At 42.6% G+C, this 230686-nt stretch carries 197 protein-coding genes, 2 tRNA genes, 1 pseudogene and 1 riboswitch (1 of these 201 cut by a window edge); of the genes and pseudogenes, 65 read left to right on the top strand and 135 right to left on the bottom strand.

Annotated features, from left to right (window positions below):
• The 16 genes from metH to NTX44_00925 form a co-directional block, all read right to left on the bottom strand.
• On the bottom strand, positions 1-80 hold the start of the coding sequence (metH, locus tag NTX44_01000) for a methionine synthase (GenBank protein ID MCX6120183.1). Its footprint begins 3451 nt before the window's first position; 80 of the gene's 3531 nt are visible here — the first part of the coding sequence; its start codon is at positions 78-80; its stop codon lies off the left edge, out of view.
• Positions 81-144: 64 nt separating this feature from the next.
• Positions 145-220: riboswitch (SAM riboswitch) on the bottom strand.
• Positions 221-355: 135 nt separating this feature from the next.
• Positions 356-1375 (bottom strand): redoxin domain-containing protein, encoded by a 1020-nt coding sequence (locus tag NTX44_00995; protein ID MCX6120182.1) that lies wholly within the window; start codon positions 1373-1375, stop codon positions 356-358.
• 12 nt (positions 1376-1387) lie between these two features.
• A complete protein-coding gene (locus NTX44_00990; GenBank protein MCX6120181.1) occupies positions 1388-1843 on the bottom strand; it encodes a hypothetical protein in 456 nt (151 codons plus the stop codon).
• Positions 1844-1868: 25 nt separating this feature from the next.
• Entirely contained in the window at positions 1869-3053 is a 1185-nt protein-coding gene (locus NTX44_00985) for an aspartate aminotransferase family protein (protein MCX6120180.1), read from the bottom strand.
• A complete protein-coding gene (gene coaE, locus NTX44_00980; GenBank protein ID MCX6120179.1) occupies positions 3046-3684 on the bottom strand; it encodes a dephospho-CoA kinase in 639 nt (212 codons plus the stop codon). The genes NTX44_00985 and coaE overlap by 8 nt, the downstream gene beginning before the upstream one ends.
• A gap of 133 nt (positions 3685-3817) precedes the next feature.
• The gene (gene rny, locus NTX44_00975; GenBank protein MCX6120178.1) at positions 3818-5380 is read right to left on the bottom strand and encodes a ribonuclease Y; all 1563 of its coding nucleotides are present in this window, start codon (positions 5378-5380) and stop codon (positions 3818-3820) included.
• A 329-nt stretch (positions 5381-5709) separates the two neighbouring features.
• Positions 5710-6057, bottom strand: coding sequence for a cell division protein ZapA (locus NTX44_00970; GenBank protein MCX6120177.1), 348 nt, complete (start codon positions 6055-6057; stop codon positions 5710-5712).
• A gap of 25 nt (positions 6058-6082) precedes the next feature.
• Positions 6083-6424 carry a hypothetical protein gene (locus tag NTX44_00965; protein ID MCX6120176.1) on the bottom strand — a complete coding sequence of 114 codons (342 nt, stop codon included), beginning with the start codon at positions 6422-6424 and terminating at the stop codon, positions 6083-6085.
• A 47-nt stretch (positions 6425-6471) separates the two neighbouring features.
• A complete protein-coding gene (gene pheT / locus NTX44_00960) occupies positions 6472-8892 on the bottom strand; it encodes a phenylalanine--tRNA ligase subunit beta (protein ID MCX6120175.1) in 2421 nt (806 codons plus the stop codon).
• 19 nt (positions 8893-8911) lie between these two features.
• Positions 8912-9922: a phenylalanine--tRNA ligase subunit alpha gene (gene pheS, locus NTX44_00955; GenBank protein MCX6120174.1), complete on the bottom strand. Its 1011-nt coding sequence runs from the start codon at positions 9920-9922 to the stop codon at positions 8912-8914.
• Positions 9923-9984: 62 nt separating this feature from the next.
• A complete protein-coding gene (locus tag NTX44_00950; protein ID MCX6120173.1) occupies positions 9985-10377 on the bottom strand; it encodes a tautomerase family protein in 393 nt (130 codons plus the stop codon).
• Between the two features lie 144 nt (positions 10378-10521).
• Positions 10522-10869 (bottom strand): 50S ribosomal protein L20, encoded by a 348-nt coding sequence (rplT, locus tag NTX44_00945; protein MCX6120172.1) that lies wholly within the window; start codon positions 10867-10869, stop codon positions 10522-10524.
• A 36-nt stretch (positions 10870-10905) separates the two neighbouring features.
• On the bottom strand, positions 10906-11100 hold the full coding sequence (gene rpmI, locus NTX44_00940; GenBank protein MCX6120171.1) for a 50S ribosomal protein L35: 195 nt from the start codon (positions 11098-11100) through the stop codon (positions 10906-10908).
• Positions 11101-11105: 5 nt separating this feature from the next.
• Complete coding sequence (gene infC, locus NTX44_00935) at positions 11106-11663, bottom strand: translation initiation factor IF-3 (GenBank protein ID MCX6120170.1); 558 nt, start codon at positions 11661-11663, stop codon at positions 11106-11108.
• Between the two features lie 11 nt (positions 11664-11674).
• Positions 11675-13615 carry a threonine--tRNA ligase gene (gene thrS, locus NTX44_00930; protein ID MCX6120169.1) on the bottom strand — a complete coding sequence of 647 codons (1941 nt, stop codon included), beginning with the start codon at positions 13613-13615 and terminating at the stop codon, positions 11675-11677.
• Positions 13616-13786: 171 nt separating this feature from the next.
• Positions 13787-13861 (bottom strand) — tRNA-Val (locus NTX44_00925).
• Positions 13862-14043: 182 nt separating this feature from the next.
• Here NTX44_00925 and NTX44_00920 point away from each other — a divergent pair.
• Positions 14044-14664 carry a TonB family protein gene (locus tag NTX44_00920; GenBank protein MCX6120168.1) on the top strand — a complete coding sequence of 207 codons (621 nt, stop codon included), beginning with the start codon at positions 14044-14046 and terminating at the stop codon, positions 14662-14664.
• 28 nt (positions 14665-14692) lie between these two features.
• On the opposite strand, the gene NTX44_00915 is transcribed toward NTX44_00920, so the two are convergent.
• Positions 14693-14980 (bottom strand): hypothetical protein, encoded by a 288-nt coding sequence (locus tag NTX44_00915; protein ID MCX6120167.1) that lies wholly within the window; start codon positions 14978-14980, stop codon positions 14693-14695.
• 268 nt (positions 14981-15248) lie between these two features.
• Between NTX44_00915 and NTX44_00910 the strand changes: the two genes are divergently transcribed.
• On the top strand, positions 15249-15872 hold the full coding sequence (locus NTX44_00910; protein MCX6120166.1) for a LysE family transporter: 624 nt from the start codon (positions 15249-15251) through the stop codon (positions 15870-15872).
• Positions 15873-16173: 301 nt separating this feature from the next.
• Here NTX44_00910 and NTX44_00905 read toward each other — a convergent pair whose 3' ends face one another.
• Entirely contained in the window at positions 16174-17592 is a 1419-nt protein-coding gene (locus NTX44_00905) for a hypothetical protein (GenBank protein ID MCX6120165.1), read from the bottom strand.
• Positions 17593-18176: 584 nt separating this feature from the next.
• Between NTX44_00905 and NTX44_00900 the strand changes: the two genes are divergently transcribed.
• A tRNA-Met gene (locus NTX44_00900) sits at positions 18177-18250 on the top strand.
• A gap of 200 nt (positions 18251-18450) precedes the next feature.
• On the opposite strand, the gene NTX44_00895 is transcribed toward NTX44_00900, so the two are convergent.
• The 9 genes from NTX44_00895 to NTX44_00855 form a co-directional block, all read right to left on the bottom strand.
• Positions 18451-19362, bottom strand: a complete 912-nt coding sequence (locus NTX44_00895; protein ID MCX6120164.1) for a helix-turn-helix transcriptional regulator — start codon at positions 19360-19362, stop codon at positions 18451-18453.
• A 383-nt stretch (positions 19363-19745) separates the two neighbouring features.
• Positions 19746-21368, bottom strand: a complete 1623-nt coding sequence (locus tag NTX44_00890) for a carboxylesterase family protein (protein MCX6120163.1) — start codon at positions 21366-21368, stop codon at positions 19746-19748.
• Between the two features lie 21 nt (positions 21369-21389).
• Positions 21390-21866 carry a nuclear transport factor 2 family protein gene (locus NTX44_00885; protein MCX6120162.1) on the bottom strand — a complete coding sequence of 159 codons (477 nt, stop codon included), beginning with the start codon at positions 21864-21866 and terminating at the stop codon, positions 21390-21392.
• A 65-nt stretch (positions 21867-21931) separates the two neighbouring features.
• Positions 21932-22573, bottom strand: a complete 642-nt coding sequence (locus tag NTX44_00880; GenBank protein MCX6120161.1) for an aldo/keto reductase — start codon at positions 22571-22573, stop codon at positions 21932-21934.
• A gap of 12 nt (positions 22574-22585) precedes the next feature.
• A complete protein-coding gene (locus tag NTX44_00875) occupies positions 22586-22783 on the bottom strand; it encodes a hypothetical protein (protein ID MCX6120160.1) in 198 nt (65 codons plus the stop codon).
• 21 nt (positions 22784-22804) lie between these two features.
• Positions 22805-23569, bottom strand: coding sequence for a carboxymuconolactone decarboxylase family protein (locus NTX44_00870; protein MCX6120159.1), 765 nt, complete (start codon positions 23567-23569; stop codon positions 22805-22807).
• 6 nt (positions 23570-23575) lie between these two features.
• Positions 23576-23989, bottom strand: coding sequence for a cupin domain-containing protein (locus tag NTX44_00865; GenBank protein MCX6120158.1), 414 nt, complete (start codon positions 23987-23989; stop codon positions 23576-23578).
• A 3-nt stretch (positions 23990-23992) separates the two neighbouring features.
• Positions 23993-24976 (bottom strand): aldo/keto reductase, encoded by a 984-nt coding sequence (locus NTX44_00860; GenBank protein ID MCX6120157.1) that lies wholly within the window; start codon positions 24974-24976, stop codon positions 23993-23995.
• A gap of 341 nt (positions 24977-25317) precedes the next feature.
• The gene (locus NTX44_00855; GenBank protein MCX6120156.1) at positions 25318-27828 is read right to left on the bottom strand and encodes an ATP-binding protein; all 2511 of its coding nucleotides are present in this window, start codon (positions 27826-27828) and stop codon (positions 25318-25320) included.
• A 1351-nt stretch (positions 27829-29179) separates the two neighbouring features.
• Between NTX44_00855 and NTX44_00850 the strand changes: the two genes are divergently transcribed.
• Positions 29180-29521, top strand: coding sequence for a hypothetical protein (locus NTX44_00850; GenBank protein ID MCX6120155.1), 342 nt, complete (start codon positions 29180-29182; stop codon positions 29519-29521).
• Between the two features lie 138 nt (positions 29522-29659).
• Here NTX44_00850 and NTX44_00845 read toward each other — a convergent pair whose 3' ends face one another.
• From NTX44_00845 to NTX44_00835, 3 genes are all read right to left on the bottom strand, one after another.
• A complete protein-coding gene (locus tag NTX44_00845) occupies positions 29660-32173 on the bottom strand; it encodes a triple tyrosine motif-containing protein (protein ID MCX6120154.1) in 2514 nt (837 codons plus the stop codon).
• A 157-nt stretch (positions 32174-32330) separates the two neighbouring features.
• Entirely contained in the window at positions 32331-32570 is a 240-nt protein-coding gene (locus tag NTX44_00840) for a hypothetical protein (GenBank protein MCX6120153.1), read from the bottom strand.
• A gap of 88 nt (positions 32571-32658) precedes the next feature.
• The gene (locus tag NTX44_00835; protein ID MCX6120152.1) at positions 32659-32838 is read right to left on the bottom strand and encodes a hypothetical protein; all 180 of its coding nucleotides are present in this window, start codon (positions 32836-32838) and stop codon (positions 32659-32661) included.
• A gap of 184 nt (positions 32839-33022) precedes the next feature.
• On the opposite strand from NTX44_00835, the gene NTX44_00830 reads away from it, so the two are divergent.
• Positions 33023-33439 carry a MarR family transcriptional regulator gene (locus tag NTX44_00830; GenBank protein ID MCX6120151.1) on the top strand — a complete coding sequence of 139 codons (417 nt, stop codon included), beginning with the start codon at positions 33023-33025 and terminating at the stop codon, positions 33437-33439.
• Positions 33440-33474: 35 nt separating this feature from the next.
• Positions 33475-34725, top strand: a complete 1251-nt coding sequence (locus tag NTX44_00825) for an MFS transporter (GenBank protein ID MCX6120150.1) — start codon at positions 33475-33477, stop codon at positions 34723-34725.
• Between the two features lie 268 nt (positions 34726-34993).
• Here the strand turns inward: NTX44_00825 and NTX44_00820 are convergent, their stop codons facing one another.
• From NTX44_00820 to ric, 10 genes and pseudogenes are all read right to left on the bottom strand, one after another.
• A complete protein-coding gene (locus tag NTX44_00820) occupies positions 34994-36217 on the bottom strand; it encodes a Xaa-Pro peptidase family protein (GenBank protein ID MCX6120149.1) in 1224 nt (407 codons plus the stop codon).
• 24 nt (positions 36218-36241) lie between these two features.
• A pseudogene (locus NTX44_00815) lies at positions 36242-36400 on the bottom strand (autonomous glycyl radical cofactor GrcA).
• 192 nt (positions 36401-36592) lie between these two features.
• Positions 36593-39916 (bottom strand): PAS domain S-box protein, encoded by a 3324-nt coding sequence (locus tag NTX44_00810; protein ID MCX6120148.1) that lies wholly within the window; start codon positions 39914-39916, stop codon positions 36593-36595.
• Positions 39917-40342: 426 nt separating this feature from the next.
• Positions 40343-41863 carry an ATP-binding cassette domain-containing protein gene (locus NTX44_00805; protein MCX6120147.1) on the bottom strand — a complete coding sequence of 507 codons (1521 nt, stop codon included), beginning with the start codon at positions 41861-41863 and terminating at the stop codon, positions 40343-40345.
• Between the two features lie 6 nt (positions 41864-41869).
• Complete coding sequence (locus NTX44_00800) at positions 41870-42769, bottom strand: ABC transporter permease subunit (protein ID MCX6120146.1); 900 nt, start codon at positions 42767-42769, stop codon at positions 41870-41872.
• The gene (locus NTX44_00795; protein MCX6120145.1) at positions 42756-43886 is read right to left on the bottom strand and encodes a hypothetical protein; all 1131 of its coding nucleotides are present in this window, start codon (positions 43884-43886) and stop codon (positions 42756-42758) included. The genes NTX44_00800 and NTX44_00795 overlap by 14 nt, the downstream gene beginning before the upstream one ends.
• A gap of 46 nt (positions 43887-43932) precedes the next feature.
• Complete coding sequence (locus tag NTX44_00790; GenBank protein ID MCX6120144.1) at positions 43933-44841, bottom strand: hypothetical protein; 909 nt, start codon at positions 44839-44841, stop codon at positions 43933-43935.
• Positions 44838-46568, bottom strand: coding sequence for a hypothetical protein (locus NTX44_00785; protein MCX6120143.1), 1731 nt, complete (start codon positions 46566-46568; stop codon positions 44838-44840). The genes NTX44_00790 and NTX44_00785 overlap by 4 nt, the downstream gene beginning before the upstream one ends.
• Positions 46569-46601: 33 nt before the next feature.
• Positions 46602-49250, bottom strand: a complete 2649-nt coding sequence (locus NTX44_00780) for a hypothetical protein (GenBank protein ID MCX6120142.1) — start codon at positions 49248-49250, stop codon at positions 46602-46604.
• Positions 49251-49822: 572 nt separating this feature from the next.
• On the bottom strand, positions 49823-50554 hold the full coding sequence (ric, locus tag NTX44_00775) for an iron-sulfur cluster repair di-iron protein (protein MCX6120141.1): 732 nt from the start codon (positions 50552-50554) through the stop codon (positions 49823-49825).
• 357 nt (positions 50555-50911) lie between these two features.
• Here ric and NTX44_00770 point away from each other — a divergent pair, with 357 nt between their 5' ends.
• The 3 genes from NTX44_00770 to NTX44_00760 are packed head-to-tail and all read left to right on the top strand — an operon-like array spanning position 50912 to position 56574.
• Positions 50912-52210: a TolC family protein gene (locus NTX44_00770; protein MCX6120140.1), complete on the top strand. Its 1299-nt coding sequence runs from the start codon at positions 50912-50914 to the stop codon at positions 52208-52210.
• 20 nt (positions 52211-52230) lie between these two features.
• Positions 52231-53373, top strand: a complete 1143-nt coding sequence (locus NTX44_00765) for an efflux RND transporter periplasmic adaptor subunit (protein ID MCX6120139.1) — start codon at positions 52231-52233, stop codon at positions 53371-53373.
• An 18-nt stretch (positions 53374-53391) separates the two neighbouring features.
• Entirely contained in the window at positions 53392-56574 is a 3183-nt protein-coding gene (locus tag NTX44_00760) for a multidrug efflux RND transporter permease subunit (protein MCX6120138.1), read from the top strand.
• Positions 56575-56741: 167 nt separating this feature from the next.
• Here the strand turns inward: NTX44_00760 and NTX44_00755 are convergent, their stop codons facing one another.
• The 4 genes from NTX44_00755 to NTX44_00740 all read right to left on the bottom strand — a co-directional run bounded on the left by NTX44_00755 (position 56742) and on the right by NTX44_00740 (position 61767).
• Positions 56742-57065, bottom strand: a complete 324-nt coding sequence (locus NTX44_00755; protein ID MCX6120137.1) for a hypothetical protein — start codon at positions 57063-57065, stop codon at positions 56742-56744.
• Positions 57066-57580: 515 nt separating this feature from the next.
• On the bottom strand, positions 57581-59872 hold the full coding sequence (locus tag NTX44_00750; protein ID MCX6120136.1) for a GH92 family glycosyl hydrolase: 2292 nt from the start codon (positions 59870-59872) through the stop codon (positions 57581-57583).
• 104 nt (positions 59873-59976) lie between these two features.
• The gene (locus NTX44_00745; protein MCX6120135.1) at positions 59977-61002 is read right to left on the bottom strand and encodes a peptidoglycan DD-metalloendopeptidase family protein; all 1026 of its coding nucleotides are present in this window, start codon (positions 61000-61002) and stop codon (positions 59977-59979) included.
• Positions 61003-61035: 33 nt separating this feature from the next.
• On the bottom strand, positions 61036-61767 hold the full coding sequence (locus NTX44_00740; protein ID MCX6120134.1) for an SDR family NAD(P)-dependent oxidoreductase: 732 nt from the start codon (positions 61765-61767) through the stop codon (positions 61036-61038).
• Positions 61768-62201: 434 nt separating this feature from the next.
• On the opposite strand from NTX44_00740, the gene NTX44_00735 reads away from it, so the two are divergent.
• The 3 genes from NTX44_00735 to NTX44_00725 all read left to right on the top strand — a co-directional run bounded on the left by NTX44_00735 (position 62202) and on the right by NTX44_00725 (position 66616).
• Positions 62202-64697 (top strand): hypothetical protein, encoded by a 2496-nt coding sequence (locus NTX44_00735; protein ID MCX6120133.1) that lies wholly within the window; start codon positions 62202-62204, stop codon positions 64695-64697.
• 282 nt (positions 64698-64979) lie between these two features.
• On the top strand, positions 64980-65450 hold the full coding sequence (locus NTX44_00730) for an RpiB/LacA/LacB family sugar-phosphate isomerase (protein MCX6120132.1): 471 nt from the start codon (positions 64980-64982) through the stop codon (positions 65448-65450).
• A complete protein-coding gene (locus tag NTX44_00725; protein MCX6120131.1) occupies positions 65447-66616 on the top strand; it encodes an FAD-dependent oxidoreductase in 1170 nt (389 codons plus the stop codon). Before NTX44_00730 ends, NTX44_00725 begins: the two co-directional genes overlap by 4 nt.
• A 65-nt stretch (positions 66617-66681) precedes the next feature.
• On the opposite strand, the gene moeB is transcribed toward NTX44_00725, so the two are convergent.
• The 10 genes from moeB to NTX44_00675 form a co-directional block, all read right to left on the bottom strand.
• Entirely contained in the window at positions 66682-68130 is a 1449-nt protein-coding gene (moeB, locus tag NTX44_00720) for a molybdopterin-synthase adenylyltransferase MoeB (GenBank protein ID MCX6120130.1), read from the bottom strand.
• A 33-nt stretch (positions 68131-68163) separates the two neighbouring features.
• Positions 68164-68637: a M67 family metallopeptidase gene (locus NTX44_00715; protein MCX6120129.1), complete on the bottom strand. Its 474-nt coding sequence runs from the start codon at positions 68635-68637 to the stop codon at positions 68164-68166.
• 13 nt (positions 68638-68650) lie between these two features.
• Positions 68651-69625, bottom strand: a complete 975-nt coding sequence (locus NTX44_00710) for a cysteine synthase family protein (protein ID MCX6120128.1) — start codon at positions 69623-69625, stop codon at positions 68651-68653.
• A 22-nt stretch (positions 69626-69647) separates the two neighbouring features.
• On the bottom strand, positions 69648-69887 hold the full coding sequence (locus NTX44_00705) for a hypothetical protein (protein ID MCX6120127.1): 240 nt from the start codon (positions 69885-69887) through the stop codon (positions 69648-69650).
• Entirely contained in the window at positions 69884-70735 is an 852-nt protein-coding gene (locus tag NTX44_00700) for a sulfurtransferase (GenBank protein MCX6120126.1), read from the bottom strand. The genes NTX44_00705 and NTX44_00700 overlap by 4 nt, the downstream gene beginning before the upstream one ends.
• Positions 70736-71069: 334 nt before the next feature.
• Complete coding sequence (locus tag NTX44_00695; protein ID MCX6120125.1) at positions 71070-71642, bottom strand: dihydrofolate reductase family protein; 573 nt, start codon at positions 71640-71642, stop codon at positions 71070-71072.
• Positions 71643-71663: 21 nt separating this feature from the next.
• Positions 71664-71957 (bottom strand): 4a-hydroxytetrahydrobiopterin dehydratase, encoded by a 294-nt coding sequence (locus NTX44_00690; protein ID MCX6120124.1) that lies wholly within the window; start codon positions 71955-71957, stop codon positions 71664-71666.
• Positions 71958-72556: 599 nt separating this feature from the next.
• Complete coding sequence (locus tag NTX44_00685) at positions 72557-73504, bottom strand: DUF1259 domain-containing protein (GenBank protein ID MCX6120123.1); 948 nt, start codon at positions 73502-73504, stop codon at positions 72557-72559.
• A 41-nt stretch (positions 73505-73545) separates the two neighbouring features.
• Positions 73546-74091 (bottom strand): superoxide dismutase family protein, encoded by a 546-nt coding sequence (locus NTX44_00680; GenBank protein ID MCX6120122.1) that lies wholly within the window; start codon positions 74089-74091, stop codon positions 73546-73548.
• Between the two features lie 95 nt (positions 74092-74186).
• Entirely contained in the window at positions 74187-74846 is a 660-nt protein-coding gene (locus tag NTX44_00675) for a T9SS type A sorting domain-containing protein (GenBank protein ID MCX6120121.1), read from the bottom strand.
• 371 nt (positions 74847-75217) lie between these two features.
• Here NTX44_00675 and NTX44_00670 point away from each other — a divergent pair, with 371 nt between their 5' ends.
• The 3 genes from NTX44_00670 to NTX44_00660 all read left to right on the top strand — a co-directional run bounded on the left by NTX44_00670 (position 75218) and on the right by NTX44_00660 (position 78318).
• Positions 75218-75973, top strand: coding sequence for a hypothetical protein (locus NTX44_00670; GenBank protein ID MCX6120120.1), 756 nt, complete (start codon positions 75218-75220; stop codon positions 75971-75973).
• 15 nt (positions 75974-75988) lie between these two features.
• Complete coding sequence (locus tag NTX44_00665; protein MCX6120119.1) at positions 75989-76435, top strand: DoxX family protein; 447 nt, start codon at positions 75989-75991, stop codon at positions 76433-76435.
• 716 nt (positions 76436-77151) lie between these two features.
• A complete protein-coding gene (locus tag NTX44_00660) occupies positions 77152-78318 on the top strand; it encodes a response regulator (protein ID MCX6120118.1) in 1167 nt (388 codons plus the stop codon).
• A 204-nt stretch (positions 78319-78522) separates the two neighbouring features.
• On the opposite strand, the gene NTX44_00655 is transcribed toward NTX44_00660, so the two are convergent.
• Both NTX44_00655 and NTX44_00650 read right to left on the bottom strand, forming a co-directional pair.
• Positions 78523-79935, bottom strand: coding sequence for an AAA family ATPase (locus tag NTX44_00655; GenBank protein MCX6120117.1), 1413 nt, complete (start codon positions 79933-79935; stop codon positions 78523-78525).
• A 279-nt stretch (positions 79936-80214) separates the two neighbouring features.
• A complete protein-coding gene (locus tag NTX44_00650) occupies positions 80215-81438 on the bottom strand; it encodes an NHL repeat-containing protein (GenBank protein MCX6120116.1) in 1224 nt (407 codons plus the stop codon).
• Positions 81439-81823: 385 nt separating this feature from the next.
• Here NTX44_00650 and NTX44_00645 point away from each other — a divergent pair, with 385 nt between their 5' ends.
• Together NTX44_00645 and NTX44_00640 are read left to right on the top strand one after the other, a co-directional pair.
• Positions 81824-82633 (top strand): DUF4097 family beta strand repeat-containing protein, encoded by an 810-nt coding sequence (locus NTX44_00645; GenBank protein MCX6120115.1) that lies wholly within the window; start codon positions 81824-81826, stop codon positions 82631-82633.
• A gap of 441 nt (positions 82634-83074) precedes the next feature.
• Complete coding sequence (locus NTX44_00640) at positions 83075-84709, top strand: hypothetical protein (protein MCX6120114.1); 1635 nt, start codon at positions 83075-83077, stop codon at positions 84707-84709.
• 331 nt (positions 84710-85040) lie between these two features.
• Here NTX44_00640 and NTX44_00635 read toward each other — a convergent pair whose 3' ends face one another.
• A complete protein-coding gene (locus NTX44_00635) occupies positions 85041-85409 on the bottom strand; it encodes a transposase (protein MCX6120113.1) in 369 nt (122 codons plus the stop codon).
• A gap of 1255 nt (positions 85410-86664) precedes the next feature.
• Here NTX44_00635 and NTX44_00630 point away from each other — a divergent pair.
• The 16 genes from NTX44_00630 to NTX44_00555 all read left to right on the top strand — a co-directional run bounded on the left by NTX44_00630 (position 86665) and on the right by NTX44_00555 (position 102518).
• On the top strand, positions 86665-87372 hold the full coding sequence (locus tag NTX44_00630) for a hypothetical protein (protein MCX6120112.1): 708 nt from the start codon (positions 86665-86667) through the stop codon (positions 87370-87372).
• Between the two features lie 138 nt (positions 87373-87510).
• Positions 87511-87945 carry a D-Ala-D-Ala carboxypeptidase family metallohydrolase gene (locus tag NTX44_00625; protein MCX6120111.1) on the top strand — a complete coding sequence of 145 codons (435 nt, stop codon included), beginning with the start codon at positions 87511-87513 and terminating at the stop codon, positions 87943-87945.
• A gap of 751 nt (positions 87946-88696) precedes the next feature.
• Positions 88697-89929, top strand: coding sequence for a hypothetical protein (locus tag NTX44_00620; GenBank protein ID MCX6120110.1), 1233 nt, complete (start codon positions 88697-88699; stop codon positions 89927-89929).
• Between the two features lie 111 nt (positions 89930-90040).
• Positions 90041-90436, top strand: a complete 396-nt coding sequence (locus NTX44_00615) for a hypothetical protein (GenBank protein ID MCX6120109.1) — start codon at positions 90041-90043, stop codon at positions 90434-90436.
• Positions 90433-92244: a hypothetical protein gene (locus NTX44_00610; GenBank protein MCX6120108.1), complete on the top strand. Its 1812-nt coding sequence runs from the start codon at positions 90433-90435 to the stop codon at positions 92242-92244. Before NTX44_00615 ends, NTX44_00610 begins: the two co-directional genes overlap by 4 nt.
• A 6-nt stretch (positions 92245-92250) precedes the next feature.
• Positions 92251-92427, top strand: coding sequence for a hypothetical protein (locus NTX44_00605; protein ID MCX6120107.1), 177 nt, complete (start codon positions 92251-92253; stop codon positions 92425-92427).
• A 570-nt stretch (positions 92428-92997) separates the two neighbouring features.
• Positions 92998-94455: a tetratricopeptide repeat protein gene (locus NTX44_00600; GenBank protein MCX6120106.1), complete on the top strand. Its 1458-nt coding sequence runs from the start codon at positions 92998-93000 to the stop codon at positions 94453-94455.
• Between the two features lie 738 nt (positions 94456-95193).
• Positions 95194-96243: an N-6 DNA methylase gene (locus NTX44_00595; protein ID MCX6120105.1), complete on the top strand. Its 1050-nt coding sequence runs from the start codon at positions 95194-95196 to the stop codon at positions 96241-96243.
• The gene (locus NTX44_00590; protein MCX6120104.1) at positions 96244-96891 is read left to right on the top strand and encodes a hypothetical protein; all 648 of its coding nucleotides are present in this window, start codon (positions 96244-96246) and stop codon (positions 96889-96891) included.
• Positions 96892-96895: 4 nt separating this feature from the next.
• Entirely contained in the window at positions 96896-97633 is a 738-nt protein-coding gene (locus NTX44_00585) for a hypothetical protein (GenBank protein ID MCX6120103.1), read from the top strand.
• 681 nt (positions 97634-98314) lie between these two features.
• Entirely contained in the window at positions 98315-99052 is a 738-nt protein-coding gene (locus tag NTX44_00580; GenBank protein ID MCX6120102.1) for a Swt1 family HEPN domain-containing protein, read from the top strand.
• Between the two features lie 259 nt (positions 99053-99311).
• Entirely contained in the window at positions 99312-99923 is a 612-nt protein-coding gene (locus tag NTX44_00575; GenBank protein MCX6120101.1) for a hypothetical protein, read from the top strand.
• A gap of 63 nt (positions 99924-99986) precedes the next feature.
• Positions 99987-100742: a DNA/RNA non-specific endonuclease gene (locus NTX44_00570; protein MCX6120100.1), complete on the top strand. Its 756-nt coding sequence runs from the start codon at positions 99987-99989 to the stop codon at positions 100740-100742.
• 25 nt (positions 100743-100767) lie between these two features.
• A complete protein-coding gene (locus NTX44_00565) occupies positions 100768-100896 on the top strand; it encodes a hypothetical protein (GenBank protein MCX6120099.1) in 129 nt (42 codons plus the stop codon).
• A gap of 122 nt (positions 100897-101018) precedes the next feature.
• The gene (locus NTX44_00560; GenBank protein ID MCX6120098.1) at positions 101019-101576 is read left to right on the top strand and encodes an isoprenylcysteine carboxylmethyltransferase family protein; all 558 of its coding nucleotides are present in this window, start codon (positions 101019-101021) and stop codon (positions 101574-101576) included.
• A gap of 120 nt (positions 101577-101696) precedes the next feature.
• Positions 101697-102518, top strand: coding sequence for a class I SAM-dependent methyltransferase (locus NTX44_00555; protein ID MCX6120097.1), 822 nt, complete (start codon positions 101697-101699; stop codon positions 102516-102518).
• A gap of 188 nt (positions 102519-102706) precedes the next feature.
• On the opposite strand, the gene NTX44_00550 is transcribed toward NTX44_00555, so the two are convergent.
• The 4 genes from NTX44_00550 to NTX44_00535 all read right to left on the bottom strand — a co-directional run bounded on the left by NTX44_00550 (position 102707) and on the right by NTX44_00535 (position 107726).
• Positions 102707-104179 carry a PAS domain S-box protein gene (locus tag NTX44_00550; GenBank protein ID MCX6120096.1) on the bottom strand — a complete coding sequence of 491 codons (1473 nt, stop codon included), beginning with the start codon at positions 104177-104179 and terminating at the stop codon, positions 102707-102709.
• Positions 104180-104212: 33 nt separating this feature from the next.
• Positions 104213-105214 carry a sensor domain-containing diguanylate cyclase gene (locus NTX44_00545; GenBank protein MCX6120095.1) on the bottom strand — a complete coding sequence of 334 codons (1002 nt, stop codon included), beginning with the start codon at positions 105212-105214 and terminating at the stop codon, positions 104213-104215.
• A 123-nt stretch (positions 105215-105337) separates the two neighbouring features.
• Entirely contained in the window at positions 105338-106774 is a 1437-nt protein-coding gene (locus NTX44_00540) for an aminopeptidase P N-terminal domain-containing protein (protein MCX6120094.1), read from the bottom strand.
• Positions 106775-106871: 97 nt separating this feature from the next.
• Positions 106872-107726, bottom strand: coding sequence for a hypothetical protein (locus NTX44_00535; protein MCX6120093.1), 855 nt, complete (start codon positions 107724-107726; stop codon positions 106872-106874).
• A gap of 211 nt (positions 107727-107937) precedes the next feature.
• Between NTX44_00535 and NTX44_00530 the strand changes: the two genes are divergently transcribed.
• Positions 107938-109653: an AMP-binding protein gene (locus NTX44_00530; GenBank protein ID MCX6120092.1), complete on the top strand. Its 1716-nt coding sequence runs from the start codon at positions 107938-107940 to the stop codon at positions 109651-109653.
• Positions 109654-109988: 335 nt separating this feature from the next.
• Here NTX44_00530 and cysK read toward each other — a convergent pair whose 3' ends face one another.
• The 9 genes from cysK to NTX44_00485 all read right to left on the bottom strand — a co-directional run bounded on the left by cysK (position 109989) and on the right by NTX44_00485 (position 121200).
• On the bottom strand, positions 109989-110897 hold the full coding sequence (gene cysK / locus NTX44_00525; GenBank protein ID MCX6120091.1) for a cysteine synthase A: 909 nt from the start codon (positions 110895-110897) through the stop codon (positions 109989-109991).
• Positions 110898-111278: 381 nt separating this feature from the next.
• Positions 111279-112130 carry a serine acetyltransferase gene (locus tag NTX44_00520; GenBank protein ID MCX6120090.1) on the bottom strand — a complete coding sequence of 284 codons (852 nt, stop codon included), beginning with the start codon at positions 112128-112130 and terminating at the stop codon, positions 111279-111281.
• A 314-nt stretch (positions 112131-112444) separates the two neighbouring features.
• On the bottom strand, positions 112445-114049 hold the full coding sequence (locus NTX44_00515) for an ATP-binding protein (GenBank protein ID MCX6120089.1): 1605 nt from the start codon (positions 114047-114049) through the stop codon (positions 112445-112447).
• Positions 114050-114088: 39 nt separating this feature from the next.
• Positions 114089-115213, bottom strand: coding sequence for a hybrid sensor histidine kinase/response regulator (locus NTX44_00510; GenBank protein ID MCX6120088.1), 1125 nt, complete (start codon positions 115211-115213; stop codon positions 114089-114091).
• 17 nt (positions 115214-115230) lie between these two features.
• Positions 115231-118098: a response regulator gene (locus NTX44_00505; GenBank protein MCX6120087.1), complete on the bottom strand. Its 2868-nt coding sequence runs from the start codon at positions 118096-118098 to the stop codon at positions 115231-115233.
• A gap of 518 nt (positions 118099-118616) precedes the next feature.
• A complete protein-coding gene (gene uxaC, locus NTX44_00500; GenBank protein MCX6120086.1) occupies positions 118617-120026 on the bottom strand; it encodes a glucuronate isomerase in 1410 nt (469 codons plus the stop codon).
• Positions 120027-120061: 35 nt separating this feature from the next.
• Positions 120062-120421, bottom strand: a complete 360-nt coding sequence (gene kduI, locus NTX44_00495) for a 5-dehydro-4-deoxy-D-glucuronate isomerase (protein ID MCX6120085.1) — start codon at positions 120419-120421, stop codon at positions 120062-120064.
• Positions 120422-120823: 402 nt separating this feature from the next.
• Positions 120824-120967 (bottom strand): hypothetical protein, encoded by a 144-nt coding sequence (locus NTX44_00490; protein ID MCX6120084.1) that lies wholly within the window; start codon positions 120965-120967, stop codon positions 120824-120826.
• A 44-nt stretch (positions 120968-121011) separates the two neighbouring features.
• On the bottom strand, positions 121012-121200 hold the full coding sequence (locus NTX44_00485) for a hypothetical protein (protein MCX6120083.1): 189 nt from the start codon (positions 121198-121200) through the stop codon (positions 121012-121014).
• Between the two features lie 664 nt (positions 121201-121864).
• Between NTX44_00485 and NTX44_00480 the strand changes: the two genes are divergently transcribed.
• Entirely contained in the window at positions 121865-122068 is a 204-nt protein-coding gene (locus tag NTX44_00480) for a cold-shock protein (GenBank protein MCX6120082.1), read from the top strand.
• 155 nt (positions 122069-122223) lie between these two features.
• Here the strand turns inward: NTX44_00480 and NTX44_00475 are convergent, their stop codons facing one another.
• Both NTX44_00475 and NTX44_00470 read right to left on the bottom strand, forming a co-directional pair.
• On the bottom strand, positions 122224-123213 hold the full coding sequence (locus NTX44_00475) for an aldo/keto reductase (GenBank protein ID MCX6120081.1): 990 nt from the start codon (positions 123211-123213) through the stop codon (positions 122224-122226).
• Between the two features lie 90 nt (positions 123214-123303).
• Positions 123304-124791 carry a glycosyltransferase family 39 protein gene (locus NTX44_00470; protein MCX6120080.1) on the bottom strand — a complete coding sequence of 496 codons (1488 nt, stop codon included), beginning with the start codon at positions 124789-124791 and terminating at the stop codon, positions 123304-123306.
• A 201-nt stretch (positions 124792-124992) separates the two neighbouring features.
• On the opposite strand from NTX44_00470, the gene pgmB reads away from it, so the two are divergent.
• Positions 124993-125640, top strand: a complete 648-nt coding sequence (gene pgmB / locus NTX44_00465) for a beta-phosphoglucomutase (GenBank protein ID MCX6120079.1) — start codon at positions 124993-124995, stop codon at positions 125638-125640.
• Between the two features lie 362 nt (positions 125641-126002).
• On the opposite strand, the gene NTX44_00460 is transcribed toward pgmB, so the two are convergent.
• A complete protein-coding gene (locus NTX44_00460) occupies positions 126003-127700 on the bottom strand; it encodes a glutamine--tRNA ligase/YqeY domain fusion protein (protein MCX6120078.1) in 1698 nt (565 codons plus the stop codon).
• Positions 127701-128148: 448 nt separating this feature from the next.
• Between NTX44_00460 and NTX44_00455 the strand changes: the two genes are divergently transcribed.
• The 3 genes from NTX44_00455 (at position 128149) to NTX44_00445 (ending at position 131856) form a co-directional block, all read left to right on the top strand.
• The gene (locus NTX44_00455; GenBank protein ID MCX6120077.1) at positions 128149-129231 is read left to right on the top strand and encodes a histidine kinase; all 1083 of its coding nucleotides are present in this window, start codon (positions 128149-128151) and stop codon (positions 129229-129231) included.
• Positions 129228-129989: a LytTR family DNA-binding domain-containing protein gene (locus NTX44_00450; GenBank protein MCX6120076.1), complete on the top strand. Its 762-nt coding sequence runs from the start codon at positions 129228-129230 to the stop codon at positions 129987-129989. The genes NTX44_00455 and NTX44_00450 overlap by 4 nt, the downstream gene beginning before the upstream one ends.
• Positions 129990-130113: 124 nt before the next feature.
• Positions 130114-131856, top strand: a complete 1743-nt coding sequence (locus tag NTX44_00445; protein ID MCX6120075.1) for an FG-GAP-like repeat-containing protein — start codon at positions 130114-130116, stop codon at positions 131854-131856.
• A gap of 144 nt (positions 131857-132000) precedes the next feature.
• Here the strand turns inward: NTX44_00445 and NTX44_00440 are convergent, their stop codons facing one another.
• The 9 genes from NTX44_00440 to NTX44_00400 form a co-directional block, all read right to left on the bottom strand.
• Positions 132001-134751 (bottom strand): TonB-dependent receptor, encoded by a 2751-nt coding sequence (locus NTX44_00440; GenBank protein ID MCX6120074.1) that lies wholly within the window; start codon positions 134749-134751, stop codon positions 132001-132003.
• Between the two features lie 110 nt (positions 134752-134861).
• A complete protein-coding gene (locus NTX44_00435) occupies positions 134862-137585 on the bottom strand; it encodes a TonB-dependent receptor (protein ID MCX6120073.1) in 2724 nt (907 codons plus the stop codon).
• The gene (locus NTX44_00430; GenBank protein ID MCX6120072.1) at positions 137575-138624 is read right to left on the bottom strand and encodes a FecR domain-containing protein; all 1050 of its coding nucleotides are present in this window, start codon (positions 138622-138624) and stop codon (positions 137575-137577) included. Before NTX44_00430 ends, NTX44_00435 begins: the two co-directional genes overlap by 11 nt.
• 200 nt (positions 138625-138824) lie before the next feature.
• Complete coding sequence (locus NTX44_00425; GenBank protein MCX6120071.1) at positions 138825-139313, bottom strand: LytTR family DNA-binding domain-containing protein; 489 nt, start codon at positions 139311-139313, stop codon at positions 138825-138827.
• Positions 139314-139539: 226 nt separating this feature from the next.
• Complete coding sequence (locus NTX44_00420) at positions 139540-140958, bottom strand: DUF362 domain-containing protein (GenBank protein ID MCX6120070.1); 1419 nt, start codon at positions 140956-140958, stop codon at positions 139540-139542.
• A 438-nt stretch (positions 140959-141396) separates the two neighbouring features.
• Entirely contained in the window at positions 141397-141969 is a 573-nt protein-coding gene (locus NTX44_00415; GenBank protein ID MCX6120069.1) for a DUF4230 domain-containing protein, read from the bottom strand.
• Positions 141970-141983: 14 nt separating this feature from the next.
• On the bottom strand, positions 141984-142631 hold the full coding sequence (locus NTX44_00410; GenBank protein MCX6120068.1) for a hypothetical protein: 648 nt from the start codon (positions 142629-142631) through the stop codon (positions 141984-141986).
• A 6-nt stretch (positions 142632-142637) separates the two neighbouring features.
• The gene (locus NTX44_00405; protein MCX6120067.1) at positions 142638-144680 is read right to left on the bottom strand and encodes a M13 family metallopeptidase; all 2043 of its coding nucleotides are present in this window, start codon (positions 144678-144680) and stop codon (positions 142638-142640) included.
• A gap of 523 nt (positions 144681-145203) precedes the next feature.
• Entirely contained in the window at positions 145204-145539 is a 336-nt protein-coding gene (locus NTX44_00400) for a hypothetical protein (protein ID MCX6120066.1), read from the bottom strand.
• A gap of 286 nt (positions 145540-145825) precedes the next feature.
• Between NTX44_00400 and NTX44_00395 the strand changes: the two genes are divergently transcribed.
• The 3 genes from NTX44_00395 to NTX44_00385 all read left to right on the top strand — a co-directional run bounded on the left by NTX44_00395 (position 145826) and on the right by NTX44_00385 (position 147932).
• Positions 145826-146230, top strand: a complete 405-nt coding sequence (locus NTX44_00395; GenBank protein MCX6120065.1) for a hypothetical protein — start codon at positions 145826-145828, stop codon at positions 146228-146230.
• Positions 146231-146524: 294 nt separating this feature from the next.
• Positions 146525-147364 carry an IS1 family transposase gene (locus NTX44_00390; protein MCX6120064.1) on the top strand — a complete coding sequence of 280 codons (840 nt, stop codon included), beginning with the start codon at positions 146525-146527 and terminating at the stop codon, positions 147362-147364.
• A 10-nt stretch (positions 147365-147374) separates the two neighbouring features.
• On the top strand, positions 147375-147932 hold the full coding sequence (locus tag NTX44_00385) for an ATP-dependent Clp protease proteolytic subunit (GenBank protein ID MCX6120063.1): 558 nt from the start codon (positions 147375-147377) through the stop codon (positions 147930-147932).
• 248 nt (positions 147933-148180) lie between these two features.
• Here NTX44_00385 and NTX44_00380 read toward each other — a convergent pair whose 3' ends face one another.
• From NTX44_00380 to NTX44_00365, 4 genes are all read right to left on the bottom strand, one after another.
• A complete protein-coding gene (locus NTX44_00380) occupies positions 148181-148453 on the bottom strand; it encodes a hypothetical protein (protein MCX6120062.1) in 273 nt (90 codons plus the stop codon).
• A gap of 375 nt (positions 148454-148828) precedes the next feature.
• A complete protein-coding gene (locus NTX44_00375; GenBank protein ID MCX6120061.1) occupies positions 148829-149008 on the bottom strand; it encodes a hypothetical protein in 180 nt (59 codons plus the stop codon).
• Positions 149009-149022: 14 nt separating this feature from the next.
• Positions 149023-149862: an IS1 family transposase gene (locus tag NTX44_00370; protein MCX6120060.1), complete on the bottom strand. Its 840-nt coding sequence runs from the start codon at positions 149860-149862 to the stop codon at positions 149023-149025.
• Between the two features lie 285 nt (positions 149863-150147).
• Positions 150148-150630, bottom strand: coding sequence for a hypothetical protein (locus NTX44_00365; GenBank protein ID MCX6120059.1), 483 nt, complete (start codon positions 150628-150630; stop codon positions 150148-150150).
• 905 nt (positions 150631-151535) lie between these two features.
• Here NTX44_00365 and NTX44_00360 point away from each other — a divergent pair.
• The 8 genes from NTX44_00360 (at position 151536) to NTX44_00325 (ending at position 160676) form a co-directional block, all read left to right on the top strand.
• Positions 151536-152204 carry a hypothetical protein gene (locus NTX44_00360; protein ID MCX6120058.1) on the top strand — a complete coding sequence of 223 codons (669 nt, stop codon included), beginning with the start codon at positions 151536-151538 and terminating at the stop codon, positions 152202-152204.
• Positions 152205-152322: 118 nt separating this feature from the next.
• Positions 152323-153105, top strand: coding sequence for a 4Fe-4S dicluster domain-containing protein (locus NTX44_00355; GenBank protein MCX6120057.1), 783 nt, complete (start codon positions 152323-152325; stop codon positions 153103-153105).
• A 15-nt stretch (positions 153106-153120) separates the two neighbouring features.
• Complete coding sequence (gene hybB / locus NTX44_00350) at positions 153121-154302, top strand: Ni/Fe-hydrogenase cytochrome b subunit (protein ID MCX6120056.1); 1182 nt, start codon at positions 153121-153123, stop codon at positions 154300-154302.
• 40 nt (positions 154303-154342) lie between these two features.
• The gene (locus NTX44_00345) at positions 154343-155155 is read left to right on the top strand and encodes a hypothetical protein (protein ID MCX6120055.1); all 813 of its coding nucleotides are present in this window, start codon (positions 154343-154345) and stop codon (positions 155153-155155) included.
• Between the two features lie 415 nt (positions 155156-155570).
• Entirely contained in the window at positions 155571-157190 is a 1620-nt protein-coding gene (locus NTX44_00340) for an ATP-binding protein (GenBank protein ID MCX6120054.1), read from the top strand.
• Positions 157191-157212: 22 nt separating this feature from the next.
• Positions 157213-158568, top strand: coding sequence for a sigma-54 dependent transcriptional regulator (locus NTX44_00335; GenBank protein ID MCX6120053.1), 1356 nt, complete (start codon positions 157213-157215; stop codon positions 158566-158568).
• A 3-nt stretch (positions 158569-158571) separates the two neighbouring features.
• On the top strand, positions 158572-159126 hold the full coding sequence (locus NTX44_00330; GenBank protein ID MCX6120052.1) for an archaemetzincin family Zn-dependent metalloprotease: 555 nt from the start codon (positions 158572-158574) through the stop codon (positions 159124-159126).
• Between the two features lie 224 nt (positions 159127-159350).
• A complete protein-coding gene (locus tag NTX44_00325; GenBank protein MCX6120051.1) occupies positions 159351-160676 on the top strand; it encodes a T9SS type A sorting domain-containing protein in 1326 nt (441 codons plus the stop codon).
• A gap of 158 nt (positions 160677-160834) precedes the next feature.
• Here the strand turns inward: NTX44_00325 and NTX44_00320 are convergent, their stop codons facing one another.
• The 4 genes from NTX44_00320 to dnaG all read right to left on the bottom strand — a co-directional run bounded on the left by NTX44_00320 (position 160835) and on the right by dnaG (position 165481).
• Entirely contained in the window at positions 160835-161740 is a 906-nt protein-coding gene (locus NTX44_00320) for a restriction endonuclease (GenBank protein ID MCX6120050.1), read from the bottom strand.
• A 188-nt stretch (positions 161741-161928) separates the two neighbouring features.
• Positions 161929-163101, bottom strand: a complete 1173-nt coding sequence (locus NTX44_00315) for an NAD(P)/FAD-dependent oxidoreductase (GenBank protein MCX6120049.1) — start codon at positions 163099-163101, stop codon at positions 161929-161931.
• Between the two features lie 163 nt (positions 163102-163264).
• Positions 163265-163516: a 4Fe-4S binding protein gene (locus tag NTX44_00310; protein ID MCX6120048.1), complete on the bottom strand. Its 252-nt coding sequence runs from the start codon at positions 163514-163516 to the stop codon at positions 163265-163267.
• 102 nt (positions 163517-163618) lie between these two features.
• Positions 163619-165481, bottom strand: coding sequence for a DNA primase (gene dnaG / locus NTX44_00305; protein ID MCX6120047.1), 1863 nt, complete (start codon positions 165479-165481; stop codon positions 163619-163621).
• A 51-nt stretch (positions 165482-165532) separates the two neighbouring features.
• Here dnaG and NTX44_00300 point away from each other — a divergent pair, with 51 nt between their 5' ends.
• Positions 165533-165793 carry a hypothetical protein gene (locus tag NTX44_00300; GenBank protein ID MCX6120046.1) on the top strand — a complete coding sequence of 87 codons (261 nt, stop codon included), beginning with the start codon at positions 165533-165535 and terminating at the stop codon, positions 165791-165793.
• Positions 165794-166008: 215 nt separating this feature from the next.
• Here NTX44_00300 and NTX44_00295 read toward each other — a convergent pair whose 3' ends face one another.
• From NTX44_00295 to NTX44_00280, 4 genes are all read right to left on the bottom strand, one after another.
• A complete protein-coding gene (locus tag NTX44_00295; protein MCX6120045.1) occupies positions 166009-167550 on the bottom strand; it encodes an ammonium transporter in 1542 nt (513 codons plus the stop codon).
• A 39-nt stretch (positions 167551-167589) separates the two neighbouring features.
• Positions 167590-167928 carry a P-II family nitrogen regulator gene (locus NTX44_00290; GenBank protein MCX6120044.1) on the bottom strand — a complete coding sequence of 113 codons (339 nt, stop codon included), beginning with the start codon at positions 167926-167928 and terminating at the stop codon, positions 167590-167592.
• A 32-nt stretch (positions 167929-167960) separates the two neighbouring features.
• A complete protein-coding gene (locus NTX44_00285) occupies positions 167961-168692 on the bottom strand; it encodes a hypothetical protein (GenBank protein MCX6120043.1) in 732 nt (243 codons plus the stop codon).
• 271 nt (positions 168693-168963) lie between these two features.
• A complete protein-coding gene (locus tag NTX44_00280) occupies positions 168964-169248 on the bottom strand; it encodes a P-II family nitrogen regulator (protein MCX6120042.1) in 285 nt (94 codons plus the stop codon).
• Between the two features lie 757 nt (positions 169249-170005).
• Here NTX44_00280 and NTX44_00275 point away from each other — a divergent pair.
• Complete coding sequence (locus NTX44_00275; GenBank protein ID MCX6120041.1) at positions 170006-170206, top strand: cold-shock protein; 201 nt, start codon at positions 170006-170008, stop codon at positions 170204-170206.
• A 416-nt stretch (positions 170207-170622) separates the two neighbouring features.
• On the opposite strand, the gene NTX44_00270 is transcribed toward NTX44_00275, so the two are convergent.
• From NTX44_00270 to NTX44_00185, 18 genes are all read right to left on the bottom strand, one after another.
• On the bottom strand, positions 170623-171564 hold the full coding sequence (locus NTX44_00270) for a TerC family protein (GenBank protein ID MCX6120040.1): 942 nt from the start codon (positions 171562-171564) through the stop codon (positions 170623-170625).
• Positions 171561-173000, bottom strand: coding sequence for an amino acid permease (locus tag NTX44_00265; GenBank protein ID MCX6120039.1), 1440 nt, complete (start codon positions 172998-173000; stop codon positions 171561-171563). The genes NTX44_00270 and NTX44_00265 overlap by 4 nt, the downstream gene beginning before the upstream one ends.
• A gap of 53 nt (positions 173001-173053) precedes the next feature.
• Positions 173054-174814 (bottom strand): universal stress protein, encoded by a 1761-nt coding sequence (locus NTX44_00260; GenBank protein MCX6120038.1) that lies wholly within the window; start codon positions 174812-174814, stop codon positions 173054-173056.
• 80 nt (positions 174815-174894) lie between these two features.
• Positions 174895-175911 (bottom strand): hypothetical protein, encoded by a 1017-nt coding sequence (locus NTX44_00255; GenBank protein MCX6120037.1) that lies wholly within the window; start codon positions 175909-175911, stop codon positions 174895-174897.
• A gap of 82 nt (positions 175912-175993) precedes the next feature.
• Positions 175994-177700: a tetratricopeptide repeat protein gene (locus NTX44_00250; protein ID MCX6120036.1), complete on the bottom strand. Its 1707-nt coding sequence runs from the start codon at positions 177698-177700 to the stop codon at positions 175994-175996.
• Between the two features lie 7 nt (positions 177701-177707).
• Positions 177708-178610: a substrate-binding domain-containing protein gene (locus tag NTX44_00245; protein MCX6120035.1), complete on the bottom strand. Its 903-nt coding sequence runs from the start codon at positions 178608-178610 to the stop codon at positions 177708-177710.
• Positions 178607-178825 (bottom strand): hypothetical protein, encoded by a 219-nt coding sequence (locus tag NTX44_00240; GenBank protein MCX6120034.1) that lies wholly within the window; start codon positions 178823-178825, stop codon positions 178607-178609. The genes NTX44_00245 and NTX44_00240 overlap by 4 nt, the downstream gene beginning before the upstream one ends.
• Before the next feature lie 116 nt (positions 178826-178941).
• Entirely contained in the window at positions 178942-179673 is a 732-nt protein-coding gene (locus NTX44_00235) for an energy transducer TonB (GenBank protein MCX6120033.1), read from the bottom strand.
• A gap of 8 nt (positions 179674-179681) precedes the next feature.
• Positions 179682-180179 carry a biopolymer transporter ExbD gene (locus NTX44_00230; protein MCX6120032.1) on the bottom strand — a complete coding sequence of 166 codons (498 nt, stop codon included), beginning with the start codon at positions 180177-180179 and terminating at the stop codon, positions 179682-179684.
• A gap of 3 nt (positions 180180-180182) precedes the next feature.
• A complete protein-coding gene (locus NTX44_00225; protein MCX6120031.1) occupies positions 180183-180650 on the bottom strand; it encodes a biopolymer transporter ExbD in 468 nt (155 codons plus the stop codon).
• Positions 180651-180667: 17 nt separating this feature from the next.
• Complete coding sequence (locus NTX44_00220; GenBank protein ID MCX6120030.1) at positions 180668-181402, bottom strand: MotA/TolQ/ExbB proton channel family protein; 735 nt, start codon at positions 181400-181402, stop codon at positions 180668-180670.
• 60 nt (positions 181403-181462) lie between these two features.
• Positions 181463-181807 carry an STAS domain-containing protein gene (locus NTX44_00215; GenBank protein MCX6120029.1) on the bottom strand — a complete coding sequence of 115 codons (345 nt, stop codon included), beginning with the start codon at positions 181805-181807 and terminating at the stop codon, positions 181463-181465.
• A gap of 236 nt (positions 181808-182043) precedes the next feature.
• Positions 182044-183366, bottom strand: coding sequence for a sigma-54 dependent transcriptional regulator (locus NTX44_00210; protein ID MCX6120028.1), 1323 nt, complete (start codon positions 183364-183366; stop codon positions 182044-182046).
• A gap of 5 nt (positions 183367-183371) precedes the next feature.
• Positions 183372-185222 carry an ATP-binding protein gene (locus NTX44_00205; GenBank protein ID MCX6120027.1) on the bottom strand — a complete coding sequence of 617 codons (1851 nt, stop codon included), beginning with the start codon at positions 185220-185222 and terminating at the stop codon, positions 183372-183374.
• A 9-nt stretch (positions 185223-185231) separates the two neighbouring features.
• Positions 185232-186221, bottom strand: coding sequence for a GTPase ObgE (gene obgE, locus NTX44_00200; protein ID MCX6120026.1), 990 nt, complete (start codon positions 186219-186221; stop codon positions 185232-185234).
• Positions 186222-186250: 29 nt separating this feature from the next.
• Positions 186251-187510 carry a hypothetical protein gene (locus NTX44_00195; GenBank protein MCX6120025.1) on the bottom strand — a complete coding sequence of 420 codons (1260 nt, stop codon included), beginning with the start codon at positions 187508-187510 and terminating at the stop codon, positions 186251-186253.
• A gap of 65 nt (positions 187511-187575) precedes the next feature.
• Positions 187576-187917 (bottom strand): four helix bundle protein, encoded by a 342-nt coding sequence (locus NTX44_00190; GenBank protein ID MCX6120024.1) that lies wholly within the window; start codon positions 187915-187917, stop codon positions 187576-187578.
• An 87-nt stretch (positions 187918-188004) separates the two neighbouring features.
• Positions 188005-191658, bottom strand: coding sequence for a tetratricopeptide repeat protein (locus NTX44_00185; GenBank protein MCX6120023.1), 3654 nt, complete (start codon positions 191656-191658; stop codon positions 188005-188007).
• Between the two features lie 180 nt (positions 191659-191838).
• On the opposite strand from NTX44_00185, the gene NTX44_00180 reads away from it, so the two are divergent.
• Positions 191839-192516: a response regulator transcription factor gene (locus NTX44_00180; protein ID MCX6120022.1), complete on the top strand. Its 678-nt coding sequence runs from the start codon at positions 191839-191841 to the stop codon at positions 192514-192516.
• 419 nt (positions 192517-192935) lie between these two features.
• Here the strand turns inward: NTX44_00180 and NTX44_00175 are convergent, their stop codons facing one another.
• Positions 192936-194057: a glycosyltransferase family 4 protein gene (locus NTX44_00175; protein ID MCX6120021.1), complete on the bottom strand. Its 1122-nt coding sequence runs from the start codon at positions 194055-194057 to the stop codon at positions 192936-192938.
• Positions 194058-194306: 249 nt separating this feature from the next.
• On the opposite strand from NTX44_00175, the gene NTX44_00170 reads away from it, so the two are divergent.
• The 3 genes from NTX44_00170 to NTX44_00160 all read left to right on the top strand — a co-directional run bounded on the left by NTX44_00170 (position 194307) and on the right by NTX44_00160 (position 198502).
• The gene (locus NTX44_00170) at positions 194307-196133 is read left to right on the top strand and encodes a hypothetical protein (GenBank protein MCX6120020.1); all 1827 of its coding nucleotides are present in this window, start codon (positions 194307-194309) and stop codon (positions 196131-196133) included.
• A 358-nt stretch (positions 196134-196491) separates the two neighbouring features.
• Complete coding sequence (locus NTX44_00165) at positions 196492-197346, top strand: helix-turn-helix transcriptional regulator (GenBank protein MCX6120019.1); 855 nt, start codon at positions 196492-196494, stop codon at positions 197344-197346.
• 31 nt (positions 197347-197377) lie between these two features.
• A complete protein-coding gene (locus NTX44_00160; GenBank protein ID MCX6120018.1) occupies positions 197378-198502 on the top strand; it encodes a linear amide C-N hydrolase in 1125 nt (374 codons plus the stop codon).
• Between the two features lie 67 nt (positions 198503-198569).
• On the opposite strand, the gene NTX44_00155 is transcribed toward NTX44_00160, so the two are convergent.
• On the bottom strand, positions 198570-200012 hold the full coding sequence (locus NTX44_00155) for an ATP-binding protein (GenBank protein MCX6120017.1): 1443 nt from the start codon (positions 200010-200012) through the stop codon (positions 198570-198572).
• Positions 200013-200702: a response regulator transcription factor gene (locus NTX44_00150; protein MCX6120016.1), complete on the bottom strand. Its 690-nt coding sequence runs from the start codon at positions 200700-200702 to the stop codon at positions 200013-200015.
• Between the two features lie 246 nt (positions 200703-200948).
• Between NTX44_00150 and NTX44_00145 the strand changes: the two genes are divergently transcribed.
• From NTX44_00145 to NTX44_00120, 6 genes are all read left to right on the top strand, one after another.
• On the top strand, positions 200949-202211 hold the full coding sequence (locus tag NTX44_00145) for a hypothetical protein (GenBank protein ID MCX6120015.1): 1263 nt from the start codon (positions 200949-200951) through the stop codon (positions 202209-202211).
• Between the two features lie 22 nt (positions 202212-202233).
• A complete protein-coding gene (locus tag NTX44_00140) occupies positions 202234-202929 on the top strand; it encodes a carboxypeptidase regulatory-like domain-containing protein (protein MCX6120014.1) in 696 nt (231 codons plus the stop codon).
• A gap of 3 nt (positions 202930-202932) precedes the next feature.
• Positions 202933-204642 (top strand): HAMP domain-containing protein, encoded by a 1710-nt coding sequence (locus tag NTX44_00135; GenBank protein MCX6120013.1) that lies wholly within the window; start codon positions 202933-202935, stop codon positions 204640-204642.
• Between the two features lie 74 nt (positions 204643-204716).
• The gene (locus NTX44_00130; protein ID MCX6120012.1) at positions 204717-207221 is read left to right on the top strand and encodes a PIG-L family deacetylase; all 2505 of its coding nucleotides are present in this window, start codon (positions 204717-204719) and stop codon (positions 207219-207221) included.
• 37 nt (positions 207222-207258) lie between these two features.
• Positions 207259-207402 (top strand): hypothetical protein, encoded by a 144-nt coding sequence (locus tag NTX44_00125; protein ID MCX6120011.1) that lies wholly within the window; start codon positions 207259-207261, stop codon positions 207400-207402.
• Positions 207399-209108, top strand: coding sequence for a sodium:solute symporter (locus NTX44_00120; GenBank protein ID MCX6120010.1), 1710 nt, complete (start codon positions 207399-207401; stop codon positions 209106-209108). The genes NTX44_00125 and NTX44_00120 overlap by 4 nt, the downstream gene beginning before the upstream one ends.
• Positions 209109-209426: 318 nt before the next feature.
• On the opposite strand, the gene NTX44_00115 is transcribed toward NTX44_00120, so the two are convergent.
• The 7 genes from NTX44_00115 to NTX44_00085 all read right to left on the bottom strand — a co-directional run bounded on the left by NTX44_00115 (position 209427) and on the right by NTX44_00085 (position 214397).
• Positions 209427-210257, bottom strand: coding sequence for a DUF2911 domain-containing protein (locus NTX44_00115; GenBank protein MCX6120009.1), 831 nt, complete (start codon positions 210255-210257; stop codon positions 209427-209429).
• A 127-nt stretch (positions 210258-210384) separates the two neighbouring features.
• Positions 210385-211011, bottom strand: a complete 627-nt coding sequence (locus NTX44_00110; protein MCX6120008.1) for a methyltransferase domain-containing protein — start codon at positions 211009-211011, stop codon at positions 210385-210387.
• 26 nt (positions 211012-211037) lie between these two features.
• Positions 211038-211847 carry an SDR family oxidoreductase gene (locus NTX44_00105; GenBank protein ID MCX6120007.1) on the bottom strand — a complete coding sequence of 270 codons (810 nt, stop codon included), beginning with the start codon at positions 211845-211847 and terminating at the stop codon, positions 211038-211040.
• A gap of 107 nt (positions 211848-211954) precedes the next feature.
• Positions 211955-212689, bottom strand: coding sequence for a hypothetical protein (locus NTX44_00100; protein ID MCX6120006.1), 735 nt, complete (start codon positions 212687-212689; stop codon positions 211955-211957).
• A 441-nt stretch (positions 212690-213130) separates the two neighbouring features.
• Positions 213131-213568 (bottom strand): hypothetical protein, encoded by a 438-nt coding sequence (locus tag NTX44_00095; protein ID MCX6120005.1) that lies wholly within the window; start codon positions 213566-213568, stop codon positions 213131-213133.
• Between the two features lie 47 nt (positions 213569-213615).
• A complete protein-coding gene (locus NTX44_00090) occupies positions 213616-213978 on the bottom strand; it encodes a hypothetical protein (GenBank protein ID MCX6120004.1) in 363 nt (120 codons plus the stop codon).
• The gene (locus NTX44_00085; GenBank protein MCX6120003.1) at positions 213978-214397 is read right to left on the bottom strand and encodes a DUF1801 domain-containing protein; all 420 of its coding nucleotides are present in this window, start codon (positions 214395-214397) and stop codon (positions 213978-213980) included. Before NTX44_00085 ends, NTX44_00090 begins: the two co-directional genes overlap by 1 nt.
• A gap of 81 nt (positions 214398-214478) precedes the next feature.
• Here NTX44_00085 and NTX44_00080 point away from each other — a divergent pair, with 81 nt between their 5' ends.
• The gene (locus tag NTX44_00080; protein ID MCX6120002.1) at positions 214479-214661 is read left to right on the top strand and encodes a hypothetical protein; all 183 of its coding nucleotides are present in this window, start codon (positions 214479-214481) and stop codon (positions 214659-214661) included.
• A 221-nt stretch (positions 214662-214882) separates the two neighbouring features.
• Here NTX44_00080 and NTX44_00075 read toward each other — a convergent pair whose 3' ends face one another.
• The 4 genes from NTX44_00075 to NTX44_00060 all read right to left on the bottom strand — a co-directional run bounded on the left by NTX44_00075 (position 214883) and on the right by NTX44_00060 (position 219147).
• On the bottom strand, positions 214883-215953 hold the full coding sequence (locus NTX44_00075; protein MCX6120001.1) for an alpha/beta hydrolase: 1071 nt from the start codon (positions 215951-215953) through the stop codon (positions 214883-214885).
• A 289-nt stretch (positions 215954-216242) separates the two neighbouring features.
• Entirely contained in the window at positions 216243-216716 is a 474-nt protein-coding gene (locus NTX44_00070; protein ID MCX6120000.1) for a hypothetical protein, read from the bottom strand.
• Positions 216717-217125: 409 nt separating this feature from the next.
• Complete coding sequence (locus NTX44_00065; GenBank protein MCX6119999.1) at positions 217126-217707, bottom strand: DUF3795 domain-containing protein; 582 nt, start codon at positions 217705-217707, stop codon at positions 217126-217128.
• A 177-nt stretch (positions 217708-217884) separates the two neighbouring features.
• Complete coding sequence (locus tag NTX44_00060; protein MCX6119998.1) at positions 217885-219147, bottom strand: hypothetical protein; 1263 nt, start codon at positions 219145-219147, stop codon at positions 217885-217887.
• Positions 219148-219361: 214 nt separating this feature from the next.
• On the opposite strand from NTX44_00060, the gene NTX44_00055 reads away from it, so the two are divergent.
• On the top strand, positions 219362-219694 hold the full coding sequence (locus tag NTX44_00055) for a type II toxin-antitoxin system RelE/ParE family toxin (GenBank protein ID MCX6119997.1): 333 nt from the start codon (positions 219362-219364) through the stop codon (positions 219692-219694).
• Positions 219695-219704: 10 nt separating this feature from the next.
• A complete protein-coding gene (locus tag NTX44_00050; GenBank protein ID MCX6119996.1) occupies positions 219705-220016 on the top strand; it encodes a helix-turn-helix transcriptional regulator in 312 nt (103 codons plus the stop codon).
• Between the two features lie 220 nt (positions 220017-220236).
• Here the strand turns inward: NTX44_00050 and NTX44_00045 are convergent, their stop codons facing one another.
• The 9 genes from NTX44_00045 to NTX44_00005 form a co-directional block, all read right to left on the bottom strand.
• A complete protein-coding gene (locus NTX44_00045; GenBank protein MCX6119995.1) occupies positions 220237-221139 on the bottom strand; it encodes a hypothetical protein in 903 nt (300 codons plus the stop codon).
• A 356-nt stretch (positions 221140-221495) separates the two neighbouring features.
• Positions 221496-222038 carry a tetratricopeptide repeat protein gene (locus NTX44_00040; GenBank protein ID MCX6119994.1) on the bottom strand — a complete coding sequence of 181 codons (543 nt, stop codon included), beginning with the start codon at positions 222036-222038 and terminating at the stop codon, positions 221496-221498.
• A gap of 202 nt (positions 222039-222240) precedes the next feature.
• Positions 222241-222987, bottom strand: coding sequence for a trypsin-like peptidase domain-containing protein (locus NTX44_00035; protein MCX6119993.1), 747 nt, complete (start codon positions 222985-222987; stop codon positions 222241-222243).
• A gap of 190 nt (positions 222988-223177) precedes the next feature.
• A complete protein-coding gene (locus NTX44_00030; protein ID MCX6119992.1) occupies positions 223178-224128 on the bottom strand; it encodes a hypothetical protein in 951 nt (316 codons plus the stop codon).
• Positions 224129-224388: 260 nt separating this feature from the next.
• Positions 224389-225048 carry a hypothetical protein gene (locus NTX44_00025; GenBank protein ID MCX6119991.1) on the bottom strand — a complete coding sequence of 220 codons (660 nt, stop codon included), beginning with the start codon at positions 225046-225048 and terminating at the stop codon, positions 224389-224391.
• Between the two features lie 181 nt (positions 225049-225229).
• Entirely contained in the window at positions 225230-226129 is a 900-nt protein-coding gene (locus NTX44_00020; GenBank protein ID MCX6119990.1) for a restriction endonuclease, read from the bottom strand.
• A gap of 194 nt (positions 226130-226323) precedes the next feature.
• Positions 226324-226833 (bottom strand): hypothetical protein, encoded by a 510-nt coding sequence (locus NTX44_00015; GenBank protein ID MCX6119989.1) that lies wholly within the window; start codon positions 226831-226833, stop codon positions 226324-226326.
• A gap of 1152 nt (positions 226834-227985) precedes the next feature.
• Positions 227986-228684: a hypothetical protein gene (locus NTX44_00010; GenBank protein ID MCX6119988.1), complete on the bottom strand. Its 699-nt coding sequence runs from the start codon at positions 228682-228684 to the stop codon at positions 227986-227988.
• An 814-nt stretch (positions 228685-229498) separates the two neighbouring features.
• Positions 229499-230443 (bottom strand): T9SS type A sorting domain-containing protein, encoded by a 945-nt coding sequence (locus tag NTX44_00005; GenBank protein ID MCX6119987.1) that lies wholly within the window; start codon positions 230441-230443, stop codon positions 229499-229501.
• Positions 230444-230686 lie beyond the last annotated feature (243 nt).

Raw genomic sequence — 230686 nt, 5'->3', positions numbered from 1 at the left:
TGACCTTGCAAATGTGTTCCCGTTGCACCATCAAAGACGATGATTTTATCGCGTAATATTTCGAGAAAGGTTTTACTCATCGACTCGTAACTCGTTACTTCTTCTTCATAAAAAAATTCCCAACGTTGTTCGCGTCGGGATCGAAGTTCATTTCGGTTGACGCTTTAGCGATTCTTTATCGTGGCCGCAAGCTATCGTTCAAATCACCACTATAAAAATATACAAAAGAAAGGAATGAAGAGCAATTGGATTTTATGAATGATAGCTAGAAATGAGTAATAGAACATCTTCCTGACAACTCATGTAGGAAAAGAATTCAAGCCAATTTTCCTTTCAAGCACAAAACGAACGCTGATCAATTTGTCGATATCAATTCGGGAATAACACTGGTAGTAAAGCTAAACGAATAGACTTCAAGTTTCGGATTTGCAGTAATCAACTTAAGCAGATGGCTGCCGAATTCTTTATTTCGGACGATCGTGTACATTCTCGGTACATCAACAAAAAGAGATGATTGCTGTTTGGACCATAGGATGATATCTTCACCAGCAATTTCCTTGCGCAGCGGCTGGCTGTTCTGCTGAACGCCAACTTCACACACCGATCCATCACGCGATCCCATAACCGCATTTACCTCACGTGCTTGATATGGAAAAAGAATCCCACCATTTTCTCCTTCGTTTCCATCAAACCGCAAACACTGGCGTTCGTTCATCCACTTGCCGGTTGCATAAAACCGTTCAGGGAGATAAATGCCGGGATCAGTGTACTCAAGCGTTGATTCAGGATTGTAACCTTCCGGGTTGCCAAGCGCGCCGCGAAGGTATCCGAGGTATAATTCACTTGTCGGGCGAAAACAAACAGCGCCGGTACGATCTTCCTCGCGAAAAGGAACAGTGAGAGCAGGCAATTCACCGTGGCTGCCAGCTTCGCTGAGTAATTGCTGGATTGCACGTTCAAATTCAACATAACCGCCTTCACCGTGTTGAACGAATCGGATATACCCATCACGGTCAACAAGACAACGAGTAGGCCAATAGCGCACAGAATATGCATTCCAAATAATTGCTTTATTGTCGAGCATAACCGGATAAGTGATCTTGAAATTTTCGAGAGCTTTCTGCACGCGCTCTTGCGAAGCGCCAAATTCAAACTCCGGCGTGTGCACTCCAACAACCGTTAGGCCGAATGTTTTGTACTTCTTCTGCCACTCTTGAATGTAAGGCAATGTCCGAATGCAATTAACACACGTGTAGTCCCAAAAGTCAATTAAGACGACTTCACCGCTGTAATCACGGAGAGAAATCGGTTCGGAATTCAGCCAGAAGTTTCCGTAGAGTTCCGGAGCGTGAATATGTTTAGGCTCGAGTTCCATTTATTTTTGTGACTATTCCTCTTTTGCACCGGAACGCGCGACATACAAGAAACTATCCCGTACAAAATCAGCTGTATTTGTTCCAAACGGTTCTGGAATGCCTTTTTTCAATTGATCAAACGTCATAACAGTTCCGCCGGCTGAAATTGTCATATTCGGATTGACAAGAATAGCTCTTGTTGATCCACTGCATTTTAATATAACACTCGCCTTCACATTTGGAAAAACCGCTTCAATCATCGGATCAATGTGCACAGGCACTCCAAGAATTTTCATTTCATCCGGTGAATCGCATTGGATGTCAAGGTTCTGCGCTTTCAAGAAGGCAAGATCTTCCTGGACAACCTTTCTCGTAAAAACAGCAAGCTCATTCGCAGCGAGAGTCAGTCGTTCTCGCTCTACTGCAAATTTCATCCATTCTTTTAAGGTGTTTGTAAGAATCACCTTGCTTGTTTCACTGATCGCCATTGTTATCACCTTTAATAAATTACAGTCACTTCGATGATTTCAAAACCGAATGCAACTCAAACATCAACTGATCACACTGTTCCTGCGTGATGATATACGGCGGCAGGAACCGCAGAACGGTAGTGTTTGTACAATTAATCAGTATCCCTCGATTGAGTAATTCATCTACAACCGGCTGGCCGCCTCGAGATAAATCTATTCCAAGCATGCAACCATACCCGCGCACTTCCGTGATGATGGCAGGAAATTGTTTCTGCAGTTCTCTTGCTTTCGATTTGAGATACTCACCGATGATGCCAGCCTGTTTCATCAACCCTTTATCAATAATTTCTTCCATGACCGCACAGCCGGCAGCACAGGCAACAGGGTTTCCGCCAAAGGTTGTTCCGTGTGTGCCGTACGTAAGCACATCGGCAACTTTATCATTCCCTAAAATTGCGCCAAGCGGAAGTCCACCGCCAATCGCTTTTGCAATGACAACAATGTCAGGATGTATATCGTAATGCTCGAAACCAAAAAATTTACCCGTGCGTCCAACGCCAGCTTGAATTTCATCAGCAATGACAAGAAAACCATATTTTTCATGCAGTGTTTTCAACTCCTGAACAAATTCCTTGCTAATGATATTTATGCCGCCTTCACCCTGAATAAATTCAAGAATGACCCCAAGCGTCTGACCATTCACTTTCGCCTGCAAATCTCCAACATTGTTGAATTCGATGGAATCGGTATTCGGGAGAAACGGTTCGTATCCTTCTCGGTACGCCGGCCGTTCCGTCAGAGAAAGCGCGCCCATTGTCCGGCCATGAAATGAATTGCTCAAGTTTAACAGCCGTGTCTTCTCAGTCCCCCTTCCCCATTTGCGTGCAATTTTGATGGCGCCTTCGACTGCTTCCGTACCGCTGTTGGAGAAAAAAATGCGCTTGTAACCGCTCGCTGCAATAATTCTCTCAGCTAATTCCACCGTTTTATCTTGCACGTAATAATTGGAGAGATGAATGTAACGATGGATTTGTTTCTCGATCGCATCAGTGATACGCGGATGATTATAGCCAAGCGCATTGACGGCAAGCCCGCCGAAGAAATCCATATAGCGCTTGCCATCTTTTGTATAGAGATAAATACCTTCGCCTCGATCAATTTCAAGAGGAAGCCGGTGAAATGTATGGAAAAAATATTTTGATTCTTTTTCAAAAATCGATTCAGACATGAGAACCCTCGTCGGCTAATTGTTTAAATACACTATACAAAAATCGCACCTTGGACTCAAGCTCTTCTGAAGTACCGTTATTATAAATGATGTAATCTGCTTTTTCCAGCCTCTTTTTCACATCAAGCTGGGCTGCCATACGGTTGCGAACGGCATCTTCCGAAACGACATCCCGCTTGCGTACGCGGCTGATACGCACCGATTCATCAGCATCAACAACGATAACGGCATCGAGTTTTTTATACAATCCGGCTTCATAGATAAGTGCCGCTTCAACAATGACTAGGTGTTCTCCGCGCTGCGCCAACTCTTTCATTCGCCGTTCAATTTCAATTTCGACACGCGGGTGAATTATGGATTCCACCTTTTGCTTCATGGTTTTGCTGGAAAATATTTCAGAGGCAATGAACGAGCGATTCAGAGAGCCATCGGTCTGGAAAGCCGATTCACCTAACAGTGTCGTGAGTTTTTTACGAACGGTTGAATCCGTGCTGCTTAATTCTTTAGCGAGATCGTCAGCGTAGAGTACAGGTATACCGAGATGTGCGAAGATGGAACAGACAGTAGACTTGCCGCTACCTATGCCGCCTGTGATACCAATTTTGAGAATATGTTTACTTGAAGACGTCAAAGAAAAAGTTCAAAAGAACAAAATACAAATTCCAAACAAATCACAAATAGCAAATCCAAATCTTCAAACTATCGATTGGCCACTGGAGCTTATCTGGAATTTGATTATTGAGATTTGAAATTTATCTTACCAATTATTTCGCTACAGCGACCGAACGAAATTCCCTTACCACCACAACTTTAATCTGTCCGGGATATTCCATCTCCTGTTCAATCTTATTTGCAATGTCATGCGACAGCTGGTCAGCAGCGGCATCATCAAGTTTCTCGTGACTGACGATGACACGCACTTCGCGTCCTGCTTGAATAGCATATGTATTGATAACGCCGTTGAATGACTTGGCGATATTTTCCAACTTTTCTAACCGTTTGATGTACTCTTCTACCGATTCACGCCGCGCGCCAGGCCGCGCGCCGCTGATGGAATCTGCCGCTTGCACAAGCGCCGAGATAGGATGTTCCATCGGGATGTCCTCATGGTGCGATCCAACCGCGTTGCATACGACAGTGTGTTCGTTGAACTTCTTGCAAAGTTCAAACCCTAACAATGCGTGCGGACCTTCAACGCTTTTATCAATTGTTTTACCGATGTCGTGCAACAAACCGGCGCGTTTCGCAAGTACCGGGTCCAGTCCAAGTTCCGAGGCCATAATACCGGTCAGATAAGCAACCTCGATGCTGTGCTCGAGCAAATTCTGACCATAGCTGGAGCGATACTTCATCCGGCCGATATGTTTGATAATTTCGGGATGCGCACCGTGCAAACCGATTTCAAGCAGTGTGTTTTCCCCCGTATGGATAACTTCTTCTTCCAATTCTTTCTTTACTTTCTCAACCACTTCTTCAATGCGAGCCGGATGAATACGTCCATCGGCGATCAACCGTTCCAGCGAAACCCGTGCGACCTCGCGGCGGAAAGGATCAAATCCGGAGAGAATCACTGCCTCCGGTGTATCATCAACAATGACATCGATGCCGGTAGCAGCTTCAAATGCGCGGATGTTCCGTCCTTCGCGGCCGATGATGCGCCCTTTCATTTCGTCTGTGCCAACGTTCAAGACACTCACTGTCGTCTCTAAGGTGAAATCGACAGCCGAACGCTGGATTGCCTGCACGATCGTTTTCTGGGCTTCTTTCTTTGCTGTAATCTTTGTGGTATCGCGTATATCCTTGAGTGTTTGTGTTGCTTCAGACTTCACAGTCTCAATCAGATTTTGATACAAATATTTCTTTGCTTCCTCGCGATTGATTCCGGCCATTTTTTCCAACCGAAGATTTTCTTCTTCCACTAATCGATCAAGTTCTTTCTCTTGCTCGATGAGTCGTTTTTGCCGGTCCGCAATTTCTTTGCCCGTGGTCTGAAGGGTTGATTCCTTCTTCGTCAGCAGATCAAGCTTTTTTTCCAGATTCTCTTCGCGATTACTCAATTGCTTTTCGTACGCCTGCAATTTTGTCCGCTTGGACTGGGCATCAGATTCGAATTCTTTTTTCTTTTGATACCATTCATCTTTGACTTCGAGAAGTTTTTCGCGTTTAGCGGTTGTTGCTTCCTTCTCTGCTTCTTCAATAATTTTCTTCGCGCGTTCTTGAGCGTCCATGATTTTATTCTGGCCGCTTCGCGCATTCAACGACCAGCCCATGAAAAACGATCCGCCGCCGATCAACGCTCCAATAAGAATAAGAATATAAGGTTCCATGATATTCCTCAGTTAAAACAACTTCTTGATAAAACAAAACCGCACGCATCTGCCACAATCAAGTGTATTGAAAGAACCTCTCTCTTTACACGGTGGGGACTTGCCTAAGCATTTCACACTTCCACAACCCGCTCGTTCTTCGCCAAAGGCAAAGACGTCATCGCAGGGCTATTCACAGTTAAGGAATAGATGGCTTGCGCTCCACGCTTATGAGTCAAGCTCCCATATTAACAGAATTGTTTGGTTCTTTAATATGGTATTGATTACGGCTGATGGTGCGGTTTTCAATAAATTCCGCATCCGTATGTTAGAAAGAACAGGTGACGGTTCTATAAAAGCCGTTCGTCCGACGGTTCCGACAAAAGACAATTGTCAAGATAGTTGGAAAGTTTTTCTACTTCTGCTTCAAGGTGCGCTACTTCCTGTGTGTTTTTTTCCCGTTCTTGCAGAAGATCTTCTGTAATATTCAATGCTGAAAGAACCGCGACCGTCAATGGCGGCTGTTCCGGAATCTTATCATGGATCTTCATCAACATACCGTCCACATAAGAAGCCACGCGTTTTGTCAGGTCTTCGTTCTCTCCGCGAAGCGGATACTCATTTCCAAATATTTTTACTCGAATACTTTTGCCGTTCATTGTTCGGACTAACTGAATAGTTTTTATCGAATTCTCCACAACGTACCGTCATCGTCTGTTTGATTCATAAACGCGAATTGATTTTCACAATCAATTCCTTCAGCCGTGATTTGAGTGCTTCTGACTCCTCCTTTGAAAAGAGACTGTTTCCATTTGATTGTTCGTGTGTGAGCTGCGCACGAACTTCTTCCATCTCTTGTTCGCGTTGACGGAGTTCCTCCGCCCAACGCCGCTCTTTTAATTCTAAACTCGAAATTCTGCTCTGAAGTTCCTTATTCTCCGCCTTCAATCGCAGAAGTAAGTCGGACACAAGCCGAGCTTTCTCCCACAATGATTGGAGAGATTCCTCGAGTTGCCTCAAGTCCTTCTTTTCAGCCGTCTCAGCATCTAGTAGCTGTTCTGGCAAGCTTTAGCTCCTGATGAGTTTAGATGTTTGCGCACACTCTGTGTGCATTAGCTGCGTAATACACCGTTACATTGCCGCTGTACAGCTTCGATTATTTTCTTCAGCGCGTCGTCAATTTCTCTATCGGTCAACGTACGATCGGGCGATTGGAATTCAAGGGCATACGCCAAGCTCTTCTTCTCACTTCCCGTTTGCTGACCGCTATACATATCAAAAAGAACGACGTTTGTGCATAACGGCTGTCCAACTTTTCTGATGACATCTTCCACAGATTTTTGCGGAAGCGCTGCCTCAATGGTAAAAGCCAGGTCCCGCGTTACACCTGGAAATTTCGGCAGCGAAGAGAATTTTCGGTCTCTTGCCCAGCCATCATGAATTGCCCGGATCTTCAATTCGCACACAAACACTGCTTCCTCAATACCAAGTTCGTCTGCAATTTGTACCCGGACTCGCCCAACGAACCCCGCATCAGCGCCATCTATCTTCATGCCTATGCAAGGTTCACATAAAGACTCTTGGTTATCATAATAAATAAAACGGTAGTTGTCAAGGCAGAACTTGGAAAGAAGCGCCGCCACCTCTCCCTTCAAATCCAGCATATCCACATCGCGGGAAGTACTTCCATAGCTTACCGGCGCAGTATGGCCGCCCAGCAGCAACAATAGCCGTTCGTCCTCATGATACGCATCAAGTGTATCCGGCCCTTTATCGGTATTAAGCAAGTAGATATTGCCAATTTCGAACAGGCGCAAATCTTTTACACCGTGGTTTCGATTGTGCTTTACAATGCGAAGTGCGCTTGGCACTAAACTTGTTCGTAATGCTGCCATTTCCGCACTGACCGGATTGATCGCTTTCACTAAAGGTTTTCCGGCAAGCGCCATCGTCGCTTCATCCTGTAAGCCGATGGCAAGCACTTCGTTGAATCCTGAACCAATGAGGTAATCGCGGATTTCATCCTGTAATAAATCGGTTCGCACGTTGGAAGAGAAATCGATAGCTGCGCGGGTTTTTGTCTCTATATTATTGTAACCGTACACGCGTGCAACTTCTTCGATAATATCGATTTCTTCAAGGATATCGTTGCGGAAGCTGGGGACGCTCACAAGAATTTCGTCTTTCGAAGATGACGTTGCCGCAAGATCGATCTGCTTTAAGAGAGAAATGATTTGTGCTTTCTTCAGCGAAGTACCAATGATGGAATTGATTCTCGAAACACGCGCTTTGACGATGAGCGGCTTTTGTTTTTTGGGATAGGCGTCGAGTGCACCTTTGAGTAATTCACCGCTGGTTAATTCTTGAATCATCTGCGCTGCGCGATTGGCGGCAAGAACAGTGATATTGATATCGGTACCGCGTTCAAATCGATATGATGCTTCAGTCGAAAGTCCGAGGTACTTTGATGTCCGGCGGATGTTTCGCGGATCAAAGTAAGCACTTTCGATGAGAATATTCGTCGTCGCATCAGTAATTTCTGTGTTTGCACCACCCATGACACCGGCAACCGCAATTGGTTTTTCCGCATCACAGATCATCAATGTTTCAGCAGTGAGCGTGCGTTCTTTTCCATCGAGCGTTATAAACTTCTCGCCATTCTGCGCTGTCTTCACAACAATCTTGTGTCCGGTAAGCGTATCGTAATCGAATGCATGCAGCGGGTGACCTGTTTCCATCAGCACATAGTTTGTCACATCGACAACATTATTGATGGGACGGACTCCAACCGAGGTTAACAAATCCTGAAGCCATTTTGGCGATGGACCAATTTTTATATTACGAAGTACGCGTGCCGAATACCGCGGGCATTTTTCTTTATCGAGAATTTCAATCTCTGCAAATTTCCATGCCGACGCTGTGCTTTCTTTCAACACGATCTTTGGCATTTTCAATTTCTTGTTTACCAACAAACCAATTTCCCGCGCTACACCGATGTGGCTCAAGCAATCTGCACGATTCGGCGTAATTCCGATTTCATACACAACATCTGTTTGGCCAAAATAGTTGGCAAGTGAAGTTCCAGCTTTTGCTTTTTCATCAAGAACAAGAATGCCGCTCGCATCTTTTCCAAGTCCAAGTTCTAATTCTGAACAAATCATTCCGTTGGATTCGACTCCGCGAATTTTGACTCGTTCAATGATAAACGGCTTTCCTTCCGGGTCATGCTGGTTGTGCGGGATGATGGCGCCAATAAGCGCTACAACAACTTTTTGCCCAGCTGCGACATTTGGTGCACCGCAAACGACTTCTTGAATTGCGTCACCGATATTCACTTTACATATCGTAAGCCGATCTGCATGAGGATGCTTGGCTCGCTCTATAACTTCGCCAATAATAAAGTTCTCGTACTTCTTCGCGAGATCTTCATAACTTTCCACTTCCAAACCAAGCATGGTAAGTTTTTCCGTGAACTGCTCTGGAGTGAATTTGAAATCAACAAACTGCTTCAACCAAATTTGGGAAACTTTCATATCAAGGCCTGCATATCATTCAAAACTGTTTCAGGAATCGTACATCGTTTTCATACAGAATACGAATGTCATCAATATTATACCGCAACATTGCGGTTCGTTCGATTCCCATGCCGAATGCGTAACCGCTATATTTCTCGGGATCGTATCCGACTGCTTTAAAAACATGCGGATGCACCATGCCGGAGCCGAGCACTTCTAACCAGCCGGAATATTTACATACGCGGCATCCTTTTCCACCGCAGATGAAGCACGTTATATCCATCTCTGCGCTTGGCTCTGTGAATGGGAAGAAACTCGGACGGAAACGATACTTGATCGAGCTGCCGTAGAATTGTTTTGCAAACGCAACAAGCGTTCCTTTCAACTCGCTGAATGTAACGCCGCGATCCACATACAACCCTTCAATCTGGTGGAAGGCGACAAGACTGCGAGCACTTGTGGCTTCGTTGCGATATGCCCAGCCGGGCATGATGGCACGAACAGGCGGCTGTTGTTTTTCCATAACTCTGATTTGCACCGGAGATGTATGCGTGCGAAGAAGAATTTTATCTGCAATAAAAATTGTATCCTGCATATCACGCGCCGGATGATCGGGTGCGAAATTCAACGCCCCAAAATTATAATAATCGCTTTCGATGTCCGGTCCGGTTTCCACAGAAAATCCCATACTGATAAAGATGCGTTTCATCTCTTCCATCACCTGCACCACGGGATGTTTTGTCCCGATAGGTTTCGGACGTCCGGGAAGTGTCAGATCAAATGGAACTTCTTTTGGCTTTGCTGTTTGTTCCAGCGACGATTTCTTTTCATCGAACTGCGCCTGGGCGTATTGGCGGAGCTCGTTTAATGCTTTACCCAAGGCCGGCTTTTCAGAAACAGCGGCCGTTTTCATTCTTTCAAATAATGCAGCAATTTCTCCGCTTCGCGCAAGAAATTTGATGCGGACTTGTTCAAGATCTTGGAGCGTTGCTACTTTTTGAAGTTCTTCCGTAAAAACTCTATTTGTATGTTCAATCTTATCAAACATAATAGTGATGGATCGCTTTAGATTGATGGTTTGTTAGATGCAGAACGAGAAAAATGAATCAGTTAGATGTCGACACTAAATCCTATATCAGTTTCGTCTGCACATTTGCCGCCATGAATACCCCAATTAACTAATTCTGGTTCGTTGATTGTTATGAGAATATCTTCCGGTTCTATTCCCGGCAAGACTTTTAAATTCTCAGCTATTTTTCGATAGAGCATTCTCTTGGCTTCTCGAGACCGGCCTTTGAACGCAGTAATTTCTATAATGGTGAACGCTCTCGATTTATTTGCGTTTCTCTCGAATCTATCATCATCAAATTCATATATCAGCTGATTACGATCTGAATCCGGTATCTTGAATGAATCTACCAGCGCTTGATGCACACCGTCAAGGATTTTTTTTCTATATCCGGCATCAAAACCTTTATATATTTCTATTTTGACGATAGGCAATAAATCATCCCTTCTCACTTGAATTCACTGCAGATCATTATCGCTGTTCTATCAAAACAAAAAATCTTCTTACCGACTTTTCATGAATCCTCAATGAAACGCTGTAAGCGTCCATTCAGATAAACGCAGGTAAGAAGATCAGAATTACGCAGTTGCAAATTTCACAACTTCGGCAAACGCTTCCTTATGATTTGCAGCAAGGTCCGCCAGCACCTTCCGGTTAATTCCTACTTGTTTCTTTTCAAGAGAGAATATCAACTTGGAATAGGTTGTGCCATGGATACGCGCCGCAGCATTGATGCGTGCAATCCAGAGAGCGCGGAATTCGCGCTTTTTCGTCCGGCGATGCCGATAGGCATGTTGTCCGGCTTTATCAACGTGATGCTTGGCAACGGTCAGAACCTTACTGCGACCGCCCCAATATCCTTTCGCTGAAGCCAATAATTTTTTGCGCCGTCGGTGCGACGCGACTTTATTTTGTGAACGCGGCATTTCTTTTCACCCTTTCTTTCAACGTAACTACTCAGTTTATGCTAATAAAAATCTTCGCACTTTGTACGCTTCCGTCTCAGCAACGAATCCGGATTTGCGTAAATGGCGTTTGCGTTTTGTGGACTTGCTGGTTAAGATATGACTGCGAAACGCTTTTCGTCGTTTAATCTTACCGCTTGCAGTGACCTTAAACGATTTAGCGGCACTGCGCCGGGTTTTCATCTTCGGCATGGGATTTATTCCTCTGGTTGTTGTTTGGTTACTTCTACACTTTTTTTCTTTGCTTTTTCCGGCACGAAGTACGATACCATCTGGCGCCCTTCCATCTTCGGTTCCTGCTCCATACGGGCAATATCCGCTATCGCTTCTGTGAAACGGACAAGCAATTCTTTGCCTTGATCCTGATACGTAATCTCGCGGCCTTTGAATACAACAGTCGCTTTCACTTTGTTGCCTTCAAGAATAAAATTGCGAGCATGTCGAGTTTTAAAATCAAAGTCATGTGTGTCGGTGTTCGGATGAAACCGAACTTCCTTTACAAGCGTCACGTGCTGATGCTTTTTCTGAATCTTATCCCGCTTTGCCTGCTCGTACCGATACTTTCCAAAATCCATGATCTTTGCAACTGGAGGAGTTGCATTCGGCACAATTTCGATGAGATCTGATGTCATCTCTTGTGCCCGCCGCAGTGCCTCGGCAGTTGTCATAATACCAAGCTGTGCTCCATCATCTGTAATGACGCGCACCTGCGGCGCTTTGATTTCGGAATTAACCCGTGCTCGTTCTTGTTTAATAAGTTCTTCTCCTAAACTGTGAGTGCTCTTGTTTTAATTGTATTGAGAATTTGATTTTGGAATTCTTCAAATTTCATTGTCCCCTGATCGCCTTTTTTGTGCCGGCGAACTGAAACTAAGCCGCCAACTTTTTCTTTCTCACCAACCACAAGCATATACGGCACTTTCTTCGTTTCACAATCGCGAATCTTATATCCGATTTTTTCGTTGCGATCGTCTAACTCAACACGTACACCGGAAGCTTTCAATCCATCAAATATTTCTTTTGCATACTCCATAAATACATCGCTGATGGGCAAAACCGCAACCTGCGTCGGTGCCAACCACAACGGAAATTCTCCGGCAAAATGTTCGATGAGAATTCCTACGAAACGTTCCAATGATCCAAATGGTGCTCGATGAATGATCACCGGACGGTGCCGTTGTCCATCTTGACCGATATATTCTAATTGAAACCGCTCAGGCATAACATAATCTACTTGAACGGTGCCGAGCTGCCACGTGCGATTCAATGCATCCTTCACCATGAAATCGATCTTTGGTCCGTAGAAGGATGCTTCACCATAAGCTGTAAAGTAATCAAGTTTCATCTCATCCGCCACTTCGCGGATCTCGCGCTGCGCTTGTTCCCAGAAGGCAGCTTCACCGCCGTATTTCTCAACATTCTTATCGTCCCGATAAGACAGGCGAATCTTCACTTCCATACCAAAGGTTTTAAACACCAATTGTGTCAAATCGATGACAGATTTAACCTCTGCTTTCAACTGGTCGTGTGCACAATAGATGTGAGCGTCGTCTTGGGTAAATCCGCGTACACGTGTGAGACCGTTCATCTCGCCGGATTGTTCATATCGATAGACAGTGCCAAACTCAGCCAGGCGAATCGGCAAGTCGCGATACGAACGCGGCTTAAATGAATAAATTTGATGATGATGCGGACAATTCATCGGCTTCAATAGAAACGCTTCACCATTTTCCATTTGAATAGGTGGGAACTGTGAATCCTTATAATATGGATAATGGCCCGATGTTTTGTACAATTCCAGATTTGCAATATGCGGTGTAATGACCGCTTGATACCCGCGCTTTCTTTGTTCGTCGCGTAAAAATTCTACAAGCGATTCGCGGATGATGGTTCCCTTCGGAAGCCACAACGGCAAACCGCTTCCAACTTTCGGTGTGAGAAGAAAAAGTTCTAACTCGGACCCCAGCTTACGATGATCGCGGCGTTTTGCTTCCTCAAGCAGGAACAAATATTGATCCAGTTCTTTCTTTGATGGGAACGTAACGCCATAGATGCGTTGCATCATCTTGTTTTTTTCATTCCCGCGCCAGTACGCACCGGCAACGCTCAAGAGCTTGATGGCTTTGATCTTTCCAGTTGAAGGGAGATGCGGCCCACGGCAAAGATCGGTGAAATTTCCATGGTGATATAATGAAATTGCCTGACCTTTAAACTCATCCAGTAACTCAAGCTTGTACTGGTCACCTTTCTTTTTGAAATACTCGACCGCCTCTTCCCACTTTTTTTCCTCACGGACATATGGAACGTCACGATTGGCAAGCTCGTTCATTTTATCTTCAATCTTTTGAAGATCATCCTTTGAGAGATTGTGCTCGCCAAGATCAAGGTCGTAATAAAAACCGGTTTCTATAGCGGGACCGATACCGAATTTTGCTCCCGGGTACAATGTCTCCACTGCTTCTGCCATCAAATGAGCAGAGCTATGCCAGTAGGCATGCTTTCCGCCATCATCAGCCCACTTGAGAATTTTGAAGGAAGCATCCTGGCTTATCGGGCGGCTTAAATCCCATACTTCTCCGTTTACTTCAACAGCAAGCGCTTCTTTTGCCAGACCTTTGCTAATACCTTCAGCAATCTGCTTACCGGTAATATCGCGATCGAATTCTTTCTGGTTCCCGTCAGGGAATGTGATTTTTATTTTACTCATTAGTATAAAAAAATCGGATCAACGTCCGATCTTTAGTAAAAGTCTCTATATGAAGGACAGGATATTGAACAACTTATCCAACCTCTACTTTTTCCATGTAATCGTGGGCCCTATAGGACTCTGAGCCGAAGGCTCATGCGCCTTTGGCGCAGAACCTATAACATTACATTGTGGGCCCTATAGGACTCGAACCTATGACCTCTACCATGTCAAGGTAGCGCTCTAACCAAACTGAGCTAAGAGCCCCTATAACATTATTGTTTAAATAATACCAAAAAAATGTTTGAAAAACAATTCCGATCTCTACTGATATGTTGCTGTATCGAAAAAAGCCGATTGATTTTTATTATTAAATTTTAACTATATTTGAGCAGTCCTCACATGAGTTATGTTGAATTTTGGTTTGATATACTTTTGCAGGAGGAACTATGAAGATCATCCTTTGGTGTTTATGTACAGCCTGTTTCATCGGCTGTTTTCCAATTCAGCAAAATACCGAATCAGATACACCACAATTACTTTTCCAGTCCCCGCTGCCGGCTCTTCCGACATCAATTCAAAAGTTACCATCAGAAATAAGCCTTGCGGTGTTTGTTCTAGAGAACGGTACTGTTGAGCAAGTGCGGTTTTCAAAAAGCAGCGGCAGCAACGAATGGGATTCACTTGCTGTCAGTGCTATTAAGCAATGGCATTTTTCTCCCGCGCGAATGAATGGCAAACCATTCAGCACTTGGTGTCATTTACGAGCACCCTTGCATTACGCTAGCCCGTTGCTTTTTTCCTTAGCTGAAATATTATGTGCTACAAAAGAAACAGCAGATTCGATTTATGAAGCATTAGAGCAGGGGCAGGAATTTAGCAAGTTGGCCCAACAGTATTCCATTGACACGTCGCGTGAGAACCATGGCATCATTGGCGAAGTGGACGTTTATTGCTATCCAGAAAATATTCGGAGCACGCTGAAAGGACTCGATATAGAAGATTACACGAAACCACTTCTCTACGGAAACCATTACGCTATCTTTAAACGGATAAAAAAGACAGAATAATCTCCAAGCTTTTCAAAGCAGATTTTTTTTATCGAATAAAACAGTACCAGAGCGCTACAGATCGCATTTCAGTCGACGCACCTTCTATCGATTTCTGTGCATCTAAAAGTGAGGCAACCCGCCTGTTGGCGGCATCATAAATATTCGCGCCGCGGACCGTCATCATTTTTCTGTTATCTGCATCAAAAAGAAAATTACCGCGAATGGTAGCGATTCGCCGACTGTTGCCATCATAAATATCTTCACCTCTGGTAATGGCAATTCTTCGATTATGAGAATCAAAGAGTTCGAGACCGCGCATTTTGTAGATGTTCATAACAGACATCTTTTTTTGTTATTATTTTTTGAACCGTATTGAGCGTATTTAGTATAGACCCTTTCCACTCCAACAGCAAGACATTTATTTATTTATATTTCTGCTATCCATCCATTCCAAATCCTGAGTGGTTCGCATTCCCTTGAAGAATGATATAAATTATTACTACAGCAAAAACTGCCTGCATTTTTCACTATGGATTTTCACAAACTTCCCTTATTATAAGAAAAATGGTTTTATTGGAAATTTCCATTGTTGGGCATTCTGTATGAACGTGATCTATCTTTTAAAAGGTCTTGCAATAGGATTTTCACTTGCGGCGCCGGTTGGTCCCGTCGGAATTCTCTGTATCCGGCGAACACTTGCGCATGGAAGCAAGCGCGGAATTATTATCGGGCTCAGTGCTGCATCGGCAGATATGGTCTACGGCATCGTTGCAGCATTCGGTGTCACGCTCATTTCCGACTTCATTTCTCAACAGCAGCATTGGTTTCGTCTCGTAGGCGGCATTCTCTTGCTCATACTCGGGTATCACACATTTTTTTCCCATCCGTCAACTGATATAATAACAAATGGAAAAAATGGACATACACGTACATTCGTTTCTACTTTTTTTCTCACTTTAACGAATCCTATGACCTTGTTCGCTTTTGCCGCTGTATTTGCTGGTATCGGTTTGGATAAAACTATTGGCATTCATGGTTATGCAATTTTCTTTGTCGCCGGTATTTTTCTCGGTTCGTTAAGCTGGTTCTCATTCCTCACAAGTCTCGTTCATTTCTTCCGCGAAAGAATCACAACAGATGGGCTTGTTATTATCAATAAGGTTGCCGGCTCCCTTTTAACTCTCTTTGGCGTCATTGCACTCTGGAGTGGATTAAGAGGATTCTAGCCCTGCCTCAAATACAGAGGGCTGCTTTTTCCAAATAACCCATCGGCAATGATCTGCTAAAAAGTTTTTGCCCTGTAATAGTTAGTGACCACTCATCTCCGAGATCGAATCAATGAACCAGATCCCCCCCCTTGCACCATCACAATTTCTTGTTACGAATGCATGTTACCAAACCATAAAAAAAAGGAATTGTCATTCCCACGGATTTTAAGTGGGAATTTTACATAAGATGCCCGACTAAAGCAATCGGGCATGACAATATTACTTTATTAAGTGTCATATCTGTTGTGCGTAATATCAGTTACGAAATACTATCTTTTCGATTCGGTAAGAATACTAAACGAAAAGCGTACGCCGGTCCCCAGTATCCTCGCTTTCGCAACCAATGCAGGAATGATCGCGGATCAAATGCTCGAGCAAGCGAGAAGAAAACCATTGCAATAGTTGATGCACGCACAGCAATCCAAAAAACATTTTCTAACGAAGAACCGGATACAAGAATCAATGCCATGAGAATGACGATGGGTATCCAAAAGAACGGCCGAGTGAGATCACGCAAACTTTGCTTGATCGTGGATTTCCAAGAGCGTTTTGTATCTTCCGCAACAAAATGTGCCGCACCTGTCACAAGTAGACGCTGAAGTCTTTCTGGTGTTCGATGGCGACTCGTATAGGCATATAATGTTACCGCAGAGGAAAACATTCCGGCTATTGATGACCAGAGGAACAAGAGGCCAATTAACCCAAAAGGTGGGAGATGCAATTTTTGACCAATCCACTGAAGGACAGCATCATACATTCGTACAAGATCGCTGCCAACAAAGAGAAGCTGTAAGAGCACGCCCTGAGCCGCTGCCCATGCTCCAATGAGAAAACCGCCCAGCATAATTCCAAAAATATTCCATCCGAAGAGTATGGTAGCACCAGTAAAAAGTACTCCCTGTACGCTGATCGCAAGCATAGGGTTCAATCGACTTCCCGACGGAGACAATGCTTTCATGCCGGCTGCAATAAATGGCACCCAAACAATTTTACTGCGAGTACCAAGGCCATCTCCGGCATAGGTCATAACCATAGACTGCACACTCGATAATGCAATTCCTCGAAAAGGGATTTGCGCCGTGTGCAGTATCGCTCCCACACTTGCTTCAAAACTTCCCGCCGCAGCGCCATATGCTCCAATACGTTTCCAGTCGTCATGTTCCACACAGATGGTTCGGAGTTTATTCCACGCATCTGTTTCCTGAACATCAATACAAACATCAAATTGTATGTGAAGCACTTGTTCGATATTCGAGACTAACCCGCTTCGCATTGCAATGACCACAAGAGGAGCATTCGAGGATTGTATTGAGTTCCAAAGTTTTGCGTGTCCTTTTCCCGAAGTTTCCAATGAACTAAACTCATCAAGAACGACAAGTGCCGGGGCACCCTTCAATTTAATTTGTTCTGCCCATTCTTGAAGCAACCGTTCAGTTTCAATTTCGAATACATACGGCGGTATTTTCGATTCATCGCGCGTCGCATAGAGGAGTTCACGTCCAGAGGCTATCATTTGCAGTCGGTAACAACCTGCACCTCGATTGGGTGAAGGGCGATCTTCCCCTATCGCAAGAAATCCTTCGACGCCTTTATGTTGCTGTTGGAACCACGTTGTCAATTGGAGCAACAACGAAGTTTTCCCAGATCCGACAGGTCCCGTCACGCCAACAAGTAACATGGTCAATGAAAACCAAAATGTGGATATATCAGTTTATTCTTCATTTTCAAATTATAATAAACGAAAGATAGAAGCAATGTATAGTTTAGACTTTGCATTGTGAAAATATAACCATGCATGAATGACAGATTGAAATTCTTTCTCCTACTTCGGAAATTCTCATTGCAGATGCGCGTGATTTTTTTTATATTTGATTCAGAAGATTTTAGAGATGACGGATCTACCCGCCTTTTTTTTCGTCGGGAAGAAAATATTAAGATTAATCGATAGTTCCTTTAAATCAACAATTGCCAATCCAAAATTCGCAATTGAATTGGCGGGGTAGCTTCCGTCAAAAGATGAAGCATGGCGGACAGGTAGCTGGTTACCCGCCCGGACGACTGTGTCGTTAAGTCGGGCGGGGAGAGTCCCGATTGAAAGCATCGGGACAAGTCGGAATCATAATCTCCCGCCAAAAAACAGCGGGACGCAAAAAACGCGCAGCCGGAGGCCTGTTATAAAATATCGACGAAGTCGATATTCAAATTTGTTTTGATTGTGTTCTTTTAAATCTAAAATCTAAATTCATCAATCTTCATTTTTATGGCGGGGTAGCTCAGCTGGTTAGAGCGTCGGAATCATAATCCGCAGGTCGAGGGTTCGAATCCCCCCCCCGCTACTGATAAATGAAACGCCCGGCTTGTCTGGGCGTTTTCATTTATTCCATAGTGGCTGGATGAAGAGCCACGTTCGCCTGTCCCGCATTAACGAAGTTAATGCGGGGAATCCCTCCCGCTACAAAAAAAAGCGAATTCATAATGAATTTGCCTTTTTATTTTCTTCCCCCCGCTTCAAATCCACGACTCATTGTCGTGTTAATTAATTCTGGATGTGGTTCTTAAATTCCTTTGGACTTATACCAACTTCTTTTTTGAACAGCCGGGAAAAGTACGGTGGATTTTCAAAACCAAGCTGGTATGCAATTTCAGATATGCTCTGATCACCGACAACGAGCTTGTTTTTGGCTTCGGAGATTACAAAGAGATGAATCAACTCCAAAGCAGTTTTGCCGGTCTCCTGTTTCAGCAAATCGCTTAAGTATTTTGGCGACAGATGAATCTGTGAAGCCATGTAGTTCACAGTAGGCAATCCCTTTTCTCCTGCCTCTCCTTTTTCAAAATACACATTCAGGCACTCATTAAATTTTGTCACCGTATTACCTGATAAAGGCTTCCGGTCAATGAATTGTCTTTTATAGAACCGTTGGGCATACTTCAGAATGGAATCAAGATGCGAAAGGATAATGGACTTGCTGAACTCATCCGGATTATTGCGGTACTCAGTTTCTATTTTATTGAACAATGACCAAATGATTTTTCCCTCTCTCGGAGTAACATGAAGAGCTTCACTTGTTTCGTAATCGAAGAAATCATATTTCTTTATTTCTGTGAACAAAGGATGGCCCATCAAATAGTCTTCATGAATTTCAATTGAGAAACCTTTCCCTTTCAACTGGACGTCATGGAGAGAAATTATTTGTCTCGGTTTCATGAAATACATAAATCCGCTATCGTGATCATATTTTGTCTTACCATACCAAATATTACCAGATTTTAGTTTTTTAAAACAGATGAAATAAAAATCGAATGAGACTTCTGTTGCATTCAATGGAGTAGAAGATTTCTTTAATTGTTTCAGACCAAACAAAGGATTTTCCGGAATAGGATATCCTTGAGCTTCATGTAATTCGCTTATTGTTTTGAACTGCTTCATAATTATTACAGCCTTCAAATAATTATTTTCCTATAGCCTGTAAGCATAAAAATTATTTTAAACCATGCTTTAAATAATTCGATTTATAATTAATAAGTTAGGTATTAGAAATTCTAATACCAAATTTTTTACACCATTTCCGGTTTCTAATGATCAAAAAATTCTCATTTAATGAGGTTCGAGAAAATAATCTTCATCGCTTTAAAAATCCTTGAATTTTCAGCCATTCTTTAAATTGCTCGATCCAGTTATCAATTGGTAAACCTTGTTTGCACATATCAAAGCCGTGACCATCTTTCGAATAAACATGACACTCAACATTTTTACCTGCTCGGTCCAGATTCCTGCTTTTGCATGATTTCTCCCGCGATTCACGGTACTTCTGTTAAGTTCCAACAGAACTAGCGTGGCATCATAATCTTTACGGCTTTTTCAATAATATCCAGTCTCGCTTTCTTGGGATCGGGTTCACCAACCGCCGAACCATCCGGCTTAAATTGGAGGAGATCGTTCGTTTTGGGATTGTAAACTGGCCATTTCGGCAGTCCCTGACCATTAGGATCACCAGTCTTGGCGAAATTTACCCAATAACTGTTCATCATCTTGGCGACTTCCTTGTCCTTGGGTGCCACGGTGGCTCCATTCCGATCTCTAAGGTTGTCAAACACGTAAGCAATTTCGGATCCATGGCCTGCACCATAACGCATCATCTGTTGCATTGAGGTGGCGACGTAGGAGAAAAGATATATGTAGGCCGGAGTGCCCTTAGCGACAAAGGCTCTCGCAGTGAACCGGGCAGGCTCTGCCCATACTTTGTCAGTGTTGACCATCGTGAGCATCTTGGCGAATTCAGTAGTACCATCAGGATCATAGACCGTAATAGCTTCGTCCCTCAGGCTCCCGAACAGGGACAGCAGTTCGTCCTTCGAACTGGCATTGACAAATCCAGCCTGCACTTCCGCACTATTCGACCCGATTATAAGTGGTACTCGTGCCTGTCTGCCGGCCCCATATGCGCTCTCAGCAGTTTCTATAACCAGTTTACCGTCAAGAATCGGACCTGAGTAGATAGGCAGACCTCCGGGGCCATCGATTTCTTGTCCACCATCCACAATCTCTTCCACACTCAGGGAGCGCAGTCTGGCAAGTGCGGCCGCATCCGTGCCCTCGATCCTATGTTTGTGAGCAAAGTTTTTTCCGATCGTTTCCGCTGAAACGGGGTAGAACGGATCGGCATTTTCTTTACTTATCGGTCTACCGGTCAGAACACCATCTCGGCCACCGCCAGACTCGCTGATCGCCTTTTGGAACAGGTCTTTCGCAGCTGGAATTGTCAGTAGTGAATGTACTGAAACACCACCGGCAGACTCACCGAAAATGGTAACATTATTCGGATCGCCTCCGAATGCGGCAATGTTCTGTTGCACCCATTTGAGTGCGGCGATCTGGTCCATATAGGCGTAATTGCCCTTAGGCTCATCCGGATGCTCTTCACTCAATACGTGGAACGCGAAGAAACCGAGGCGTCCGAGACGGTAGTTGAAAGTGACCAGGATGACGCCTCGTTTGGCAAACTGATTTCCGGAATTGTCCAGAAAGGAGCCGCTGCCGAAGACGAAGGCTCCACCATGGATCCAAACCATAACTGGCAGCGTTGCCTTCTGTGCTGCCCCGGCAGGTCGCCATATATTGAGAAACAGGCAATCTTCCGACGAACCGTCCGCAATTTTTCCAGAACCGCGGGGCCATCCTGCCTGCGCACAATTTGCGCCAAACTTGCTTGCATCACGTACTCCCTGCCACGCAGGGAAAGGTTGCGGTGGACGCCAGCGATAGGCACCGACCGGTGCAGCAGCATAGGGAATTCCGTTGAAGTTGTCGACATCCCCATCTGTTATGCCGCGCACGATTCCAGAGGCGGTGCTAACCGTTGGCCCCTCGGCCACTGTATCATTGACAATTGTTTGCTGAGCATGCAACAAGCAACTAATAAGAATGACTAAACCAGCTAATACTTTTTTCATCTTGAATCCTTTTAATCATTTTTAATGACCGCCAGGTGTTAGCAGTCTGGTGAACGAGAGCGAGCCTAACTTCCAGGTGCCATTTTCTTTCACATAGACTTCTGTAACCTCAAAGGGATTGGTGACTTCGTTCCCACCAACGATTGCTAATAGCGTAATTCTGTTTAATAGAATAGCGGTATTGCCAATAATATACACCGATACTTCATGGATATCCGCTTTCTTGTACCAAATCCCTCCGCTTTTTATCACATTAAGTTCTTGTTCTTTCCCCCAGCTTCCTCCCATATGGACAAACACAGCTTTTTCGTGAAAGAGATTGTCCAGCGTATCTACATTTTTGTCTGCCATCCACTGCCACTTCTCCTTTGAAAGATTAATTATCGCTTGCTCAGTACTTGTGCTGCTTTTGGTAGACGGATTTGTCTTTGTTTCTTGTGCAATGGACGATTGCGCGCTCAGAATTATGAATAATAGACCAAGAATTGATGCCTTCATGATTGTACTCCATATAATTATTTATAGGTTTTACAATTGAGAATAATTTTAATTGATGAACTGAATTATAATTCAATTTTTCTTTCTCCCATCCATTTCACGATTTCCGGATCGCGATGATCAAAGAAGCTGCTCTTCTTCATATCCAGTGCAACAATGGCATGCATATCTTCAGAACTTAATTCAAAGTCGAATATATCAAAATTCTCCTCAATTCTTTCCTTGCGGACTGATTTCGGAATCGCAACAACTTTTCTTTGTACCAACCAACGCAGAATTACCTGAGCGACGGATTTCTTGTATTTTCCCGCAATAGAAAGAAGTAATTCATTTTTGAAAATGTTGTTTTTCCCTTCGGCAAACGGCCCCCAGGATTCGATCTGAACATTGTTTTCTTGTAAGAATTTTTGAGGTTCAGTTTGCTGACAGAAAGGATGTGTTTCGATCTGATTCACTGCAGGAACTACTTTGTTGAACAGGATCAAGTCCATTATTCGATCGGGATGGAAATTGCTAACACCGATTGCCCGGACTCTACCCTCCCGGTATAATTCTTCCATCGCCCGCCAGGAACCGTAAATATCTCCATAGGGTTGATGAATCAGATAAAGATCCAAATAATCTAATTGTAATCTCTTCAATGATTTTTCAAAAGCCTTCTTCGTGTTTTCGTATCCCGTATCCTGAATCCAAAGTTTTGTGGTGATAAACAGCTCTTCTCATGCCACACTGCTTTTCTTAATTCCTTTTCCAACTTCCACTTCGTTTCCATACGAGGCCGCGGTATCAATGAGACGATAACCGGCATGCAGGGCATCGAGAACACTTCTTTCACATTCTTTGGCATCTTGCATTTGAAATACACCAAATCCCAGAATGGGCATCTCCACACCATTATTCAATAAAACCGTTTGCATAATTTTCCTTTTTATCGTTTTTTACTCCGGTATTACTTCATTTAAACATTTTATTGCGTTCAAAGCTCTTGGGTATCCTATGTATGGTAACAATTGTGTAACTACACTCATCAGTGTTTCTTTGTCATTCCCAACATTTACATTGCCTTGAATATGTCCTTTTACTTGAAGCTCAACTCCACCTAATGATATAAGCATAGCAAACGTAAGAAGTTCTCTTGTTTTTATATCAAGTCCTTTTCTCGTTAAATAATCGCCAAAACAATTTGCAGATAAATATTTTTGGATATGAAGTTGATTTTTGGGTGACTCGTTATTCATTTTGTCTATCATTTCCCCAAAGATCGCCTTTTGCATTTCCAATCCTTTGTCATATCGATCTTCGGGTGTGGTTGTCGATTGACCTTCTAAAGGTAATTGTATTCCTCTGCTTTGCAATACTTCATTTGTGGCATGGATAAAATCAAAAACCTTTGCGAGGCCAACATAAGGTACGGACTGATAGAGGATTTCTTTAATTTCAACAGGCGTTACACGAACATTAAGAGCGGCGCCAAGCATCACTTTATATTCGCTTAGCGCCTGGCTGGCAATGGTCGATGCGAGAATCATCATTACCCTTGTTCTCGTATCTAAGTTTCCATAACGAAGCACTTCATCAAAAGCAAAGTTGTCGAACACCTCTATCAGTTCCGGATCTGTTACACTTAATGTTGATTTGTGAATCGGAAACAATTCTTCATGGTTTCTGATTGCAGCTTCGGTCAGATTCATTTTCTTAGTCATAGACCCTCATTTCTGAACACTCTTATATTCTTCATCGCTCACCGGCTTCAACCATTCCACAGCGCCTTGATTCGTGTTGTTGGTAATAACGATATGAGTAAGACTGCTGTCGTGCGCAGCGCCATGCCAATGTTCGACGTGAGATGGAATAATAACGACATCGCCCTTCGCGAGTAGCCTTGCGGGTTTTTCTCTTTCCTGATAATATCCTTTGCCATCGGTAACGAGCAGGATCTGCCCTGCCGGATGAGTATGCCAATTGTTTCTGCAACCCGGTTCGAAGACAACATTCCCGATTGCATAACTTCCCGTCTCGTCTTGCGGCACCAGCATCTTCAGCCATGCAGTTCCAGTAAAGTAATCGGGGGACGTTTTCTCACCTTTCGGGAAAATGGCATTTTGATTTTCTAAAGTATTCATCTTTTATAGTCCTGTTCTTTTTTCTAGCTCTTCAGGATAGCGGTCGCCCACTACTTTGATGTTGTCAAGTGCCGACTTAATCTCGCTCAATTCCTTTGAAGTCAAAGTCACTGTTGCAGCTCCGATGTTTTCTTCGAGACGATTCAGCTTAGTTGTTCCGGGAATCGGGACGATCCACGGTTTTTGTGCCAGCAGCCATGCGAGTGCAATTTGACCCGGTGTCGCTTCCTTTTGTTCTGCCACTTTCTTCAGTAAGTCCACAAGGACTTGATTCGCTTCAAGCGCCTCGGGAGTAAACCGGGGAACGATATTACGAAAATCAGACTTTCCGAAATTAGAATCTTTATTGAAACTTCCTGTAAGAAATCCCTTGCCCAAAGGACTGAACGTTACAAAGCCGATTCCGAGTTCCTCCAGCGTTGGTATTAATTCTTCTTCAGGGCGCCTCCACCAAAGAGAATATTCGCTTTGAATAGCAGTCAGGGGCTGCACAGCGTGAGCACGACGAATAGTCTTTACTCCCGCTTCGGAAAGTCCCCAATGTTTGATCTTACCTGCCCTGATCATATCTTTTATAGCGCCCGCTACATTTTCTATCGGCACAGTTGTATCTACACGATGCTGATAATACAGGTCAATGAAATCTGTATTCAGGCGCCTGAGTGAACCCTCCACGGATTTTCTGATCTGCTCAGGACGGCTATCCTGCACTTGTTTTCCATCCTGCATTTTAATACCAAATTTGGTGGCAATAACTACTTTGTTGCGGTAGGGAGCTAACGCTTCGCCCAAGAGTTCTTCATTGGTAAACGGTCCATACATCTCGGCGGTATCAAAAAGTGTAACACCGCGGTCAACAGCTTTATGGATCAAAGAAATCATTTCTTTTTTGTCAGGTATCTCGCCATAAGCGTAACTCATACCCATGCAGCCAAGCCCGAGAGCAGAGACTTCCAATCCGTTCTTTCCTAATTTGCGTTTTTGCATTTCTTCTCCTTTTATAAAATATCCGCTAAACTTGTGATACTAATATAAAGAAACAACGCTGAGAGGATGTATACAAAAGGCGGGATTACGGATACGCTTTACGCATACTAGTTGATAGCCAATCTTGTGCAATTGCGTTTTTTTTATTAAAAATTGATGAAAGGAGCTTCTTTAATTAGGCTGAGTTCGGATGAGTTCCCCCCCGCTACAAAAAAAGGCGAATCTATTTTGAATTCGCCTTTATATTTTTTCCACCCCGCTTCTAACCCACGAACCAAGGCGCTTATGCAATTATTTTTCGTCAACCTGATTTCCCAATATCATTCCATGAATTCGACAATTCACTTTTCATCCAACACATCCCTTACTATTTTCACAACTTTTGTTGGATCATACGGTTTGAAGAGAAAATGCTGTATCCCCGTTTTCAAAAATTTTGCTTTCACTTCCGGATCAAGATACCCTGTTGCCAGAATTATGCGTTCTTTCGGATTGATTTTTTTAATCAGTTGACACACCTCCAGACCGCTAATATTTGGCAATCCGAGATCGGTCATCACAAGAGCGATATCGTTCTTTTTCTCCTGATAGATTTTCAATGCCTTCAATCCGTCCTTGGCAGAAAGAACTGAGTATCCCTTTTCAACAAGCACTATCTGAAGAGACATCATAAGCGCTTCTTCATCCTCTACAACCAACAACGTCTCGGTTCCACCTGGAATTTCTTCCAATGTTGCTTCTTCATTTTCGCCGATCGGTTCTGCCACTTGCGATACAGGTAGATATAAACGGAAGGTAGTTCCCTTACCAAGCTCGCTCTCTACATCAATAAATCCTTTATGGGTCTGTATAATGCCGAATACAATAGCTAACCCCAATCCGGTTCCCTTTCCTATTCCTTTCGTGGTAAAAAACGGTTCAAAGATTCGCTTTTGTATCTCTTCAGTCATTCCTTCACCACTATCACTCACTTCAATACAGACATAACTACCCCCGACAGCATCCGGATGTTGATTGCGCAAACTTGCAGTAGATACCATACGCGTACTGATGGAAAGAACACCGCTCCTTGGCATCGCATCCCGCGCATTGACACAAAGGTTCAGCAACGCTTGATGCAGCTGTGAACGATCAGCATTTATGTAAGGAATTGTTTTATCGAAATCCTGCGAATAGGTTAGAACTTTGGGGAATGTTTCAAAGATCATGGTCATAATTTCCATGACAACATCATTCACATCCACCGCTCCAAACGCAGTTTCTGTTTTTCTCGCAAAGGTCAATATCTGCTGGACAAGTGTTTTTCCCCGTTCGACAGCTTTCACGATGGTGTTCACAGCGAGGTCTAACTTCTTAGTATCATCTTTAAACTGCTTGGTACTTGTAATGTATGCCAGTATGATTCCTAGAATATTATTGAAATCATGTGCAATCCCGCCTGCAAGCGTTCCTAATCCTTCCAACTTTTGCATTTGGCGCAGCCCCTCTTCCATTTTCTTGCGCTCGGTGATATCATGGACTGAGCCAACGAGATGCATACATTTTCCCTTGTTATCAACAACAGGTGCGATGCTGACTTCGCCAGTTACCCATCCCGACGGATATTTTGTTGTCTCTTCCCATCGTACGATTTTCTTCTGATAGATTGCTTCCGAATATTTCTCCAATGCCAGTGTAAGAGATGGTTCTGGGATAACTTCATGTACTCGTTTTCCAATTATTTGATCGGCTTGCAGGCCGGTGGTCGAGAGAAAACACCGGTTGACCGAAGTAAAGACATAGCTCCCTTCTTTTTCCACTTTCAGATTGAAGATGATATCCCCAACCGTATCATAGATGAGAGAAATCTGCCGCTCACTTTCCTGAAGGGCTGTTAATACGACTTCCCGCTTTCTTTGTTCCCCGCTGATTACTTGGAATCTGACAATGAGATACATACAAATCACACAAATCATCAACAAAGCAATGGTTATCAAGAAGAGGTTTGATCTAAATCCCGAGAGAGAAGCTAGAGCCTCTTCATCTGGTGTAGCAACGACGATAGACCAGAAAGTATTGCCGAATGGAATAGACATGTAGACTGCATGCTTAAGAACTCTTTCATCAGATGTATCCCGGACTCTATGATCAAGGTATGCTGTGACTCCTTCATTACCTTTGAGCATTTCATCAACCATAGAAATGATTTCAGGAAAACCTTTGTAGGTATCATAAACATTTCTTCCGATATGATCGGGGAAGGGAGAGGAAATCTCGATCCCTTTCTCACTAATAACCCAAGCATATCCGCTTGCTCCGATGCGGATGTTTTCAATATACTTCTGTGCAATCTTGTCAAAAGACAGAAGGAATGCTATGGTTCCATCGTATGTGCCATTCTTGAACACAGGAACATGGACGGCTACCGTCCTAAATCCCTGAACCGCCATAAAAACATCACTAACAACAATCTTGTGAGTCTTTATGCTCAGACGAATATGTTCCTGGTACGAGATGTCTTTCACAATTGACGCTTTAAAAGGAACCGAGTAGATGATTGTCCCTCGTGCATCGACGCGCGTAATGCCTTTTATTTCGTCGGAATTTAGGTTTTGGTAGTTCAACAAGATTTGTTTACCAAGATCGTTCGATTCGATAATTTCCGGAAAACGGGAGAGAAAATTTAGTGTGCCGATTACATTAGTTATGTAGTCTTTAATCCCTGTCGCAGCTTGCTGGGCGTGGATCTTTTGTGCGAAATTTAGATCCTGAATTGTTTGCTGTTTGACATCGGAGTAGATAGCGTATAGCGATACAGCGAAGAGGATCAATACACTGAGGGTAATAAGTATGAAATATTTTCCAAATTTCATGATGATAATCTAAATTGCAAACCGCTTTGTATATTTCAGGATGGAAATCCTGACCGAACAGGAAAATTGTGTGTTGTAGAAAAAAATAATTTTGAAAAGGAAATACGAAACACCAGATTTTGGTTTTTTAAACACATATGGTGGGAAAACTGATAAGACCCCTTGAGAGCTTATTCCTGCGTGCATACTCTTTTCTCCAATCCACGCTTGGTGAACAGAATTACGACACTATAAGTATAAAAGTATCAAATCTCATAGTGAATAGCAACGTGCGGATTTTTGCCACTTTAGGCTAATAATACAGGAAGTTAAGATGACACTCCCTCACCTGTTAGTAAATCAAGTTTTCGTATAAGCTGATTATTCCACCATCAAAGTCAAGACACAATAGCGGGATCCAAAAAGCGGATTTTGTTCTATTACTCGTTCCGCAATTTCACGAATAAACTCTTCAATATAATCCCATTGTCGGCTTAAATTGACCTATTAAACTGTTCCACTAAAAAATATTTAAGGGAATGAATGATTTCATTCCTTTGAGGTGAAAAATTTTGTTGCATTAATATGATAAGAAGCTTATTTTTCAGAAGTGTATTAAGACTATTACAATAGATAGGAAAACGGAGATGGTCCGCTTCTATTTTCAACCAGTTCCTGCAGAAATCCCTCAAATCGGCGAAATGATGAAAAAAAACTCAGTCCTAAGTGAACTGAGTTCGGGATGTAGCGGGGGGCGGAACTCATACGAACTCAGCCTGAGAGTTGAATAATTACCTTATAGATGCACATGCAAAAGATATCAGCAACGATACTTACACATTAATAATTATTGCTCTCGACTGGTTAAATATCAAAGTTGATTCATTTCTTACTAAAGAAAGATTTGTCATTTTATAGCAAGCGGAGATTTTATCGGTGCTGCCTATCCAGTGGCTCCCAAAAGTGGTCACTTCTTGACAAGTTGACCGAATGAGTGAGGGAAGGATAAGCATGAATGGTAGATGTCTGATACAAATATGAAAATTATCAATGTGAACTTAGTTTGTTTAGTATAGGCAGGTATTGGTTACGACATATTTGTAGTCCTATAGGTATCCAAATTATACGAATCAGCTTGCATAACAGAAATTAGTTGATAATATTATAGCTATAGTCTATATTGCAAACGAGTTGTGTCTTTAAAAGATAAAAACAAAGATTTACTCATCATAAAAACGAATAATTACAATCTGATTGTTAGTGTAATATCCTAATATAATAGGGAACGAGGGAAGCAATGAAATACTTTTATTGCGTACTTTTTCTAATGATAGTGTTTGTTTCAATCGGTTGGGCCCAAGTGGCAGTGATCGTGAATAAATCAATCCCAGTATCGAAAATAACCGCAGGTTCCTTGAAACAAATTTATAATTTGAATAATACGAAGTGGTCTGATGGTACAAAAATTATTGTCTATGATAGCAAAGATCAGTTCCTCCGGCAGGCATTGTGTGACTTCATTGGAGAAGATATTCTTATCCTTAGAAAACTATGGATGAAATTACAGCTATCCGGTGAAGCGAAAGCACCCGAAGCTGTACAAAATGACGATGAAATGATTAAAAAGGTTACGTCAACCTTAGGAGCAATTGGATATATCCATACATCGGCGATAAAGGGTAATGATTTGAAAGTCATAGCAACAATCGAATAATGTTCATCGAATTCGATTGGTTAAAATTGAAGCATGCAAGTTCTCATAGTTCTTGCTTGCACGCGCCTTATAAACCTAGAAAATAATTTCTGCTGCAACTGCCACTCATAGAATCCGGAACTATGAGGCAATCTAATATTATGGCTTGATGACTATTGGCAAAGCAACGCCTTTCTCATTCCATACAGCATCGTTATTGGAACCTTTGACTCGAAAAATATACTTCCCTGGATTTAAATTTGTGTAGGTCGTAGTGTGTTTTGCACCAACATAATACCAGTCTTTGTCAAATCCTTCCATTTTAAATGCATACTGGTTTTTAAAAGATGCAATATAATTGAGAGCTGCAAAATCTAATGAAATAACGGACTGTGTATGAGACAGAATCAAATCCTCATCAACTCCAGTTTCTTTTCCCAATCCCCTTTCGCCGATGTTAACGGGTTTATGAAATATTTGAAAATTAGTGATGACGATCGGTGGAATATATAAGTTTTCCGGTACATTGTCCGGATCAAATACGTTGAATCCGTTTGAACCTCCAAAATACATCAATCCGTCGGTACCCTTACAACATGACCGATTGCGAAATCCGTTACCCTGCAAACCGTCTGCATATGTATAATTATTGAACTTCGGTTTTATAGGAAGATTTACTGCATTATTGAATTTTGATATACCTTTATTCGTGCCCATCCAAAGATTTCCATGATCATCTTGAGTAATGCTGTTAATAGAATTATCAGGCAGTCCATCTTCTCTTTGATAATATGTAAATCCATTAGTAGATTTATTAAACAGATTAAGACCCGCATCTGTCCCTATCCAAAGATTCCCTTTACTGTCTTCGTAAATTGATATTACCTTATTGCCGCTCAAGCTTGTCGTATCATTTGCAGAATGGACAAAACGCTCGAAATTTTTTGTTACTCTGTCGAAACGTTCGATCGAGGTTTCATCTACCACCCATAAAGCTCCATTTTTTGCTTCAATAATTGAAGTAACATAATTTGTACATATTCCTGAATTCGAAATATTGTACCTCGTGAATGTGTTCTTTTTTCTATCAAACATATTCAGCCCGTCACCCCAGGTTCCGATCCATAAATTTCCTCTGCTATCTTCAATAATAGAAAATATATTGTTGCTGCCTATACTACTTGTGTCTTTAGGATCATTATAATAATGCTCAAATGTTTCTGTTCTATAGTCAAACCTGTTGAGACCGCCAGCCCATGTTCCCACCCATAAGTTTCCAAGTTTGTCTTTATAAATAGCACACACAGCATTGGAACCTATACTTTTTTTATCTAAAGGGTCATTAACAAAATGAGTAAATGTATCGTCTCTTTTATTATATCTGTTTAAGCCCCCTTCAGTACCTATCCAGAGAAAGTCGTCTTCTTCCAGGAAAGTATTCACCTGGCTATTGTTCAATGATCTTTTTCTACCGAGTTCACTCTTGAGATGAATAAACTTATCTTCTTGTAGATTAATTCTATTTATTCCATCACCATAGGTGCCAATCCAAATGTTGCCTTGTTCGTCTTGGCATAGAGAATAAATAGAATTATTACTCAAGCTGGTTCCGTTACTAGGATCGTTTTTAAAATGGATAAAGGTATTGACCCTGTTATGGAAGTTAGTGAGATTGATCATATCCAATCCGCCGTTTTCAGTACCTATCCATAGATTATGTTTATCATCCTCTAAGAGAGACCGAATTGTCCCTTTTGAAATACTGCTTTCATCTCGACTGTCGTTTTGATAATGTTCGAATATGCCTTTCTGTGGATGGTCCTGTGCGTTCGTGAATAAATCTAAACCAGCTTGATTGCCTATCCATAATCTGCCAGCTTTATCCTCCAATATTGAATAGATACGGTTATCTCCTAAACTACCGGGATCGTTATCATCGTAATTATAATTAATAAAAGAATCTTTTTCTTTATCATACAAGAATAAACCATTAGTGCTACCTATCCATACATTATTTCTACTGTCAACAACTACTGAAGAAAGTTCTATGTAATTTTTTTTCTGTGAGAAATCATTTCGGCCATACTTATGGACACTATTATTTTCTAAATTAAGACAGAATAAATCAGTATTTGTGGATACCCAGAGATTTTTATCTTTATCTTCTGCGATTGAGCATACAAGTTGTTGTGGGACTTCAGAATATTTAATGAACCGGTCGTTTTTTCTGTCATAACGATTGAGGCCTAGTCTCGTGCCAATCCATAATTCTCCCCTGCTATCTTTAAAGATAGTCCAAGCACTAGCGCTGCTGATTGAATTTGTATCTCGAAAGTTATTTTTATATTCACGGAAAGAATATCCATCAAAACGATCTAAACCGTCATCGGAGCCAAACCAAATAAAACCATATTTATCTTGAAGAATGGAATGCACCCAATTATTTGAAAGCCCGTCATTAACGGTGAGATGCTTGAATCGTATGTTTTTTATTTGCGCATCTACTATTTGAGGATAGATGAGAAGCCCTATCAGCATAAAAAAACCGAGTGCTACGAAGAAGAGTTTATTAAATAATGTGTTTTTCATAGCCCATATTCTCCATGATAAATATTTAGCAATGTATAATAACAAGTTAAATATAATTAAAGGATATTCAAAATAGAATAACAAAATAGAATAACAAAATGAAAACTAAGCGATTGGAATAAAACTATGAAACCTTGGGAGTATTTAGGTTAGAAGATTGTTGGGGAAGTTCAACGATAAATTTGCTTCCAGCACCAAGCTTGCTTTCAACTGTAATCCGGCCTTTATGTAAAAGAATAACTTACTCTGCAATGAACTCGATCCTTTGGTGAGCAAGTTCTGCATCAAGAGGATCGCTGTCGTAAGCTCGATCTCCAACTAAATGTTCGGGTCGAGCTCTAAGAAACCGTTCTTTGATAGTATGGTGAACAAGGGTGACTTCATGCGGCGCAGCAGATGTAGCGTACATGGCGAAAGGAAGACCAGTGCTGTCTGCCATTGCCATGAGCTTCGTACCTTTGCCGCGCGTGGTATTTCCCACTCCGAAGCCCCCTTTTTCGCGATCACAAAGGTCGCGTCGATAAAACATTGGCTCAAGTCGAAATGACCTCGGTCGCAAAGGTCTCTGGCTAAAGCTTCCAGTAATATTCGCAGAACACCAGTGCGAACCCATTGTTGAAATCGTCGATGACAGGATTGATAAGGTGGAAAGCGTCCTGGAAGATCGCACCATCGAGCACCTGAACGAAGAATCCAAAATATTCTATTGAATATTTCTCGATCGTCTCGCCAAGGTCGACCACGTCCATCGTCGCGTGTTGTGTGTTTCGGTATGCAGGGTTTTATGATTGCCCATTGTTCATCTGATATTTCTTCTCGTCTTGCCATAGTGTTTTAAATTTACATGACACTTTGGCAAAGTACAAGTCATTTTTTCGTTTATGAGATAGGTTCTAGTTAGATTATTCTAATTAATATTATGATAGAACAATTATGAACAATCTCAAAGAAGCAATCAATTACCTCTCTGCCCTCATCGATAATGTGGTTGAGGAAACCATGAACCAGTTCGATTTTAACGATCTCACACATCAGCAATTACGCTATCTTCGAGTTATTGTCAGAATGAAAAACCCATCAATTTCTGAACTTGCGACGGAATTGAAATTGACAAAACCAACTGTAACGGTGCTCGTCGATAAATTGACTGCCAAAGGGTATGTAAAAAGAGTACAATCTGATAAGGATAAGCGTTCTCAGCATTTGCATTTAGCGAAAAAAGGAATGAAGATAAACACCATCATGGAGATCGCCCATGAGCGTATGGCAAAAATATTAAGATCAGGATTGAGTGAGACAGAAACAGCAATCCTGATAAAGTTGTTAAGAAAAACAGTGAGATGTAACTAACGTTAGAATTTTGAATTCCCCCGGAAGGGATTGTAATGATAAACTGTGAAGATAAGATTGAAATCAAAAAAGAAAAACAATATTTAGGGTTCAACAGGAATATTCTGTTTACGGGATTGACCAGTTTTCTTACAGACACTTCTGTTAAGATGGTTTATGCTGTCATGCCGATGTTTTTGCTCTCGATGGGTGCTTCAAAAACTAGTTTGTCAATAATTGAGGGTATCGCCGAGAGTACTGCCTCGCTCCTTAAATCCCTGTCTGGTTTTTGGAGTGATAAAATCGGCAAGAACAAACCTTTTATGTTGATAGGATATGGCATTTCTACCATTATCATCCCGCTTTATTCGTTTGTCATTTCGCCCCTCCAGGTTTTATATCTGCGTTTTATCGAGAGAGTTGGAAAGGGAATTCGAACTGCGCCGCGCGACAGTCTTATTGCGGGATCGGTGACCAATAATGAGACAGGAAAAAGTTTCGGTTTACAAAAAGCGATGGACAATAGCGGTGCAATAGTTGGTCCGCTCATGGCCTTTGCATTGCTCTTCACCTTTCCTGATAACTTTAGACTTATTTTTTTGTTGGCTGGAATACCATCCATACTAGGTGTATTTGTATTATTTTTTGGCATACGAGAGGCCAAAAGGAGTAAAGAAAATCTCTTTAATAAATTCCATTTCAAAGATTTTCCAAAAATATATTATTTCTTTCTTGGGATTGTTTTCATCTTCACACTCGGAAACTCCACCGACGCTCTCTTGATGGTGAAAGCCAATGAAGTAGGAGTGAAAGTTGCTTTTATTCCGCTTGTGTATTTGATCACAAGCATTGTTTCAGTATTACTTTCCATTCCAATCGGTTCACTTTCCGATAGAATTGGGAAAGAAAGAATTCTCTTTATAGGCTATTTGATTTATGCGATCGTCTATTATGGATTTGGTGCCACGAACAGCATTACAGTTATTGTCGGTCTTTTTGCACTCTATGGATTATATTCTGCTGCAACTGACGGGATACAAAAAGCTTTTATTTCAGATATGATCGATAAAAACAAGCAGGGTACAGGTTTGGGTATCTACAATGCATTACTTGGCATCACACTGTTGCCTGCAAGTGTTATTGCAGGATTATTGTACGATAAAATCGATTCAAGCATACCATTCTATTTTGGTGCCGCAACCGCTGTAACTTCAGCAATTCTGTTACTCATCTTTATCCGTTATAACAATAACTTGAAATCGATTTCGGAAGATAGGGGTGGAATTATGAGCGATTGTAAATTATGATTTGATTACGATTACCATTGTGATTCATAATAGTGTTTCGTAAATATCAAAGAGTTGATCAGTAATCAAAGTGCGCGCCCCCCCAGTAACAGGAAAGACCAGTTTGAAAAATTACGGCTTCTCATTTTCATAACCTCACGAGGACCCGCAATCTCTAGTCTTTACAATCGACAAATGTGAGCGGGAATATTGCATTTTCATTCTTGCCATATCCATTTGTATTTTTATCAAGTTCTTATTGGATCGTTATCGATGAAAAGATATTTTATTAACGCTGCTTAGGAAATTTTTTAGACGTTTTATGAATTCCTGAGTTGATACAAATAAGTTTTTTCTGCGGAGTTGAAAGATACTCTGTCCCGTTTTCGGTCACCACTACCATATTTTCGACTGTCGCCACACCATAGCCCTCAACCGTGAGACGTGGTTCCAGTGTGAAAACCATTCCCTCTTCCAACGGTTGAAAAGGTTTCTGTGCATATTTTTCCCATGCAGGGCCAAGCAGCGCTGTTCCATCATGCGCGAATCTCCCTACTTGATGCCCAAGGCCGTGAGGAAATTCTTCGTAACCATTTTTCTTTAGAACTTGCCTCGAGAGAGAATCAATTTCGACTCCGTGAACTCCTGGTTTCATCGCCGCGCGCGCGCACTCTATCGACTCGACAATGGTGTTGAAACCTTTCTGCACATCGGGCGGCGCTTTTGTTTCACCCGGCCTCAGGATATAGAATGTTCGCTGAAGATCGGAACAATAATGATCGACCTTGACTCCAAAATCCATGTTCAGAATATGACCCGGTTTTACTTTTCGCTTCGTAGGGTTATAGTGTGCACCGGCTGTTGCTGGACCGGAAAAGACCGCCGGGCAGACATGAGCATCCCACGCTAATTCCAATCCGGCTTTCTTCACTTCATTGCGCATAAACTGAGCGATCTGTTCCTCTGTCATTCCCGGTTTGATAACCTTCGCAACCTTGGAAAATATTTTTTCGGTTTGTCGAATTGCTTCTTTGATATGTTGAAGTTCGCATTTCGTTTTCCGCTGCCGCAGTGCAGATATTATTCTCTCGGCAGAAATAATTCGATCCTGGAAATTGATTTCAGAGAGAAATTCAAGAAGTGTCAGATACATCCCGTGTGTCAACCCATCGGCGATTTCACTGTCCTTGGAATAGTTCACAGCAATCGATGCCGGATTCAGGCCGCTGAGATATTCCGTTAATGGTTTCTTTATCCCTTCCACATATCCAACAACGGTCTTGTAAGCTCCGGTATCTTCCACCATCTTCTTATCGAATTGACCGACAATTGCTCTCGTATTTCCCTCTTTCGTGATAATGAGTGCACTATGCCAGGTCAGATCCGCAGGTACGAGAAATGGAAGTGTCGGATCGCCGTTGATGGCACTTTCGCGGGTGAACGTAACCCAGCAATCGATGTTGAACTCTTTCAGAATGCCTATTGCCTGTGCAATCTTTTCTTTGATCAGCATAGATAATCCTTTCTGTACAGGAAATCAAAATCCCTGATGCTCGGTGCGTGCAATGATCTCATCTTGCAGGGTTTTTCCCAGGTCATGGAAATAGGCGCTGTATCCAGCAACACGCACAATCAAGTCTCGATACTGCTCTGGATGCGCCTGTGCATCCCGAAGCATTTCCGCACTCACAACATTGATGCAACTTCAAAGAAAACCTGGAGAATAATGATAATCAGTCTTAGAAATTTATTCTTGAGTTGGGAGGGAGTTATACTCCCGACCATGAATGCACATAGCAGTTTCTTCCAGTTCGGGAGAGCACTTGTCAGCCGTGCTTTATCTTTTGGCTGATCTCCCTCACAACTTTCTGACAGAAGGTTCCACAACTCATTTTTCATCCAGCACTTCTCTTACCATTTTCAGAACTTTCTTGAGATCATACGGCTTATAGAGAAAATGTTGTATCCCCGCTTTTAAAAATTCCGATTTCATTTCCGGATCAAGAAATCCTGTAACGACAATTAATCGAGCGTTCGGATTGATTTTTTTTATCTGTGCACACTCCTCCATTCCGGTCATCCTCGGTAATCCGAGATCCGTAAGCACAAGAGAAATTTCCTTCATCTGGTTTTTATAAGTATTCACTGCCTCCAATCCATCCTTGGCAGATAGAACTGTGTACCCCTTTTCAACAAGCACCATTTGAAGAGACGCCATAAGCATTTCTTCATCCTCTACAACCAACAACGTCTCTGCTCCGCCCGGAATTTCTATCAATGTTTCTTCCTCTTTTTCCATGATTGGCTCTGCCACTTGCAATGCGGGCAAATAAAGGCGGAAGGTTGTTCCTTTACCAATTTTGCTTTCCACATCGATAAATCCTTTATGGGTTTGAACCACGCCAAACACCACTGACAATCCCAATCCCGTTCCTTTTCCTATTCCTTTCGTTGTGAAAAACGGCTCAAAGATACGCCTTTGAATCTCTTCGGTCATTCCTTCACCTGTATCACTCACTTCGATGCAAACATAACTGCTTGCAGCGGCATCTGGATATTGCGTACGCAAACTTGCGACGGATACTATGCGAGTATTGATGGTGAGAACACCACCGCGTGGCATTGCATCGCGTGCATTCACACACAGATTCAGCAGTATCTGATTTAACTGCGAACGATCGGCATTAATAAAAGGAACACTTTTATCAAAGTTTTTTGCAAGCGTAATATTCTTGGGGAACATTTCAAATATCATGCTCGATATTTCTGTCACAATACCATTCACATCCACCGGCCCAAATTCTGTTTCTGTTTTTCTCGCAAAAGTTAATATCTGCTGGACGAGTGTTTTGCCTCGATCCACTGCTTTCATGATAATATCAATAGCAAGATCCAATTTCTTCGTATCGTCTTTAAACCTCTTGATGCTTGTGATGTACCCCAATATGATTCCTAGAATATTGTTAAAATCATGTGCGATCCCTCCGGCAAGAGTTCCTAATCCTTCCAGCTTTTGCAGTTGCCGTACGGCTTCTTCCGCCTGCTTGCGCTCGGTGATGTCTGTGAGCACGCCGCGCATTCCAATCGGTTTATTCTCTTTCATAATTGCTCTGCTCGAACTTCGCACCCATCGTAATTCGCCCGATTTTATTTTTACCCGATATTCAGCCGGCTCGAGATTTCCCGCCATGACTTTTTGGAATTGTTCTTTGATCTTTGGAATAAACAGCGGATCAAGGAATTCACCCATGGAATGACCTACCATCTCTTCAGGTTTGTATCCGCCTAATATTTCTACTGTCGGACTGATATACGTAAAGATTCCATTCGTATCTGTCGTATAAATTACGTCGTTGATTTGTTCCACCATATCACGATATTTTTCTTCGCTCGCAGTCAATGCTTCTTCGATTTGCTTGCGTTCGGTGATATCTCTAACAATGCCCAGTATATGTTGGATTCCACCTAATTCAATAATGGTAGCAGATATCATCCCATACTTTATCTCACCGGTTTTTGAGCGAAACCGAGCAACAAGGTTTTCTACAGGCCCATCCTTCTTTAAACCTTCCACCAGTTTATTTCTATCGCTCAGATCGACCCAAATATTTGTTTCAATGGAAGTTTTACCAAGAATATCTTCCTCGGTATATCCCATAAGACGAGTGAAACCCTGATTGATAGAAACATACATGCCATCTTTCAATCGATTGATAGTGACAGCATCCGGACTAGTCATAAATGCTTTTCTAAATTTTTCTTCACTGTTACGGAGTGCTTCCTCTGCTCGCTTACGCTCGGTGATATTCATTACGCTCGTTATGAAATACAACGGTTGGTTTTTCTTATCCCGACGCATCGATGTGCTTACCTCAACCCAAACAACATCTCCATTCTTGTGAATGTATCTTTTACTGAATTGTAACAAATCCTTTTCACCATTAAGGAGTGGATTAATCGCTCTTTGAGTTAATTCAATATCATCGTGGTGAGTGATGTCCTGCCATTTTTGATTTTGGAGTTCCTCCGGTGAATAACCCAGCATTTCACAGAAAGCCCTATTCACATGGATCTCGCCAGAAGGAAATGTGATCGATTTTCCGATGAGGGAATGATCGAATACGTATTTGAACTTATCCTCGCTTTCCCGCAACGCTCCCTCGACCCGTTTGCGCTCGGTTATGTCATGAACTGAACCTACGAGATGCGTACAGCGTCCTTTATCGTCAACAATGGGGGCAATACTTACATCACCGACTAATCGTCCTGTTGGGTAATCAGAAGTCTCTTCCCATCGGATAATTGAATTCTCTTCAATTGCCTGCCTATATTTTCCAAGTACCATCGAAAGGGAAGGTTCGGGGATCACTTCGTTCACTAATTTTCCAACTACCATTTCCTCGCTCAATCCTGTGAGATTGCAGAATGCTTGGTTAATCGAAATAAAACGATATTTATCTTGAGCCTCGACTGTTAAATGGTAAATGACATCCCCGACAGTATCGTAGATGGAGGATAGCCGTTGTTCGCTTTCGTGCAATGCTTCTTCTGCTTCCTTTCGCTTCTTTTCAGTTTCGATTGATTCCAGTGCAAACGAAATATCGTTCGTCACCTCATCCAATAAAACAATTTCTTCCTGATTGAAGAATTGAGGAGTGGATGCATAAAGTGAAAAAGTACCTATCACTCTGCCGAAGCGTTTTAGCGGGAGTGCAATCGAAGAATGATAACCGCGTTTGAGTGCTTCGTCTTTCCATGGAGTCATTCTCGGATCGTCAGCGATATCGTTGCATACAAAATGCTTTCCTTCTCTTATCGCTGTTCCTGTCGGTCCGCGTCCTTCCGGTACATCGCTTATGGAAATCTTTTTGATCGTAGAGAGATAGCCATCTTCTACACCCGAAAAAGTAACCGGCTGCACAAGTTTTGTTTCTTCGTCAACTATCCCAATCCAAGCCATCTTAAATTTACCATTCTCAACAGCGATGTGACAGACTTCTTCAAAGAGTTTATCTTTATCACGTGTTCTTACAATTGCTTGGTAAATTTGACTTATCACTGCATAGACACGATTCGCTCTCTGGATTTTTTCCTCTGCCCGCTTGCGTTCGGTAATGTTTTGTTCAGTGTGCTTACGTTTCTGCAGCCGAGGTTTCGGCTTCTTCACATTCTCACGAATGAATTTCCGTCCTTTGTTTCGTTCATTCTTCATTTATTTTATGTCCTCCTACTTGGAGTCATATCGACAATATTCGCGATTGCTTGACGAAGGTCATAAGAATTCTTGGGAAGAAATATACAGGGAATGAAATCGGACATCTGTCCAATAAAACTTGCTTTTGTGTTCATACTCTTTTATCCAATCCCTTTTGGTATAGAGCAATAACACTATAGGTATAATAGTAACTAACCACTGAGTGAATAGCAAGGTGCGGAATTGCTTGATTTGTGTTAAGCTACAGATTATCTCTTGGTTTGCATTCATACTTTGCGTGAATATTACAGAAAATCGATGAAAGGAGCTTCAACAATTATACTGAGTTCGGATGTATTCCGCCTCCCCATTACAAATCTCACTGAAGAATTCAGATGGGCAAACATTTACATCATAAAACGATTTACACAAGGATGGATTTCGTTATTGTTGTGAGGCGAGTTGAAAAGCTTGCAGATAGTAGACGTACTCTTCCGGAACGATTGCATCAAAGATCTCTTCATTATGCGAGATCAATAATATTCCCTTTCCCGATTTTTGTTTTTGCTTCAGCATCGATAACACTCTCATGATATTTTCAAAATCTACTCCATTCAATGGCTCGTCGAGTATAAGAATATCTGTATCAAGGACAAGGCTTCGAAGGAGATTCAATTTCTGTTTTTGTCCTCCACTCAGATATTGAACTTTCGTATTGAGAAATCTGTCATTGATATCGCCCTCAAACAATTCCCTCATCATGTGATCCACATCTTCTGCTGTTGATTTATTTGCGGGAAGCCCGGACAACGTCCCTCTCACCGTTGATTGCTGATTCAATGCTTCATCTGCATGCTGAAAGGTAATCGCCATCTGCTTTCCCCAAACCCGGGTTTGCCAGAATCGTTTTGGCGTTTCTTCCGTAAACGATACGCCGTTGAGAGCGATGTTGAGATGCTGCGCTCTGATGAGTCCCATAATCGATTTTGCAAAGCTCGTCTTGCCGACACCGCTCGGCGCTTTGAGATATACCATGGTGAAAGGATTGATTTCAAGAGGACAACTGCTGCCGCCGGTTCGGTCTCTCATTACAACAAGCCTGCGTCCGAAAACTTCGATGCCGCTTTCCACTCGCAGCAATGGCTGCGTAACCCGGATTGGCACGCTTGATAATTTACTCTCTTCCTGACGTTTCAGCCAATTGGTATAATATTCCGGTTTGAAATCGTTCAGTGTGAGTTCTTTATGCTTAAGCATTAATTCCTTATATGAAATATCGTTGAGAATCTTCAAGCCCGCGTTTCTGACAACGCTGATCACAGAATAATCATGCGTTATGAGCAAAACGGTGAATTTTCTTTTTTGATATTTCTCAAAAAGGAGCGATAGAAATACATCACGAAAATGATTATCCAAGCTTCCACTCGGTTCATCAAAAACGAAAAGAGTTTTTATGTGCTCCGGCATTGTTTCTAGCAGCATTTCTATCTTGAGAAAAGCCATAGCCAGTAAAAACCGCTGCTTCTCTCCCCCGCTCGGCCGGTACGGTTTCGGATAGATTCCAAGCATCTTCGTCATGATGTTCCGGTCTGTCGTTTCCCACAACCGTTGCAGAATGTTGCTCTGTTGAAGTCTGTTTCTCAGACTTCCCTCATTTAATTGCGAACCAATCGTCGACAATGGATTCAAATGCGAAGAAGGTTCTTGAAACACAAAGAAACTGCTTTGTTGAATCTCTTTTGTACTGCTTTTTTTACAATATTGATCGTACGATTCGCCGTTTATTGTGATATCAAATTCTTCCGGGCTGAGTAGGCCGTAGATTGCCTTTGCAATGAGGGATTTCCCAATACCTGATTCGCCAAACAAAAACATAATATGGTTTTCTTCCATCCGGAAGTCTTTCACGTTCACCAGATTCCGGCCATGTTTTGCGATAGTAATATTGAAGGGAGGCATGCTCATAAGATATCACAGATCATATTGCCTGACAAGTCCGTCTGCAATCTGGAAAACGCACAACAGAGTAAATACGATAATGAACGCAACACTGACTCCTTGCAGATGCTGGAAGAGAATCCTCGAAGCATACACCGGATCTACGAGCATCGATCCCATTGCAAGAATATCCTGCTTGCTGTCAAGTTTCGCCAGCAGACTGCCTAATGTTACGGGGAAGTTGCTGAGACTTACGTCGGTTGATAACCCGACGGAGATAATGAAATCGATGCTGCATTGCAGGAGAACGACGACGCCAAACAGCGATACAAGCTTATGAAGCAGATGCGAAAGACTGTTCTTCCAAAGAATTTCAACATTGATAATTCTGCTCTCTTTTATTCCGCAGCACAGCATGGCATGGAAATAATCCGATTTCCGATAATGCATAATTCTCTCAGTGACCAGATCGATAACTTCTAACGAGCAAAAAATGCTTATCACAAATGCCATCCAGAGGATTTGGTTTAACTGAGATTGAAGAACTCCATAGGTGATGAAGAGCGTGAGGAGAATATAGCCAATGAGCAGCCCGACGATTTGAGGTACGGAACGAATGAGATTGAGAATAAACATCAATGAAAGATGGAGACTTTTCACCCGGCCATTCTCCAAGAAATACAGGGCAATCCCAACCGACCATCCTATGAATAATGAAAGCGCGACAGCCGTCGAAGCGCCGACAAATGTATTGACAAGAGCCGATTGGATTAATTCGTATGCAAGCGGATTGAGAAATACCGCATCCCACCACCACAATCCCAGCAGTCCTCCAAGCCAAAGAAGAATCCACCGAATATCCTTCCTTTGCCGGAGTATCGCAAACAGCTGCTTCAAGGTTCCGTGTTCTACCCAAGTATTAATTATTTTCATATTTCTGCGATTCATAATAGAACCAAGAATCAACCAGCATTTCTGTGGCCTTCACTACGAGAAAAACACCGAAGATGATGACGATGGCAATATCATAATGCCGGTAGAGAATATCTTGAAGAAGTTCATAGCACAAATGTCCTTGAATATTCAACGCCATTTCGATAATAATGAGCCCGGTGATGAGAAATGAAGCATGTTGTTTCATCGTTGGAATGTATTGATACCGGGCATTCGCATAAATATACTGGAACACATGGGATGGGAAAGACTTCTTCATTTTCAAAATCGATAAGAACGATATTCCGTCCGGAGTATTCCACTCGTAAGAGTTGTTCAACCCTTTGACGATTGCATTTTGCACATACCCCTTGCGGCTCTCATTCAGGAGAAATGTATAGAATTTATACGAATAATTGACAAGCAGGCCATTTGAGATAACTCCAAGGACAATCATAAAAATATATCCGCCCGTTTCAAACGTCGATTTCATGGAATAGGCAATAATATATGCAGGTGAAAAAAGAATCAGACACACGAGTCCCTTGAGCATTGCTTGAAGAATACGAACAATACGTTTGCCGAAAATCTTCAAACGGATATATTGATTCTTTGTATCACCAGCAAGAGGATGCAGGGCGAGAGCAAACATACCGGGATATGATGAAACCCGCTGTTTTCGTTTAACAAAACTGTAGATTCCAACCGTATGCGCTGCGTAATAGCTGATTGCCATGACAACCAGATAGACGAGGATGAAATTGACAAACATACCGCTCATGTCGAGAAGCGATTGCAGCGATAGTTCCTTGGGAGTAATTCCTGTTTTGTAAACTTGATTGGTGAATTGTTCCATCCTGTATGAATCGATCGCCTGCAAAAGCGAATCGTTCCTCGCGCGGTGATCCGGATGAAACAGATTCAAGGTCTCTTTAAAGAGTGACTTCTGAAGAGGATTACCAAAGTCAACAGTATGTTGCTTGACGAGCGATTCGATAAGTACGTCATTGCTGCGCTGAGTGGCTGTTTCGCCCTTCACGCCAAAGAGCAGAAGTACTGCAAACACCAACGTTACAAAGAGAATACTGAGAGTATGATCAATAAACTTATTTTTCACGCGCAGGACTTAATAATGGTGAGAGACAGATGAAATTATCCGCATATTATTTCTGTCGAATTTCAATTTTACCCGGCGTATATGACATCGAATAGACAGTACCTACCAGTATATTATCCAGATCTCTTATAAGATACCGATCACTTTCCGAAAAGTACGAACCATACAATGCAGGCTCGAGCACGTATGCGACACTCCTTTCAGATTCAATGGAATGCCATTGTGGAATGGATTTCTTCGGATTTGATTGTTTATTGAAGTACATAAATATATTTGCGAGTAATGTGTTCACTTCTCTGAATTTCATTTCTATCCGCTCAAGAGTTTTATCTGGAACACCGGTATTCTTATTATTATCCCGTTCCTTTCCTTGAGGTGGTAACGCTCGGACAGTTCCGTCGAGACGAGCCCAGCCAAATCGCAGCGATGCGACAAGGGGCCGAATATATGTCTGATCTCCTTTTTGAAAATATCTGATAAGTTTTTCTCCATTCCGTAAATCAACCCGTTGTGTGTTATCCGGAGAGATGAGAACAGCGCTTCTTTTCGTTATCAGCTGAACGGTATCATGCAAAAGGGTTACGTTCCCGTATATCTGATTCAAACCGAGTTTCCCTGCGCCTATCAACGTGGTTCTGTCATTTTTAATGAGATAGAATATGCTTCCGTTTAATTCAACTTTCATGCATGGCGTATAATTGTCGTTCAGAACACCTCGGGAGTCAAGTATCCTCAGGGGAACGAACGGAACAAACGCTTCTTTTTCCTGCCGAGTAATTCGTTGTTGATATTTGTTATAGATAAGAAGTTGATCGCTATGTTCTACAATCAGATATTCGGCAGCAGCCTTTGAATGCTGAGGAGCGGCCGGCAGAGTAAACAAAACGCTCGCTGTAAGAAGAGATGCGAGCGTTCCGGCAATGCGCGGAAAAATTGTATTCTGTGTATGAATCACTTACGGGCTGATTCTTTCCATTTTTTAATTGTCGACAATTGCGATGCAACACCATAGAGTTGTACGCTTGAGCTGTCCAACTGCGTGCTAAAATAGGCTAACGACGGCAGCGAGAACAACCAGACGCCCAAACACATTTTGTTTTCGAGTTGATCGATACGCTCGGAATACGCCTGCTTGTCCCCGATTTCGCGGGTTGCCATAAATCCGTACATATCATGAAGAAGTGTGTTCACATCGTCGCTGTCCGCATGAGGAGCACTCGCATTGAGACTGAAAAAATTATTCTTCGTCTGCCACGTGCTGGGACTGATCGTTTGCTTACCCTCTTCATCTGGAACAGTGACCAGGTTGATCTTGTACGTCTCAAGATCCGGCTCACGCATGAAAATACTATACAGATCAAAAAGGAAATTGCTTCTATATCCGCTGATTGCTATCAGGAGGGCGTCGTAATCCCTGGCTTTGATCTCTGCGTTTGTAGCGGCAGTCACCTTGATCTTTTGTTTTGCAAAAGAAGGTTCATTCAAGATGTCGATCAATTCTTCATACTCTTCTCTGAAACCATAATTGACACAGACCTTGATATTGACGACCGGAGGAAGCACAGAGAGGTTGGCGGCAGTATCGTCATGCACAGGCGTTACAATCTTTTCCTCGACGTAATAGGACGACGACGGGAAGACACTGTTATTTAAATAATCTGCGTAGTTGTTTTTATTTCCCTTATAGTCCACGATTTGACGCTGCTGCGGTGAATTCACTTTAAAAAGTCGCTCCAGCATAGCTTTATTATTGATCAGCCGGCGGACTTCTTTACGTTGTTCAAGCGTAAGCCGTTCCGTATTGAAGAGAACCGCAAAAAAGGTTGTACTGATGTTGGACTTATAAAAATATTTCTCCGTGTCAGTCAGGATGGGAGAAAGACTGCCGAAGGGAGTCTCCAGCAATGTATTGATAGAACCGTTCTTCAATTCAGTGGTAAATGTACTGTTATCGATGAACGGTGCCAATCGAACGTTCGTAATAAACGCTCCTCCATTTGGTGTTTTATGGAAGTTTGGAACGCCGCTTTTCTGCGGAACAGCCATATAGGGGGTTGTGCCGATAAGATAATTCGCTGCATTCAATTCCGAATTGCCGGGAAGGATTTTGAACGAGAGAACTTCTTTGATATCCGAATCCTTCCATATTCTATCTTCCTTAAAATTGAAATGAATCTCTCCCTTCTCATTCGGCCCATCAAATTCAAAACTCTTGAGTGCCTGCGAAACGAGAATGTAATCGGGAGACAAACTTCCAAGACTTTGGATACGCTTCAGCGTGAAGCTCAAATCGCTTGCCGAGAAGAAATGATCCTGAGCTTTATTGATACTCACTTTGTTGTCTTCCACTGTTACCGAATAGCTGTCATGCCACAGTTTATTATTCTTTAAGCGAATGGTTACGACGTCATTTTGATCGATGCCGACAAGTTCGCCCAATCCATCTTCGTACACGACACCGCTTGGGGTCGCAACCACATCGAATAAACCGTCAAACTCAACTTCATCGAGCTTATCCGATAATTGATTGGAACTCGGCAAATGGGGATCAATTGCTGGTTTCTGATGCGCAATATAGGGAATGACGATCTGATCTTTGAGGCTCGGCCGCCATAAAATATACACCAGCACGCCTGCGACAACGAGCACAATTGCACCGATGATAAAATATTTCTTCTTCATACATATATTCCTTGTTGGTATGAAATGATAAAATTAATATTTCCGGATGATGGGCTTTTGAGCCATCACACTGACTTCAAATGCCCTGAACCCGTTATATTTCAATTTGATCTCGAGGATGTTCGTGCTTCCCTTGCTGAGTTGCACAGGCGTAACTTGTGATTCATAATTGTTCGCTGATGTCGGTGCAGTAATGTGGAATCTTCCCTCGTTTTTGATTTGTTTTTTATTGATTGTAATTTCATCAAACCATGCTTTTTGTTCGGCATTCTGAGCAAGCTCCGGCGGAATCGCGATGTTGACATCAAAGACTGGAAATTCCGCTTCTGAAGAAATCTGCATATCCAGTCTCAGCAAATAATTGTTGTTACCTTTTTTATTGTTTGTTGAAGGTAAAACAAAGAACTTTCGATATTCACTCGGCTTCGTGATAATCTTGGGCACGGTACAATCGCATTCACCGACAAGGCTTTTCACCTGTTTGTCCGAGCCTTTATAGAACTTCCCATGATCCACAATAGCGCGTGCCTTTTCTACTCCCTGTTCCCGAATATTCTTTGTCAATTCCTTGTAGAGCGCTTTTATAGCTGTCTCCGGGAAATGAATTATTTTCATCTCGGTTAAATAGTCTTCAATCTGTTTTTTCTTCTGTTGAAGTTCTTTCGGACCCGTAGAACTGAATGTAAGCTTATAAACAGGAACAAATGCAGAATCTTTATAAAGAGATGGGATGTTCTTCAGTGATGTTTCATGATTCTTTATGAATAATTCCGACGAGGATCTTGAAGCAATATTGACCCCTTGAAATAATTCAGATTCATACTTCTTGACGTATTGAATTCTTTTTTCGGCGACGACATCCGGACTCAAATAGTCCCTGTCACGGAACAATTCGTCAATCTTTGTTTCAGCAGCTCTCCATGCCTTCATGGATAAGCAGCTGGAAATCGTCCTGCTTTGGTGGCCCAATGAAAGAGTGTCGATACCAGGGTATTGCGAAAGAAGGAAGCCAAGAGTTCGATTCGCATTGAGCAGCCTGATAATACCGCGGTAATTTTCCTGTTTTCTGAGTGTATTGATTTGCGGAACGATCTCTTCTGCTTTCTGATATTTTTGGAGTAATTCTTTTATTTGAGTTGCTTCCGTTGTTAAACGTTTTTTCGCCCACAGTGCAATTTTGCTGCTGCTGTAAGGATCGATTTGCGCCGGAAGCGACTTAGGAAGACTGCTCTCGATTTCTTCCATATCCTTTCGAACGGACGTATAAAACATGTCGGATGGCCATACCGCCGACTGCTTAAACAGTGCATCAATGTCCTCCAATTTATCATCCAGGACCTGTAAGGCTTTGAGCTGTCCGGTAAGACTTTCCACAAACATCGCAGCACTGTTATTTTTGTGGTCCAGCATCACGGCGCATTTATACTTGCCGTACTTCGCCACATGGCTTGCCTCCGATTCAGGCAGCATGGTCTGTGTCTTGTCAAGCACGGCGAGCGCTGCACGGTAAAATGATTCATCCGGCCGGCCCGTCATAGTAGCTACCATGGTATTGAGATCTGCCAACGTGTTGTCGACTTCAAGTAATGCATCCCGTTCTGCATTGTACTTGTGGAAAAATGTTATAAGATTGGCCAGATCATCCGGGAAATCTACATTACATGCTTTGAAAATTTTTGGAGCATAGTCCAGCTCCTGATGCGAACCTATATCATAGATATCGGAGCTGTTCTTCACGATTTTTTCATAATACGGCAGGATTTCATACAGACGCGGAGCGAATATTCTCTGCGTTTTTTCGTTGATGCGCGCCGGATACCGTCTTGCATTCGAAAGAAAACCCATGAATTCGGGCGCTGCTTTCAGGAACGACACGATATCATCGCGGGTCTCTTTTTCTTTTTTAAGATTTGTCAGGATATCCAAATAATTATTTTGAAAGAGAAGTTCATCATTCACATTCGCCCGGAAAGCGGTATAGGTCGAATATGCCGTATCGCCGAATTCTTTAATGTCCGGAGGAAACACCTGCTCCAGCTTACGCATGTTCTCATACATCGATTGCAGATTCTTATTCTTCGGAGTTGCAGTTGCAATCAAGCGGTCGAAATCAATAACATCCGTATTAAAATTTGCATCGATAATATTGTATGTCGTTCGGTCGACAATGTTGTCTGCCAGTATTTCTCGATATTTATCGTAATCATTTTCAAATTTATACCGCCATTGATAGACATATCGGTAACGCAGGGCCAATTCTGTCTCTTGTCTCACAGTATCAATCAACCATGAATAATGTTCCGACAGTGAATCGATAGGATACACACAGATACTGTCGCTTGCGGGATTCTCATCAAATGTATTTTGGATCGATCCTTCTCTAAAGCCGAATGACTGCGTCAAGGTGGTTTCAATCTCGGCATTAAAATAATTTCTGATGTAGCAATAAAGAAGCGGTTTGGTTTTTCCCATCAAGACAAGATAGAAATCGTTTTTTTCCGGCCTGGGAAATTGAATGACATATTTTTCATTTTTTTTGAGTATAAAATTCTCAGCGCCGTTCTTCAGGTTTGTAAATTGCCCTTCCTTAGGTACAATTTCCGGGTTTGGAATTAATTCCACGTATGAAGCACAACCGGTTAAGAAAAGAGCAAAAAAACATAAAATATTTCGATACATCATTTCAAGTTCCTCCAGTCAGGGTGGCAGTTTCACCTCTAATATCAGTAAGTTCATTTGATATTTCAAGCTGCAAAAGATATTTTATTAAAAAATGTAATCCAAGACACAAACGGCGTAGAATCATATCCTTAGTGATCATTCAATTCAATGGACGATCACACTATTAAATCAGGCTATCATTAAAATAATAAAAATAAGGATAAATTAAATGATGCTGGAACAATAGGTAGTGGGCTATTTTGGATTCCTGTCCGACTTTGCCCGACTGCCATATGGCAGTCGCGATCGCGACTAAAGTCGGATCGAGATCTCGTGGCGCAAAATGCGCCACGGACTTATCCCGATTGATAAAATCAACCGGGACGGGACTATTGGGAATCTATCTTTTAAATAATCACCATTATGAAAATAACCCAATACGGATTAAAAGATATCTATCAATTGCAATTAAAACTGCTTCAGTAAAAAATTGCTTCTATGATTTCCATTCAGCGCTCCCCCACATAGAAAAAAGAGCCGAATCTAAAAAGACTCGGCTCTTTTTTGGATCAATCTATTCTTCAAATGAACAGTCAAGTAGTCTGCCGGAGAGCAAACAAACGCCGTTCCATGTCAATAGCCTTTGGAAAGAGAATATTGTTTTCGAGATGAACATGTTTATGCAGATCGGTTTCGAACTGTTTTAATTCCTCATACGTTACCTGGAATGTCGCACACGCATCCGCTGGAAGTGTAAATCCTTTGCTTTCTCTACGAATTGATTCCAAGGTATTACCTGCTGCTTCGTGCTCGGCTTCCATCATCCGAATAGGATTTGCGATGGTTCCAAAATGAGGCTTATCAAGCATCTTGCCTTCGTGCCCATGTTTCACCATCGTTTTTATATAGGGAAAAAGCACTATTTCTTCTTTGGCCATATGCCTGATCAACTCTTCTGCAACTTCTTGAAACCAAGTTTGAATACGCATCACTTCAGGATGATGTTCGCCATGTTTCTTGACAACCTTTTCCAGATGAGCCGTCGTTACAGGAATCGCTTCCTTCACAAAACGATGGTGCGTACGGACAATGTAATCGGCCAGACTGTCCAGTTCCCATGTATTATAATCTTCTCCTTCAGTTTTTTCTGTGGATGAGAGAAGTGCGATCTCCTGTTGAATTTCTTTCGTAGAAATTCCGCTCTTCGCGCAGGCTTCTTCGAGTGTGACATTCCCATGACAGCAGAAATCAATTGAATGTTTTTCAAAAACTGACGCAGACCGGAAATCTTCTGATACGAGTTCTCTTACCGTTGTTTGTTTCATGAACCTATCTCCTTATTTCAGACTATATTATCTGATTATAGAACATTGCCGTACTGCAATTAGTTTCATTTGTATAACATCGTTCAGCCGCGCAATGGATGTTGATGTCTACCTCCGACTCGCAACGCGGACTCCCCTAATATCATTCGAGCCATCGTCGCGACAGTCATTAAATAAATTACGCCTCTATAGAAACCTTTGATACCCATTCATTGTTATCTAAGTATGGAAAATGAACTTTATGATGATCTGTAAGGATTTTCAGTGAAATATACATTGCAAGAACTCCAATCATTCTTTTGCTAAAAATATCCACTGATGAAAACAAGAAATATAGTTATACGAGGAATGGTGTTTATGATTCTCGTGTTGACTTGTTCAACACTGTCGGCTCAATCGCAGCAAGCGTCTGACTCATTGCTAGAACGAGGTACGCTTCAGAACTGTATCCGCTACGCACTGGTGCACCAACCATTGGTGCAAGAATCGCTCGTGGACGAAGAAATTGCCGAACACACGATACAGGCTAAGCTGGCCGACTGGTTTCCCCAGTTGAACCTGAATTTCAATGTGCAGCACAATCCTCAACTTCCCGTGGCGATTGTTGGAGGCGTACCTATTAATCAAGGACTTGCAAACAGCTCCAACATTCAATTCACGGCGACACAGGCGCTGTTTAATAAAGACGTTTTACTCGCAAGTACCAGTGCGAACGATATACGTACATTTGCTAAACAGAGAACTCTAAGTACCAAGGTCGACGTTGTGGTAAATATAAGCAAGGCCTATTACGCGACGTTGGTGACGGACCAGCAGATCGAATTGCTTGAAGAGGCCATTCTGCGGCTTGAGCAGAGTTCCAGGGATGCGTACACAAAATACCAGGGCGGCATCGTCGACAAGACAGATTATATGCGCGCTCAGATCGCATTGAATAATGCCAAGGCTGACAGGCAGCAGGCAGGGGAATTCCTGAAAGCACGTATTGCCAGCCTGAAAGAACAGATGGGATATCCCGGTGCGGCAAAGCTGGAGCTCGATTATGACAGCACACAAATGGAGCGTGAAGTTTTTTTTGACACGAGCCTTTCGGTCAATTATGACAACAGGATTGAATACCAACTCCTGCAGACTCAAATGCACTTGCAGAAAGACAATCTGAATTATTATAAATGGGGTTTCATCCCTTCTCTCAGCCTGTATGGCGGATACACGATCAACTATCAAAACAGTTTCATCGACCCGCTCTTCAATCAGCGCTATCCTTACTCATTCGTTGGCCTCCAGCTTTCGTTTCCCCTGTTTGAGGGAGGAAAAAGAATTCAACAAATCAAACAGGCGAGACTTCAGCTTGATCGCTTCGATTATGACGTTCTTTCACTTGAGAACAGTATCAATACACAATATGCACTGGCGTTGGCAAATTACAAGAGCAATCTAAACAACTATAAAGTGTTGACCGATAATCTTCAACTTGCTCAGGATGTCTACCGAACTATCCAGCTACAATACAAAGCCGGGACAAAATCGTATCTCGAATTCATCACGGCAGAAACCGATCTCCGTTCTGCACAGGTCAATCAGACCAACGCTCTGTATCAACTGCTTGTCAGTAAACTGGATATGCAAAAAGCACTTGGCACAATATCTTATTAACAATCTTAGGATCATTCACTATGAAATACATTATCATTGTCGCAGCAACCCTCATCATCTCGGTATTGCTCATTTCCTGCAGTGTGAACAAAGCAGCTGAACAAAAGGGGCCGCCGCTTATTCAGATCTCGACCACCGAAGTAAAGACAGGCAGCGCGACGTACTATGACGAATATCCGGCTACGGTTGTCGCTTTGAATCAGGTCGATCTCAGACCGGAAGTATCAGGATATATCACCGACATTTTTGTTCAGGATGGACAGCATGTCACGAAAGGAATTCGACTTTACGCAATCGATCAACAGCAATACCAGGCGACGTATGATCAGGTGCGGGCAAACCTGAATGTTGCCAAAGCGAATCTCGCCAAAGCGCAGCAGGATGCAGATCGATACAGGGATCTTGCGAAGTATGATGCCGTCGCGCGGCAAACGCTTGAACATGCAGTTGACGATCTCGAATCATCCAAAATGCAGGTTGCCGCAGCAGAAGCATCAGTGAAGAGTGCGGAAACAAACTTGCAGTATTCTGTTATTCACGCTCCGTTCGATGGGACGATCGGGATATCGCAAGTGAAGCGGGGATCTGCTGTGACAACAGGCCAGACGATATTGAACACAATATCTTCTGACGATCCGATTGCCGTCGATTGCGCGGTGGATGAAAAACAGATTAACCGTTTCAATACATTGCTCCAGAGCAGCGGCAACGGGAAAGATTCGACCTTCACCATCGTTCTCCCGGATCAGTCACTCTACACATTTCCCGGCCGATTGAGTTTTCTCGATCGATCAGTCGATTTCCAAACAGGAACAATTCGGGTCAGGGTTGTTTTTCCCAACTCAAAGAAAATCCTCAAGCCTGGACTGACGTGCAACCTCCGTATACAATCAGCCACTGGTTCCGCTGCAATGCTCATCCCGTATAAAGCGGTCGTCGAGCAAATGGGTGAATATTTTGTTTTTGCCGTCAAAGAAAACAGGGCAATACAACACAGGGTAACTCTCGGTATGAATATTAACGATATGGTGGTTGTGAAAGACGGATTGCAGCCCGGCGATCAGATTGTGACCGAAGGGATGCAGCGCCTGAGAGAGAACACGCTCGTCGCAGTAGCACCTGCAGGAACATCGCAGGTTTCCAAAACCGGATATAGCAAATAACGCTCTGATAAGAATCCAATGATCGCTAATACATTTATTCGAAGACCTATCACTGCAATTGTTATATCGATTGTCATTGTTCTTGTCGGGCTTCTTTCGATCTTCAAACTTCCCGTCAGCCAGTATCCGGATATTACACCGCCGACCGTTCAGATCTCCGGCTCGTTTAACGGCGCAGATGCACAAACCGTAGAACAAACTGTCACTACACCGATCGAATCGCAGGTCAACGGCACTCCCGGCATGGCATATATGCAGGGAAATAGTACAAGCGACGGCAGGACGACGATCAATGTCACATTGAATGTCGGTACCAATCCGGATATTGCGGCGCTCGATATTCAGAACCGTGTTGGAATTGCCACGCCGCAGCTCCCCGATGACGTCAAGCGACTCGGCCTGACGACAAGGAAACGCAGCCCAAGTATCCTCATGCTTGTCGCCATTTATTCGCCCAACAGTACGCACGGTGTCACGTTTGTCGATAACTATACCAATATCTTTATCCGCGATGCGTTGCTGCGGGTTCCCGGTGTCGGCGATATTTTTACGCGTGCCGATGATTTCAGCATGCGCGTCTGGCTCTCTCCCGACCGCCTGGCACAGCGTGGATTGACAACGAACGATGTTATTAGTGCTCTCGCAGAACAAAACCTGCAAATTGCTGCCGGTTCTGTCGGAGCTCCTCCGCAGAAGGATGCTCAGGCATTTGAGTACACGGTGTTCACAAATAGCAGGTTAAATTCTGAAGAGCAGTTCGGCAATATCATCATCCGGTCGAATCCCCGTGAGGGTTCTGCCGTTCATCTACACGATGTTGCGCGTGTACAGCTCGGCAAATTCAGTTATGCCAACAATTCCTTTGTCGATGGTAAGCGCGCATCATACCTCCTGGTTTTTCAGGCGCCGGGGAGCAATGCTCTCGATGTTGCGGACGGAATCTACAGGGCGATGGAAATGTTGAAGAAATCCTTTCCCAAAGATGTCGACTATGTCGTACCGTTTGAAGCAGTCTCTGTGGTGAAAGTATCTATCGAAGAAGTTGTTCTGACATTGATCGAGGCGCTTGGACTGGTTGTTCTTGTTGTCTTCCTCTTTCTTCAGAGCTGGCGTGCGACTCTCATTCCGGTGCTGGCGATTCCCGTTTCGCTCATCGGGACGTTTGCTTTTTTTGTTCCACTAGGTTTTACGATCAACACGTTGACCATGTTCGGTTTCGTCCTCGCGATCGGCATTGTTGTAGACGATGCAATTATTGTCGTCGAGGCGACACAGCATTACATTGACCGGGAAAAACTCTCTCCGAAGGAAGCAACCATCAAGGCGATGCAGGATATTTCAGGGCCCGTTGTTGCCATAGCATTGATCCTCGCTGCGGTTTTCATTCCGGTGGGATTCATTCCCGGTATCGTTGGACGCCTCTATCAACAGTTCGCAATCACGATAGCAATTTCTGTTCTCATTTCTGCATTCGTTGCCTTATCGTTAACGCCGGCTCTTTGCACACTTCTTTTGAAGCCATCGCGTGGTAATGTGAAGGCGAAAGGTTTGAATAAATTTTTCCTCCGCTTCAATGAATGGTTCGAGAGAACAACGAATTCTTATACCAACAGCGTTAAAACATGGATCCGGCTGGGTAAGTATGCCCTCATCCTGCTTGCCATTCTCTATGCAGGGACAGCGATACTGTTCAAAACCAAGGCAACCGGTTTTATACCGACGGAAGATGAAGGGCGGTTGTACGTCACATTTGAATTGCCTGAAGCTTCATCGACAACTCGAAGTCTTGAGGTTCTCAATACAATGATGGGCATCCTTCAAGAGACGCCGGGCATCGGACACTTCGCCGCGCTGGGTGGATTGAATGTGGTAACGTTTGCGACAAAATCGAACAGCGGCACCATTTTCGTTCAATTGAAACACTGGGACGACCGGAAGGAGCGATCGCTGCAATTGAGCTCGCTCATCGCAACATTGCAGCAGAAATTTTCCGCCATCAAAAGCGCGAATGTCATCGTCATCTCACCTCCTGCAATTCCCGGGCTCGGACAAACGGGCGGCTTCACATTCGAACTCGAGCAGCACGAAAGCACAGACGACATCAAGCAATTCGAAAAAACCGTGCAGACATTTGTAGCGGCGGCGAACAAACGCCCCGAGCTCAGCCGCGTGTTTTCTTTTTTCAGCGCACACACGCCGGGATACCAGGTGGATGTCGATAGAGAGAAATGCAAGAAGCTGGGACTCTCTATTGCAGATGTCTATTCAACGCTTCAGACGTACCTCGGCAGCCGTTATGTGAACGATTTTACAATCTATGGACGGAATTTCCATGTGGTAGCACAGGCGGACACTTCCTTCCGGACGAATATTCAAAACCTGTCCAAGTATTACGTGAAGAACGCATCGGGAATGATGATTCCGCTCGGCACGCTGATCAGTTATAAAGTTGTTGAAAACGCCCCTCTCATTACACACTACAATTTATTCCGCACTGCAGAGATCAACGGCAGCGCGGGAGAAGGATACAGCAGCGGACAGGCGATTGAAGCATTGCGGGAAGTAGCGGCGGACGTTCTTCCTGCCGGATACGGGTATGAATTTTCCGGACTCAGCCGCGAGGAAATTAATGCGGGCAGCAGTACGACAACGATATTTATTTTGTCTATCGTTTTTGTGTTCCTGTTTCTGACGGCGTTGTATGAAAGCTGGTCCGTTCCTTTTGCGGTTCTCCTCGCTGTTCCTATCGGTGCATTTGGCGCTATTCTGACGCTCACGTTTCTTCCGCATCTGAGCAACAACATCTACGCTCAGATCGGATTGATCACATTGATCGGACTGGCGGCAAAGAACGCCATTCTTATTGTGGAATTCGGCAAGGCGCGGGTGGAGAAAGGGATGAATCTTATCGACGCAACACTTGAAGCAGTGAAGTTGAGACTGCGCCCCATTCTGATGACATCCATGGCATTTATTCTCGGCGTTTCACCGCTCGCCTTTGCAACAGGTGCCGGTGCTCAGGCGAGATCAACAATCGGCTGGACTGTACTTGGAGGAATGCTGGCTGCGACGATGCTGGCAATTTTCATAGTTCCTGTCTTGTTTATTACAATTACACGGATTGCTTACGGCAAGGAAGAATTGGCGAAACTGGAACACCAAACGAAGGAGCACCCGGAGCAACTCTCGCACCGGGAGTAATGTTGAATACGTGACCGTCACTTACTATGCACAAACTTGGAGAGTGACGGTTACGAGCGAATTTTTCACATCGGGAATATTTTGGAGAGAAGGATTTTTTATTCTCGCTCGTAAGTTCGGATTGAGCGTGATTTTAACCGGGTTTAACAACCCTTACTATAGAAAGTTTAAAGCGATAATGCCTTTGATCTCTTTGCCCATGGTTTAAGTTTCATCGCTAGTAGAATTCGTTCCACTGCAATGTCTTTACTTTTCTCTTCCAGGATCAGACTTTCCACGGCAAATAAAGTTCTTTTCACCGCCAAAGCTTTACTTGTCTTCCCCTGGGTTAGACTTTCCGAAACCAGAGCCCTTCCTTTCAACACAAGAGATCGCCGTTTCTGCTCCATGATAAAATTTTCTGCGGCTAGTACCTTACTTTTCACCACCAGATCCATTTTTTCCTGGGGCTGTTCAAGAGGTTGTATTATTGGTGTAGAAATAGGGCGCATGGGCGATGCTTTCTGTCAGAAGATATATCGAAAAGGATTTTGACTGATGGAAAGATGAAAAATCGGTACGAAAAACGCAATCACGCAAATGCGTGTTTTTTAAAAAACATATAAAGATTATAGGGAAAAGTTGAGGAAATAGAATACAGAAGAAGTAGTAGGGATTTGATTAATCAAATCCCTACCTAAATGCAACATTGCATATAACGCTTTACACTTTAGATGGATGGGAGTTGTACTACCGACCCAATTAAACAGATTTCAGCCTTGCGTGCGAGTTTCTTTCGTACCACGAATCTGCATTCATCATACCAAATCTGTGTTGGAAAGATTTTTTTTGTTAACGGAGGACTTCCAATCATGCAGTGTCAGTGCCTCCTGCGTTTGCATGATGGTGATATGGGTACTAAGTTTTACGTTTATCCGCAAGTGCAAATACCGTAGTGGCAAAGTAACCTTGCCTTTGCAAGGTTTCATTAGACTCGTTCAATTGGCGAAGTGATTCTCTTTCTATTTTACTTCATTGGTAGATCACCAAGGGTAACATTCCACTCTCCACCTTGAACAATATCATTATGATCTAAAGAATAGCAGGAAAAGTCTTTCCCATTCAATTTCATCTGTCGAATATAGATATTTGATTTTGAATTGTTTCTCGTCTCAATAACAAATTGTTTTCCTGTGTAATAATCCGGATTAAGTTGGATAGTCACTTTGTCAAATATTGGACTTCCGATTCGATAGTCCGTTGAAGCGGGACATGCAGGATAAAATCCTAATGCCGAAAATATGAACCACGCTGAAGTTGTTCCACAATCATCATTACCGGGCAGGCCGCCGCTGTTATTTGCAAAATAATAATCGATGCATTTTCTCGCCATGGCTTGCGTCAAATACTCACTTCCTTTGACGTATGAAAAGAGATAAGGATATGCCATATCAGGTTCGTTGAAAAGAACAAACCGGTCAGGTTTATCAAAACACGCCTGAAGTTTTTTAATAAATGGTTCTCTGCCCATGAGTTCAATCAATCCGTTGATATCATGCGGAACGAAGAAATTGTACTGCCATGCATTCCCCTCCGTATATCCGATTCCCCCGCAAGGAAAGTTTGCCCCCGGGATACTGCCTTTTATTGTATCCGGATCGAATGGCTCGCACCAGGTTCCATCCTCATTCTTGGCACGCAGAAAAGTTGTTTTGGGATCAAAGAAATTTTTATAACCCAACGCGCGTTTCCCATACACCTCAAATTCTTTTATTTTGCCAAGCGATTTGGCGAGCTGCGCAATCGCGAAATCTGCAACATAGTATTCAAGTGATGTTGCGACTGTCCCCCAGATCCCTTCACCCATCTTATCTTGAGGTATATAACCGAGTTTTAGATATTGATCTAATCCAGGACGAACTTTATTATTTTTCAACTGCAATGAAGACTTCAGCATCGCGCGGTATGCACCTTGGACATCGAAATCTTTGAGTCCTTTTATATATGTATCTGCGATAACCATACACGCAGGATCACCGACCATTACATACGTTTCATCAGCAGAAAGCTCCCACTTCGGAAGGAATCCGCTTTCATGAGCCTGATCGACCATCGTGCGCACCATGTCGATTTGTACTTCAGGATAAACCAATGTTAACAATTGATGGAGGTTTCGATAAGTATCCCACAATGAGTAAACATTATATTGATGTTGTTGCTTCCCTGAAATCTTTTTCACTCTCCTGCTGCCCATCGCAATATATTCGCCATTGACATCACTGCAGATACTGGGATGAATGAGAGCATGATAGAGTGCTGTATAGAACATGACTTTTGCATCTTCATTACTGTCTTCCACGGTAATACGAGACAAAACATTTTCCCACAATTTTCGAGCATTATGTTTCACTTGATTAAAATCCCAATTAGGCTGCTCGGTGATTAAATTCAATTTTGCATTTTCGATGCTGACAAATGATATTCCGATCTTCAAGCACAACGATTCATCTTGTTTCATCGAGAATCGCAAAATTCCTCCGATTCGAGCTCCCGACTGTTCCGATGCGTGGTCGATAATTGTTCCGTCTTTGATCGTATTGCAAACCACAGCCGGCTTATCAAAGCGCGCAACAAAATAGACTTTCCTTTGAGCTTTATTACCGCAAAATCCGCCGTTTTGGTTCCATCCCACAATTTCCGAATCGGATTCTATCTTTATATATCCGTCGTTTGCTGCACGGATCGCGTGAAACAAATCGAAGACGACATTGAATTCCTCGGTAGGCTTTAAACAGGTATATTTACTCATTGTGGAGTGTGTTGTTGCCGTCACTTCTGTAAGTATATTAAAATCTTTGAGAAGAACTTTGTAATATCCGGGACTCGCCTCTTCTTTCTCGTACTTTGATCTATTCACATTGATATCGGCAGACATCGGACCGACTGTCGGCATCACGAGAATGTTTCCCCATTCGTTGCAGCCAACACCGCTCAAATGGATCTGGCTGAAACCATAGATAAATTCTTTACCCGAGATATATCCACTGGGACTCCCTGCAAAATCTCCTTCGTTGGGTGATTCAATCGTATTGCGTGGACTGATGGCTGTCATTCCCCAAGGAGTTACTGCTCCGGGATATGTATTACCGCCGCCAAAATTATAAGCGAGATTCTTTAACTTTACGTTTGCATCGGCCGTTCCGATAAACGTATTTACATACTCAACGGCGTTTTTCTTTTCATGGGATTTTTGCTTGTCAGCGTATGTTCCGCTAACTACTAAACCGAGCGATAGAATAACTGAAAGAAAGTAACGCATTCTTTTTCCTCTTCTTCAATGCATAATAACAATTATGGTTAACTCCTTTTACAATAGATTGAGACTAAAAAACACAACAGACATCATTGTAGAGTGCTTTTTTCTTAAGGAACATTACGACTGATTTTCTGTCCTTGAACAGGTTCGCCTCGTGCAATGATTTGTCCGTTAGCACGATAATTCTGAAATTGCGCGGGCAGACCCAACCCCTGGTTCAGAGTACGTGAATCCTGAAGCTGGTAATGAATATGCGGCTCGCTTGAATTACCACTATTACCGCTTTTACCAAGTATCTGACCTGATACAACTGAGTCTCCGGGATTCACAATGACAGTGCCTTTTTTGAAATGAGCGAACACGGAAAATTCATTTCCGCCATGATCGATAATAATATAATTGCCAAAGGGCTGACTTGAATTCATCGTTCCAGGCACATTATCATTAATATTGTTTTCCACCGCTATGATACGGCCTGCGGCAGGTGCCAGAACTGATTTGTCAAAACAGAAATATTGTTCGTTCAATTGTCCGTTCCCGGAAAAGGAAATTCTGTTTTGAATCATTAAAAAATCGTACGCAAAGTATTGATTGGCAGAAATCGTGTGGTAGTTTTGGTAAGCAGTACGACCGCCCCAAAACACAGTCCACTCACCTTCAAATGGTAAAGAAAGAGTTGCCTTGGTAGCATAGTTTGCATTTGGACCCGGGTATCGCAATAGCCCTATATGGAGACCACCAATGACAAACGAATCGTCCAACGCCCATTGAATATAGATCGAATCTGAAATTTTATTGAACGTCGCGATCCGATTATACATTGTCCATTTTGAAATAACTGAATCTATCGTTTCATAAGACAGGCTCTTCTCCGATCCCATTTGATCGCTCACCTGGGCATATAACGTTTCTAATGCAGCCAAACTTATCTGATTTTTCATCGTTTCAGAGAAATGACTTCTCAAGACATCTAAATTATTATTGTAAAAAAGATTTGTATACTCTCTACCTTTATCAATAAAGGTTGCTTTGGACTCCGGTATTACCGGCCCAGCTGGGCTTTCTTTATTGCACGAAGAAAACAGCAGTATAAAAAGGCCAAAGAAAATAGGAGCGATTTTATAATATTTCATAGAACGTATACCTTTTCTCGATACGAGCTTTTTCTAGTGAATAGCTTTTTTGCATTCAATAATAACTTCCCGGATGCACGTTGAAGGGACGAGACGTAAGAGCCATCGGATAGTCTCTAGTATATCGGAAGGTTGAATCATTTCAGAATCGGAAAATGGAGTTTTCGCTTCTTGAGCCATATCGGTGTTCGTCCATGACGGGCATAATGTTGTGAGCTTGATATTATCATCTGCCAATTCCCTGTATAACGATTCGGAAAGACCGACAAGACCAAATTTTCCAGCACCGTACGCTCCATCGCCGGCAAAGCCGATTTTACCGCCGCGAGATGCAATGTTTACGATGTATCCTGTTTTCTGAGATTTCATAATGGGTAGTACTGCCTGCATAAATGCGAACGGTCCAAGGAGGTTGACACGAAGTCCTTGCTCAAATTCTTGAACTGTAACATTCATTGTTCCGGCTATGTACATTCCCGCACAATTGACGAGCAACTCTATCCGGCCGTAGTGTTTTTGTATCTTGTCAACTGTCTTATGCACTTCCTGAAAATCGGAGACATCTAATGCGTAGGTCGTATGTTTTGTACTAGAGGATGTAGATTGGATTTGGACTTGTTTTAATGCATCATCCAGGGTTTCCTGAGAACGTGCAATTATGGCAATTGAAAAACCGTCACGTGCAAGGCCTTTTGCTATCTCTAATCCGATTCCCCGGCTCCCCCCTGTAACGACGGCAACTTTGTTTGTATTTTCGTTTATCATAGTATATTTATTATGAGAAAATATTTCAACTTTTCCAATTATGGTTTAATAAAACCTATAATTTTTTATTGCTTTGTATCAGAAATACTTATTGGCCTGCTGCAAGCCAGCACAAAATAAACCCGCAGGTAATACAACTAACAAGGATTCACATTGTGCTTTATATAGTTCACTGTGATTATTCTTGTGAACAGTAATATCAAGATTTAATGTGTTTTGGCTGAAATAATTATGGCATGGCTATTGTCATATATCCGATAATGATTGAAAAGGATAAAAAAAAGGAATTAATTTAAATTGTAAATTTTGGCACCCTTTTGCTTTCCAATACGTTTCATGTGTAAAGTGAGAGTGTCTCGAAGATTGATTACAATGATGTAGTAAAATTTTTCGCGGCGGTTATCTATTATAGAAAATACCAAAGGAGAAAGAATATGAAACACTTACTGATTGTGTTTATGATGTGCTGTCCAATCTCGTTGTATGCTGACGATTGGCCTCGTGAAGTCCTGAGTTCGGAGGGCACGATCACTATGTATCAACCGCAGATTGAATGGTACTCCGGAGATTCCTTGAAAGCCCGTGCGGCGGTTTCCATTATCCCTACCGGTAAGGATGAACCTGTGTTTGGAGCAATCTGGGTGACGTGTAGAGTCCTGACCGATCGTCCGACACGAACCGTGAAGCTCGAAGAAATGGAAGTGCGAAGGATTAGATTCCCGGCGGGAACTGAGGGAGATACGGCAGCAATTGCTGAAGCATTGGAAGAAGTGATACCGCGTTCTGATCTCACATTCTCGCTCGATCTGCTTCTCGAAAGCATTGAGACAGCACAGAAGGAAAGGGAAAACGCCCGCGAACTCGAGGTGACTCCACCCAAAATCATTGTAATGAATCATCCCGCCGTACTCGTTCGAATTGACGGTAATCCTATTCTCACAGGCGTTGAAGGAACTTCGTTGAAGCGCGTTGTCAATACTCCTTATTTTTTAGTTCAAGATCCTTCTACGGGCAACTTTTTTCTTCGCGGAGGCGACATATGGTTCAGCGCTAAGCAAATAAAAGGTCCATGGCGTCAAATTGCAACTCCCCCAAATTTCGTTGCGTATCTTTCCGACCAAATGAAATCCGACGATGAATCGTATGAAGATTCGACGGCAAATGACATTGTATCGAAGACTGGAAAAGTACCTGAGATTGTCGTAAGCACAGAGCCGACAGAATTGATAGCTACGGACGGACCCATGCAGCTTGTACCTATCGAGGGAACCGAACTTCTTTACGCAAGTAATACTCCAAGCCGGTTGTTTCTTGAAATCAAAACGCAGAAGCGTTTCATCCTCATCTCGGGAAGGTGGTACACTGCAAAGTCCATAACGGGCCCGTGGGTGTTCATTGCATCAGACAAACTGCCGGAGGATTTTAAAAAAATTCCTCCCGGCTCAGAGTGCGACGATGTGCTCGCAAGCGTTGCAGGAACAATACCGGCAAAAGAAGCTATCTTTGATGCACAGATCCCGCAAATGGCAGAGGTGGATCGCTCGGAAGCGACAACTCAGGTCGAATATGACGGCGATCCGCAATTCGATCCGATCGAGAACACCGGGATGGAGTATGCAGTGAATACATCGACTGCGGTGATTCGCGTGAACGGTAGATACTACAACTGCGATAGAGGAATATGGTTTGATGGAGCGTCTCCATTTGGTCCATGGGAAGTTTGCATCGATGTTCCTGAAGTTATCTATACAATTCCATCCCGCTACCCGGTGTATAATGTCCGTTATGTTCGTGTGTACAATTATACTCCTGATGTTGTTTATGTTGGATACACCGCAGGTTACACAGGTTGTTATGTCTATGGCAGAACGGTAGTGTACGGGACAGGATACAATTACCATCCATGGTACAAGCAAAGATATTATGCACGGCCATGGACGTGGGGATTCAACGTTCACTATGATCCTTGGACAGGCTGGTCATTCGGAGGCGGCTGGGGACAGTCACGCGGATGGTTTGCACGTCGCGCAAACGATGTGCAAACAGGATGGTGGGGGCCAACGGAATATCGCCCTATCTATCATCCTGTTGCCAAACCGGTTTATCGAGAAGGATATCATCCCGTGCACCAACAGGCAGCATCAAGTGTACAAGCTGTGAGAGCACCAAACGATGTAAGACGCACTTCCGGTGTGACTCGCTCTGCAACTCTGTACGATAACAGATCAGCCGGCGTAAAACGACCGGTTGCGATTGAACCACCAAGATCTCCGAGAGAAGCTACGAGGACAACACCGACATCGCTACGTCAACCGGAATCTCGCCCAACATCCAAGCCGGTTACACCTTCAGTTCCACGAGCCGAGCCGCAGCCGGTTCCAAGGTCTGAAACGCCGCGTCAACCTGAAACTCGTCCGACAGCCAGGCCGGTTACTCCTCCTGTTTCACAACCTGAACCGCAGCCGGTTCCAAGGTCTGAGATACCGCGTCAACCTGAAACTCGTCCGACAGCCAGGCCGGTTACTCCTCCTGTTTCACAACCTGAACCGCAGCCGGTTCCAAGGTCTGATATACCGCGTCGACCTGCAACACGTCCGACAGCCATACCAGTGACTCCTCCAGTTTTACAACCTGAGCCGCGGCCGGTCGCAGTACCGGAACCGCCGAGAATCGTGACTCGTCCATCAACAAGAGAGAATAATGTCTACGCAGCTCCAAACGGCAACATTATGCGCAGCACTCCGCAAGGTTGGCAGCAACGTGATCAAAATTCATGGAAGAAAGCCGATGAGACACCGGCGAAACAAGAAATAGTCCGCGATAGCGAGGTGCGTCAGCGTGCAGCCGAACGTTCATCAAGTCCTAGGACAGAGCCTGCTCCATCACCTGCACCGAAGCGCAACTCGGACGATAAAGAGAGAAAACGTTGATGCAAGAAAACTGATGTTTGTAGGGAAGTTCAATGTTTGCCCGCCGTTATTTTGGCGGGCATCATGCCCAAATACGGGGCGGACGAATGAGTTTACTTGCCCACATCAGGGCATATTCTCCAGTTCAAACAAGAAACAATTCTTAGCGAACTCGAAGCCGCCAATATTTGTTATATATAGGCGAGTTTCTGTATATTGCATCGCGGAGTAGATTACGAATATGACGAAGTACCAACGGGTTCTCGATTTGTTGAACCCACTATAGGAGGTTACGTCATGCGCATGGGAATTGCTTCGGACCACGCTGGATTTGCGTTGAAGAAACAGATGAAGAAATCGCTGGCAAAACTAAGGCACACGATTGTGAATTTTGGTCCGTCTACTCTCTCTCCGAAAGATGACTATCCGGATTTCGTTGTGCCGCTTGCACGAGCTGTTGCTGGCGGCAGGGTTCAGCGCGGTATTGCGATTTGTGGAAACGGAGTCGGTGCGTGTATCGCAGCAAACAAAGTGAAAGGCGTACGGGCGGCATTAATCTCCGATTACTTTTCTGCGCACCAGGGCGTTGAAGACGACGACATGAATGTGATCTGTTTCGGAGCACAAGTCATTAATTATTCGCTCGCATGGGATTTGACACGGGCATTCCTGGGTGCCAGGTTCATCAAAAATAAAAACCATCAACGCCGGCTGACCAAGGTCGCAGCGCTGGAACAGATTCCAAAAATGACCCGCACGAGGCACTCATCATGAAATACAAATACTTGATTATTGGCGGCGGTATGACTGCAGCTGCTGCAGTGGATGGAATACGCGAGGCAGACCCGTCCGGCAGCATCGGTTTGATTAGTGCTGAAACCGATCCTCCATACAAACGCCCTCCTCTCTCGAAGGCGCTCTGGAAAGGCGACTCACTTGATACTATCTGGAGAGATACCGGAAAGAAAACTGTAGAATTTCATCTCGGCCAGGTTGTCAACGAAATCGATCCCGGGCAGAAGCGGGTTATCTGCGCAAATGGAGAAGTATTTTCATATGAGAAACTCTTGCTTGCAACAGGCGTCCGGCCGAGACGGCTTGAATTCGATGATGAATCGATACTGTACTTTCGTACATTAACGGACTATCGAAATCTTCGAGCACTCGCTGAAACTGGAAAACGATTCGCTGTGATCGGAGGCGGATTCATCGGTTCAGAAATCGCGGCGGCTCTCTCGATGAATGGGAAACACGTAACAATGATTTTTCCCGGAGAAGGTATCGGAGAGCGTATATTCCCCCATGATCTCTCCCAATTTCTCAATCAATTTTATAAACAGAAAGGCATTGAGGTGTTCTCCGGTGAGAAAATACTCGGTCTGCAAAAGAATAATAATGAATTAACAGTGAAAACTAATCATCAAGATATCAAGGTAGAAGGTATTGTTGCAGGAATCGGTTCTCTCCCAAACATCGAACTTGCCCAAGTTGCTAAAATTGAGACGAGAGATGGAATCCTCGTGGATGAATTTCTACAAACCAATCAAAAGGACATCTCTGCAGCCGGTGATGTTACCTTTTTTTATAATCCTTCACTCAAGAAACATATCAGAGTTGAACACGAAGATAACGCAAATACTATGGGACGTTTAGCGGGCAGAAATATGGCAGGAATGGCAGAGCCTTACCACCACCTGCCGTTCTTTTACTCCGATATGTTTGAGCTAGGGTACGAGGCAGTCGGTGACTTAGATTCAAGCTTAGAAACATACTCCGACTGGAAGAAACCGTATACAGAAGGCGTGGTTTACTATCTCAAGAATGGTCAAGTACGAGGTGTCTTACTCTGGAATGTATGGAACCAGGTAGAAGCCGCACGTGCTTTGATTGCAGAACTCGGTCCGTTTAAGACCGCGGATATTAAAGGTCGGTTGAAGTAAAATGAGTTGGTCATGATTCAGCAGTTTTTAAATCAACAAGATTCTTAAGCCACTCTATAACTATCTTAATAACGATGTATCCGGGGATCGATTCGTTGAGCCCATGCATCAATTCCGCCGGCAAGGTTCTTGACTTTCTTAAATCCTGCATTTTGAAGAAACCTCACGGCTCTTGCACTCCGTCCACCGGATTTGCAATGGACAACGATCTCTTTATACGGATCGAGTTCGGATACACGGTCAGGTAGTTCCGAGAGTGGAATCAGATGTCCGCCAAGGTTGGCAATTTCGTACTCATTCGGTTCTCGCACATCCAGAATATAGAGATCATCACCGCGGTCGATCCGGCCTTTTAATTCTTCTACAGAAATTTCCGGCATACCAAAATTAAATTTCGGCTTAACGGACGATTCTATTCCGCAAAATTGTTCATAGTCTATCAAATGATGGATCGTCGGAACAGTACCGCACACTGGGCATTCCGAATTCTTTTTAAGAGAAAATTCACGAAACTTGAATTTGAGAGCGTCGAACAATACGAGGCGTCCGATTAATGGTTCGCCTTCTCCAAGTATCAACTTGATTGTCTCCAATGCCTGAAGTGTGCCGATAATTCCAGGTAAAACTCCCAGCACTCCTCCTTCTGCACAGCTCGGAACGAGTCCGGGCGGTGGCGGTGTCGGATACAAGCATCGATAACATGGACCTCGCTTCGAATCAAAGACAGTCACCTGTCCATCGAACCGGAAAATAGATCCATACACATTCGGTTTGCCGAGCAGCACGCATGCGTCATTGACCAGATACCGCGTTGGAAAATTGTCTGTGCCGTCCACAATAACATCATAGTTCTTCAATAGTTCGAGGGCATTGTCAGATGATAGACGCACTGGATATATTTCGACGATAACGTTGGGATTTATCTCTGTTATCGATTCCTTTGCAGATTCAAGCTTGGGTCTTCCGACATCGCTCGTAGTATGCATGATCTGACGCTGTAAATTCGTTTCATCGACAACATCATAATCCACTATACCGATTTTCCCAACGCCTGCTGCAGCAAGATAGAGTGCAAGCGGCGAACCGAGTCCGCCTGCACCGATGAGAAGGACACTGGCAGCTTTTAATTTCTTCTGCCCTTGCATCCCTACCTCAGGTATGATGAGATGCCGGCTGTAGCGCAGGATTTCTTCTTTCGACAGTTGAACTTCTTCTTCTGTTTCTACTTCACAGACTTCGACTCCTCCTGCAATAGATGGAATGATACTTATGGAATCTGTTTCATTCACATTCGTTTTCTCTTTTGATAAGTACCGGATATCGTTGTCGTTGACATAGATATTCACATAACTGCGCAGCGTGCCCTGTTCTGAATAGAGATGCTGCTGTAGCGATCTGTATTTTAATGTGAGATTTTTCAGAGCTTCCTCTACCGTGCTCCCTTCCACTTCAACCGTGTCCTGTTTCTCGGTATAAGGTCGGAGAGGAGTCGGAATAAATATTTTGATTGACATAATGTTTCCTTTATGCAATAAATATGTTTTGTATCATAGTTCATGCGAAGCGTGTGCAAACTGCCGCGCAGCAGATGATATCGGTGATGAATCTACAATGATCATCCGTTCATTGAACTGAGTGCGTTTTTCATTTAACAGCCAGGCGGTCATCGCCGCAGCTTTACCCTGTCCCACTGAGATAATGATGTACGTAAACCATGGCAGAGCATGATCTGTATCGAATACCGAGGGAGCGGCAGGATGATCTGGATGAGAATGATAAAATCCCAGCAGTTCCATTTTCAACGCCCTGGCAAGTTGTTCTGTTTGCCGGTATTGCTCCGGCGTGATAAAAAATCGGCGGCGGCGGTTTTCATCTTGACTGTTATCAATCTTGATGACCTCTTCTATAAAATGAATACTGTTCTTGCTGAATCCCAGCATCATTCCGCAGCATTCTTCCGGGTACGTTTGTTCTGCATGGTATTCAATCTCAGCGATAATCTTTTTTGATATTCGTATCATATGATTTTCCTTTTCATTCGGTTGCATTCCAAAAATGTTCGCTGCTATATCGCGTGCCGCCGTCCGGAAAAATTGTGACGATCACACCGCTTTCTATCTGTGCGGCAAGCTTGAGTGAAACAGCAAGCGCCGCACCGCTGGAAATTCCAACAAACAAACCTTCCTGCCGTGCTAGTTGTCTGACCATGGAATATGCGTCATCGGTCGAGACGGTAAGATGTTCGTTCGCAAGAGTCGGATCATAGATACCAGGAACCAACGCTGTAGGTAAATGCTTCAGGCCTTCCAGTCCATGGAGCGGAGAATCTGGTCCGAATGATGAACAAACAATAGATGGTTCTAATTCTTTCAGTCTTCGGCTTGTCCCGATAAATGTTCCTGTCGTCCCGAGTCCGGCAACAAAATGTGTAATACGATTCCTGGATTGATTCCAGATTTCCCATGCCGTTGTGTTGTAATGCGAGAGCCAGTTGGCCGGATTATTATATTGATCGGGATAAAAATACTGATCGGGATAGGCAGCAACAATTTCTTTGACGTACCGCTGCGCTCCGTCCGTTCCTGTGAGCGGATCTGTTTCCAGGATTTCAGCGCCATAGGCGCGGAGTGTTTGTTTTCGCTCCGGACTCGCATTCGCCGGAAGCGCGAGAATCACTTTATAACCTAGCGCACTTCCAATCATTGCGTACGCGATACCGGTATTACCGCTTGTTGCATCAATGATGATTTTTCCTTTTGTAAGCCTTCCTGACTTTTCGGCTTCCAGAAGCATGTTCAAGGCTGGACGGTCTTTGATCGAACCGCCGGGATTAAACCATTCCGCTTTAGCATAAATCTGAACATAGTCATTCGGAATGGCTATTTTTCGAATTCGTAAAAGAGGTGTATTGCCGATATTGCCCAGCATCGATGAATGATCGCGGATGCGTTGCTCCAAATATGTTTCACGAATTTCAGGAAACGAGTCCGTTTTTGATTTCCATGTCATGATTTATTTTCCGTTTGTGAATTCAAATTTTCTTTTCATACCGAAGACGGGAATATTCTAATCGTTCCTTCACTCGCATGATCGCTTTCAGTTCGGCTTCATCGCGTACCAGTCCCTTCGTTCGAACAATGACCGCACCGGGATCGACGTTATCCACAGCACAGTAATATGTATCATCAATTCTATAGCTGGTTATGTGAATCTGGAACGGTGGAACCGACTCCCATCGTTCCTGATACTCTGATGGATGATTTACGGTCATGGCTGGACTCCTTGAGTAACCGGAGCATTGACAAGATTTCCCCATTCTGTCCAGGAACCATCGTAATTTTTGACGTTTGTGTACCCAAGCAAATACTTCAAAACAAACCAGGTGAGACTGGAACGTTCCCCTATGCGGCAGTACGCAACAACATTTTTATTCGATGTGATACCCAAGGGTTCATAAAGCGACCGTAAGTTGTCAAATGATTTGAAAGTGCCGTCTTCGTTGACATTCTTTCCCCATGGAATGTTGAATGCGCCGGGCACATGCCCTCCTCGTTGGCATGTCTCCGGAAGCCCCGGCGGCGAAAGGATCTTACCGGAATACTCATCTGCTGAACGAACATCAACCAATGACCATGAATCATTGGAAAGAGATGATACTTCCTGCACATAGGCACGCAGCGAATAATCAGGATCTGTCGCCTTGTATGTTTTCCCTGAAACAACAGGAACATCTCTTGTCACTTCCCTTCCCTCTTTGATCCATTTCTTTCTGCCTCCATTGATAATGCGCACATCACGATGGCCGTATATTTTCAGCTGCCAGAATGCCCATGCCGCGAACCAATTGTTATTGTCTCCATAAAGAATGATAGTGGTACCATTGGTAATTCCCGAATTTCCCAACAACTTTTCCAGATCCGATTTGGAAACAAGATCACGCCGGACCTGGTCGGAGAGTTGAGTCTGCCAGTTCCAACCAACTGCGCCGGGAATATGGGCTTCGTTGTATGAGTGTGTATCGACATCGACTTCGACAAGCCGGATATGAGGGTCTGTCAGATGCTGACTCACCCACTCCGTATCGACAAGCACTTCAGGATGCGCATAATTATTTGACATGAGATTACTCCTTTGAATGTATAATTGACGATATATTCATGTGTCTAGCATTCTATAAAAAAACCCTTCACCAAGAAATTGAATGAAGGGCTGCGAATCAAATAATCGTATATATAACGTTTAAGGACTCGCGCCTTCGCGACAGCACACTTTTTGACATGGACAAGCGCAGGTGAGCACCACACTATTTTTTTTCATTCCTGGTTTCATGTTCATTTTTTCTTTCTTCTATTAAGCTTAACAACTGGAATATAGAATGAGTTCCTTCTTCCGTCGTCTGTCCCGCCACACTGATTGTACCCTTATAGTAACTTGCCGGCCACGTTTTTATGATCTATCTCCATGGCATCGGTACATAGCGCAGAAAAACATTCCCATTGGCAAACGCTCGTGAGTTTACCAGTTTTAAGTCGAGGTTCTCTTTGATGCCATCAAACAACGTTCTTCCTTGACCGAGAATAACAGGAATCACTACGATCTGGTATTCATCGATCAATCGCGCCTGAGTCAGTTGCGAAACAATACTGCCACTGCCTATAATCACCATGTCAGTCCCTGGCTCATTCTTCATCTTTTGTATTTCTATCACCATGCCGTCTTTTACGAGCTTTGTATTATTCCACAACGCTTTGTCCAGCGTTCTTGAAAACACGATCTTCGGAAGGTTGTTCATCTGTTTGGCCACCACAGGATAATTCTGGATTGCCAACGGTGTTGGCCAATATCTTATCATGAGTTCATAGGTAACCCTGCCGAAGACGAGCACACCTCCACCACTTGCATTCGATACGACAAATGCATCCCACGCTTCATCCTTAATTGTGTTGTGAGCCCATTGCATGTCGCCGTTGATATCCACAAAGAAACCATCCAGTGATACCGAATTGAAAACGATGAGTTTGCTCATGAATCTTCTCCTGTGCTTTCCTCAAAGCTGCTTACCCTGTAGAAGTGAATCGATCTTCTTCGCTAAGGAAATGTCCTTCCCCGTGATTCCGCCTTCACTGTGTGTAGAAAGTGAAAACGTGATTTTGTTCCAGCGGATATCTATATCCGGATGGTGATTTGCTCGTTCGGCAACTATCGCCACAGAAATGACAAATCCTATAGCACATGCAAAATCGGCGAATTCAAATTTTCTCCGTATCTCTTTTCCCTGCAACGCCCATCCTCCTAATTCTGATAAAGCGAGACGGATTTCTTTTTTTGTTAAAAGTGCCATGAGGTTGTTTCCTTTTATATTTTAATTAAATAAACTTTCTCAGCTCTTCCGGTGAAGCTGCCAAACATGATTGTCGTTTACCAAAAATGTGATATCGGTACCTGGATATAAAGTTGTACACACAGTCTCGAATTGACCTTGGCACAATAACAAAGAGATAGAATAAACTCCAACCTCCGCCGAGAGTTCTTAGAATCTTAAGGACGGCATCAGACTTACTATCAACCCTATCAATATTTAATAAAAGAGTTGTCGTGAGATCACAACCTTCCGATGGAATTCCTTTCAGTAGCTCTCGCCCTTTTTCAGACTGGAGTATTCCGAAACGAAATATATCATTCTTATCATGTCCAATGATAAATCGAACAAACCAATTGCAAAGATTACACATGCCGTCAAATAAAATAATAGGATGTGATGAAGTTCTTTGCTGCATGCTGTTCTTGGTCATATTTAATAATTCCACTTGAATCTCAGCCTGCCCCGACCATCACGACATAAGAGTGTCTCAACACTATTTTCTTTTCTTCATCCATGTCCGGACATCTTTCTCCTCCTTTCCGCTGCTATGGATCAGAGCAGAGGTCTTGACTTAGAGATTAATGATGCATTGTCATGCCGCCAGTTCCTTTGCCGAGTTTATCAAGAGCAGCCCGAAAGCCGATTGCCAACTTATCGGCAGGCCCAACTCCCCAATAATGGAGAAAGATAATCATGGGATTGGTTCCAGTCATATGGTGATGAATCGCAACAACATCTAAACCGTTTTTGCGTAGAGTTTTTAATACAGAAGTCACTTCGTCTTCAAGCATGGCAATGTCTCCTGCGATTGCAGCTTTTTCATCTGTACCGATAAACGCAGCCCAGGTGTTCAAACCCATCCGTGCATTGATAACAGCGCCCATTTCTTTTACTTGAATATCATCGCGTCCAATGACAATCTTGTACGTCACTCCTGTTCGAACTCCTTTATGGCCGATGATATGATTCAATTTGTCTGTGTTCAATTTTCCTTCAATGATTTCACCAACGTTTTTCTTTATCGTCGATGTACCTGTTTGACCTGCTATATGTCCGATGAGAGCCAATGCAGGTTTGACTTTCTTTGCAATATCTATTGCCCTTCCGTGACCGTGAACGTGCATGAAGAATATTCGCGGCTCCTCCCAGAAGAAATGATTGTGGAGTGCTGTGACTTCGAGATCGTTATCCAGAAGCGCAGACATCACAGGGTTTACTTCGTCCTGTAAAAGAACCAGATCACCCATCATCACATCATTCCCGCTGTCTCCTTTGGTCATCGCTAACCACCCGCCAAAACCAAATGGTGTGGGAGCCGCGACAGCGCTTACTGTTACGGTCAGATCATTTCGTGGGATGTTTACTTTAAACACACCATCCTGATAATCTCCTTGTCTACCGAGAAACACGAGGATGTTTTGGTACTCATCCGGCATTTGCTGGGAACGACCAACGGAGAATAAAAGTGCAACACAAGATGCGAATATGCATAATCGAAAATATCTCTGCATGAGAGTAATCTTCATATATATCTCCATATCTTACAGGATATCAGCGGCTCGTACACTCATTTCGCTATTCCAACGACACCATATGCGATTCTCGCTCCTGCGTTTCCGGTTGGCTGCGTTTTGAAATCATCCTCTTTTTCATGGATGATAACGGCATGTCCGATGATTGAATTCGGGCCGTTAAGTTTTATAACCGGATCAATATAATCGAGATGTACGTTCCCTTGTTCATCTGCTTTAATATTTCCCATATCACCTGCATGACGGTTTGCACTCATCGGCATGCTGTGAGGCATTCCTGTCGGATTGAAATGCCCGCCTGCTGAACTCCCATCTTCGGAACTGATATCACCGAATTCATGAATGTGAAATCCATGCGTTCCAGGTTTTAAACCGATAAGATTTGCAACAACGCGGACTCCTTTTTCTCCTGCCTCAAATGTCACGACGCCGTGTACAGAATTTCCTTTTGTAGCTGTCACCACAGCAATTGCCCGCTTGACCATCGATTTCTCATGCATCATATGATCTTTTTGAGCAATCAGGAATTGTGTGCTAATAAAGAATAATGCAAGGGTGATTGGGATAATTTTGTTTTTCATACTTCCTCCTTTATGAAATGGTAAATTTTTAACTGCCATCGAAATCAGAAAATTCTTTGCTCTCAGTTCTATATTTTCGATTAGTTGTATTGATACTATTTAAGCAAAACAAGTTTCTTGGTCTCTGTAAATGTACCCGCCTGTAACCTATACAAGTACACTCCGCTCGGTATCGATGCAGCATTCCAAATTTTTGAGTAACTGCCGGCATCCATATTTTCATTCAGGATCGTTGCCACTTCTTGTCCTATCAGGTTGTACACCTTTATAGAAACCGAGGTTTGAAAAGGAAGATCAAACGATATCATTGTTGTCGGGTTAAATGGGTTCGGAAAATTCTGGTTGAGTCTGAAAACATCAGGTCGTAAAGAATTCTGATTATTATCAACACCGGTGATTGTGGCCGCATTGAATAATCCGGTCATTCCCAAACTTGCATGGAAATCGCATTGATAGAGATACGTGCCCGCAATTGCAACAGGATAGGAAAATACAGTTCCAGATGCCTGATGGAAACTCAGAGCGCCAGCGGGAACGCTCGTTGAACTTAACGGATGGAAACTAAAACTACCTTCCCATTCTATCGTGTCACCTACGGAAACATTCATTGAACTTGGTGAATAGGTTTCACCAAACGAACCCCCGAATTGGATGACGTGTGTGGTGGCATGCGCAGTAGTTGCTGCTGCGAGAAAAACGATGGCACATACAATCGAAGCCGTTTTTCGGAATATTGTCATTAATTGTGTTTGCATTATATACTCTCCTTATGTGATTTGATTATAAGTTACAGCTTAATTATTCCCTCATTATGATTGTGGTAAAGAAAGACGTTCAGGTACGATAATTTTGTTATTGGAGACAAATTCTTTTTAGCGTCTACACGATATCTATCTGCTTAAAAGAGTGCCGCCCGGTTCTTGCCACAATCTGATTACCTCTTAAATTTTATAACATTTTAAAAATATACAACGTTCCCATCATAAGTATAGATGAAAATATGATTCATGTTCACATCACAATTATAGTGCTGCCATCCCGGATGGCAATCTTTTCCTTAATGAATAGTTGATTTTACTGGTTTCATCGAGGAACGTTATAGGTGCGATTATTTGTTCAGAGATATATGAAAAAGATGTTTCCCAGATTTTATTTGTATAACGCTCTACGCATCGTCATTCTTTTTTCGCTTACATCTAATTCAATGTTCGCAGGTCCGCCTTTTAAAACCGACGATCCGCAACCTGTCGACTATCTTCATTGGGAGTTTTATATAGCATCGGCACAACAATTTATGAGGCATGAAAGCGACGCTACATGTCCGCACATCGAAATTAACTATGGCGCCATCCCCGATGTTCAACTGCATATCGTTGCCCCGCTGGGATATGTCCATACACCTGAAGGAACTCATTACGGGTACTCCGATACGGAGGTTGGCATAAAATACAGATTTGTCGAAGAGACGGAAATGATGCCCCAGATAGGTGTTTTCCCTTTGGTTGAAATTCCGACAGGGAATGAAAGCAAACAATTAGGAAACGGCAAAGTCCAGGCGTACATCCCGCTATGGATGCAAAAGAGCTGGGGAAAACTAACGACCTATGGCGGAGGCGGAGTTTGGTACAATCCCGGACCTGATCGAAAGAACTGGGGATTTGCCGGGTGGGAAATTCAATATGATATCTCTGAGGTTCTTACGCTGGGAGGAGAGATCAATTATCAAACCGCTGAAACTCAGGACACAGAATCGAGCACGGGTTTCAATCTCGGCGGATACGTCAATGTAAATGAACACCACCATATTTTATTTTCTTTAGGCCGTACCCTCACAGGCGAAACTGCATTTACCGGATATATCGGTTACCAACTTACAATCTAATGGAGAATGAGCGTTATGGATAAATTAAGGATAGTTCAAAAATTTTTTAAATCAATCATACTCATCAGATTCATGGTTGCGTGTGTATTCCTTTCCGAAGGAATCCAAAAGTTTTTATTTTCAGACTCGCTTGGAGTAGGACGCTTCATCAAAATCGGAATACCATTCCCGGGAATTATGGCACCCTTTGTAGGTGTTGTGGAGATTGTATGCGGCGCACTCATACTTCTGGGTTTGTTCACACGGCTTGCTGCTCTTCCCCTCATCATCGATATGCTCGTTGCAATTTCGATAACGAAAATTCCCATCTTGCTCGAAAAAGGATTCTGGGCAATGGCGCATGAGGCCCGCACTGATTGGTCAATGATACTTGGCTTGCTCTTTCTGCTGATTGTTGGTTCAGGCCGATGGTCGCTGGATAATGTTCGTACTCGAACCGATAAAAATCAGAATTCACAATAGTGAAAGAGATTACATCCCCTTCAACTATACATCATCTCAGAACTTCCACATCAGATGTTGAAACTTTGATACAGACACTCGAGAATATAAACCGGGAAAATAAATCGGCTGTAATGACAATCACTGAGGATGGTTAATTTTATTCCATGAGAAAACTTCATTTCTTCATAAACTCTACGACTAGGCCTATAATAACAGAAAAAACTTAAATTAATTCGGTAAAGAGTCGCTGCGTCACAATATGTGACCCTAGATTATGAAGAATAATGATTCTTCTTGACAAAGAGGTCTCTTTACGCTCTAAAGAAAGTGATGAATAAATTTCAACTCTGTTTGATGATCCTGTTTGTTCGGATATAATATTTCGGGTACCGACGACAGGAGTTCTGAAATTCTCACATGTGAAAGCGCGTGTCCATTTTTATGAGCGTAGAATTTCACAACAGTAATTATTTTCTTGTTGAGTCGGATGCGATAAACCGCGTCTTAACATTTCTACAATTATCAATTAAACGATTTTCGTTCCGAAATTTAATAATGAGTGGTCTAGTTTTTTTGCCGTTATGCCCATTTTATCACTCTCCCGGCATGACAGGAAAGTTTATTATTCGGAACGGATATTGTGGTATTAATAGAGAGAAATGGTGATAGTAGCTCGAAGAATCAAATGAATAATTACAGCCGCTTGCAAATGAATGGTCTGAAGGATTGAGATAATGGCCGGCCAAAAAATACCCACGAAAAAATCACAGACGCCGCATGAACCAACACCACGCGATGATGCCAAGAAAATTGTAAGTGAAATCCTAAAACGAGCTGATCTCTTGATTCACAAGGGTGAGCTCGACCACGCACAATTAGAGATTACGAAAGCAAAAGCAGTAGATCCGCGCAACATGTATGTACTGGCATTGGAAGAACGCATCTCTATCCTCAAGGCAGAAATAGTTCAACCCGAAGAACCACCGCATAACGAAAAATCAATTCCGCCTCCTGTGATCGAAATGATTGCCAAAACAGAACCTCAAATTCCGCAAATGCCGGTTCCGCAGTCAGCGGCTCCCCCAATGACACCGTCACAACTATCCGCTGTCCCCGCAAATGCACCGCAGGAAAAACAGGAAGATTGCATGTTTGATCGATCTGCTAATTTGGAATCCTATCGGCAGGCTTTGAACCATGCATGGTTCGACGGGGCATTAACAGGATACGAAGAACAACAATTGAACGAATTACGGACGGTCTATGGCATTACGAAAGCTGAACATGAGCGCATGGAAAAGAGCGTGAAACTTGAATGCTATAAAAATGCATTGCTCCTTCGTCAGCTGGGTGACGACTCGATGACGTCGTCGAATACAGAGTTTAGTACCGAGCTGCAATGTACTTTCCAAATCTCCGACGCGGAACATCTTTATATTCAGACACAATTGATGAATACCATACAGCAGAAACAACGGGACAAGATTCTCGTTATCGACGACGATACGCGGGTATTAGAGTTGTTTGCAGCATCGTTGGAAGACAGCGGATTTGAGGTTATCGCCCTCCCTACATCTGATGAAGCGTATGCGCTTCTCCGTATATACATCCCAGATTTAATCTTGTGTGATATCAATTTAGAAACTTCTACGATGGGCGGATTTACGTTCTACGAAAAAGTACAGGGATTAAAAAACGTTCAAAGCATTCCGTTCATTTTCTTAACAGGACTTACAGATGAAGCTCTTGTTCGAACCGGTAAAGAACTCGGCGTGGATGATTATCTCATGAAACCGATTTCCGAACCAACGCTGGTTTCGGCGCTGCGTGGCAAATTGAAACGGTTTAGACAACTCAATAAAATAATGTCTGCTCCTCTGTCTGCGACAGCGGCAGCATGATTGGTTTAATGTAATTGCATGGATATTTCGCAGCGCAGGCAGGGGAATGCTCATTCTTCGAAACCGATTGGTTTCTTTAGGCTCCGAAGAAAGTGACGAGTTGAACTGGATAAAGCCGGATTTTAAAATGCCCCTTCGTCCGCCGAAGGGCCGATCTTTGGTGTGTTCGGAATTTCACGAATGAAATAACAAACGCGTTCGCTGTTAGTCGAATTCCACTACCGAGTGAAAACTTCGCACTCTCTCATCAAGAATGATATCCGAATATTTAAATGGCATCTTGAGATGAAGTCCTGCAAACGACCTGCATCGGCTGAGGGCGACGTATGCCTGCCCATGTGCAAATGCCCCTCGTCCTAAATCGATTATAACGTTGTCGAAGGTCTTTCCCTGACTCTTGTGGATTGTCATTGCCCAGGCAAGTTTTATGGGATATTGCCGGAAAGCACCATTCACGACAGGTTCAATGCTTCCGTTCTCCCGATCGTACTCATAGTCCAATTTTTCCCAAGTAGACGGCTCGATAGTGTGTAAAGCTCCGCCAAAAGAAACTTCAATGGTCTCATCCGTAAGTTGATGAATGACACCTAGTGTTCCGTTCACCCAACGTTTGTTCGGATCATTCTTCACCATCATCACCTGGGCGCCTTTCTTCAATTTAAGCGTCTTGTCGGTCGGATAGGACTTCTCATCAAAATCACCGTCGATGATAGAATCAAAAACATATTCACGTGTCGGGAGCGCAGAGAGTTTGTGAAGGTTGATTCCCGAAGCAAGAGCATTCGTGCTGGTGAGAGTAATAGCGAGATCGTGCCGGCCAACTTCCAGCGAAGGATTGTATCGTTCATTGATCTTCTTGAGATCAGATTGTTGAACGGTGTTATTGCGTACTTTATTGAGCAGCCCGATAAAATCAGGATCGCTCTGACGGAACACTTTCTGCAGTTCAATTTTTTGGAGACGGACTTCGTTGAACACGTGTGCACTAAAGAAGAAAGGCGTTTCATAAAAATCGCTATAATATTCGGCAAGGTCTTCATCCACGATCGGTGGCAGCTGGAATAAATCGCCAATGAGGACCACTTGAACACCTCCGAACGGTTCATGCGGCCGATTGCGATTGAGCCGGAGCGACTGATCGACGGCATCCATCATATCTGCCCGAACCATCGAGACCTCATCGATGACGAGGGTTTCAAGAGCAGCAAACAGTTTTCCTTTGTCTCGGATCTTTTTAATATCCGCCTTAGTAATGAGATGGAGCGGGAAACGAAAGAAGGAATGAAGCGTCGAGCCGCCGATATTGATAGCAGCGATGCCCGTCGGTGCAAGCACAACGGTTTTCTTTTTTGTATTCTCCTTGAAATAATGGAGAAGTGTCGACTTACCGGTTCCGGCATTGCCCGTGATATAGAAGTGATGACCGGTGTGTTCAATGCGATCGAATGTGTCGGAGAATTCCTGCGTTAATTGAAAATCAGGAGGTATACCCGCCACTGAAACTGATAAGATTTTTTTCTTGCTCTTTCGCGCCGATATGTCGTGAGATTTTGTGGACTTGGTTGGTTTGGGGACAGGACCGACCGGTTCTGCTACAGGTTTTTTGCGGTTCTTCATAGAGCAAGATACCGAAGAAAGACAGTAATTACTATTTTTGCAGTGCGTCAATTACATCATTGGTTGGTGATGTCAGGAATTTCTTCCTGACATTCAATCGTATCGGTCAGGACGTAAGTCCTGACCACACTAAACTGATACATTACCCTATTCTCTCCTCACGTTCTTGGGGTGAGGTGACTCCATACTCTTCGTTTTCTGCAGATAGTTTGCCTATCATTTTATCTTCACTAAACCATTCCCTATACAGCTTTGTGGAATGCAGAATAGCGACGTCTGTTATGGTACCAAACTGCTCCTTGCCTGAAATCTCAGCACCCTGGAATTGGAATAACATGTCAGGAACAGTTTTCCGGTGGAGCTTTGCACCGCAACGCCGTACGGCTGCCCGATATTATCTATGGCTGCGCCGGTAACGCTGGAGCTGGTAAAATCTTTTTTTCCGATCACCGCGTCTGCGGAGGCACCGTTCTGTTTGGCAGGTGCGTTGTAGAAAATCAGCAGACGATTTAATGCACCGTCGGCGACATACAGATTCTTTGCATCATCCACAGCAAGAGCATATGGAAAATAGATTGCAGCGGCGGTTACCGAGCTCGGCGTTGAACCGCTGTTAAAATTCGCTTTGCCGAGCACGATATCTGCTGGAGCGCCGTTCGCTTTTGACGCTGCATTCAGGAAGATCAGCACGCGACTGTTACCGCGCTCTCCCACGTACAGGTTGCCGGCGTTATCCACGGCAAGTGAGGTGGGGTTGGACATTTTAGTTGCAGTGGAGTCTTTACTGTTTGTGAAGAAACCGGGCTGACCTAGCACACCGTCCGCATTTGCGCCGTTTGCTTTAGCGGCGGCGTTGTTGAAGCGAAGCACGCGGTGGTTTGACCCGTCCGCAACGTACAGGTTTCCCGATGCGTCCACGGCGACACCGTTTGGCGAAAAGAATCCGCTTTGTGTGGTATGAAACCCATTGGAGACGAAGTCCGGCTGCCCCAGCACGCCGTCGGCGGATGCGCCGTTCGGTTTGGCAGCGGCGTTGTTGAAGCGGAGTACCCGCTGGTTCGCCTGGTCGAGCACGAACAGATTTCCAGAAGGATCGAGCGCAACAGACGTAGGAGTTTGAAAACCGCTAGCGGAGGGAGTGTTTCCGCCCGCAGAGTCATTCCACACGCGGCTCGTAAAATTATGCTGGCCCAAAACGCCGTCGGCAGGTGCCCCGCTGGCTTTAGTTGCTGCGTTGTCGAATCGCAAGACACGATGCGCCCGCTGATCGACGACGAATAACGCACCGCTTCCACTGACCGCCAATCCCCACGGACCGGGGATAGTTGTTTGACTGACCACATCGTTGCCACCTGCGGAAAACGTCGTCTGTCCGAACACTGCATCTGCGGTCTGCCCGATATCCCACGGTGGTACTGCCGCTTGCAGTTGTGTCGGTGCATCGTCTTTTTTACAGCCGGCAAATAAAAGGCCTATTGCGATAATAACCAGTACATTTTTCATTCACGCCTCCTCATATTATTTGTTATGTGGTTTGAAGTACCGTTCACCAGGACTTCATTTCTTGTCAATTGTATCGAGTAAGATCAATACACCTCAAACGTTATTCGAGGACTGCAAGTTCCGGAGTACATCAAGAAGATTAATTCATTCCCGTCTCGATTGATTTTATCAATCGGGATAAGTCCGTGGCGCATTTTGCGCCACGAGATCGCGACCGCGACTGCCATATGGCAGTCGGGCAAAGTCGGACGGAAATCCAAAATAGCCCACTACCCTATTCTCTCCCGAACTCCTGAGTTCTGGTTTGTGTTCCATTCATTCCCCGCAACCTCAGCGAGAATTTCCCGTATGCAATAACAACATTCCAATCAAAACGGAGGAAATCATGCGACTGCCTTTACTCATAACAATTCTCTTGTCGGTATTAATTTCAACTGCGATATCCCAATCTTCCCGGGAGATCAATAAAACCATGCCGCTCAAATCGGACGGACAACTCGTCATCGATACGTACAAAGGAACCATTACGGTCACCACTCATGACAAACCGCAGGTTGAGGTGAACGTGAAGATAGAATCGGATGATGCGGACTCACGTGATGCTGCCCAGGATGTAGAGGACACAGAAATTGAATTTCGCGGCACCAGCAGCGAAGTGACGATCCATACCGACTATCGAAATGTGGAGCGAAACAATAGTCACGATTTCTGGGATTGGCTCACCGACCCGCACGAGATATCGAATTCCCTTCCGTTAGTACATTACACAATCAAGATGCCTCGCACGGCGAAGCTGAGGATCAAAGATTACAAATCGGAATCACACATCGAAGGATTGACCTCCTACCTGACACTGAACACGTATAAAGGTACCGTGGAAGTATTAAATCTCAGCGGGGGAATCGATTTAGAAACATACAAAGGCGATGTGCATATTTCTTTTGCAGCGTTGAAGAACGACAGTCATTTCGAGACGTACAAAGGAAAGATTGCCGTAAACATCCCAAAGCAAACCGGATTTGAATTGCAGACAGATTTCGAAAAGCGTGTACATTTTAGCACCGACTTCGATGTGGAAACTCGCGAGCGCGATAGAAAACACCAGCAGTATGACTACTTCGGAAAAATCAACGGCGGAGGTCCGGCGCTTGAGTTTAACAGCGATAAGGGGGATATTCGTTTACACTCTAAGTAATGTGCAACCAATTGATCCTAATAGGGACGCACATCTGTGCGTCCCTACCCCTCTCTTAGCCTATTCTAATCTTATTCGAGATTATACTCGTCCACCGTTCCTAATGGCAAAACTCCCTTACAACTTGAGACCACCTCTCCGACCGCTCTCAGCGATCGGAGAGGTAATGATTGTGTCCAATAATTTCATCCTGATTTGAAGCAGAGCTTCCTCCACTTATGTTTCCAAACGCCTGCCCACCGATCTTAATGGTGGGGAGTTTGGGAATGAAGAAAAATTTTTAGGACTGCGGGAAAATCTGCATGCTTTTTTGTATCTTGTTCGTTAATCAAATACGGAAATTCTGACGTACTCAAGAAATCAAAAAGCTGGAACAACAAATAGAAATATTCGATTTGATATTCTAATTAACTAATCATCAACACTCTAAAGAATTATCGTATGAAAAGCATGATGAAATACTTGTTTATTTTTTCCCTCATCATCGTCGGTTTTTCACTGGCGAAAGAAAAAGAAGCTACCAGGGTTGAATTAAAAAACGGATACTATTACATAGACGGCAAAAAGACATTTGTTAATGCAATTGGATATGAGATCGGTGCCAGACCGGGAGAATTTCCAAAAGAGAATAGAAAATCCCAGCTTGCCAGGATGAAAAGCGATTTTGAAGTCATTAAAAAAGGAGGATTTAATGCAGTCAGGACCTGGGACCCGCTTTTTAAAGACGAACTTGAATTGGCCCAGCAAAGCGGCATGAAAGTCATCATGGGCATAGGGATGAAACCCGAATGGAACTTCGCAGACCAGAAGATTATTGCAAGAACCGATTCTCTCGTTGAGAGTATCCTCTCTTACTCGAAGAATTTCGATTGCATCATTACATACCTTGTCATCAACGAGCCTATGCCTCAACATATACACGACGTAGGCGCACAGGCCACTGTCGATCTTTGGAAAAGGATTATCAATAAAATCCATGAAAAACATCCCGGCGTTCCTGTTACCATGTCAGGCAATACGGCTATTACAGAGTATCTTGATATGAACATCTTCGATGTCTATGGTTACAATGCGTATGACTATGGCGATGGCGCGATTTATACTCATGGCTTTGCGAATGCAAATATTTTCCTTCAGAAAATGAATGGCCGGAATAAGCCTTTGTTACTGACTGAGTTTGGATATTCCGTATCGCGACTGGGCTATGGAAAATACGGCGGTAATTCGCTTGACGACCAAAGAGACGCGTTGATACGATATTACAGAAACCTGCTCGATGCAGGCGTGGCTGGCGTTTGTCCTTTTTATTATGCCGACGGATGGTGGAAAGGCGGTCATCCATCCGTTCACGACGATACACCTGAAGAATGGTTCGGCTACTGGGGGTATAGCGATCTTAAAGACACCATTGGCCATCCTCGTCCTGTCTGGTATGCCCTCACGACGTACAATAAAGCGCTTATTGCTTCTCCAAGAAACCAGACTTTCTATAAGAATGAAATACCCATTGAATTGTTCTGTCAGAATGATATTGCGAAAATAAAAATTGTTTATCACGATAAAATAATTTACGAAGGCAAACCTAACAGCGATGGCTATATCTCTGACAATATATCATTTGCGGGAGACCCGTTGAAAGATCGTGAACTGGTTTTCGAGTGCTATGATAAAAACGATAACCTTATCAAAGTTGAAACAATTATTGTTCTTACCGGAAAAGATGAAATACAATGGCCTACTCTGGATATCAAGACCGGCATAAAAGATTTGAATGAAAGTGAAAATATAAAAATAGAATTATCCTTAAAAAACGGCGCGATCTTCACACTCGGCAATGAAGTGAGAGATGCGTTTTCGCATCACAAAGGTTGGGAGCCGGGACCACAAAGGAGTATAACCATTGATCCCGCGAAAAAAGAACAAACCGTTACAGATTCATACACCATTCCTCGGGAGAGCCTTATCCTAGCAATTTATGCCGGGGCGGATATACGGTACGGTAAGTTCAAGAAAACTATTTACAACCAGAAATTTATTTATCGCGGCACGTGGGCCGATCCTATCAGGGTGAAGTGATGTTCGAAAGACCTTCTACTTTTTAGTCCGTGGTGCTTTTAGCGCCGCGAGATCTCGATCCGATTTCAATTGAGACCCCGGCTGCCGCCGGCAGTCGGGCAAAGTCGGACGGGAATCCAAAATAGCCCACTACCGATTTGTATATTGGTTTTACAATTCACTTATTTTATTGAATATTGACCTCGCTCCCAAGCTCTGCTTGGGAGCGTTGATGATGGAAGCTCTGCTTCCATCATTCTTTACCAATCTGTCTGTACATTAACCAAGCCTTGTTCACCGTTATAATTTCGTGCACTGGTCCCGCAGTACGGGATCCCGCTCTTTTAATATTTTATTGATGCGGGAAATAACGCCAATCCCTGGCTTCATCGACATATCCACGCCGTACCGGGTTATTATGTATATACTCGACCTTCTTATGCATCATCTCATCGCTTGCAATCTCTTCCGGGTGACTTCCTTCCTGCCAGAGTTGATAATCACTTTTTGTTTTATGGCTTAATTTGTGATATCTCAACTTTTGAAGAATAACAGTATTATTACGCTCAGTAAAGTAATCAAGAATTGCGCGAGCGGTGTACGATTTGAATGCTCGGATCGCTTCACTCAAGCTATCACAACGGACTATAATATGAAGGTGATTCTCCATGAGAACATATGCATTGAGTGTTGCATTTTTTCTTTTTGAAGATAACGCAATGAATCTAGAACTATTTCTGCCACATCCGGATTAGCAAAGATTGGTAACCAAACCACTATGGTCATCGTGAGAAAATGTGAATAGTCTGAGTTGTATATTTTATGTCGACTACGCCCCATTAGTAGCTTCCTTTATTCGAAGCTGAGCTTCGACCCCTTCCCGTTCCCAACAAGATGTTGGGAACGAGGAGAATACTCCACAGATTTTAATAGCGAAACTCCCTCACAACTTGAGACCACCTCTCCGACCGCTCTCAGCGATCGGAAAGGTAATGATTGTGTCCAATCACTTCATCCTGATTTGAAGCAGAGCTTCTTCCACTTATGTTTCCAAACAGAATTTGGGAACGAGATAATTTGTTTCCTTTTCAGTTCAGGAGTGCAACTCCATCACAACTTGAGACCACCTCTCCGACCGCTCTCAGCGATCGGAGAGGTAATGATTTAAAAAACACGCGTTTGCGTGATTGCGGATTAAATATAGAATTATTAGAGTACAGCCGCGTTTAGATACCATATATCCCCCAACACAAGAAATTCTTATTAGAAACCAAGACATACAAGGTTCAAGTCTCTGAATTGACAGTTTGATAAAGTGCAAAGTCTATTTGACTATGTATAATGACAGACTCATACAGCGAATTAACCATTTGTGCAGAAGTATAGCTGTGCGCTATTCCTGAAATGATTAATGATGAAAAGGAAATTCCATCTGATAACGATGAGAAGGTTTTTTACACTTGTGAAAAGTAGATTGACATCGGCGAAAAGCAGTTTGACGTTGGCGGGAAGACATCTGACATCTGCGGGAAGTCATGCAACGGTGCCGAAAAGCAGTCTGACAATCGTGCGGAGTACTTTGACGAAAAAGAAATGTCAGGTGACGATGACGAAAAGACAGTTTACACTGCCGGGAAGCTGTCTGACGTTGTAGTAATTTCAAAAGCTGAACAAGAAAAGTACTTAGACAGTTGCGAAAAGTAGTTTGACATTGACGAAAAGCAGTTTGACACTGGCGAAAAGCAGTATGACATTAGCGAAAAGTAGTTTGACACTTGCGAAAAGTAGTTTGGCGGAAAAGAAATGCCGAATAAAGTAAGAAAAAAGCTATTTGTGTAATCATTGAAGATTTTTCTCTTTTCAGTTATTAAGATTCTACTGGTAAAAACACTCTTGAGATGAAAAGAAAATTCGTGAAGGGACACGGATTTCACTATCACCATCATCCCTATACAAACTTTTTCTGTGGAGGATATATGAACAAGAAACTTGAAAACAGACTCACCATGTACGAAGGAGTCTGGACGCTTTTCGGTAAAAACGCCGAAATCGTGAACTCCATACCGATGCTCAAGAGTTCGGTAGAGGAATTTGGTACAACTCTGGCAGCTATACATCTGAAGTCGTCGGAGGTAAACACTGCCACGACAGGCAAGGCAGCGATGAAGTATCAGGCGGAAGATGACATGATTACATTATTGTTGCCCGTCGCTGCAGGTTTGTTTGTGTATGCAAAAAAGCAAGGTAATGTGGAGTTAATGGAAAAAGCACGCATCACTGAAAATGTGTTGAGGAAGATACGAGATACGGACCTTGCGGGCAAAGCGGAGACTATCGCGACGCTTGCTGAAGCTAATGTGCAAAATCTCGTTTCTGCTGTAATAACACAGCAGATGATTACCGATCTGAAAGCCAAAGTTGGAGCATATCGTACAGCTCTTGGTGTGCGGGAACGAAGCGTCGCAGAACGTATGGGCGCTCGAACAACAATGGAAGATCACTTCTATAAAATGGATGATATATTGGAAGAAGAAATCGATCCTGCGATGGAACTCATACGCGCATCGAATACTCAATTTTACAATGAATATTTTGTTTTACGAGTAGTGAAGTATACCGGAATTCGGCACAGGCCGGAACCAGTACCTGCACCGGCGCCAGCGGCGCAGCCAACAGCAAAGTAAAAATCAACCCCCTATCGTCCCCCTCGTGAATGAGGGGGACAAATTTTTTCGCGGTTAGGCAGATTCGATACTACCTCTCCGACCGCTAAAAGCGATCGGAGAGGTTTGAAACAATTAATATGCGAATGGAGAAATTCTATGATACTTACAAAGCATTTTACTTTAGAGGAAATGATAGTTTCCGAATACGCAGCACGAAATGGAATTAAAAACACTCCCTCTGAAGCAGCAACACAAAACCTGACTTTATTATGCCGGAAGGTACTCGAACCATTACGGATGATTGTGCAAAAGCCAATTATTATTATGAGTGGATATAGATCAAAGAAGGTCAACGCGGCAATTGGTGGTTCTTCCACTTCCCAGCATATGAAGGGACAAGCAGCCGACTTTATTGTTATCGGGATGACAATTGAAGAAGTATTTAAAATCGTAGCTGGACAATTCCCATACGACCAGTTAATACAAGAATTTGGTCAGTGGGTCCATGTGAGTTATAAAGAGCCAATGCGTAACGAGAAGTTATTGGCAAAACGTGTCAATGGGAAAACGAAGTACGAGACGATTGCGTAAGAGGATGTTTTGAATATTGTTGCAAGCTAACGCTTGCATTATTCTCAGGCCTCCGGCTGTCATTCCCGAATGTTTCAATCGGGAATCTTGATAAGGGCTTAAATAAGATTCCCACTAACATGCAGTGGGAATGACATAGCCCTGTTTGTCATTCCCCAATGTTTCTATGGGGAATCTTGCTGAGGTCTTGAATAAGATTCCCACTAACATGCAGTGGGAATGACATAGCCCTTTTTGTCATTCCCCAATGTCTCTATGGGGAATCTTGATGAGGGCTTGAATAAGATTCCCGCTTATAAAAAGGAAAAAGCTTTTTTTACTCAATTTCTATTTAACAATAATGGTTACAGGCAACTTGTAATAATACGACAGAATATAAAAAGATATACTTTTATACTTAAGTATAGAATTGGGTTTATGATATAACACATTAGAAAAACGAACGAACAGATAGAAAAAAATATAGACTATAGACATAGTAAAACCAAGAAATATATCATTTGGATCGTTTGAATTGTTTTTGGAGTTCTGAATAGATTTTCTAACGTAAAATAAATCCAAACTCGCACGGCAGGGATGGCTCATGAAGCGGGTAATGAAAATATCAGTTGTAGTAAGAACTTAGAAGCCTTTGGCGAGTATAGCGCACACTCACCAGAGGTTTTTTGCTTTCAAGGATGAATGGTGGGAATAACTTGAATATTGGCTTTTCATCGGAATTCAATGACTCAACAAATAATGGAGGTGACAGATGGAACAAACTAAAGAACCTACATCCGTCCAGGATTCGAATGATGAAAAAAATCAGAAGGGATTAAAAAAGGCATGGAGTAAGCTCAAAAAGGGTCTCCACGATCTCTGGTCCTGTGTGCATCGCTTCTTGTTTATAGATTGGATGTACAATATAGAAGCAGAGCAGGCATACCGGAAACTCAAAAGCGAGTTCACTGTTCTCTCTTCCATTGTTCAGGACAGGTCGCAAAAGACGGCAGAAGATCATGACGCTCTGGAGGAAATAAAAACGCTTATTGCGGAAGCCGACTCATTGAAGCATTACACGGATCTGTGGCCGTTTATCAATAACATCAAACTTCAAATGACCCACCTTTTGGATACAAACGACCTCATATCCCGGTTACACATTGCGCAAAATAATCTTTACTTGCTGGATGCAAGTGATAAAAAGCAATGGGAGGATGTTCTGGCTCAATTCAAACAAGACAGCACTCCGTCGACCAACATCACGCCGAGCATCAATACTGCATATCTTCGCAGCACCCTGTATGCCTTAACTACCAAGCTACAAGAGGCACGGCGGTTGAATTATCTTACTATCGATATGAAACGAGCGCTCATCAAACGTATTCTTGTTATCACGATCCTGATTGGCGCTGTGTCCACCCTGTTTGCCTTCTATCTTGTTCATGATCCATTGGTAATCTATGCGGTCGCTTTTGGCATACTCGGCGGGTTTGTTAGTAAGATGTTATCTCTCGATAAATTGGAGTTCAAGCCTTCGGCCTTCTCGCTGGTGGCGCTCTATACTTACATCCAGCCCCTCTTCGGCGGCCTCGGAGCGCTAATCCTGTATATTATTCTTATATCGCCCATAGGCCCGCAGGTCTTTTTTAATAGTGAAACATTCTATCTCTCCAAAGCCGAAACAAAACAGTATGTAATTTCAAAATTGATGACCAGTGAAGTTGATTCTGTAATGTTCAAACGAATGGATTCATTACGGGTCGATTCAACTCAGACTTTGCGGAAATCTATTCCTTACAAGCAGCGGTATGCGCTGATTTCAGATACCAGCCAGATCTATAACTTCATTCCTCAATATCCTAAACCAAGTCTCTTCTTGCTATTGGCATTTCTTGCCGGATTCTCGGAGCGCTGGTTATTGGGAACCCTCGAGACGATAGTGGGGAAGAAACTACAGCAACAGGCTCAGGCTGAAAAAGGAACACCTAACGAACAAAAATAATAGAATGGATGCTCAGGGAAGTGTCGGGAGGGAACTCCCGACACCACTGGGAAATGACAGTGGGTGGACTTTTAATGATAAAATTCAACAAACATAAAGGAGGATAGTACCATGGCTCTTAACAAAACGACAATTATTCCAACCGACAACCTCGATCTTGCACGGCAGCAATTCAAAACAATTGTGTGCGGCAAAAAAGACTTAATTATAGTCGTACTTGGAAATGATGCAATATCTGATAAAGCAGCGGATTGTGCAGACACTCGCGCTTCTGTTATTATTGCCGGAATCGAACGCAAGGTGGTTTGGATTAAAGATCGATCCGCCCTAGCTGATGAAATAAAGAAACTCAAAGCAGGAACAGTAGATATTTCAAAGGAAGATTTAGCAACTATTGCGGCTTTTTCTGTTTCACTGGATGCCACTACGATGGATATTGTACGCGTTGACGACATAATTAATTTCCTTCGTATGGAATCTGCTTTTGAGGAGGCTGGAACAGCATGATTACCCGGATGATTCTCTCAAAAACATTTGTCCACTCCTTACTCGCATTCTTCTGTTTCGTGGCGACTGCATTAGGACAGGTTCTCTCCATTCAGGAGATTGACCGCCAGGGAGAGCGGATACAAATTGATTTTGCGAAGATAGCATACCCTATCGTGGACATCAACAGTACACTGAGCATAACGATCAATACGGATGCAGTAAGAAAGACGGCGGCGAGAAACAAAACGATAAAGCCGCCCGTTGATCCAAAACAGCTTGATGCAATTGCACAGATATTGAGAGAAGAAAGCAAAATCCTCGGTGTCATCGGACCCTGCACGGGAACATATGAGCAATGCCGAAACGATCTTAGAATGTTTTCCAAGGGCATGCTTAAATTATTAATGTTTATCCAAAGCCAAAAAACACTCGCGGCACAGGTTGACAGTGTCCTTGGACTTAGGAACATTCCATCCGGATCGGAATACAAAATGGTATTTGCACTTGTGCGGAATGAAGTCAGCAAAGCAGGCATGGAAATTAAAAATTCTGCAGACAACGACCACGTCTATTTTCGTTTAGGCGGCTGGATCCGTGATCAAAGCGGCAATCTTCGACCTATTCACATACCGCAGTTCGATACGTACGCCGATGGAAGTTTTTATGAAGTTCCGCGGTTCGTAACACCCACTCCGGAAGAACTACGCAAACAGTATTCCGATGCCGCTGATGCAGCAAACGAATACAATAAAAACGGAAGTACTGCTCTGGACGGACTTACCACCCGTTTAAACACATTGCGGGATACTATACAAACCAGTCTTCTTTCGTTGAATGGTGCTTTAAAAAATACGGTAGATCTTGCGCCGGACATTGAGATCGCAAAGCAAGATGTAAAACCCTTTCTGGATAAATTGAGCAAGCTTGTTAAGGAAGCGGACGACCTCGAAAAATTAGTGACGGCAATAATTCATTCATCGAATGCTCTCCAAGCAAGCATTGCATCAATCGAACCAATATTATCCCTTCTGCAAAAAATGCGTGAAGATGCAAAAGAACTCGTTGATCTTTTTGATCCAACTTTAAAAAAGCTGCAGAAACTAGTGCAAGCTGTAAAAAAATCTGAGCTCGACAGCCTGATTGCTATATCCTCAAAATACATTGCATCTTTTTCAGCAATTGCCGGTGATAATACCATGATCACCACGGTTCAGCAGTGGATACAGATGGATGTTCCAAAGCAAACTGAAGTGAACCTAGAATTTGGCGAACAGGTAAAACAATTATTGATCGAGGACATTCCTGAATCTACAGAAGTGGATTTGCGCTATACCGGACAGCGCTCTGCGGGAGATGAGGTTTATTTTAAAGCTTCTCTTGAGGATGGAGCAGAATCTAAAACAGGTTCTTCAAAATCGACCGAACTTGAAAGAATAACTCTCACAATGTTTCAAGTTGAGGCACACGCGAAACTTTCCGCCGGAGTTGTATTTCTTAGTCCGTTTGATAAATCTCAAGTGAGCTTAACAAAGCAGTTTCAGGCAGCGCCGTCTTATAATGTCATGGTTAAATGGGGATCACGAAGTTCCTATGCATACAATACATTCTGGAGCGTAGGATTTGGAGTAAATATCGCGGCGCCAGATTTTAATTTAGACAGCACTCCTGAAATAGGTCTGGGAGTAGTTGCTTCAACGGCGATAGATTATTTCCAGATTGGTGTAGGTCGAAACTTTGGAGTAGAGACGTGGTATTGGTTTTTCGGCTTACAACTTCCAGTGGGAACAATTGTAAATCCTAGTGTGTCTTTGCCGGAGAGCAAGTGAAAATAAATGAATGGCTTGTTCGGGGAATCCCTTTTCCCCACAAAGCCGGACAAAGAGAAGTTGATTAAACTTATGCAAATTGTCAAAGGCGCGGAAGATGGTAATATTAAGCAAAAGAATTTGATTGATAATATTTCTTCTCTTGCAGGCACGGTATTAACACTGGTTGGAAAACTTGCATAAAGAACCACTCTTCATGAGGAATTGACAATCTTTGTCGCTAAGGAGAAACGTTACGCGTTTCTTTATTATACGCTCCGACAGCGCGTTAGCCTCCCTATACCTCGGCGTTTTGTAGTACATCGGGGATTTATTATAAATAAGGCTCACTTCTAAATTGTAGCAAGCTAACGCTTGCTTCATACTCAGGCCTCCGGCGGCCTCCGGCTGTGTCAGGCGCTGTTATTTTTGATAAGACATGCTTTGTCTATTTCGATACAGTCGAAACGAGATCGCGACGTAGCCTAAAGGGATTGACAACATTACCGGATCGTTGTTGACTACTATTTCAAACTTGATTTTGTATGAAGAAAGGAAGATATTTGAGCCGAGCAAAGTGCTGAGTAAAGCTTGAGCCTTGTACTCCCCCCATTACTGCGAATGGCGTTCCAGGAATTTCGAAGATCTGGCAAGCCTTAGCACCTTACCGAATGTAAAAATATACTTCACCATTCTTATGGCTAAGAGTTAACCCTGGAATAACCCAGGCGTCACGCATTTCTCCACTTTTTAACTAAATATTCGGAGGGTACAATGAGAGCACTCATGTCATTGACATTGGTTGTGATGCTTGCCATTGGAATCACCGGTTGTACGAAGAAAGCTGATGATGGAAAGATTCCAATAACAACAGCATCTAATGAAGCAAAAAAGGAATTCATGGAAGGACGAGACCTTGCAGAGAAAGCTCTTCTCGCAAATTCAATCCAGCACTTCGATAAAGCTATCGCACTCGATTCGGGATTTGCTTTGGCATATCTGAATCGTGCAATTGCCTCGTTAATACCAAAAGATTTCCATTTCTATTTAATGAAAGCAGTTGCATTGAAAGAGCAATGCACAGAAGGAGAACGCCTCCTGATTCTTTCTACCGAAGCAGGCCGCAGTGCAAACACAGTCAAGCAAAAAGAGTACTTGGATAAACTCATCACACTCTATCCAAACGACGAACGTGTACATTTGCGCCTCGGTTTGTACTACCAGGGCCAGCAAGAGTACAGGCCGGCAATCGAGCATTTTAAAAAAGCGATCGAGATTGAGCCGAAATCTTCGCCAGCATATAATTATCTCGGGTATGCATACCGTCAAATCGAAAACTATTCGGAGGCCGAGAATGCTTTTAAGAAATATATTGAACTCATTCCCAATGAACCGAATCCTTACGACTCGTACGCCGAGCTGTTGTTGAAGATGGGACGATTTGATGAATCCATTGCAAATTATCAAAAAGCACTGAAGGTGGACCAAACCTTTTTTAATGCCCGTATCGGTATTGCAGCGAATTATATGTATAAAGGGGAATATGAGAACGGATCCGCGGAATTGAAGAAGCTTTCTGATATGGCACACAACGACGGTGAACGGGGACAAATGCTTTTCTCACAAACGGTATTGTATGTTGATGCAGGCAAGATGGATATGGCACTGCTGGAATTGAAAAAACTGAATATGCTGGATGAAAAGGCAAATGATGTTACCGGTCTGGCTGATGATTTCGGTATTAAGGGTGCCATTCTTCTGGATATGGGCAAGTATAACGATGCACTTACTGCATACGAAAAATCGGAACAGTTGATTGCTTCATCCGATCTCTCTCAGAAACTCAAAGAAAATGCCCAACTTACTCTTCATTTCAATCGTGCAGCAGTAGCGCTGGAAATAAAAGACTTGAAGAAAGCAAAAGCAGAGACAGAGGAAGTTCGTAAAACTGCGGAAGCAAACAAGAATTTAAATCAATTAATGCGGGGACATCAACTTACCGGGAGTATTGCATTCGCTGAAAAGGAGTACGAGAAGGCTGTTTCAGAATTATTGCAGACGAACCAGCAAAACCCTCGTAACTTATACCGGCTTGCACTTGCCTATCAAGCGATGGGGGATAAAGTGAAGGCGAAAGAATTCTGCAAGAAAGCAGCAAAGTTCAATAGTATGCCTGGGTTGGAATATGCCTTTATCCGCATGAAGGCAGAGAAATTATTATCGACGATGTAAACCACTAAGACAACGAACTACTTTTCCGGGCGGCGGAGAATCTTATCCACCGCCCAATTTTATAACCAATAGTGAGTTATTTTTATGATTACGATTGATGGAAAATTGGCATTATGAATTACTATTCATTAGGATTTGATAATCTTTTGAATACTTTCTTTCTAACCCCCATGCGCTGTCTCCCCGACAACGCATGAGCCTCCCTAAGCGCCTGGCATTTGGTAGTGTGTCAGGCGCTGTTTTTTTTGATAAGACACTCGCTTTGCGCTTGACATTCTCAGACCTCCGGCTGGCTTATTGACAATGATTTTAAACAGAGCTACAATATCACAGTAGTTGCCATTACGTGGAGGTACTAGGCAGCAACATGACTATACCACGATCACCAAAGATTTAAAATAAATTCCTGCAATTTTCTTGCGGCTGAAGCATGCAATTTCTCATTCATCGAATACGCTAAAGGATAAAAAGAGCTTATTTTGTATAGCGAGAATGGACTAATAGGAATTATTAGATAAAAGATATAGGGATAACCACAAACAGCACTTTTCCAAGGGACTGCGGAGGACGCAGTCTATAATACAAAATACGCATATTAGGCTGAATGATGCAGTTTAACCAGCAGAAATGAACAATTATGCTGCGTCGCGCAGTCTAATCATAGTTAGCTGGCGTTTGAATTGAGTTATGTTTTCAAGAGGCAGATTGACCCCGTTTTTTGTATATTAAAGCCAATCCATGAACAAGACCATTCATATAAAAGAGAAATTAGCAGAATCTTTTCGTCGGTACGGCGTAGAAGGTGAAGCTGCTTTCCATTCAATAGCACTCCAGTATTATAGGAAATACTCAAAAGTACTTCAAAATATCCCAGAGCCCATTGTTTACAAGTGGTCACGTTCCTATTCAAATCTCGAAACTGATCTGAATATTAAAACATTTCTTAATGATCTGGTTTTACAAGACCCAATGGGTGAAAAGCTTTCTGATTTATATCAATTTTTCATTGGCAGAAAATTCAGGGAAGGTTCTGGAAAATTTTTTACTCCCAAAGTGGTCGCATCTGCAATGGCAAAAATGCTTCCTTCAATTGAAAACCCTACTATTATGGATCCGACCTGTGGAGGCGGAACGTTCCTTGCGGAAGCATCATATCTTTGGCGCCAAGATAAATGTACTCTAGTAGCTAATGATATTGAATATTCTCTTATAGAATTGTCGATGCTTGTTCTTGGATTATCTACTCCAAAGAAACATCGTAAATATTTTAGTTCTATCAACATTTTTGATCCATCCAAGGAGATCACTTCTTGGTATGGTCAAGTAGACTTCATTCTTGCAAATCCACCATTTTCTTTACAAATCGATAATGAACAATTTGACAGTGAACTTTTTCTTGCAGGCTATCGAAATAGTGATGCTCTATTTATTGATACTGCTTTAAAACTTTTAAAACCCGGTGGAAGACTTATTTCTCTTTTACCTCATTCAGTGATAGCCAACAAAGATTTTTCTAGTTTAAGAAATATCGTAGAAAAAAGGTGGAACCCGCTTGGCATTATAAGCCTCCCTGAAGGAGTGTTTCACTTAGCCGCTGGGACTACAACTAGAGCGGACATTGTTGTTCTTCAGAAAAGAGGTTCCCCATCAAAGAATGGTCATAAAATGTTTTTTGCTTCTACGCCTTCCGTCGGTATTAAACTAAACCGAAATGCCTTACAACCAGATACCAACGATTTAGAAACTCTTCTCGATGAGAAGGAAGTTCAAAAGGTTCTTAATATCTAAATGAAAAATAATGGAAAATACTTTTTCTCAGTTGTAAATAAAGATGAGTTTATCTCATCGGTGTGGGATCCTTATGTTTACAAACGAAATGGGAACAGTTATATCCTGTCTGATTTTGCAACACTGAGCAAACCAACAAGCAGAAAAATCTCTTTAACTGAAACGCCTTATCAACCAATTGAATATCGAGATATTCCAGAAGGTGACTACCTCAGCTTTTCCTTGCGAGAACAAAAGCACATGCCAAAATCTTCTTTCCCGATAGTTGGAGAGAATGAACTACTGTTTGGCACAATGCGGGCTTATCTAGCGAATATTATTATTACTCCATTATCAAGCTGGGTTCAAAAGGAATCTCCGATATATTTTCCGATAAAATCAGAATTCTTACTTGTTTCTCCCCATGATAAACTTTCTTATTTCTGGCTTGCCTTTCTTCGTTCGCATGTCTTTCTAGATAGTTTACCACTCGGAAGCGGTGGTACTAGACCCCGTCTTCATCTCGATTCGTTGGGGCAGACCCCCGTTCTTGTTCCGCCTCTTCATGATAGGTTAATAATTCATAATCAATTGAAGGAACTTGCAATGAATGAATGGCAAAATTACTGCAAAGTATTCTTCGCTATCAATTCACTAAATCAGAAATGACATAATGCCAAATATTACCGCCGATGCCCTTTCCTCTCTTAGAAATGAATTTGATCCTCTAATTGGTCTTAAAGTCGACTGGCTTTCTCTCCCCGAAGATGCTCTTCCTGGTTTTGAACCCAGCCAAATTGCTGTCATTGTTAATACAATTTTAGATGCTGCATTACCACAAATCTCGTTGCTTGCTACTACTACTGAAAATAAAACGAAGCTTTTGCAAATCGGTTTAACAAAATCTCCTAATCAAATTGGCGAACGTGAAGAATATCCAGATTACATTCACAAATCTGGATATAGAGTTGAACTTAAAGGTCTCTTTGTAGATAACGAAGCTATAAAATTTAAAAGACCACCAACAAGAAGAGAACCATCTGCGCGACTTAAAGAAAATGTTACCGTAAAAGAAGTGGATCAGACAAAAGATGTTCTTATGCTTCTTGCCGTTCAGCTTCAGGAGTTCTCTGGAATTTGTCATCCTGTAATAATAGATATTGGCTTATTTCCAGTAATGAAATGTATCCAAGCACGCGATAAAAGACTGAAGGATGCCGGGGGAAAATGGTTTAACGGTATTCCCAAAGTCGTCAAAAAGGATCGTATGAAAAAATATCGTGCCGGCAAAAAGTTGACAAATGCTGACTACGAAAAAGATACCAACTTTGGTAAATTAAAAAGAATACCCTATAAACCTCTTCAAGCCTTTATGCGCAAACATGGTGCATTAGGTGACGACAATGAGTAGAAAGAAATAGCAGCAAACGCCAGCTAACCAGCGGCTCAAGCTGACCGAATGAACGTGGTACGTTAAGCATGGCTTGCATAGGTTTCGGTTCTTAATAATAAACTTTTCAGCATGAACTTGTTTCGTTTGGTACATTTTGTGAGTTATCAGTGCGGCAGCTTAGACGCCATCCATTAGGTTGCGCACAAAGAGTCTCTAAATCAATCATTTAAGAAAGGTCATCCCAATGTCAGATTCCACCGATAGCAATTTGATGTCAAAGGAAACGTTTGCCCTACTTCAAGACATCTTTATTTTATTGGCTCTTCAAGCAGGAATGAATGTTGAGTCTGTCCGACAACATTTGAGAGTTGATAAAAAGCGGATAAACAAGATATCGACCAAAATAAATCTGAAACGCAAGATTTCTTAGCTCTTTAGAAATTTGCGATTTCATCAATAATAGGAGGTAATATGAGTAGCGACCAGATACTCCAAGATGTTCAAAATCAACTTACCATTTTGTCTCGATTAATAGCATATCAAACAGTATCAAAAATGACTCTTTCTGAGGGTGCTCCCTTACTGCGTAGACTTGGATTCAGTAATTCTGAAATAGCTGCAATCTATGAGACCACTTCAAATACCGTGGCCGTCCGAATTGCGGAGTCCAAGAAGCATCCGAAAATCAAGGAGTAGGCAGTGGTAAACAAATCCTTACGCAGGGAGCTTCTTTCCCGCCTCAAGGTCACTCAACAGGCTTTGAGTTTTCGTGCCAAGAAGATCAAAGACAAATTTGGTCCAATGACTACAGAGGAAGCCGTATATGTGATTGCACATAAAGAGGGCTTGGACCTTTCACGCTATCTCAAACTCGATCAGCTCGATCGCGTAAGGGCGCTTGTCCCCAAGGATATGCCTGCACCTCGTCAGGTTTCTCCAAAGAGGCAGCCCGGATCGGTAAAAGCCAAATACGCGTTTCCTTTAGTACCACTTAGCACTATTTCACGCGCAATGGCCATAGGTCAAGAAACCTATCCGCAGGTTGTTGTTCTAGAGACATCTATCAGAACGCTAATAGAATCTATACTGAAGAAGATAAATGTAAATTGGTGGCCTGATCTCATAGATCCGGATGTAGTCAAGAGCGTAAATCGTATAAAGAAGAAGGAAGCGAACTATCCATACCGAGAACGTCGTGGAAAGAAAGATATTCTTTACTGTAATTTCGCGGATTTAAAAACTATAATTGATTACCAGTATCCTCATTTCAAGTTCATCATTGTTGATCAAGCTTGGTTTGATGCGAAAATGAATGAAATCTATATGGCACGCAATAACCTAGCCCATAGCGTTCTTCTCTCAAAAGATGATATTTCTCGAATTGCTCTCTTCTATCGTGATTGGAGTCGTTTGTTGAAAACAGCTGGCCTAAGTTAAGTGTGCGCAACCTAACCAGGCACTCAAGCTGACGGTTGTCAGCTGAGTACGTTAAGTCCCGAAAAAAAGCTGCGGGATACAAAAATCACACATGGCGCGTAGAGGTTTCGGTTCTTAATAGTAATCACTCGAGCTTGAACTTGGTTCGTTTAGTACATTTTGAAAGTTATCAGTGAGGCAGTGACGCTTCACGCCATGCTCCACTTAGCCGCCATCCGTTAGGCAACATTGAAAATAATAGAGGAGGTAAAATATGTGTTTGACCACTTCTGAATTAGTTCAAATTGGTTCTCTGATTGTACTCGCTTTCTATACGGTTGTTACGTACAAGTTACTTACTTCCCAAAATAGGCAAAGCTTTGAAAATCAATTTTTTCAACTTCTGAACCTTCATCATGGAATAGTAAACGCTATAGAGAGATATGTAGGCAATTTGCCTGTTCATGGAAGAAGAAATTTTGAAGTATTCAATAGTGAATTTCTTGCTTCATTTCAAAAGGAGTACGCGAAAAATCATTTAGCAGAACAAGGTGCAATTATTAGCGCGGCTTACCGAACCTTCTTTCCAACTCGTCAGCCAGAAATCGGGCATTATTTCCGCAATCTTTATCATATAATTAAGTTCATTGATGATTCTAAATCGAAGAAAAAGGAATATTTCGTGCATCTTGTCCGAGCCCAACTTTCTAGCCAAGAGTTGCTTCTGCTTTTCTATAACTGTTTAGGGCCTTATGGGATTGAAAAGTTTAAGCCACTTGTTGAAAGATATTCTTTACTCGAAAATATGCCTGAGGATGAGATCATCAGTAAGAAACTAAATTTACCATTAGATCATAAAACCTTATATGATCCACATGCATTTCAGAAATAATTTTTCACAACGGCGCCTAACCAGGCACTACCACCCAACAAGACGGCGGGTAAATGGAAAACAATGAAAAATAAATATTATTTGATATTCCTCATCCTCCTGTGCGGGTCTTTTACAGAACAAAGCACTGCGCAGGAGTTTAATTATCAGCCTAAAACGAAAAAGGGATTTTTAGTACAACACAAATACTATTCGCTTTCATATGTACATAAGTATAAAGATGCTGAATGGGTTGCGTACAGGTTAACAAATACGATGATCGTTGGTCCGGCAGAACGAAAGGATAATTTTTGTTATGATTCGCTTGTACCCGGAGGAACCGCAGGAAAGGACGATTATCCTGGGAAGGATTACGACCGAGGGCATTTATGTCCGGCAGAAGATATGAGTTTTTCGCAGGAAGCGACCGATTCAACTTTCTATATGAGCAATATGACGCCGCAGATGGGTAGCTTCAATAGAGGCATCTGGAAGAAGCTCGAAATGAAAGTGCGAGAATGGGCAAAAAAATATAAAGAGCTCTATGTCGTAAGCGGGGCTGTTTTAAAGAACGGTTTGCAGAGAATTGGCCCGAAGAAGGATATCAGTGTACCGATGCAATTTTATAAAGTCGTTCTTGTGAATACAAAAACCGACAAGAAGATGATCGCTTTTCTTTTCCCTCATAAAAAATCAGATGCCGCACTTGCAACGTTTGCTGTGCCAGCAGATAGCGTCGAAAAGATTACAGGGATTGATTTCTTCCCTGCTCTACCAAATAAATTGGAAAAAGAATTAGAACGCAAAGTTGTGCTTGATGGATGGGATGGGGTGCAATGAGTTAAGAGTTAAGAATGAAGAGCGAATGATCTATAGGAGAGGAAATCCCGCCCGACTTCGTCGCGGTCTCGTCCCGACAATGTCGGGACGGATTATGCGGGATTACATTATTAAGCCGCTGGCTGTTAGGCAGCTTCGCAAAACCAAAGAATAGACGATACCATGAGACAAATAATTGAATTTCTCGTCAGGGTTGCCCTTTTAGCGTTTATCTGCCTTGTCTTCTGGTGGACGCCAGATGTACCACTGTCAAATGCCATGAATCTTACCGTCATTATGGGAGGGGTATTGTTTACATTCCCCCTTGTTTGGCTCGGCAGGAAGATACTAGACCGACACCGAACAATGGGCCGCGCCATCTGGACGACGACGTTTGTACATGTTGGTCTGGGTTTTACGTTTGGTGTTCCTATAGTTCGAGCAGTAACCACGCATCAAGATTGGTCTGGTTGGGTACTCCCAGTACCATCTGGAATCGGCTTGGCGCTGGTCATTATTACTGGGGTGGCTTCTTTGCTGGTAGTGGTAAACCTTGCTTTGAAAGGATTCGGTGCCCCCTTTTTCATACAGCTCAGTCGGAAATTGGCGGTAGATTGGTTGTATGCTTGGACTCGTAATCCTATGGTGCTTGCAGGTCTGGCCTGGTTCCTATCATTGGGAATCTGGTTTCAGTCAGTGCTGTTTGTGCTCTGGGTTCTCATCCTGTTTGCACCAGCATTGCTTTTCTTCGTGAAAGTGTATGAAGAGCGAGAATTGGAGATTCGATTTGGGGCATCCTACATGGAGTACAAATCCAGGACGCCTATGTTGTTCCCAAGAAGACCAATAAGTTGAATGATTCGCCGCCTAACGAGGAGCTCCCGCTCAAAAGACGGCGGGCAGGCAAACAACGCGGAAAAAAGCCGGTTGGTTAGCGGCAATTAAGAAATACGTTGAGAACCAAAGGAATAAAACATGAATAATAAAATTAAAGTCGAATTAGGAGACATTCAAAAAACTCTTTTTATGCCGGTATGGGCAAGAGCAGTCGAAGCTAAAAAGAATAAACCAATATTGATTGATAAAGCAGCAGTAAAAATTATTGACCTTGTTGATTATGATTTATCGCAGATGTCGAAAAATATATCTGAAATTAGTCAGATTGCATGGATCGCACGTTGCAAAAGATTTGATTCCGTAATAGAAAACTTTATCACCAATCATCCCAACGGAACAATTGTAAATATTGGTTGTGGATTAGACACTACTTATGAAAGACTTAATAATAAGTCGATTCTTTGGTATGACTTAGACCTTCCAGATGTGATAGATTTAAGAAAGAAATTCATGAGTGAGAACGGAAACAGAGACTTTATTTCATGTTCTTTTCTTGACACAAAATGGTTTAATAAGATTGTTAGCCCTGATAAGGTTCTGTTTATAGCAACCGGAGTATTCGTTTATTTTGAAGAAGGAGAAATAAAGAATTTCATTGTTAAGCTCGCCGACAAATTTGATAATTCCGAATTGTTTTTTGATGTAACATCCCCCAAAGGAGTTAATATAGCAAACCAAATAATTCATAAATCTGGATTAGATTCCAAATCATTCTTTAAATGGGGTCTAAAGAATAAGTCAATCATAACTTCATGGGATAATAGGATTAGGATATTAAATACGTTTTACACCTTCAAGATAAGTGGGCTTCGATTGAGTTTTAGAAATAAAATCTTGGGCTTGATTTCAGATTCTCTTGACGTGCAGTATATGCTACATTTGTCGATATCAAAAACATAAAATGCCGCCTAATCAGGCGCTCCCCGCTATGCTTTTTGGCGGGCTCCGCAATCTTTATCTCTTCCTCAGTCAACCCGTACAACTCATACACCGCTTCGTCAATTTGGCGATCTAAGGTTGTATTAGGAATCTTGTTACCTCCTCATGTTCATAGAAAATTTGATGCTATAGAAATAATATCCATAACATCATCGTTTTTTCTCTGCTTTTTTAAATTTCTTTGTTCCTTTTTGTTTCTTTATTCCTTTTGGTTTCTTTGTTCTTTTCAGTTTCTCTGTCCCTTTTAGTTCGGCAGTGTCAAACTCAGGATACAATTTCGGAAAACAATCGGGGCATACACCATGTGTGAACTTTGCATCTGTGTGCTTCTGAATATAACCCTCAACTTGCTGCCAGTATCCTTTATCGTCTCGTATCTTCTTGCATACCGAACATATCGGGAGCAAACCACTTAATGTCTTGACTTGAGCGATTGCCTCTTGAAGTCTGTGAAAAAGTTTTTGTTTATCTTCTTCCAACCACTTTCGATTCGTGATGTCGCGTGAGACACCCATCACAGCAGAAACATGGCCGGTATCATCTCGAAGCGGCACCAACCACGTGCTGAGCCAGATCACTTGATCTTTATGTGCAGCTTTGCTTTCATCATAGTGGGGTTTTCCTGTTTCAAAAACATTTTGCAAAGATCGTTGCTGCTTGTATGATATTTCTGGCGGGAACAATGAGACCCTTGTTTTTCCAATAATCTCTTCCGGTCGTTGGTGGAATAGTTCAGCAGCGGATGTATTTACGTATTCCACGAGATCATCACGGTTGACAATAAAGATCATATCATGTGCTGCTTCGGACAATGTTCGATACCGTTCTTCACTCACGCGCAATGCTTCTTCTGCCCGTTTACGCTTTGTGATGTCGCGTGCTATGACTTGAACTGCGTTTATTCCATTGAACGTAATTGGAGCGGACACCACTTCCACATCGACGACTGTTCCATCCACACACAAGAATTTTTCCTCTGTCATAGGTTGTGCTTTACCGTATTCCATTGCTCCAATAATCCGCTTATGCACAAATTCCTTAAAATCCGGGTGAACAACATCGAGGACTGGTTTGCCAATCAGTTCCGATCTGTCGTGCGCGCGTAACAACTTGACTGCGGCGGGGTTAACGTATACGATCCTTCCGTTGGCATGCACAGCAACAGTATCCGGGGAAAACTCGATGAGACACCGATACCGTTCTTCGCTCTCACGCAGTGCTTCTTCTGTTTGATGATGCTCCCTGCGCACTCGTGCCTCTTCAATTTCGCGTTCTACTACCGGCACCAAGTGGATGAGTTTGTCTTTCATGATGTAGTCATTCGCACCGGATTTTAAAAGTTCCACTGCAGTTTCTTCGCCGATTTTATCAGAAACGACAATAAAGGGAATATCCAGGGCAGATTCTTGTAACAGTGCGAGGGCAACAGACGCATTAAACCGCGGCAATTTATAATCGGCAATGATAATGTCCCAAGCGAGGATTTTTAAAGCCGCTTTCATCTCATCGATAGTCTCGATTCGTTCGTGATATACTGTATAGTGCGCTTTTTTTAACTGTCGCAATACGAGATCAGCATCGTTTTCGGAGTCTTCGATCATGAGAACATGCAACGTGTCCATAACATCCTCTTTCATTTTTCTTTTTTCCGCCGTTTAAAGATGTGCTATTCTATTTCTTCCATTGCGCTGGGCATCATACAGTGCCTCTTTGACAGCAATCAACAATTCCTTTTCCGAGACAGCGTTCTTCGGCAATGCCGCTATACCAATGCTGACCGTTGTGCGAATTCCCTGTTGAGTAAATTCTTTCTCCTCAATCGTCTTGCGCAATTCTTCAGCGAATGCTATACCTGCTTCCAGTGAAGCATTCTCGCGAAGAACGATAATTTCGTCAAATCCATAACGACTGGCAGCATCCATAGGACGTACGCGAGCTTTGACAAGACTCGCAATTTCTTTCAGCACTTTTTTCGACGCTTCATAGCCGTACGTTCCGCCAATTTGTTTGTAGTTATCAATATCCAAAATGAAGAGAGAGATACTCTCATGGCTTTCTTCGGCGCGGGAGATACTGGCATTGAGCCGTTCAAGAAAAGGCGCGTACTTTTCTAATTCCGTTTCATGGTCAATTTTATCTAAACGCAGATTCTTTTCATAGAGATAGGATTTATTCAAGGCAATGCTTGTGAGATCGGCAAAGCTCTGGAGTGTCCGCAAATCGTGCTCGGTAAAGGTATCCGGTTCACGCGCATCGGCATAGAGATAACCAAGTGTCCGAAGTTCTGCTGAGATCTGTAAACACACAGCAGAACGAAATGAGTGTTCCAACTGCACTTCAGCCGCGAGCTGTGATTCTCGTTCTCCATCTGCAATGAGTATTGGCTTTCCCGTGGATAGCATTTTGGCAATCGCACCGGTACCGAGCGAGCGCCGGAATTCTTTTACATAGCGGTGAGATAAATTATGATTTGTGAATACTTGCAAGTACTCCGTTGCAGGATCGATGATAATCACTGCACAGGTTTGACAGCCGAAGATACGCACGATTCGATCGACAATGAGCGAAAGCACGCGCTCCGGTTCGTGTGTAGATTTGAGAATACTCAGAACTTCAGAGAAAAAGTGCAGGCATTCTTCAGGTTTCAAGTGAGACATACGCCACCTCCTTGCTGGATGTGATTGAGAAACACTTGAGAAAAAATATCGATGAAAAATATTTATACTATGATGATAATGTATTTATCTCTTCTGTTGTCCTACCTTTTTCCTCATACTTTTTCATTTTTCTCTCGATCTTTTACCCTGTTTCATCAATGCTTCAATTTCTTCTACCGTTCGCGGCGCGGTCTTCGAAAGTACTGTACATCCATTCTCGGTTACCAGGAGGTCATCTTCAATTCGGATTCCGATACCCCAGTACTTTTTGTCACAGTTACTACTGTCAGGAATATATAATCCGGGCTCCATTGTTAAGACCATTCCTGGTATCAACTTTGTTGTCGAACCAACATCATGGACATCCAATCCTATAAAGTGGCTGATCCCATGCGGGCAATATTTTTTTGCTTCGCTTTTATCTTGAATAATGCCCAGTTTCACCAACCCTTCACCGAGAACTTCCATTGCCTTTGTTCCCGACACATTCATCGGTACATCTGATCTGACTTCTTTGATCGCTGAATTCTGTGCACGTAAAACAAGCTCGTAGATTTCCCTTTGTGCTGAAGAATATGTTCCATTCACCGGAATCGTGCGCGTTACATCAGCTGAGTAGCCATGGTATTCCCCGCCAATATCCATCACGACGAGCTCTCCGCCGCTCATTCGCCTGCGGTTTGCATCGTAATGAATGCTCAACGTGTTAGGTCCAGAACCGACGATGGAGGGAAAACCGTAGAATTCACAGCCGCTCCGCGTGCAGCAATATTCGATGACTGCTTGAAGTTCGTATTCGTACATCCCCGGTTCACAACTTTTTATTGCTTCAATACATCCAAACACGGTAGCATCGATTGCCTTCTGTATGAATACCAATTCTGCTGGAGATTTCACGGAGCGCAAATCATTCACTAACAATCCAGAACCTTTTATTGTAAGATTCGGATATTTTTCTTCCAACTTTTTTCTCACTTCACGTACTGCCACAAATTTTGTACTTGAAATAGGGTCGAAAAGAATATCAGGCAAGGAAGGTGTGTAATAGAGAATATTTTTCGATTGAAGAATTTGCGGTAAGAGTTCTTTCAACTTTTCGGTTGTGAGCACAACACTCTTGTTCTCTTGAGCGCCGAAACCAAGTACGTGTTTCGCTCCTTCCAAACCAAGATTGTCGCCGCTCCAGCTTTTCATGTGTTCTCCGACAAAGAAGATTTCCTTCGCGATCGTAGCACTGTCTATTCGTATTCCGTTTGGTGCAAGTATCAGTGTGCTGTTCGTTTCATTGCAGCCTGTGAGATACAAAAAATTATCATTCTGCCGAAATTTGTAATCCACATCTCCATTCCGATTGTCGGAATCATTTGCATGAAAAACAGCAACAGAGCCAGAATCCATCATTGCAGTAACTGCTGCCCGGCGCTGTTGATACTCTTGCGGTTTGAAGCCGTCCGTGTCGTCCATGCCATACTGTGCAAAGGGCGGGGTACGAGAAGTTTGACTTGAAGCGAATGGAACATCTAGAAGAAAGAGAAGAACGAAGAAAGAAACCTGTTTCATACTATCTCACCATCTCAAGTAACTATGGAATCTATAATACCTTGGCGTCAACGAGAACAACAATGCTCGTTGACGCTGAAAGGTCAAGTTACTTAAATTATTTTACCAAAGCAGATTTTACTGTTGTACTGACCGACATTGTTGAAGCGCCTGTTTGTGATCCGGTCGCGGTTGTCGTCATTTCAGTTTCATTGGATTGTTCTGAGAGAACAAAGACACCCTCTGCAGGTGCAATATATGCCGTACCAATAATTTTCACCGTTCCATCGATTGTTACATCAGTTCCTCGCTGTGCGCCGCTCCCTTCGATCGTGCTTGTTCCTGTGATAGCGATCTTCCAGCAATTCAAATCATTTTTCTTTTCTGCAGCTATAATCTTAAAATCAAGATTCTGTTTCGTCACCATTTTCATCCCGCCGCGGGAAACTGTATCAGGAATATCTTTCTTCCATGAATCATTCACATCTAATTCTTTCTCCGGAAGTTCAAACAGTATTTGTTTAAATAAGTCCTTCGGAGCTAAACTCGCCATCATTTGTAGACGGGATGGAGGAATAGTATCGATAGGCTCAACCGATAGTGTTTTGCCTTTGTCTGTCGCGACAACCTTTACTCGTTTGCCAACATATTCCTGCATCACTATTGTGCTGTCGTTAAACCCCATCATCGGCATATTTAATCTGATGTTAAATTTCTCAAATTTTATCGTCAACGTCATCACACAGGCATTCACACTAACAAGCGAGATTGAATAATCGAAATCGGCACCGGAGGTCATGGTAAATTCCTGCCCCATCGCCTGACCGGATGTCTTACTTTCAACAACTGTAGAATATTTATATGCTTTCCCCTTTTCAAAATTGTAGCGAAGCTTTTGTCCTGCAGTACTGGTCTGACAAAGCAAAAAAACGAGAAGTGCAGCAAGACCAGCAAGAATTCTTCCTAAACGCATAAAAATCCTCCTTTTTGAATAATGACAACAATCATCGACAAAACATTCATATATGAACACACGCAGTGAAACTGTCAACCGAATATCAATTCATGGAAGCATGGTAGGAATATTTTAAACCGCCTGCAAGTACGGAGACAAGAATGAAATGTTTCCAATTGTCTCTTTTTCTTCTTACTTTTATGCCATAAAAATTATGGAAGGTTGAATTATGCTTTCTCAATACGGCGGTGGAACAGATCAGCAGTATTTCACTCTACAGCACATGATCGAGGAAAGCTGCCAGAAAAACTCATCGAATATAGCACTTTCCTATACCGATGAAGAACCAATAAGATATTCTGACCTGAAACGGCAGATTGATCATCTCTCCGGTTTTTTGAGAAACCAAGGCGTCACGCAAGGTGACCGTGTAGCAATCCTGGGCGAGAATAGTCCACAATGGGGCATTGCATATTTCGCTATTACAACAATGGGCGCTGTTGTCGTACCGATTTTACCTGATTTTAATACTTCCGAGATTCATCATATACTAGGCCACTCCGGCAGCAAAGTCATTTTCATATCCGAACGTTATTTTTATAAGATTGAAGATTTGGATTTTACTGAATTCAACAGTGTTATTTTATTGAACGACTTTTCCATTATAAATCCGGAAATGTCGAAGGCAACGCTGCGTCAATTGATATCAGATGGAAGCAAAGAGTTACGCAAAATTAAGAACCTTGTTTTAGGTTTGGCGGGATTCATTCAGAAAGAGATCAAAGAAGACGACATCGCATCTATTATATATACATCGGGAACCACCGGAAATTCAAAGGGCGTTATGCTCACCCATAAGAACATTGTCTGGAATGCATTTGCGGCATCGAAGATACCCGATTTCACAGCGGATGACCGTATGCTCTCTGTTCTTCCGCTGGCTCATGTCTACGAATGTACACTTGGTTTAGTACTTCCTATCATGTGCGGCTCATCGGTGTATTATATAAAGAAACCTCCCACAGCCGCTGTTTTACTTCCAGCATTGGAGATGGTAAAACCAACAGCAATGTTAACTGTCCCTTTGATTATTGAAAAAATGTACAAGACACGCATTGTACCTGAAATCAAAAGACGACTTTTGGTCCGGCTCGTCTATAAATTTCCAGTGGTCCGCAAACATATCCACAAAATTGCCGGCAATAAATTAAAGGAGACATTTGGCGGTGCGATGAGATTTTTTGGAGTCGGTGGTGCGGCTCTCGCTCCAGAAGTGGAACGTTTCCTGCGCGACGCAGAATTTCCTTATGCTATTGGTTATGGATTGACAGAAACATCACCGCTTATCGCAGGGGCAAATGCGGAAAATACACGTTACAGATCCACGGGTCCTATAGTTCCCGGGCTTGAAGTGCGTATCGAAAATCAGGATTCAAAAACCGGTATCGGAGAAATTGCCGTGCGTGGGCCGAGTATTATGAAAGGATACTATCGTGATCCAGGTTTGACAGCAGAAGTGGTATCACCTGATGGTTGGTTCCATACAGGCGATCTCGGAAGTTTCGATAAGAATGGTTTTCTCTATATCAACGGTCGGTTAAAAAATATCATTCTCGGACCAAGCGGCGAGAATATTTATCCCGAAGTCATTGAATCTGTCATCAACAGATTAGATATTATACTCGAGTCTCTTGTGTATCAAGATGAAGGGCAGCTCGTGGCACGCGTGTATCTTGATTATGAAAAACTCGATGTTGAATTCTCTGATATAGGGTTAACGGAATCACAAGCGCGCGAGCGTATTAAACAACTCTGTGAAGATATTAAAAAACAGGTGAACGAACAAGTTTCTTCGTTTTCACGTCTCGCCCGTGTTATCGAACAAACAGCACCGTTTGAAAAGACACCAACTCAAAAAATTAAGCGATATCTCTATGCCACTTGAGCAAAACCCTATCTGGCATCTTCCTCACCATAGACCATAGTGTATTTCATCATTAATGAAGAAGAACGATTACTGGTTCAGTTAAAAGAGTTGTGTCAAGAAAATATTGAAGATTTTTTAAAAAATAATTGGATTATTTTTTAAAAAACTCTTGACAATTAAGCACTTGAGCCATATCTTATGGCGTGCAGTCTCCCCGACTGCACATAGTTAGCCTCCCTATACCCCGGCGTCTGGTAGTGCGTCGGGGTATTTTTTTGATTTTTGGGGGAATTATTACACGAAGGAAGTAAACTATTTCTTCAAAGTTTGTTACTCATTTATCCTGCTTCTTGTCAAAACAATCCTTCAACCGATAAATAACGTTCGCCTGTGTCGTAGTTGAACGTCAGCACCCTCCCATTCTTTGGAAGTTCTGAAAGTTTCTTTGCCACAGCGGCAAGTGACGCTCCGGTAGAAATGCCTACAAGGATACCTTCCTCGCGTGCGCATCGCTGAGTGTACTCAAATGCTTCCTCTTTTGTAATCTGAACAACGCCATTTAATATTTCCGCGTGAAGATTTTTAGGAATAAATCCAGCACCAATGCCCTGCAGCGGATGCGGGCTTGGTTGCCCGCCACTGAGAACTGGAGAAAGTGCCGGTTCTACAGCAAATACCTTGAGCTGTTTGAATTTTTTCTTGAGCACTTCCGCCACGCCGGTAATGTGACCGCCAGTGCCTACACCTGAGACAAGCATATCGATCCCTTCTGGGAAATCGTGAAAAATTTCTTCGGCTGTTGTCTTCCGGTGAATTTCAATGTTCGATGCATTCTCGAACTGCTGCGGAATCCATGCGTTTTGCATTGACGATGCAAGTTCGTTCGCTCGTTCTATGGCACCTTTCATTCCTTTCTCTCTCGGTGTTAAATCAATGTGAGCGCCATAGGCTGTCATGAGCTTCCGTCGTTCAAGAGACATGGATTCCGGCATCACGAGAATGAGCTTGTAGTGTTTCACTGCTGCAACCATCGCCAGACCGATGCCCGTATTACCAGAAGTCGGTTCGATGATGATCGTCTCAGGATTCAATTCTCCACGGTGCTCTGCATCTTCAATCATCGACAATGCAATGCGATCCTTAAGGCTTCCACCGGGATTAGCGCGCTCTAGTTTTATCCAAACTTCATAGCCGCCAAAGAGCCGATTGATACGAACGTGTGGTGTGTTGCCAATTGTCTCCAAAACAGATTTTGCTTTCATAATTATTCTTACCTACTTAGCGAATGAGAAAAACAAGTTAAATATCGGCATCGTGTGTTGAACTCCTAACGGAGTTCTCTTTCTATTGTCGGCTTTTGTTACAAACATGCAACTCCTACGGAGTTCTTTTACCGGAATCTGAAATCCACAAATCCCTTAGGCCTGCCTGCTCGCCGACCTGCCCGCCGAACAAGTTCTCTGGCAGGCGGGCGCACTTCGTGCTTAGGCGAGCCTGCCGCAGGCAGGGATTGTACGTTTGTAATTCTTCGGAACAAAAACAATGTAGCACTTAATAGGATTTCTATACGTTCAGGTTAGTAAATTCGAGTTCCTGTTATGTTCGATTGTTATACCGAGTGATTACGTTTTTTCTATCTTTAATCAAATACTGAAATCGATGGGAGCGCCCGTCATCTCTTTCGGACGCACTGTGACTTTACTTTCTTGATAGACAGATGAAAAGGGCGGCACGCTCGCTGTAAGCCACACGTTACCGCCGATGACACTATGACGGCCAACAACAGTCTCACCGCCAAGAATAATCGCTTGAGCATAAATCACTACATCATCTTCTATGGTCGGATGGCGTTTTGATTTTGCAAATTTTTTATCCACGCTCAGCGCTCCGAGTGTCACACCTTGATATATCTTTACGTTATTTCCGATGATCGAAGATTCACCAATAACAATGCCTGTTCCATGATCAATTGCAAACGAAGAGCCGATACGTGCGCCTGGGTGAATATCAATACCCGTCATTTGATGCGCATATTCGGTGATGAGACGCGGGAAGATGGGAACATGCATCAAATATAATTCGTGAGCGAGGCGATAATATGCTATGGCTGTGAATCCTGGATATGCAAGTATGACTTCGTCGACACTTTCCGCCGCCGGATCGCCACTCGTGATCGCTTCGGCATCAAGCCATAGCTTATCGTGAATATTGGGAAGCGCATGCATAAACTGCATCGCTATCTCATCCAAGTGTAACGAAGTATCTTTTAAAATTGGAATAAGGAGTCGTTTCAAATCACGTTCTAACAAGACAAGACGCGATTCTATCTCTTCTGTAGTGAAGAATCCTTCCTTGCAAAAGTGTGGAAATAAAACGGACATCATATTATCAACAAATTCTTGCGTCCCCTTCTTCATCTGAAACCCTAAAGAATGATCGTCCCGCCGTTCTTTCAGGGTTTTTGCAAACTCGTTATATTCCATATCAGCATTCATTTTCTATCCTTCTCAAATTAATGAATCATTATGTACTAGTCCTAATGCGTTTTATTTCACATAGGTTCCCGGAAAAGAAAAGAGCCCATCCCGATGATTCAAGACGAGCTCTTTTCCCAAGAAACAAAATATAAACAATCACATTGCTTGTAAGTACCCTGCTCGTCCGTTTATAAAAAAGCAATAACAGATATTTTGATAAAATATTTCAATCACGTAAAAAACCCTATCCATAATATGTACAAAGAAATAATTCAATTCAAGGACTCGATGTACTTTTCCATCGAGCTATATCCGCTTCAGCGGGTTCTTCGTTAACTTCTTTTTTGATTCCACCAATGTTCCATGACATCTGTAATGTCCGTCTTTTTACCGGATTGCTTCCACTTATCGAAGAATTTAACATCCATGCTGTGCGGTGTCGGTTGTGGAAAATCAATTTGCACGCGCTGCGGAATAGGAATTGCATCACCGATAATAATTGCCTCGCCCTGGCGCAAAAGTGGAACGACACTATCCAAGCCGCTAAATGAATCTGGCACAAGACGGCGGATATATGCTTGATCCGTCGGATTGAGAAGGCGAAGGATAATAAAATTGTTGCACTGCGAAAGAATCGTTTCTGAAATATCCGATGGCCGCTGGCTCACAATCATGCAGCTGACGCCATACTTTCTTCCCTCTTTTGCGATACGCTCGACTGTACGCCGCGCCGCCTTCGATCCATCCGTTGAAGTTGAGAGGTAATTGTGCGCTTCCTCGAACACAAGCAGTATCGGTAAATCATTTCGTTGGGGATTCCAAAAATTAAAATCGAACGTCGCTCGCGCTATAAGCGCGGAAATAGTCTTGACAACATCAGAAGGAACGCCGCTCATGTCCCATATCGTAATCCTCGCTTTGCTGGCAAGCCCAAAGAGTGTCATAAATAGTGGCACAACGGATTCTGTTTCCACGCATATATTTGGTTGAAACATAAACGCATAGCGCGGATCGTTCATTTTATTATCGAGGCGAATCAACAAACGGGAAAATTTGCCGAAGTATGTCCCTTCTTTCATTCCCACCGCACTCGTCACCTTTTCCGTATCCATAAAATGCAGCTTCGAACGAATTTCTTTTAAATCGTAAGCAACCGGTGAATCGATAGTTATGACATCCGCAAGTGTCGGATTTTTCGCTTTCTTCGCAGCGTAGATAAGATCTTGCAGAACCGCTCCTTGGATGGATGCATTTTCATCTGATGGTTCAACAAACATTTCCAACATTTCTTCAGCATTCATCAGCCAGAATGGAAGCTCCAGGGATGCAATCTCACAGTACTGGCCTGTTTCGGGGAATGCTTGTCGATATTCATTATGAAGATCGAGCAAAACAATATGTGTATCTGCGAACTGAGCAACTTTTTGCAGAATGGAAGCGACAGAATATGACTTGCCGGAACCGCTAGAGCCAAGGACTGCAAGATGTTTTCCAAAAAACTTATTCGGATCCAAATATGCGCGTTCATTCTCGAATAAAGAAAGCTGCCCGACAGAAAAATTGTATTGCTGATATGCGGCGAATATGGATTTAATGTCCTTATCTTCCAGTAAATAGACAACCATATCCACTGTAGGCATCACCGAGACACCGGTCTCATATTTTCCTTTCCGAATGGTTCCTACCAATGTCACCGTCATGAGATATCGAATAAAGCTCACCCCATCTTCACGGGTTTCTTCTTTCTTGATACCTGAAACCATGCCGATGATATATATGGCACCAATGGGAATGAGCACATAGGAGCCGATCTGACCAATGTAATAGATCCTGTCTCCAATCTTTTTGGTCATATTTGTAATTTCTCTGTCAAGGAGAACAACGATAGTTGCGTTGACTACTTCTTTTACAATCCCTAACTGCTTTTGTTCCCACATAGTTTTTCCGGTCGTTTAAACGTTCAAGTAGATGTTCTCTTAGTTTTCAGCAGGTGCATTCACCGGCAGTGTGAAACGAAACACCGTTAATTTTCCAGGTTCGCTCTCTGCCGTAATACTACCGCCGTGTGCATCAACAATGAGCTTGCAGATTGCAAGCCCTAATCCTGTCCCTTTTGCTTGTACAATTTCGGAAGCAATTCCTTGTTTGTACCGTTCGAATATGGTTGGTAATTCTTCTGGAAGGATTCCTATGCCTGTGTTCGTGATAGCCGTCCACACGCATTCACCCGCAGAAGTGCCCTCCTGCATTTTTCCTATTACAATTTGAACGGTTCCGTTCGATAATGTAAATTTTAATGCATTACTGAGAATATTAGCAAACACCTGCGATATTTTGTTTGAATCAGCAGAAATAAGTGGAAGGTCATCTTCCAGTACGAGCTTGGTGTGAATCCCCTTTTGCTTGAATTGAGGATGCATCTGATTCATTATCTTATCCGCAATTTTACCAATGTGGATATACTCGCGGCTCAAATTCATTTTACCGGCTTCAAATTTTGAAAGATCAAGCATATCATTAATCAAATGGAGCAATCTCTTGGTTGCATCTTCCGCGGAAGTGAGCAATTCCTTGTGCACTTCTTGTACTACTTCGCCCCGAATCAATGGTTCTTCCAATAATTCAAGTATACTGCTGATGCCGCCTATTGGACTGCGCATATCGTGTATAAGCATCGCCATAAAATCTGCTTTTGTTCGCTCAAGTTCAACTTCCATTTTCTTGAGACGAACAAGCGAACGTGTGCGCACGATTAATTCGTCTGTGTCAATAGGTTTCGTTAAATACTCTTCTGCTCCGAGTAATAGACCTTGTTCAATGCTTAAGGCATCTTTTCTCCTTGCCGTAAGAAAAATGACAGGAATATCTGCGCTTTTTTTTGATGCGCGCAGACGTTTGAGCGTTTCAAACCCATCCATTTCCGGCATTTGAATATCTAACAGAATGACATCAGGGTGATGCTGTGCTGCAAGTTGTAAACATTCTTTGCCGCTGCTCGCACGCAGCATATGCACCGGTTTCCGCTTGAGAGCAAACTCCAGCAAATCAAGATTATCCTCTGTGTCATCTACAACAAGAATAGTAGGTTCTGTAGGTTCCATAGAATTTTCTTCTTTCTTTATCTATGTGACAGTGAAACAATTTTTTTAATCGTGCTCGAAATAAGTTCCTTCGAAAAGTGTCCTTTGTCTATATACTCTGCAATAAGTTTATTCAGACTCTGACGTTGCTCGTTTGTAATATCGGCTCCCGAGAGAATCACGATCGGAAGGTTCTGCCATCGTTCCTGAGACCGAAGCCGCTGAACAACGGCGAATCCGTCAATACCGGGCATGATAAGATCGAGGAATAAAAGCGATGGATTGATGGTTTCAATATTCTTGAGTGCCTCTTCGCCGCTGTACAACGCTGTAGCACGAAATCCTTCAGCTTCAAGCATAATCTTCAACGAGTCGGCAAAATCCTCGTTGTCATCGACAATCATAATTGGCTGATTGTTGGAGCGGCAAGCGCGTTCTACAATGTCCAAAATTTTCTTCGGATCAGAAGGTTTTGTAACTACTTCCAGTGCGCCAAGTGAAAGTGCCAGCGGTCGATTTTCAACTATAGAATGAATAATGACAGGAATATCTTTTGTCGCCGGATTACTTTTCAATTCCCGCAATACTTGCCAGCCATCCTTCTCAGGCATCATAATATCCAACGTAATAACTGCGGGATGAAGCTCCTCTGCAAGCTGCATGCCTTCATCTCCCGATGAGGCACTTTTGACAGAATACCCTTCCGGAATTAAATACCTGCGGAGCAGATCAATAACCTCTGGATTATCATCTATACAGAGGACAAGAATACCTGTTGAGAGTGCAGGTAATTGTTCTGCTACAGATTGTGATACTGGAGTACCGACGACATTTTTTACATCTGGTGTTTCATCATTTGGTTTGAGAAGCTTTTCATCAGAAATCACTGGAGGGATGACAAGTGTGAAAGTAGAACCTTTTCCAATTTCACTGTGCACTGTCAAACTTCCGCCGAGAAGACGTGCATAATTTTTTGCTATTGCTAAGCCCAAACCCGTGCCTTTGTACTTTCTGGCGTTGCTCGAATCTATCTGTTGAAATTCCTCAAATACACGATTAAGATTCTTAGGTTCAATTCCAATACCGTCATCTTTGACAGAGATTGAGACCATATCGTTTTGTTTTTTAGCGATAACTGTAATTGCACCGTGCTCGGTGAACTTCGCAGCATTGCTCAAAAGGTTCAAGAGGATTTGCTTGACCTTGAGCGTATCGGTATTCAACAAAGGTAGATTGGGTTCAACTTCTTGCACAAGTTTCACGTCTTTTCCGATCACCATTGGTTCCACGGTCACCAATGCATTTGAGATGATATCTGCAACTTCATCTGTGCTCAGATTGATTGGTGTCCTGCCTGCTTCAATTTTTGAGAAATCAAGAATATCGTTAATGAGTTCAAGCAAGTGCTTCCCGTTCTTTAAAACTTTTTCCAACGCTTTTGCCTGGTCGGTAGTAAGCGGATCACCATGTGGCCCTAACAAAACCGACGTAAAACCGATAATGGAATTAAGCGGGGTCCGCAGTTCATGGGACATATTCGAAAGGAAGTCTGACTTCACCCGATATGCTTTCTGCAGTTCTGTATTTTTACCATTGAGTTCATTATTCTTTGTCGCGATTTCATTGGAAAGCTTTTTCGTTGATTCCAGATTCTTTGCATTGGTGATAGCAACGCCGATTTGTGGAACGGAATTATCCATGATCTCTCGTCGATGTTCATCAAAGGATTTCATAGATCCCAACACAATCACCCCGATAAGATTATCCTGGAACAAAATTGGCGTAGCCAGAATGTATGAGGGAATAACACTCACGAGACCAGTATCAATAATATAATCTTTGGCGGTCACAAAGTCGCTGACTTCAATAGCTTGTTTCATCGCGGCACATTGGCCTGGAATTCCTTCTCCTATTCTGTACTGAGTTCTGTTTTCGATGTTCTGGAGGGAATACCCGCTCACTAACTTTAACATATTGGAATCATTTTCAAGAAGATACAGCGCACCGACAGAAGCATCCGTGTGTGAACACAATATTTGCAAACTGGCTTGTTCTACAGTCGCCAGAGATTCATGTTTGTTCAACGCCGTCATTAGTTCTGAATATGCCGTTAAACGGTTGTAATTATATTGCAACATTTTGGACATCTGGTTGAAATCACTCGCGAGATCTCCAAATTCATCTCGCTGATGCAATGTAATCGGCTCAAACATACCGTTCATAATGTTCTGCGTGCCACCGCGTAATTGTTCGACCGGCTTTGTGATAGACCGCGTCAAAATAAATCCGAGAGCCATAGCAAAAACGGCAATCAGAATATTCACGAGAACGACGAACGATGCTATATTTTTTGATAAGTCAATAGAGTTCTCGATATTCTTTGGTACTGATGTCAAACGTTGTTGATATAATGTACGGATCAGCATATGAGCCAATTCAAGATACCGATTGGATGATTGTTGACTGCCTAAGGAATGAATCTCCTTCCCAAGTTTATCACTGTCCAGATTGGAAGAGGCAAGCAATATTTTCTTGTCTCCAATATTTGCAACCCATGCATAAAAGGAAGCGCGTATCTGTTTCAGTGTCTGCAGATCGACCGAATCTTTATAGCTTCTCTGAAGAGCAATAATTTCATTATCGAAATCCTTCCAACATTTATCGTATATGATTCTCTTCTCAGGAAGGCCTGTGTACATATATTCATCTGCAGCGGATTGGATATCAACGACCAAATTCCTCAAGCGATCCAAGTGGGACGTTGTGGTCATATCTACTGATGCTTGAGAATAATTATTCTGAATTTGTCTTAAAAAGTAGAGTGTGACAACAGTGGTTGCCGAAAGAATAATAAGGAGAAGAGCGAAATAGAAAGTTACTTTCCAAAATAGCTTAGAAGAAAACATAAGAACCTCATGAGAACAGATGCATTAAGATTTCGAATTCGTACAATTTACTCTCGACAAAAAAGACGTCACCCTCCAAGATATTTTTGAATACAATAGTCTGATTTTATGTACAGTTGTACTCCCCCATGCCATGTGGCTGATTTTTCTTAATATCAGAAGCAGCCGTTGCAAAACTTGGCATTCATATCCGAGTCAATTTACAGCAAGGCATATCGAAATGCAAGTACATACCTTGATGTCGAATTTATAGCGAAAACCAAAACGGGAAGCATAAACAATAGGATAACGATAAACGGAGAATGGCGCAGAATAAGGATAGAAACTGACAACAAAGTGCTGAAATGTGCTTTCGTAATCATTGTTTCTATCGTTCAATTCGAACGTTGCCGCCGCCCATTGTTTGTTTTATTCCTTTATAATCAGGCCATTGTCACTAAAGTTTATTAAGCGCATCAAATCGCATATCCTTTTCCCTGCAACAATTGCTCCAATGAAATAAGGAGTTTCTCTTCTTTTTAGAAACCAAAATATTTTTTCGCGTTGTTGTAACTGATGTCTTCAACTAAACCACCAATAAGTTTCATATCATTCGGGATGAGTCCTCTTTCGATTTCATTTCCCAAGATATTGCACAGCAACCGTCGAAAATATTCATGACGCGGATACGAAAGGAAGCTTCTGGAGTCTGTAAGCATGCCGACAAATTGGCCCAAAATGCCCAACGTAGAAAGCGCTTCGATTTGTTTTCGCATTCCGTCAAGTTGATCAAGGAACCACCATCCCGCACCATACTGGAGCTTGCCAGGAACACTTCCATCCTGGAAGTTACCAATCATCGTCGTTATCAATTCGTTATCCCTGGGATTGAGATTATATATGATCGTCTTGGCAAGTTTATTCTCGTTGTCAAGTTTATCTAAAAATCTTGATAACGTTCGCCCCATTTCAAAGTCACCAATCGAATCAAAACCGGTGTCTGGACCAAGCGTACGCATCATTCTGGAGTTATTATTGCGAAGCGCACCAAGATGGAATTGCTGAATCCATCCCCGCTCACAATCCATGACACCGAATTCATACAACATTGCTGACTTGAATTTCAATATCTCGATACCATCAAGATTTTTTCCCTTACGGAGTTTTTTAAAAATGGATTTGATTTCCGATTCCGTGTAATCTTCGGCATAAACTGTTTCGAGACCATGATCCGAAACTCGACATCCATGTAAATGAAAGAAAGCATGTCGTGCGCGAATTGCTGTGAGCAATGAATCAAAATCCTTTATTTCAACTCCTGATGCAGTTTCTAATTTCTGGATGTAGGAACGAAACGCTTCCACATTTTCCACTGCCATTGCTTTGTCCGGACGGAAGGCGGGCAGCATCTTCGTGAAACCATTTCCTTTCTTTGCATATGCCTCATGATATTCGAGAGAATCAATCGGATCGTCCGTTGTGCAGATCACCTCGACATTCATTCGTTTTGCAATACCTTGTGTTGTAAAACCCGGCGTTGCAAGTTTCGCATTACATTTATCCCAAATCACTTTCGCCGTTTTATCATTTAACAGCATGCTGGAAATCCCAAATGGACGATTCAATTCCAAATGTGTCCAATGAAACAATGGATTGCGGATTGTCTTAGGCACCGTGCATGCCCACAATTCAAATTTCTCCCAATCCGACGCATTGCCGGTGATGAACCGTTCGTCTACACCACAAGTGCGCATTGCCCTCCATTTGTAATGGTCGCCGGCAAGCCAGATTTGTGTCATATTTTCAAACTGTCGATTCTGCGCAACTTCTTTTGGCGAAATATGACAATGGTAATCAATGATTGGAAGTGGTTCCGCATAAGTATGATAGAGGTTAGATGCGGTTTTAGTGTCTAGTAAAAAATCTTCATGAATAAATTCTTTTTTCATACGATCTTCCTCGCTCTTATGTGAACAGCGTTTAATTACTTCAACCCATCCATTGTGACCCCATCCATATCATCAAAGACTTGGTTCTCGCCGCCCATGGCCCAGATGAAACTGTAAGTACTCGTGCCGCCGCCGGAATGAATTGACCAGCTTGGATTCGACACTGCTTGCCCATTCCGCATAATAACATGACGCGTCTCAGTCGGTTGACCCATCAGATGCACTACCACTGCATCCGGAGCTACGTTGAAGTACATATACACTTCCGAACGCCTTTGGTGTGTGTGGGAAGGCATTGTATTCCAAACACTGCCTTCTTCCAATTCCGTTAAACCCATGACCAACTGACAACTTTGAATGCCTTTGGCATGGAAACAACTTCTTTTATGAAAAATAATATACCAATAATCTCGTGCAAGAAAAACACCTTGAATAATTAAATTGCCTGCCTCTTTTTATGCAGAAAAAGAAAGCAGGCAAATGTGAAATGAACCTTGACAAATGAATAAAATCCATACTATGCCCAATTCAGTGACGTCATCGACACGCCAGTAAAAAGTCGTCTTTGGTTTTAACTTGCCAAGATTCAACGAATTGTTGTTCTGATTCTTCGTAAACTTTGGAGTTGATGTATTTACAAAATACACTTTATGTGAGATTGCATTTCTTGCAGGCACCCAATTTAGAGCGAATAAATTCCTCTGAATCTGCATTACGTCATCTCTCGGTTGCGGTAAAGACACCATCGGCAGAACAGATGGCATTGTTGCTTCCGGATCCCATTTGCCATTGAGTGTCTATGTTGCAGTGATCTCATTTTCTTTTGGAACGGTTTCGGCTGTTTCTAAATTTTTTTTGAACCAAGCGAAATCGCCGCCATCGCGGTGGCAGTAGTAATAATAATGCCGCCCCCCACTTCCATTGTGTTGTGCTGCTTTCATCCCAATAAATTGCCGTATCTGTCATCGCATGCGAGAATTTGCAATCAAGTAAAAATTTCGCCCGTCTCGATGGTTGCGACCGAGTGGAAATCCATCCACGCCATCGAAAGAAGAGCAGCGGATAATAAATTTCTGATTCTTATCTGCATTGCCATCATACCATATTCTTGCGCTAAGGATGTGTCTAAAAAAATTACTATCGGTAATATAACATCACCCGCATGGACAGACATAATCAACGCCTCCTTCGAAATAGCAATTGACATAGCAATACATGCCGTTCATTTTATTCCAGAGACTGAGCGTGTCTCCACCATCGGCTATGATGGTACAATTTATAATAAGCACGCACGTTCCACTACCACGAATTGCAAACCGATGTTCTTCAGTATGAAGTAAAGAACTGTAATTATTATAGATTGTAAGATTAGCACATGTAATGTCTGTAACAAACGAATCAATGTTAACACGGCTGCACACCAGTCCCGTCTCATATCCATAGATGTTTTATTTATATCGGTCCGCAGTTGTGCATAGATAATGACGTGGTAACAAGAAGTATTGACATTAAATTCGTAGAATCACATTTTTCTTGAGTTATTACGTGAATTTTTCTTAAAAAATCATTTGGTATTGTCAAATATCTTCTGTATCTTATTAACGTCAAATAACAGTACACCGTTATGGCTCCCTCGGGAGACCTTTTCTGTAGAGTAAGTCCTGTTTCGAGTCGTCTGTTGGTGGTTCCTTTCATTCCGTTGGTTTGAACACCTCCATAAAGATGTTACCGACTTCTTTGGGCCGTATCAATCCAGTAAAAGTGTTTTTGAGTAGAGTACGGCGTACACCCTGCCGGCGGTCGGCCGGTTTTACAATCTTTATGAAAGGATATGTTCCATGGAAAAAGGAACAGTCAAATGGTTCAATGGAGCCAAAGGTTTTGGTTTCATTTCACGTGCAAGCGGCGAAGATGTATTCGTCCACTTCAAAGCAATTACCAGCAATGGCTACAAGACACTCAATGAGGGTGACAAAGTAGAGTTTGAAGTTCAGCAAGGACCGAAAGGCCTCCAAGCTGCAAACGTTTCTGTGGTTTCCTAAGAAACCATTTAGCGTTAACCAACAGAACCCCGTCGATGAGATGGGGTTTTGTGTTTTAAGCCAAGTATTTTTCTAGATGAAGCAACAACTCTTCGTGTGAAAAAAGAAAAAGATTTTTTATCCCGTTCGCAACAACCACAACTCAGGTGAGCCTGTCATTTTCCCAGCCGCTGCATTTGCATGACCGGATATCGTTCTCCTGATGCGACACCTATGGGTAATGCCTCGCATATTCTTTGAACTTCTTCTGAAGTGAAATGGACATCTATTGCTTTGACATTTTCCTGAAGATACTTTAATTTCTTCGTGCCGGGAATCGGTACAATATCTTCCCCCTGTGCTAGGCACCAAGCAAGTGCTAATTGAGCCGGAGTGCACTTCTTCTTTGTTGCAAACTTCTCGATCGTCTCAACAATCTGCAAGTTCTTTTTGAGGTTCTCTTCCTGAAATCGCGGATGGTTGCTCTTTCGGAAATCTCCTTCTGCAAAGTCTGAAAGCGATTTATATCTTCCTGTTAAAAAACCTCTTCCCAAAGGACTATATGGTACAAACCCGATTCCCAATGAACGGCAGGTGGGAAGAATTTCCTTTTCGATGTCACGGGTCCAAAGAGAGTATTCCGTCTGCAGAGCTGTAATCGGATGAACTGCATGTGCCTTCCTGATGGTCGCAGCGCCTGCCTCTGAGAGGCCGAGGTAACGAACCTTTCCTTCACGTACAAGCTGAGACATTGCTCCGACGGTTTCTTCAATAGGAGTATTCATGTCAACTCTGTGTTGATAATAGAGATCGATGGTATCGATATTCAATCGACGCAGGCTGGCTTCACAAGCAGATTTGACATATTCCGGTCTCCCGTTTATCCCCAAAAAACTTTTATCGGCTCCGCGCACATTCCCAAACTTCGTCGCTATGAACAGCGAGTCACGTTTCCCTTTAATTGCTTTACCAACCAATTCTTCATTATGACCGATACCATACATATCCGCAGTATCGAAAAATGTAATGCCAAGTTCTATTGCTTCATGGATAACCGAAATTGATTCAGCATCATTCCCTAAGCCGTAGAATTCCGACATTCCCATGCATCCAAGACCAATAGCGGAAACAACCGGTCCATTTTTACCGAGTGTTCGTAATTTCATAGAGTTCTTCCCTTTGTATAATGACTGTAGAAACAAGATTCTTCATTCGCTATTTCTAACAATCATGTTCACATAGTTTGTTCCCTTCTCTCACATATCAATTTTGAAGACAAAGCTCGTTTCATTCTTGTTGTTTCTAGGATTGAGTCGATAGAATATATCATCCAGAAAGCTTGGTTCAATCCGCCGCAGAAGTGTAATTTTCAATTTCAACAAAGATTCGATATGCTGCACACGCTTGTCAATGTCTTCCCTTCCAAAAAAGATGACATAATTCGGGTGAAATGTTTTATTGTCAAGCTCTGTTTTCAACGGGACAAGCTGCGCATCGTCATTAACATAATAAATCGGAATCGGATACACGCCGGAATAGAACATGGGCGGTTGTGGTACGCCTAATTTTCCACCGACCATAACTATTCCACTCACCGGTTTTCCATGCAGCGTATACATCGCCTCCACTCTGGACTTTTTTGAATAGTAGAGCGTGAACGGTATAAGAAGAATAAAATTGATAATCCAGAACCAAGTCCACAAAGACTTCAATGCGATTCTATGACGCGACCAGAATGCTGACCCTTTTACAAATTCTTCCCACCCCACAACGCTCAACAGCAAGATCAACGGCACAACAGGAAAGATAAATCGTTCTTGTTTGTTTGGGAAAAGAGAATGCGTGATAAAAAACACCATCACGGGCAACAATATCAGCAAAGTTTTTCGCCAGTTCCTGAAAAATCCATACAACAGCAAGAAGCTCATCGGCGGAATGAGAGCGCCGAGTATCAGTAAAGAATAGTTATACCATGGCCCCGTTGTGTAATCCTGTCCATGCGTTGCGTTGTAACCAACGTATTCAAGGAACGAAGCAAATGGATATCCCCATGCGAAAATATCTGCGCTGCCCTGTATCACAATTGCTGTTACAAGAAAGCCGCAGGCAAGCAGCGCCATCTGTTTGAACTCTTTACGAAAGAGCAACATCAACCCTAACGTACCCGTGATAGAAAGCGTTTGATAGCGGAATACGAATGCGAGTCCGAACCACAAACCCGCAACAAAGGCATTTCGCAATTTTTCTTTGGAAGTGAGCGCATAGAAGAACCCTGCCATCAGCGGCGGGATACAAACCATTTCGATAAGATTACGGACACTCAGGAAAGGAAACGCCCAGAAGAGTGCTAGAAGAAGCCCTGCCTTCTTTGCCGTCTGCTTGTTACTCACCACCTCAGCAATCTTATAGCCGAAAAACACAATCAGCAGCGAATAAAGTGCATGAAGGAAACGCACAAGATACATCTTTGCTTGGGGATCTTGAAGCCCAACAGTCTCACAGATATTCAAGTAAGCGAAGTGCATACATGGATAAACAATACTATGCCCGTGAGGCGTTGTCCGACTCGTCCAGTAACTTATATCCTGCATAATAATAAATGGCTGCTCGATAGGACCGAAGTGGTCATCGTGCATACCGTACCCTTTAGAGAAAACAGCAGCAACGAGACGCGGAATGAAAGCAATCAGAATGATCGCAAGCAGCGGATGCTCGTTCCAGAAGCGCTTTAGTGTATCAATCATCGAAATTCTACCTTGATAATTGCGATGGGGAATTTCTAGTACGGAATATTGGCACTCATTGGACACAACTTTAGATTGCAAGATTGTAGCAATTAGTTTTCATGAAATCAAGCATCAGATTCGTTTTTGAAATAATTGGACTTCTCCGTATCTTACTTATACATTCAGAGCAATCATACGTGAACTGGAGTAACTTATTCAATGATAAAAGCTGTTCTGTTTGATCTCGACGGGGTATTGGTTTCGACTGATGAATATCATTATCGCTCGTGGAAAAAGTTGTCAGCTGAAGAAGGATTTGATTTTTTCGATCATGAATTTAATCATAAATTCCGCGGCGTAGCAAGAATGGAATGCATTGAAATCATCACGAAAGCATCCGGGAAAATTTACACTCCTGAGCAGAAAAAGGAACTCGCCGATAGGAAGAACAGATATTTTGTCGAATCTCTTTCATCGGTATCCACGGAAGTGCTTTTACCGGGCGCTCTTTCTGCACTGCACGAATTGAGAAAGCGGGGAATCAAGACTGCCGTTGCATCCAACAGCCGCAATGCCGTGAGTATTATCAAACAAGTGAAGATCGAGCATTTACTCGATGCTATTATTGATGGACATCAGATCGAGAACTCCAAACCAGATCCTGAAGTTTTTCTCCTTGCTGCAAAGAAGGTTGGCATCTCCCCTGCTCACTGTCTTGTCGTAGAGGATGCAATTGCCGGCATCGAATCTGCAATGCGAGCCGGCATGAAAGCGCTCGGGATTGGCACAAAGGAAAGGCTTCCTAATGCCGATACTGTTGTACAAGATTTATCGGCAATTTCGGTTGATGAATTATTAAAGCTCTAATGAATCTTTTCCCCAGCAGGATTGACGCAGTACTTGCGCCATTCTTCCTGAATATTATTCATCACTCGGCAATCTTTGTGTAACCATTGGACATGCCTTCACAGCAATAGTGATGAATGATTTCGCAAACATAACTCTCTCCTTATGTTTGTAGCAAACACACTGCCTGTTGCGTAAAAAAACTTGGTCCCGCCTTTCGGCTTTTCTTTTTGTAGGATTACTGAAGTGTTAGAATAAAAAATTTTGAGGATAACCTTAATGACGGTACACAATTTAAGAAGGTCAAACAGAATGTGATTCAAGTCAATAAGTGATTCATTCCTTAAGAAATATTGATTTGATCGAATGGTGCGAGGAAAACACTACTTCTTCCCCTGCTGCACAATCTTCGCCCATGTATCCTTCAGTGTGACGATACGGTTAAAGACCGGTGCACCCGGTCTCGAGTCTTTCACGTCTGCACAAAAGTATCCTGTTCTTTCGAATTGGAATCGGTCTCCCGGTGCTGCTGTGCCAAGCATGGGTTCCACTTTACAATGAGTGAGCACCTGTAAAGAATTCGGATTAAGATTGGAGAGAAAATCCTTCCCTTCTTCAACATCATCAGGATTCTCTTTATTAAAAAGGCGGTCGTACAATCGCACTTCTGCATTGACAGCATCATGGACAGAAACCCAGTGAATGGTTGCTTTCACTTTTCGGTTGGCAGTCGGCAAACCGCTTTTTGTCTGTGGATCGTATGTGCAATGAATTTCTACAATATTTCCCTGTGCATCCTTGATGACTTTCTCGCACTTGATGATATATGCATACCGAAGCCGAACTTCTGTTCCCGGCGATAACCGAAAATATTTTGGCGGCGGTACTTCGCGGAAATCATCTTGCTCGATGAACAATTCCCTGCCGAATGGAACTATTCGCGTACCTGCCGATTCGTCTTCGGGATTATTGACCGCTGGAAGTTCTTCAATTTTATCTTCAGGATAATTGGTGATAATCACTTTAACCGGGTTCAACACAGCCATTGCACGTTGAGCGTGTTTATTCAAATCCTCGCGAATACTCCACTCTAACATTGCCACATCGATGATGCTGTCTTTTTTAGAGACACCAATTTTATCGCAGAATACTTTGATTGATTCTGATGTGTAACCGCGTCGACGATAACCCACAATGGTCGGCATGCGCGGATCGTCCCACCCGGAGACATGTTTTTCCTGTACAAGCTGAAGCAACCTTCGTTTGCTCAATACGGTATAAGTAATATTGAGCCGTGCAAATTCGATCTGCTGGGGATGATAGATACCTAATTCATTAATATACCAATCGTACAGCGGACGATGATTTTCAAATTCGAGCGTGCAGATGGAATGCGTAATTCCTTCAATGGAATCTTCAATGCCATGCGCCCAATCATACGTCGGATAAACACACCACTTGTTGCCCTGCCGGTGATGTCCTTCATGAACAATCCTGTACATAATCGGATCACGAAGATTGATATTCGGCGATGCCATATCAATCTTGGCGCGCAAGGTTTTCGTTCCATCCGGAATTTCTCCTTTACGCATTTGTTCAAATAAAATGAGGTTTTCTTCTGCCGTTCTATTCCGGTACGGACTTTCTTTGCCGGATTCTGTCAGCGTTCCGCGTGTCGCGCGGATTTCATCGGCGGAAAGATCACAAACATACGCTTTTCCTTTTTTGATGAGTGCGACAGCTAATTGGTACATTTGATCAAAATAATCCGAAGCGTAGAACAGGCGATCTTCAAAATCGCCGCCTAACCATTTTACATCTTCGATGATGGAGTCGACATATTCCTGTTCTTCTTTCTCGGGATTGGTGTCGTCAAACCGGAGATTGAATTTGCCGTTGTAGTCTTCGGCAATTCCATAATTCAAGCGAATGGATTTGGCGTGACCTATATGAAGATAGCCGTTGGGTTCGGGAGGGAAACGCGTATGCACGCGCCCTTCAAACTTATTGGTCTTGAGATCTTCATCAATGATCTCGCGGATAAAATCGTTTTTCTCGTTCGTCGTCATAGTATTTTTCAATTCTCGGTTCATGTGGTAAATAAAATACGTAAAAACCGAACGATTATCAAAAAAGATAGAAGGAACATTTGAGTACTATGCAAGTTTTTATAAAATGCTAGTGAATGTTTTCAAATTTACTTTCTTGGAAGAGAAAACGTCTATACTGCCAGGATTGTTGTTCTAATGAATAGTTTGACCACAAATCGAGAAACTTGGATCTCTCGATTGCACTTTTGTTTGAAAAATACTAACTTTTTTTTGCGGCAATTGTTCTTCATTGACTATTAATTTTTTTCAAAATATGTTGTAAAAATTTTTGATTTTCTGATCTCATAACGGATATTTTTTTAAGAATCATGTACGTCATTTTTACAATATTCCTTCTCGTCGCCGTGATAAACCATAGAGAAATTGACACATTGAATTCGAAATCATCTCTCAGAAAAACGCGGGTAAAAGAATGAACATGCGTAAGTTTCTGTTCGTAGCTGGTATATGGTTCATCTTGGGATTGATTTACTCGGGTCAATCCTTTTTTTATTACTTAAGCATTGGGCAGGAGTTTCTTTGGCAGAAGTCGCTATTGCATTCTTTTGTGTTTTTCGTTGAATGGGCATTGCTGACAGTGCCAGTCCTTCGTTTGGCAGAACGTTTCTGTATCGATTCGAAAAATTTCTTCAAAAACATCATCTTCCATTTTTTCGTCGGTATTGCAATTGGGCTATGTCAACAGACAATTTTTGTCATTAGTATAAATTATATCGATGGCGGATTCAGCTTTCAACATACGTTGCGGCAAATGCTCCCCTCTATTGTTGGTTTTTTTGAATTTGGTGTGCTGATATACTGGTCTCTGGTGTTCATTTTTCATGCGTTGAGCTACTACCGCAATTTCCAGGATGAAAAGAAGCACGCAACTGAACTACACACGCAACTGATTGAATCGCAGTTGCAAACTTTAAAAATGCAGCTACAGCCTCATTTTCTATTTAACACACTCAACGCTATTTCCGTTTTAGTGAAAAAGAAACCGGCACTCGCTCAAAAGATGATTACTCGTCTGAGCGACCTGCTGCGATTGACATTGGAGCGGGGACTAACCAACGAAGTATCGCTCGAACGGGAATTGGAATTCCTCAGCGCTTATCTTTCAATCGAGAAGGTACGCTTTGGCGAACGTTTGAAAGTCAAAATCCATATTGACGAGAACATTCTCAGTGCTCTGGTTCCTACTTTCCTGTTGCAGCCGCTGGCGGAAAATTCCATCCGTCATGGCATCGCAAGCCGTTCTGGCGATGGGTGGATTGAAGTCAAGGCAGAACAACAGAACGGAACATTATTGATTGAAGTGATTGACGGCGGAATACAATCACGCCGGGCAAAGAAAAAACATGAACGGAGCGGTGTGGGTCTTGAAAATATACAACAGCGATTGCAAAAATTATATGGTGCAGAATTTTATTTTGATTTCAAGGAGAACGATACGCACGGTGCAACAGTGAAAATGACTATACCGCTGAAAATCCCTGTTTCTTCCATACCTACATGAAAGCTCACTCAAAAATATCCTTCCTTATCGTTGACGACGAACCACTGGCCCGTGAAGGGTTACGGGAGATACTGAAAAGTGAAAAGGACTTTTTAAATATCGGAGAAGCGGAAAATGGGGAAGAAGCTGTTCACAAAATAGTCAAACGAAAACCGGATATTGTCTTCCTTGACATTCAAATGCCGGAGATGGATGGGTTCCAAGTCCTCTCTGCAATTCCCCGTAAAATACTGCCGCTTGTCGTATTTGTCACCGCGTATGATGAATTTGCCGTCAAAGCGTTTTCAACGAACGCACTCGATTATATTTTAAAACCGATGGATATGGACAGAGTGCGATTATCCCTGCACCGCGTGCGGGAGATAATCCAGCTGAAGCAATCTGCGGATTATTCAGAAAAAGCGATGGAGGTGCTGAAATCGTTCCAACCGCAAACAAAATATGCAGAGCGGATTACGGTTCGCGCGAAAGAGAAAATCTACTTTGTGGAAGTGGCTGATATCCGCAGGATCGAAGCCGCTGAAGACTATATATATGTCCACACCGTGCATGGAAAACACATCATGCGTGAGACCATGCATGGTATCGAACAACTGCTCGATCCTTCTCAGTTTGCTCGTGTTCACCGTTCGCATATTGTCCGGATAGATTTTGTCAAAGAATTACAGCCAATGCATCATGGCGATTATATTGCGATACTCAAAGATGGAGTGAAGTTGACAATAAGTAGAAAATATAAAAGTATATTTCAACGATGACACACCGTGTTTTAAACTCTCCATTCGCTTTTCATCCTTTGTAACCACCACTTCACCGCAAAAAGGTTTATACGTCCGACTGAATTATGTAGTTTGTATACAACATAATTCATACGGAGTATTTATGCTAAAAATATTTTTGCTGACTATTATTCTCTCATGTACTCTCTCTGCCCAATACTTTACCAAAATAACCACAGGGCCTCACGTGAATGACGGTGGTGATTCCCGTAGTGTCAATTGGGTAGACTATGACAATGACGGTGATCTCGACCTGTTTATTACAAATGGCCCAAGCTCTCGTGCAAATAATTTTTTATATAAGAACAACGGCGATGGTACATTCCAAAAAATTACCGATGTATCCGTTGTCAATGATCTCGGAAGCTACGACGGCAGTTCGTGGGCAGATTATGATAACGACGGATTTATCGATGTGTTTTCTGTAACATGGTATGGACAGACAAACAGTTTACACCGCCAGCGAAACGGCATGTTCGAGAAAATAACTTTCGGTAGCGTTGCCACAGATAAGACGTACTCCGAAACCGCAAGCTGGGCAGACTACGATAATGACGGTTATGTTGATTTGTATGTAACCAACAGTGCCGGGAAACTGGGCAACTTTCTCTATCACAACAATGGGGATGGAACATTTTCTAAAATAACTACCGGGGCAATAGTCATCGACGCCAAACCTTCCCGAGGTGTCAGTTGGTGCGATTTTGACAATGACGGTTATGTTGATCTATTTATTGCCCATGAAGCGAACAACAATAATTCCCTCTACTGGAATAATGGAGACGGTACTTTTACGGCCGAGACAAGCGGCGCGATCGTCAATGACGGCGGAGATTCATTCGGATGCAGTGTGGGTGATATCAATAATGACGGCTATTATGACGTTTTTGTTGCCAACTATTCTAATCAAAATAATTTCCTTTATCTCAATAACGGAAAGAGAACCTTCACCAAAGTCACCGCCGATACTGTTGTGAACGACCATGGCTATTCGATTGGCAGCACATTCGGCGATTTCGACAATGACGGATATCTTGATCTATTCGTAGCGAATGGATTCAGCGGAAGTTCGAAGACAAAAAATTTTCTTTATCATAACAATGGAAACGGAACATTTACGAAGGTCGATACGGGAGTTGTATCAACAGATCTTGGATGGTCGTACGGGACAGCATGCGGAGATTATGACCGTGATGGAGACCTTGATATTTTTACAGCAAATTGTTTCGGAGGGAATCAAAACAATTCGCTTTATAGAAATGAAGGAAATGATAATTCATGGCTCACGATACAGTTGATTGGAAGGATATCGAATTTTTCTGCAATTGGCGCACTGGTAAAAGCAAAAGCGATAGTGAATGGGAATTCCATCTGGCAAGTTCGTGACGTCTCCGGACAATCAGGGTATTGCGGACAAAATCTTGAGGTCCACTTTGGATTGGGGAATGCAACCCAGATTGATTCGCTCATCATTGAATGGCCTTCCAGACAGAGGACGATACAAACAAACGTGGGTGTCAAGCAGCATTTGAAAATCACTGAATCTGCACCCAATGGAATTTTTGCCGGTGCTGTGCAGATTGATAAATTCCGTCTTCACCAAAATTATCCAAATCCATTTAATCCATCTACGGCAATACAGTTTGATCTCCCTTATCAATCTTTTGTTTCACTCAAAGTATATGATGGAATAGGAAGACAAGTGACAACAATTGTCTCAGAAGAAATGTCAGCAGGAAGCTATACAAAGAAATGGAATACGAACGGAATGCCAAGTGGTGTCTATTTTTATCGTCTTCAGGCTGGAGCTTATATCGAGACAAAAAAAACCCTTTTGCTCAAATAGTATAAAGATCATTGTGCTTTTTTCCAATTCTCGGTTCATGTGGTAAATAAAATACACAAAAACCGAACGATTATCAAAAGAAGGATTTCATTCTTAACGACAAGTTTGCTCTAAGTCTCCCTGCTATCTTTGTCGAAAACAATATCAGAACCGTGCCGATATTCCTATCGATGGAATAATCGGCGGTAAATTCACACCATCTTTCGCCGATTGATTATTTTCAATATAATAATGATAGGTAATAATATTTTTAGCCATGAGTAAATTGCTCACATCCAGAAAAGCCGATGTAGCAAGTCCGAATAGCCCGAAACTTTTCGTAATTCGTATATCCATGCAGCGATACGATGGCAATCGTTCTGAGTTCGGTGCACCTGAAATCCAATCCCAATTACCACCAGTACTATTGAGATGGGCAGACAATGGTGTGTAGGGATATCCACTTCCGTACGTATAACGCATTGCAAGGTTCCATGCACTCCCAAGTTCTAAATCTCCTACGATGGCAAGTGTATGTCGTTGATCAGTATTCCGGGGGAAAGAGCCATAATGATCATTCACTATATCTTGCATCGCCTCCAGATAACTATAACTCATCCATCCATAAAAACCGGGTACCGAATACATCAGGTACATATCTAGTCCTTTCGATTCTCCAACCGCATCATTCTTTCGCGAGTAATAGACATACCCGTAGCTTGTCTGCATTGCACTCATAAGATTTTCATATTTCTTGGAGAAACATTCCACCTTCAATTTTAAAAAGCTTCGTTCTTCAGGGTCAAAACTTACAGCATAATCAACACCCAGGACATAATGAATTGCTTTCTGAGATTGAGTATTCGTATCAGATGCAACTGGATATGCCACCTGACGATAGTTTGGTGATTGGTAGTAATCTCCCCACGCACCTCGTATCGTAAGTCCTCCTCCAATTTGATACGCGAGATTAATTCGCGGGCTCCATGTAAGCTCCTTGTTCAAATCGAAATAATCAAATCGGCCACCTATATTCAGAAGAAAGTGATCGTTTAACTGAACAACATTTTCAACATACCCCGCGAATTTCAATGACTGTGTATTCATCTGATTGTCTAAAGCATCATTCTGATTATCAATTTGGTGACTGAAGTTCGTATCCGGATAATTCCCATAATTATTATGATTATAATCAAAATTGGCAGTCTGGTCTATCGTACGTTGAAATATTTGATCTTCGTTATACGTGATATGCTGATAACTCAAACCTGTTTTAATCCAATAACATGGTGAGAGCTGCTGATCAAGCGTCGAATTCAATTCAATCGTACGAATAAGAAGATTATTATTATACTGCTGATCAGTATGTGTATAATAGAAAAAGAAATATCCTCGTCCATCGGCAAGATATTGATGCCAATGATTGTATCGAGATCGTTCGTTTTCACGTTCATCGTACATCGAGAGTTCTGTTTTTAAAATCGTCGATGACGATAGGATGTTCACACTTTGGAGTGCGAGAAGCGTACTATAGTATTGCCCGTGAGAATCAGTTGAATCGTCCCATTGTTCTGTATGTGTGAAACCATCGCTGGTAGAATAATATCGGTTGGGTCCACTGCGCTTTGTTGTAGGACTCTCTGTAAATTCATCTCCTGCATTGATAAATTTGAAGAGCAATTTATGACCTGAATTCAATGCAAAGTCAACGACACCTTGAATATCATAGAATGTGGGAACAACGTCTGCCTTCTGGTTGGCAAGTTTAAATATATATTCCAAATATGTCTTTCTCGCGCCAATAATAAATGATCCTTTCTCATTGAGCGGTCCCTCTGCGAGGACATCAACGTCAGTCAAACTTAAGCTTGCTGCTCCTGTATATCGTTCTTTGTTTCCTTCACGATATTCAACATTGAGAACCGAACTCATTTTGTCCCCGTACCTTGCCGGAAATCCCCCCGTCATCAGATCCATCTTATTGACCATGTCTGTATTCAGAATACCAATACTGTAATTTCCTGCCTCCTTCATGTGATAAGGATCGTACACTTGAGTGCCATTCACGAGTACAAGATTCTCATCTGGATTTCCCCCGCGCACATTAAACTTGGCGTTGAATTCATTGTTCGTCGAAACCCCCGGGAGCATTTGCACGCTTCGCAGAACATCTGGGAATATCGATGTGCTGGTTTTGATTTTTTCACTTTGCAGAGAAAGCGCGCTTGTATTCGCAAGTTCGTTATCGCTTCCCTGATACGCATAGATAGTCACATCCTGCAAAAGGACATCCATGGCAAAAAGATTAATTGAAAGTTGAATATCCTTGTTTACAGTAATGGGAATTTCTTCTGTTTGATATCCAACATAGCTAACGCGGAGTGTGTCGTTTCCTTGCGGCAGGTTTAACAAGAACTTTCCCTTCGCGTCTGTTGCAATTCCTTGTTGTGTCCCCTTCATAACAATAGTAGTGAAGACAAGCGGCTCGTGCGTCAAACCATCACGGACAACTCCGCTTACGTTGTATGTTTCAAACTGAACCGGATCAGCCTTCTTCACAACGATCTGGTTGTTAATTCTACTGAAAGCTACGCCAAACACTTTGGCGAAATCCTGAAGAACCTGATATAGAGACTTCTCTTGTTGATTTATTTTTATTTTCTCGCCGAGCGGCACTTCTTCTTTGACGTAAAAGAATTTGAAGTCTGTTTGCTGCTCAATAAGCTGGAATGCTTGTTCGAGAGAAATATTTTCTCTGCTCATTTTTATTTTCACATCTTGAAGTTTTTTGTCTTCGGGAAACTGCGAGAATATTATTTGGTTGAACACCAGGACTTGCAGCACTACCCCCCATAACGTGTAGGAAGCAGTTATCCGAAACGTACGTAATACAATATTTTTCGTATGCAACGTCATCCTTGAACCCGCAATTCCTTTTTCCGTGACCAATGTTCTTTGCAGGTTAAATGTAGACCAAATTTATCGGAGTGCATAAAGTCTCACTCCTCTCGTTGTCGAGAACAGTATCAGAATCGTACCGACATACCAAACGTCGGCAGAATCGACCAGAGTTTTACTTCTTCCCTTGAGGGATTGCCCAGGTAATCAAAGTTATATCGATATGCCTGAACATTTGCAAAATTGAAGAGATTACTGACGTCAAGAAACACTGATGTCGATTTCCCGAAAATCTGAAAATCTTTGTTGATTCTTACGTCAACGCGTTTGTACGGCGACATATAATCTGAATTGGGAGATTCTTGTATCCAACTCCAGATTTGGCCATTTTTAACTGCAACTTGTGGAGTATACGCATATCCGCTGCCGTACACAAAACGCAGGCTCATCGTCCAATCACTTCCAAGTCCAAATTCACCTGTTGCTGCGATGGTGTGGCGTTGATCCGTATTCCGGGGAAAAGAATGCCCAAGCGTATCATGAATCAGCCTTTGATCTGATTGAAGATATCCGTAACTGATCCATCCATAAAATCCGGGATGTGAGTATGTAATGCATCCATCGATTCCCCAAGCCTCTCCTGTCGCATCGTTCTTGCGTGAGTAATATACCATTCCTTCACTTGTTTGCCTTGCGGATATAAGATTGTCGTATCGCTTACGATACCCTTCTAATTTGATTTTTAAGAAGTGCTGTATTAGGGGGTTGAACATCATAGTATAGTCGACACCGAGCACCGAGTGAATCGCACGTTCCGATTGTGTGTTTGTATCCGATGCAACCGGATAAGCGATCTGACGATAAATAGGAGATTGATAATAATATCCCCACGCTCCTCGAACAACCACTCCACTTCCCGTTCGATATGCAACGTTTATCCGCGGACTCCATGTGAGGTCCTTATTCAAATCGAAATAATCGAAACGGCCGCCTATGTTGAAGAGCAATTGATCATTCAACTGGATAATGTTTTCAAGAAATCCGGCAGCCTTGTAAGATTGCGTGTTAATTTCCCCCGTCATATTAGCATCATAATTTTGAATGTACGGATGTACTGTTGTGTAAGGGTACATGCTAAAATTTTCTGACCTCTCGCCACGACTTTGATATATCAGATCCTGGATGTAATTGATATGTTGATAACTGGCTCCCGCCTTCATTCCATAAGAAGAAATTAACTGCACATCAAATGATGAATTCAGTTCTAAGGTTTGGATGCGGAGATTATTTCTGTAGAGATGTTCATTCTTATAATTATCAAAAATATTTGCCGACCCATACATTCCTCGATAGTTGTAAAAGTCATCGTTCCAGGAATTCTCTTCGTCACGTTGATCATAAATAGATATCTCGGATTTTACCAAAGCTGAGGAAGAGAGAATCGTCATACTCTGGAGCGCAATCATGTTGCTGTAATAGCTTGCACGAGCATCGACGGAATCACCCCATTTGCGGCTCGTCGGGACCGGAGACCCTTGCGGGTACTCTGTGGCGAATATTGGTCCGTGGACATTTCGATCCGGATTATTAAAGAAGGTATCGCCGGCATGTATAAATTTCAGTAAAAAATTTTGCTTGGGATTCAATGAATAACCGATAACCCCTTGAACGTCATAGAAGGAAATATTGATATTCGGGTCTGCATCTAACATTTTTAAAGCGTACTCGATATAACTTTTTCTTCCTGCAATGATAAACGAACCCCGTTCTCCAATTGGACCCTCTACCAGTGCATCGACATTCGTCATACTCAAACTTACTGTTCCTTGTACGCGATCTCGATTTCCTTCGCGATAGTCAATATTGAGCACCGAGCTCATTCTATCACCATACCGAGCGGTAAATCCGCCCGTGATAAGATCCATCTTCCGGATCATATCAACGTTGAAAATTCCGATGCTTGCGTTGGACGCCTCTTTTATATGAAACGGATCGTAAACTTGTGTACCATTCACCAGAACGAGATTTTCGTCCTGATTCCCGCCGCGCACATTAAATTTTGCACTAAACTCATTATTGGTCGATACTCCCGGCAGCATCTGAATAGATCGCATAACGTCCGGAATGGCTGATGTGATATTTTTAATGTTGTCGCTTTGAAGAGAGAGCATGCTGACTTCACTCTGATCTTCCACATCCCACCGGTGTGCATAGACCGTTACATCTTGCAAGAGCATATCCATCGTATACAAGCGAATCGTTAAAGGAATATCCTTTTGTTCTGAAAGGGCAACGACTTCAGTCTTGTACCCAACATAACTGCATCGAAGGTGATTAGTGTTTTGAGCAAGAACAATCGTGAATCTCCCGCTGGCATCCGTCATTGTTCCTTGTTGTGTTCCGTCGACAATAATGCTGGCAAAGGCAAGCGGTTCATTCGTGGAAGCATCACGAACAGTACCCTGCACTTTATATGTTTTAGGCAGAACATTTCCGTTTTTTTTAGCAACAATTTGATTGTTAATTCTGCTGAAAGCTAAGTCGAACTCTTTACCAAAATCCTGAAGGATCTGATAAAGAGATTCTTCTTCCTGAGGTATTATAATTTTATCATGGAGCGGCACGTCTTCTTTGATATAAAAAAACTTGAAATCAGTCTGCTGTTCAATCATGTGGAATGCCTGCTCGACAGAAATATCTCTGCCAGTCATCTTTATCCGCACATCTTCAAGTTTCTTATCTTCTAAACGTTGAGAAGCAAGAAGGTTGTTCTTAAAAAGGGTTTCTAATGCTAATCCAATGAATGAACAAAAAATGAATATTTGAAATATCTGAATTATTTTACTTTTCATAAAAAACGATCTTCTTCAGTTCATTGTTTTCCTTACTCGTTTTATAGGCTAAACCTGTTGCCTTCTCGATGACTTTCACTACCGTCCAAAATGATTCATTTTTAAAGTTAGCTTTAATGGTTCGATCGGCTAATACTTGATCCGCTATTTCAAACTTTACGCCAAAATATCTTTCCAGAGGAACGAGTACTTTTGACAATGGTTCATTATCAAAGACAAGGATGTTGTCTTTCCATCCTAGAGCTTTTTGAGATTCGAATAGTTCTATTGTACTTGTTTCTTTCTCCTTATTGTAAATCAATTGCTGCGCGGGCGATAAAATGACATCCTCTTTCTTTGCCCCGGAATTGTTTGTGGATACTTCTACTTTGCCCTCCTCCAGTGAGACCGCTATTATTTCTTCGCTTGGGAATGCGCTGATATTAAACTTCGTTCCAAGATCAGTCGTTGAAACCTTTCCCGTATGAACAACAAACGGTTTGTTCGCTTGCTGAGTAACTTCAAAGTACGCTTCACCTTCTAGAGAGACCTCACGCAAATCTTCACCGAAGCGCACAGGGTATTTCAATTTGCTATCGGCATTGAGCGTTATCTTCGTTCCATCAAGCAATGTGACAATACTCTTTTCCCCCATGACTGTTTTCTTTTCATTCCACGCCATTAAAACCGATCTCTGTTTCAGGACATTGACGACGAACAAAGCCCCCGTGACAAGAATAATCAGAACTGCGAATGATGCGGCAATTCGTAGGTACATCGGCCGATAAAAAAATATTGTATGTTGTTTTACATCCTTTTCCCATCGAAATGATGGATGGTGACTCCGGATCTTAGCCGTAAGCACTTTGATGCCTCTTTCGATATTGTATTCAGACGATGGCTCTCCGTGTCCTGCTTTTTCCCATTTCTCAGTGATCGTATTGAATAAAACGGAATACTTCTTTTGTTTTACCAATGAATTCAAATGTTCAATCTCATCGACAGATGCCTCCCTCGATAAGTACTTTGTGGCTAATGTAAGGAATTCTTCTTTTTTCATATTATCACCTATTCAGTAACTTAGAAAAAGGGTTATATCTCTAAGACAATATTTATCATACCAACCTACTATGATACATCAAAATAAATTTCATGGAAGCTGTTGAAGAATAAATTATTGAAGCAAAGATAACACGCGCTTTTAATGCAGGTAATTATTACGCGGTTGTTGCTATGATAAGAATAAAACAACGGTGGAATTCAAAGATGGGTTCCGAATAATGTTAATAAGCGATCGCGATAGTTGCGGCTCAGATTCAATTGTGTAGAATCAGACAAGGTTATGATATAATTGCCATGATTAAGCGACTCTAATTCTTTGATGCGTTCAACATTCACAATCGCCGATCGACCGATGCGAAGAAATTTCTCTGAATCCAGCCTCACTTCCACATCTCCTATTTTCTGATGGACAATGTGAGTCTTTCCCTTGCAATGCAATCGGATATAATCTCCCCACGCTTCAATCCAATCGATATCGTCAGAGTGCACAATAATCAAACGTCCATTTGACTTCACCAGCATTTTTTTTAGGGCCGATTGCTTTTGAACAATAGTTTGACGTGCGAATAAATCTTCGAGTGAACGCTTACAAGAATTTAATTCTTGATAGAGATTTTCAATTTGCGATCGGGTTTGTTCGTTGCATGCCGCAGAATCTGAGAAATGTTGTGGTAAAGAAGAAGACATTGACAATGATCTCAACTTTTTCTGTTTATACGGAAATTCCGTCGGAAAAGTTGCTCCAAAATAACGACTATAGTTAAATTACCAAATCTTCAAATGCACGCTGTCTGCACTCCACATAGCTATTAGAAAATATCAGCAGTCAGTACACAATAATGGCGACACTTATCCTTAGGAATAATCCTTAAGAACAGTAATCGCCATGTAAATAATAAGGTGAAGCTTTTTGTTACTTTTGCAGAACTAATTTTATTACTTCAGAAAATTCTCCAGATCGCATTATGCAGAAATAGATTCCGCTTGGAAGATTCCTCGCATTCCACTGTAATTGATGATCTCCAGCAGATACAACGCCATCCACGAGCGTTACAACTTCTTGTCCAATGGAATTGTAGAGCTTCAGCGTAACATGTGCTGATTTTGGAGTATGGTATGTAATGTTGGACGTTGGATTGAATGGATTAGGCCAATTTTGTGATAACACAAAACCATCCGGTTCCGCAATTCTTTGGCGTGGGGATGTAACTCCAGTAGTGCCAATTACCTGAATTTCGCTGAGTTGGTTTGTTCCTATCCCTGCGTTGTGTGCCAAATCAAGATGATTATCACACATTTGAGTTTTACTTCCAGCAACGAGTAGCTGTGTAGCTTCAGGATTGTATCCCATCCTCTGTGTGGCAATTGAATCGGTTGCAACGGGATCTCTCCCAACGATTAAGATGTTGTCTGCACAAGTTCTAAAGGCATTGCCGTCTGGCACTTCAGCACCTCTTGAATTTTTTATACCATCGGATACTACAAGATGAATTGGCCTTGCCATATTTAGATCACAAATTGATCGTGGTAAACCTGTATATGCATTTCCTCCAGCTACATGTTGATGAAGTTGGGATCGCCATCCGGAGGAACCTGAAAGTTGGTAATAAGAGATAGGGGTAATGCCAATCAAATTCTTCATTCCGTTTGTTATGCCTGCTGTTCTATGTTCCTTCATTTTCGGGATAGAAATAAAAAAATTAATTTCAGAAGATGTTAAAATTCGATTTAACTTGATAGTGCTATAGTAATATGCATTAGTACCCACTGGTACATCTGCAAAAGATGTATACGGTGCTGTATTGTTGAGATTTACAACGTTAACCCCCAAAGATTGTTGCACGGCTTTGTACCCATAGTTGTCATAGGAGCCTTGATCCCAAATCGCCTCAACAATATAAATATCAGCTGGACGAACACCGCCATCGATTAAAAGCTGTCCGACCGCACGAAGCACTTCAGGATGCGTGAAGATAGATTCTACTGCGGGAACTCCTTTGAGGTATTGGCTTGTTGCTGGACTTGTTCCGCCAGTTATGTTAATTTTTATTGCAATTTTATTCCCTGCGCTTGCTATATCACTTATTCCACCTATATCCTCGAATAGACCCTGAATTTTTGTTTTTAATGTTACCGGATCATAATCAGTCGCAGCAGCCACTCCTACTTTAACTGGAGTGACAATTGAACTCTTCTGCGTTTGCGCAAAAAGCTGTTCCGATTTTGTAAATGGGTTGAGGGCAATCCCAGCAGCTGCAGCTCCAGCAGTTGTTAGAAATTTTCTCCGAGAGGATTTCAGATGTGAGTCGTTGGAATCATCATTCTTTTTCATTTTGTCCTTCTTTGTATGGTTTATTAAATATGATAATGAAAAACAAGATTATCTATTTCTGTCTGTCAAATATAGGTTGCCTTTCTTCTTGAAAGTCAACATACACATTCGCTAAAGAACTTTGCTTTGGAGCGTCTATTGTGAAAACTTTTCTGCTGCACTTCCAACCGTTTATAACTTTTATTAATATAGTAATTCTTCAACTTAACTACTATCTTTTTATCACCTTCATCATTTCACGTTCTTCAAAATCGCGAACAAGTTTTTCAAGTTAGAAAAGTCAATCCAAAATTGTGGCTATAGTTATTTTACCATATCTTCACACGCAAGCTATCTGCACGCCACAGTGCATCGCCTAGGTTAATACTAAAGGGTAGAGGGAACTCCAGAATATCGGCGAGAGAATGTGAGGAAGAGAATATCACTGAATTCTAACGATTAATTTTTAAAAAGTATTTCGACTTCCTTTCCGGAAAGCTCACGAAATATTGGCATGAGAAGCAGTTTCGCATTGTTCTGACAAGTGTTTTCATAACCGATGCTTTTGGCCTCATCGATTATTGCCAGTTCGGCATTTTTATATCCTTCATCAATCAGATGTGCAGTAGAGAATCCACCCCATTGCACATTGTAGATTTTTGATTTCTCGTGATTGATTTTTGACATCAATATTTCTGGTTTTGGCAATGTGATAGAGACTTGCGTGCCGGATTCGACGATATCTTCCTTCTTCACTTTCTCAAGATCAATTCCTGCAAAGACTTCGCCGGCTACAATTAGAACCGCTTTTGCGTTTGGCAGGAAAAACGGCCGCTCAGCAGTTTGTTCTAACACATCCTTAATATTTATTTTAACAAGTTCCAGCTTCCCCATCTTTTCAATTTTATCAACGGAGAGATGGTGTTCCGCTTTGGATTTCTCGGTCATGCCTTTATATATAAATATTCCGGCGATACCGCTGCCGCATACAACAACAATTAGAAGAATAATAATGAGAATAGTTCTATTCATGATTACCTCCTGCCTCATAAAATCCTTGTTGAATGATCTCCGACGTGAAACGACTCAACATCAATGGTTCCTTCATCGAGAAGAAATCCGGGAAAATCTTCAGTTGCTGCTATCGTATCAAGCGGCAAGAGAAGTTTATCATTGGGATAGACGACTAACTGATCCCCCCATGGAATAGGAGCATCTTTACCAAAGGTAGTTCTCAACGTGTCATGACTTCGAGTCCACGTTCCGCCATAATAAAATGTGAACTTAAAAAAGCCCGTGCCTTCAAATTCTACATGTCCATTACGCCTGAACGTGATCGTAGCAGTTCTCATCTCTGCCTTGAAATGTCCTTTGAGAATGACTTTACTCTGAAAATTTTCTGCATTGAAGTTCAAAGGATCAGTAAAGGAGAAGCTCAGTCCAAGTACATAGATGAACAACGGAAGAAACATTTTCACCTTTAATGGTCCGCTTTCTTTATAAATATGCTTCGAAGTGAGAATCATCATCACAACGATTCCTGCTGCCAGCATAACAATAATAATTTTTACAACAAGAGGTACTAATCCGCCAATTTGTTTCCAGTAGTACTCCGTTTTGACAATCAGAAGCAGCGCTCCCGTCAGTATCAGAGCGTCCTTATTCCATGTTTTGAGTGTATCATTGTTGATCATTCTTCATCACCAGATCTTTACGCGTAGATTCTCTGGACGCCACATCACGTCACCTTCTTGTATATGAAATGTCGTATAGAACTCTGGAATATCGGCGAGAGGTCCTATCACACGAAACTTGGCTGGCGAATGCACATCGCTTTTTACCTGGCTCGCTATTCCTTCCGGACGCATATTGATCATCCAAGCAAATGCGTAGGCAAGGAAAAACCGCTGGTTTGGATTCAATCCGGCGATGATCTCATTGTTCTTAAACTGCAGAGTATTCTTAAACGCTTCAAATCCCATCATCACGCCGGCAAGATCGGCAATATTTTCACCCTGCGTCAACTCGCCGTTGATATGTAAACTGTCCACAGCAATATAACCGTCAAACTGCTTGACGATCATTTTCGTCTTGGCAAAGAACTTTGAGCTATCCTCAGCCGTCCACCAATTGTTGAGATTGCCGTTTTCATCATACTGACAGCCTTGATCATCGAAGCCATGTGTAATTTCATGCCCAAATGTGGAGCCGCCGATAATAGAATAGAGAAGTGCATCATCTGCAAGCACCCGTTCATATCCCGGCACAATGATGTTGCAGCCCGGAACGCAAATTTCATTGTTCGATGGATTATAGTACGCATTATACGTCTGCGGCTGCATATCCCATTCGGTTCGGTCTACCGGCTTTCCGTATTTAGAAATCATATACCCAAAGTCCCAGGCATTTGCATTCATAACATTTTTGACGAATGAGGACCTGTCGATTTCCATACTACTCAAGTCTTTCCATTTATCCGGATAGCCAACTTTCATAATCACCGTGTTCAGCTTTTTTAGTGCCTTCTCTTTCGTTGCTTCGCTCATCCAATCGAGATTCTTAATCCGCTCGGCATACACGCGCTTAATCGCATTTCCAATTTCCAATAATTTTTCCTTTGTTCCTTTGGGAAGAGATTCTGCGCAATAGACTTGACCGATGAGTTCTCCGAGCGAGCGGTCACTCTGTTCCACGACACGTTTCCATCGCGGTTTCGGTTCAGGAACACCGCGCAAGACTGTGGAATAGAAACTAAAATTCTCCAAATACGTTTTATCATCTACATAGCGTGCAAGACTGCTCACAAGATGATATTTCAGATAATCCTTCCAATTTTCAAGCGAAAAAGATTGTAGATAACCGTCGAGCGCGGTGAGAAATTCAGGCTGGCCAACAATCACTGTGTCCACGCGAATCCGAAATCCAGCATTCTCCGCGAAGACTGTCCAATCGAAATGTGGCGTAGAAGACAGCAATTGTTTATACGAGATCTTATTATAATTCTTTACGGGATCACGGGTATCTTCCTTCTTTCTGGAAGTTGTAGCAATCGCTGTCTCTAGTTTCATAATATTCGTGGCGGCAAGCTGCGATTTACTATCATTATAACCTATGATCTTGAACATTCTACCGATATGCTCAACAAATTTTTGGCGGATTGATAGAGATCGTTCGTCAGTGTCCAAGTAAAATCTGCGATCAGGTAAACTCAGTCCGCCTTGGGATATGAAGATTGCATTTTTACTGCTAATCCTATCATCCTGTGCAACACCAAACCTAAACAGCGGAGCTCCTGCAACGACATGGAGGTTCGCGGCTGCTTTGGCAACATCCATCAGGTTTTTTATTTTATCAATCATAGCAATATCGTTCTTCAGATCGGCAATGCCATGGGCATTGAGCGCAATGCTGTCCATTCCGGTTCTGAAGAAATCGCCGATCTTTTGCTTATTGCTCCCCTTCTCAGCATTTGTTATTGCGGCGGAGGATTCGCATACATTGCGGATTTGTTCGTTAATCGTATCCTGTATAATTTGCCACAGACCATTGCTTGCCTCGCTTGCAGGAATCGGATTTTCCTTGAACCATTTCCCGTTGGCATACAGAAAAAAGTCATTACCCGGTTTTACAGTAGAATCGATGTGCGCAATCAAAGGATCGATGGACGCTCCGATCTGACTGAAAGAGAATGAAAAACAAAACAGGACAATCGCAAATGCTGAAACAACGGTGGATTTATTCATGGTACATCCCTTTAAAAGTTATTCAACGCTGCATGATCTTTGTAGTAATCAAACTATAATTTGCGAAAATAGAAACAGGAAAGAATAAGTAAAATACTGATCGGAATACTTCAATCAATTTTTCGATGTGAATTCCGACATAATTGACTTTTAACATTGCGAAAAAATAAGCGATTAGATTTATTATTAATTTTCTATTCAAGAGCAATCGATCTAAAATAAATAATTATTTCACACCTCCTATTGTGTTGAATATTGAGAGAGATGAAAAAATGTTATTGGAAACATGAACATTTTATTATAAGATATATGGAGTTTTCGAAGTTAAAGTTTGAATATTTGGTGCTGTCCTAATTTGAAATAGGACTTCGTTTTTAATTCGTTTTCAATCATTACTATTTTTCCGTTTTCACTTAAAAGCCTGATATATGAATTATGTTCATCTTGTCAAGTGCGTTTTTTACCTTTTTACATTAAATTTTCAACACCTCATATTTCACTTGATTAAGATGCTATTAACTTGTTATATTACAGCCAGTTGTAAAACAATAAATCCCTCATTTTGTTCTTTTAAATAATCTTTGAAAAATATTGCATTGCGTTCATTTAAATAAAAGTTTGGTGGTATCTCTTTTGCCATCAAAGAGACCCGCATACATAACCTCGTAAGAGCATGTTCTTGCGGTATGAGACCATGAAGAGGTCTCACTGTCGATGCTTCAATCGGCTGAATGGCGAGAAGCCCGCTACAATTGTGTACAACCACAATGCTGAGCGGAAGCCTCGTCGAACTCAAGGGCATTGTAACGTTCAATGGTCTTGACGTGGTAGCAACGCCACGATAATCCTGCCATTCCATTAACGGTATGGAGCGCTCCTGCCTTTTTCAATGGATACTACAATGAGAAAGACGGAAATCAAAGTAGAGGTCAAAATTGATGTTGCTGCTATTTTAGTTGTTATCATCAGCACATTGTTACTTCTACTTCGTTAATAGCATGGCGAGCCTAAAAACTCGCCATGCTCCTTGTTTATCCAAAAGCACAATGCAACACTTTTCAAAGAACAAAAAAACTTTATTTTGTACTTGACACTGTAATATACATTACGTAATTTATATCCGTAATATGATTACGGAGAAGACAATGAAACTGCATATACCAAAACAACCAATTCTTGATGAACTCCAAAAATTGGTAAACGAACATTCAACTCTATTAGACAGACATTCTGAAATAGAGTTGAACCTCCACGCTGTTGAGGAAAAGATTAATTCTTTAAAAGATGCATATAAAACTTTTTTTGGAGAAGAGCCGTCTATCTTGCTTCCCTCATCGCTCAATTCAAGTTTAGGCGATTTCCTTGAAATCATTCTCAAAGAAAATAATACGCTGGAAATCAATCGGGCTATCGAACTTCTTAGAGAAAAGAGAGTAAAGCTTAGTTTAAATAATCCAAGAAATGTTTTAGCGAATCTGGTAAAAAAGGATAAGAAGAAACGCTTTACACGGTTAGAAGACGGAAGGATTTCTTTGCGTGAAACAAAGTGAAATAAATAGGCATGCTCTAAATCTTGTACGAAATCTAAGTTGTCAGCTAAAGTCCCGTACTGCTTTTGGGTGTACGAAGACGGCAAAGCTGGAAATGCTGAGAGATAACCTGATCGGAAGGACTCAGCAGATTTCAGAGCATGCTTTTTTTGATTCTTAATAAACAATGAGCCTGTAAGTGCTTGAACACTTACAAGCTCCGATAATCCAAGCCCGAATGAACGGACATTGAACCACACTCTAATTTCGTTCATTGCGGGGATAAAGTCAACCCCAAACTTTAGGAGCTTCGCAATGAACACTTTACCACTCTCTAAAAAAGCCTTAATTCTATCAAGTTTAGTTGAAGGGCTTTCCATTCGTAGTATTGAACGCTTAACAAATACACACAGAGACACGATCATGCGCTTGCTTGTTGAAGCCGGAACAAGGGCAAGCGATATTCTCGACAGCCAATTAGTAAACCTCGAAAGTAAGTTCATCGAAATTGACGAGATATGGACGTACGTCGGAAAGAAACAAAGACACGTTTTACCGCGTGAAAAAGATAATACCGAATTAGGCGACCAATACGTATTTATAGCGTTAGACGCGGAAACCAAACTTGTTCCATTGTTCATAGTTGGGAAAAGAACTGGAAAAACCGCATATTCGTTTATTTCTGATTTAAGGGGACGCATTAAAACCCGCTTTCAACTTTCTTCTGATTCGTTTGGTGCATACTATGAAGCCGTCCATCGTGTATTCGGCTCTGATATTGATTATGGACAAATTCATAAAAGTTATCGTGAACCAAGCACAAGCGAAAAACGCTACTCTCCTCCATGTATAGCAAGCGTAACATTGAAATCCTTAATCGGTGAACCCATTAGAGAACACATTTCCACAAGTTACATTGAACGCCAAAACTTGACCATGAGAATGCAAATGCGTAGATTTACTCGACTCACAAACGGCTTTTCCAAGAAATTCGATAACCTGAAAGCCAATCTTGCCTTGTATTTCTTTTACTATAACTTTGTTCGCGTTCATCAATCCTTACGGGTTACACCTGCAATGCAAGCAAATGTAACGAATCATATTTGGAACTTTGAAGAACTATTAACTAACCGACAATTAAAACAAGCCGCATAGGGGAATAATCATGCCAATTCATGTGATTCATTTTTACACATCAGTTTCCTATGAAAGTTGCAACCAATTAAAAAACGTTTGTTTAGATGCAGTAAGACAAAAAGCACCTGAAATTCATATTCATCTATCCAGTGGCGGTGGAAGCACATTGTATGGATTCACTCTTTATAATTTTATTAAATCCCTGCCCGTTCCCGTTACTATTCATAATTTAGGAAGCGTGGAATCTATCGCAATGATAATTTTCTTGGCTGCGCCCAATCGCTTGTCCTGTTCTCATAGTAGATTCCTCCTTCATTCTTTGCAGTGGGACTTTACAGCCGCCACAAGCGTAGATCATGCCAGACTCAGAGAACATGCATCCGCGCTCAACAACGACATGGAGAGATACATTGACATTTTCAAAGAACGCACTCAAGGAGCGAAAGAACCCATCGACGTTGCCGCCTGTCTCTCCGGTAATGAGAGATTTATCACAGCCGCCGACTCCATCAAATCGGGAATCACTCATAAAGTTGTTGATGCCACCATTCCCAAAGATGCAATTAATTGGTGGGTTAATGTATAAGACTTTCATGGCTAATTAGGACACTACCGAATATTTGGTAGTGTCCTAATTCCACGCCCAAAAAGCAAAGTGACCATAGAAATATTTTATGATGAAGACTTAGAGGTAGCTAAGCAAAGATTTAAAAATAATATCGAAAGGAATGTGCGCCTTGGATATTATGGCGTTTATCAAATTAGGACTTATGGCAAGCCAACCGAGCAAAGTGTGCAAGAAATAAAGGAAGCTCTGAAATTGTTTTTGACATATTAAAGTTTGATAGACTTCCAGCTAAAGACAATATCAAATATATGTAATTGGAGTTTACCCGATATTGTGGTTTCTGGTTCTGCCAACATTTGATATGTTTTGTTTTTGTCTGTTGGCAATATTAAAGCAATCGTAAAATCAGTAAAATGATTTCTGAAAACATTAAATATTTCTTTTTGTTTGGCATCGTTGTTAAGTATGTCTGCATTAATTTTGACAAACGCAAATTTACGATTATCCAGTGTTTGTTCGCAGTATTGATATTCTTTCATAGTCTGTCCTTTTAAGGTTTTAGAGATATGTGTACCACGTATGAAACAATAACGATCAAGATTATAGATAGCAAATGAATAATAGTCTTTAGAGACGAAATGACATGCGCTCTAAAATTTTCATCGTTCATATAGGCATTCATAATAGTTTCCTTATTCGTTTTGCTCAAAATGGTGACTTATGGAAAACAAAGATAAATCGATAGCCGAAATCAATTTGGAAACTAAAACGTTTTGGCGCGTTTTCATTGCTCTTCTTTCTATCGAGCAAGAATATGGATACGGAAATCTTCAGAAGCTTCCAAGACGCGTCCAAGAAGTTGCGAACGTTGCAAGTCAAACAACAACAAAATTTTTAAAATCTTATAGGTATAATTAAATTTTGCGATCTTTTATTCTTTTAAGAACGGTCGAATAAAGTTCTATGATTTTATTGATTTCGCCGGCTTGTTTGCCTTGGTCTGTTTCGGTTAAGCCATTGGGGTACCAACCGGAAATAAGTGCCGTTGTAATTTGGAGCGCAATTTGTTCATGTTTGTTAAGGGGTTCGGGCATAAGGTCTCCTTTTATTATGCGGCTTGTTTTAGTTGTTGGTTAGTTAATAGTTCTTCAAAGTTCCAAATATGATTTGTGACGTTTGCTTGCATTGCAGGAGTAACCCGTAAAGATTGATGAATACGAACAAAGTTATAGTAAAAGAAATACAGGGCAAGATTGGCTTTCAGGTTATCAAGTTTCTTGGAAAAGCCGTTTGTGAGTCTGGTAAATCTACGCATTTGCATTCTCATGGTCAAGTTTTGGCGTTCAATGTAACTTGTGGAAATGTGTTCCCTAATAGGTTCGCCAATTAGGGACTTCAATGTTACGCTTGTTATACATGGAGGAGAGTAACGTTTTTCGCTTGTGCTTGGTTCACGATATCTTTTATGAATTTGCCCATAATCAATATCAGAGCCGAATACACGATGGACGGCTTCATAATATGCACCAAACGAATCAGAAGAAAGTTGAAAACGGGTTTTAATGCGTCCTCTTAAATCAGAAATAAAAGAATATGCGGTTTTTCCGGTTCTTTTACCGACCGTGAACAATGGAATAAGTTTGGTTTCCGCGTCTAACGCTATAAATACGTACTGGTCGCCTAATTCGGTATTATCTTTTTCACGCGGTAAAACGTGTCTTTGTTTCTTCCCGACGAAAGTCCATATCTCGTCAATTTCGATATATTTACTTTCGAGGTTTACTAATTGGCTATCGAGAATATCGTTTGCTCTTGTTCCGGCTTCAACAAGCAAGCGCATGATCGTGTCTCTGTGGGTATTTGTTAAGCGTTCAATACTGCGAATGGAAAGCCCTTCAACTAAGCTTGACAAAATCAGGGCTTTTTTAGAGAGTGATAAGGTGTTCATTGCGAATCTCCTAAAGTTTAGGGTTGATTTTTACCGCGCAATGAACGAAATTAGAGTGTGGTTCAATGTCCGTTCACGCGGGCTTGGATTATCGGAGCTTGTGAGTGCTGAAACACTTGCAAGCTCGTTGTTTATTAAGAATCAAAAAAAGCATGCTCTGAAATCTGCTGAGTCCTTCCGGTCAGGTTATCACTCAGCATTTCCAGCTTTGCCGTCTTCGTACACCAAAAAGCAGTACGGGACTTTAGCTGATAACTTAGATTTCGTACAAGATTCCGAGCATGCCTACTTTTCATTTTCTTTCCTCAAAGACACCATTCCATCTTCGCTAACCTTAAATCGGTTTTGTTTGTCATTTTTTAATGCCGTATTAAGAACAACGCGAGGATGTTTCATACTCAACCGTATATTGTATTGCCGTAATTTTTCAATGATTTCATTTTTAGAAAGTGGTTCGTTCATGCCGAATAATATTAACTGCATAGCATCGCCAATTTTTGTAGAGGGAGTAAGATGCAGAAAAGTTTCTTTGTACGATTTGGGTAAATTCGGCGGCATTTTGGCGGTCAACAATTGATAGGCTTCAATCAGTGATTCTAAGGCTTTCATACTGTCTGCAAGATCTTCTTCCAGTTTCTTTATTTGATTGGCGGCGGGTTCTATTCGGTTTATTAGTGACTGGATTGCAACCTCGATTTGTCGTGGCGTTGGTTTTAAAGCTTCAAGGGTTGCGTTGGTTATCTGTTTTCTCGTAGGTTGCTTTGACATAAATGCTCCTAAATATTATCTAAATGAATATGCGAAATAATTATTTAGTTGTCAAGTACAAAATAAAGTATTTTTGTTCTTTGAGAAAATAATTTCCAGTGAGGGAACGGGTCACTTCAATCAGCTTTTACGCTTTTTGAAGCTACTCAATGGTATCCGAAAGACTTTCGCCTTTTTAGGATAGATTGTTTTCCCGTTGCGCACAACGTATTTACAGAAAACGAATCCGCTTTCTGGCTTTGGTTGCGCTGCGTTAGTAGCAATCGCCATGTATATCACCTCCTTTCTTTTGGGTTTATACTGAATCGGCTCTCGCTTTCCCGTGTTCAAGTCGATTATAAAACCGAACTGAAAGAGGAAAGCGGGCGGATAAGTAAAACCTAAAAGGGGAAATGAAAGACGGCGGAGCTTTTATCCCTCACTGGCTATTTAAAAGAACAAAATACATTAATCTGACACTATAAAGCTATGCGGTTGCAGAGATTGAATCAAGAAGCGGATGAAAATAAATATCTTAATAGAGTTGATTCAACAACCATTCTTGGGTAACTTGAATATTATTTCCCTTCAATATTCCCTTGAAATTAAGATATTCCAGAATTTAAAAGGCAGTGAAATGTTATGACAGAAAACAATACAAATAATACTGAAATTGAATTAGGACACTACCGAATATTTCAACACCAGATGTAAGGATGTTCAACACTATGAAGTGTTGTTTTATACTTCGTAAAGCATATATTCAGCGAAAATAGAATAAAAACCGAAGTTTAAGTCATAAATTGAAGTCGCTCAACTTTGGCACGTATATTGGAACTAATTTAGTGGAAAGCTCGACAGAAATTGTCTTAGCAAACATATTTTTAAGAGATTGAATTAATTATCCAAATTAAGGAGATAGAGTCATGGTAGCATTATTCGTCATCGCCACAATACTTCTTTGTGTTGGCATTGAATTGCTGAGAGATCGTGCCAAACAGCGAAGTGCAGTTCCAACTGCAGCTCAGGTTCCTGCGGATCGATTCTTATTACCAAAAGGATACTTCATCAGCAAGGCACATGCGTGGGTCGAGTTGACGTTTGCCGGCGATGCACGCATCGGCGTGGATGACTTCGCACAAAAAGTTATCGGAAAAATTGAGAGAATAGAAGTCGCTCCTCTTGGATCTGAAATCAAAAAGGGTGAACCATTGATGACGGTTTGTCACGGTAATCGAATGCTCTCAATTCCGGCGCCAATTACCGGCAAAGTGCTTACGGTAAACGATTCATTGATTGCTGATCCACATCGTTTACATCAAGACCCGTATATAGCAGGATGGGTTGCAGTTGTCGCTCCGAAAAATATTTCATCCGAACTGCATTTCCTTACGATCGCAGACGAAGCTGCCAGATGGCTGAGAAAAGAAGTCAGCCGTTTCCGTGATTTCATCAAAGCACAATCGCAAATCGGCGTACCGGCTCCTGCGGGCGCCACAATGCTTGATGGCGGCGCACCGCTCAACGGAGTTCTTGAACAATGTAATGAGAACACATGGAATGCCTTCCAAAAAGAATTTTTAAAAGCAGAATAAAATTAATTTTAGATTCCCCGCCTGACAGGCGGGTTGGCCGATGGAAAACCATTCTGTTCTTGGCCGAGATCGGGCGAGCGTCATATAAAGAATAATTCATTGTTTTGGAGAAGCAGCTATGTCTGGTTATGGAATTTTAATTGATACTACTCTCTGCATCGGGTGTTATGCATGTGAAGCGGCTGACGCTGAGCGCTGGGGAAACCCAGTTTCCGACAAGCATATACTCTCATCTGTGCTGAACACCGCTGTTTTGCAGGTTGATGAAACCAATGTTCCGCGCATGTGCATGCACTGTGCCGAGCCAACGTGCGCATCGGTATGTCCGGTCGGTGCAATTCAAAAGACAACCACGGGCGCAGTCGTTTATGATGCCGATAAATGCATGGGATGCCGATATTGCATGCAAGCATGTCCGTTTGATATTCCGAAGTACCAATGGGACAGTGTGAATCCAAAAGTAACAAAGTGCGACCTTTGCCACGAGCGTGTTGAAAAAGGCGGCAAACCCGCATGCGTCGAAGCATGCCCGGCAAATGCAAGAACGTTTGGCAAAGTTGACGAACTCATACAAGAGGCACAAAAACGGATGTACGAAAATCCCGGCAAGTACTATCCGTCCATCTATGGTGTGCGGGAAGCAGGCGGCACATCTATTCTCTATCTTGCAGATAAACCATTCGAGAAACTCGGATTGAAAACAAACTTACCAAACCATCCCATGCCGAATCTCACGTGGGAAATTCTTTCCAAGATTCCTAATTATGTCTTTTGGGGAAGCACACTCTTATCCGGTGTCTGGTGGATTACCAACAGGCGGAAAGAGGTTCAAGCGTACGAGTTGAAATTGAAAGAGATGGAATCGCGCGATAATCATGGACATTCTCATAAACAATCGTAAATAACGGATACAAAAATGATATCGAAATTATTTTCTAAATTAAAATTTTGGACTGTGGTATTTTGGTTGATTATGGCGGCAGGATTTGTTTCTGCAGTCATCAGATTTGGATGGGGATTAGGAGCATCGACACATCTGAGCGATCAATTTCCATGGGGATTGTGGGTGGGATTTGATGTCGTGTGCGGTGTCGGACTTGCAGCCGGTGGTTTTGTTGTTGCGGCGTCTGTTTATATTTTCAACCTTGAACATTATCGTCCAATTCTGCGCCCTGCGATCTTAACCGCATTTCTTGGTTATATTCTTGTCGTTGTCGGATTGATGTTCGACCTGGGAAGACCCTGGAATGTCTGGCATCCGATTATTATGTGGAACCCGCATTCGGTGATGTTTGAAGTCGGCTGGTGCGTGATGCTGTATTCGACAGTACTCGCGTTGGAATTTAGTCCGATTATTTTTGAAAAGTTGAATTTCGAACGCCCCCAAAAAATTCTCCACACAATCACTATTCCCATGGTGATCCTAGGAGTCATCCTCTCCACTTTGCATCAATCATCGCTCGGATCGCTTTTCCTTATCATACCGGAAAAAGTGTATCCGCTGTGGTATTCCTCCAGCCTGCCGTATCTTTTCTTCACATCGGCAGTGGCGGTTGGTCCGGCGATGGTGATCATCGAATCGTTTTTGAGTTCACGCGCGTTCCATCGTGAGATTGAAATCAATATTCTTTCACAGATCGCGAAAGTCACAGTTGTAGCACTCGCGGTCTATCTTGTACTCAAGATCGAAGACATCAATAACTTGAAACTCTGGTCGTACGTCTTCAATTTCAATTTTGAAGGAATAATGTACTGGGCAGAAATTGGTTTGGGCGCTATCGTTCCAATGGTGTTGCTTATCAGTCCGCGCGTGCGAGCCACAACGACAGGATTATTTGTATCCGCATTGCTTGTGGTTATGGGATTTGTGTTTAATCGATTAAACATTGCGATTACAGCTATCGAACGCAGTGCAGGTACGGCGTACTTCCCCGCCTGGACAGAAATTTCAATTACATTGATGATCGTGGCGCTCGGATTTGCAATCTTCCGGCTTGCAGTGCAGTACTTACCGATCTTTCCAGAACCTCGCAAGGAAGAAGCGAAAACTGCGATACAACAAGATGTTGTTACGTTTATAGATGTTCCAATTCATTAAACCGAATTGGTTCAAAAGAATATTTGAAGGGTTGCTCAACATGAAAAATCAATCAACAAACAGTGTGATACCTGAAGGCGAGTTACGCTGTGTCTGGATGGATGCAGGTGTCACTGAATTCAAACTGTGCGATCAGGAATATCGCTGCGAGAAGTGCGCATTTCATATGAATGTCACTCAGCAACATGAGCACAACAACTTACCGACTACTCCACAAGAAATGGAGCAGTCTGCTAACGGCAGGGCGATGACAGCAGATGCACTTTTTAAAGACATACTGAAGAAGCGGCTCGATCATCTTCGCACTGTTCCTGTTCCTCAAGATAGGACATACAGCCGCGGACAATTTTGGATTCAGCAAAATGAGACAGGCAATTATAAGGTTGGAATTAATCATATCCTCGCAAATTTCTTCCAGCCGATTTTAAGCATTGTCATTTCAAAAGCCCCGGCGAACATCCATCGGCACGACCCGTTCTGTTGGATCGTCTTGCCAGGTGGTGCAATTACACTGCGTTCTCCCATCGAAGCAACAATCACTCGATTCAATCCAGCGTTGCAGCAAAAACCCAATTTATTAAACGATGCTCCATTTCATGATGGATGGATTATGGAGATCACCGCAAAATCGAAAGGATTAAACAGTTTTACTTCTTCAACCGATTCTCAGCGTTTGGTGAAACGAACTCTCCATACTGCAGAACATATTTTTAAACAGACATTTCAACATCTTCAACCATCCGCCGGAATAACACTTTTTGATGGCGGTATCAGTACGGGCACTATTGAAAGTATTCTTGGTCCAACAATCTATAGAGAAGTTGTCAATCGAATAACGCACTTTCCTTCATAATTTCATTTTATTGCCATTCCTCGCCTCTGTTATCTATGATGACAGAGGCATTATATTTTTCATTTCATGTTGCACAACATTAGGTAAAAATGAATGTCTTTGCGCAACTAGCCCGACATGCCCCACGGGCACGTGACTATCGTCATGAGGATGAGGAATTTGAAAATATCGAAAAAATATAAGATTTTTTACCGTCCAGCAAAGCACCTACCATTTCAGGCCTTTTTCAATTCTATTAATTGTCGTTATACCAATCCTTACCAATTTATCTAATTTATAAGAGTAATTTTCTTTTTATTGAGACTTTAAGCTATATTTCCATTCAGATTGTTGAGTTTGTCAACCCTTCCTGGTTGTAATTAATTGGCACAAATCTTGCCATAAAACTGTATATTATTTCAACTTGATTTTGAAAATGAGACGATTTTTCCATTTACTTGGCTTTCGGCTTTTTCTCGGTGTTGCTGTTATAGTAGCCGCAGGCACAACACTATTCACGATGTTTCTTGTGGATTGGCAGTCAAGTAAATATATAGCCGCTGCCCAACAATCTGCTACGAACATCAGCGATCTCATCAGCCGATCAACACGTTACAGTATGCTGCTCAATCGCCGTGAAGATATTTACGAAATCATTAAGACCATTGGAAATGAGCCTCGTATAGAACGAATACGCATTATCGATAAAAAGGGGATCGTCAACTTTTCAACACAAGAATCCGAAGTCGGTAAGAGTGTTGATATGACCGCCGAGGCGTGTATCGGATGCCACAGTACAGGAAAGCCCATTGTCCCAAAGAATGATCCCACGCTAACGCGCATTTTCGAATCACCAAAAGGGTACCGCGTCATCGGTATTATCACTCCTATCCGCAATGATGCGGGCTGCGCAACCAGCAACTGCCATGCGCACAGCAGTTCTCAAACTGTATTAGGAATTTTAGATGTCATGATCCCCCTGCAGGATGTTGATCAGGACATTGCGAAGTTCGAACGGACACAGATATATGGATCGCTTGCATTGTTTGTTGTGCTGACAGGATTCGTAACAATATTCATTTGGAGAATGGTAAATATTCCGGTGAAGAAGCTTGCTGTCGGCACACAGGAAATCGTCAAAGGAAATCTAGACCATCAAATTGATGTACAGACGAATGATGAAATCGGATATCTGGCAATTTCTTTCAACCAGATGACGCAAGAATTGAAACGTGCCCGGAAGGAACTCACCGCTTGGACTCAAACACTGGAACAGCGTGTCTCCGAAAAGACAGAAGAACTTCGTCGAGCGCAAAAACACATGGTACAGATTGAGAAAATGGTATCACTCGGCACGCTTGCTGCTACAGTCGCGCACGAACTCAATAATCCGCTTGAAGGTATTCTGACATACGCCAAACTGCTTCGAAAAAAATTAGAGCGCGGAATCCTTTCCACAGAAGGCACACAAGAAATGATCAGCGAACTTACTCTTATCGCCGATGAAACTGCACGATGCGGCAACATCGTGAAAAACCTTCTCCTCTTCTCGCGCGAGAAAGTTGGAGAGTTCAAAGACTCTGATTTGCATTTCATCATCGGACAAAGTCTCAAGCTCATCGATCATCATTTGAAAATGAACAATATACTATCTGAAGTCGAGATAGAAGAGAAACCGGTGATACTCTATTGTGATGCGCATCAGCTGGAAGAAGCACTGTTGGCACTTGAGATCAATGCTGTGGAGGCAATGCCTGCTGGTGGGACATTCCACATCGCTGTGAACGAAATTGAATATTTGAATGCAGTCCAAATCGCCGTAAGCGATACCGGTACCGGCATTCAAGAAGATGAGATGCCGCACATCTTTGAGCCGTTTTACACAACAAAGAAAGATGGTAAGGGAACCGGCCTCGGTCTGTCTGTCGTTTATGGTATCATCGAACGACACAGCGGTTCGATCACTGTGGATTCGAAACCAGGCGTTGGCACAACATTTACAATCACGTTACCACGACAAACCGCGCTGAAGGAATCCGCGCAAACTAACATTTGAAATCTCTAAAGAGGTTATGATTATGGCTGGAAAAAAATCTGCACCGCAAAGCATACTGATCGTCGATGATGAACTCATTGTTCGCGAGTCGCTCACAAAGTGGTTCCGTCAAGATGGGTACCGAGTCGAGGCAGCAGAAGATGCTAATCACGCGCTTAAATTGATGAGCGAAGGTCCGTGGGATTTAGCATTGCTCGATATTAAAATGCCGGGCATGAGCGGACTCGATCTTCAAAAGCGGTTGAAGGAGATCGATAAAAACACCGGTATTATTATGATCACCGCATTCGCGTCAGTTGAAAGCGCAGTGCAGGCGCTCAAAGAAGGTGCATTCGATTATGTCACGAAGCCAATCGATCCTGATCACCTTTCACACATTGTAGCGAATGCTCTCAAGCAAAAGAAAATAGTTGAAGAGAACGTCCAGCTTCGCGAACAGATTTCTGATATCGCCAAAGCTACCGACATCGTTGGCGAAAGTCAGCAGATCCAAAAGGTTATTGAGTTAGCGAAAACCGTTGCAAAGACCGATACGACAGTGATGCTGCGCGGTGAAAGCGGAACCGGTAAAGAACTTATTGCGCGGGCAATTCATGCGAACAGTGACCGGCGGTACTTCCCAATTATTGCAGTGAATTGCGGTGCAGTGACGGAGAGTCTGTTGGAAAGCGAACTCTTTGGCCACGAAAAAGGCGCGTTCACAGGGGCGCAATATCGCCGTAAAGGCAAATTTGAGTTAGCAGATGGTGGAACGATATTCCTTGATGAGATTGGTAATGTAAGTCAGAAAATGCAAGTGCAGCTCCTGCGAGTGATTGAGACAAAACAATTTACACGTGTTGGAGGCAGCGAAGTTATTTCCAGCGACTTTCGTGTTATTTGCGCCACGAACCGCGATCTTGAAGCTGCAGTAAAAGATGGTTCGTTTCGTGAAGATTTGTATTACCGCTTAAATGTCTTCACGGTGTCCATCCCACCCTTGCGCGAACGCCGTGCGGATATTCCTTTGCTCGCCGAATACTTTCGCAGCAAATACGCTGCCATTATGCACAAAGCCGTTACAGAAATAAGCGCAAACGCGATGGATATTATGGTACAATACGACTGGCCTGGAAATGTTCGTGAGCTGGAGAACGTTATGGAGCGTGCGATGGTACTTGCAGTGCCGCCGGCAATCCAACACACTGAATTACCGTTCCAACTTGCATCCAAAGCGCACGGCTTGCAAGCAGATTCACTTGCCGTTGTCGAACGGGCGCAAGTGGAAATGATTCTCAACCGTACCGGATGGAACATCTCTCGTTCGGCGGATATTCTTGACATTGACCGAGTGACACTCTATAATAAAATTACGAAGTACGGACTAAAGAGACCATAGGTGATGTCTTCTATTCTGATCGTTCCGATTCGTCCGGTCGATCATGCGGAGTTGACGGCACTCGTCGCACCGCTTTCCAACGCATTTGAACTACCGGTCTCCATTGAAGAATCGAGGTATCTTGATCCATCCTTCGCGTTTGATTCCTATCGCAACCAGTTTAACTCCACTTCTATAATCTCCACACTCCTCAATCACGTTCCAGAGCATTCTGGAAAAATCATCGGCATTACAGCAGTTGATCTTTTCGTACCGGTACTGACCTATGTCTTCGGTGAAGCCCAATTAGACGGGCGCATTGCCGTCTTATCAACGTATAGATTGAGAGAAGAACTTTACGGATTGGATCCAAATCCAAAATTGGAGCAAATCCGAGTGTTGAAAGAAGCGATTCATGAACTCGGCCATACCTTCGGACTCATTCATTGCCACAATCCTGAGTGCGTTATGCATTCCTCCACTTCTGCGGAAGAGGTTGATGTAAAAGGAAAAAACTTCTGCGAAGAGTGCAACCAGACGGTTCAAAGTTCAATATCACCATTCAGTGAACGAGCGTAGTTGATACTTTGACGGGAGAACCAATGGAAGTGATAGATGAATTCTGCAGAACTAAATGATATCCCATCCGATTTTGTTTCGACACAAAACCTTCGCTGTTTCAATCAGCATTGATGGGATTGGTAACGTGAGCAGTGGCGTTATCTTTACAGAATTCAGATCGGTACATTTCTTGAACAGAAAAAAAATGACTCTTATGAAATGAATATCAAGGAAAAGTATTGATGAAAACATTCCTCCTTACCCTTATAATGATCTTTAACGTCTATGGGCAATATAAATCCGGAACGCCACGAGACCAAACGGCGAAGAATGTTGCCAGCCAGGTTGCAGCTTCTACAGACACTGTATCACAATTTATTAGATTATTGAATGATCTCGCTCTGAATTCCAACAATCCTTTTTTTAAACAGCACTGCGGCTTCATGATCAACGTTCTTCAGGCAAAAGAATTATCGGAGTATGAAATATCATTTGTGAAGAAAATGTACACCACGTTCTCTGATACCAATATATTATCGAATGCAAGCAGGCTCTTATCCTACACAGAGCGAAAGCGTCCATTCATCATTTCGTGGACTTCACCAGCGGACAGCGTCGTTTCGCTGGCCTGGCTCCTTTTGCCGCAAAACTGGGATCCTGAAAAATCTTATCCGCTGTATGTAACGCTGCATGGACTGTACGATCCGTACAGTAATCCGGTTGAATATATGGCGAGATATCTCTCTCCCGATCTTATCGTTGAAAAATCGTTTGAAGACGGTTACTCTTTGTTTCCGTGGGGAAGAGGGAACATCTGGTATGAGGGAATTGGCGAAACCGACGTTTGGGAGAGTATTACGGCAGTCGAGAAGTTGATCAAAGTGGATTCCACAAGAAAATATTTGACGGGACATTCGATGGGGGGCTATGGAGCATGGGGTATCGGACAAAAATCCGCCGGCACATGGGCAGCGCTGGGAATATACGCCGGCGCATTGTGGTATAATAACAATAATTATCTTACAACAGCCGCTGCACAAAACTTAAAAGATGTTCCCGCTTTTTTCGTTTGCGGTACTCAGGATGGGTTGTTAGGTGTCAACCAAACGGCGCATCAATTGCTGCAAACTGCAGGAAATACTAATCTTGCTTTTGTGACCTTTCCAGGCGGACATGAAGCATTGCTGGAAAACTGGCAGAAAATGTACGAATGGGTAAGGAATTTTACTATTGAAAGAAAAAAGACTTGCGTCAGGGCTGATGCTTATCAAATACCTGCCTGCATAGCTTTATTTCCCAATTATCCTAATCCGTTTAATCCGACGACGACGATCGAATATCAAATTCCTAATGGTGGGACACAATATATTGTGTCCCTACGGGTGTACGATATGCTCAGCCGTGAAGTAACAACATTGGTCGATGGAGTAACGAAAGAAGGATATTACACTGTCACGTTTGATGCCCATCGTCTCGCAAGCGGTATCTATTTTGCAAGATGCACAGCAAGTTCACAAGATGGTAATGTCCCCATCATAAAAACGATAAAGATGCTGATGGTAAAATAAATACCTCTAAAGGAAACTTTCGAAAGTTCCTCCAACTTTTATAACGAACCGCTGGTATAGGATTAATTTCATTGATATCATCTTTTAATTCCGAAACACCGAACACTAAACAACTCAATATGGCGCATCGAAGAATGGGTCGTTGAAGAGGCGCGGAGTTAGGATATAGTTGGTTCTATTTTGTATTTTGGTTGAGATATTTTTTTAACTGCAGTTCTCACACAAAATTTTATCGAGAATTTTTCATTAAAAGGAACCTTTTCTTTCGAATTTAATTTTATAAATTTCTCTCGGTAATTAAAACCTATGTTCTCATCAAAAATCATTCTTCCTTCTTTTTGATCTACGAAGAAAATGACTTTAGTATAATCTAATTGCCCAACGTATCCAAAATAGATATTTTTCTTTGTCTTATAGGATACATTAAGGCTATTTATAGGGACGTATTCTCCATCTTGATTAAGAATACGATACGGCTTATCAATATTTGGTTCCCAACAATGCAATTTATCAGGTTCTAGTTTTAATATTTTGCCACTATTCCATTCGTTAAAGAACAAATCTCTAATTTGAATACCATTACAGAAGACTGGATAAATAATAGGCGATGTGCTCGTGGCAATGAATTCATACGAGTCGGAAAGATCTAAAAGTTCAATTTCTTCTATAGTCACCGGAATACCGGGATGAAATTTCCACTTATCATACTTTACATCATGTAATGTGCATAAGGTTATTCCTAATCTTTTCGCTTTAGAAATAGCGTTTTTAGAAAATCCTTTACTTGACACGATGATTGCTTTATTCGCTTTTACATCTAGCGCTACTGAATGGAACGCATCAACCGTCTCTATATTAACTTTTCTACTATTATCCTTGCATTCCACGACGGTTAGTATGTCTATCGGGCCTACTTTTCCTCTTATCACAACATCGATTTGTCTTGGTCCATCAATTCCTTCAAGTAGAACGTTTTGCTCTACAGTTTCAATCTTCGGATCATTCCTCAGTAACTCAAAGAGTTCCTTAGTAAGCTTTTCAAATTGCTCTGATTCTTTTTCCATTAGATCTTAAATATTAATTATACTGCTATATAACCGTATAACATTCCTGCAATAGGAATGTCATATCTTATCAAACATTTTTTTCATTCTCTTATATAAGATTCTGGCGGATTATCATGCTATCGATGATAGAATGTTAAATATTTTACCGAAAGTTCTTGCACCTTTCAAAACGTACCATCACGCAGCTACGACACAAAAACCTTCGCTACCTCAATCAGCATGGATGGCTTGTTCCACAATGCTGTACGAAAAATACCACCGACTGTCCGTTTATCTTCGGGAAGTGAAAGGGCGCTGTCGGCAATGTTGTTCAGCGTTTTATCCGAGATACTTGAGATCGCTTCTTTAATATTATAGAATACTTCGTGTCGCCAGCCAAGACGTTTTTGCCAGCGCTTTTCGTATTCGGTCAAATGCGAAAGGTCGTTCATCTTTAAAGCTTCAGCCACGACTTGCCCGGCAAGCATTCCACCGATCATTCCACTGACGATACCGCCGCCGGAAGTCGGATTTACTTGATGACCTGCATCGCCAACCAGCATCACATTATTCTTCACTAACGTATCGCACGTTTTGGCGCATGGTACTCCGCCGGCAATATGTGTCAGCACAGCGGCGTGTGGATAGTGACGTTCTACAAATTCCTGTAAATATTGTATCGCAGATTTTTTCTTTGCTTCCTCAACTGTAATTCCCAAACCGACGTTTGCCGTTTTGTATCCTTTTGGAAAAACCCACACGTATCCACCTGGTGAAACGTTTTCCCCAAAGTAAAATTCTAAAAGATCTTGTTCAACATCGATTCCTGAAATCGTCATCTGCGCACAGCTTTCCATGTCGTGGATGGAACTTGCGGTATCGATTCCCGCCCACTTACCAACTCGTGTCTCGACGCCATCGGCGCCTATAACAATGCGCGATTGAATTTCGACAGGTTTGTCCTTCACGAGCGCTTTCACTCCAACGGCTTTACCAGCATCATCTTTGAGAAGGTCATACACGTACGCTTTCGTAATAACCTCTGCACCTTCGTTTGCCGCTAATTTTGCCAATTCATAATCGAACAAGCGCCGCTCAAGCACGTATCCCGTTCCATCAAGCCGCGGGATAACTGATTTTCCATTTGGCGCAACAAGGCGAAAGCGAGTGACAGTTGCTGCAATCCATTTCGGATCCGGCTGAATAAATTGCACTACCCCTTCGTGACTAACTGCTTCGCCGCACCGTACCGGGTAACCGACATCGCGGTCTTTCTCCAGCATGAGTACCGAGGCGCCTCCTGCTGCTGCAAATCGTGCTGCTGTTGATCCTGCCGGTCCCGCACCGACGACGATGACATCATATTTATCTTTAAACATACAGTTTGAATCTAGTGATTTTGTGATTGAATGATTTATTGATTTCGGATTTAAGTTATCAGCATTCAGTTTTCAGTGTTTTTTTATCGGCCGGCATAGTATCGATCTCTTCTTCTCATTCCTTTTTACTCATCTACACATAGGCTCAGCAACTCATCTACTTTCAACTTTTGAGTTCATTCAAATACATTGGCTGAGTTTTGGAGAACTCCCCCACTCCTTCTCGATGAAATTGAATCACTTCCCACGGACATGCCCATACACACTTGCGGCAATTTGTGCATCGCTCATCTATAATAGAGATACGCGATTCCATCAACTCGATTGCATCTTCGGGGCACACACCCACACAACAACCGCAGTAATCGCATTTACCGGGTATTATATGAATCATCAATGGTGTCTTTCGCGGCATATTCAAACTCCAACTTTTCTCTGTGTTTCTTCCCGATGAATTGCATACGGGTTCATGGGTTCCTTAAAGTTCTATGTACTGCAAAACGAACGAATCATATAATTAAAGAGATTCAATTTCCTTTTTTAACCGCAGCAATTCCTGTTGCCTCTGAAGATACGGTGTTGCATCATCGCGGCGTATACTTGCTTCCTTCAGCGCATGCTGGTTCTCTTCCATTTCCTTCTGGATTGCTTTACGACGCACAGTAACGACGGCATCTTTTGCAATCATCATCGGATCAGGCACATCAATTTCTTTTTCCATTTCTTGCCATTGAGGGCTTAGTTCGTACCGGCTTAACACAAGATCGGTGATGAGGTTCTTCAGCTCCGGTTCCTGCACTTCACTAACAATCGAAGGTGCATCAATCGTTCCGCGTTCATCGTACAAATCCAGTACGCGCTGGGCAAGTTTCCTTGCACGATCATCGCTCAACTGTAACAAAGAAATATTTGAGAGTATAAAACGAATCACATCAGGATTACCTTCAAGAATCAGTTTCAAGATGTCTCGTTCTTCAGGGGGGATTATTTTCGTCTTTGGCACAGCCGGCTTCTCTGCGCCTGCTTGACGCGGAGCATAATTTGACTTTTGATAACTTTCGGATCGCTGCGCGCGTTTTCCCTGAGACAGTGCTTGCTCTAATTCATGAAAGAGCACACTCTCATAGACGTCATATTTCTCCGCTACTTCCTTCACATAAAAATTCCGCCTTAATTCATCTTTCATCTTCGCGATAGATTGTACGAGCGATCGCACGGCTTGCGTTTTTCCTTCCGCTGTAGTAAATGCTCCCTCCCGCTGAAATTGTTTCGCTCGGAAATCAATAAAAGAAATGGCGTTCAAGAGACGTTCCCGGAATTCATTGCCGCCATGCTTCTGCACAAACGAATCCGGATCGTCACCTTCGGGCAATTCTACGATACGGACATTCAAATCATGTTCAAGCGCCAGATCGATCCCGCGTACAGTTGCGCTGGAACCGGCGGTATCTGCATCATACACAAGCGTAAGATTCTTCGAATATCGTCCAATAAGCACGAGTTGTTCTTCCGTCAGCGCGGTACCGCTGGATGCAACGACGTTTTGAATTCCCGCCTGGTAAAGCGAAATTAAATCTGCATATCCTTCCACCATCAGCGCGTTGTCTTCCTGGCGAATGGAATCTTTCGCGTGGAACAATCCATATAACACGCGGCTTTTATTGTAAATAGGAGTTTCCGGTGAATTGATGTACTTGCCGGCGATGGCGTCGTCCTCGCGCATCTTACGGGCGCCAAAACCGATAACACGCCCTTGCGTTGAAAAAATCGGAAACATCGCTCGACCGCGGAAATAATCGTACAGCGAGCCATCATCGCGCACTCGCGCCAATCCAACTTTGGCGATGTCTTCTGATTTAAATCCTTCTTCTTGCGCTTTTTGCACGAATGCATCCCACGAGTTCATCGCATAACCAAGTCCAAACGTGCGGATGGTTTCATCCGTAAATCCGCGCCTGTAAAAATACTGAAGTGCCTCTTTGCCTTCATCCGATTCGGTAAGATTTTTGAAGAAGTGCATTCCCGCAAAACGGCATACGGCATAGTAATTTTCAAACTCCGTTTGCTCTTCGGTCATCGGTTTGCTCTCTTCCGGAATGGTAATACCGAACTTCGAAGCAAGCGACCGCACAGATTCCACAAACGAAACTTTATCCATCTCCATCAAAAAAGTAAAGATGTTTCCGCCCTTGCCGCAGCCGAAGCAATGGTACATCTGCTTCTCTGCGCTCACGGTGAACGATGGTGTTTTTTCTGTATGGAATGGGCACAGGCCAAGATAATTCTTGCCGCGTTTTTTCAGGTGAACATAGGCAGCGATTACTTCTACGATGTCGGCGGCATTTCGGACTTCATCAATTTTATCTTCTGAGATACGCATTGCAGAAGAAATCTACCCAAATATGTGTGTACAAGCAAGATTTCAAAAAGCATGGTAGAGCCCATCTCAGCCGGAGGCATTAAACAAAATCACACGAAGTGTGATACAATTTGGATCAATATTGAAGAACCAAATTCACCGTCCGACAGGGCGTCGCCTGCCGGCCGTCAGGCAGGGACTCTACCTCAAATTTCCACTCGATTCCTACTCACCGCCGGCAAGCGCCCGAAACTTCCAAGCGTGAATATCACTTTCAAAGCCGCGCAGCATACCGGCAAGAAGAAAGTAAATCAGGAAGCGCTGGAGTTGTAGAGTCCATCTCGTAGTTGGACGTTGAACATCGTCCGACAAAGTGTCGGACTCTACCTCATTTTCATTTTGTTTCCCTAATTCCTTTCCGCTATTTCTTGAAAGACCTCTCCGATCGCTGCAAGCGGTCGGAGAGGTAAGCAATCAATTTGCAATTTCTAATTAACAAGGCTCAGAATACTCTGAGCCTTTTGTTTGTACTTTGTTAAGGAAACATCCTATTCTTGCTCTTGTTTTGAAATCCTGCGTATCCGGGAAATGACAAATTCAGGATAAGCGGTGACGCCATGTTCGTGCAAATCAAGACCTTCCATCTCACCTTCTTCCGATACACGAAGAGTACCGGTGAGTTTTACAGCATACATCAACACAAAGGTGACAGCTATCGTTGCTGCTACAACGGAAGCACTGCCAATCGCCTGAGCAATCAATTGGCTAAAACCGCCATGATAGAACAAGCCTGTAACGACTGAACTGGTATCGACTCCGGTAGGGGTTGGCGCACCGAAGGCTCCTGTCGCGAAAAGGCCTAATGAAAGTGTGCCCCATATGCCGCCCAACATATGCACGGGTACAGCACCAATCGGATCGTCAATTCGCAAATACTCCAGCAAGTCCATTCCCCACACGGCGATTAACCCTCCTCCGACGCCTATCCAGAAAGCTCCAAAAGGATCCACCCAATAGCATGGACAGGTAATGGCAACGAGGCCTGCCAGAAAACCATTCACTGTCAATCCTAAATCCCAATGTTTTTTTGTGCGAATAAAAGAATAAAACATCGCTGTCAAACCAGCCGAACATGCAGCTAACGTTGTATTAAATGATACTCTGCCAATGCCGACAATATCCAGGGCAGACAATGTGCTTCCCGGATTAAAACCATACCAGCCAAACCAGAGAATCAACCCGCCGAGTGCACCTAAAATGATGTCATGGGGCGGCATTGGTCCGCCTCCGTCACGCTTAAATACTCTGCCGAGACGAGGTCCAAGAACCAAAGCTCCAACGAGAGATATAGCACCACCGATTGTATGGACAACAGTTGATCCGGCAAAATCATGGAACGCAAAAGGCTGCATCACTGCTAACCAACCATCCGGTCCCCATGCCCAGTGGCCAATAATTGGGTAGATAAAACCGGTCACGCCGACACTATAGAGCAGATCTCCGATGAATCCCGTACGTCCTACCATGGCACCTGATGTAATCGTGGAGCAGGTATCTGCAAAAGCGAATTGAAATACCCAGAACGCTAATACTGGTACACCCGTTGATCCATATGTTTCCGGTAACCCTTGTAAGAAAAATCCGGTTGTGCCGATCCAGGGAGTTCCCGGTTCGAACATAAACGCAAAACCCCATGCCCAAAAAAGAACACCGCAAATAGAAGTATCGGCAATACCTTCCACCAGAATGTTCACCGCTTCACGGGAACGGGCAAATCCGGCTTCCAGCATTTCAAAACCGACCTGCATACAGAAAACCAAAAATGCTGCGACCAGCACCCATACTGTATTGATTGCATTGATGACCGCGATTTGCGGAAGAGGTGCATCACCTGCTCTTGCAACAGCCGGAGTGAGTTCCCACATGAGAAGTAACACGGCGGCAACTCCAATGAGTTTCCCCAACATTCGAAGGCCGGAGTTGCGCCAGCGAATGGGATTGTGAATATTATCGATAAAGCGTTTGAGGAGACTATTCGGATACGTGGTCATTGATCCTCCACTTTCGTTTACTTTAGAAAAAATTTTCATATGCTTTCACCTTGGTTTTATGAATAAGTATATAGCGCTCTATAACGCTGTTTCACCTGATTCTTCTGTTCGTATGCGAATTGCATCATCGATGGTCCAAATGAATATTTTACCATCTCCCACCGATCCGGTTTGCCCTTTTTTAATGATGACAGAAATCGCATTTTGCAAATGTTGGTCTGCCACGACGACCTCCAGTTTTACCTTGGGTTGGAATTCAATTTTATATTCGGAGCCACGATAGGATTCCGTATGCCCTTTTTGTCTACCGTACCCTTGTACCTCTGAAACTGTCATTCCATGGATGCCGGCCTCCAAGAGTGCTTCACGTATATCTTCCAGCTTATGTGGCCGGATAATTGCTTCAATTTTTTTCATACTATTCCTCTCTGCTTAATAATGAGTCGTTATTATATATTGATGTCTAATTGCATCGTAAACGTGCTTGGGAGATCAGCGTTGAAAACGTCTCGCGCAAAGATAACGCTCACGTTTTTTGAAAATGTCCATGCAAGTCCATAGCTTAATGCACCAAAACTGCTTTTGGTACCTTGATAATCGACAGCAAGCCAGAGGTTTTCGCTGATCTCCGGAATTTGCCTATCCCACGAAAGTAAAACTCCAGAGTTATCCGCGCTTCCGGTTGAAAGATCGACCAGCAGTGTCTTATTCCCAGAAAAGAATCCTAGTTCAATTCGTCCTAAGACGGGAAAAGTCTTTCCAACTATTCCATAGAAAATATTATAGTCCGTCACATTTTTCAGAAATCCGAAGCCAAATCCTCCTACCGCTATCGCGGGGGACCAACCGGTAAGCGCTCCCTCCGGGACTCCGACTTTGGCATTCAGCATGAAAGGTGACCATTGAGGCGTCATGTAATCAAAGCCAATTTCCGCTTGTACGACGGAATCAGGCAATACTCCGACAGTTAAACCGAAATCTGTTGGGAATGCCGTACCGCTGTATGGTTTTCCACTATTAAAATCGTAAGCATAATTATCAATGCCAAGATGGAACGATTTATATCCTTGGAAATCCACAGAAGGAATCCAGATAATTGTTGATGGTGTAGCATAGGTACGCGAGCTCGTTATCATAAAGATCGCGAGCATCGTAAAGATGATATTTTTTACTAACTTCATAGTATTATCCCTGTTCTAAAAATTGTTATTTGAATTATTGGTTTTAACGAAAAATCTGAGTTATATCGGCCGACAACCGGACTACATCAGCATCGATGATAAGGTTCGACTAATTGGGCAGCGCGAATTCCCGTTGAAAAACTTATAGAAGTAAATAACACTGTCATAGTTATAAAATTCTTCATGAACAATCTCTCATTGTGTGGTTTTATTGACTTATCGCTTGCACCCTTGATCTATCAAACGGATTCTCGATTCCATTTGAAGAGACCTAACTGATATCATTGACCGTCGAAATAAGTATTTTATCTTCTCCTCCTTTTCCCGTTTGCCCTTTTGTCTTCAGTATTGAAACCGCATGAGGCACTTTTTTTTGAGCAACAGTGATTTCTACCTTCACTCTAGCCTTTGTATCTATTGAGAATGCAATGCTTCGATATATTTCAGTATGCGCTGTAGAGTCTCCATAATCCCGAACTTCCGTAACCGTCATTTTTTGAATCCCTGATTTTAAAAACGCTTCACGAAACTCATCAAGTTTATCGGAACGAACAATTGCCTCGATTTTCCCTACAACGGTAATTCCTTTTCTTTTAAACGATTAAATCCTTAATTATTACCGTCATTAATAATAACTACCTAATAATATAAGATTGTTATGCAATATGTCAATAGTAAATAAATATTTATTATCTATTCGCCTTATTTAAGAAAATTTTAATGCGAAGCAACGGAACTTCTACGTGCTAATTTTTGTTTGAGATTGGTTTATGCAGCAGCGGACAAATCTTATGCGATCCGATAGATATACCCTCAAGAATGTCTTTCTGTCGGCTTGGACATTCTTATGTACGCAGCGAAAATGCATTTCAGATTTGCTGTAAGTTCATTTGTTGCCTCAGTCCTTCACTTCATAAAGTGATGATTTCACGGCAAGAATGAGCCGCACCGCCGGGTAATATCCTCTTTCCCTGTTTTACACGTATTTACAAGGCATGCGCATATCTGTTACATATCTCAGGGCGGTTGTTTTTCCACTTGGAACTTATCCTAACAATCTGTATAATACTATGCCAAGTAACAGTACACCGTGCTTGCTTCTTTGTGATAATTCTCGGATACATGTGTAGAAGAGAACCCGCTTCGATCATCTTTAGATGGGCAAAGTTTCGCATCCCAAGTGTAAGAAGCTGTCATCGGACATCCACCAATTGGCACACCTGTTCGTTGATGTTTTTCGCAAGAGCCGGTACCTGCGGCGTACACCGACCCGACGGTTGATCGGGGTAACTTTTTAGGAAAGGATTTGTTCCATGGAAGAAGGAACAGTCAAGTGGTTCAACGGAGCTAAAGGCTTTGGATTTATTTCTCGCGCCAATGGCGAAGATGTGTTCGTCCATTACAAGTCGATCGTTGGTGATGGGTACAAGACCCTGAACGACGGCGACAAAGTGCAGTTCGAAGTCCAAACGGGTCCGAAGGGCCTGCAAGCAGTGAACGTTTCCAAAATATAAAGGAATCCACTTCATTATTGCGAACATTTTTTAAACACAGAAAGGCACACAGCTAAAAGCTTGTGTGCCTTTTTCATTTTTCAACAAAATTATTATCAATTTGGATCGTTGAATGAAGGTTCGAGTTAAGAGTTCAGTGAACTCAGTATTTCTTTTGATTCATTGCATACCGACAGATGCAAACGCGTAGCCCAACAACATTACACACCAATCTTAGATCTCTAACGCAAACATCCATCCTCTTTAGTTAGTTAACATCCCTCTAAAAGTTGAAGTTGTACATTGATAGTACCGCGTACAAATTCTCCATGATTCGATTAGATGACGGAGTACGAAATTCGGAATCTCTATGAGCAACGAAGGGAAAGATATATAAATCTATCTATGCGTTTGGTAGTTCCACGAATAAAACTATATCATGCCTGTGACGAATTGTTCTTTTGAACTCTTGTCCGAATAACCGAAGCAGCAATTGCAATTGCTATAACGGTTCCCACTACCGCCAATGCCACTCCGATCGGAATATTCACATATCCCATGAGCAGCATCTTCAATCCTATGAAGGTCAAGACAATCGATAATCCATGCCGAAGGTAGTAGAACAGATCCATAATACCGGCAAGTGCAAAATAGAGAGCCCTCAGCCCGAGGATGGCACACACGTTAGATGTATAGATAATAAACGAATCTTGCGTGATGGCAAATATTGCGGGAATTGAATCAACAGCAAAGAGCAAATCCGTTGTTTCTATTACTATTACAACGATGAGAAGAAGTGTGCCATAGTGTTTTCCGTTCGCTTTCACAAAAAACTTTTCTTCGTGGTAACCAGCCGTAACAGGAAAGAATTTTTTAAAAATTCGAACAACAATATTACGTTCCGGATGCACTTCCTTTTTTTCCTTTTGAAACGACATCTTGACTCCGGTAACGACCAGAAATAATCCGAAGATATACAGTAGCCAATGAAAACGAGTAATTAACGCAGCACCAAGAACGATCAGTACGCCGCGCATGATCAGAGCACCCAAAATTCCCCAGAAGAGAACTTTATGCTGGTATTTTGCTGGAACCTTGAAGTAGGAGAAAAGAAGTAAAAAAACGAAGAGATTATCAATACTTAAAGATTTTTCAATCAAGTAGCCCGTAAAAAATTGCAGTGCAGATTCGCGACCAAACCAAAAATATACTCCAACATTGAAAAGAAGCGACAATGCAATCCACCCTGCGCTCCACATTAAAGACTCTTTAATGCTAATCTCGTGCGGTTTGCGGTTTAACACTTTCAAATCGATAGTCAGGAGAATGAGAACAAAAACATTAAACCCGATCCATAAAAGGATGGAATGCATTATCATTGCTTTCTCATAAGAACTTCTTGATTCATTTGTTGTTTCCAATAAAGATAGAAAGGAATTCCTACAATAAGCAAGAGGAGACCTACTAATGAATCGGCAGTCTGCACCAACAGGGTATTCACCACAAACCATGTTGCAACAACGATGAATGCGATTGGAACATACGGGTAACCCGGCACACGGAAAGCTCGATTTGCGTCTGGCATCTTTTTTCGTATAATGAATACTGCAAAAGCACCAAGCGCGAAGAATATCCAACCTGCAAAGATCACGTACGTAAACAACTGATCGTACGTTCCAGTCAATGTCAGAAGCGAGGCCCACACGCCCTGGATCATGAGTGATCTGCCCGGGGTTTTATATTTCGGATGAACTTTGCCGAATCCAGAAAAGAAGAGCTTATCTTTTGCCATCGCAAAAAAGACGCGTGCCGTCGTCATCGATGTTCCGTTCACCGTTCCGAATGTCGAGACCATCACACACAACGAAATGATCGCACCGCCATACCCGCGAAAGACCCTTTCCATCACATCTGCCGCAACCAAATTTGATTTTGCAATCTCTTCGATTGGAAGGACATAGAGATACGCTAAGTTTGTGACTGCATAAATAATGATAACGGCAATCGTTCCAATGACCAAAGCTCGCGGAATAGTTTTCTTGGGTTCTTTCACTTCTCCGGCAAGATACGTGAGACTGTTCCAGCCGTCATATGACCAAAGCGTTGCAATCATTGCAACACCAATCGCTGAGATCAGAGTACCTGAAGAAGGACTGCCCCACAGCGGAAAGAAATGTTCTACGCTCCCCTTCCCGAACGTAAATCCCAGAAACACAATACCGCCGATAGCCGCCACTTTCAGAAAGGTGAATACATTCTGCACAAACCCGCCAAAGTGCACGCCAAAGTAATTGATGATCGCAAGAACCATGATGGCCGATATCGCCATGAGCTTTAATCCGATATCTGCAAAAGGATGGATATTCCCTATCAGCGGGAGCTGCCATGCTTCAAGCGATGGAGAAAAATGAGGAAGGTTGACGAAGAAACCAAAATATTTCGCAAACGCAACCGCAATAGCGGCTATTGACCCAGTTTGGTACACAATGAAAGTAGTCCAACCGTAGAGAAACGCAATAAGATCATTATAGAGAACCCGGAAAAAGACGTACTGACCACCGGCATCAGTAATCTGACTGGCAATTTCTGCATTGGTCATGGCGCCGGCAAGCGTCAGGAGTCCGCTCAGAATCCAGACAAAGATCATCACACCGGGGATCTGAACTGCCGCTGCAACATTGGATGGAGTGAGAAAAATTCCCGAACCAACGACCGACCCAATGACGATCATAATCGCCGAAGTCAGTCCCAAGCGGCGAGAGAGTTTATTCTGTTCCTTCTCCACTCCACATTCAAGAGATATCTGTTCGATCACGAATGAGACTCCATGCTGAACGTAAAGGACATCACAAACAAGGTGAGCGGAAATTATCCGCCGAAGATGATAAGCTGTACTTCTTCCGGCAGCAATGCGCTGAGAGAGCGCATCACGCTGCCCCTGAGCACGCTTTCCAACACACTACGTTTGGTCGCTCCCATAATGACACGATCAACGCCAAACGTAGCGGCTTGTTCGGCAATGGTGTATCCAACTTCATAACTCGGGATTGAAATAATCTGATAATCTATGCCTGAGGCTGAACAAATAGTTTCAATATGTTCTTCTTCACCATTCACTTTCATTTCTATTCGTTCCGGCAATGCACCTACTGCAATCTCCTTGACGCGCAACACAAAGAGCAATGCACCACGTTGCTTTGCTTCATCAAGAGCGAATTTCAACAGCTTGTCATTCACATCCTTAAGTGCAAGAAGATATTTCGTAGAAGGAATAGATGTTCGGCGACGTTTGCGCGTCGGTACAGATAATGTCTGCACTACCTCCGCAGGGATTTGTTTGGCTGCTAATCTCCATTTTACAAATTGGCGAGCAGCAAAGCCGAGCAATAAAATGAGTCCGGCAAAAATCGTTGCTTCGTGTTTTTTTACAGCAATTGATATTTCGATTAAAAGGAGCACCGCCGCTGAAACCATCATCAAGATTTTTACGTACGGCTTCATACTGACCGATTTATCTGTCGCTGTCGAACCAAGATTGATGACCATTGCTCCCACTAATCCGATGGCATAAAGATGAGAGAGCGTCTCTACATCCTGAAAAACGAGCAATACTGTAATAGGCAGAATCGTCGTTACTACCAGCGGAATAATAGGAACGCCATGACGATTCAGTTTGCGCAGTGAAAAGGGAAGTTCTTTATCTATTGACATCAAGAATTGAATGGATATCAGGCCATTGAGCGCCGTGTTACCCGCCGAAATCAGAAGTGTGCCAAGAGAGAAAGCTACAAACCACCCAAACCAAGCGCCAACATAATGCTCGCCAAGAAAACGCAGCATGTCTTCCTTGTGATCACCAGGATTCAACCCATGGATTGCATGCATGGCAAGTCCAAGGAGAAGATTAGCAATAATGACTTTTGCGAGAACAGAAAGTATGGCGCGACGCGAATCTCTGGCAGGGTCTTTCATCAAACCCGTCATATTAGAAATTGCTTCTATGCCTGAAAGACTCAGAATGAATCCAATAAAGATGCCCCAATTATGAAATAATCCTCCCTCTGGCTTGACAATAGTCGCTTGTTGGACTGCAGTCCCTGCAGAAGAAAATATTATTGTTGCTAATGTGGCAAGTGTAAACGCGGAAATCAAGAGAGCCAAACCACCCGAGTGTTTTGGACCGTACCAATTAATGGTGCCAAGAATGCCGATAATAATTATTGCCCATAACGCCGGATTTTCGAGACCTAAATAATGGCAGGCATCCAGTATAGATAAAGCCATGGTAACAACATAGTCTGCTGCCAGAAGTAATGCACCGAAAACGGCAAGTAATTGAGAGCGATGATATACTGAACTATAGACTCCGCCGCCGTGAGGATAGAGACGACAGATCGTAATATAATTGACGGCAACGAGAGTGGTTAACGCCATCATAAAACAGAGATGCCAGAAGCTTGAATAGCCCGCAAGAGCGAATCCAAGTCCCATGACGTAAGCTACACTTGTACCCCAGTCACCATCGAGAATTGCTGCACTGCGGAGCCACCCGAGAACACGCGGCCGGCTGGTAGCATATTCCTTCACTCCCGAGTGCGGGAGTGAAGCACTAGAACCATCAAGATCCAAAATTCAAATTCCGAATTCAACAAAAGGGAAGCCGAGGCCTGTGAATGACCTCGGCTTATCAAAAGATGGGTGTAATAATACTACTTAAAGCGAATGGAAGCAATGACTTTCTCAAACGCAGGCAGGAAGTCTTTCTTCATTGGAGCGTAATAAGTTAATATAACCCTGAAAAATTTGTCGTTTTTCACGACAAAATATGTTCTGCGTTCAATACCCTTCTGAGGAATTTCGTTAAAATAAACGGATTTTTCTCCGTTAATTTTTGTGTCACCTTTGGAAGTTGCCTTGATCTTTTTTGAGTTTTGTTCAACAACCTTTTCCAATGAAAGTTTCTTAGCAGGCCTTACATCTATGTCAATTGTGCAATCATTTCTCGAGACTTTAGTAACTCCCATAAACCTTATCGCTGATATCACATCACCCTTTTTTGGCATATCACTCGCGCCAAAATTAGCTGGATATTCCAATTGGAGATTGTTATCTGAATACCGTTCGGTCTGTGCAATTGGAAGTGCAGGATCAACGCCTTTTTCAATAACAATTTTTTGGGGTAATTTTAATGATGCCATTACCGAATCAAACACGATTTTATACGGTTCAAAAAGATCGTTGAAAGCAGAATATTGCACATAAAAAATTGTTGAATCTTTCAACGTGGCGGCGCAGATCGTACTGATTTTTGTTTTCTCGTCGTACGCACCGGTATAGATTACCTTTTTGGCACCAAGTCCCTCAATAGTGGCGTCTTCAATTTCTTTAACAGTGAATCCTTCAGCCGTCTTTCCGTCTTTGAAGTCCTTGATATATTTCGTATAATCCTGCATAGAATCACTGCGCACAGACGCAATAATGATCTGGATACCATCAGCTTTACGTGTCTCATGATCAAAGAATTTCTCAGCAGCTTCGGCTGAAGATGAAATGACCACTTTCTTCGATTCTGTCACAACCACCCAATCCTTAGGATAGTTAAATGAAACTTTGAAGAATTGATCCTGAAACTGTGCCCATTCTTTTATATCGGCAGTTGAGCTCTTTTTGCACCCTGGCAAGAAAGCAAATACTGCTAATAAGAAGAGGATGATTTTTTTATTCATCGCCGTTCCTTTCGATTAGAGCTGTGTGGAAGAAACAAGTTGATTTTTCACTATTATTCTCATTGAATCGGAACTTCATTTTCTATTCTGGCTGCAGATCTTTCAAACCTTTTTTAGCGGCTTCATTCTTCGGATCAAGCTGAAGCGTCCGTTTATATTCTCTTATAGCATCTTCCTTTTTATTCAAATTCTGATAGCTCTGTCCAAGAAGAAGGTGCGATTGACCAACATCTTCTTTGTACTTAATTGATTTCTTTAAGGAAGTAACGGCATCTTCCCATTTCTTTTTTGATTCTTCCGGCGTCGATTTCTTTTCCAGCATTAACGCCAACGCAATCCCGCGATAGGCATCGGCAAGTTCAAAGCGAAACTTTGTCTCTGCAGTATCAATGACCTTAATTGCCGTTTCAAATGCGCTGCTCCCGGCATCAAAATCTTTCATCTGGAAATAACAAAAGCCCAGGTTAATATAAGCGGGCGGATATTTTGGATTCTGCGCAATTGCTTTTTTCAGGGCGGCACTTGCTGATTCAAATTTATCGATCTGCATCATACACTGAGCGTAATTAATGATAGATCCTACAGCTACTGTGTCGATCTGAAAACGCTTTTGAAAAAATTCTGCAGCACGCTCGTATTGTTTGTGGTTCATATAATACGACCCTATTTCACCAAGCAAATAGGATCGCAGTGCAATTGCCTGTGTCGTATCTTTGATCGCTTCTTCCCAGGTTATCACCGCCAGAGAATCCTTTTTCACTTGTTTATAAGCAGTTCCTAGCCAGCGATAATCATCAAACTCCATGGTATCAATGGCTGCAATTTTTTTATATGCCTCAATAGATTGTGCATATTGTTTATCGATAAGATTTCCATAGGCAAGGGCTCTATACGCGAGAACTGAATTTGGCTCGAGTTTTATATATGTTTTTGCTACCTCGAAGGCTTCTTTATATTGCCTGCTTTTATACAGCGCTTCTAAAAATATCGATTGGATTTCTTTAGGAGGAGCTTTCTCGTTCTTAAAGTATTCTTTGAGAGTCTTTGCACAATTTGTATATTGTTTTGCGCGATAGAATAATCCTGCAAGTTCAAGACGAGCTGCTTCATTATTTGGATCTTGGGCAAGAATACGGACATACCATTCTGCCGCTGTTGTATATTGCCGGTCATTCTTATATGTATTGGCTATTTTATACAATACTCCGGATTGGAGCGAATCTATCTCTAAGCACTTTTCATAATTACTAATCGCCATGGGAGTTACTTTTTGCTTTAAATAAGCATCTCCCATCACTTCGTATGCTGCCGCAATCTGTGGATCCAATTCCTTTGCTTCTGCGGCGGCGACCAACGCAGCATCAGCAGAATCTAAAGCAATGAGACTCTGTCCCAGGACAACAAGCAAAGGAGGATACTTCGACTGCTTTCGCTTCGTCATCTTCAGCCCTGCTTTTGCTGTAGCATAAGCGTCTTGTACGTTTTTCTTTGCAAGTTGAATCTGCCCGAGAACTGTATATCCTTCCATCATCTCGTCGTCCAACTGCACTGCCTTCTTTGCAGCAATTTCCGCAGAATCGAGGCTTCCTGCTTGTTCATATGCCTTTGCAAGAATTAGCCATCCATTCTCATCGCGCGAGTTGGATTGAAGGTACGTTTGACAAACAACAATTGCCTCACCATATTTTTTTTGTTTCATCAGGTCTGTTGCTCTATCAAGTGACTGACTGATGACTGTGGTCGTGGCAGCTACCATCATAACCGCAACAACTAAAAGGATACGCTTCATTATCGTTTCACTCCGCATGTAACTGAATAGTCCGATATGGAATAGTAACAGGCACTAAGCCTGCTGTCTGAAAAATCTTTTGCCCAACATTTGATAGTACTAATGCGCTAAAACCAACTCCAACAGCCGCCTTGGCTTCCGCGTTGTAAAGATACAAAGAATAATGGAATGGATAAAGCGATTCGTGAATTTCTTGCTGACCCGGTAAATATTCTCTTTCGTCGCCCTCTGGCGATTTTGCAAGGATTGGGAGCATCTTCACTTTTATCGTTTGATCCGTCAGAAGCGATGCGGCTACAAATCCAACCGATTGCGCGTGTGCACTTACGTACTGAATCACGTCACGTTGACTGTCCATGACTGTATTTGGTTCCAACGGTTTCGATCCGGCAAATATCTTTTTCTGAAGTAATTCATACAACCCAGAGTTTCTTCCGGTCAGAACAAAATCAATAGGCCCAGACCATCGAGATTCAGCAATCTGTGTCCATTCTGTTGCTGTTTTTGTGACTATGTGATGTACCGATTCTGGAGTAATATTTGGAATTGGATTTTGCTTGTGAACGATGACTGCAATGCCGTCTTCGGCAATTTTATACTCAACAAGCCGAAGAGAAGCTTGTTGTGCAACTTGTTTTTCTTCTTCATTAAACTGCCGATCAATCACAATAGTATGAACGCTGTCATTTAAAAATGAAACGATTGCCTCACGAGTTGTTGCGCCGCGCACTTCAATTTTCACCTGCGGATAGAGACTCATGTATTGTTCACCTTCTTGTTGCATGAGCGGTAAGTACGGATCAGCGGTAAGCAACAGGCGATTACTTAATGGCGCTGTCTCATTTTGTTTTTTACATCCGCTGATGACTGCAATGATAATAAAGAGTATGGAAAGAAGTGTATGCTTCATTCTTCTTCATCTTTTTCATTTTTTTGACGCACGTGGATCCATGTAGAAACAAACCGATAAATTCCCCAGAGCATTAGTACAATGCCGAATGTTACGCGCAATTTACTCGGCACATATTGGAATGCAACACCGCTTATCACTATTATTCCGAATAGAAACGTAATAATAGAAACGGAGTAATGTAAATACGTCGATATATTGGAAAGCTTCCGCACTCTTACGAACCTCGACCTCATAAACGTGCAAAGCTGATAAGTCTAAGTATCAGTTCATCCCAACTTTCAGGATGTGCTGTTTCCTTGCACTCATCAGCTTTGACGTTATCAAATGGTTATTTATTTCCCGTCAGTCTAAACCGGAACGGGATAGAAACCCAAACCGAGACCGGACCTTTCTGCATCACTGCCGGAGTAAAGACCCATTGCTTCGCAGCTCCGATCGCAGCATCTTCAAAGATTGGAGCATCGCTCTTGAGAAGAACAACCTTACGTACTTTTCCCTCTTTATCTACCCATACTTTTACGAACACATTGCCTTCCAAGCCGGCGCGTAAAGCGAGATCCGGATATTTCGGCTCAACTCGCTTGACAACTGTGGGTTCCTTTTCGTATGGAACGAAATCTGGAGGTGGAGCATCTTCATCAATCTTCAAATCTTGTTCAATTTGAGCGGCACCAGCACTTGACGAACTTGCATCGATTGCAGGTGCGGATTGCTGGCTCAATTCTGTTTGTGATAAAATGGTCTGCTCTGGGCTGACTTCTGCATCAGGCACAGGAACGGGAACACCAATACTTGGCCTCACTGCCGGACCTGAAACTGCAACAGCAGGTGCGGCTTGATTGGTCAACGATGGAGGTGGTCCAAGATCTGTGTATTTCATAATGCGGACCATATGAACAGGTTCTTCATCTTCATTCAACCAGATGGCTAGATGATATGTGCCGACACCGGAGAAGCAGATGAGAATGCCTGTTATAAGGCCCCACATCATATATTTTTGAGCAACCGTTTTTAATTCGGCTGCACCATACTGGACAGGTACTGCAATTGTTTGCGCCATATCGTCTCCTATCCTGCTACTTTCGCTATCAACTTTTTATCAGCATCTTTCATTGGTGCAAAGCTGAATTTTGTGATATTAGCGAGGTTGAGCTCATCCATAATGTCGACCATATCGTTATATTTTGATTCACGATCGATCTGCACCAGCGTTATGAGTTTTGGATTGCTGCGAAGTCTTTCAATGAGCAGCGGACGCAGTTCTTTAAATGTGATTTTTTTAAGCGCAGTCGGTTCATTACCCATACTCCAGTAGATAGCCATACTCGGCTCAACGCGTACTGTGAGAAGCGTGGATGCTGCAACTTCCACCTGAACATTGTCATCCGGCGGTAAATTCAACTCCATCGTTTGGGGCTTGTTGAAGACTGTCGTAAGCATGAAGAATGTCAGCAGCAACATGGCAACGTCAACCATCGGCGTCATGTCGATGTGAATACCAGCGCGCTTCTTTTTCTTCTTCCCTTTTGAATGCGATTTTGATTCAGCAACTTCTGCACCGGCCATAAATTATGCTCCTTTATCCAAATCTGTGACGAGATTAAAGCGTGTAATCTTCGCTTTCACTAAAACATCCATCACATCTTCCATCGGTCCATAGGGTGCGTTTTTATCACCCTTAATGACCGTGCGAAGCTTTGGATCATTGATACGTGCTGTAATGAGTAAATTGCCGAGCGTATTTTTATCCACCTCGACTGATTTTCTGTATTTGTTTTGCACACCAAACAACCGCTCCATCAGACCTTGTGAATCAACACCCAGCCAGATCTTGCCGTCTTTGGTCACATACACCATCATGATGTGCGATTCCGGCAGTTTGAATTCCGAATGCGACGCCGGAATGATAACATCGACATCCTCGGGCGGTTTAAACTGCGTCGTCAACATGAAGAACGTCAGCAAGAGCATTGCTACGTCCACCATTGGTGTCATGTCGATGCGAGTGCCGAGTCTTTTCTTTTTATGTTTTGGCATAACGTCACCTTTCCCGGTTACTTCTTATGCGGTCTGCGTGATGCTAAGGATTGAATTATGGAATAGCTCGCTTCGTCAATCATATAGGTGAAGTTATCGATTTTCGTGACAAAGAAGTTATATGCAACGATACCGCCGATACCAGCAACAAGACCGCCGGCAGTGTTGATAAGCGCTTCAGAAATACCGATAGCGAGTTGAACTGCATCAGGTGCGCCGGCTCGCCCCATTGCTTGGAATGAACGAATCATCCCGATAACTGTTCCGAGCAATCCCACCATCGTTCCAATAGAAGCAATTGTGGACATCATCGATAGGTTTTTTTCCAGCATTGGCACTTCGAGCATCGTTGCTTCTTCAATAGAGCGCTGAATACTTTCCATTAATTCTTTTTGTCCTTTCACATCACCTTCTTCTATCACCATTTTGTATTTTTCTAGGCCCGCGCGGAGAACGTTGGCGCAAGAGCCGCGCTGTTTATCGCATGCGGCAAGCGCTGCATCGATATCGCCGGAATTCACTGCCTGTTGCACGCTTTTTAAAAACACAGTTAACGTGCCTTTGCCATTGGCTTTCTTCAATGTGAGCCAACGCTCAACGACTACTGCGATCAGCATGATAACAATTGCGATAAGACCGATGACAAGTACACCGCCTTCCTTGATGAAGGATGGTAAAAAGTATTCGAAAATCACCCAGCCAAAAACGAAAGCGAGGACGATAACGATAGCATTGAACGTGGAAGTCTTCATGAAACGTTCTCCTGATTTGTGTGATATGTAATGATTATGATTATGACTTATACTTTAAGACTACTTAAGACTATTGATCGCCTGCTGACGATCTTCTTCTACGTTAAAAACACTCGTGAGCTTTGTAATGACAAAAACATTTTGAACCCCTTTTGCAACGTTGCAGAGGCTGATTTTGCCAGACACTTTTTGATACATAGAATGGATGCCGACGAGCGCACCTATTCCGGAACTATTCATATACGTAATGCTGCCAAGATCAAGCACAAGTTTTTTATTTCCTTGTTCCACTAAATCTTTGGCTTTGGCTTTTAAATCGTCCGTCTCTTCACCGCCAATCAGCGAACCACGCGGCTCCAGCACAGCGATTTCCAAATTATTGAGTGTTGTAAGTTTTGTTGACATTTTAATTCCTCGATTCTTTGAGTTCGATAAACAAACTAATTCTGATACTCAAATTTAGTACCACACATCCCGAGTCTTTCATGGCTTTTTCAATACAATATCTGCCTTTTGGAATAACAGAAAGTGAAGATGTGGGGAAAAATTCCACGCTCTTAATGAATAAGGAGTGTATAAAGGCGAAATTGCAGAAATTTGACGAGAAAATGAATGAGGAAAAATGCCCCGCGTTCTGACGCTTATAATCCAAATTTCTTGCGTTTGTTCAGCAAGGTCTTTCGATCTACGCCAAGAATGCGAGCGGCTTCATCGTAATCTTTTGCAATCTGAAGAACTTTTTTGATTTGTACTTTTTCAGTTTCTTCCAAAGAGAGGGCATTTGTTTCAATTCTTGCGCGAATCTCTTCCGGCAAATGTGCTGGTTCGATGACGCCATTTGCTGCAAGAAGCGCTGCGCGCTCGATGACGTTTTCCAATTCCCGAACATTGCCGCTCCAACGATACGTTTTCAGAACTTTGTCAGCATCCGTTGAAATTTTGATGTCACGATCTTTTGAAATTTTATTGAGAAAATGATGGATGAGCAGCGGCACGTCTTCCGGCCGTTCTCGAAGCGAAGGAAGTTTTATCCGGACTCCATTCAAGCGGTAGAAGAGATCTTCGCGGAAACTTCCTTCTTTCAATGCTTCGTCCAAATTGCGATTTGTTGCAGAAATTACTCGCACGTCCACTTTGCGCGTTATATTTTCACCAACACGCTCGAAATCTTTCGTCTGCAGAACACGCAAGAGTTTCGATTGGATGGATGATGACAACTCCCCAATTTCATCTAAGAAGATTGTTCCGCCGTCTGCCATTTCAAACCGGCCCTGCCGATCCTTCAACGCGCCGGTAAATGCACCGCGCACATGGCCAAATAGTTCGCTCTCTAATAGCTGTTCTGGAATTGCGGCACAGTTCACTTTGACAAACGGTTTATCGGCACGATTGCTTTTCTGGTGGATGTAATGCGCTACTAATTCTTTTCCTGTGCCGCTTTCTCCTTCAACCAGAATGCTAATGGTACTTTCTGCAACACGCGCTGCAATGTCAAGCTGTTCAATCATTGCACGGTTCCGTGTGATGATTTCACCGCTGCCCTGCAAGGAGGCAAGTTCTTCGCGAAGTTCAGCTACTTCATGAACAAGCTGATGATGTGCAAGAACTTTTTGTGTGAATAGTTTCAATTCCTCAAAATCGAAGGGTTTCTGTAGATAATCGTGCGCCCCTTTTTTGATCGCGACGACAGCTGTATCGACCGAGCCATGGGCTGTCATAATAATAACAGTCGTGTTGGGCGAATACTGTTTTATCTCAGCAAGGACTTCAATACCATCCATGGGCGACATTTTTAGATCGACAAAAGCTATATCAAATACATGTTCCTGCAGTAAGTGCAATACATCCTGCGGTTTCGCACAGAGCGTTGCATCAATACCGATCGATTCGAAACAGATACCGATTGTATTGAGAATATTTTTCTCGTCATCGACAACAAGTATTTTTGGTTTTTGCTGCTGCATTCGACTTATACCTCGGCCTGCAGTACGGTAGGAAGAGTGAAGAAAAATGTGCTGCCAACTCCTATCTGACTTTCTACCCAGATTCGTCCACCGTGGGCTTCTACTACTTCTCGAGCAATTGCCAACCCCAATCCAACGCTGCCCGGTGTTGTCTCAGTTGAGCTTTTCACTTGTACAAATTTATCAAAAACTGTTTCTAAATTCTCTTGTGGAATTCCATGCCCCGTATCGGCAACGGTTACAAAAAGTCCATCTTTCTCTTCCTTGGCAGTCAACTGAACTTTGCCGCCTGTATCGGTGTAACGAAGTGCATTACTCAATAAGTTCGTGACAACCCAGGTAAGCTGATGGGGATCGGCAGAAAGCGCATGGAGATGTTCCGGAATAGCAAGCTCTAGGTGAATCTGTTTTTCCTCAAACGGAAGACGCAGCGGTCGCACGGCGTCCGCCACAAGCCGGCGGAAATCTATAAGTTCTTTTTTCATTTCATATTTGCCGGATTCAAGCTTGGAAAGATCCAGCAATTCTTTTACCAATTTTCGCAGTCGTTCAGAATCATCTTTCGCAGCCACAAGAAGATCTTTTTGGCGCTGGTTCACGGATCCCACAACTTCCTGAGAAAGGATATCGATGCCCATGCTTAATGACGTCAACGGTGTGCGAAGTTCATGAGAAACCGTTGCAATAAACTCGGATTTCATCCGGTCAAGGTCTTTGAATCGCGTTACATCCTGTAACAGCGTGACCACACCTTGAATATTTCCATGCTCATCCATAATGTGCGCTTGACGCGGCCGGAAGTATAATTTCAGATCGTTGCGTGTGAATGCGAAAAGCGGATCGCGGTGCTCCTGTTCTATGCGCCGGATGCCGCCGAATTCCAGCATCTCTGCCCAGCTTTGATTGCCGACGACTTCGCGCAAAACTTTCCCATGCCAATCGGCTCCACGGACATCGAAGACAGCCGCCGCGGCTTGATTCATCAGAACAAGGACTCCGTTCTGATCCGTCACGATAACCGGGTCGGCAATACTTTCTACAATCGTCTCGGATTTTTTCTTCTCCACAATGAGCTGTTGGATATTTAATTGCTCATAGGTTCTCAAGCGTTCCGTCATCTTGTTGAATTCTTGACTCAGCTCTCCAATCTCATCGTCTGTGTTCACATCGATTTTTTGATTCAGCTGACCGCTACTGATACTGCGGACAGAACGAGTCAGTTTCTCTGCCGGTAAAAGAATAGTCCGCGAAAATCGTATACTTGTGAAGATACTCAGAAATACTGCTACGATAGAAATCGTAATGACCGTGACAGTTGCATCGCTGGTCAGCTGGTTTAATTTTTCTTCGGTCACCGTCATTGCATCTTGATTAATTTCGAGATACTCGAAGCATCCATCCTGCAACGATTTCGCGACAGGAAGAATTAATCTCGTTCTGAATTCGGCTGCAGCGGTTGTCTGTCTTTTCATTTGCAAGAGACGATACAACGAATCAGTAAGCTGGGTATATCGATAAGAATCCTGGGTGATCCGGTCCAGGACTATTTTTTCTCGATCATTCACATTGCCTTGTTTTGCTTTTTCCAACCATCCGAAAAAATTTGATCGATTCGTGCTAAATTGAAAATACGCATCATTATCTTGAATCAACATCGAAAGCTGGGCATTTTCCTGTCGACCTAAAGCCTTAAACATATTTTGCGCAGCGCGGACGCTTTCATAGTTATCATGTAACATGAGACTAAACGTATCACGGAGATTGGAAAAACTATAGACAGCAAAAGCGCTCGTTGCCAAACCGATAACAACAATAACGACATAACTAAAACCAATTTTATAACGGAGACTTGTCACAGAACCTGCCTACTTCTTATTCAACACTTTCCACATTTCGCCCAGCAGTTCGCGGAGTCCTTCTCCCGTAACCGCTGAAATAGAAAACGTCACCACGCCGCGTCCGAATTTTATCGATGCAAGCTTCTTCTTATCCGCTTCATGAACAATATCCATCTTGGTAAGAGCAACTATCTTTTTCTTTCTTGCAATTGCAGGATTGTAGGAAGCAAGTTCATTCAGAAGAATATGATAATCCTTTTTCGGATCTTCGCTGATGGATTCAATGAGGAACACAAGGACGCGTGTGCGTTCAATATGACGGATAAATTGAATACCAAGACCCTTGCCCTCGTGTGCGCCTTCGATCAGGCCGGGAATATCGGCGATAACAAAACTATTTCCTTCCGCATAGCGGACGAGACCAAGATTCGGCGTGAGTGTCGTAAAAGGATAATCTGCAATTTTCGGTTTGGCTGCAGATACCACTGAGATCAGTGTTGATTTGCCGGCATTCGGAAAGCCAACAAGCCCGACATCCGCAAGGAGTTTGAGTTCAAGAATCAGTTCGCGTTCCTCGCCCGGCGTTCCAGGCTCAGCAAACCGCGGCGCTTGATTCGTAGGTGTAGCGAACTCTCCATTCCCTCGCCCGCCTTTTCCACCTTGCGCAATAATGAATTCATCGCCATCGTGCAACAAATCGACAATGGTCTTTCCTTTCACTGCATCCCGTACCAAGGTACCGCAAGGCACCTTAACAACTTCGTCCTTCCCTGATTTTCCTCCCTGATCTTTTCCGCGTCCATTCTCTCCGCGTTCTGCTCGATAACTTCGTTTGTATTTAAAATCAAGCAATGTGTTCAACTGCCTGTCCGCACGGATAATAACGCTACCGCCGCGCGCGCCATTACCGCCATCCGGTCCGCCCTTCGGAATATATTTTTCATGCCGGAAGCTGATGCACCCATTGCCGCCATCACCTGCTTTGACAGAAATTCTTGCTTCATCGATAAATTGCATAAAGAACCTGCCCGATAAAAATTGCCGACCTATTGATTGGCAATGGATGAATGAAAATGCGCATATAATTTATCTGTGAAACCTACCGCTTCCGCGCTAAATGGATCTGTCTGATTGACAAGAAAAAGTTTATCAAGATATTGAGCAACCTGTTCCCACGTACGCAAAAGACTTATTTCTGTGACTGCCCCGCGAAACGCCGGTTCATCATTTGCAAAAAGTTTCCGGACAATAAGGGCAAATTCTTCACCGGGAAAAAGATCAAGAATTTCCTTCTGCTTCGCGCTCGGTGTCGATGCAAGATACTGCTCATCGTTCTCCCCAAAGACAAGGAGCGGTATTTTCGGCTTTATGTCCTTCTCTGACGCTTGTGCCTCATCGATTGTTTCTTGCACGAGTCCGGTACTATCAACATTCATTGTTGATATCGGTTCGTTCTCGTGCTGTTCTGTGTCGGGCGGTACAACAGGCGATGCAAGCACATGGACAGTTGCATCTTCATTACCTGTTCGAACGACTTCTATGATATCTGCCAATCGATCTGCTGTAATTTGTATGACACGATTATGGTCGCGCTCGAATTCCAACCGCGTACAGATTTCCTGAATGTTTTTATCTCCAAAAAAAACAATGGCTGCATTAATCGGGAGTGTTTGCTGCTCAAATTCCACCTGCGGCACCATTTTACCGGATTCGACAAAATCGAACAAAGCACGTGTCATATGTGCGAGTTCAAGGCTGGAATGCTGAGTCACCACTTCATGATCGATCTTTTCTATCAGCAACTTGAATTCTTCATACGTCACTTCTGCCAATCCACGATCAACAATAAATCGCTTAATCAATTCAGGGAAGTACGTATAATCAACGCAATATCTGAGACGTTTTTCAATAACCTCCGAAGCGACTCTGCGCTGCTCGCCAACAATAAAATTTAACAGTGTCCATTGCGGGCGGCAAAGATAGTTGAATTGAAAATGTACCGACTCATCAAGAAGCGATTCAAATTCCTGCACACTGAAATGATAATTCTGAACAAGCAATAAATCAATCTGCTCTTCAAGACTTCGCACTTCGGGCAGTGAATAGGAAAATTTTTTAGAACGGTACTCCAATCCTCGTTCCTGCCTGAGTGTCTTTTCAACTTCAGCTTTGAAATACGCCTTTATTGCCGGATGGATTCTTGCTGAAAGTATTTTTTTTAAGATAATACCGTCATCCTCGCCAATCGTTTTAATGTGAACGGCATGGATGATGGATTCTATTTCTGCTTCAAAAATGTAACCCATTGTTAAATTAAGCCATTATGTGATTGCGTGATTGAGCGATTAAAGGATTATGAGGAAAATACATTTTATCTCCTACCACGTACTGTTTGATGGGAGGCTGAGAAAATAGCAAGCAATTCATTTGCTTCCTTAAGCAAGTCACCCGTCTTTTCTGTGGAAAGTATATTGAGTTCTGTTATCATTTCAAGCCAAAACACTGTTTCATCAGCTTCTTCTACAACAATACCAATTTTCGCAATGAATTCTGCTTTTGAACGGGCTCTGCAAACCGCACAATAATTTGCAGCAACAGATGTTGCAGAACGCATCAATTGTCTTCCTATAATCTTACTCTCTTCATTACTCGGGAATATCCGAACGAGTCTAACAATTCCAATAGCAAATTGTTTTGTTCGATCTCTTAATATTTCCGGTTGACTTTTTACAATGAATCAATCTCTCGTTCTCTTAATCACTCACTCTCTCAATCACTCAATCACCAAATCTTCGTATTCCTATTTTTTTAATATAGCTTTTACGCGGTCTATTTCTTTTTGTGCTGCTGTTTTAAACTGTGCATCAGTATCTTTCCGATCGACGATCTGCCTGTACATCGTCATTGCCTGATCGTACTTGGATGTTTTTTCATACGATTGACCCGCCATATAGTAAGAAGTTGAAATCCAATCAATTTTGCCTCGTTTCGTAACCAGGTATGGTACCTTCAGAAATTCTAAAACAGCTTGTTGATATTCTCCCTTGTAGAAGTACGCTTCACCAATGTAATACCGGAGTTCCGCTTCAAGGTCGGAGTTGCCGGCTGCAATCAAACTTTGCAATTGCAGAATCGATTGATCGTAGTATCCGAGCTTCTGATAGAGCACACCCATATCGATTTTTTTATCGATGAGATCCGGATCGTTCGGAAAACGATCGATGAACTTGCGGGTCAGTTCTAATGCACCGTCGAAAAGCTCCATTTCCTTATAGGTCATAATCAAATTGCTCATGGCAAGCGGAACAAGATCGGGGGAGCGCTCTTCATTATCAAGAATGAAACGGTACTGTTTGGAAGCATTGTCCCATTGTTCCATACTATAATATGCATTGCCAAGACTCAGCCGCGCGCGCGGCAGAATACCGTCGTTTGGAAAATTCCGCAGAAGAGAATCATACAGCTGCACTGCCTCAGGCATTTTTTGATCCAGCTCATGCACATGCGCTATCCAGAAGAGCGCCTCAGGAACAACAGCAGCCCCTCGATAAGAAAGAACGACATTGTCGAATCGCTCTTTCGCTTTTATGAAATTTTCCTTCCGGACTTGATATTTGCCGCGCTCAAATTCAAACTCTGCTGCATAGCTCAACAAACCTGCGTCATTCGTTTTTACAAATTCCGCGGCACGTTTGTCCGCTTCTTTTATATTATCAAGACGGAAGTATGATATAATCACGCGTGATTGGATGTAGTGTTTCAGACTATCATTGTTTGTTTGCGATAGTGCCGCATTATACTTCACAATCGCATCGGAATATTTTTCATTCCGAAATAACATTTCTGCTGTTTCCAGCGCTACCGATGCCCCTTGTCCACCTGTCTTCACTGCGATGCGACTTACATTCTGCAAATATGTTGTAGCAGCATCAATATCATTTTCTGCCTTCGCGATAGATGCAAGAGCATAGTACGCCTGTCCGGCTTTCTCGGTCGCCTGATCCCGCGTTACATAATCGGCATAATATTTCTTTGCCGCCGCGTGATTGCCAAGTTTTTCACTGCACGCTCCGAGGTTGAAGACTATGGAACGCTCAACGTTCTGATCGCCGGTCACAGCGAAGAAATCCGACCGCATTCTTTTCCATCCTCGTTCATACCAATCGAAAGCATTCTTGAAATCCTTCGCGTTGAAATATGCGTCTGCTTTTCGTATATCAATATTCGAATTCAACGGACTGTAAAAGTATCGTTTCTCCAGGAGATCAAAAAAACCAAGCGCTTTGATTAATCGAGCGCTGTCCGCTGCCGCTTTTGCGAGGTACGCCGCTGCAGCCGCGCTGTACGTGTGATTTGGATTATGGGAGAGAAATCGATCTATCACTTGGAGTGCGGAATCTTTTTCCATGATTCCATCGAGCGACATGCCTAGGTGATAATATGCGGATGGAGCTGTCTCACGATCTGAATATTTTTCCAACAAAAGTTTATAGGTTAGGATTGCGCTTTCATAATTCTTCGCAGAAAAATATGAATCACCCAGCAAGAGAAGCGCTATGTCTCTTCCGCGTGTTCCAGAAGACTTCGACAAAAATTCTGTTCCCAGTGTTCGCAAATCTTCCGGCTTCTCTGTCAATTGCAAGCGGAGTGTAAATGCAGCCACAACAGCTTGATCTGTGAGTTCACCTGCCGGAAAATATGCTGCCAGTGAATCATAGAACGCGATGGCTTTGGAAATATATTCTTTTTCTCGTGCGCTCGTTTTTTCCTCTTTCAGCGCAAGCAGTTCATAGGACTGTGCTTGTTTCATCCACGCAGAAGGCCGGAGAGCATCTTCCAAATCGACGCTGAGTGCATACGCGTATTGCCCTGCGGCAAGATTGTAATCTTTCAAATCAAAGAAGTAGATTTCTGCAAGGCGGTATGCAAGATTGCCTTTTGATTTCTGTGCTATCACATCCCCTACCAGCAATGCAAGTTTTTGCAGACTTGCATCCTTACTTCGTTGATCGAACGCTTTGATGAGACGAATTTGTTTTTGTGCATCCGGAACAAATTCGCTGCTCGGATAACGTCTTTGCAAATTTTCGAAGGCATCAATTGCTCCGTCAACATCGCCGGCTTTTATCCGCGCTTCACCAAGTTCAAAAGTCGCATCATCAATCCATTCGCTCGCAGAATAACGTTCGCGCAGCCATTCGCAAAAATCGATGGCTGTTTTTGGATCACGCAGTTCCGTGTTCGCTATCCTTGCACCCTCAACCAGAAGACGCGGCAAATTCGCATCCGATGAAAATTGCTGGCGGTAGTCATTTACCAATCGCACAGCTTCGGTGAAGTTTTTCGTTATCTTCGCAGCTTTATATGCACCAACGACCAATGCCCGTCGATCCACACTGCCAAGACTATCATTGAGCGCACGGGAATAATACTGCGCCGCTTTTGTGAGGTCACCCGTCTGCTCTGCCGCAATGCCGGCTTTGTAGAGCACTTCCCCATTGCGCACTCCTCGAATTTCGCTTGCTCGTTCATACAAGGCTAACGCACGCGGATATGACCGAACGTGATTGTTTGCCTCCGCCATTTCGATGTAGGCATCTTGCCGCAACTGTTTCGGCGCTTTGGCACTGTCCTCTGCGAGCGATTTCCATGCTGCCATGGCATCATCTGTATTGCCCGCGAGATTCTTCAACACACCGAGCGTGAAGAGCGCCTTGTTATAGCTTGAGGTGGATTTAAAATTCTTCGCGACATCAGAGATTGCTTCCTCCGCTTCGGAAGTTCTCCCTAACCCTGCAAGAGCTTGGCCCAACAGCAACAACGCGCGAGCCTTCAACGGTGCATCGTTTGCTGCATCCGCAACACGTTTACATTCCTGACGCGCTAGTTCATACTGTCCTTCCACAATAAGCATTTCCGCAATTCTTAGCCGCGCCGGTAGGACTTCGGCTGTCGTGTACTCTTGCGTCAACATGCGAAGAACACGGTTCGTATTTTCCTTATCGCCAAGCTGTTCGTAATAATCCGCTGCTTTTGACAATGCAATCGGTGCGAACTTGCTCTTCGGATGAAACGTCTTAACGCGTTCGAACGCCATTGCTGCCTCGCGCTCATTCTTCATAGCCGCATATTCCTCTGCGGCGTTCATCCACGCTTCAGGAGCTTTACTGTTGTCAGAATATGCAAGAGCAAAATTTTGGAAGGTGAACCGTGCTTCGTCGTGTTTACCAAGCTTGGATTGCGACAGTCCAAGATAGAAATGTGCCTCAACGCCTTGTGCTGTAGAAGGATACAAGTTGATAAATGCTTGGAATTGTTCCAATGCCAGATCGTATAACTTGTCATTATAGAGGTTCACGGCAAGTTTGAAATCGGCGTTCTCTTTCGAATCTTGTGCAAGCATCGGAAACGAACAGAGACTGAGGAGGGAACATATCAAAATAATTCGTTTCATTAATGAAAAATGTAGCCAATAATCAATCGATTAGCAAGGTGAGGAAAACATCACATCCGGTCATTGTTGTTCACAATTAATTATTACAGATTGACAAAAGCTTATTGAAAAGACAAACGAAATTGATTACTTTGATAAAGCATTTTTATATCACATAACAAGATCACTGAATACCATAGTATGAAAAGCCCCTCAACAAAACGACCTATCAAGCGGTCAACCAAAAGAGCAGAAATATGGATTGTTGAGGATAATATTTTCTTCCAAAAATGTCTTATTGAATTGATCAACTCTGAAACCGATTTAAAATGCAGCCAATCATTTAACTCTTGTGAGAAAACTCTTCAACAGTTGGAATTAGGTACGCATCCAAACATCATTTTATTGGATATCGGGTTGCCCGGTATGAGCGGGCTGGAAGGAATACAGAAATTTAGGCAGCTTGCTCCATCCACACAAATCATTATCATTACTGTGCACGAAGATAGTGACAGTATCTTTCAAGCCATCTGTGCCGGAGCCGCAGGCTACTTACTCAAAGAATCTTCGGGAGAGAAAATTATCGAGGCAATTCGCGATGTGCAAAAAGGCGGATCGCCTATTAACGCACAAATTGCACGAAAAGTTTTAACGGCGTACGCGGCATTAAACACACCTTCCCCCAATTATGATTTGACGAACCGCGAGAGGGAAATCCTTCTGCACATGATAAATGGTTTAACGAAAAAGGAAATCGGCGAGAAGCTTTCCCTCAGTCATCACACCATCGATACACACGTACGGAAAATCTATGACAGACTTCATGTCAACAAGCGCAGCAGTGCTGTCGCAAAAGCTCTGAAACAACGGATTGTCTAAACCGTTTTGGATTTGTTTGTCAAGTAGTTCTTTCACGAAATTATTAAAAAACCAAAAAAATAAAAAATCACGCGTTTGCGTGATACCGCTTTAATGAGCTAATATGTATCTTTGCAGTGCAGTTTGTAGCCCACCAAGGGTTTGTTGAAACCACCTACAAAGCTGTATCCGAGGAATTTGGATCGCTCTACCATAAAGGCGACACGCTTCACCTGCAGCGTAACGCTTGACGAAGCACAATGGGAAATGCTGAGTCACAGGGGTGTTAGGAGGCTTAACAAAGTTGAAGGCAGGGCGAACCAATTTGATTCGCCTTGCCTTTTTTATTTGTCCACGTTCCTCAAAACTGAGAATTGAATAATCACGCGATACTATGAATGCACCAACAGTACCATCTCTTAGAGACCAACACAAAATACTCAAAGTGTTGCAAGCGATCCGAGAAGAGAATCTACACAACTATCAATGTCGTATCGCCTCAGAGCTTCCTCGCGAGCTAAATGACCCAGCGACAAACGGAGAGCAGAGTCACTGAGCACGCGGTGTATTGCCCATGCTACCGCTGTCGCATCGCGTGGCCTTATAAGCAATCCCGTCCTACCGTTTGTAATAATCTCCGGCAACCCACCGGCATTCGTCGCAATGATTGGTCGCTGCATAGCCATTGCCTCAACAACCACAAGTCCGAATGTCTCAGAAAACGATGGAAGAACAAAAACGTCAAGAGCTGCCATCAAACGAGGAACATCGTCCGTAAAGGGCAGATATTTCACATACCGCTCGATGTCAAGTTCGCGGCATAATTTCAATAAATATTCTTTGTATCCATGTTCACCCGCGGTTTCATCACCTGCAATAAGAAACATAACATTGGGGTGCTGCTTTACAACTTCCGGTACTGCACGAAGCAATATATGCTGACCTTTTAGTTTGTCGAGCCGTCCTAGAACTCCAATAGTATAACCTTTATGAGGTAATCCGAATAATGTTCGTGCTTCATTTTTATTATAGTGTGATGGATCAAATTGCTGGAGATCAGTGCCCAAAGGAACTACTTTTACTTTCTCACGAGGCACACACGTAAATGAAATTACATCCTCTTTCATACTCTGGGTCAGGGAAATCCAGAGCGATAGTTTTGAATATATCCATGAGTGTATAATATCACGCTTGTTATAACGGGAATTCATTTGTTGATAAAACACTAACTTCACTTGAGGCGTTATCATTGATGCGACGGCGGCAAGATGAATATCGCTTGACTGCATGAGCAGTACCAGTTCGATCTGTTGATCCCTGAGTACGCGGGCAAGGTGAAATGCAGCAAAGATATCTCCATATTTCCAATGAGGAGTGATTGTGATTACATGAAGATTTGCTTCATGGGCTCGTTGGTCAAGCGGCGATGAATGTGGAACAATGACGACCGTAGAAACACCTTTTTTCTTCATCGCTTGTGCTATGCGAATAGTAGAAAGCTCAAGCCCGCCAAGGGAATGGGAGAAACATACTAATGCTACTTTTTTCTGTAATCTTTTCACAGTATTTAGACGAGTTCTAATCAATATTGTTTCTCAATCGATGTTGGCAGACATAAAAAGATTAAATTTGGAACATCAATTCTGACATTCTATTTTGTGTGGTAGCTTATTCATCGGAACCAACCTCGAATACTTCATAGTCAATGTAATAAAGGAATCCGAATTATTCTAAGTATAATTTGATTTTGCAGGAAAATACACGATCTTATAGTAGTTTGATTTATATTGTTACTATTGAAAGAGTGAACGATGGCAGATTCTCCGGTGCATTCATTTCATATTCCCGTACTCGGATTGGCATTCTCTGTTGATACGCCGATTCGTGTTGCGAGATTCGGTATTTCGTCTGTCATTTCGATTGTAGATGATATCCTCATCGAGCATATGCGCAAGTATTATGCACGTGTGTATGGAGAAGCATATAGCCCAATTACTGTGCGGGATGAAGATTATCGAGCCAGAAGAATCACCGAATATCTCAATCTTCTCCAGAAGATCGTGCAGAAACAGATTGCAGATCTCAAGGCCTCAGCGTTTGAAAAAGGGAGCGAGATCGTCAAATATTTTGAAATGCTGCCCGAGGATTCACAGCTCAAAGCTCTTTACCGTCGCATGATACATACGACTGACACTGAAAAGCGATCTGCATTGCAACATGAGTTACGAAAAAATATTGTTGCTGGTCATATCGATGTCAACATCATGACGAAATTGGATAAAGTAAATGTCGGCCGCGATGAAGAAAAACTTCCGGTAGAATTTTCAGACGCCCTAGCATCGCTGCGCGGGTTTGCGCAATGCGACCTCAGCGCGTCGGTTGTTCTTTCTGCGGGTTTAAATTCCCGTTTATTCAGCTATCTGGGACAGCGTAAAGAGTTCATTCCGGATGAGCAGGGTCATCTCAAAAAAAGAGTAATTTTAAAAGTTACAGATTATCGCTCCGCATATATCCAAGGAAAGATTCTCGCGAAGAAAGGAATATGGATTTCTGAATTCCGGGTTGAATCCGGATTGAACTGCGGTGGACACGCATTTGCCTCCGATGGTTATTTGCTTGGACCGATTCTGGATGAATTCAAAACCAATCGTCAAATCCTTTTTGATGAACTCTCTCTCCTCTATAATGCGGCCCTCAGGGACAAAGGACTCACTGTACCATCTGTACCAATGCAATTTCGTATAACGGTACAAGGTGGAATCGGTACGGCGAAAGAAGATGCATTCCTGCGCGACTATTATCGCGTTGATGGAACCGGGTGGGGATCACCTTTCCTGCTCGTCCCCGAAGCAACCAATATTGATAAAACGACCAGAGAAATCCTTGCGCGTGCTACGAAAGAAGATTATTACATCAGCGATGCTTCACCACTCGGCATACCATTCAACAATGTGCGCGGCAGTTTAAGCGATCTGCAAATCCAACAACGTTTCATCGAGGGAAAACCCGGAAGCCGTTGCACAAAAAAGTATCTTGTTTCAAATACAGAGTTCACAACAGAACCAATTTGCACTGCATCGAAAGAGTATCAGGAATTGAAAATCAAACAATTGCAAGAACAGAATTTACCGCCTGAGGTATTGGAACAAAAAATTGCGAAGGTTGTCGAGAAAGCATGCCTTTGTGAAGATCTTGCCGCGTCTGGTTTCATTAACAGCAGTTCAAATGGATCGATGAAGGGCCGCGCTGTTGCCGTATGTCCTGGACCAAATCTTGCCTATTTTTCGAAGATCGCAACGTTAGAAGAAATGGTGGGACATATCTACGGTCGCATACAACTTATGACCGATCCCAATCGACCAAATTTGTTCATTAACGAACTCCAGTTATATATCGATTATATGAAAAGTGAAATTCAGAAGCGGCTTGATAATTGGAATGCAAAGGAACTTAAGTATTTTAGTACCTATCGGGCCAACCTTCAGGAAGGCATTGCTCATTATAAATCCCTTATTCCTAAGTTCATTGAAGAGACAGAGCGCTACCGTGAGACAATGCGGAATGAATTGCTCGATCTTGAACAAGAATTGTTAGAGATTGTTATCCCTCCTCTTGAAGTACTTGAGTTTGTACATTAATTACCTTTAGGCACAAATCGGAACAGACGCTTCTCAAAGTAAATCTCTGTTCATCTGCTATTTGGTTCAACTGCTCACTCACTTTATAACTCCACTGTTCAATGTTCACTTGTCCGCCATGCTTTGTGGCGTATGGAATCGCGTAAAAATATAATAAAAAAATTCTTGGTTGGGTACTAAATGGCTGAACATTTAAATACATTTCTAATTGCCAAGAGCATTACTCTTGTGAAAAATCATTGATAAATTGATAATTAATGAAGTGACGGGTAAATGACGGGTAAAATCCCTTCCAATGTCTTGGACAATCACTCATTCAATGAGTAAATTGTCAAAAACAAAAAAGGAGACCAATCTCATGAAACAACCAGATTTAGGAAGAAAAATATCCGAGCTGAGAAAAGCAAAAAGCTTAACACAAGAAGAGCTTGTGGAAAAATGTAATATCAGCGTTAGAACACTTCAAAGGATTGAAACCGGAGAAGTAACACCGAGAAGCTATACTATAAAGACAATTCTTGCTGCGCTCGATTATGATTTAAGTGCCATCGAGGTGAACGACGATACAATCATTCATTCAACGATAAGATCGTTCAAAAAATATCTCTTCCTTGATATAGACCTAACTGCTTCGCCTGACTTTTTTATTAAACAACTCAACATCTCTTGGATTATAGGAATAATCTATTTTTTAATCGGATTCTTCGAAGGAGCCGCAGAATATTTCAGATTCGAAGATCACCGAATGATCTTTAGCACGCCGGTCTATCTCGCAATAAAGATATCCTTTATAGTTACTTATATTTTCTTTCAGCGCGGATTCATACTTCTAGGAGGATTTTTTAAAAATTACTTGTTGAGAATTACTTCCTTCATACTCATATTTGGAAATATATTGATCATCGGCTATGATGTTGCGTCAATATTTTATGATTCGATAGAACGACAATATATTTTAGGATCTGAGGCAGTTGTCTTTGGGTGTATTGGAATAATTTACGGGATATCATTAAGACGGCTTCGGAAATCTATCGGTGCAGTGGCTACTTATGCCGGTGTTTTTGAAATTATAGCAGGATGTTTCTTTCTTACGGTAATTTTATCGTTTATGGGATTCATTATGTTGGTACCAGCTGAGCTTTTTGAAATCATAATCCTTTATAAAAGCATGGATCTTATAAAATCAAAACAGGAAGAAAGCAGTTTTACATAATCTTATTTTGCTCACACTTAAGGAGTAATTCATGAATAAACGTATGATTATTATTCTCGTCCAAGTCGTTCTCTTGATATTATTCACTTTAACTGATGCATATCCTTGCACAACTTTTGTCCTTCATCAAAGGAATCGGCTGGTGTTCGGACGCAACCTCGACTGGCTAACCGGAACAGGCTTGGCCATGGTTAATCCAAGGAATCTTGAGAAGGTGGCTCTCGTCGATTCTACAGAAAAGCCGGTCAGATGGATCTCAAAATTCGGCAGTATCACCTTCAATCAGATCGGAAGAGACTTGCCATACGGCGGTATGAACGAAAGCGGACTCGTCGTGGAACACATGACGTTGGATAAGACAGTATATCCTGCCAAAGATAACCGTTATGCGATAGGAGCATTTCAATGGATTCAGTTTCAATTGGATAATTACTCGACAATTGAAGAAGTGATGAGCAGCGATACCTTGTTGAGAATTGTTGACGCCAATTCGAAAATCCATTTTTTAGTCTGTGACCGATTTGGTCATACTGCGGCAATAGAATTCCTCAATGGCAAGATGGTGTGTCATACAGGAAAGAATCTTCCTATTCAGGCTCTGGCAAATAGTACATATGATGAGTCACTGATCTGCTACAACAAGAATGGCGACACCCAGTCTGATCGTTCACTCTATAATTTTTGTACCGCAGCACGTCAAACTAACCATCCCGATTATTCCGTCGATAATTCGACTATTGACTATGCGTTTCGCACTTTAAATACCGTCGCTCAAGGACTAGGTACGAAATGGAGTATTGTCTACGATATCACAAACATGAGAATATACTTCAAGGTTTTTGAAACACCCACGATTGCCGGTGAAATGAAAATATTCTTGAAGCAACCGCCGTATGATCCAATAACGAAGATCCTTGATTTCGAAGGGTTAGATTTCAATTGTTCTATTACGGCGAAAGTACTCAATCTAGATTGTAATTATGAGGGAGTAGTAAATCAGTACTTTGTGAATTATTCCACCGGCATCAATAAGGAATTTATTGCAAAGGCATTTACATTCTTCAAAGGATGGGGACTAAACATTGTCCTGAAAGATGAAGAATTAGACTATCTGGCAAAATATCCCGAAACATTTAAATGCATTGTAAATAAATAATTGATCAAAGGAGATAATATGAGAGAATGACATAAAATTAATGGGTTCTTTTAAAGCTTGTTCAGGTTTAACTGTTTTTCAGCACAAAACGAAAATTGCTTCCTTTTCCCAATGTACTTTCTACTTGTACCTGGCTTCCGTGCGCTTCTATAATGTGTTTGACAATTGCAAGACCAAGTCCCGTGCCGCCCAGCGCACGTGATCGGTCACTGTCAACACGATAGAATCGCTCGAATATTCTCGAAAGATGTTCAGAAGGGATACCCACGCCCGTATCCTTTATACTTATTTGAATGCCATGTTCTTCTTTTTCGGAAGTGATCGTAACTTCCCCCCCGGGCTTATTATAGTTGATGGCATTGCTGATCAAATTGTTCAGAACTTGTCTTAGTCGATCCTTATCGCCAAATACATCATCATCATTTTTTGTGCTCAACAAGAGTTTCAATGTGATATTTCGTGCTGCTGCCAATGATTCATAATCCTTCCCTACCGATTCAAGGAATTCGTTCACCCGAAAATAACGAAGACTCATTTTCATTTCACCTGATTCAATCTGTGAAATGTTGATGAGGTCTTCCAACAATGCATTGAGACGACCCAGATTCGACTGCGCTTTTTCTAGAAACGATCGATTCACGGATGGATCCTCCACTGCACCGCCGAGAAGTGTTTCCAGGTATCCCTGAACAGCGAAGATTGGTGTGCGAAGTTCGTGCGAAACATTTCCGAGAAACTGGCTTCTCACGAGCTCTAATTTTTTTAATTGTACGATATCTGATTTAAGCTTTTGTACGAGTTCGTTGATAGCCTTTGCGACAAGTCCGATTTCGTCGTTCGAAGAAATGATAAGTTGTGCATCTAAATCACCGGAACGAATTTGTTCCACACCCTGGGCAATTCGCACCATCGATTTTGTAATGCGGCGAGAAACGATAATGCTCACTGCTACAATCACCAAAAGCACTCCTAACCCGACTACAATCACGATCGAACGGATGCTATTGATTTGATCTTGCACGTTTTCGAGCGGGACACTCAATCTGATATACTGAAGAGTTTCAAAACTAGTTCTCTTTGGAGATTTCTTTACAAGTTTTGCCATATATAAAAAATCGTGACCAACAGTTGTGCTATGACGGATATCGTGTCCAATACCGTACTGCTTCGCATCTTGAACTTCCGGACGATCCAGATGATTTTTTACACCGGTAATATCAGGAAATGGAATATCCGAGTCAGCCAATATGTTTCCTTGAACATCGATGAGCGTGATACGAAGGTGTTCAAGACCTCCAATCAACTTAACCTGCTGATCGATTTGTGGGAACGAGTACGTGGTGTCTTTCTGGAGAATGAAGAGAACCAAATCGGCTTGGTAGCTTAATTCACCCACCAAGCGTTCTTTGAAGTACGATTCCATGCGCATGCTTGTGAATACACCGAGACTGACAACAATCAATAGTGCAAGCAGAACATAGGTAACAGTGATTTTTGTCTGTATTTTCATTTACGCTCTAAATCGATATCCAACACCGGAGACTGTTTCGACATACTCCGAATAAGCACCAAGTTTCTCGCGTATTTTTCTAATGTGAACATCGATCGTTCTATCCACGACGTGGATATTTTCTCCCCAGACTGCATTCAATATAGATTCCCGTGAAAGCACTCTGCCCCGATTGCGAATAAGATAGACAAGTGTCTCAAATTCTTTCCTTGGAAGCACAAGCTTCTGTTTCCCAATGCTTGCTGTATAGCTGGACACGTTAATCTCTAAATCTTTGATAGAGATAATATCCATTTGTGGAATTGCTTTCCGGGCAGATTGTTCCTGCCTACGAAGTACCGCATGCACACGAGCAACAATCTTGCCAATTTTTACCGGCTTGACGATATAATCATCCGCTCCTACTTCCAATCCAACAATTTCGTCCGTCTCTGAACCCTTTGCTGTAAGCAACAGCACGGGAATGGATGCTGTCTTCTTATCCTTTTTTAATTCCTGAATGACCTGCAATCCATTCATTTCCGGCATCATGACATCTAAAATGATCAAATCCGGTTTTTGTTTCACCCGCTCCAGCGCCTCGCGCCCGTTGCGTGCGGTAATAACCGTCAAACCTTCTTTGTTCAGATTATAGGATAAGAGATCGATAATGTCTTTTTCATCATCGACAACCAGAATTGTTTTTTTCATAAACGTTATGAATCGTTCCGATTTATTACATATAATATAGAGGTTAAGGTTCTCTCTTTCAAGCCATCCTCATCAGCTGAAGGCACAATTAACAAATCCTTCATACTAAAGAACTGCTTCATTTGAACGAGAAGCGGTAAATTCCTGTGAACTATGGAATCATTAAAACCTGAATTTTGTTATAAATTTTTAGTAAGTTAAGGATGAACAATTTATTCAACCAATACACCATCATACGGAAGGAATATGAAGAGATATTTCCTGGTATTGGTATGTGCATCCATCACTTCCACAGCCACGGCTCAAATTCATTGGTGGGGGTTATCCGATTTCGAGATACGAAAAGGAGGAGAGGATAGCGGACTAGAAAAGAATAACGTACCAAATGATCATGTTCAGCTTAGCCTCCAGGAATTGGATTTATTTTTCGATGCAGATATTAGTTCAAATATCACCTTTACTGCAAAACTTGCCACCAACCCCTCCAAAGGATTAGATTTCAAGGCATTCGAACTTCAATTGGCGTATGTGACGTTTTCCAATCTTCTCGGTGACGCCCTTTCTTTCTCAGCTGGGAAGATAGTGACGCCTTTCGGTACATTTTCCAAACGTCAATTGTCATCGGAAAATCCTTTCATTGGTCAACCCCTCTTCTTTTCGTATAGACAAAATATATCACCATTGACCGGATATCTCGGCCCTCAAACAACATATCTTGCATACGCTCAATATGGAACAGATGCTCAATATGGTAATCGATTAACCACCCTGTATCCATGTGGATATTTTTCAGGAATTGAAGCTTCTGGTTTGATCTTTGGAATGATAGACTATGACGTTGCCTGTATGAATGCCCCTCTCTCCGGCACAAATGGAGATTATAATATTGATGAAGGATTGGCGTTTCATGGGAGAGTAGCCGTACATCCCGGAATTTGGGGAACCATTGGGTTTTCGTATGCCGTCGGATCATATATGCAATCATCATTCGTTAGTCAATATTTCGAACAGCAGTATACTTCGTTGAATTCTTTTGACCAATCCACATATGGAGCCGACTTACTTTTGAGTTATTTGTATTTCGAGATCAATGCGGAGTATATAAAAAATCAATTTCAGGCACCGTATATTGTTTATAACTCTATTTATATGGACGGTTCAGGTTCCTCAGTATACAATTCAGGTTTCTCAAATGGCTATTCGTGTTCGCTTGAAAGTCAGGAATATTACATCGATGTAAAGATGGATGTTCCCTTTTATCCAGGATTATATCTTGCCGTACGGTACAATGCACTGACATTCAATAACATTCCCGGACTGCTGATATCATCTATAAGCGGTAGTTCTATTGCCTGGGATCGGAATGTTGTTCGTTCTGCAATTGGATTAGGATACAAACCGGATCATAAAGTTCTCATCAAATTGGGCTATGAACGAACCGCCGTCAATTTACAACCGGTGCCCGATCTTGATGTCTGGGGATGTGCAATTGTCGTTACTCTGCAATGAAAAAATTAGAAAATCAGAACGCATGAATAAATTCTTGATGATTCTATGGCTCTGTTTCGGAAGCAACACTGTTTCCTTGTTGAAGGTTCTGGCACAAGAGCAACAAACAGGGTCTGTGAGAGGCAAGATCGACATTCGAGCAATACTCAAACCTGATATAGTATCACGTGATATGCGATCTCATTCGTATGGAATGACACCGATGACTCATTCTATAGAGTCTAAAGTCAATGAATATGCAAACATGGTCGTTTATATAGAAAGTAAGGATTTGAAGCAAGAGAAACCGAAAACTAATGCAAAAGCTCTTATGGATCAACGGAATGCTGAGTTTATTCCGCATGTTTTGCCTATTCAACGAGGAACGGTGGTCGATTTTGTCAATCGGGACAATACCTATCATAATGTGTTTTCTCTTTCTCCAACAAAAAAATTTAATATCGGGCGGCGTCCCACGGGTGAGAATGTGCCTATTCAGTTTGATAAAGAAGGAATAGTCCATGTCTTTTGCGATATTCATTCTCATATGTATGCGTATATTCTTGTCTTGGACTCACCCTATTATATTCAACCCGATGAACATGGGAATTACTCGATTGAAAACATACCCGGCGGCGTTTACACCCTCAAAGTCTGGCATGAACGGTTCACAAATCGAGAGCGGATGATCACCATTACACCAGGTGGGCATATCATAGAAAATTTTGTTATGGAATGACCTATGGCTATTCTCCGCAATCTCTTTACAGGATCGCTTCGGAATCGTCTCCTCATTTCGACAGTAGCTCTTGTTATCCTTATCGCCGGTTCAGTGCTGATGATTGTAGACTACGAAATCCGGGATTTAACTAACACAAAGCTGCAGAAGGATTTTGATATTACGTACCACACGTTCAAACGGTTTCTTTCTCTGCGTAATGAGACCCTTGTGAAATCATGTCTGTTGATTTCAGAACTTCCAGTATTAAAAGCGCAGTTATCCACACGAGATCCGGCAACGATCAAAGATTATATTCTTTCACGCGAAGAAAGCCCTGCCAGGCTTGTCGGTGTCGATCTTTTTACACTGACAGATGAAAAAGGCCGGGTACTCTTCCGGCTTGACCGGCCGGAAAAATTCGGAGACACATTGGCGTTCATGCCTGTTATCCGCCATGCGTTGGAAGGTAAAGATCCAACTCCAGATGATATTTCATTCCTCATAATTGACGAGCAGATGTACCAAACGGTCACAGTACCCATCTTTCAAAAATTCGTTATCGGAACGCTGACCCTGGGAAAACGTATTACTCAAGAAGAGGCCAAAGCATTAAAGTCTGATACACACAGCGACATCACATTCCTCCGGGGGAATCGCATTGTTGCATCGACGAATTCGGACCTGGCACAAATTGATCTGCTCCGTTCGTATATGGTGGACATGACTGAACTCGACAGGCAAATCAGCGAGGGAAAGAGTGTTCAGCGTGAAACAATACTGGACGGGGAAAATTTCTTATGCGCTTTCGTCCGTGCATCGAACACCAGCGATGCTATTTATGTGATGGCCATTTCCGTCGATCAATCGCTCGCAGAATTACGGAAGATTGAAAAGATCATCCTGATGATTGGCGGACTTTCTCTGATCCTTGCGATTCTCGGTGCATTTATATTGGCAGAAGGGATCACTTCCCCGTTACGGAAACTTGTTGTCGGCACAGAGCAAATCCGCGCCGGGAATTACGATTTTCACCTGCAGATCGATTCCAAAGACGAGATCGGCAAATTAGCGCAATCGTTCGACGAAATGGTGCTGGGATTAAAAGAACGGTTTATGATGTCGAAATTCCTTTCTTCATCAACGATGGAGATGATCCGAAAGGAAGGCGATAAATTACATTTGGGCGGAGAGCGGCGTAATGTAACCGTGCTCTTTTCAGATATTCGCGGGTTCACTGCATTCTCTGAAAAAGTTGAACCGGAGGTCGTTATTGAATTGTTGAGCAGATATTTAAGCCGACAGGCTTCTATCGTCATCTCTCACAACGGCATTATCGATAAGTATGTCGGTGATGAACTCATTGCCATTTTCGAAGGTTCGGAAATGGTAGACGATGCGGTATTATGCGCTATCGAAATCCAGTGTGCGATCAATGAATTGAATTCAAAGAACACAGAAGACATCCGTGTTGGTATCGGCATTAATACCGGAATGGCTATTGTTGGAAACGTGGGAGGCGAAGAGCGGATGGATCATACAGTGCTCGGCAATAATATGAATCTCGGCAGCAGATTATGTTCAATTGCCCTTTCCGGCCAGATCATAATATCGGAATCATCATGGCGTTCCCTCAAAAGCAAGGAAGTGAAAACGCGCTCACTTGAGGCAATTGTCGTAAAAGGGATCAGCACACCAGTCCAAACGTACGAAGTTCTTTACCACGCTGCATAGTAAGAAGAAAGATATTTTCCACGAAGTCATTCAATTCTCAGCTCATACACCTCACAAACACCGGATAATCAAACATGATTCGAAGAACCTTTTTGTTGTTTCTCATTCTTTTCATTGGTCAACCAGTACATACTCAATCATCAAATCCGCGCAACGCAGCCGAGATCAAACTCGCATTAAAGAAACTCACAGTGCTGGGATCAGTTCTTTACGTCGGAGCGCATCCTGATGATGAGAATACGGCGCTGCTTGCTACTCTTGCGCAGGGCCGGTCTTATCGAACCGCATATCTCTCAATGACTCGCGGTGAAGGAGGTCAAAACCTCCTTGGTTCCGAGCAGGGAGAAATGCTGGGACTCATCCGGACTCAGGAACTTCTTGCCGCACGAAGAATTGACGGCGCAGAACAATACTTCACGCGTGCAATTGATTTCGGCTTCTCCAAGACCTCGGAGGAAACTCTGCGCTTTTGGGAAAAAGAGAAAACCCTTGCCGATGTAGTCTGGATTATTCGCACGTTCAGACCTGATGTGATCGTGACACGTTTCACGCCGACACTTGGAGGTCATGGGAATCACACAGCATCTGCGATACTTGCAGAGGAAGCATTTCATGCTGCGGCAGATCCATCACGTTTTCCCGAACAGCTTCAGTACGTCTCACCGTGGCAAGCGAAACGAATTCTGTGGAATGGATTCCGCCCATTGCAAACCGATACAATTCAGAAAGCCCTGCCTCTTGTGACCATCGATGTCGGGACGTATTCTCCTCTCCTCGGAAAATCGTTTACAGAAATTGCCGGCGAGGGACGAAGTATGCATAAAAGTCAAGGCATGGGTGCAGTGCAGAACCGCGGCGAGTCTCTGAACTACTTCCAACACATCGCCGGGGATACCGCGAAGAAAGATCTTTTTGATGGAATTAACACTGGATGGTCGAGAGTAAAAGGCGCAGAGAGCTTAGATACAATTCTTCAAGACGCCTTCCTGAAGTTTAACGATGAGACACCGGCTCAATCGATTCCACTGCTCTTCAAAGCTTTCAATATTCTTGACACGCTCACACAAGATCCATGGGTCATTGTTAAAAAGGAGCAATTGACGCGTGTGATTCTTGCGTGTGCTGGAGTATGGATTGATGCTACAACTCCAGATAATTCCGCGATTCCGGGCGGCGAAGTAAAACTCACAACGACAACTATCAATCGATCGGTATATCCTTTTATTCTTGAACGTGTCGTCCTGCCATTTGGCGGGATGGATACACTCTTCCACACAAAACTTGAAATGAACAAGCCTGTACGTTCAAACTTTACGATAAGATTGCCTGAACAAATTAATTATACTCAACCGTACTGGCTGATGGAGAAACCTCATGTTGGTTCATACAATATTTCAAACCAACTGTTGGTTGGCCTGCCGGAAAATGTACCACCAATCATTGTCAACGTCATACTCTCTTCGCCTGACGGTAAATTGAACATCAAGATCCCTCTGTGTCAAAGAGTCATCGATCCGGTAGATGGAGAGTTACTGCATCCATTCGAAATTGTTCCGCCGGTTGTTGTTAATGTTCCAGAGCCGGTCGTTCTCTTTCCAGATCTGTCTGCACGACGAATATCTCTTTCTCTCAAAACCTCGATAGCGAATGCACGAGGAATGGTACGATTGAAGCTGCCGGAATTTTGGAGTGTTGTTCCTGAGCGGTCTGAGTTTCAATTTCAGAACAAGGGTGACGAACAGACCTTCGCCTTTACAGTGCATCCGCTCAAAGGTGCGAAAAGCGGTGTGTTCACCGGAGAAGTCGAGGTTGGAAAGACAACCATCGACCTCGGTGTACAAATTGCACAGTACCAGCACATTCCGCCGCAGACGATATTCCCGCTCGCTGAGGGAAAACTTTTAAGAGTCAATCTAAGAAAAAACGGCCGTACCGTTGGATACATTATGGGAGCTGGAGACGATGTGCCTTCTGCAATCCGGCAGATGGGATATTCAGTTGCACTTCTGTCGGATGCTGAACTTGCGGAAGGAAATCTTGACCAGTACGATGTTATCGTTGCAGGAGTGAGGGCGTACAACACACGGCCAAAGCTGCGAATGCATCAGCAGCGCTTCATGGATTATGTAAAACGGGGAGGAACATATATAGTTCAATATGTCACTCCGCAAAGAAATGAGGCTGAGAATATTGGACCGTATCCATTGAATATCTCGCGTAATCGGGTCGCTGAAGAAGATGCTCAAATCACTTTCGTGAACCGGAACCACCCTCTATTGACAACGCCCAACAAAATCACCGAAGATGATTTCAAAGGATGGATTCAGGAACGGGGATTGTATTTTGCCGATCATTGGGATGCAAAGTACGATTCGGTGCTCAGCTGCCACGATGCGAACGAGCCGGACCGGGCAGGCGGTCTGCTGACTGCAAAGTACGGAAAAGGACATTATGTGTACAGTGCCTATGCATTTTTCCGTCAATTACCTGCAGGTGTGGAAGGTGCATATCGATTATTTGCCAATATTCTATCGCTGCGCAGTGATCGTCCGTCTGCAGCGAAAGCCACACATCGCTGAAAGAACAAACGACAATAACTCAGGATGGAGCTGAACGATGGAACACTCGAATGCTGATAACGACATTATTAAAGAGAAGCCGCCCATCCTTGGTTCATGGGAAAAAATCTATCTCGTCGTTCTTCTCAATTTATTCGTATTGATCTTTCTTTTCTATTCCTTTTCCGAAGCGTTTAAATGAGACAACTTGACTGGATTGTGCTTGCAGTGACCCTCCTCTTCATCGTCCTCTATGGGATTTGGAAAGGACGCGGAAGCCGAAACATCAAGGGCTTTCTCTTAGCAGATAGGTCGATGAAGTGGTACACGGTTGCGCTCGCAATTATGGCAACGCAGGCAAGCGCCATCACCTTCACATCGACCCCGGGTCAGGCGTATGCGGACGGCATGCGGTTTGTGCAGTTCTATTTTGGCTTGCCGATAGCGATGGTAATTCTTTGCATCACCGCCGTTCCTATCTATCACAAACTCGGCGTCTATACAGCCTACGAATATCTTGAAAAACGTTTCGATGCAAAAACCAGAGTACTGACAACTCTGATCTTCCTCGTCTCACGAGGACTCGCTGCCGGAATAACAATCTATGCGCCGTCACTTGTCCTTTCCGTTATGCTTGGTGTAGATATATGGATCACCTCTCTTATCATCGGGGGACTTGTCATCATCTACACAACCTCCGGAGGCGTCAAGGCGGTTAACCATACGGATTTTTTTCAACTCATCATAGTTATGGCAGGAATGTGTATCGCGCTCGGTGTAGCTCTTACCCTGCTTCCAAAAGAAATCTCTTTCACCGACGCCCTTTCTGTCTCTGCTGTAATGGGAAAGTTGAACACGGTCGATCTTTCTCTTGATTTCAGCAACCGGTACAATGTCTGGTCGGGCATTATAGGCGGCATGTTTGTTGCGCTTGCCTATTTCGGAACGGATCAGTCGCAGGTTCAGCGGTATCTCACCGGTGAATCTGTCACGCAAAGCCGTCTCGCGCTTTTGTTCAATGGTCTGGCAAAAGTGCCGATGCAGTTCTTTATCCTGTTCATTGGAGTAATGGTATTCGTATTCTTTCAATTCATTCAACCTCCACTTATCTTCAATCCGGTCGAAGCCGGAAAAGTAAAGACCGGCGAGAGAGCGGAAGAATACCGGCTGCTGGAAGTGGAGCACGAAAATTTATTTCAGAAGAAGTCAGAACAAATCCGAGAATACTTGCAGGCTCGGCATCAACACGATGATGTCCGAGCTGCTAAGAAGAAAGAAGAACTGCAATTGCTCCAGCAGCGGTACGACGCCGTCCATGGTAAAGCATCCAACCTTCTTGCAGAAAAGGATCGCACATCCGACACCAGTGATACGAATTATATTTTCTTGACCTTTGTGTTGACGTATCTGCCGGCAGGATTAGTAGGACTGATCTTTGCGTGTATTTTCACTGCGTCGATGTCTTCATCATCTGGTGAATTAAGCGCTCTGGCAACCACCTCTATCATCGATGTCTATAAACGCTTCATCAAGCGAGAGGCAAGTGAAAAACATTATCTTCTCATCTCACGCATCATGATGGCGTTTTGGGGTCTGTACGGAATTGCATTTGCGCAGTACGCAGGTAAGATGGGATCTCTGGTTGAGGCGGTGAATATACTTGGTTCGCTCTTTTATGGAACGATGCTCGGTATATTTCTTCTTGCATTCTATTTCAAGTCGGTCAAAGGGACTGCCGCATTCGTCGGGGCTTTATCGGGTGAGGTCGTAGTCTTGTACTGCTTTCAATTCACCTCCATTGCCTGGTTATGGTATAACGTCATCGGATGCTTTGTTGTAGTTGGTGTCGGGATCATTCTCTCTGTTTTCGAGAGAAGAAAAACTTCCGGCAACCTGACATCACTGTAGCCACCGCGGAAAAAGAAATTGAATCCGAAACAAAAACACCTTATGCACTAGGACGTCACGAATCCCCGCCTGCGTGACTGCGTCAGCAATCGGGCAGGATTTCGTGACGCTGAGTCATGAAAGACAATCCATATTCGGTGACACGGTATACATGCCTTGTATATTTTACAGGGGACATTGACACTCATGCTACAAGATACCCGATAGAAACGTTCGGGTATAACAATTTCTCTCTTTTGCCTAACATTAGTTAACCGGAAACAAAAACGCCTTCCGAAAAAGCAATTTCCCGGAAGGCGTCGTGCATAACAATTGTTTCTACTTCTTAGCTTTCCAATCTGCGATCATCTTTTCTAATCCGCTTGTGTTTGTTTTCGGATCATTCGCCTTCGCTAATTTCACGGCTTCTTCCGCTATCGCGATTGCATTGTCGACCTTGCCGGTTTGTGCAAGGAGTTCCGCCTTTGTCTGGAGATTCCGCGCATTCTTGTCAAGAGCAATAGAACGCTCCACCCATGCGAGTCCTTCCTCGAGGTACATTTTATTATCGAGTGCGAACCGTGCCGCGCTGTTGAGCACTTGCCACGTTCCCACCGACGCCTGTAACTTCGCAAGTATGTTGGTCTCGATCTTAAAACTCAATCGGATTTTTTCCCACGCAAGCACGACTTGAGCAGAGGCAGGTGTCAAATCTGTAAAGCTAAACGACATCCACTCTTCTTGTGGCCCTGTTTCTGGTTTTACCATTATTTTCAATGTGTCGTACTTTGCGTCATACACTGTTCCCCAATTCTTGATTTCGGAGTTAAAGATCAGCGCCCACTCTCCTGTCTTTGAAGGAATCACGACGAACCGATATGATCCGGCTTTCAGTTTATTTCCCTCGATAGTCACATCATCACTAAAAGTTATGACGGTTGGTTCGTTGGCACCTGCCCGCCAAACGGCATCATATGGCAGCAGTCCACCCCAGATGACGCGGCCCTTCACACCCGGACGGTGATAAGAAATCGAAACTTCACTCAAGCCGACAGTCTGTGAGATCTTCGCCGCTTGACTAAGCTGTGGAACACGCACCGGTACTTGCGCCTGAACTAATGTAACAATGAAAGCAGCGGCAAGCAGGATGGAAAAAGTTTTTGTAATCATAGGATATCTCCTTAAATAAGTTATATGATGGATTTGTAAACTATAAACACTCACAATGAACCAAACGTTTCCTTCAAATCTTATAAGCTGGTTAACAGACTGGAGCTTGAGCGCCAGTACTTAAGTATTATTTCTTACCTTCTGCCGCTATACATTCTCTGGAACGATTTTTACCAAGAACAAGCTGCACATCACGAAAACCTGCCTCACTAAGAAGAGCGCTGACTTCCTCCGGTTCATACAACCTGAACCCGTGCCGTATGACTTTTCCTCGGTTCTCCATTGCTATCCGCGGGGAGAAGCAAACCACCAGCTTACCGTCTTCCTTGAGTACACGATGGATCTCGTGAAGTGCGGCAAGCGGATCCGGCCAGAAGTATATAGTGTTCACGGTGCATACTTTTGTGAACATGTTGGAATCGAACGGAAGTTCCACAACGTTTGCACAATGCAGATCGATTATTCCAGCCCTGATGAGCGATGCAAAACGTTTTGTACAAATCTCAACGACATCTTGCGAAAAATCCACACCTGTGATACGGCCCCGGCTCAGAACACGTGACATTCTTGCTATCAGGTCTCCACCGCCGAAGCCAACTTCCAGCACATGATCACGAGGATCCAGTTGCAGAGCTTCAATTGTCAGACTGTTTATGGATACATTGATGCGATTGAGAAGATGCACCATCACATACCGACCGAAGAAACCAGACGGCTGCCGGAGTTGCGCTGCCATGAATTTTGCAAAACTCATCGATTTGCTTCTCCTGTCTATTTATACTAACGGCCCCTTCGAATAGCCTTGCGAGCAATGCGATCGACCAGTCCAGGCGCAATCAGTTTCAGCCATATCCCGATTTTGCCGCGCAATGTCATCACCACTTCCCGATTACGCTGCGCAGCAGCCCGAAGAATTATTTTCGCACACGTTTCAACCGGCATCACTTCACTTTCTCGCACAGTACTTCGTCCAACGGATTGGCCATTCTCGCCAAACGCTTGCTCACGCACTGCTGTCGCTACAAATCCGGGGTAGATCATCGTAACACTCACGTTATGCGGTGCCACTTCGATACGCAGCGAGTCAAAGAACCCTGCCATTGCATGTTTACTCGCCGAATAGCCGCTCCGCGTCGGCACGCCCGTTTTGCCGGTCAAACTGGACACACCGAGTATGCGTCCCTGCGTTTGCTTCAAGTACGGCAAGGCATAATATGTGCAATAAACACTTCCCAGATAATTGACACGCATGAGTTTTTCAAATATACTGGGATCACGAACATCTTCAAAATTCGCATACATCGTCTTCCCAGCATTATTGATCAATATATCAAGACGCGAAAAGTGTTCCACAGTCTTACGAATCAGCGCCTCACACTGGGTTTGTTCACTCACATCTGTTGAAATAGCAATCGCCTTTCCGCCACGGGCTTCACACTCAGTTCTTACCGATTCTAAGCGCTCTGTAGTACGTGCGGCAAGCGATAGCCATGCGCCTTGTGCTGCGAGTTGATATGCAAGTTCGCGGCCGATTCCACTTGAAGCTCCGGTAATGATAACCACTTTATTTTTGAAAATCGATTGTGTCATTCTTCATCTCTGTTTAAAAATCTTATTACATTCCAAAAACTGCTTCGCTGTTTTTTGGCAGGGGGCGATAGGTTAAGTCACTTTCAATAATATTCTCGATGAATAATTTAAAGTTTGACTGCAACAAAAAGAGCGACGAATGCATGAAAACATGCGTGAGCTATAAAGGCCGATTCTAATCCGTGTTTCCAGAACAACCAACCCCACGGCAGAGAAACTATGAAAATTGTAAATATAGACCAAGCTGGATTCGTGATGCCAAAATTTATTAATGCCGGAGTATGTCCACAAGCAAATAGAATTTGGCTTAAGAATATACATAAGTAAATCAATAATTTTTTGGGAATTCCTATGCCATGTTGAAAAATGCGCCATAAAATCCATACAATAATTGTTAAAAGACCCCAACGCATGATTACTTCTTCGAAAACACCACCAAACAAGCGTGTGAGAAATGGGACCATCGTAAGATAAGAGATGAAATCTGGGGCTATGAAGTAAGCAACAATGGCACCTGCAAGACCTATTGGGGCGCCATAAAAAAATTGCCGCTTCAGTACTATCCAGAAATCTTTTTTCTTTATTGAAATTTCAGCAAGGTAAGCTCGAAAACCAATTCGGGGTGTAAGGTACGCTCCTGAAGCAGCAAAGATAGTAGCAGAAATAAAAAACACTACAATTTGAAGAAGAATGAATGTATTCATCGAATACGGCAGATGCACATGGGCGGGAACAAGTTTTGGTAGAGCAGGTATATAAAATAAAATGGCTATGAAGGCAGCAATCCAAACATAGAAAAAGTTTCGGTGGCAACTAACTGATGATTCCTTATTTACGTCCATGGAATTCTCCTACATACTTGTTTTTTGCATGCCCAGCCTGCGTGCCCGCCTTCCGTCCCACAAAGCGGGATGCGGCGGACGCGCCGTAGGCACTTCCGCTTGCACTTCGTTTCAGCGGACAAGCCGGCAGGCAGGTGATAAGTTTTGCGCCAGAGGTCGCTTACGCTCCATAGCTTCAGCGACGGAGCGCGCATGCGCCTTTGGCCACAATATGCACCCAAGGAAGTGAGTTCACACTGAAAAAGAAATTATTAAGAACAAAACCTATGCGAACCATGTTTAACGTACTTAGATGGCAACCGTCAGTGAGCGCCTTCGGTGCCATCCCGCTACATCAAAATTAATATTGATAGCGGGATTTGTTGAACGTTTTGTGTGAAACCCCGATCTTTTGAGGGGAGCCGCTGATTAGGCGCCCGTAACACGACAAAAACATTTGAATCAAAATATGTACGGAATTATTCGTTTGGTGCGTACAGCATACTCTGCATAGCTTGGATACCGTTCAGTCACGAGACGCTCCTCTGCAAAAATGCGAATAAACAATCCGATTGTTGCGATGACTCCTAGAAATACATTCAACAATGATACATGACTTAATATTCCTGCCCAAAGAAAATATATCACAGCGGCATAAATCGGATGTCGAAAATAATGATATGGGCCAGAGGTTATTAGACCACCTTCTGTAGGATTCGCCGTTGCATGAAAACTGCGACGACCGAATGTAAAGCGCGCCCAAAGCATAAGCAGTACTGAAAGGACTTGAACTAGAATCGCGAAAATACCAACAGCCAGAATTGATTCTCGTAAGACGAGAATTATAAGGACCATAACAGCGACACCAAAGCCTGCTATTGACGCAAACTTAAGATTCATTGCAATTCCTCATTGTAGCTATTCTACGGGCGCCTATTGGACCAGCGCTAAGTCCGTTCCATTGCCATTGCAATGGAACACGATCGCGATCCTGCAGAGCAGGATCGGACTGCGGCGCCCTGCCTGCGTGCCGTAGGCACTACGGCACGCAGGTGATAATTTTCAAATTGCTGATAACAGGCGGAGCCCCATAACTGTAACACACGAAGTGTGTTTCTATACCTACCACCAGCAATGCTTAACGTACTCACGCTCATTTGGTCAGCTTGAGCGCCTCGTATGTTGAGTTTGTGACAATTATTTTCGTATCCTAATCCATTGGCAAAGTCATAGGAGAGATAGGAGCGTCTAGATATCTGGTAAGGCAACAAGCCATCCCGATATTGGACATGTTTAGAAACAGAATCCATTATGATTTCGGTTTCTTCAAAGGATTCAACTTGCCAGAACTATTGAGAGCGACTGCTTGGCGAACCAATGCCTTGAAGGCGGATTCGTCAACTTCTTCTCCTTCGTGGATGTCAATCGCGCGACGTACGTTTCCTTCGAGACTCGAGTTAAAGAGACGGGCCGGATCTTTCAGAGACGCGCCCTTGGCGAATGTAAGTTTCACAACATTTTTGTAGGATTCGCCAGTGCAGATGATACCGTCATGCGACCAAATCGGAGTGCCCATCCACTTCCACTCCTCGAGAACGGCCGGGTCTGCTTTCTTGATGAGCTTTCGCATCCTACTAAGAGTTACACCACGCCAGTCCCCGAGTTCGGCGATTCTTTTCGAGATGAGTTCCGATGCCGACTGGTCTTGGCTTACACTCGGCTTTTTCATATTGTCTCCTTACTATAAGGTTGCTATTCTTCCGCTTGTTGCCTAACGGACCGGCGCTAAGTCCGTTCCATTGCCATTGCAATGGAACGCGATCGCGATCCTGCAGAGCAGGATCGGACTGCCGCACCCTGCCTGCGTGCCGTAGGCACTTCCGCTTGCACTTCGTTTCAGCGGACAAGCCGGCAGGCAGGTGACAACTTTTGCGCCAGAAGCGCATGCGCCTTTGGCGCACAAAATGCACTAAACGAAACAGGTTCATTCTGAAAAGTTTATTATTAAAAACCGAAACCTATGCACGCCATGCTTAACGTACTTATTTACCCGCCATGCTTTATCTTTGGGCGGGCGCTCATTCGGTCAACTTGTTGAACGTTTTGTGTGAAACCCCGTTCTTTTTGCGGGGAGCCGCTGGTTAGGCCGCCGACCACCTTTACCGTTGATGTTACACTGCTGCCACATTTGAGTACAAATTCTTGAAGCGTAATTTATACTCGCTTGAATTGTGAAACCTGTTTGATAAAAAACTCGTTGAATTTGTCAACTTCTTCTACATTGAGGAAGTGCGCCGAATTATCGAACCAGATCAGTTCCTTGTGAGGTGCTTTCAACTTCTCAAAATATTGTTCTGCCAATATCGAAGGAGTTTCATAATCGTGTTTTCCTTCCAGAAAATATACAGGTACTTTTAATTCAGAAGCCTGCTCCATCAAGTTAACGTTGAGAATTTGCGGCCACATTAAGTGCACGGAAGCGAAGATTCCCCGAAAGAAATTAATCCTGTCGATCCAACTATATTCGGTTGCTTTTATCAAACTTCCGATGGTGATGAAAAAACCTCCCCGGGGATTACCATAGACTTCACCGCCGTACTTAGCCAATATGGCACGCTGTGCAATAAACTTTGACCGCCAATTACCAGAGTAAGGAGGTGCACCCATTATCTTCAGTTTCTCGACGGATTTGATATCGTTTGCCTTTATTGCCTGTGCCAAAGTCCATTCATAAGAAACACGCTCACCTTCCAGACCATTAACTACCTGACCAATTCCGACATAGGCATAGTAGAGTTCAGGATATTTCTTAACTGTAAGCACTCCCAAGGCGCTGCCCCAAGAATGCCCTACTAAACAGATTCTTTTTTGGTTAAACCGTAGGCAAAGTAGCATGGTCAGTTCGTGCGTGTCGGAAACAAATTGTTCTATATTCATCCCAGACACAGGATTAATCGCCGCATAAGATTTCCCTGCCCCGCGCTGATCCCACACGACGACCGTAAAATGTTTTTCCAAAACTGCCAAATTGTATTTTCGAACAAGCCCCATCTCTGAGGTTCCTGGACCACCATGTAAAAAAAGCAATAAAGGATTTTCTTTGTTTTCGCCACGAATGAGAATCCATTGTTCTACGCCACCCAGTTTAATCTTTTCTAATGAGGCAATACTTCCGGGGACGGGTTTTCCCCGTATATCAGTAATCAGCGCTGTGTGACCAGGCATTAGGCAGACGATTCCTATCCCCAAAATAAAAATTAGAACTAGTAAAATAAAGACAACCATAGTTTTGCTCCTATAGTGTAGCGACTATCTCTTTCCGTTAGGGAACCTAACGGACTGCGGCTAAGTCCGTTCCATTGCCATTGCAATGGAACGCGATCGCGATCCTGCAGAACAGGATCGAACTGCCGCGTGACCAATTTTCAATTTGCACCAAACGAAATAAGTTCACGCTGGTTCTTTCAATTATATACCGACGTCTGCGCGTCATGCTTAACGTACTTATTTACCCGCCATGCTTTATCTTTGGGCGGGCGCTCATTCGGTCAGCTTGAGCCGCTGGTTAGGCCGCCTACGTTACCGTTGAGTTTGCCGCAATAAACTGTGACAATTGCTGACTAGTAGCATTTCCTACCCACCGAGCATTTCCGATCTCAATTACAGGTAATGCCCGAATGCCTTTCGCTATCAAGATATCTGGCTTGAGCGTCACATCCTTTTCAATAAGAGTGAAACCAATTCGTTGTTGCAATTCCGATAGCCTTCTCTTGACTATTGGGCAAAAGGGACATCCAACGCCGGAGTAGAAGTGGACTGTAACCTCAGAACGCTGGACATTTTCTGCTACCTGATCATTCACTGAACCATATCCCATGACTTTGGACAGTTTGGGAAAATACTTCACATACAACCAAAGAAAGTATGCGACAAGGAAGGGTAAGAGAACTGCTTCCAAGTAATGGCCACGGGAAATGTAAAAGACAAATATTACAATTATAATAAGCCAAGAACCATAGATCGACGCCATATAACACTGTTGTTTCATTTTTCTATCTCCGATCTAGTAAGCGGCCTAACAGATGGCGGCTAAGTCCGTTCCATTGCCATTGCAATGGAACGCGATCGCGATCCTGCAGAGCAGGATCGGACTGCCGCACCCTGCCTGCGTGCCGTAGGCACTACGGCAGGCAGGTGACAACTTTTGCGCCAGAGGCGCACAAAATGCACTAAACGAAACAGGTTCATTCGCTTCACTTTCAATTCTGCACAAAACCTTTGCAAGCCATGCTTAACGTACGCATTTACCCGCCATGCTTTATCTTTGGGCTGGCGCTCATTCCTTCAGCTTGTCCCAAAGGGATCCCTTCGGGAAGCGGATGGTTATACCGCTTGTGCGAAATTCCGAACCTATTACAGTTTGTATTATTCATTTTCTGAAATCTTTTCACTCTGATTTAGTTAGTTAATACTCCAATCAAATATTTATCAAGAATAGTTTTAAGTATTTTTGCCTTGCTTTTAACGTCATCTTGATTGATTTTATCAACTCTGATTTTCAAAATTGCTTTATCTATTGAACTTTTAAGAATCCTTGAGTCAATTAATGTTGATGCTTTGCAAAAATAACTTCTAGATCTGCCATCATCAAATTTTTCTATCATTGTTTTGAGCAATTTCATCCGTACTTTCTGTTGTTCCATGAATTTCTCGATACCGTGATCTTTGATAAAAATCAAATTAGACATGATCTTCTTGGATGAAGGAAAAGAAGAAGATTCTTTCAATTTCTGATATTCTTCATTGCTTTTGAATTTGGAACACGGGAAGGTTGAACATTCAGCACAAACTTCAAGATTATTTTTCTTTACGCAACAAGTAATAAAGGAACATGATGGGTGCTTAGCAAAGAAATTAGGACCTGCACATCCGGGACATCTTGATTTACCTACAGTATAGAATCTAGGGCATAAGCCGCAATCAAGACCGCATACGGCAATCGTTGGGTATTTTTTTAATTGAACGTATGATTTTCCCATACTATTGCTCCTTTAATGCGGCTCGGAATTTCGCATAACTTTTTAATGCGCAAGCGGTATAACGGACCGGCGCTAAGCTGCGGCGTGACCAACTTTCATTTTGCATCCAGCGAAGTGAGTTCACGCTGAAAAAGAAATTATTAAGACTAAAACCTATGCTCGCCATGTTTAACGTACTCAGCTGGCAACCGTCAGCTTGAGCGCCTGGTTAGGTGCACGGCGAGAAGATTTAGTATTCTTATGTGTCGTATCGACTTCAATCAGTTTAGCAAATGGTACTGAACTCACACATTTTTTGAAGTCATCGCAAAAATATAATCTATCTCCGTATACCTTGATGCCGTCTATCCAATAGGCTGGGCTTATGACATTGGAAAGATAAGTTTTGTTTCGTAAATCGAATCGACTTATTTGCGTCGCTGAATTGTTGAAATACTCCGCGCTATAGACTATACTATCATAGATAGCTAAGTAGTATACATATCTTGGATATGCAATAGAATCAAGTAATTTTCCATCGTAAGTTAACTTTTTCAAGGAAGATATCCCTTGCTCACTCATATAAATATAGAGTGCGTTATTAAAAATTGCCATTCCATCTAGATCGATAGAAGTCGGTAAGGGAAATACAAAATCTATGGTTTTTGTTAGAGTGTTATAGCGATAGACGCTATTGTGACCAATATCGCAAAAAACAAAGTTGGAATCTGCTGCCAAATGATCGCCTCCGGGATAATTAGTAAGCAATTGTTTGGATTTCGAAATCAGATCAAATTCAAATAAACCCCATGGACCAAGTGGATGATAATAAAGCTTAGAGCCGATTCTAGAAATATCTTGAAATGGTTCGCCATCAGGCAAAATAGTACTATCTGCGATGATTTCCGTAGAATTATATGGATATTTGAATAGTGCCACAGTAGTATCAACATCGATATAGCTTGAATCGAAGGAATAATAACGGATTGTCAATGGAGCATTGATTTGTGAAGAATCCATTTTGACGGAAAAGTCAAAATGAAGAATATATGATTTTGCTTCCTGATCATATGTGGAAGTGGAAGAATAAAGCTGCCTAAATCCAGACATACTTTTTGAGCCAATTATCGTTCGGATAATTTTGGAACTTCGTAAATCAAGGCCCGATTGATGAAGAATATGTACAACATCATAGTCGATAAGGTTAAGGAGGATGTTTTTATTATTTTTCTCATCAATAATCGGACGATCCTCCGAGGGAGTGGTAGGACTCGCTGGATTCTTTGTACAAGATATGAAAAGAGAAAGAATGCCAACGATTACTACCTTTTGATATTTTATCGGCACAATCATCTGAATTAATATACGCCGTGCACCTAACGGACTGCGGCTAAGTCCGTTCCATTGCCATTGCAATGGAACGCGATCGCGATCCTGCAGAGCAGGATCGGACTGCCGCATGACCAACTTTCAAATTGCACTAAACGAAACGAGTTCATGCTGATAACCATATTTATTTGTCTCAACCAACGAGATACTGAAAAGTTAATAATAAAAACGTCAACCCACCATTAGCTATGTAAATTGCTCCCACGCTAATTCGGTCAGCTTGAGCCGCTGGTTAGGGCGCTGGCCTTATTGACATTATGCCAGATATGACATATATTGTATACGTATGAATGATGACGACAAACCTATTGTTTGGCTACACGGTGAAGTAAAAACTCCGCCTTTATCAAAGAACGCCCGCCTTGAAGCTGGCTTTTTATTGAGACGGCTACAAGCGGGAGAAAAGCTAAGTCTCCCCTTCTCAAAACCGATGCCAATAATTGGAGCAAGATGCCACGAACTCCGAATTAACGATGAAAATAAAATATGGCGTATCATTTATCGGATTGATTCTGATGCTATAATTATCTTAGAAATATTCCAGAAGAAAACACAACAGACATTAAAACAAATTATTGATATCTGCAAGCATCGCTTACGCTTGTATGACGAATTGTAAGGATACCATAATGGATAAGGCAAAACGAAAACGTCTCGAATCTGCAGGATGGAAAGTTGGTACCGCCAATGATTTCTTAAACCTTTCCTCTGAAGAATCTGCATACATCGAACTTAAACTTCAATTGGCGAAGAACTTGCAAAAACGCCGTATTGAAAAAAGACTCACACAGACAGAAGTAGCACGTATGCTTAAATCAAGCCAATCTCGTGTAGCAAAAATGGAAGCTGGAGACCCGACTGTCTCTGTTGATTTACTCATTCGTTCTCTTTTGACTCTCGGCGCTAGACCAAAAGCTCTACTGCGATCTATCGCTCAATAATCTTTCTGTGCCAGCGCCCTAACGGTCGGGCGCTAAGCTGCGGCATGACAAAACCTCAACATGCACCCAACGAAACAAGTTTAAACACAAAACTAAATTAATAAAAACATAACCAACGAGAAACCTAAAACAAACTTAAAAAAACGAAAAACCACCACCAGCAATGCTTAACGTACTCACGCTCATTCCGTCAGCTTGAGCGCCTGGTTAGGCAGCGGCATTATTGTGACAATGTGAATTCATAAAGGTAGATAGCATCAGACGTTTGTCGGAATGCCCCGACGTGACCGCCAATTTCAACTATACCTTTAACGGGATAAATATAATAGCCATATGGTCCTTCGAATAGTGCATCTGGAAGCAGATAACTATCTAGAGCACAACCGGTTGCTATATCAACAGTGTTTATGGTAGAATAATTCGTACCGACGATGAGCTTATCTCCGACGAAGCTCATAGAGAAGATTCCATCATAAGTCGACATCTGTCTAATAAATCGTCCTGAGAAGTCAAAGAGAAGCAAATATTCCTCGAAAGCAATGACAATGAGCGAATCATATATAGCGAGAGAGTTGATTTGCTTACCATGCTGGAACGAATACTGTGAAGTTAAGTTGATTCGACGGATCAGCGTTGTGTCTTCTATATTTCGTTGGTCCACATAATAGGATCCAGCGGTCCACAAGTAACCTCCTGCAATGTCCACGGATGTTACGCCAGGTAATATGTAACTTTTCACTATCAAACCACTGACATTACAAACATTGATTGTGGAACTCTGATAACCTTCCTCACGAAAGTACCAATGATCGCCGTAGTGATCGACACCGTTGATATGAGAAGAAGCATTTGAGTTAAACCAAGTTTTATTTAGGCATCTAATTGTAGGTGCCCAAGGATTACTGCTGTCAGGTGCTGAGTCGATGATTGCCAAGTACGGAAATCTAAAAAGTGAGTCATATGAAAAGATCAGAGTATCGGATTGTGAACTGATGCGGTAATATAACAAAGTGGAGGGCACGTTGTAATTCAGGATAGTGCTATCCGTGAAGACAACTTTAAAGTCATCAGTAAATCGAAAATTGAAGCCGAGATCCTGCTTTATAACAACGTGAGATGTCATGGTGTCCGCGATAAAGTATTTGACATCTGGCGGACCCTCTACCACTTTCCAATAGCCCTGCAAACGCTGTACGCCACGGAGTGTTGGCTTTTCTGGCTCTGGGACTGGTGAGACGAGAGAGATATCTTTAGAGCAACGTAGCGCTAGTATAGCCACCAATAGAAAGAACATAAAGTGGATACGATATATTCGCAAGGATTTCATTTTAAAACTATACCGCTGCCTAACGGACCGGCGCTAAGCTGCGGCGCTGAAAACTTTCAACATGCACCCAAGGAAGTGAGTTCACACTGAAAAAGAAATTATTAAGACTAAAACCTATGCTCGCCATGTTTAATGTACTCAGCTGGCAACCGTCAGCTTGAGCGCCTGGTTAGGCGGCATTTATTATTATTATTATTTTGAAGTAGCCTTGACCGCGTCGAATCATCTAGACTGTTAAGAAACCTCTTCAATTGAACCGTATCACCTTGTTGGATTAACAATTGTTTCTTGAAAGCATAACCTTGGATGTTTGATGGATCGATTGCAATAGCTTTGTCACAATCTGCCAATGATTCGCCAGTATTAGTTTGAGCCAACATATGAGACAACGCTCTGCCTGTGTATGCAATAGCCAAAGGCTTTTTAGTGAGTTCTATGTACTTTGATAAATCCGTTTCCAGAAGTACTGGATTTTTTATTTCGCATGCCATAAAGGCTCTTTCCAGATATGCTTGTGCGTTATTAGAGTCAAGCTCAATTGCACGATTGAAATTTTTGATGGCTTGATCATATTTGAGGTTTTTCGCATCAGTCCGGCCAGCTTGGAGAAAATCGTCACTGCTACGCGAACATCCCGAAGCAATTACAACCACGAGCATTAAGAAATATTGAGAAATAAGTGTTTTGAGTCTCATAATAACCCTTTATGGTTAATAGAATGCCGCCTAACGGACCGGCGCTAAGCTGCGGCGTGACCAACTTTCAATATGCACCCAGAGAAGTGAGTTCACGCTGATAATTTTATTATTAAGAACCGAAACCTCTGCTCGTCATGCTTAACGTACCCAGCTGGCAACCGTCAGCTTGAGCGCCTGGTTAGGCGCCCGATTTTAGTGACTATATGGATTCAACAAGTTCATTAATTGAAGATGCTTTCCATACAATTCCAAGATCTGATTGATCATTGATTCTGCCACTATAGATACCAAGAAATCTTGTCATGGGTCGACTAGATACCACATGACGTTCATTTTCCAATGTCACACTACCACCGTTTCGATGAGCAATGACTACAGAACCAGATTGACCTGGCCTTGTTCTACAATCAATTAGAAACTTTGGTTGGCCTTCGAAATCAATGTCGGGTTCGGTCGCAATAAAACCGGTAGCCCAAATAGCTAACGAGCCACCTCCAGTTTTACCAAATGGAAATCCAACAACACTTACAACTTCCGCTGGTGCAATTTTGATAACTGCATGCCCAACTTGAATTAATGAATATGGAAATAATTTAACATCGTTAAGTTGAGTAAGAGGAAGTGCGACAAAATCAGCCAAGGCCCCAAGAGTTGGGTGTTCTATCCATTGTGGTGAATCATCCTTTAAAAGTAACTCGGTTCGTAATACCCATTCCTCTGGTTTGCCAAGACAATTATGAGCAATTTGTACTTTGTTGGGAATACCGCCGGATGGGGACATCGGTTGCCCTGTAATGTTATGCCGTCCAGTAGCTATGTGTCTATTGGTAATCAGGACGGGACCCTTTTTACTTATAACGATAAAACCAGTGCCAGTTCCAAGCGGCTGATCATTACATAGAAGCTGAAGTAATAGGGATCGTCTTGAATTTTCGAGTATTGCCATAATATTTTTTTATCGGGCGCCTAACGGACCGGCGCTAAGCTGCGGCGTGACCAACTTTCAATTTGCACCCAGCGAAGTGAGTTCACGCTGAAAAAGAAATTATTAAGACTAAAACCTATGCACGCCATGTAAATTGCACCCAGCTGGCAACCGTCAGCTTGAGCGCCTGGTTAGGCCGCCATATTTTTATTTACCAATTTCCCAAAGTGCCACCATATGCTCCTTGGTCATTACGAGTTCCATCGACATCGTTGTATTTAGAATCCGGGTTGCCAGCATTAATGCATGGTGATGATGTTGACAAATGGAAGTCAGTTGCTGAAACAAAGTATGGATTATTACCTGCCTGAAGAAAATTATACTTAACCATATAATGACTAGAATCGGTGTGATAAAAGGATATCCTTGGATCGCCCGATGCGTTAGTATTTGCATAGAATATGTTATTCTGAACGCTGTCAATAACTGGACTTACGAGGAGAAGACCGCCTGCGTAATTATTGGAACTATTATTATAGAAAGTATTATTGACAATGTTATTCGAAGACGAAGAGGAAAGCAATGCACCCCCGAACCCTACAGAATAATTATTGATAAAAACATTATTGATTATTATAGAGTTTGACTGATCAAGATAGAGACCGCCTCCACTGTTAGATTTATTATTTCTGAATATCGAATTATGAATCACGACATTAGCGTTTGTTACCTCTACAGCCCCATTTCTTATTGTATCATACTTGACAGTAAGATCGACATTCTCAATGATTGCAAATTGAATAATGGATTGGATCGGTGTTCCCGTAATTTGGATTCCTTTCCATGATGCATTCATTGAAGTGAATAAAACTTGACTTGTTGAATTGCCAATACAAGAAAGTTTGCCTCGAACAATTAATTGAGTTGAATCCTCGAAATATATCCGAACACCAGCTTCGATGGTAAGTACGCTGGAAGAATCTACTAGAAGTGTATTACTGGCTTTATAGGGAGAGCCACTTGCGGTTAGAATAGCATTAAGATGACCGCCGATGACAGTATATTGCACAGGAGTAGGTTCAATTGGAGATTCTTTTTTTGAACAACCAGATAGCATGACACTAAAAGCAAGCAAGACAAATAAAAAAATCTGTTTTTGCATATTGCTCCTTTTTATGGCGGCCTAACGGTTGGCGGCTAAGCTGCCGCGTGACCAACTTTCAAATTGCACTAAACGAAACAAGTTAACGCTGAAAACCAAATTTAATTTACTCAACCAAAGAGGTACTGAAAAGTTAATTATAAAAACGTCAACCCACCATTCGCAATGTAAATTGCTCCCACGCTCATCCGGTCAGCTTGAGCGCCGGGTTAGGCGGCAAAAGAAATATATTGAAATGAATGCTTTATCCGTTAAGGTTTTTAATATTCTTTCTTTCTCGTATTAATCATCGACCTAACCTTGGTAATAAGTGTATATATAATCGATAAAATTATCATAAGACCAAGGATAATTCCAAGAATTGCATTTCCTGTTAGATAATAGATGGTGAGTAATATTGCGTACGGAAATATTATTAATATCAACTTGAGCTTTTTTCGATCAGGTTGATTATGTTCAGATGTGAGTGGTGCTAAAGAATATATCTCTAATTTAAGTCTATCTACATTTTCAACATCGTTGGGAATAAAGATTGACGCAGATATATCTGAAGACCTTACTTCAATTCCTTTACCTTCCACTTCAATTAATTGGCTTACATCAGATCGTAGAATTGTCTTTGTTGGTTTACCTATTTGTTCTTGAACAATTAATGTCTCGTTAATCGTAAATTGAAGAGATTGGACTTGTCTAAGTATATTCCAGCTTGCAAAAAGAACGCTTACAATAATGACGGACAATAAGATTAAAATAGGTTCGATAAATTCTAAAGAGAAGATAGTGTGTTCATGTTGGTAAAGTAATGCAAACGTTGGTATTAAGAGAATGATGACTAATGGAAATACGATAAGGAGCAAAAGACGATAATACTCCATCCTTACTCGTTTTTTCCCATTATCTGATAAATTATAAACAGACATCTTCTCTCCTTTTGCCGCCTAACGGACTGGCGCTAAGCTGCGGCGCTGATAATTTTCAACATGCACCCAGCGAAGTGAGTTCATGCTGAAAAAGAAATTATTAAGACTAAAACCTATGCTCGCCATGTTTAACGTACCCAGCTGGCAACCGTCAGCTTGAGCGCCTGGTTAGGCAGCCCCATTACTCTTCAGTGAAATAATCAGAATCGATCCGTTTAATTTCGTAATTGGCTACCGGTGTAACACCAAGGTTATGATCGATCATAAACTGAGCAAACTGTTGACCGTCGATTAAAACAATTTTGCTTTCAATCTTGGCAACATATTCTTGCGCCTCTTTGGAAAACTCAGAGGTGGTGATGAAAATACCTTTTCTTGCGCGTTGGCCCTGCAGCGCACCAGCAAACTTTTGAATTTCGGGACGACTGACAGTACCTTCCCAGCGTTTGGCTTGAATATAAATAATATCAAGTCCAAGTCGATCTTCTTTGATGATTCCATCAATGCCCTCATCACCTGACTTGCCGACAGCCTTGCCTGCGTCCTTGAGAGTGCCACCATATCCCATTGCGACAAGCAATTGAACTACCATTCTCTCGAATTGGCGAGGTTGGCAAGATTTAATTTGCTGGAGAATATCGCTGGCAAGATTTTGACGCAAACTGAGGAATGCGCTTTCGAGAACTTCTTCGGGTGTATCGTTGGTGGTTGGTAATTCCACTTCTGTTTTTTCATGACGAAGCGATTTGAATTCCTTAAATTCTGCAAATTGATCAAGAAACTCGGCATCAATTCGTTTGGGATTAGAAGCCAATACTTCTTTGCCTCGTTTAGAAATAATGAAGAAAGAACGGCGAGGAGCTTCGAGGAGCATAGCCTTCTTCATATAAGTTCGCGCCCAACCAACTCGATTATGAAAAACAGTTTGCTGGCCACTTGGAAGAAGCGCTTCTCGTTCATCAGTTCTTAATCCGAATACATCAGATAATTTATCGACGGTCTCTCGGAGTGTATGCTCTTTTCCATCTCCGGCAAATTGCAGAAGAGGAAGCATGATTGTTTGATAATCTGGTATAGCCATAATGTTTGTCCATATTAAGTTTGGGGCTGCCTAACGGATTGGCGCTAAGCTGCGGCGCTGAAAAGTTTCAACATGCACCCAACGAAGTGAGTTCACGCTGGTAAAGAAATTATTAAGACTAAAACCTATGCACGGCATGCTTAACGTACCCAGCTGGCAACCGTCAGCTTGAGTGCCTGGTTAGCCCGCAACTATTATGGAAATATACTTTGTAATATAGTAATTGCCTGTTGTGCCCTTGAAACTTGGCGCGCAGGATCACCTTGGACATTAAAATCCGCATCAATTAGATGATGATGTAAATGCCTAATTCTAGAAAAATAGTTACGTATTTCTGTCATACGTAGTTCGGCATGATGGTCCCACTTTCTCACTAAATGTAAGAGATGAATATCTCCATGCTGATCAAAAGGATGATTTGTTAAAATATCATAACTATTATTTTTTCTCTCACGAGATGGACAAAAAGCGCCAAACAAATGATAAGGTTGATGTGGAGCGAACTTGATGCGTTCTTTCCATTCACTAATATATGTATCCTTTGAATAATCATCGTTGGATCTTGTCTCTACAGTAAATACAGCGTTGTTTACATTTGGAATTGGATAAACACGACCCCATTTGAAATACGATCGCGCAAAAATGTCTTTTATAATTGTTGTTTTACCCCAATTACTAAATCCAGAAATTAAAATGATAGCCATATATTTCTCCTTTTTTAGTTGCGGGCTAACGGATGGCGGCTAAGCTGCCGCGTGACCAACTTTCAAAATACACAAAACGAAAAAGTTCATTCTGATAATTTTATTATTAAGAACCTGAACCTCTGCCAGCCATGCTTAACGTACAAGCCCGCCGAAGTTTGCTTTATAACGTAGGCGGGCGACGCTCATACGGTCAGCTTGAGCCGCTGGTTAGGCGGCACAAGATTTAGAAGGAATATTTTATGCCAAAAGTAACTCGGTTTAAACTAAATTGCCAACCATGAGAATCACTACTTTGTTGACTAAGACGCGATGAAGTAAAGCGGTTATATGTAAAATAGGAATAACTATAATTCGACTCATAGTTCTGCCATACATAACTACCAAGCAGACTATATTCTGCTATCAATTGAAGACTTGAATTGAGAGGGACTAGAACCTGGCAACACACTAATAAGCCTGCACCATAGTTCTTATTGAAATAATTATTCGAAGATTCGTCTCGGATAGAGTCATGAAAAGCAGTACCAGACGAAGTCGATCGACTATAATAATATGTGAACGCAGGTCCGATACCCAAATTTATTTGTAATTGAGACGACTTATTCAATGAAAAGATATACAAGGCAGAGATTACAGCGTTATAATAGTTATTCGTACTTGATGAAGAATATGTTTCATCAATCGTATCAGGAGAACTTCCTGAATTCAAGGAGTGATATTTTTCATTGCTTGGGCTCGACTCGCTATAATTCCAAAAAAGACTAAAGCCTATCCGGAGAGAAGATGAACTCGACATATTGAAATAGTAATAAATTGCTGTTTCGTTAATAAAATTAAATTGAAGCGCATTGGATGTAATAAAAGACTTGTTCGTAAGAGAATCAGATTGTTGAGCTGCTGATGATAAATAAAAGAACGAAATACATAATAACAGCATCCCTAGTAGTTTCATGATATTATCCTTTGTAATGTTTTTTTTGTGCGGCCTAACGGACCGCAACTAAGCTGCCACGCTGAAAACTTTCAATATTTTGAAAACGAAACAAGTTCATGTAGAAAAGTTTATTATTAAACACTATACCTCTGCTCGCCATGCTTAACGTACTACGCTCATTTGGTCAGCTTGAGTTGCTGGTTAGGTGGCAACTGTTATAAAATAAAAGAAACAATAATTCTATATAAAAAATAGAGAATTACCAAACCCACGAAGATGCGTTGAATTGGGCTTAAGGCTTTCTTGGGCATGGGTTGTGGTTTACTCTTGAAAATAGAAATTCCCTGCATGATAAAAATATATAGGAACGAAGCGACAAAAACATAAAATGAAGCTTTAATTCTAAATATGAATGCACCAATTGCAGAAAGGCCTGAGATGGCGATAATAGTTACCATTATCCACAACTGACTTTTATCGGATGGAGTTGCGGGAAGAATTGGGTGCCAGGTGTGGAGTTCATCTCGAACAGCCTGATACTTCGTTAGATTCTTTGGGATAAAAATCTTACTGTCGGAGTTATCGGAAGCAACTGTAAGTCCCCCTTCAAAGTCCTCTGAGATTGACGTGATTGAGATGCGGGCAATTGTAGTCGGTAACTTACCAGGTCGAGTTAATGTAAGCTCGTCATTGTCTATGGTAATTTGAATCCGTGGACGGATAAATATTCCTAGCGTAATTCCGATTAAAATGATGAACGTGAGAAATCCAAGGAACAAAAGAAAATATTCTTGCACCATAGCATACATCATTGCAAGCGGACCAATTGCAACAAGAGCGACAAGTGGTATAACAAAGGAGAGACTCCGTTTTATGTCTGGCCAATTCATTTTGGGATAATTATACGTTGGCATATTTTCACCTGTTGCCGCCTAACGGATCGGCGCTAAGCTGCGGCGCTGAAAACTTTCAACATGCACCCAACGAAGTGAGTTCACGCTGAAAAAGAAATTATTAAGACTAATACCTATGCTCGCCATGTTTAACGTACTCAGCTGGCAACCGTCAGCTTGAGCGCCTGGTTAGGCCGCATTCATTGATTTGAAGAATATTTTATCTCGAGATGTTTTTTCTGACACTCATTCCAATCATTAAAGCCTACCCAACCGAACAATATCACTAACGGGAGAACAATAAAAATAATCGAATAAAGAATATGAACTTTCTGTGATAGTATGAACGCCAAGCATACTGAAATTGGTAATCCATAGAGTAAACTAAACTTTGTTGTATAAAGGAACCTCTTGTTATTGTATCTACTAATATTTTGTATTCTCTTTTTCATACTTATTTCTAAATATACAAACAAAAGAATGACTACAAGAAAAACAAGAACAATGCCAATATATGCTAAGCTTTTAGGTTGGGGATCGATAAACCATCTAAAGAATATTGGAAGAATGAATATGAGTGGCAGATATTTTTGATTGTTTTCCATTTGTCCTCTCCTCTTTTTATGAATGCGGCCTAACGGACGGGCGCTAAGCTGCGGCGCTGATAATTTTCAATATACACAAAACGAAACAAGTTCATGCGACAAACCAAATTAATTTGTACTCAACCAACGAGGCACTAAAATGTTAATAATAAAAACTTAAATCCACCATTAGCCATGCTTAACGTCCATACGCTCATTCCGTCAGCTTGAGCGCCTGGTTAGCGGGCGTGTTATTTTAGTAAAACCATTTTCATGGCTTTTGAGACACCGTTTACATTTAGGACACATAAATAAATACCAGCAGATTGATTGGATGCATTCCATTGCACAGCATGATCACCGGTCTTAATATTACCGTCATAAACTGTAGACACCAATCTACCGAGAACGTCGTAGATACGAATCGATACTCTCGCTTCTTTAGCAATCTGAAATGGAATTATGGTTTGTGGATTAAATGGATTAGGATAATTTTGAGAAAGAATGAAATCTTTTGGTAAAGATGATAATAAAGAAGCATTTACGGATGTTAATACAAAGCTTTTAAGTGTATGGTTTGTCGTATGACCTACTAATACTTGCTCATTGGAAGAAGTAGAAATATTAGTTAATCCAACAGATTTTCTAAATGTTGCATTTTTTATGTTGCATCGAAAAGGTACGGTTCTACTCATAGAAGTGTCTATACTGATAAAAGTAACTGTATCAAAATCGGAAAACGCAGAAGGATAATAGCGATAGAATCCCATTGAATCATTAGGCCCTGATATAAAAGGGAAAACAGAATTCCAAAAGTTCGATATATTCCCAATCCGTATGAGTTTGTGATTGCCACTATTATATTCAACAATTTGAAATAAAGTCGTATCGTTAATAAAAGAAGTATCGTGATTTTGAGGAGGAAAGGTAAAGTGGCTGTCTCGAATAAGATCTCGTATCTCCTGAAATCCCCATACAATTGAGTCAGTAGAAACTGATTTTGATAGAATTGTATAAATAGCAATGCCATTATCAGTTATTATCCAATCCGATGGTGTATCAGTGATTGTTAAGTAATTATACGTCCATTGGTTACCAATATAGAGAGGAAAATAATCATTAGAAGTCGATTGTCCCTTGGTAACTGAAACAACTGATAACAAAACAACAGATAATATAAATTGTCTAAATATCATGATATTCTTAATTATGAAACGATAACTTTTTAGTAAACTCTCAACACGCCCGCTAACGGACCGGCGCTAAGCTGCGGTGCTGAAAAGTTTTAACATGCACCCAACGAAATGAGTTCATGCTGATAAAGAAATTATTAAGAACAAAACCTATGCTCGCCATGCTTAACGTACCCAGCTGGCAACCGTCAGCTTGAGCGCCTGGTTAGCCAGCAATTGTCAAATATATTTTTGCTCAATCAAATG

Source organism: Ignavibacteriales bacterium (assembly GCA_026390575.1).
In the GTDB taxonomy this organism is placed as follows: Bacteria; Bacteroidota; Ignavibacteria; order UBA10030; family UBA10030; genus Fen-1298.
The sequence above is the reverse complement of the archived record's forward strand: the minus strand, read 5'-3'. Positions and strand labels throughout refer to the sequence as shown.

Coding starts and splice junctions, on each gene's coding strand:
- NTX44_00885 (MCX6120162.1), bottom strand. CDS start 21,866: ATGAAGGCATCAATTCTTGGTCTATTATTCATAATTCTGAGCGCGCAA.
- NTX44_00620 (MCX6120110.1), top strand. CDS start 88,697: ATGGAACAAACTAAAGAACCTACATCCGTCCAGGATTCGAATGATGAA.
- NTX44_00875 (MCX6120160.1), bottom strand. CDS start 22,783: ATGCAAACGGTTTTATTGAATAATGGTGTGGAGATGCCCATTCTGGGA.
- NTX44_00555 (MCX6120097.1), top strand. CDS start 101,697: ATGAATAATAAAATTAAAGTCGAATTAGGAGACATTCAAAAAACTCTT.
- NTX44_00375 (MCX6120061.1), bottom strand. CDS start 149,008: ATGCCCGAACCCCTTAACAAACATGAACAAATTGCGCTCCAAATTACA.
- NTX44_00645 (MCX6120115.1), top strand. CDS start 81,824: ATGCGACTGCCTTTACTCATAACAATTCTCTTGTCGGTATTAATTTCA.
- NTX44_00485 (MCX6120083.1), bottom strand. CDS start 121,200: ATGTCTGTCCATGCGGGTGATGTTATATTACCGATAGTAATTTTTTTA.
- NTX44_00250 (MCX6120036.1), bottom strand. CDS start 177,700: ATGAAGCGTATCCTTTTAGTTGTTGCGGTTATGATGGTAGCTGCCACG.
- NTX44_00700 (MCX6120126.1), bottom strand. CDS start 70,735: ATGTCAAATAATTATGCGCATCCTGAAGTGCTTGTCGATACGGAGTGG.
- NTX44_00890 (MCX6120163.1), bottom strand. CDS start 21,368: ATGAAAAAAGTATTAGCTGGTTTAGTCATTCTTATTAGTTGCTTGTTG.
- NTX44_00785 (MCX6120143.1), bottom strand. CDS start 46,568: ATGAAGAAGAAATATTTTATCATCGGTGCAATTGTGCTCGTTGTCGCA.
- NTX44_00515 (MCX6120089.1), bottom strand. CDS start 114,049: ATGTGGGAACAAAAGCAGTTAGGGATTGTAAAAGAAGTAGTCAACGCA.
- NTX44_00665 (MCX6120119.1), top strand. CDS start 75,989: ATGGATAAATTAAGGATAGTTCAAAAATTTTTTAAATCAATCATACTC.
- NTX44_00810 (MCX6120148.1), bottom strand. CDS start 39,916: ATGAAGAATGAACGAAACAAAGGACGGAAATTCATTCGTGAGAATGTG.
- NTX44_00695 (MCX6120125.1), bottom strand. CDS start 71,642: ATGAGCAAACTCATCGTTTTCAATTCGGTATCACTGGATGGTTTCTTT.
- NTX44_00830 (MCX6120151.1), top strand. CDS start 33,023: ATGAACAATCTCAAAGAAGCAATCAATTACCTCTCTGCCCTCATCGAT.
- NTX44_00475 (MCX6120081.1), bottom strand. CDS start 123,213: ATGAAATTACGAACACTCGGTAAAAATGGACCGGTTGTTTCCGCTATT.
- NTX44_00490 (MCX6120084.1), bottom strand. CDS start 120,967: ATGAAAGCAGCACAACACAATGGAAGTGGGGGGCGGCATTATTATTAC.
- NTX44_00335 (MCX6120053.1), top strand. CDS start 157,213: ATGGCTGGAAAAAAATCTGCACCGCAAAGCATACTGATCGTCGATGAT.
- NTX44_00675 (MCX6120121.1), bottom strand. CDS start 74,846: ATGCAAACACAATTAATGACAATATTCCGAAAAACGGCTTCGATTGTA.
- NTX44_00435 (MCX6120073.1), bottom strand. CDS start 137,585: ATGAAAAGTAAAATAATTCAGATATTTCAAATATTCATTTTTTGTTCA.
- NTX44_00310 (MCX6120048.1), bottom strand. CDS start 163,516: ATGCCGCGAAAGACACCATTGATGATTCATATAATACCCGGTAAATGC.
- NTX44_00225 (MCX6120031.1), bottom strand. CDS start 180,650: ATGCCAAAACATAAAAAGAAAAGACTCGGCACTCGCATCGACATGACA.
- NTX44_00730 (MCX6120132.1), top strand. CDS start 64,980: ATGGGAATTGCTTCGGACCACGCTGGATTTGCGTTGAAGAAACAGATG.
- NTX44_00100 (MCX6120006.1), bottom strand. CDS start 212,689: ATGGACGTAAATAAGGAATCATCAGTTAGTTGCCACCGAAACTTTTTC.
- NTX44_00210 (MCX6120028.1), bottom strand. CDS start 183,366: ATGCAGCAGCAAAAACCAAAAATACTTGTTGTCGATGACGAGAAAAAT.
- NTX44_00765 (MCX6120139.1), top strand. CDS start 52,231: ATGAAATACATTATCATTGTCGCAGCAACCCTCATCATCTCGGTATTG.
- NTX44_00770 (MCX6120140.1), top strand. CDS start 50,912: ATGATTCTCGTGTTGACTTGTTCAACACTGTCGGCTCAATCGCAGCAA.
- NTX44_00865 (MCX6120158.1), bottom strand. CDS start 23,989: ATGAATACTTTAGAAAATCAAAATGCCATTTTCCCGAAAGGTGAGAAA.
- NTX44_00215 (MCX6120029.1), bottom strand. CDS start 181,807: ATGTCAACAAAACTTACAACACTCAATAATTTGGAAATCGCTGTGCTG.
- NTX44_00600 (MCX6120106.1), top strand. CDS start 92,998: ATGAGAGCACTCATGTCATTGACATTGGTTGTGATGCTTGCCATTGGA.
- NTX44_00230 (MCX6120032.1), bottom strand. CDS start 180,179: ATGGCCGGTGCAGAAGTTGCTGAATCAAAATCGCATTCAAAAGGGAAG.
- NTX44_00915 (MCX6120167.1), bottom strand. CDS start 14,980: ATGAACATCTACAAAATGCGCGGTCTCGAACTCTTTGATTCTCATAAT.
- NTX44_00740 (MCX6120134.1), bottom strand. CDS start 61,767: ATGATAAACGAAAATACAAACAAAGTTGCCGTCGTTACAGGGGGGAGC.
- NTX44_00245 (MCX6120035.1), bottom strand. CDS start 178,610: ATGAAGCATACACTTCTTTCCATACTCTTTATTATCATTGCAGTCATC.
- NTX44_00835 (MCX6120152.1), bottom strand. CDS start 32,838: ATGGACGTGGTCGACCTTGGCGAGACGATCGAGAAATATTCAATAGAA.
- obgE (MCX6120026.1), bottom strand. CDS start 186,221: ATGCAATTTATCGATGAAGCAAGAATTTCTGTCAAAGCAGGTGATGGC.
- NTX44_00565 (MCX6120099.1), top strand. CDS start 100,768: ATGATCTATAGGAGAGGAAATCCCGCCCGACTTCGTCGCGGTCTCGTC.
- NTX44_00605 (MCX6120107.1), top strand. CDS start 92,251: ATGAATGGCTTGTTCGGGGAATCCCTTTTCCCCACAAAGCCGGACAAA.
- NTX44_00530 (MCX6120092.1), top strand. CDS start 107,938: ATGCTTTCTCAATACGGCGGTGGAACAGATCAGCAGTATTTCACTCTA.
- NTX44_00110 (MCX6120008.1), bottom strand. CDS start 211,011: ATGAGTTTTGCAAAATTCATGGCAGCGCAACTCCGGCAGCCGTCTGGT.
- NTX44_00295 (MCX6120045.1), bottom strand. CDS start 167,550: ATGAAAATTTTTTCTAAAGTAAACGAAAGTGGAGGATCAATGACCACG.
- NTX44_00870 (MCX6120159.1), bottom strand. CDS start 23,569: ATGACTAAGAAAATGAATCTGACCGAAGCTGCAATCAGAAACCATGAA.
- NTX44_00030 (MCX6119992.1), bottom strand. CDS start 224,128: ATGCAAAAACAGATTTTTTTATTTGTCTTGCTTGCTTTTAGTGTCATG.
- NTX44_00010 (MCX6119988.1), bottom strand. CDS start 228,684: ATGCCAACGTATAATTATCCCAAAATGAATTGGCCAGACATAAAACGG.
- thrS (MCX6120169.1), bottom strand. CDS start 13,615: ATGAGTAAAATAAAAATCACATTCCCTGACGGGAACCAGAAAGAATTC.
- NTX44_00135 (MCX6120013.1), top strand. CDS start 202,933: ATGGCTATTCTCCGCAATCTCTTTACAGGATCGCTTCGGAATCGTCTC.
- NTX44_00005 (MCX6119987.1), bottom strand. CDS start 230,443: ATGATATTTAGACAATTTATATTATCTGTTGTTTTGTTATCAGTTGTT.
- NTX44_00595 (MCX6120105.1), top strand. CDS start 95,194: ATGAACAAGACCATTCATATAAAAGAGAAATTAGCAGAATCTTTTCGT.
- NTX44_00470 (MCX6120080.1), bottom strand. CDS start 124,791: ATGATTGATACACTAAAGCGCTTCTGGAACGAGCATCCGCTGCTTGCG.
- NTX44_00800 (MCX6120146.1), bottom strand. CDS start 42,769: ATGAAAATAATTAATACTTGGGTAGAACACGGAACCTTGAAGCAGCTG.
- NTX44_00650 (MCX6120116.1), bottom strand. CDS start 81,438: ATGAAAAATGTACTGGTTATTATCGCAATAGGCCTTTTATTTGCCGGC.
- NTX44_00545 (MCX6120095.1), bottom strand. CDS start 105,214: ATGTCTCACTTGAAACCTGAAGAATGCCTGCACTTTTTCTCTGAAGTT.
- NTX44_00425 (MCX6120071.1), bottom strand. CDS start 139,313: ATGTCTTCTTCTTTACCACAACATTTCTCAGATTCTGCGGCATGCAAC.
- NTX44_00300 (MCX6120046.1), top strand. CDS start 165,533: ATGGTAGAGCCCATCTCAGCCGGAGGCATTAAACAAAATCACACGAAG.
- NTX44_00400 (MCX6120066.1), bottom strand. CDS start 145,539: ATGGAATGGCAGGATTATCGTGGCGTTGCTACCACGTCAAGACCATTG.
- NTX44_00340 (MCX6120054.1), top strand. CDS start 155,571: ATGAGACGATTTTTCCATTTACTTGGCTTTCGGCTTTTTCTCGGTGTT.
- NTX44_00625 (MCX6120111.1), top strand. CDS start 87,511: ATGATACTTACAAAGCATTTTACTTTAGAGGAAATGATAGTTTCCGAA.
- NTX44_00655 (MCX6120117.1), bottom strand. CDS start 79,935: ATGAAGAACCGCAAAAAACCTGTAGCAGAACCGGTCGGTCCTGTCCCC.
- NTX44_00690 (MCX6120124.1), bottom strand. CDS start 71,957: ATGGCACTTTTAACAAAAAAAGAAATCCGTCTCGCTTTATCAGAATTA.
- rplT (MCX6120172.1), bottom strand. CDS start 10,869: ATGCCGCGTTCACAAAATAAAGTCGCGTCGCACCGACGGCGCAAAAAA.
- NTX44_00990 (MCX6120181.1), bottom strand. CDS start 1,843: ATGGCGATCAGTGAAACAAGCAAGGTGATTCTTACAAACACCTTAAAA.
- NTX44_00270 (MCX6120040.1), bottom strand. CDS start 171,564: ATGATAATGCATTCCATCCTTTTATGGATCGGGTTTAATGTTTTTGTT.
- NTX44_00025 (MCX6119991.1), bottom strand. CDS start 225,048: ATGTCTGTTTATAATTTATCAGATAATGGGAAAAAACGAGTAAGGATG.
- NTX44_00735 (MCX6120133.1), top strand. CDS start 62,202: ATGAAACACTTACTGATTGTGTTTATGATGTGCTGTCCAATCTCGTTG.
- NTX44_00185 (MCX6120023.1), bottom strand. CDS start 191,658: ATGAAACGAATTATTTTGATATGTTCCCTCCTCAGTCTCTGTTCGTTT.
- NTX44_00660 (MCX6120118.1), top strand. CDS start 77,152: ATGGCCGGCCAAAAAATACCCACGAAAAAATCACAGACGCCGCATGAA.
- NTX44_00360 (MCX6120058.1), top strand. CDS start 151,536: ATGGTAGCATTATTCGTCATCGCCACAATACTTCTTTGTGTTGGCATT.
- NTX44_00560 (MCX6120098.1), top strand. CDS start 101,019: ATGGGAGGGGTATTGTTTACATTCCCCCTTGTTTGGCTCGGCAGGAAG.
- NTX44_00615 (MCX6120109.1), top strand. CDS start 90,041: ATGGCTCTTAACAAAACGACAATTATTCCAACCGACAACCTCGATCTT.
- NTX44_00120 (MCX6120010.1), top strand. CDS start 207,399: ATGAGACAACTTGACTGGATTGTGCTTGCAGTGACCCTCCTCTTCATC.
- NTX44_00450 (MCX6120076.1), top strand. CDS start 129,228: ATGAAAGCTCACTCAAAAATATCCTTCCTTATCGTTGACGACGAACCA.
- pheS (MCX6120174.1), bottom strand. CDS start 9,922: ATGTTTGATAAGATTGAACATACAAATAGAGTTTTTACGGAAGAACTT.
- NTX44_00540 (MCX6120094.1), bottom strand. CDS start 106,774: ATGAAACAGGTTTCTTTCTTCGTTCTTCTCTTTCTTCTAGATGTTCCA.
- NTX44_00520 (MCX6120090.1), bottom strand. CDS start 112,130: ATGAATGCTGATATGGAATATAACGAGTTTGCAAAAACCCTGAAAGAA.
- NTX44_00385 (MCX6120063.1), top strand. CDS start 147,375: ATGCCAATTCATGTGATTCATTTTTACACATCAGTTTCCTATGAAAGT.
- NTX44_00570 (MCX6120100.1), top strand. CDS start 99,987: ATGAAAAATAAATATTATTTGATATTCCTCATCCTCCTGTGCGGGTCT.
- NTX44_00855 (MCX6120156.1), bottom strand. CDS start 27,828: ATGAAATTTGGAAAATATTTCATACTTATTACCCTCAGTGTATTGATC.
- NTX44_00760 (MCX6120138.1), top strand. CDS start 53,392: ATGATCGCTAATACATTTATTCGAAGACCTATCACTGCAATTGTTATA.
- NTX44_00255 (MCX6120037.1), bottom strand. CDS start 175,911: ATGAATAAAAAAATCATCCTCTTCTTATTAGCAGTATTTGCTTTCTTG.
- pheT (MCX6120175.1), bottom strand. CDS start 8,892: ATGAAAGTTTCCCAAATTTGGTTGAAGCAGTTTGTTGATTTCAAATTC.
- NTX44_00045 (MCX6119995.1), bottom strand. CDS start 221,139: ATGACATCTCACGTTGTTATAAAGCAGGATCTCGGCTTCAATTTTCGA.
- NTX44_00860 (MCX6120157.1), bottom strand. CDS start 24,976: ATGCAAAAACGCAAATTAGGAAAGAACGGATTGGAAGTCTCTGCTCTC.
- NTX44_00070 (MCX6120000.1), bottom strand. CDS start 216,716: ATGAAACAACAGTGTTATATGGCGTCGATCTATGGTTCTTGGCTTATT.
- rpmI (MCX6120171.1), bottom strand. CDS start 11,100: ATGCCGAAGATGAAAACCCGGCGCAGTGCCGCTAAATCGTTTAAGGTC.
- NTX44_00115 (MCX6120009.1), bottom strand. CDS start 210,257: ATGATTACAAAAACTTTTTCCATCCTGCTTGCCGCTGCTTTCATTGTT.
- NTX44_00365 (MCX6120059.1), bottom strand. CDS start 150,630: ATGTCAAAGCAACCTACGAGAAAACAGATAACCAACGCAACCCTTGAA.
- NTX44_00330 (MCX6120052.1), top strand. CDS start 158,572: ATGTCTTCTATTCTGATCGTTCCGATTCGTCCGGTCGATCATGCGGAG.
- NTX44_00725 (MCX6120131.1), top strand. CDS start 65,447: ATGAAATACAAATACTTGATTATTGGCGGCGGTATGACTGCAGCTGCT.
- NTX44_00345 (MCX6120055.1), top strand. CDS start 154,343: ATGAAAAATCAATCAACAAACAGTGTGATACCTGAAGGCGAGTTACGC.
- NTX44_00095 (MCX6120005.1), bottom strand. CDS start 213,568: ATGAATCTTAAGTTTGCGTCAATAGCAGGCTTTGGTGTCGCTGTTATG.
- NTX44_00415 (MCX6120069.1), bottom strand. CDS start 141,969: ATGAATAGAACTATTCTCATTATTATTCTTCTAATTGTTGTTGTATGC.
- NTX44_00380 (MCX6120062.1), bottom strand. CDS start 148,453: ATGAAAGAATATCAATACTGCGAACAAACACTGGATAATCGTAAATTT.
- NTX44_00755 (MCX6120137.1), bottom strand. CDS start 57,065: ATGCGCCCTATTTCTACACCAATAATACAACCTCTTGAACAGCCCCAG.
- NTX44_00370 (MCX6120060.1), bottom strand. CDS start 149,862: ATGAACACCTTATCACTCTCTAAAAAAGCCCTGATTTTGTCAAGCTTA.
- NTX44_00640 (MCX6120114.1), top strand. CDS start 83,075: ATGAAAAGCATGATGAAATACTTGTTTATTTTTTCCCTCATCATCGTC.
- ric (MCX6120141.1), bottom strand. CDS start 50,554: ATGAAACAAACAACGGTAAGAGAACTCGTATCAGAAGATTTCCGGTCT.
- NTX44_00750 (MCX6120136.1), bottom strand. CDS start 59,872: ATGCGTTACTTTCTTTCAGTTATTCTATCGCTCGGTTTAGTAGTTAGC.
- NTX44_00160 (MCX6120018.1), top strand. CDS start 197,378: ATGAATAAACGTATGATTATTATTCTCGTCCAAGTCGTTCTCTTGATA.
- NTX44_00805 (MCX6120147.1), bottom strand. CDS start 41,863: ATGAGCATGCCTCCCTTCAATATTACTATCGCAAAACATGGCCGGAAT.
- NTX44_00055 (MCX6119997.1), top strand. CDS start 219,362: ATGAATGATGACGACAAACCTATTGTTTGGCTACACGGTGAAGTAAAA.
- NTX44_00065 (MCX6119999.1), bottom strand. CDS start 217,707: ATGGGAAAATCATACGTTCAATTAAAAAAATACCCAACGATTGCCGTA.
- NTX44_00505 (MCX6120087.1), bottom strand. CDS start 118,098: ATGTTTTCTTCTAAGCTATTTTGGAAAGTAACTTTCTATTTCGCTCTT.
- NTX44_00315 (MCX6120049.1), bottom strand. CDS start 163,101: ATGTTTAAAGATAAATATGATGTCATCGTCGTCGGTGCGGGACCGGCA.
- NTX44_00780 (MCX6120142.1), bottom strand. CDS start 49,250: ATGATGTATCGAAATATTTTATGTTTTTTTGCTCTTTTCTTAACCGGT.
- NTX44_00180 (MCX6120022.1), top strand. CDS start 191,839: ATGAAAAGCCCCTCAACAAAACGACCTATCAAGCGGTCAACCAAAAGA.
- NTX44_00455 (MCX6120077.1), top strand. CDS start 128,149: ATGCGTAAGTTTCTGTTCGTAGCTGGTATATGGTTCATCTTGGGATTG.
- moeB (MCX6120130.1), bottom strand. CDS start 68,130: ATGTCAATCAAAATATTTATTCCGACTCCTCTCCGACCTTATACCGAG.
- NTX44_00710 (MCX6120128.1), bottom strand. CDS start 69,625: ATGACATGGAAATCAAAAACGGACTCGTTTCCTGAAATTCGTGAAACA.
- dnaG (MCX6120047.1), bottom strand. CDS start 165,481: ATGCGTATCTCAGAAGATAAAATTGATGAAGTCCGAAATGCCGCCGAC.
- NTX44_00430 (MCX6120072.1), bottom strand. CDS start 138,624: ATGAAAAAAGAAGAATTCCTTACATTAGCCACAAAGTACTTATCGAGG.
- NTX44_00220 (MCX6120030.1), bottom strand. CDS start 181,402: ATGAAGACTTCCACGTTCAATGCTATCGTTATCGTCCTCGCTTTCGTT.
- NTX44_00680 (MCX6120122.1), bottom strand. CDS start 74,091: ATGAAAAACAAAATTATCCCAATCACCCTTGCATTATTCTTTATTAGC.
- cysK (MCX6120091.1), bottom strand. CDS start 110,897: ATGAAAGCAAAATCTGTTTTGGAGACAATTGGCAACACACCACACGTT.
- NTX44_00410 (MCX6120068.1), bottom strand. CDS start 142,631: ATGATCAACAATGATACACTCAAAACATGGAATAAGGACGCTCTGATA.
- NTX44_00670 (MCX6120120.1), top strand. CDS start 75,218: ATGAAAAAGATGTTTCCCAGATTTTATTTGTATAACGCTCTACGCATC.
- NTX44_00715 (MCX6120129.1), bottom strand. CDS start 68,637: ATGATACGAATATCAAAAAAGATTATCGCTGAGATTGAATACCATGCA.
- NTX44_00290 (MCX6120044.1), bottom strand. CDS start 167,928: ATGAAAAAAATTGAAGCAATTATCCGGCCACATAAGCTGGAAGATATA.
- NTX44_00325 (MCX6120051.1), top strand. CDS start 159,351: ATGAAAACATTCCTCCTTACCCTTATAATGATCTTTAACGTCTATGGG.
- NTX44_00150 (MCX6120016.1), bottom strand. CDS start 200,702: ATGAAAAAAACAATTCTGGTTGTCGATGATGAAAAAGACATTATCGAT.
- NTX44_00390 (MCX6120064.1), top strand. CDS start 146,525: ATGAACACTTTACCACTCTCTAAAAAAGCCTTAATTCTATCAAGTTTA.
- NTX44_00745 (MCX6120135.1), bottom strand. CDS start 61,002: ATGAAATATTATAAAATCGCTCCTATTTTCTTTGGCCTTTTTATACTG.
- NTX44_00285 (MCX6120043.1), bottom strand. CDS start 168,692: ATGAAGTTAGTAAAAAATATCATCTTTACGATGCTCGCGATCTTTATG.
- NTX44_00020 (MCX6119990.1), bottom strand. CDS start 226,129: ATGGCTATACCAGATTATCAAACAATCATGCTTCCTCTTCTGCAATTT.
- NTX44_00145 (MCX6120015.1), top strand. CDS start 200,949: ATGAAGAGATATTTCCTGGTATTGGTATGTGCATCCATCACTTCCACA.
- NTX44_00155 (MCX6120017.1), bottom strand. CDS start 200,012: ATGAAAATACAGACAAAAATCACTGTTACCTATGTTCTGCTTGCACTA.
- NTX44_00910 (MCX6120166.1), top strand. CDS start 15,249: ATGAACGTGATCTATCTTTTAAAAGGTCTTGCAATAGGATTTTCACTT.
- NTX44_00420 (MCX6120070.1), bottom strand. CDS start 140,958: ATGAAAAAGAATGATGATTCCAACGACTCACATCTGAAATCCTCTCGG.
- NTX44_00995 (MCX6120182.1), bottom strand. CDS start 1,375: ATGGAACTCGAGCCTAAACATATTCACGCTCCGGAACTCTACGGAAAC.
- NTX44_00510 (MCX6120088.1), bottom strand. CDS start 115,213: ATGGAACCTACAGAACCTACTATTCTTGTTGTAGATGACACAGAGGAT.
- NTX44_00035 (MCX6119993.1), bottom strand. CDS start 222,987: ATGGCAATACTCGAAAATTCAAGACGATCCCTATTACTTCAGCTTCTA.
- NTX44_00140 (MCX6120014.1), top strand. CDS start 202,234: ATGAATAAATTCTTGATGATTCTATGGCTCTGTTTCGGAAGCAACACT.
- NTX44_00085 (MCX6120003.1), bottom strand. CDS start 214,397: ATGAAAAAGCCGAGTGTAAGCCAAGACCAGTCGGCATCGGAACTCATC.
- NTX44_00440 (MCX6120074.1), bottom strand. CDS start 134,751: ATGACGTTGCATACGAAAAATATTGTATTACGTACGTTTCGGATAACT.
- NTX44_00275 (MCX6120041.1), top strand. CDS start 170,006: ATGGAAGAAGGAACAGTCAAGTGGTTCAACGGAGCTAAAGGCTTTGGA.
- NTX44_00165 (MCX6120019.1), top strand. CDS start 196,492: ATGAAACAACCAGATTTAGGAAGAAAAATATCCGAGCTGAGAAAAGCA.
- hybB (MCX6120056.1), top strand. CDS start 153,121: ATGATATCGAAATTATTTTCTAAATTAAAATTTTGGACTGTGGTATTT.
- NTX44_00130 (MCX6120012.1), top strand. CDS start 204,717: ATGATTCGAAGAACCTTTTTGTTGTTTCTCATTCTTTTCATTGGTCAA.
- NTX44_00080 (MCX6120002.1), top strand. CDS start 214,479: ATGGAACGCGATCGCGATCCTGCAGAGCAGGATCGGACTGCCGCACCC.
- NTX44_00015 (MCX6119989.1), bottom strand. CDS start 226,833: ATGGCTATCATTTTAATTTCTGGATTTAGTAATTGGGGTAAAACAACA.
- NTX44_00630 (MCX6120112.1), top strand. CDS start 86,665: ATGAACAAGAAACTTGAAAACAGACTCACCATGTACGAAGGAGTCTGG.
- NTX44_00395 (MCX6120065.1), top strand. CDS start 145,826: ATGAAACTGCATATACCAAAACAACCAATTCTTGATGAACTCCAAAAA.
- NTX44_00105 (MCX6120007.1), bottom strand. CDS start 211,847: ATGACACAATCGATTTTCAAAAATAAAGTGGTTATCATTACCGGAGCT.
- NTX44_00170 (MCX6120020.1), top strand. CDS start 194,307: ATGGCAGATTCTCCGGTGCATTCATTTCATATTCCCGTACTCGGATTG.
- NTX44_00235 (MCX6120033.1), bottom strand. CDS start 179,673: ATGGCGCAAACAATTGCAGTACCTGTCCAGTATGGTGCAGCCGAATTA.
- NTX44_00060 (MCX6119998.1), bottom strand. CDS start 219,147: ATGCGGCAGTCCGATCCTGCTCTGCAGGATCGCGATCGCGTTCCATTG.
- rny (MCX6120178.1), bottom strand. CDS start 5,380: ATGGAACCTTATATTCTTATTCTTATTGGAGCGTTGATCGGCGGCGGA.
- NTX44_00535 (MCX6120093.1), bottom strand. CDS start 107,726: ATGCGTTTAGGAAGAATTCTTGCTGGTCTTGCTGCACTTCTCGTTTTT.
- NTX44_00825 (MCX6120150.1), top strand. CDS start 33,475: ATGATAAACTGTGAAGATAAGATTGAAATCAAAAAAGAAAAACAATAT.
- uxaC (MCX6120086.1), bottom strand. CDS start 120,026: ATGAAAAAAGAATTTATTCATGAAGATTTTTTACTAGACACTAAAACC.
- NTX44_00195 (MCX6120025.1), bottom strand. CDS start 187,510: ATGGGTTACATTTTTGAAGCAGAAATAGAATCCATCATCCATGCCGTT.
- NTX44_00050 (MCX6119996.1), top strand. CDS start 219,705: ATGGATAAGGCAAAACGAAAACGTCTCGAATCTGCAGGATGGAAAGTT.
- NTX44_00040 (MCX6119994.1), bottom strand. CDS start 222,038: ATGAGACTCAAAACACTTATTTCTCAATATTTCTTAATGCTCGTGGTT.
- NTX44_00920 (MCX6120168.1), top strand. CDS start 14,044: ATGAAGATCATCCTTTGGTGTTTATGTACAGCCTGTTTCATCGGCTGT.
- NTX44_00090 (MCX6120004.1), bottom strand. CDS start 213,978: ATGGATTCTGTTTCTAAACATGTCCAATATCGGGATGGCTTGTTGCCT.
- NTX44_00550 (MCX6120096.1), bottom strand. CDS start 104,179: ATGGACACGTTGCATGTTCTCATGATCGAAGACTCCGAAAACGATGCT.
- NTX44_00685 (MCX6120123.1), bottom strand. CDS start 73,504: ATGAAGATTACTCTCATGCAGAGATATTTTCGATTATGCATATTCGCA.
- NTX44_00445 (MCX6120075.1), top strand. CDS start 130,114: ATGCTAAAAATATTTTTGCTGACTATTATTCTCTCATGTACTCTCTCT.
- NTX44_00820 (MCX6120149.1), bottom strand. CDS start 36,217: ATGCTGATCAAAGAAAAGATTGCACAGGCAATAGGCATTCTGAAAGAG.
- pgmB (MCX6120079.1), top strand. CDS start 124,993: ATGATAAAAGCTGTTCTGTTTGATCTCGACGGGGTATTGGTTTCGACT.
- NTX44_00075 (MCX6120001.1), bottom strand. CDS start 215,953: ATGGTTGTCTTTATTTTACTAGTTCTAATTTTTATTTTGGGGATAGGA.
- NTX44_00590 (MCX6120104.1), top strand. CDS start 96,244: ATGAAAAATAATGGAAAATACTTTTTCTCAGTTGTAAATAAAGATGAG.
- NTX44_00705 (MCX6120127.1), bottom strand. CDS start 69,887: ATGACCGTAAATCATCCATCAGAGTATCAGGAACGATGGGAGTCGGTT.
- NTX44_00355 (MCX6120057.1), top strand. CDS start 152,323: ATGTCTGGTTATGGAATTTTAATTGATACTACTCTCTGCATCGGGTGT.
- NTX44_00480 (MCX6120082.1), top strand. CDS start 121,865: ATGGAAAAAGGAACAGTCAAATGGTTCAATGGAGCCAAAGGTTTTGGT.
- NTX44_00610 (MCX6120108.1), top strand. CDS start 90,433: ATGATTACCCGGATGATTCTCTCAAAAACATTTGTCCACTCCTTACTC.
- NTX44_00585 (MCX6120103.1), top strand. CDS start 96,896: ATGCCAAATATTACCGCCGATGCCCTTTCCTCTCTTAGAAATGAATTT.
- NTX44_00125 (MCX6120011.1), top strand. CDS start 207,259: ATGGAACACTCGAATGCTGATAACGACATTATTAAAGAGAAGCCGCCC.
- NTX44_00985 (MCX6120180.1), bottom strand. CDS start 3,053: ATGTCTGAATCGATTTTTGAAAAAGAATCAAAATATTTTTTCCATACA.
- NTX44_00405 (MCX6120067.1), bottom strand. CDS start 144,680: ATGAATAAATCCACCGTTGTTTCAGCATTTGCGATTGTCCTGTTTTGT.
- NTX44_00905 (MCX6120165.1), bottom strand. CDS start 17,592: ATGTTACTTGTTGGCGTGACGGGACCTGTCGGATCTGGGAAAACTTCG.
- NTX44_00320 (MCX6120050.1), bottom strand. CDS start 161,740: ATGGAAAAAGAATCAGAGCAATTTGAAAAGCTTACTAAGGAACTCTTT.